General features: G+C 44.5%; 158 protein-coding genes and 8 pseudogenes (1 of these 166 running past the window's edge). 117 read left to right on the forward strand and 49 right to left on the reverse strand.

Going from position 1 to position 230,686, the window contains the following annotated elements; genetic code table 11:
- Positions 1-177 precede the first annotated feature (177 nt).
- The 4 genes from MKY44_RS14655 (at position 178) to MKY44_RS14670 (ending at position 2,092) form a co-directional block, all read left to right on the forward strand.
- Complete coding sequence (locus MKY44_RS14655) at positions 178-660, forward strand: MarR family transcriptional regulator (RefSeq protein ID WP_341007646.1); 483 nt, start codon at positions 178-180, stop codon at positions 658-660.
- Positions 661-680: 20 nt separating this feature from the next.
- Positions 681-1,256, forward strand: a complete 576-nt coding sequence (locus MKY44_RS14660) for a nitroreductase family protein (RefSeq protein ID WP_341007647.1) — start codon at positions 681-683, stop codon at positions 1,254-1,256.
- Positions 1,257-1,273: 17 nt separating this feature from the next.
- Positions 1,274-1,759, forward strand: coding sequence for a nitroreductase family protein (locus tag MKY44_RS14665; protein ID WP_341007648.1), 486 nt, complete (start codon positions 1,274-1,276; stop codon positions 1,757-1,759).
- A gap of 186 nt (positions 1,760-1,945) precedes the next feature.
- Positions 1,946-2,092: a hypothetical protein gene (locus MKY44_RS14670; protein WP_164783312.1), complete on the forward strand. Its 147-nt coding sequence runs from the start codon at positions 1,946-1,948 to the stop codon at positions 2,090-2,092.
- A gap of 624 nt (positions 2,093-2,716) precedes the next feature.
- On the opposite strand, the gene MKY44_RS14675 is transcribed toward MKY44_RS14670, so the two are convergent.
- A complete protein-coding gene (locus MKY44_RS14675; RefSeq protein ID WP_341007649.1) occupies positions 2,717-3,661 on the reverse strand; it encodes an NAD(P)-dependent oxidoreductase in 945 nt (314 codons plus the stop codon).
- 175 nt (positions 3,662-3,836) lie between these two features.
- On the opposite strand from MKY44_RS14675, the pseudogene MKY44_RS14680 reads away from it, so the two are divergent.
- Positions 3,837-4,139 (forward strand): annotated as a pseudogene (locus tag MKY44_RS14680) (MFS transporter); the annotation flags it as partial.
- Between the two features lie 52 nt (positions 4,140-4,191).
- Here the strand turns inward: MKY44_RS14680 and MKY44_RS14685 are convergent.
- From MKY44_RS14685 to MKY44_RS14695, 3 genes are all read right to left on the reverse strand, one after another.
- Positions 4,192-5,748, reverse strand: a complete 1,557-nt coding sequence (locus tag MKY44_RS14685) for a glycine betaine uptake BCCT transporter (RefSeq protein WP_341007650.1) — start codon at positions 5,746-5,748, stop codon at positions 4,192-4,194.
- Positions 5,749-6,009: 261 nt separating this feature from the next.
- On the reverse strand, positions 6,010-6,435 hold the full coding sequence (locus tag MKY44_RS14690) for a MarR family winged helix-turn-helix transcriptional regulator (RefSeq protein ID WP_340982437.1): 426 nt from the start codon (positions 6,433-6,435) through the stop codon (positions 6,010-6,012).
- A 132-nt stretch (positions 6,436-6,567) separates the two neighbouring features.
- Positions 6,568-7,206 (reverse strand): nitroreductase family protein, encoded by a 639-nt coding sequence (locus tag MKY44_RS14695; RefSeq protein ID WP_036615355.1) that lies wholly within the window; start codon positions 7,204-7,206, stop codon positions 6,568-6,570.
- Between the two features lie 281 nt (positions 7,207-7,487).
- On the opposite strand from MKY44_RS14695, the gene MKY44_RS14700 reads away from it, so the two are divergent.
- On the forward strand, positions 7,488-8,423 hold the full coding sequence (locus MKY44_RS14700) for an NADP-dependent oxidoreductase (protein ID WP_341007651.1): 936 nt from the start codon (positions 7,488-7,490) through the stop codon (positions 8,421-8,423).
- 289 nt (positions 8,424-8,712) lie between these two features.
- Here the strand turns inward: MKY44_RS14700 and MKY44_RS31525 are convergent, their stop codons facing one another.
- A complete protein-coding gene (locus MKY44_RS31525) occupies positions 8,713-8,781 on the reverse strand; it encodes a hypothetical protein (protein WP_445670689.1) in 69 nt (22 codons plus the stop codon).
- A gap of 32 nt (positions 8,782-8,813) precedes the next feature.
- Between MKY44_RS31525 and MKY44_RS14710 the strand changes: the two genes are divergently transcribed.
- The 8 genes from MKY44_RS14710 (at position 8,814) to ilvD (ending at position 18,655) form a co-directional block, all read left to right on the forward strand.
- A complete protein-coding gene (locus MKY44_RS14710) occupies positions 8,814-9,266 on the forward strand; it encodes a hypothetical protein (RefSeq protein WP_341007653.1) in 453 nt (150 codons plus the stop codon).
- A 260-nt stretch (positions 9,267-9,526) separates the two neighbouring features.
- The gene (locus MKY44_RS14715; protein WP_341009859.1) at positions 9,527-9,760 is read left to right on the forward strand and encodes an ATP-binding protein; all 234 of its coding nucleotides are present in this window, start codon (positions 9,527-9,529) and stop codon (positions 9,758-9,760) included.
- Between the two features lie 235 nt (positions 9,761-9,995).
- On the forward strand, positions 9,996-12,263 hold the full coding sequence (locus tag MKY44_RS14720; protein ID WP_341007654.1) for a beta strand repeat-containing protein: 2,268 nt from the start codon (positions 9,996-9,998) through the stop codon (positions 12,261-12,263).
- 108 nt (positions 12,264-12,371) lie between these two features.
- Entirely contained in the window at positions 12,372-14,039 is a 1,668-nt protein-coding gene (locus tag MKY44_RS14725) for a hypothetical protein (RefSeq protein WP_341007655.1), read from the forward strand.
- A 55-nt stretch (positions 14,040-14,094) separates the two neighbouring features.
- Positions 14,095-15,303, forward strand: coding sequence for a hypothetical protein (locus MKY44_RS14730; RefSeq protein ID WP_341007656.1), 1,209 nt, complete (start codon positions 14,095-14,097; stop codon positions 15,301-15,303).
- Positions 15,304-15,354: 51 nt separating this feature from the next.
- Complete coding sequence (locus tag MKY44_RS14735; RefSeq protein ID WP_036671514.1) at positions 15,355-15,708, forward strand: hypothetical protein; 354 nt, start codon at positions 15,355-15,357, stop codon at positions 15,706-15,708.
- Positions 15,709-16,282: 574 nt separating this feature from the next.
- Entirely contained in the window at positions 16,283-16,948 is a 666-nt protein-coding gene (locus MKY44_RS14740; protein WP_341007657.1) for a GntR family transcriptional regulator, read from the forward strand.
- A gap of 15 nt (positions 16,949-16,963) precedes the next feature.
- Positions 16,964-18,655: a dihydroxy-acid dehydratase gene (gene ilvD / locus MKY44_RS14745; RefSeq protein ID WP_341007658.1), complete on the forward strand. Its 1,692-nt coding sequence runs from the start codon at positions 16,964-16,966 to the stop codon at positions 18,653-18,655.
- A 595-nt stretch (positions 18,656-19,250) separates the two neighbouring features.
- Here the strand turns inward: ilvD and MKY44_RS14750 are convergent.
- Complete coding sequence (locus MKY44_RS14750) at positions 19,251-19,508, reverse strand: GlsB/YeaQ/YmgE family stress response membrane protein (protein WP_024630063.1); 258 nt, start codon at positions 19,506-19,508, stop codon at positions 19,251-19,253.
- A 156-nt stretch (positions 19,509-19,664) separates the two neighbouring features.
- Between MKY44_RS14750 and MKY44_RS14755 the strand changes: the two genes are divergently transcribed.
- The 14 genes from MKY44_RS14755 (at position 19,665) to MKY44_RS14820 (ending at position 35,713) form a co-directional block, all read left to right on the forward strand.
- Entirely contained in the window at positions 19,665-20,372 is a 708-nt protein-coding gene (locus MKY44_RS14755) for a response regulator transcription factor (RefSeq protein WP_341007659.1), read from the forward strand.
- A gap of 71 nt (positions 20,373-20,443) precedes the next feature.
- Positions 20,444-21,808 (forward strand): sensor histidine kinase, encoded by a 1,365-nt coding sequence (locus tag MKY44_RS14760; protein WP_341007660.1) that lies wholly within the window; start codon positions 20,444-20,446, stop codon positions 21,806-21,808.
- 101 nt (positions 21,809-21,909) lie between these two features.
- Positions 21,910-22,614 (forward strand): hypothetical protein, encoded by a 705-nt coding sequence (locus MKY44_RS14765; RefSeq protein WP_341007661.1) that lies wholly within the window; start codon positions 21,910-21,912, stop codon positions 22,612-22,614.
- Positions 22,615-22,871: 257 nt separating this feature from the next.
- On the forward strand, positions 22,872-23,894 hold the full coding sequence (locus MKY44_RS14770; protein WP_341007662.1) for a LacI family DNA-binding transcriptional regulator: 1,023 nt from the start codon (positions 22,872-22,874) through the stop codon (positions 23,892-23,894).
- Positions 23,895-24,334: 440 nt separating this feature from the next.
- Positions 24,335-25,522, forward strand: coding sequence for an MFS transporter (locus MKY44_RS14775; protein ID WP_341007663.1), 1,188 nt, complete (start codon positions 24,335-24,337; stop codon positions 25,520-25,522).
- A gap of 45 nt (positions 25,523-25,567) precedes the next feature.
- A complete protein-coding gene (locus tag MKY44_RS14780; protein WP_315935625.1) occupies positions 25,568-26,755 on the forward strand; it encodes an MFS transporter in 1,188 nt (395 codons plus the stop codon).
- A gap of 28 nt (positions 26,756-26,783) precedes the next feature.
- The gene (aroE, locus tag MKY44_RS14785) at positions 26,784-27,686 is read left to right on the forward strand and encodes a shikimate dehydrogenase (RefSeq protein ID WP_341007664.1); all 903 of its coding nucleotides are present in this window, start codon (positions 26,784-26,786) and stop codon (positions 27,684-27,686) included.
- A 287-nt stretch (positions 27,687-27,973) separates the two neighbouring features.
- Positions 27,974-29,191: a DNA polymerase IV gene (locus MKY44_RS14790; protein ID WP_405173009.1), complete on the forward strand. Its 1,218-nt coding sequence runs from the start codon at positions 27,974-27,976 to the stop codon at positions 29,189-29,191.
- Positions 29,188-29,535, forward strand: a complete 348-nt coding sequence (locus tag MKY44_RS14795) for a YolD-like family protein (RefSeq protein WP_341007666.1) — start codon at positions 29,188-29,190, stop codon at positions 29,533-29,535. Before MKY44_RS14790 ends, MKY44_RS14795 begins: the two co-directional genes overlap by 4 nt.
- A 1-nt stretch (position 29,536) precedes the next feature.
- Complete coding sequence (locus MKY44_RS14800; RefSeq protein WP_341007667.1) at positions 29,537-29,905, forward strand: hypothetical protein; 369 nt, start codon at positions 29,537-29,539, stop codon at positions 29,903-29,905.
- Between the two features lie 187 nt (positions 29,906-30,092).
- Positions 30,093-30,980, forward strand: a complete 888-nt coding sequence (locus MKY44_RS14805) for an RCC1 domain-containing protein (RefSeq protein ID WP_341007668.1) — start codon at positions 30,093-30,095, stop codon at positions 30,978-30,980.
- Positions 30,981-31,278: 298 nt separating this feature from the next.
- Complete coding sequence (locus tag MKY44_RS14810) at positions 31,279-32,790, forward strand: FAD-dependent oxidoreductase (protein WP_341009860.1); 1,512 nt, start codon at positions 31,279-31,281, stop codon at positions 32,788-32,790.
- Positions 32,791-33,090: 300 nt separating this feature from the next.
- Positions 33,091-34,515 carry a glycoside hydrolase family 1 protein gene (locus MKY44_RS14815; protein WP_341007669.1) on the forward strand — a complete coding sequence of 475 codons (1,425 nt, stop codon included), beginning with the start codon at positions 33,091-33,093 and terminating at the stop codon, positions 34,513-34,515.
- A gap of 25 nt (positions 34,516-34,540) precedes the next feature.
- Entirely contained in the window at positions 34,541-35,713 is a 1,173-nt protein-coding gene (locus MKY44_RS14820) for an MFS transporter (protein WP_341007670.1), read from the forward strand.
- A 92-nt stretch (positions 35,714-35,805) separates the two neighbouring features.
- On the opposite strand, the gene MKY44_RS14825 is transcribed toward MKY44_RS14820, so the two are convergent.
- A complete protein-coding gene (locus MKY44_RS14825; protein ID WP_341007671.1) occupies positions 35,806-36,558 on the reverse strand; it encodes a MurR/RpiR family transcriptional regulator in 753 nt (250 codons plus the stop codon).
- Positions 36,559-36,847: 289 nt separating this feature from the next.
- Between MKY44_RS14825 and MKY44_RS14830 the strand changes: the two are divergent.
- From MKY44_RS14830 to MKY44_RS14840, 3 genes and pseudogenes are all read left to right on the forward strand, one after another.
- Positions 36,848-37,278: pseudogene (locus tag MKY44_RS14830) on the forward strand (PTS sugar transporter subunit IIA).
- Positions 37,279-37,779: 501 nt separating this feature from the next.
- A complete protein-coding gene (locus MKY44_RS14835) occupies positions 37,780-38,418 on the forward strand; it encodes an MFS transporter (RefSeq protein WP_341009861.1) in 639 nt (212 codons plus the stop codon).
- On the forward strand, positions 38,415-38,888 hold the full coding sequence (locus MKY44_RS14840) for an MFS transporter (RefSeq protein WP_341007672.1): 474 nt from the start codon (positions 38,415-38,417) through the stop codon (positions 38,886-38,888). Before MKY44_RS14835 ends, MKY44_RS14840 begins: the two co-directional genes overlap by 4 nt.
- A gap of 281 nt (positions 38,889-39,169) precedes the next feature.
- Here MKY44_RS14840 and MKY44_RS14845 read toward each other — a convergent pair whose 3' ends face one another.
- Positions 39,170-40,255: a DUF1648 domain-containing protein gene (locus tag MKY44_RS14845; RefSeq protein WP_341007673.1), complete on the reverse strand. Its 1,086-nt coding sequence runs from the start codon at positions 40,253-40,255 to the stop codon at positions 39,170-39,172.
- Positions 40,256-40,624: 369 nt separating this feature from the next.
- Here MKY44_RS14845 and MKY44_RS14850 point away from each other — a divergent pair, with 369 nt between their 5' ends.
- The 3 genes from MKY44_RS14850 (at position 40,625) to MKY44_RS14860 (ending at position 42,562) form a co-directional block, all read left to right on the forward strand.
- On the forward strand, positions 40,625-41,470 hold the full coding sequence (locus MKY44_RS14850; RefSeq protein WP_341007674.1) for a phosphotransferase: 846 nt from the start codon (positions 40,625-40,627) through the stop codon (positions 41,468-41,470).
- A 117-nt stretch (positions 41,471-41,587) separates the two neighbouring features.
- A complete protein-coding gene (locus MKY44_RS14855; RefSeq protein WP_341007675.1) occupies positions 41,588-41,968 on the forward strand; it encodes a hypothetical protein in 381 nt (126 codons plus the stop codon).
- Positions 41,969-42,562: a phosphotransferase enzyme family protein gene (locus MKY44_RS14860; protein WP_341007676.1), complete on the forward strand. Its 594-nt coding sequence runs from the start codon at positions 41,969-41,971 to the stop codon at positions 42,560-42,562. It begins immediately after the preceding gene.
- 253 nt (positions 42,563-42,815) lie between these two features.
- Here MKY44_RS14860 and MKY44_RS14865 read toward each other — a convergent pair whose 3' ends face one another.
- The gene (locus tag MKY44_RS14865; protein ID WP_341007677.1) at positions 42,816-44,219 is read right to left on the reverse strand and encodes an MFS transporter; all 1,404 of its coding nucleotides are present in this window, start codon (positions 44,217-44,219) and stop codon (positions 42,816-42,818) included.
- Between the two features lie 392 nt (positions 44,220-44,611).
- A complete protein-coding gene (locus MKY44_RS14870; RefSeq protein ID WP_341007678.1) occupies positions 44,612-45,145 on the reverse strand; it encodes a YbhB/YbcL family Raf kinase inhibitor-like protein in 534 nt (177 codons plus the stop codon).
- 179 nt (positions 45,146-45,324) lie between these two features.
- On the opposite strand from MKY44_RS14870, the gene MKY44_RS14875 reads away from it, so the two are divergent.
- The 5 genes from MKY44_RS14875 to MKY44_RS14895 all read left to right on the forward strand — a co-directional run bounded on the left by MKY44_RS14875 (position 45,325) and on the right by MKY44_RS14895 (position 49,051).
- Complete coding sequence (locus tag MKY44_RS14875) at positions 45,325-45,990, forward strand: GntR family transcriptional regulator (protein WP_341007679.1); 666 nt, start codon at positions 45,325-45,327, stop codon at positions 45,988-45,990.
- A gap of 168 nt (positions 45,991-46,158) precedes the next feature.
- Positions 46,159-46,722 (forward strand): GNAT family N-acetyltransferase, encoded by a 564-nt coding sequence (locus tag MKY44_RS14880; protein WP_341007680.1) that lies wholly within the window; start codon positions 46,159-46,161, stop codon positions 46,720-46,722.
- Positions 46,723-46,930: 208 nt separating this feature from the next.
- Positions 46,931-47,506 carry a TetR/AcrR family transcriptional regulator gene (locus MKY44_RS14885; RefSeq protein ID WP_341007681.1) on the forward strand — a complete coding sequence of 192 codons (576 nt, stop codon included), beginning with the start codon at positions 46,931-46,933 and terminating at the stop codon, positions 47,504-47,506.
- 205 nt (positions 47,507-47,711) lie between these two features.
- Positions 47,712-48,752 carry an NADH:flavin oxidoreductase gene (locus tag MKY44_RS14890; protein WP_341007682.1) on the forward strand — a complete coding sequence of 347 codons (1,041 nt, stop codon included), beginning with the start codon at positions 47,712-47,714 and terminating at the stop codon, positions 48,750-48,752.
- Positions 48,753-48,853: 101 nt separating this feature from the next.
- Positions 48,854-49,051 (forward strand): hypothetical protein, encoded by a 198-nt coding sequence (locus tag MKY44_RS14895; protein WP_341007683.1) that lies wholly within the window; start codon positions 48,854-48,856, stop codon positions 49,049-49,051.
- A gap of 21 nt (positions 49,052-49,072) precedes the next feature.
- On the opposite strand, the gene MKY44_RS14900 is transcribed toward MKY44_RS14895, so the two are convergent.
- Positions 49,073-50,092 carry an alpha/beta fold hydrolase gene (locus MKY44_RS14900; RefSeq protein WP_341007684.1) on the reverse strand — a complete coding sequence of 340 codons (1,020 nt, stop codon included), beginning with the start codon at positions 50,090-50,092 and terminating at the stop codon, positions 49,073-49,075.
- Between the two features lie 145 nt (positions 50,093-50,237).
- Here MKY44_RS14900 and MKY44_RS14905 point away from each other — a divergent pair, with 145 nt between their 5' ends.
- The 20 genes and pseudogenes from MKY44_RS14905 to MKY44_RS14990 all read left to right on the forward strand — a co-directional run bounded on the left by MKY44_RS14905 (position 50,238) and on the right by MKY44_RS14990 (position 116,305).
- Positions 50,238-51,146: a LysR family transcriptional regulator gene (locus MKY44_RS14905; protein ID WP_341007685.1), complete on the forward strand. Its 909-nt coding sequence runs from the start codon at positions 50,238-50,240 to the stop codon at positions 51,144-51,146.
- A gap of 66 nt (positions 51,147-51,212) precedes the next feature.
- The gene (locus MKY44_RS14910) at positions 51,213-51,929 is read left to right on the forward strand and encodes a class I SAM-dependent methyltransferase (RefSeq protein ID WP_341007686.1); all 717 of its coding nucleotides are present in this window, start codon (positions 51,213-51,215) and stop codon (positions 51,927-51,929) included.
- Between the two features lie 255 nt (positions 51,930-52,184).
- Positions 52,185-54,116, forward strand: a complete 1,932-nt coding sequence (locus MKY44_RS14915; RefSeq protein ID WP_341007687.1) for a fructose-1,6-bisphosphatase — start codon at positions 52,185-52,187, stop codon at positions 54,114-54,116.
- Between the two features lie 611 nt (positions 54,117-54,727).
- Positions 54,728-58,009 (forward strand): ACP S-malonyltransferase, encoded by a 3,282-nt coding sequence (gene fabD, locus MKY44_RS14920; protein ID WP_341007688.1) that lies wholly within the window; start codon positions 54,728-54,730, stop codon positions 58,007-58,009.
- A gap of 54 nt (positions 58,010-58,063) precedes the next feature.
- Positions 58,064-59,305 carry an FAD-dependent oxidoreductase gene (locus MKY44_RS14925; protein WP_341007689.1) on the forward strand — a complete coding sequence of 414 codons (1,242 nt, stop codon included), beginning with the start codon at positions 58,064-58,066 and terminating at the stop codon, positions 59,303-59,305.
- A 48-nt stretch (positions 59,306-59,353) separates the two neighbouring features.
- On the forward strand, positions 59,354-64,621 hold the full coding sequence (locus MKY44_RS14930) for an SDR family NAD(P)-dependent oxidoreductase (RefSeq protein ID WP_341007690.1): 5,268 nt from the start codon (positions 59,354-59,356) through the stop codon (positions 64,619-64,621).
- A gap of 35 nt (positions 64,622-64,656) precedes the next feature.
- Positions 64,657-70,563, forward strand: coding sequence for a type I polyketide synthase (locus MKY44_RS14935; protein WP_341007691.1), 5,907 nt, complete (start codon positions 64,657-64,659; stop codon positions 70,561-70,563).
- A gap of 41 nt (positions 70,564-70,604) precedes the next feature.
- Positions 70,605-88,289 carry an SDR family NAD(P)-dependent oxidoreductase gene (locus tag MKY44_RS14940; RefSeq protein WP_341007692.1) on the forward strand — a complete coding sequence of 5,895 codons (17,685 nt, stop codon included), beginning with the start codon at positions 70,605-70,607 and terminating at the stop codon, positions 88,287-88,289.
- Between the two features lie 110 nt (positions 88,290-88,399).
- Positions 88,400-99,442: an SDR family NAD(P)-dependent oxidoreductase gene (locus MKY44_RS14945; RefSeq protein ID WP_341007693.1), complete on the forward strand. Its 11,043-nt coding sequence runs from the start codon at positions 88,400-88,402 to the stop codon at positions 99,440-99,442.
- A 19-nt stretch (positions 99,443-99,461) separates the two neighbouring features.
- A pseudogene (locus MKY44_RS14950) lies at positions 99,462-104,381 on the forward strand (SDR family NAD(P)-dependent oxidoreductase); the annotation flags it as partial.
- Between the two features lie 240 nt (positions 104,382-104,621).
- A pseudogene (locus MKY44_RS31530) lies at positions 104,622-106,229 on the forward strand (type I polyketide synthase); the annotation flags it as partial.
- A gap of 438 nt (positions 106,230-106,667) precedes the next feature.
- Positions 106,668-106,907: pseudogene (locus MKY44_RS31535) on the forward strand (acyl carrier protein); the annotation flags it as partial.
- 103 nt (positions 106,908-107,010) lie between these two features.
- The gene (locus MKY44_RS14955; RefSeq protein ID WP_341007695.1) at positions 107,011-107,526 is read left to right on the forward strand and encodes an isoprenylcysteine carboxylmethyltransferase family protein; all 516 of its coding nucleotides are present in this window, start codon (positions 107,011-107,013) and stop codon (positions 107,524-107,526) included.
- 52 nt (positions 107,527-107,578) lie between these two features.
- On the forward strand, positions 107,579-108,778 hold the full coding sequence (locus MKY44_RS14960; protein WP_341007696.1) for a cytochrome P450: 1,200 nt from the start codon (positions 107,579-107,581) through the stop codon (positions 108,776-108,778).
- Between the two features lie 146 nt (positions 108,779-108,924).
- Entirely contained in the window at positions 108,925-109,452 is a 528-nt protein-coding gene (gene loaP, locus MKY44_RS14965; RefSeq protein ID WP_341007697.1) for an antiterminator LoaP, read from the forward strand.
- 565 nt (positions 109,453-110,017) lie between these two features.
- Positions 110,018-111,304: a diguanylate cyclase domain-containing protein gene (locus MKY44_RS14970; RefSeq protein ID WP_341007698.1), complete on the forward strand. Its 1,287-nt coding sequence runs from the start codon at positions 110,018-110,020 to the stop codon at positions 111,302-111,304.
- 293 nt (positions 111,305-111,597) lie between these two features.
- Positions 111,598-113,091: a spore germination protein gene (locus MKY44_RS14975; protein WP_341007699.1), complete on the forward strand. Its 1,494-nt coding sequence runs from the start codon at positions 111,598-111,600 to the stop codon at positions 113,089-113,091.
- Between the two features lie 3 nt (positions 113,092-113,094).
- On the forward strand, positions 113,095-114,189 hold the full coding sequence (locus tag MKY44_RS14980; protein WP_341007700.1) for a GerAB/ArcD/ProY family transporter: 1,095 nt from the start codon (positions 113,095-113,097) through the stop codon (positions 114,187-114,189).
- On the forward strand, positions 114,186-115,313 hold the full coding sequence (locus MKY44_RS14985) for a Ger(x)C family spore germination protein (RefSeq protein ID WP_341007701.1): 1,128 nt from the start codon (positions 114,186-114,188) through the stop codon (positions 115,311-115,313). The genes MKY44_RS14980 and MKY44_RS14985 overlap by 4 nt, the downstream gene beginning before the upstream one ends.
- Positions 115,314-115,471: 158 nt before the next feature.
- Entirely contained in the window at positions 115,472-116,305 is an 834-nt protein-coding gene (locus MKY44_RS14990) for an SPL family radical SAM protein (protein WP_341007702.1), read from the forward strand.
- Between the two features lie 100 nt (positions 116,306-116,405).
- Here MKY44_RS14990 and MKY44_RS14995 read toward each other — a convergent pair.
- A pseudogene (locus tag MKY44_RS14995) lies at positions 116,406-116,755 on the reverse strand (winged helix-turn-helix transcriptional regulator).
- Between MKY44_RS14995 and MKY44_RS15000 the strand changes: the two are divergent.
- A complete protein-coding gene (locus tag MKY44_RS15000) occupies positions 116,705-117,010 on the forward strand; it encodes an ester cyclase (RefSeq protein WP_341007703.1) in 306 nt (101 codons plus the stop codon). The pseudogene MKY44_RS14995 and the gene MKY44_RS15000 sit on opposite strands and share 51 nt — an antisense overlap.
- Before the next feature lie 132 nt (positions 117,011-117,142).
- Here MKY44_RS15000 and MKY44_RS15005 read toward each other — a convergent pair whose 3' ends face one another.
- Positions 117,143-118,453: an amidohydrolase family protein gene (locus MKY44_RS15005; protein WP_341009863.1), complete on the reverse strand. Its 1,311-nt coding sequence runs from the start codon at positions 118,451-118,453 to the stop codon at positions 117,143-117,145.
- Between the two features lie 166 nt (positions 118,454-118,619).
- Between MKY44_RS15005 and MKY44_RS15010 the strand changes: the two genes are divergently transcribed.
- Positions 118,620-119,048 carry a MarR family winged helix-turn-helix transcriptional regulator gene (locus tag MKY44_RS15010; RefSeq protein WP_341007704.1) on the forward strand — a complete coding sequence of 143 codons (429 nt, stop codon included), beginning with the start codon at positions 118,620-118,622 and terminating at the stop codon, positions 119,046-119,048.
- A gap of 277 nt (positions 119,049-119,325) precedes the next feature.
- Here MKY44_RS15010 and MKY44_RS15015 read toward each other — a convergent pair whose 3' ends face one another.
- From MKY44_RS15015 to MKY44_RS15030, 4 genes are all read right to left on the reverse strand, one after another.
- Positions 119,326-120,744, reverse strand: coding sequence for an MFS transporter (locus MKY44_RS15015; protein WP_341007705.1), 1,419 nt, complete (start codon positions 120,742-120,744; stop codon positions 119,326-119,328).
- A gap of 83 nt (positions 120,745-120,827) precedes the next feature.
- Positions 120,828-121,418 (reverse strand): TetR/AcrR family transcriptional regulator, encoded by a 591-nt coding sequence (locus MKY44_RS15020; RefSeq protein WP_341007706.1) that lies wholly within the window; start codon positions 121,416-121,418, stop codon positions 120,828-120,830.
- Positions 121,419-121,678: 260 nt separating this feature from the next.
- Entirely contained in the window at positions 121,679-122,155 is a 477-nt protein-coding gene (locus MKY44_RS15025; RefSeq protein WP_341007707.1) for a nuclear transport factor 2 family protein, read from the reverse strand.
- Positions 122,156-122,726: 571 nt separating this feature from the next.
- Positions 122,727-123,110 (reverse strand): RidA family protein, encoded by a 384-nt coding sequence (locus tag MKY44_RS15030; protein ID WP_341007708.1) that lies wholly within the window; start codon positions 123,108-123,110, stop codon positions 122,727-122,729.
- Positions 123,111-123,464: 354 nt separating this feature from the next.
- On the opposite strand from MKY44_RS15030, the gene MKY44_RS15035 reads away from it, so the two are divergent.
- The 5 genes from MKY44_RS15035 to MKY44_RS15055 all read left to right on the forward strand — a co-directional run bounded on the left by MKY44_RS15035 (position 123,465) and on the right by MKY44_RS15055 (position 129,975).
- Entirely contained in the window at positions 123,465-125,408 is a 1,944-nt protein-coding gene (locus tag MKY44_RS15035; RefSeq protein WP_341007709.1) for a DUF4832 domain-containing protein, read from the forward strand.
- Positions 125,409-125,739: 331 nt separating this feature from the next.
- Positions 125,740-126,642, forward strand: a complete 903-nt coding sequence (locus MKY44_RS15040) for an NAD(P)/FAD-dependent oxidoreductase (RefSeq protein ID WP_307412217.1) — start codon at positions 125,740-125,742, stop codon at positions 126,640-126,642.
- An 86-nt stretch (positions 126,643-126,728) separates the two neighbouring features.
- On the forward strand, positions 126,729-127,130 hold the full coding sequence (locus MKY44_RS15045) for an Rrf2 family transcriptional regulator (RefSeq protein WP_341007710.1): 402 nt from the start codon (positions 126,729-126,731) through the stop codon (positions 127,128-127,130).
- Between the two features lie 65 nt (positions 127,131-127,195).
- The gene (locus MKY44_RS15050; protein ID WP_445670650.1) at positions 127,196-128,653 is read left to right on the forward strand and encodes a DHA2 family efflux MFS transporter permease subunit; all 1,458 of its coding nucleotides are present in this window, start codon (positions 127,196-127,198) and stop codon (positions 128,651-128,653) included.
- A 122-nt stretch (positions 128,654-128,775) separates the two neighbouring features.
- The gene (locus MKY44_RS15055) at positions 128,776-129,975 is read left to right on the forward strand and encodes an epoxide hydrolase family protein (protein ID WP_341007711.1); all 1,200 of its coding nucleotides are present in this window, start codon (positions 128,776-128,778) and stop codon (positions 129,973-129,975) included.
- Here MKY44_RS15055 and MKY44_RS15060 read toward each other — a convergent pair.
- Positions 129,968-130,135: a hypothetical protein gene (locus MKY44_RS15060; RefSeq protein WP_341007712.1), complete on the reverse strand. Its 168-nt coding sequence runs from the start codon at positions 130,133-130,135 to the stop codon at positions 129,968-129,970. The genes MKY44_RS15055 and MKY44_RS15060 overlap by 8 nt on opposite strands.
- Positions 130,136-130,609: 474 nt before the next feature.
- On the opposite strand from MKY44_RS15060, the gene MKY44_RS15065 reads away from it, so the two are divergent.
- Entirely contained in the window at positions 130,610-132,079 is a 1,470-nt protein-coding gene (locus MKY44_RS15065) for a peptidase G2 autoproteolytic cleavage domain-containing protein (protein WP_341007713.1), read from the forward strand.
- Positions 132,080-132,580: 501 nt separating this feature from the next.
- Positions 132,581-133,372, forward strand: a complete 792-nt coding sequence (locus MKY44_RS15070; protein WP_341007714.1) for an SDR family oxidoreductase — start codon at positions 132,581-132,583, stop codon at positions 133,370-133,372.
- A gap of 166 nt (positions 133,373-133,538) precedes the next feature.
- Here MKY44_RS15070 and MKY44_RS15075 read toward each other — a convergent pair whose 3' ends face one another.
- Positions 133,539-133,796 carry a GlsB/YeaQ/YmgE family stress response membrane protein gene (locus MKY44_RS15075; protein WP_341007715.1) on the reverse strand — a complete coding sequence of 86 codons (258 nt, stop codon included), beginning with the start codon at positions 133,794-133,796 and terminating at the stop codon, positions 133,539-133,541.
- Between the two features lie 199 nt (positions 133,797-133,995).
- Here MKY44_RS15075 and MKY44_RS15080 point away from each other — a divergent pair, with 199 nt between their 5' ends.
- The 10 genes from MKY44_RS15080 to MKY44_RS15125 all read left to right on the forward strand — a co-directional run bounded on the left by MKY44_RS15080 (position 133,996) and on the right by MKY44_RS15125 (position 145,030).
- Positions 133,996-135,648, forward strand: a complete 1,653-nt coding sequence (locus tag MKY44_RS15080; RefSeq protein WP_341007716.1) for an extracellular solute-binding protein — start codon at positions 133,996-133,998, stop codon at positions 135,646-135,648.
- Positions 135,649-135,719: 71 nt separating this feature from the next.
- Positions 135,720-137,558 carry a sensor histidine kinase gene (locus MKY44_RS15085; RefSeq protein ID WP_341007717.1) on the forward strand — a complete coding sequence of 613 codons (1,839 nt, stop codon included), beginning with the start codon at positions 135,720-135,722 and terminating at the stop codon, positions 137,556-137,558.
- A gap of 3 nt (positions 137,559-137,561) precedes the next feature.
- Positions 137,562-139,112 carry a response regulator gene (locus MKY44_RS15090; RefSeq protein ID WP_341007718.1) on the forward strand — a complete coding sequence of 517 codons (1,551 nt, stop codon included), beginning with the start codon at positions 137,562-137,564 and terminating at the stop codon, positions 139,110-139,112.
- Positions 139,113-139,313: 201 nt separating this feature from the next.
- The gene (locus MKY44_RS15095) at positions 139,314-141,362 is read left to right on the forward strand and encodes a glycoside hydrolase family 16 protein (RefSeq protein ID WP_341007719.1); all 2,049 of its coding nucleotides are present in this window, start codon (positions 139,314-139,316) and stop codon (positions 141,360-141,362) included.
- Between the two features lie 200 nt (positions 141,363-141,562).
- Positions 141,563-141,937, forward strand: coding sequence for a DUF2750 domain-containing protein (locus MKY44_RS15100; protein WP_341007720.1), 375 nt, complete (start codon positions 141,563-141,565; stop codon positions 141,935-141,937).
- Positions 141,938-141,969: 32 nt separating this feature from the next.
- On the forward strand, positions 141,970-142,407 hold the full coding sequence (locus MKY44_RS15105; protein ID WP_341007721.1) for an Imm26 family immunity protein: 438 nt from the start codon (positions 141,970-141,972) through the stop codon (positions 142,405-142,407).
- Between the two features lie 321 nt (positions 142,408-142,728).
- The gene (locus tag MKY44_RS15110; protein WP_339783535.1) at positions 142,729-142,935 is read left to right on the forward strand and encodes a helix-turn-helix transcriptional regulator; all 207 of its coding nucleotides are present in this window, start codon (positions 142,729-142,731) and stop codon (positions 142,933-142,935) included.
- Positions 142,936-143,376, forward strand: a complete 441-nt coding sequence (locus tag MKY44_RS15115) for a hypothetical protein (protein WP_341007722.1) — start codon at positions 142,936-142,938, stop codon at positions 143,374-143,376.
- 567 nt (positions 143,377-143,943) lie between these two features.
- A complete protein-coding gene (locus MKY44_RS15120) occupies positions 143,944-144,723 on the forward strand; it encodes an AAA family ATPase (protein ID WP_445670651.1) in 780 nt (259 codons plus the stop codon).
- A 46-nt stretch (positions 144,724-144,769) separates the two neighbouring features.
- Positions 144,770-145,030, forward strand: coding sequence for a hypothetical protein (locus tag MKY44_RS15125; RefSeq protein WP_341007723.1), 261 nt, complete (start codon positions 144,770-144,772; stop codon positions 145,028-145,030).
- A 926-nt stretch (positions 145,031-145,956) separates the two neighbouring features.
- Here MKY44_RS15125 and MKY44_RS15130 read toward each other — a convergent pair.
- Positions 145,957-146,979 carry an MBL fold metallo-hydrolase gene (locus MKY44_RS15130; RefSeq protein WP_341007724.1) on the reverse strand — a complete coding sequence of 341 codons (1,023 nt, stop codon included), beginning with the start codon at positions 146,977-146,979 and terminating at the stop codon, positions 145,957-145,959.
- Positions 146,980-147,143: 164 nt separating this feature from the next.
- Between MKY44_RS15130 and MKY44_RS15135 the strand changes: the two genes are divergently transcribed.
- The 5 genes from MKY44_RS15135 to MKY44_RS15155 all read left to right on the forward strand — a co-directional run bounded on the left by MKY44_RS15135 (position 147,144) and on the right by MKY44_RS15155 (position 153,451).
- Entirely contained in the window at positions 147,144-148,154 is a 1,011-nt protein-coding gene (locus tag MKY44_RS15135; RefSeq protein WP_341007725.1) for a fumarylacetoacetate hydrolase family protein, read from the forward strand.
- Between the two features lie 93 nt (positions 148,155-148,247).
- Entirely contained in the window at positions 148,248-148,829 is a 582-nt protein-coding gene (locus MKY44_RS15140; RefSeq protein WP_341007726.1) for a TetR/AcrR family transcriptional regulator, read from the forward strand.
- A gap of 695 nt (positions 148,830-149,524) precedes the next feature.
- Positions 149,525-150,523 carry a glycoside hydrolase family 43 protein gene (locus MKY44_RS15145; RefSeq protein WP_341007727.1) on the forward strand — a complete coding sequence of 333 codons (999 nt, stop codon included), beginning with the start codon at positions 149,525-149,527 and terminating at the stop codon, positions 150,521-150,523.
- Positions 150,524-151,263: 740 nt separating this feature from the next.
- Positions 151,264-152,454: a glycine C-acetyltransferase gene (locus MKY44_RS15150; RefSeq protein WP_341007728.1), complete on the forward strand. Its 1,191-nt coding sequence runs from the start codon at positions 151,264-151,266 to the stop codon at positions 152,452-152,454.
- Between the two features lie 37 nt (positions 152,455-152,491).
- The gene (locus tag MKY44_RS15155; protein WP_341007729.1) at positions 152,492-153,451 is read left to right on the forward strand and encodes an NAD-dependent epimerase/dehydratase family protein; all 960 of its coding nucleotides are present in this window, start codon (positions 152,492-152,494) and stop codon (positions 153,449-153,451) included.
- Positions 153,452-153,777: 326 nt separating this feature from the next.
- Here MKY44_RS15155 and MKY44_RS15160 read toward each other — a convergent pair whose 3' ends face one another.
- Positions 153,778-154,362, reverse strand: a complete 585-nt coding sequence (locus MKY44_RS15160; RefSeq protein ID WP_341007730.1) for a TetR/AcrR family transcriptional regulator — start codon at positions 154,360-154,362, stop codon at positions 153,778-153,780.
- A 157-nt stretch (positions 154,363-154,519) separates the two neighbouring features.
- Between MKY44_RS15160 and MKY44_RS15165 the strand changes: the two genes are divergently transcribed.
- From MKY44_RS15165 to MKY44_RS15195, 7 genes are all read left to right on the forward strand, one after another.
- The gene (locus MKY44_RS15165; protein WP_341007731.1) at positions 154,520-155,209 is read left to right on the forward strand and encodes an SDR family NAD(P)-dependent oxidoreductase; all 690 of its coding nucleotides are present in this window, start codon (positions 154,520-154,522) and stop codon (positions 155,207-155,209) included.
- Between the two features lie 553 nt (positions 155,210-155,762).
- Positions 155,763-156,116, forward strand: coding sequence for a hypothetical protein (locus MKY44_RS15170; RefSeq protein WP_341007732.1), 354 nt, complete (start codon positions 155,763-155,765; stop codon positions 156,114-156,116).
- A gap of 244 nt (positions 156,117-156,360) precedes the next feature.
- On the forward strand, positions 156,361-156,558 hold the full coding sequence (locus MKY44_RS15175) for a hypothetical protein (RefSeq protein ID WP_133385255.1): 198 nt from the start codon (positions 156,361-156,363) through the stop codon (positions 156,556-156,558).
- A gap of 505 nt (positions 156,559-157,063) precedes the next feature.
- Complete coding sequence (locus MKY44_RS15180; RefSeq protein WP_341007733.1) at positions 157,064-157,501, forward strand: glycine betaine ABC transporter substrate-binding protein; 438 nt, start codon at positions 157,064-157,066, stop codon at positions 157,499-157,501.
- Positions 157,502-157,534: 33 nt separating this feature from the next.
- Positions 157,535-157,795: an ATP-binding cassette domain-containing protein gene (locus MKY44_RS15185; protein WP_341007734.1), complete on the forward strand. Its 261-nt coding sequence runs from the start codon at positions 157,535-157,537 to the stop codon at positions 157,793-157,795.
- Positions 157,792-158,142 carry an ABC transporter permease gene (locus tag MKY44_RS15190; protein WP_341007735.1) on the forward strand — a complete coding sequence of 117 codons (351 nt, stop codon included), beginning with the start codon at positions 157,792-157,794 and terminating at the stop codon, positions 158,140-158,142. The genes MKY44_RS15185 and MKY44_RS15190 overlap by 4 nt, the downstream gene beginning before the upstream one ends.
- Positions 158,132-158,896, forward strand: a complete 765-nt coding sequence (locus MKY44_RS15195; RefSeq protein WP_341007736.1) for a zinc-binding dehydrogenase — start codon at positions 158,132-158,134, stop codon at positions 158,894-158,896. Before MKY44_RS15190 ends, MKY44_RS15195 begins: the two co-directional genes overlap by 11 nt.
- 216 nt (positions 158,897-159,112) lie before the next feature.
- Here the strand turns inward: MKY44_RS15195 and MKY44_RS15200 are convergent, their stop codons facing one another.
- Positions 159,113-159,664, reverse strand: a complete 552-nt coding sequence (locus MKY44_RS15200; protein ID WP_341007737.1) for a helix-turn-helix domain-containing protein — start codon at positions 159,662-159,664, stop codon at positions 159,113-159,115.
- 145 nt (positions 159,665-159,809) lie between these two features.
- Here MKY44_RS15200 and MKY44_RS15205 point away from each other — a divergent pair, with 145 nt between their 5' ends.
- The 4 genes from MKY44_RS15205 (at position 159,810) to MKY44_RS15220 (ending at position 162,754) form a co-directional block, all read left to right on the forward strand.
- Positions 159,810-160,217, forward strand: a complete 408-nt coding sequence (locus MKY44_RS15205; protein ID WP_341007738.1) for a DoxX family protein — start codon at positions 159,810-159,812, stop codon at positions 160,215-160,217.
- Between the two features lie 21 nt (positions 160,218-160,238).
- Entirely contained in the window at positions 160,239-160,889 is a 651-nt protein-coding gene (locus tag MKY44_RS15210; RefSeq protein WP_341007739.1) for an alpha/beta hydrolase, read from the forward strand.
- Positions 160,890-161,198: 309 nt separating this feature from the next.
- Complete coding sequence (locus tag MKY44_RS15215; protein ID WP_341007740.1) at positions 161,199-161,801, forward strand: cysteine hydrolase; 603 nt, start codon at positions 161,199-161,201, stop codon at positions 161,799-161,801.
- Positions 161,802-162,022: 221 nt separating this feature from the next.
- Positions 162,023-162,754: an IclR family transcriptional regulator gene (locus tag MKY44_RS15220; protein ID WP_341007741.1), complete on the forward strand. Its 732-nt coding sequence runs from the start codon at positions 162,023-162,025 to the stop codon at positions 162,752-162,754.
- Between the two features lie 56 nt (positions 162,755-162,810).
- Here MKY44_RS15220 and MKY44_RS15225 read toward each other — a convergent pair whose 3' ends face one another.
- The gene (locus tag MKY44_RS15225; protein ID WP_341007742.1) at positions 162,811-163,575 is read right to left on the reverse strand and encodes an IclR family transcriptional regulator; all 765 of its coding nucleotides are present in this window, start codon (positions 163,573-163,575) and stop codon (positions 162,811-162,813) included.
- A gap of 64 nt (positions 163,576-163,639) precedes the next feature.
- Complete coding sequence (locus MKY44_RS15230) at positions 163,640-165,001, reverse strand: MFS transporter (protein WP_341007743.1); 1,362 nt, start codon at positions 164,999-165,001, stop codon at positions 163,640-163,642.
- A 207-nt stretch (positions 165,002-165,208) separates the two neighbouring features.
- Between MKY44_RS15230 and MKY44_RS15235 the strand changes: the two genes are divergently transcribed.
- The 5 genes from MKY44_RS15235 to MKY44_RS15255 all read left to right on the forward strand — a co-directional run bounded on the left by MKY44_RS15235 (position 165,209) and on the right by MKY44_RS15255 (position 172,140).
- Positions 165,209-166,297, forward strand: coding sequence for an NAD(P)-dependent alcohol dehydrogenase (locus MKY44_RS15235; protein ID WP_341007744.1), 1,089 nt, complete (start codon positions 165,209-165,211; stop codon positions 166,295-166,297).
- A 581-nt stretch (positions 166,298-166,878) separates the two neighbouring features.
- Entirely contained in the window at positions 166,879-167,718 is an 840-nt protein-coding gene (gene licT, locus MKY44_RS15240; RefSeq protein ID WP_341007745.1) for a BglG family transcription antiterminator LicT, read from the forward strand.
- Between the two features lie 122 nt (positions 167,719-167,840).
- On the forward strand, positions 167,841-169,706 hold the full coding sequence (locus MKY44_RS15245) for a beta-glucoside-specific PTS transporter subunit IIABC (RefSeq protein WP_341007746.1): 1,866 nt from the start codon (positions 167,841-167,843) through the stop codon (positions 169,704-169,706).
- A 30-nt stretch (positions 169,707-169,736) separates the two neighbouring features.
- Positions 169,737-170,645, forward strand: a complete 909-nt coding sequence (locus tag MKY44_RS15250; RefSeq protein WP_341007747.1) for an AEC family transporter — start codon at positions 169,737-169,739, stop codon at positions 170,643-170,645.
- Positions 170,646-170,667: 22 nt separating this feature from the next.
- Positions 170,668-172,140 (forward strand): glycoside hydrolase family 1 protein, encoded by a 1,473-nt coding sequence (locus MKY44_RS15255; protein WP_341007748.1) that lies wholly within the window; start codon positions 170,668-170,670, stop codon positions 172,138-172,140.
- A gap of 156 nt (positions 172,141-172,296) precedes the next feature.
- Here MKY44_RS15255 and MKY44_RS15260 read toward each other — a convergent pair whose 3' ends face one another.
- Positions 172,297-173,898 (reverse strand): response regulator, encoded by a 1,602-nt coding sequence (locus MKY44_RS15260; RefSeq protein ID WP_341007749.1) that lies wholly within the window; start codon positions 173,896-173,898, stop codon positions 172,297-172,299.
- Between the two features lie 277 nt (positions 173,899-174,175).
- Between MKY44_RS15260 and MKY44_RS15265 the strand changes: the two genes are divergently transcribed.
- The 5 genes from MKY44_RS15265 (at position 174,176) to MKY44_RS15285 (ending at position 181,799) form a co-directional block, all read left to right on the forward strand.
- A complete protein-coding gene (locus MKY44_RS15265) occupies positions 174,176-176,458 on the forward strand; it encodes a beta-glucosidase family protein (RefSeq protein WP_341007750.1) in 2,283 nt (760 codons plus the stop codon).
- A gap of 174 nt (positions 176,459-176,632) precedes the next feature.
- A complete protein-coding gene (locus tag MKY44_RS15270; protein ID WP_341007751.1) occupies positions 176,633-177,835 on the forward strand; it encodes a sensor histidine kinase in 1,203 nt (400 codons plus the stop codon).
- A 16-nt stretch (positions 177,836-177,851) separates the two neighbouring features.
- On the forward strand, positions 177,852-178,502 hold the full coding sequence (locus MKY44_RS15275; RefSeq protein WP_341007752.1) for a response regulator transcription factor: 651 nt from the start codon (positions 177,852-177,854) through the stop codon (positions 178,500-178,502).
- Between the two features lie 203 nt (positions 178,503-178,705).
- On the forward strand, positions 178,706-180,910 hold the full coding sequence (locus MKY44_RS15280; RefSeq protein ID WP_341007753.1) for an MMPL family transporter: 2,205 nt from the start codon (positions 178,706-178,708) through the stop codon (positions 180,908-180,910).
- A 13-nt stretch (positions 180,911-180,923) separates the two neighbouring features.
- Positions 180,924-181,799 (forward strand): DegV family protein, encoded by an 876-nt coding sequence (locus MKY44_RS15285; protein WP_341007754.1) that lies wholly within the window; start codon positions 180,924-180,926, stop codon positions 181,797-181,799.
- Here MKY44_RS15285 and MKY44_RS15290 read toward each other — a convergent pair.
- Together MKY44_RS15290 and MKY44_RS15295 are read right to left on the reverse strand one after the other, a co-directional pair.
- On the reverse strand, positions 181,784-182,389 hold the full coding sequence (locus tag MKY44_RS15290) for a TetR/AcrR family transcriptional regulator (RefSeq protein ID WP_341007755.1): 606 nt from the start codon (positions 182,387-182,389) through the stop codon (positions 181,784-181,786). The genes MKY44_RS15285 and MKY44_RS15290 overlap by 16 nt on opposite strands.
- 176 nt (positions 182,390-182,565) lie before the next feature.
- Complete coding sequence (locus tag MKY44_RS15295) at positions 182,566-184,245, reverse strand: sensor histidine kinase (protein ID WP_341007756.1); 1,680 nt, start codon at positions 184,243-184,245, stop codon at positions 182,566-182,568.
- A gap of 190 nt (positions 184,246-184,435) precedes the next feature.
- On the opposite strand from MKY44_RS15295, the gene MKY44_RS15300 reads away from it, so the two are divergent.
- The 9 genes and pseudogenes from MKY44_RS15300 to MKY44_RS15340 all read left to right on the forward strand — a co-directional run bounded on the left by MKY44_RS15300 (position 184,436) and on the right by MKY44_RS15340 (position 197,214).
- A complete protein-coding gene (locus MKY44_RS15300; protein WP_341007757.1) occupies positions 184,436-186,079 on the forward strand; it encodes an extracellular solute-binding protein in 1,644 nt (547 codons plus the stop codon).
- Positions 186,080-186,129: 50 nt separating this feature from the next.
- Complete coding sequence (locus tag MKY44_RS15305; RefSeq protein ID WP_341007758.1) at positions 186,130-188,973, forward strand: alpha-L-rhamnosidase; 2,844 nt, start codon at positions 186,130-186,132, stop codon at positions 188,971-188,973.
- Between the two features lie 574 nt (positions 188,974-189,547).
- Positions 189,548-189,775: pseudogene (locus tag MKY44_RS31540) on the forward strand (HAMP domain-containing protein); the annotation flags it as partial.
- Positions 189,776-190,189: 414 nt separating this feature from the next.
- Positions 190,190-190,595: pseudogene (locus MKY44_RS15315) on the forward strand (methyl-accepting chemotaxis protein); the annotation flags it as partial.
- 91 nt (positions 190,596-190,686) lie between these two features.
- Complete coding sequence (locus MKY44_RS15320; protein WP_341007760.1) at positions 190,687-191,913, forward strand: cytochrome P450 family protein; 1,227 nt, start codon at positions 190,687-190,689, stop codon at positions 191,911-191,913.
- A gap of 222 nt (positions 191,914-192,135) precedes the next feature.
- A complete protein-coding gene (locus MKY44_RS15325) occupies positions 192,136-193,551 on the forward strand; it encodes an MFS transporter (RefSeq protein ID WP_341007761.1) in 1,416 nt (471 codons plus the stop codon).
- Positions 193,552-193,606: 55 nt separating this feature from the next.
- Entirely contained in the window at positions 193,607-194,611 is a 1,005-nt protein-coding gene (locus tag MKY44_RS15330) for an alpha/beta hydrolase (protein WP_341007762.1), read from the forward strand.
- Between the two features lie 379 nt (positions 194,612-194,990).
- Positions 194,991-195,743: an SDR family NAD(P)-dependent oxidoreductase gene (locus tag MKY44_RS15335; RefSeq protein WP_341009867.1), complete on the forward strand. Its 753-nt coding sequence runs from the start codon at positions 194,991-194,993 to the stop codon at positions 195,741-195,743.
- Between the two features lie 49 nt (positions 195,744-195,792).
- Entirely contained in the window at positions 195,793-197,214 is a 1,422-nt protein-coding gene (locus tag MKY44_RS15340; protein ID WP_341007763.1) for a glycoside hydrolase family 5 protein, read from the forward strand.
- 366 nt (positions 197,215-197,580) lie between these two features.
- On the opposite strand, the gene MKY44_RS15345 is transcribed toward MKY44_RS15340, so the two are convergent.
- The 15 genes from MKY44_RS15345 to MKY44_RS15415 all read right to left on the reverse strand — a co-directional run bounded on the left by MKY44_RS15345 (position 197,581) and on the right by MKY44_RS15415 (position 220,647).
- Entirely contained in the window at positions 197,581-197,979 is a 399-nt protein-coding gene (locus MKY44_RS15345; protein WP_341007764.1) for an RDD family protein, read from the reverse strand.
- Between the two features lie 316 nt (positions 197,980-198,295).
- Positions 198,296-198,760 (reverse strand): hypothetical protein, encoded by a 465-nt coding sequence (locus MKY44_RS15350; protein ID WP_341007765.1) that lies wholly within the window; start codon positions 198,758-198,760, stop codon positions 198,296-198,298.
- A gap of 142 nt (positions 198,761-198,902) precedes the next feature.
- Positions 198,903-199,865, reverse strand: coding sequence for an ABC transporter substrate-binding protein (locus tag MKY44_RS15355; RefSeq protein WP_341007766.1), 963 nt, complete (start codon positions 199,863-199,865; stop codon positions 198,903-198,905).
- Positions 199,866-199,947: 82 nt separating this feature from the next.
- Positions 199,948-201,699: an ABC transporter ATP-binding protein gene (locus tag MKY44_RS15360; protein WP_341007767.1), complete on the reverse strand. Its 1,752-nt coding sequence runs from the start codon at positions 201,697-201,699 to the stop codon at positions 199,948-199,950.
- Positions 201,696-203,495: an ABC transporter ATP-binding protein gene (locus MKY44_RS15365; RefSeq protein ID WP_341007768.1), complete on the reverse strand. Its 1,800-nt coding sequence runs from the start codon at positions 203,493-203,495 to the stop codon at positions 201,696-201,698. The genes MKY44_RS15360 and MKY44_RS15365 overlap by 4 nt, the downstream gene beginning before the upstream one ends.
- A gap of 426 nt (positions 203,496-203,921) precedes the next feature.
- Positions 203,922-206,429, reverse strand: a complete 2,508-nt coding sequence (locus MKY44_RS15370) for a WG repeat-containing protein (protein ID WP_341007769.1) — start codon at positions 206,427-206,429, stop codon at positions 203,922-203,924.
- Positions 206,430-206,603: 174 nt separating this feature from the next.
- Positions 206,604-208,025: a hypothetical protein gene (locus MKY44_RS15375; RefSeq protein WP_341007770.1), complete on the reverse strand. Its 1,422-nt coding sequence runs from the start codon at positions 208,023-208,025 to the stop codon at positions 206,604-206,606.
- Between the two features lie 13 nt (positions 208,026-208,038).
- Entirely contained in the window at positions 208,039-208,581 is a 543-nt protein-coding gene (locus MKY44_RS15380; RefSeq protein WP_341007771.1) for a sigma-70 family RNA polymerase sigma factor, read from the reverse strand.
- Positions 208,582-208,804: 223 nt separating this feature from the next.
- Positions 208,805-209,083, reverse strand: coding sequence for a hypothetical protein (locus tag MKY44_RS15385; RefSeq protein WP_341007772.1), 279 nt, complete (start codon positions 209,081-209,083; stop codon positions 208,805-208,807).
- Positions 209,070-210,902 carry a hypothetical protein gene (locus MKY44_RS15390; RefSeq protein ID WP_341007773.1) on the reverse strand — a complete coding sequence of 611 codons (1,833 nt, stop codon included), beginning with the start codon at positions 210,900-210,902 and terminating at the stop codon, positions 209,070-209,072. The genes MKY44_RS15385 and MKY44_RS15390 overlap by 14 nt, the downstream gene beginning before the upstream one ends.
- A 4-nt stretch (positions 210,903-210,906) precedes the next feature.
- The gene (locus MKY44_RS15395; protein ID WP_341007774.1) at positions 210,907-214,464 is read right to left on the reverse strand and encodes a DUF4132 domain-containing protein; all 3,558 of its coding nucleotides are present in this window, start codon (positions 214,462-214,464) and stop codon (positions 210,907-210,909) included.
- Positions 214,465-214,483: 19 nt separating this feature from the next.
- Positions 214,484-215,707, reverse strand: coding sequence for a VWA domain-containing protein (locus MKY44_RS15400; RefSeq protein ID WP_341007775.1), 1,224 nt, complete (start codon positions 215,705-215,707; stop codon positions 214,484-214,486).
- Positions 215,692-218,160, reverse strand: coding sequence for a DUF5682 family protein (locus MKY44_RS15405; RefSeq protein ID WP_341007776.1), 2,469 nt, complete (start codon positions 218,158-218,160; stop codon positions 215,692-215,694). The genes MKY44_RS15400 and MKY44_RS15405 overlap by 16 nt, the downstream gene beginning before the upstream one ends.
- The gene (locus tag MKY44_RS15410) at positions 218,148-219,248 is read right to left on the reverse strand and encodes an ATP-binding protein (RefSeq protein WP_074095349.1); all 1,101 of its coding nucleotides are present in this window, start codon (positions 219,246-219,248) and stop codon (positions 218,148-218,150) included. Before MKY44_RS15410 ends, MKY44_RS15405 begins: the two co-directional genes overlap by 13 nt.
- A 421-nt stretch (positions 219,249-219,669) precedes the next feature.
- The gene (locus MKY44_RS15415; protein WP_341007777.1) at positions 219,670-220,647 is read right to left on the reverse strand and encodes an aldo/keto reductase; all 978 of its coding nucleotides are present in this window, start codon (positions 220,645-220,647) and stop codon (positions 219,670-219,672) included.
- Positions 220,648-220,835: 188 nt separating this feature from the next.
- Here MKY44_RS15415 and MKY44_RS15420 point away from each other — a divergent pair, with 188 nt between their 5' ends.
- The 4 genes from MKY44_RS15420 to MKY44_RS15435 all read left to right on the forward strand — a co-directional run bounded on the left by MKY44_RS15420 (position 220,836) and on the right by MKY44_RS15435 (position 224,288).
- Complete coding sequence (locus MKY44_RS15420) at positions 220,836-222,035, forward strand: cytochrome P450 family protein (RefSeq protein WP_341007778.1); 1,200 nt, start codon at positions 220,836-220,838, stop codon at positions 222,033-222,035.
- Between the two features lie 40 nt (positions 222,036-222,075).
- Entirely contained in the window at positions 222,076-222,417 is a 342-nt protein-coding gene (locus MKY44_RS15425; RefSeq protein WP_341007779.1) for a ribosomal protein L7/L12, read from the forward strand.
- A gap of 171 nt (positions 222,418-222,588) precedes the next feature.
- The gene (locus tag MKY44_RS15430) at positions 222,589-222,873 is read left to right on the forward strand and encodes an ArsR/SmtB family transcription factor (RefSeq protein WP_036613842.1); all 285 of its coding nucleotides are present in this window, start codon (positions 222,589-222,591) and stop codon (positions 222,871-222,873) included.
- A gap of 230 nt (positions 222,874-223,103) precedes the next feature.
- Complete coding sequence (locus tag MKY44_RS15435) at positions 223,104-224,288, forward strand: MFS transporter (protein WP_341007780.1); 1,185 nt, start codon at positions 223,104-223,106, stop codon at positions 224,286-224,288.
- A 108-nt stretch (positions 224,289-224,396) separates the two neighbouring features.
- Here MKY44_RS15435 and MKY44_RS15440 read toward each other — a convergent pair whose 3' ends face one another.
- From MKY44_RS15440 to MKY44_RS15470, 7 genes are all read right to left on the reverse strand, one after another.
- Positions 224,397-225,152 (reverse strand): SDR family NAD(P)-dependent oxidoreductase, encoded by a 756-nt coding sequence (locus MKY44_RS15440; RefSeq protein WP_076250445.1) that lies wholly within the window; start codon positions 225,150-225,152, stop codon positions 224,397-224,399.
- Between the two features lie 330 nt (positions 225,153-225,482).
- Complete coding sequence (gene poxB, locus MKY44_RS15445; RefSeq protein ID WP_338587061.1) at positions 225,483-227,210, reverse strand: ubiquinone-dependent pyruvate dehydrogenase; 1,728 nt, start codon at positions 227,208-227,210, stop codon at positions 225,483-225,485.
- 256 nt (positions 227,211-227,466) lie between these two features.
- Entirely contained in the window at positions 227,467-228,228 is a 762-nt protein-coding gene (locus tag MKY44_RS15450) for an SDR family NAD(P)-dependent oxidoreductase (protein ID WP_341007781.1), read from the reverse strand.
- A gap of 158 nt (positions 228,229-228,386) precedes the next feature.
- Positions 228,387-228,692, reverse strand: a complete 306-nt coding sequence (locus MKY44_RS15455; RefSeq protein WP_341007782.1) for a Dabb family protein — start codon at positions 228,690-228,692, stop codon at positions 228,387-228,389.
- A 149-nt stretch (positions 228,693-228,841) separates the two neighbouring features.
- Positions 228,842-229,093, reverse strand: coding sequence for a type B 50S ribosomal protein L31 (locus tag MKY44_RS15460; protein ID WP_062834756.1), 252 nt, complete (start codon positions 229,091-229,093; stop codon positions 228,842-228,844).
- Positions 229,094-229,237: 144 nt separating this feature from the next.
- Positions 229,238-229,504, reverse strand: a complete 267-nt coding sequence (locus MKY44_RS15465; RefSeq protein WP_026081056.1) for an HPr family phosphocarrier protein — start codon at positions 229,502-229,504, stop codon at positions 229,238-229,240.
- Between the two features lie 165 nt (positions 229,505-229,669).
- Positions 229,670-230,686, reverse strand: partial view of an NAD(P)-dependent alcohol dehydrogenase gene (locus tag MKY44_RS15470; RefSeq protein WP_100527485.1) — the 3' portion only. 51 nt of this gene lie beyond the right edge of the window; 1,017 of the gene's 1,068 nt are visible here — the last part of the coding sequence; its start codon lies off the right edge, out of view — the gene reads right to left on this strand; its stop codon occupies positions 229,670-229,672.

The raw sequence follows: 230,686 nt of genomic DNA on the forward strand, positions 1-230,686 counted from the left end.
AGGCAGGTCTCTGTCCTGGATTATAGAGTAATGTTGTAATGCCAGAGAATGTAGTTGATAAGCATTATCATTCATGATATATTGTTAACCAGTAAACTAAATATAAGAATTTATTTAGAATAACCCTATTTATTAAATAATATTTTTGTTTACAAGTAAATAAGGAGCGATCAAAGAATGATCTCAAAAGATCGAACAAAACAGTTACTTTATGAACAATTTATCCGTTTTTTACATGTGTATGAGAACCACAAGGATACAGAAATCGAGCATTTCCTAAGTATCGCCCAGCGAGAAAGCATCGAGAAAATCCCTCAGCATTTGACCGCGGTTCATATGATAGATTGCATAGGCAAGCATGAGCCCATTAACAACACGGGTATTGCCGAGGCGATGAATTTGTCCAAAGCAAGTATCACCAAAATTGGCAACAAATTGCTGGAGGAAGGATTCGTCAAACGTACGAAAATGAATGACAACAAAAAGGAGAGCTATTTCCGGTTGTCACCGCAAGGCAAAAAAATCTTTGAACTGCATGAACGTCTGCATATACATGAGGCTGAGCGCTTCTATCGTACTCTCGACAAATATTCGGAAACGGAGCTAAAAGTAATCCATCAATTTCTTCAAGACAGCAGTATAAATATTGAATCCAGATAGAACGAAGGAGAGTGAAGCATATGAGTCTGGCGGAATTGATCAGGGAGCGCAGGAGTATTCGTAAATGTAACTCTACGCCGGTGGACCAGGAGTTAGTTGTAGAGTTACTGCGTAAGGCTATACGGCTTCAACCATTTGTTGAGTCTGGCTCGTGGCGTGTAGTATATGCCGGAACGCCAGAAGCACGCAAACGGTTGGTGGACTACATGCTGGAACAGATGTCCCAGAGCAAGCTCGGCAAGCTGATCCCAGGGAAACTTCTGGATGTTTTTAAAAAGAGATTTACCGATATTCCTGCGCACGTCATTGTTATGTCGACTGTAGGATCGAATCGTCTGACCAATGACCGTAATTATGCGGCTGCCTGCGGGGTGATGCAGAGCTTCCAACTGCTGGGCTGGGAACAAGGTCTAGGAATGTTATGGGATACAGAGTCCATGATTCAGCACGAAGGGTTCTTCAATGGAATTGGCTTACGTGAGGATGAAAGATTCGTTGGTATTCTTCATATAGGGTATTACGACAAAGCGCCAAGAAGTCGGAAAAGAACACCAGCCGAGCAGAAGTGGACCGTATTGCGAGGACAGTCTACATAGAAGAGGAGGATGTAAAAATGAAATTGTCAGATCTGGAAGGAGACATGGACAGTCCAAGTGAGTTTTTGGATCGACCGGTATCGCAGGATCTAATCCTTGAGTTGCTCAATCATGCCGTATGGGCGCCAAATGATGGACTCCGAGAGCCGTGGCGATTTATCTTTGCTGATAACCGGTATGGGGACATCATGCAGGGATTACAGGAGCCTGCCCCTGCATATCTTCTGGTCTTGGTGAAGGAAGAGGCGGATCAATATAAGCGGGAAGAGGACTTTGCAGCTGTCTGCTGCCTAATTCAGAATTTCCGCTTGCTGGCTCATGAGCAAAGTCTGGGTGTGCGCTGTACCTTGCATGACTGGATGTACGACCCGAGCCGTACTGAAATGTTTGGTGTACTGAGTAACGAGCGCATTGCTGCGGTTCTGGAATTGGGATACGGTGCAAATCAGTGGAAAGGGAATACGGAGTTAACTGAGACTCAACTTCATTTTGAACTGCTGTAAGGTGGAGACGATGGGATGAGACTCCAAAATGTGAATAAATTGTTTTACAATCATTGTCAGTACGTTATACTACAATCATTAGGTGAATTACTCAATAAAAAAATGAAATATTGTAATTGATTAGTCACCCTCGGCTCGTCATCGTCTTGAGCCGCTTATTACATAATAAATATAGGAGGTATGATTATGGTCAAGAAGAAAATGTCCACAGCACTCAGTGCAGCTTTAATCGTTTCTATGTTGGCTACTGGCGTGATAGTCGCTATTCAAGGTACAACAACGTTAGAAGTAGCGAAGTCAGCAGGGGAAAAAAAGGTTGAAGTTATTAAATAAAGCATACGTGAGAGACCTGCTAGAAAGTTAAAAGAACCTCATCTCGGTTAACCCGGCTGAGGTTTTTTCTGTATCATTAGGCATTGAAAAAATGCAGACCTAAGTCCGTGAACGCTTGACCACCATTTACCATGACGCAAAGTCCAATCTAATGTACACGGAACTGGAAATGACCAACCAGGAGAAACGGTAATCCAAGCAGTCACAATTAGTTTCTTACTACAAAACACCAGATAACGAGTATTAACAGCTCAACATTACGAGAGGTGAGGGAACGCTTAACGCAGGGAAAGATATGCTTAATATCGTTATTTATTATGATCTCTTAAGGAATGGAGTTTATGAGACAGGTTCTACTGACCATAAACTCATTATGGAAGTCATTGACCCGAGCGGGAAATCCATAGAGAAGATATTAACACTTGGTACCGATTTAACCGTTGGCAATAATAGATCAAACTTCATGAACTTGAATACCAACTTAAGCAAAATCATAAATAGTGGGACAGTTCGAATCAATCTGTATGATGGACCTTTGTCAAGAATGTGGTCACTTACTCTACGGATTTTCCGGTAAATTGCTGTGCAAAACGGGCAGGGGAAAGGTACCCCTGCACCAAAATATCATAACTGATTGAGCTTGCTTTCAGGCTCCTCACCATTTTCTACACGTTTTATATTCTTTATAAAGAAATCATATCTTGTTTTATGAAATTTCCGACCATCAGGCATTCCTGCTGTATGGGGAGTAAGTATCACATTACCCAGATTCCGGAGCTCACTATCAATAGGAAGCGGTTCAGATTCAAACACATCCAGGCATGCGCCTGAAATATCCCCGTTTTTTAATGCATCAATCAAGTCTCTTTCGTTGACAATGCCTCCGCGGGCTGTATTGATAAAAAGAGATGTATTCTTCATTTTTTTGAATGTCGCTTTGTTGATCAGCTGTTTGGTATGCTGATTCAAGGGTACATGTACACTGACTATGTCCGATGTGCTTACAAGAGTATCGAAATCCACCATTTTCACCAAATCGTCCGATTGTGCAATGGCATTTCTCGCATAAGCCAGCACATTCATATCAAAGACCCTGCAAAACGCAGCTACTTTTTTTCCAATAGCACCCAAACCGATAATCCCAATCGTTTTGCCCTTTAATTCACTCCCTGTATAGTCCAATTGATTTTCATCCATCTTGTTTTTCATGAAAGTATCAAGAAACGGTATGTTTTTATAATAAGACAATATCAGTGCCATGACGTGCTCTGCCACTGCCTGTGCATTCACTCCTGCAGCATTAGCCACCCAAATGCCGAGCTGTGTACAGGCAGGGACATCCACATTATCAAATCCGGCACCCGTCTGTACCAATTTTAATTTTTTTGCGTTAGAAAGCAGGCTGTGGTCCACTTTAATATGTTCAGGAATGATTACCTGGCAATCTTCAATATGATGCAGCATTTCTTTTCCTGGCGGAACAATTAGAACGTTCCAGTCTTGCGGAAAACTCCTTGCAATATTTGATTTCGAGGTCTCGCTAAAATAGCCAACGATGAGAATCTTCATTGCTAAACCACCTTTCATAAGCTACCATTCTTCGGATAAAACCGTTTGATGCTCGTCATTTTATCCTTTTAATACAATTTTATCAAGAAAATCTCATCACGTTCTATTGAACCAGAATGGAAAAGAATCTAGATAAACAATATACTAGCTATATAGTTTTTTTATTGAGGTGAATAGTTCTAATGTCATTCTGTTGTGGATCGTCATACTCGGAATTGGTGGAGGTTTCGCCTTTAGTTTGGCCATGATGTTTTTCGGGTTACGCACTGAAAATGCGCATCAAGCAGCGGAACTATCTGGCATGGCCCAATCGATCGGATATCTTCTTGCCGCAATCGGTCCAGCCCTTATAGGATATCTGCACGATGCAACAAATAGTTGGAACCTGCCACTTTTCATTCTTCTTGGGGCTTCGGTGTTACTCTTTGTAGTTGGTATAGGAGCAGCAAGTAATCAAAAACTCAATACCATGAAATAATAAAAAGCCCGCAAGGATGCGGGCTTTTGTTAGTTTTAACATCAAGTATACATTACCTGCCAGAAATTTCATTCAGCGAGATTTCCTGTTCCTCCAACAGTCGTTTCAGCTTTTGGCGCTGCCGTTTTTCCTTCTGACGGCGCTCTTTGTCCTCAGCCTTTAGAGCCTTGAGCAGGGAGAAACACATACCGATAAGGACAATAGCGAACGGCAATGCGGTTACAATGGATGCCGTCTGGAGGCCAGTTAACCCCCCGCTGATTAGCAGTACTACCGCGATGGAGGACTGCATGATTCCCCAGGTTAATTTCACTCTTGTAGTTGGGTCCAGTTTGCCATCTGAAGTGAGCATGCCCAGTACAAAGGTAGCTGAATCAGCCGACGTAATAAAGAAGATCATGATCAGCATTGTGGCGATGAATGCCACGATCGTGCCCAAAGGCAACTGCTCCAGCATAAGGAATAAAGCGGTTGTCGTATCTTCCTTGACAGCCTCCGCCAGATGAGCGGCATTGAACAATTCCATGTGAAGTCCTGTTCCGCCAAAGACGGAGAACCAGATAAATCCGAAGAGACTTGGAATAACCATGACGTAAATTACAAATTCCTTTATGGTTCTTCCTCTGGATACCCTTGCGATAAAAGTGCCGACAAAAGGAGCCCACGAGATCCACCATGCCCAGTAAAATAACGTCCATGCTCCAATCCAGGTTTCTCTTGAGAACGGCGTCAGTCTCAAACTCATGTTAATAATATTCTGCATGTAACTGCCCAAGGTTGTTGTGAATGTGTCAAATATAAAAGAAGTCGGTCCAGTCACCAATACAAACAACATTAATAACAAAGCTATAACGAGGTTGACGTTGCTCAGAATCTTAATACCTTTATCCAAACCGGAGGTTGCCGAGATTAAAAACAGTATCGTTACAACTATGATAATGACAACCTGAGACAGAGTCGAGTTAGGAATACCGAATAAGTGATCCAGACCCCCGCCGATCTGAAGAGCACCCAATCCAAGCGAGGTCGCAACACCAAAGATGGTGGAAATGACCGCCAGAATATCAATAACCTTACCAAGCCAGCCGGCAGCAAGACGCTCACCGATCAGAGGAATAAAGGTGGAACTGATCAGCCCTTTGTATCCTTTCCGGAACTGGAAGTAAGCAAGCGCTAAGCCGATGACGGTATAGATAGCCCAAGGGTGCAGCCCCCAGTGGAAAAAGGAATAACGCATTGAAAGTATGGCAGCTTGCGTTGTTTCGGGTACCGCCCCCTCAGGTGCAGATAAATAGTGGGACAGCGGTTCAGCAACTCCCCAGAAAACCAGCCCAATGCCCATACCAGCGCTAAACAGCATGGACAGCCAGGAAACCGTAGAATACTCCGGCTCATCATCGTCATCCCCAAGCCTAATACCCCCAAACCGGCTGAACGCCAGATAGAAAGCAAAGATCAGGAAGAACAGTGTCGCTAGCAAATAAAACCAGCCAAAATTCTGAATAGAAAAGTTGTAGGCAACATTAGCCACATCCGCTAGCTGATCAGGAGCGACGGCTCCCCATATTGCAAACAGTGCAACGATGATAATTGTGATTGTAAATACCATGATGAGACCTCCATTATGTAAGCTTCAGCCAACTGTTTCCTTAGTATGTGCTAGTCCAACTTGTAATATTTCGAAAAGCTAGCTGTTGATAAATTAAAACAAACCGCCATGTAATGAAACACTCAGCGGTTTGTTTTGATCTTGCCTGAATAATATATGGCCTATAATCTCTTGTTAATCTGAAATATTGTATCATCTCATCTAACTAGTTTTATTCATTTAAGAAAAGAATTCTGAAGAAGGCTGACTGGCATCGTAAATTTACAGATCCTTAAGATTAAATTGCATGCGTGTAAGCATGTCAGTCATCATTGCAACTTCTTCTTCACTGAAATCCAGTATCATCTGATGAAGAAACTGGTTTCGATCCTGCTTGAAATTGGCGATATGCGTTAGCCCTTGTTCTGTTAACCGGACGAAGGTTTCCCGATGATCGTCGGGGTTTTTTCTTCGTGACACCAAACCGTCTGCTTCCAGTTGCTTCAAATGGCGTGTAACAGCAGCACTGTCAATATGAATGGCCTTCTGCAAATGGCTTTGTGTAACTTCTTCATGAAGATAGAGATGATACAACAGAACGTATCGTGAGGAACTGATCCCCGTACAACGTTCAAATTTAGGTTTCAACTGATTGCTTATATTTTTAAGTAATATTAATAAGGTTTCTTGTTCCAGCGAACAATTCATGTTTGCCCCTCCTTGAATGGTGCAGAATGTCTTGAAAAGCTTCATGTAACAAGGGCAGATTCCTTCCAAGACATTCAGCAACTAAAGGCAACTATATCACAATGTGGAGACTGCTCGCACTATCGCTTTGAATCATGCCCAAAACGTGGTCTCTTCGGCTGGCATACGGTAGGAGGTGTATCCCTCGCTTGCAGCTTTTCCAATTGTCAGTAGCATGACTGGTACATAACGTTCTTTATCCAAGCCAAACACTTCGGCAATTTGATCTTTTTCATAACCGCCGACTGGATTGGTGTCATACCCATGTGCACGGGCAACCAGCATCAATTGCATGGAAACCAGACCGGCGTCAAGCATAATGACATCGTTCATTTCAGCATCGGACATGTTGTTATAGATCGGTTTGAAAGCCTTCAACTGAAAGTCCTTAACATCTTGTGGCATTAAGCCATGCTCAACAGCTTTTCCATAGATGTTTTCTGCATAATCGAAGTTGTTTTTGTCCGCAAACACGGCAATGACAGCAGAAGCTTGAGCGACTTTTTCTTTGTTAAAGCGGGACAGTGGGACGAGTTTTTCTTTTCCCTCTGGAGTATCCACCACAAGGAAGCGCCAAGGCTGCATGTTGATGGAGGAAGGGGCAGTGCTAGCTTCATTGATGATTTGAGTCATTTCTTCCCTGCTGATTTTTACGGATGAATCGTATGTCTTAATGGAGCGGCGTCCATAAATAATTTCGTTAAAATCGTTTGTTTGTTGGTATGGTTTCATAATAGTTACTCTCCCTTTATATTTTGTTGAGTCATCAATGTTTGACTAGTCAATTGTTGATAAGTCAAATATAAACGATAACTAAGTCCATTTCAATAGTTTTTTTATGTAAAAATATCACAATAACAGCAACATTTCCGACGATTCTTAACTTTTGCATAATTTTATCCTGGTTGTTTAAAAATGAGTAAGGATAATATGCATGAACCCAGTGACTAGATACAAATAAATAATCAGGAATAGCACGTAAAAGGCTATTAACTTAGAGGAGTGATACAAAAATGAAAGCAGTTGTGATTAATCAATATGGAAGTAAAGAAGAGTTAGTTGAACAGGAAGTGAATAAACCGAAGGCAGAAGCCAATCAAGTTGTTGTAAAACTAGAGGCTACCTCCATTAATCCAATCGATTGGAAATTAAGAGAGGGTTACTTAAAAGAAATGTATGATTGGGAATTTCCTATTATCTTAGGCTGGGATGTAGCTGGGGTCATAACTGAAATTGGTTCAAACGTTAGCAAATGGAAAGTTGGAGATCGAGTATTCAGTCGTCCTGATACAACACGTTTCGGTTCGTATGCTGAATATACAGCAGTTGATGAGTACCTTCTGGCAAAACTACCTGATTCAATCTCATATGAGGAGGCTGCGGCTGTACCTTTGGCTGGTTTAACAGCATGGCAGGTACTGTTTACTCATGGCGATCTAAAAGAAGGTGAAACCGTACTTATTCACGCTGGAGCTGGTGGTGTAGGTATGTATGCCATTCAATTAGCAAAACATGCCGGCGCTCATGTTATTACAACAGCAAGTGAAAAAAATCATGAACTTCTTTATTCGTTAGGTGCTGATCAGGTCATTGATTACAAAACGGAAAACTTTGAAGAGATTCTAAAAGATATAGATTTAGTGTTTGACACGATGGGTGGAGAAGTAGCTGAGAATAGCTATAAGGTGCTTAAGCCAAATACCGGAAGACTGATTACCATTGTTGGTGAACCCAATCATGATACTGCTAAGTCTCACAATGTATTAGCAAAGGGGATATGGCTACAGCCAGATGGTGATCAATTGCAGAGAATGGCAGATCTGATGGAAGAGAAAAAAATAAAGTCAATTGTAGGGGCAACATTCCCGTTTAGTAGACAGGGTATTTATGATGCACATGCTTTGAGTGAAACTCACCACGCTGTAGGTAAGATTGTCATTACATTTTAAAAAAGAAGACTGGGAAAAACCGCTAAACGTTAAAATAGGCAACTGTCGAAGGACAAAAACATATTCCCATTAAGTCGCTATCTTAGCGGCTTTTTTATATTATCAGTACAAGTTCGTGTCCCGAGCCAAGGACAAGAACTTGTACCGATTGCGATTTAAGAGATTTATGTAAGCAAACTTTGCGTCTCTTTAATAAAAGCGGCGATAGGCAGGAGAAATCGCTTCCAGGGAGGGGACTGCTAATCCTATGACACAGTTAATGGAAGGGGGTAACGGTTTTGCCAGGATATTAGCTGGCACAGCCGGTAGTATCATCGAAGGCAATCGTATGGCTAACGCCCGATTGGCTGGTATGCAGAAGTTCTCCTGCTCGGGTGAAGCTTCCCGTTTGTGATCAGACACGTTATGGAAGACATGAACAAGCAGCTCGACCGTATTGAGAAGAGTTTGAACTTGCTGAATAACGAATATCAGAATTTCGTTAGCGCGATCGGCAATAGACCGTTCATCCGGACGCGAACCCGTGAATTCACGAAGGACGGGGGAATATCTAGAGAAAAGCTGATTCTTCTTCTTCGGGAAACCAGAAAGGAATCGGAAAATGTTGTAGCTGCGTTATCAAACGACGATTTGTCCCGAGAGGTTATCATTCGCTATGAACGTGAGGATTGGAACCGAATGCACCGAACGAATAGGTGTACTGAAGAAACCTACGATACAAGATTAATCGGTCGTCTGCTTATCCAGGTATCGGCACACTACGGATATCACGCAGGACAGATCGTTGTGCTTGCCAAGTTGTTGCAAGATACGCAAGAACATGTCACGGGTCAGTACCATTGAGGAGGGCATTGATGGTCATGATCAGACTTGAACCGTTCAAACATCCCAAGTGATTCACTGATCTATAGAGTGGTGCTTGAAATCAAAGATACGGTGAAGGGCATAATAAACCATATATTGCGACCAACTTTCTATACACAGTATAGAAAAATTCAATTACGCAGCTGCACAATCTCATTGTTAGCATTACTCGCATAATCGTGCAGGAATCGGAGGATAAGCTTCTGACGAAAGTCCACGCCAACGTGAATCCAATGCTGATGTCCCATGGGATCGCCAACCTTGTGGACAATGCCATCAAATATTCAGGCAGTCCATCGCTAATCGAATTGAAGTTGAAACATACCACAAGCGAGATAGTTATACGGATACGTGATCAAGGTATTGGTATCACGGGCGATAAGTTGGAGAGAGTGCAGGAACGTTTTTACCGGGCGAAAAATGCAAGCACAGCGAACGATTCAGGTCGATGTAAAAGAACGAATACCCTTTAAAGTCGCTATTTTAGCGGCTTTTTTTGTTGTAACGACACAAGTGCTTTCCAGAGTCAATTAGTTCCCTGTAATGAAAAAATAAAAGTACACCATGAATGGATACAAATATGCGGCACAGAGAAGAGGAAGACCAAACCGTTGAAATTGTCGGTCTATAGGAGTGAGAGAAGGATTAGGATATAAGGAATGCAATTTCTCTCCTGTTCCTAAAAACGTAAAGAAAGGGGGGGGATAAATGGCCATACTATCAACTGGGCCGATCGAGAATAATCCCGTTAGCGGTGTAAGACCAACACAACAGTTGACCATTAATATTGATAATAGAAATACGGTTACGAATGCAATTGTTTTAATTCAGGGTTATTACCTAAACGGGACTAGAACGGAATATATACTTGAATTAATTAGCGTAAATCCAAATCAAGCCATAAAAAAAGATTATTTTGCAAACCTAGACGTATTTGAATTTGTCTTTACAACGAGCGGTTTAGCAGAACAACAAGTAGAAATTTCAGTTTGGGGAAAAAACTCCATGGGACAGCTCGTAACGCCTCACCGTATTGTATCTTCAGAATTGTTAGAAGACAATGGAGCCACGGGAATCACAGGCGCAACCGGCGCAACTGGGGCAACTGGGGCAACGGGCGTAACTGGAGCTACGGGGAACACAGGTTCAACCGGTGCGACTGGGGCCACGGGCGTAACTGGAGCTACAGGGAATACAGGCCCCGATGGAGGTGCAACTGGAGCCACGGGGACCACAGGGGCAACGGGTGTAACGGGAGCAGCAGGCATCTCAGGTGCAACCGGGGAGACAGGGGCAACGGGCGTAACCGGGGAAACAGGCATCACTGGCGTAACTGGGGCAACCGGAGCTACGGGCATCACCGGGGCTACCGGGGCTACCGGGGCTACCGGGGAAACAGGGGCAACGGGCGTAACCGGAGCCACAGGCATCTCAGGCGCAACCGGCGAGACAGGGGCAACGGGCGTAACCGGAGCCACAGGCATCACTGGCGCAACTGGCGAGACGGGGGGAACGGGGACCACGGGCATCACTGGCGCAACCGGCGAGACAGGGGCAACGGGGGGAACCGGAGCCACAGGCATCTCAGGTGCAACCGGCGAAACAGGGGCAACGGGCGTAACCGGAGCCACAGGCATCACTGGCGCAACTGGCGAGACAGGGGCAACGGGGGGAACCGGAGCTACGGGCATCACAGGTACAACCGGAGAGACAGGGGCAACGGGCGTAACCGGAGCTACGGGCATCACAGGTACAACCGGAGAGACAGGGGCAACGGGCGTAACTGGGGCTACAGGCATCACAGGTACAACCGGAGAGACAGGCGCCACGGGCATAACTGGTGCCACAGGCATCACAGGTACAACCGGAGAGACAGGCGCCACGGGCATAACTGGTGCCACCGGGATCACAGGTGCTACCGGTGAAACAGGGGCAACGGGTGTAACCGGAGCCACAGGCATCTCAGGTGCAACCGGCGAAACAGGGGCAACGGGCGTAACCGGAGCCACAGGCATCTCAGGCGCAACCGGGGCCACCGGGATCACAGGTGCTACTGGGGAAACTGGTGCAACCGGCGTAACGGGAGCCACAGGCATCTCAGGCGCAACCGGGGCCACCGGGATCACAGGTGCTACTGGGGAAACTGGTGCAACCGGCGTAACGGGAGCCACAGGCATCACGGGCGCAACCGGGGAGACAGGGGCAACGGGCGTAACTGGAGCCACAGGCATCACGGGCGCAACCGGCGAAACAGGGGCAACGGGCGTAACCGGAGCAACGGGCATCACGGGCGCAACCGGGGAAACAGGGGCAACGGGCGTAACCGGAGCCACGGGCATCACGGGCGCAACCGGGGAGACAGGGGCAACGGGCGTAACCGGAGCCACGGGGATCTCAGGCGCAACCGGCGTAACCGGGGCCACAGGGAGCACAGGGGCAACGGGCGTAACTGGAGCTACAGGCATCACGGGCACAAGTGGGGCAACGGGTGTAACTGGAGCCACGGGAATCACAGGCACAACAGGTGCAACGGGCTCAACTGGAGCCACAGGGAGCACAGGTGCAACCGGGGCAAATGCCACAATACAAAATGGATTATTTAATGTTAGCGTACCGTCTGTTGCAAATGCGACAGCTATTTCGTATACGACCGTATTTATTAATGGCACTAACATATTGCACCCAACAAGTACTACCTTTGTACTAGCATCAGGGCACATTTATTTGGTTTCGTATACGTTTAGAGGAACGAGTTCTGTAATTGGGAACGTTACGGTTACACCAAGAATTAATCTTGTATTTCAAAGTCGGTTTTCAGGGAGAGCAGTTACAGGAACTTTAGATGCGAATGTAAGTGTATCTGGGACGTTTTTAGCTGATGCTACTTCAACTGCGATTACAATCGATTTTCTTTATAATGGGTCAGCAACAGCTACACTTACAGATGGTTCTGTTTCGATTATTCAGGTTCAGTAGCGGAGTGGAAGATGAGCGCCTAAATTTTTGTTAGTTTAAAACCAAAGGGGTGGAGGTGGATGAATATTTCTGCCTCTAATCATTTGGAAAAAAGGAGAATAAAATTTTATGGCTATTTTATCAACCGGACCGATTGAGAATAATCCGGTCAGTGGTGTAAGGCCAACGCAGCAACTGACAATTAAAATGGATAATCGAGATTTAATCAATAGTGCCGATGTTTTGATTCAAGGATATTATCTAGACGGAGCTCGAAACTTATACGTAAACGAACTCATTAATGTGAATCCAAATGAAGTAATAACGAAGAATTATGATGGGGACTTTAATGCTTTTGAATTTGTCTTTACAACGAGCGGTTTAGCAGAAGATCAGATGGGAATCTCGGTATGGGGAAAAAATGTAGAGGGGCAACTTGTAATTCCCCATCGTATTGTATCTTCAGAATTGCTAGGCGCAAATGAAGTAACAGGCCCCCCAGGAACAACGGGAGCTACGGGATCTACAGGAGCCATAGGACCCACTGGGGCTACAGGAGTTACAGGAGCAACGGGAGCCCAAGGTACGATTGAGCCTAATGCGACCATCGTGGGAGTAGGACCCAATGTTAGCTCTCAATTTAACGAATTAAGAACCAACGAAAAAACACCGATTATTGAGTTGACTTCTGTATATGGCTTATCCAACCTAAGAGACATTGTTTTAACATTGGGCGATGCTACAGTCGGAAGTAATAATACGGAATTTCAATTAACTACAACTATATCCGGATCTGACATTGCTATCCTTCAAAGCTCGGAGAGAGGAAGGTATGAATCAGGCTTAGCGGGAGAAATAGGAATTGGTGCTCGTTTACCAGCTCCACCGACAGGGACCCAAGTGGTCAGATGGGGCGCTTTTGACGATCAGAACGGCTTATTCTTTGGACAGAGCGTAGTGAATGGAATATTTGTAGCGATCAGAAGAGCAAGTGTAGACACCATTATTCCTCAAACATCTTGGAATGTGGATAAATTAGATGGAACAGGTCCGAGTGGCGCGACGCTTAATTTATCTAAAGGGAATATATTTCAAATCGTATTTACTTGGTATGGGTATGGAGTAATCGAATTTAGAGTTGTCATCCCTGATCCTGCGACTTTAGCACAAGAAGTAATTACCGTTCATCGCTTTTCCCCCAATGGGCAAACCAGTCTGGCCGATCCTAATCTTCCTCTACGTGCGGAAATCTTTAATAATGGCACAGAATCAGAACTCAATTTATTCGTTGGAGGAAGACAATACAGTATATTGGGTAAATATAATCCCATTTTCAGGGTTACTTCCGAAAGGAGAACTGTAACTGCAACAGGGTCACTCACACCAATTTTGTCTTTCCAGAGAAAGACATCCTTCCCGCCAGGTTCAGGTAGGGCAAATTCAGTGAGTGTCAAATTAGAAAGTATTGATCTTATAACTACAGATGATATTTACTATCAGGTCATATTAGGAGGAACGATTAATGGGGGCTTCGTGAACTTTCCAACTGCAACAACTAATATTCCAACTTCGGAAACAGCTCTTCTAATTAACAACACACTAACGACAATAGCAGATGGTCAAGTCCTATTACAAGGCTTAGTAGCCGGAGTTGCGGGAAGTGTCAGAATATCAGCTTCTTCTTCATTATTGGATTTCCAATTACCTGACTCTGAAATTGTGACTTTAGCCGTAGGAAATTTAAGCGGGGGTACTAATCCTGTTACGGCCACCTTCAGTCTTACTGAAGAATGGTAAAAAGTAATAGAAAAGGAGGGATTCACTTTTCCCTTTCTGCGAAGGAGGAACTATCTTGTCAGATATTATTATCTCGAATATTGGTCCGAATATAAGTTCGCAATTCGATGAGCTGATTGTATCGGAAAAAACCCCAATTGTGGAGTTAACATCTGCATATGGTCTATCCATTCTAAGAGATTCCGTTTCAACCACTGGGGATGGTACGGTTACCAATGATGCAACGGAATTTAATCTAAGCAATACCACTAACGGAACAGATTCGGCCATTCTAGAAAGTGTATTACGAGGTAGATACGAGCCAGGATTCGCAGGAGAGGCCGGAATCGGCGTTCGAATACCTATACTGCCGATAGGCAATCAGATTGGAAGATGGGGATTTTTTGACGATCAGAACGGGGCTTTCTTTGGAGTAAATAGCACAAATGTATTCGTGGTCATACGGCGAGGAGGCTCCGATACAACATTTCCTCAAAGTTCATGGAATGTAGACCGATTAGATGGAACAGGTCCGAGTGGAGCGACGCTTAGTTTATCTAAAGGGAATATATTTCAAATCGTATTTACTTGGTATGGATATGGAGTAATCGAATTTAGAGTGGTCATCCCTAATCCGTCGACTTTAGCGCAAGAGGTAATTACCGTCCATCGATTCTCTCCAACAGGTCAAACGAGTTTTATTGACCCCAATCTTCCATTAAGAGCACAAATCGATAATAACGGAACTGCAGAAGCTTATACCCTTTTTGTAGGAGGAAGACAATATAGTATTATCGGAAAATATGATCCTACCTTTAGAGTCACTTCGGAAAGGAGGAGGGTTACCAATCTCACATCAACACTAACACCCGTCCTATCATTTACAAGAAAAGCAATCTTCCCTTCGGGATCAGCTAGAACGAACTCTGTTCAAGTGGATCTAGAAGAAATAAACATTATCTCATCCGTAGATCTTAGTTATCAAGTACTTGTGGGTGGAACTCTCGACGGAGCATTTATTAATTATCCAACAGCTACAACGATCATTCCCGATAGCGAAACAGCTCTGTTGGTAAACAACTCTTCTACGACGATTACTGGGGGGGAAGTCGTTTTTCAAGGAATTACAGGAGGCGGAACAGGAGGAAACAGGATATTAGCTTCTTCAGAACTATTCGATTTCACGCTTCCTGAAAATCAGGTCGTAACATTAGCTGTATCAAATATTGGTGGGGCAGGCTCGAATATAGTTGATGTGGTATTTAGTGTTGCTGAGAGCTGGTAAAACCTCAGGTCATAATGATATACAATAGATGTTGGGAAGGGGTAATAGAGAATGATTTTATCCACCGGCCCGATAGAAAATAATCCTGTTAATAGTGTAAGGCCGACACAACAGTTGACGATCAAGATAGATAATCGCAACTTAGTCGATGGCTCGAATATCTTGATTCAGGGTTATTATTTAAATGGAACAAGAACACTATATGTACTTGAGTTAATTTCTATAAATCCAAATCAAGTCCTAACCAAAAATTATTACGCAGACTTTAATTCTTTTGAATTTGTCTTTACAACGAGTGGTTTAGCAGAGCAACAAGTTCAAATTTCAGTTTGGGGTAAGGATGCCGCCGGACAACTTGTCTCAGCGCATCGCTTAGTAGCTTCTGAACAACTTGACGAAGCATAAGAAGCAAGAATTTGATAATATTTGTATTTTTGCGAGATAAACTAAAGGAACACGGTGTAAAATCAAAGCTTGAACCTATGTCGTGGAAAATGCTCTAAACGTTTTCAATGCGCATGGGCATGAACTTAAGTGGATTTGCTGTTCAGAAAGAAGCAACCAGAATAACATTGTTCCATTTAAAGTTGTCGAGGGACAAGAACATATTCCCATTGAAGTCGCTATATTTAAGCGGCTTTTTTTATTTTATCGGTACAAGTTCGTGTCCCGAGCCAAGGACAAGAACTTGTACCGATTGCCGATTAGATGTTTACTTAACTAAAAAGTACATAAGCCCTCATTAGTACCAAATAATTTTATATAAGAACAGAATCATATTAAAATATATTACTTATGTAATATTTCTCAAAGAAAGACTCTTCAACTATAGTCTTTCTTTTTTGTCTCAAACTCTCAATAAAAACAAGTAGTTATCTGGATAAACTTAATTGAGCGAGTAAAAATGAAATAAAAATTGCTTCTCGATCGTGTATGCGATATATTGCATATAAGAATAATTGTAATGAGGATGAAAACAATGCCAATTCCTAAAGATTTTTCCTTACCAGTCCGTATGTCCGCAAAAGAAAGAGCGTTTTCTCAGATTCAGCGATGGATCATTGATGGAACACTGCAACCAGGTGAAAAGCTTATTGATGCGGAAATGGCTGAATCGCTTGGAGTCAGCCGGACACCGATTCGGGAGGCATTTCAGTTACTCGAAGTTCAAGGCCTCGTGTCCATGCATCCAGGAAAAGAAACAAAAGTAACGAATATTGAGAAAAACGATATTTTTAAGATGTATTCAACGATGGCTGCTCTTCATGCCTTAGCTGCTGAAATCACCGCCCAAACTATTGTTCCAGAACAGATCGAGAAACTAAGATCCATAAATTTGGAATTCGCAAGTTCTATTAAAAATGGACAAGTTTATCAGGCTATGGAGGTGGATGAGCAATTTCATAATCATATTGTGGAGCTCTCAGATAATCCTTATGTAGCTACATTTAATACATCTCTTCAGATTCACATTAGGCGATTTAAATACGTATTTTTAAAACAACCTATTACGGCTACACTAGCTTCAGTTGAAGAACATGATCAGATTATTAAAGCTTTTGAAGGCAAAAATAGCAACGATGCCCATAATTTAATGAAACAAAATTTTATTCGACCGATGCAGGAACTGAACGAAATACTTTGAAATGAGGGAAGAAACATGGAAAATAAAAAAGATCTTCGCATTCGAAGCAAGGTAATCAGTGAAGGTGCTAACCGGGTACCGAACAGAGCGATGCTGCGTGCAGTTGGATTTCAAGATGAGGATTTTAAAAAGCCAATGATCGGAATAGCAAGTACGTGGAGTGAAGTAACACCGTGTAATATGCACATCAATGATTTAGCGGTGCAAGCTAAGCAGGGCGCACGTAATAACGGCGGTGCTCCACTAATTTTTAATACGATTACCGTTTCTGATGGGATCTCGATGGGGCATGGCGGGATGTTGTTCTCGCTACCAAGTCGGGAAGCTATAGCTGATTCGATTGAAATTGTGACCGGAGCCGAGCGTTTTGACGGCGTTGTTGCGATCGGTGGTTGTGACAAGAATACGCCTGCATGTCTGATGGCTATTGGACGCATGAACATTCCTTCCGTTTATGTATATGGGGGAACCATTCAACCTGGTAATCTCGACGGTAAAAAAGTGGATATCGTTTCAGCTTTTGAAGCCGTTGGGCAATATCAAGATGGAAAAATAACAGATGAACAATTGCATAAGGTCGAATGCAGTGTTTGTCCAGGTCCAGGGGCTTGTGGGGGGATGTATACCGCTAATACGATGGCCGCAGCTGCAGAAGCAATGGGTATGTGTTTGCCTGGTTCTTCTTCGACATCAGCTATCTCAGCGGATAAAGCATTGGAATGCGAAGCAGCCGGTAAGCAGGTCATCTCACTTCTTGAACAGGAAATCTACCCAAGAGACATTATGACGAAGAAAGCATTTGAGAATGCGATCACCGTTGTTATGGCTCTAGGGGGATCAACCAATGCATTTCTCCATCTGCTAGCTATTGCGCACTCCGTAGAAGTGGATTTAACCTTGGATGATTTTGAACGAATTCGCTTGCGTGTTCCTCATTTGGCAGATCTGAAGCCAAGTGGTCAGTATGTCATGCAGGATTTGAATGATATTGGTGGTGTTTCCGGGGTAATGAAGCTATTGCTTGCTGAGGGATTACTTCATGGGGATTGCCCCACCGTAACTGGTAAAACGTTGGCGGAGAATTTAGCGGAAGCTGCTCCACTTCAGAATGATCAAGAGATTATACGTCCACTCAATAATCCGCTTAAACCAAATGGACCACTGGTTGTGCTTCGAGGAAACCTAGCTCCTGAAGGCGCTGTTGCCAAAATGTCAGGCATGAAGATACAACAGTTTTCCGGACCGACAAAGGTGTACGATAGCGAAGATGAAGCGACAGAAGCGATCATGAATGATGAAATTCAAGAAGGGGACGTATTGGTCATACGCTATTGTGGACCGAAGGGTGGACCAGGTATGCCTGAGATGCTTTCCGTTACAGCACTCATTGTAGGAAAAGGTCTCGGGGGGAAAGTTGCTCTCATAACAGATGGTAGGTTCTCGGGTGGATCGCATGGATTTGTAGTCGGCCATGTATCCCCTGAGGCACAAGTAGGTGGACCGATCTCTTTGCTCCAAAATGGAGATATTATCACCATTGATAGCGACATTCAGGAAATTAAGGTTGAAGTGCCAGAAGAAGAGTTGGCCGCTCGAGCGCAAGCTTGGGTACAACCGCCACTGAAAGTGAAGTCCGGTGTACTTGCCAAATATGCTAAATTAGTTTCCTCCGCTTCCAAAGGGGCAGTAACAGATTTGATGGAATAAGACAAATAAACATTAATGCTGCATATAAAATGGGAATGGAGAACCTGCTACAACGAATGCATGAAGCACGCGAAACAAAAAAACGCCAGCTTTAGAGATCAAGAAGTTCGCAAGAAAATGATGAAGAATACGTCAAAAGATTAAATTTTTAAACCCCGTTTGTTTTATCATTTGAAAATTAACGGGGGTTTGTTTTGTCGAGGGACAAGAACATATTCCGATCCTCGCCAAAGTTTTTTACTATACCCTGAGTCGTTCAACTAATTTCACTGCTATTTCTTCGCATCTCCACTAAAGGTATTTCAATTGTAGTAATATTCATAATTTTAGCTATGGTAGATTGTCAAACCCTATAACTGCCAGTTCATCCGGTATTCAAATTCCTTCCTACGGGATGCAAAAGGGAGACAGCGCACCTAAGGTTACAGAACAGGAACAGCTTGAGCAGGTTGTTCAGACACTGAAAGAATGGATGAAATCAGTACAAAAATAAAAAAAGGACCGTAAGTGTTCATCTTTCATCGATGAATGCTTTCGGTCCTTCTATGTTTATCCTGCACTAATGAACGACGGTATCAGTTTCCGCCTCTCTTGGTTAACGTCTTCGGAAGGCTCCACCGCGTGCCAGAGCGAAGAAGATGAGCAGGGCAATAATCGAGCCAACGATGGCGGGAATAATATGAAATCCGCCAATTACCGGCCCCCTTGGTCCCAACAATTCTGTTCCTAACCAGGAACCGATAAAACCCGCAATAATGTTCCCAAGTACACCGCCCGGTACGTCCCGCCCAATCAAGTTGCCGCTTAACCAGCCAATAAGTCCACCAACAATGAGTACCCAGAGCAGATCCATGAATTGTTCTCCTTTCTTCGGGTTTATTACAAGTTATGTTGGGCTCAGTGGAATATACCTCATCTTCCAGTTGGTGGAGAAATCTAAAGCGCCTGTGCTAAGATGGGTTAATAGTTGTTTAAGCTCGTGTAAACAAGGATAGATAGGGGTGTACAGTTGAAGAAAATCCTAGTCATTGATGATGAAATCGCAATTCGAGATTTAATTGAGCTGGTGCTAAGGAGAGAAAACTACGATGTGCAGACCGCAGAGGACGGCAAAACGGGCCTGCAGCTACTCGACTCTTTTCAACCCGATTTAGTGGTACTTGACTTGATGCTGCCAGACTGCTCCGGCTATGAGTTGTGTAAGGAAATCACCGGAAAGCGTGCCATCCCTGTGATCATGCTCTCTGCCAAAAATGAAGTAATCGACAAGGTGCTTGGACTTGAACTAGGCGCGGAAGATTATATGACCAAACCCTTTGACAATCGTGAATTGCTCGCGCGGATCAAGGTCATTCTGAGAAGAAACGAGAGCAAGGAAGAATCAAGTGAAGGAACAGAAGTGAAATCTACACGCATCATTCATGAAGAACTGACATTTGATCTGGAAAGCCGAAGGGTGCTAAAAAACGGTGTACCCGTGTCTTTAACGGCCAAAGAGTTTAAAATTCTGGAAACGTTACTCAAAAGGCCAGACAAAATCTTTACCCGGGATGAGCTGCTGCAGATCGGATGGGGATATGACTTTATGGGAGACAGTCGAAGTGTAGATATGACCATCATGCGGTTAAGGAAGAAGCTGGAGGATAACGCGGACGAACCGAAATATGTCAGGACGATCTATGGATTTGGCTATCAACTTGGAGGTGGCGAGGCCTGAAGTATGCAACCCGGTTACTGCTGAATTATTTATTTTTCTCCGTGCTGTCCTTTGGCATCATCATTTTTGCGGTGAATAAAGCCATCGATTACTACAGCTTCATTACCATTGAGAAACAGATGATGGAGAAAGCGGATCTGTCCGAGTTGTCCTTCCGTGAGGTGTTGTCACAGCATAGGTCATCTTCAGGAGAGCCCCAGACCAAGGAAATTGTCAGACTTGCTCTGGAGAAGCTGAAAGCTTCAGGCAAGGAAGTACGTATCTATGACAGCTCCAAGCAGTTGCTGGGCTTGGCTGTGGATGGCATCATCATTAATGATGGCAAACCTCTTATTTTCGAAAAAAATATTGAGAAAGCTCTGAGCGGCAGTTATGCCTACACCGTAACGGAAGATCATCTGCTGTATTTTGCGACGCCCATTCAGGATCAATTCTACGAAAACGCTTATGTGTATGAGTTCGTGGAGGACATTTCCTACTTTTATGCGATCATGGATCAAATCCGTTATATCCTGTTTGTCGGTGCAGGCGGATTTATTGTGCTGATTACGTTATCCAGCCTGTGGATTGCCCGCAACACAACCAAGCCGATTAAGCAGTTGCTTGGCGCTGCGCAAAGTTTCTCCAGACAGGAGTTTCGGAGAGTTCATCTAAACCGGAAGGATGAGTTGGGCATGCTGGCAGATGGGCTGGACTCCATGGGGCGGCAGCTTCATGATTACATTCAGTACCAGAAACAATTTGTCTCCAACGTATCACACGAGTTAAAAACACCCTTGGCAGCCATTCGTGGTTTCTCTCAATACTTGGTTGAAGGGGAGACTGAGAACAAGGAGCTGCAAAAAATATATGCTCATCTGCTGCAGGAATCGGATCGGCTGACACGTTTGATTAATGAACTGTTGTTGTTATCCCGATTCGACAAGGCTGGTTCTAACGAACTGGAACTTGAGAAGACGGAAATGAACGAACTGATTCAGCAACTCGCAATGAATATGGGAGCCAAGGCTAAGGATAAAGGGATAGAGATCAGAGTCAGTCAAGCGGAGGAAGAACCGGATGATGAGGGTACGACAAGAGTTTACGCCAACGTAAATCCAATGCTGATGTCTCATGCGATTGCCAATCTTGTGGATAATGCCATCAAATATTCCGGCAGTCCATCGCTGATCGAATTGAATTTGGAATATACGCCAAGCGAGGTAGTTATACGGATACGTGATCAAGGTATCGGCATCTCGGGCGAGGAGCTGGAACGAGTGCAGGAACGCTTTTACCGAGCGAGAAATGCTAGCACAGCAAACGGCTCAGGTCTTGGACTTTCCATTTGCAAAGAGATTGTAGAGCGGTTTAATGGATATATCGACATCGAAAGTCAAATCGGGGAAGGAACGACCGTTACGATTGTTTTGCCTCGTGCGGAAACACGCGGGTAAATAATTAACGTTACAAGATTGGTACATTTCTGTTATGAGACTAACAAATGTTTTATTTATAATCACTTCATAAGAACAAATCACACATTTATGGAGGGATCATGATGAAATTGATAAACAAAGCAACAGGTGTTATCGTACTAGGTGCTTTACTAACGGTGGCATTAGCGGGCTGTCAGTCCAATGATGCTACGCCCCCAGCAACCGGACAGAACACAGCGAATGAACAGAGCAAAGGCGAAGGAGCAACAAATGCTAATGCTCCTGCTTCCGAAAGTTCTGAAGAAAAGGGTACTGAAGCTATTAAGGAAGGTTCGATGGAGAAGGAAGGCAATGTGGTGCTGAAGGAACTTGCTTTTGTCTATAATGAGCACACTATTGCGATTTCGGATACAGCGAATGAAGATCAGATGGAACAGATGCTGGGCAAACCGGATAATCTGAAATCTCATACGTACAGTGCTGACGATGGAACAAACATGGATACGTTAATCGGTTTTACAGAAAAGGTATACACGTATCCTGGTCTGGAGATTAAAACAATCAGTATACCGGAGAGCAAACAAGACTCCATCTTTCATATCGAAATCACAGATCCTAAGTACACGACAGTGCGAAACATTAAAGCAGGAGATAGTCTGGATACACTCAAAAACGCCTACCCTGAGGGGAAACTACTTGGTGATGGAGCCCCTGATGAGGAGGATGACTTCCGTTACGAGCCATCCAATTATGTGGATGTGATGTCGTTTCATATCAAGGATGCCAAGGTGGAGAGTATTCAAATCTACAGCCTTCTGGACTAATATTTAGTGATCGATGTTGGTAAACCTTTTAACGATTCAACTTTAATACCTGCCCGGGAGAGGGGCAGGTATTTTCTATTTAGCGGCTTTTTTAAGCTGACGGCAGGTTAGCATGGTGATAGGTTTTTTTGATTGTCTAAGAGGGGAATATAGCTGTATTATCTGTACCCAGGCTGTTACGATCAGATATAATAGAAAATAGTTATTAGTCAGATTATATAGTATCAATATACTTAGAAAAGAAGTTGGTGGAATAGATGAGAAAAAACACAAACTCAAAAAAACGAATAACCCTGAAGGATGTAGCAGAGCACGCAGGTGTTTCTACAACGACTGCTTCGCTAGTGGTTAGAAATAATCCCAGAATTCCGCAAGCCACTCGTGAAAGAGTTTTAAATTCAATTGAGGAATTAGGTTACATCTACGACAGGGTAGCTGCAAATATGCGTTCACAAAGTTCAAATTTGGTTGGAGTCATTGTGACCAATATTGCAAATAAATTCATTTCAGAATTTCTGATTGGAGCACAAAATAAACTTGAGGAATTCGGATACACTGTATTACTTGGTACAACTTCTGACAATGCAACAAAGCAACAAAATTTAATCTCTACTATGGTAGAACATAGAATTGACGGTCTGATTTTAAATCCTTCTTCCATTAGTTTAGAAAAGACCGTAAAACAATTAAATAATCTGAAAACCCCTCTGGTACTAGCTAACCGGGAATTGTACAGCATTAGCGCTGATTATGCAGGTATCGACTATGAAGAAGGAGCATACCTGGCTACGACGCACTTAGCAAAAAAAGGACATCAAAGAATTGCATTTCTAGGTGGTGTCAAAGAATCTTCGACATGGGTAAAAAGGATGGATGGATATCGTAAGGCCTTCAAAGACCATAATCTAGAACTCGAAGAGAGTATCATAATAGCTAGCGATCCTACAAGCGAAGGAGGAGAGGAAGCTGCGAGGTTATTATTAAAATCCCCAAATCCTCCTTCAGCCATTTTTTGCTTTAGTGATTTGATTGCTTTTGGAGTCATGAAAGTCTTAACTAAAGAGGGCATCGTTGTTGGTCGTGACGTAGATGTTGTCGGATTTGATAATATACCTGATGCAGAAAATTACCACCCACCTCTGACGACGGTCTCATCCTTTCCTAAATTGATAGGCATTCAAGCAGCCAAGCTTCTGCATAGCAAGATTATTGGTGAGAATGAAGGAATTCAGCGTATGATTCTTAAACCAGAGCTGGTCATAAGAGATACATCGAAATAGAAAATTCCCCAAAATAAAATGATGGATGAAACTGAAAAACACCTCCGAGTGAGAAAATGGATCGTGATCTAACGTTCCAATTATCGCTCGAAGGTGTTTTTTTGATTTTCACATTTTAATACTTAAGATAGCCCCACTAGGACACAGAATATAATAACTAAAAAAAACCTGTGAAATTTATCACAATATTGACACATTTTTTTGTGAGGAGTATAGTAAGTTTTGCGCAATAATTAGTATATCGATATACTTGATTTTATCCTTATAATTAGAAGTGTATTTTATTTAAATTCATTTTATTTTGTACATCGATATACCTCTGTTTATGCATCAAGGTATATTTCCTAATATAGGAGTACAGAATTGTATCATTAGGGGGCAAAGAAATGTAATTATTATATCGAGTTGTTGAACTTGTATTTTAGCAAAGGGGACAACAAATGAAATATCCGCACCTAAAAATGGGATTAGGGATTTACCTAAGCTATTTACTATTGGGAATGGTCAGTATCATACTCGCTTCAAATATGAATTTTTTATCCGAGCGACTACATGTTGCCCCAACAGACATCAGCTTGCTTATCTCTGTTGTTGGGATTGGCCACTTAGTAACAATAAATATTGCTGGTAAGTTATCCGATCGTTTTGGCAGAAAACCTTTGATCATTGCAGCTGCGTTGCTATACGCTGTTTTTCTTGTTGGAATACCATTAACAACTCACTTTCAGATTGCGCTCTTATTCGCTTTTTTAGCCGGAATAAGCAATTCGCTTCTGGATTCCGGTTCTTACCCAGCCTTGAATGAAAGCTATCAAGAAGCAGCAGGCACTGCAATTGTGTTAATAAAAGCATTTATGTCAGTAGGAGCTATCATTCTACCGGCTTTAGTAACATTTTTAATGTCTAAAGAACTATTTTTTGGTTATGCATTTTTCATTCCTGCCATTCTGTTTGTTTTTTTAGGTATGTATTTTGTGACCATTCGCTTTCCTGGAATGACTGTCCAAAACTCCGACAAGGAGAAAAACGAGAAGCTTTCCAGTGATCAGAAGACCGACTTGTATAGTTGGAAAGAAGGTTCTGCTCTGGTCATCATCGGTTTTTTTTCTGTATCGTTGTCAACAGTCATTCAGACATGGCTGCCTACTTATGGTAACCAAGTCTTACAGCTAAATGAGAAAAAGGCAGTGGAGTTACTTAGTTTTTACAGCATGGGTGGATTAATTTGTATCTTGGTGCTTGCTTTCTTATTGAAAAAGTTCATTAAACCTATTACGGCAATGGTCGTTACACCTGGAATAGCAACCGTCGTTTTAATTGTACTGCTGACGTTCAGTAATCCAGTCATTGCTCCGTTTATTGCATTTTTTCTTGGGTTGTTCACCTCAGGAATGTATCAATTAGCTATGACGGTCATGATTGATTTATTTCCAGCTAGAAAAGGGGTAAGCGTATCTTATGTAAGTGCTTCTGCTAGCGTAGCTTTTATGGTTATTCCTTTTATCACAAGTTTACTCGTTAAACATATAGGAATATCTGCTGTGTTTTATTTTGACTTATGCATTGCTGTGATGAGTACATGTCTAGCGCTTTATTTATCAAAGCAAATAAGATCAATTTCAAAATAATGTTTCACCAAATATTTGCTTGTAATATACACGGAGGGGAAGCAAATGAAGAATCCATATATTAAAACGTCTCTTGGCATGTACTTGAATTACTTTATGCTTGGGATGATCAATATCATTATAGCTTCAAATATGAGTGCCCTATCAGATAACTACAATCAACCTGTTGAAAAGATTAGTTTGCTTGTTTCTGCAATTGGTATCGGTAAGCTGATAGCTCTATTCTTTGCCGGCCGGTTGTCCGATAAAATCGGTCGTAAACCAATCATCATTACAGGAAGTTTTCTGTATTTACTGTTCCTTGTTGGTATTCCTTTAATGTCAAGCTATCCTGTGGCCTTTGTATTGGCCATCACTGCCGGAATAGCAAATTCATTGCTGGATTCAGGAACATACCCAGCATTGATTGAATCATTTCCTAAGAAATCTAGTTCGGCTACGGTTTTGGTCAAAGCGATCATGTCCATCGGAGCCACGTTACTGCCATTCATTCTCGCGTATCTAGTTGCCAACGATATCTCTTGGGGCTGGTCATTTTATGCTTTGGGAATCTTGTTCCTGATCAGTGGAATTTACTTGATCTTTATGCCGTTCCCAGCGTTTAAGTCCAACTCAAAAGATGAAGCAGATAGTGCAACCTACAAAAATCATTTCAAGGAAGAACCGAAGTTTTGGGGAGAAGGATTGGCAATCATCCTTATCGGTTTTACTTCCACAGCATTGTTTGTGGTTTGGCAAACATGGCTTCCAGAGCTTGGGTCTAAATATATTGGACTAAGTGAGAATGTCTCGATAAAACTTTTAAGTTACTTTAGCATTGGGGCATTGGTTTCGGTACTTTTGCTTGCAGCTGTATTAGACAAGTTCATAAAACCAATTACTGTGATGATCTTATATCCAACGATAGCCTTCCTATCCATGCTGAGCTTGTTCTTTATTCAATCATATACAATTGTTATTATCATGACGTTTATCTTGGGATTGTCCACTTCCGGTACCTTCCAATTGGCTATCACTATAATGACAAGATTCTTCGTCAAAAACAAAGGAACGACAACATCTTATGTGAATATAGCAGGAAGTGCTGCTTTTATATTGGTTCCCTTCATATCGAGCTTCTTGGTGGGACAGATCGGTATTTCCATGACACTTGTTTTTGATATGGTCATTGCTTGTTTGAGTGTATTGCTTGCAGTTTTTGTACTTATCCGAGGAAAAAAAGTGTTTCAATAAAAATTCAACTCATAAGGAGTCTTTTCAAATGAATAACGATAAAAATCTTGCCAAAATTGACGCAAAAACAACTTTAGTTGGATTACTTGCAACACCAATCGGACATAGCGTTTCCCCACAAATGCACAATGTCGGTTATACGATCAGTGGGTTGAACTATGCATATTTGGCTTTTGAGGTTGGGCCAGAGAAGTTGAAAGAAACAGTTGAAGGTATGAAAGCAATGGGCGTTGCAGGATTCAATGTGTCCATGCCAAACAAAATCGATGTTATTCAGTATTTGGACGAGCTGGATGATACCGCTAAATTCTCAAGAGCCAGTAATACCGTCGTAAATAAAAATGGCAAGTTGGTCGGATATAATACGGACGGATTAGGTTACGTAAAAAATCTTGAAGAACATGGAGTCGAGCTAAACGGGAAAAAAGTAACTTTAGTCGGTTCTGGAGGTGCTGCAACACCGATCGCTATTCAGTTGGTTCAATCAGGCATTAAAGAGATTAGTATCTTCGCCAGAAATGACAAATTCTTCTCCAAGGCAGAAGAAAATGCAGCATATATTAACAATGAGATGAAACACTTCGGCGTGAAGGCTAACGTTTTCCCTTTGGAAGATAAAGAAGCATTTCGTAAAGAAATCGCAGATAGTGCTATCTTAGCGAACGCTACAAGCTTGGGCATGAAACCATTAGATGAATTGAGTATTGTTGACGATGTAGAAGATGTGTTACGCAAAGATTTGGTAGTAACCGATGTTGTATACAATCCTCGCAAAACAAAACTGTTAAAACAGGCCGAAGCTGCTGGTGCCAAAGCGATTAACGGTCTCGGTATGGTGTTATGGCAAGGCGCACTTGCTTACAAACTATTCACAGGAGAAGATATGCCAATTGCAGAGGTGAAAGAGAGCGTATTTGGTACAGAAATATGAATGGATAATGGGGTAAGTTGATATTAGAGTTATTACAGTTGAATACCAAAAACTGCTCTTATTAAAGCCGCTATGTTTAGCGGCTTTTTTCTTTTTCCGGTATAAGTTCGTTTCCTGAGTCAACAGCACGAACTTATACCGATTGCCGAAATGGGCAAAAATATAGTCCGACTAATATAAATATTTACCTCTTGCATAAAGAACGTGTGTTCGGTTTATAATATATACAAACATACGTTCTTAAAAGTACAGGGGTGATTTCAGTGTTGGCTAAGCAGCGAACCATTATGCTCATTGATATGCAGAGCTTTTATGCTTCAGTCGAGAAGGCGAAAATGCCTCAATACAAAAATAGACCACTCGCCGTCGCTGGCGATCCAGCAAGACGTTCTGGAATTATCCTTGCCGCTTGTCCGTTGGCCAAAGCTAAAGGTGTATCTACCGCGGAACCACTCTGGCAGTCTCTTCAGAAGTGTCCTGAACTGATCATTGTGAAACCACACATGCAAGAATACATTGAAGTATCCACCCAAATCATGTCCATTATTGAGGAGTTCACCGATCTGGTCGAACCGTACAGTATAGACGAATTATTCGCTGATTTTACAGGGTCTATGCATCTATTCGGTAATGATCCAATTGATTTGGCCAAGCAAATTCAAGACAAAATCTATAATGAAACAGGCGTTTACGCGAGAGCTGGCATTGGTGAAAACAAAATTATCAGTAAATTGTGCTGCGATATGATTGCTAAAAAAGCTGAGGGTGGCATTTTCCACTTAAAGAAAGAGGAATTACACCTCCACATTGGAGATAAGCCCATCCGCGATATGTGGGGGATTGGCTCAAGAATGGAAAAACATCTGTGGAAGATGGGCATCCGAACCATTAGAGACCTGGCGAATACGTCTCTTTCCAAATTAAGAAGTAAGTGGGGTGTTAATGGAGAAGTCATCTGGCGAGTGGCAAATGGACTCGACAATTCACCGGTAACCGTCAACACACACAGTACACAAAAGGATATCGGAAACGGAATGACCCTGCCAAGAGATTTCATAGAGGCTTGGGAGATTGAAGTAGTTATCCTCGATATCTGTACAGAAGTGTGCAGAAGAGCCCGTAAAAAGGGACTGATGGGTAGTGTCGTTTCCGTGAGTGTATCTGGAGCCGACTTCGACCAACCAACGGGTTTTCACAGGCAAGTTAAACTGTCTGATCCAACAAACATAACCGTTGATGTGTGCAAACTAGCCAAACGCATATTTCATCAACATTGGGATGGGCAACCTGTGCGCCGTGTTGGCGTATCCCTGTCTCAATTATCCAACGCGGATACATATCAACTATCTTTTTTTGATGATCAGGAGCAGAAACGAGCCATTGATCAGGTGATGGACGACATTAAGGATCGATTTGGCGACATTGCCATTCTACGAGCGAGCTCCATTACGGCTGCTGGCCAAGCGATCGATCGAGCATCTAAAATTGGGGGGCATTACAAATGAGCAAAAAACTGGAGGCCAATGGATTATGGGAATCGAGCCGCATGATGCTTCCACAACATAAAGAACGAATTATACAGCATCGTACTCAAATTCATTATCAAACGAAACCACTGATTCATCAAGATGAGTGGGAGATTATTACTCAGAATATAGATATGTCTCTCAATTATACATTGCAAGCCGCCTTTGAAGTATTTAATGAGTCAGGCAATCGGTATATACACGGAATCGTCACTTCAGTCAGTTCCTTTGGAAAGAAAATAAAAATTGAAATGGAGAATGGATTTGAATGGGTCGATTTTGATCAATTGGTCGCTGTAAAACTTGAAGAAGGAGGCGTGTAAGGTGCGACAGACTTCTGAGGAACTTTCACTCGTGAAGAGGCTGGTAGAACTCCCTTATCTTTTAGGTGCGCTCGAGGTAGATAAGCAAAAAATATACGCTTCAAACTTTAAGATGAAATCTGTATATGTTGACTACCTGGACGGCACCCAAAAGAAAATTGCTTTAGAGATGTACAAATCGAAACAAATTTTAAAGGAACATCATATAAAAATCATAGATGAAAAGAGGTCTGAGCTGAGTTTAACGGTAGATTATTCGGTAAGAGGTTACCTTCATAAAATGACACTATTGTGGAGCAAAGTGAAAGTGGATGTAACCTTAATGCTTACTGAACATATGAGTGTTGATATTACTGATATGACAAGATAAACATATAGTTAGAGCGGAATAAGGTATATAACGGCATAGGGTGGATATAATACAGTTATAACCATTGTTTTCTTCTCCCTATTGGGTAAACCGACCTTTGATGTTGAAAGGTCGGTATTTTTTGCCTCAACACACTTTATGACTTACAGTTGAGCTAAGGGAGGATTTTGTGGAGGAGAGGAAAGATATGGACTACCATTCACGGAAGGAAGCGGTGTTTGAGACGAAACGTTTCCGTAACTGTACCATAGCGGCAGGTCGTCGTCATACCGTTGCTCTTAAATCTGACGGAACAGTAACAGCTGTGGGTGATAATAAATACGGTCAATGTAAGGTAAACGATTGGTGCCATATCGTCTCAGTTGTTGCTAGTAATGTTCATATGGCTACGAACACGGGTAACGCCCATACCGTTGGTCTTAAATCTGATGGTACTGTAATAGCTATAGGTTGGAATAAGCATGAACAATGCAATGTAAGCGAATGGTGCGATATAGTAACTGTGTCGGCAGGTTGGTGCCGTACTGTTGGGGTTAGATCTGATGGCACGGTGGTTGCGGTGGGGCGAAATAATGAAGGCGAATGCAACGTGAGCAGCTGGCATGATATTGTATCAGTCACGACTGGTGACTGGCATACAGTCGGTCTAAAATTAGACGGAACGGTAACAGCAGTTGGTAACAATAAGTATAACCAATGTAGCGTAAACGACTGGAGCAACATATTGGCTGTTGCGGCGGGGTATCTTCATACGGTTGGGCTTAGATCTGATGGCACGGTGGTTGCGGTGGGTAGAAATAATGACGGTGAATGCGACGTAAGCGGTTGGCGTGATATTGTAGCAGTTGCAGCAGGGAGTTACCATACCATTGGTCTTAAGTCTGACGGTACGACGGTTGCTGTGGGTTCAAATAAACATCACCAATGCGATGTAAGTGTCTGGCATGACATTAGAGCTGTTGCGGCGGGATGTGTCCACACGATTGGACTGAAATCGGATGGTACGATGGTTGCTGTAGGTGATAATGATTACGGACAATGTGATGTAAGCGGATGGAGTAACATCCAACAATAAATAATGAAATAAGATGCAAAATGTCGAGGGACACAAGTACATATTCCCATTGAAGTCGCTTATTTAGCGGCTTTTTGCTTTGATCGGCATCTTTAAGAGACATGATCTAAGCTTGTTTTCATTGATTTTCATCTACAACACTTCCATATCGTAGTTTAACTATATATCATCCCTATATTGATTCTTACTATAAAAGAAATTTTGATTATATATTGGTATTATAAGTAATATTTTGATTGATCTACAAGTGTAGATTAAAATCTAATTTCATAGAAAGGATGAATCTTCGGTGTCTGACATGAAAAAAGCTGTGGTGATCGGAGCAGGGATTGCTGGATTAATTACTGCAAGAATGTTAGCTGATTATTATGAGGAAGTATGTGTGATTGAAAGGGATGAATTCCCTTCGGAGCCAAATAACCGGCAGGGTGTACCTCAATCTTTTCATCCACACCGTGTACAACCACGCGGCGCGCTGATTATGGAACATTATTTCCCAGGATACAATGACGAATTGATAGAATTGGGGGCGATCTCTTCGCACGATGAGAAGCTTATAGTTACTAATCGATACGGTACATTAATTAACAAGGAGGATCCTTCTTCATTAAAAATTGCATCGTGCAGCAGAGCTTTGATGGAATGGGTGCTGCGCAAACGAATCCAAAATATCCCTCATATAAGCTTTTTAACAAGTATGGAAGTTACCGGACTCATCGTATCTGAAGACCAGAATGCTGTTACAGGCATTTATACCAAAGAAAGAAGCGGTGAAAAAAGGGAAGACCAACTTCCAGCGGATATGGTTATTGATGCTTCAGGACGTTCTTCCAAATTGATTAGGTGGCTTGATAAATTAGGGTTGAATGTGCCAGAACCAGAAGTGCTAAAGGTATCTCTTGGTTATAGCACCCGTTATTACAACATTAAATCCTCCATTCCGAACGAATGGGTGATGTCTGATTCAGATCCTGAGCAAGGTATTCGTGCAGGCATATTTACGCGCATTGAGGATGATATCGTTGGACTCATTCTATTCAATGCTGGAGGAGATGAGTATCCGTCCACTCAGCCCGAAGAGTTTCAAGAACAAATCAAGCATCTATTTGCTTCAGATAAAATTGTAAAGTTAATGGAACAGTTAGAGCCATTGCAAGGGCCTAGGGGGTACCGTATTTCCGAGTCTGTTCGCCAGCATTTTGAACTCATGGAAGATTGGCCCTCTGGTTTACTCGTCCTTGGTGATGCATTTTGTAGCTTTGATCCTATTCATGGACAAGGTATCACTGTTGCTGCGATCGAAGTTGAGACTATAGGAAAGTCTTTGGAAGCACAGCGCTTGCATCCCGATCCGCAGTTTGAACGGAACGTATTGCTGCGTATGCAGCAGGCCATCGATCCGGCTTGGTGGCTTAGTTCCGTGGCTGACCTGCGTTGGAGAGGGGTAGAACATGGTGGGCCTTATGAACTAAAAGGAGTGGATTTTGCTCAGAAATATATCAACTTATTTACGAAGCAAGCGATGAAAAAAGCGGATCAAGAAAAAGATAACCATCTCTTTTTTATGCAATTCCTGATGAATGCCTTGATCCTTCCTCCAAGTGAATATTTCAAAGTGGATGTCCTGGACATGATTCTGGACGACAATGGTTCAGAAGAAGAAATGGAATTAAGAGCAGCGCTTCGTGTCCAGGATCCGGATTTGTACCAGCAAAAATTAGATGAGATCATTCCATTATTCCAACTGGAATATGATGAAGAGATTAAGAAACTGCTGGGAACACTTGAGCCTGCCTCTTTTAATGGATAACTTGTTATGATGAAGTCGTCATTTTGACGGCTTTTTTATTTTGTGTCTATTATGATGGCGTGTTAGAAGTACAGTTACCCTTGAACTAACATACAACAATCCTTTAAAACACTGTGTTACTTTTATGTTACAAATGTGAATCTGTGATACCTTGAACTAAATTCGAAATAACATATATTTTATAAATTAATCTATGTAACATAAGTTGTGAAAACAAATACATGATATAAAAACCGATAAAGCGGGATTCGTTTTTTATCCAGATCAGCTGAAGGTTTAAAAGAAAGGTGGGCTTACCAAATGAGTCAAACATTTCAATTCCCTAATGGTTTTTTGTGGGGAGGCTCCGTCTCTGCAAACCAAATTGAGGGGGCGTATCTAGAGGACGGGAAGGGACTATCCATTCAGGATATCATGCCACACGGCATTCAGACACCTCCAACAACAGATCCAACAGAGGATAATATGAAGTTAATCGCGATTGACTTCTATCATCGATACAAAGAAGATATTAAACTCCTTGCCGAGATGGGTTTCAAAGTTTTTCGCACATCTATAGCTTGGTCCAGAATCTTCCCCAAAGGGGATGAACTTGAGCCCAACGAAAAAGGCCTCCAATTTTACGACAACCTTTTTGACGAGTGCCGGAAATACGGTATTGAACCTCTGGTTACGATCTCTCATTATGAGACTCCTTTACATCTCGCTAGGGAATACGATGGCTGGGTGAATCGAAAAATGATCGATTTCTATGAACGATATGTGCGAACCATTTTTGAGAGATATAAAGACAAAGTGAAGTATTGGCTCACATTTAACGAGATTAATTCGATTCTGGAACACCCGTTTGTAAGCGGTGGGATCAACACACATAAGGATCAACTGAGCAAACAGGATCTGTACCAAGCCATTCACCACGAGTTTGTTGCAAGTGCACTGGCTGTTAAAATAGGGCATGAAATTAATCCAGACTTCAAAATTGGTTGTATGGTCATTGCTATGCCGATTTACCCACTGACTCCTGACCCTACTGATATGATCAAAGTGATGGAAGCTGATCATAAGAACACAGGTTTCATGGATGTTCATGCGCGTGGTTATTACCCAGGTTACATGAAACGTTATTTGAAAGATAACGGGATTACTATTCATTTTGAACCTGGCGACGAAGAATTATTGAAAAACACCGTTGATTTTATTTCCTTTAGCTACTATCAAAGTTGTTGTGAAACGGCTGATCCTGCCAAGCAAATTAAAGGAGAAGGAAACCTGATTGGCGGTATTCCAAATCCGCATTTGGTCGCGAGTGAGTGGGGTTGGCAGATCGACCCTCAAGGCTTAAGGTACATCATGAATGCAATCTATGATCGTTATCAGAAACCATTGTTCATCGTTGAAAATGGATTAGGGGCCGTAGATGAACTTATCACGGACGAACATGGCAACAAAACAGTTAGCGATGATTATCGCATCAAATATTTGAAGGAGCACTTGCTTCAAGTTGCTGAAGCCATTCAAGATGGTGTTGAATTGATGGGATATGCAACATGGGGTTGTATTGACTTGGTTAGTGCGACAACTTCAGAATTAAAAAAACGGTACGGATTCATCTATGTGGATCGTCATGATGATGGTTCAGGAACATTGGAACGCTATCGTAAGAAGTCCTTCCACTGGTATAAAGATGTCATTCAGAGCAACGGGAGCAGCTTGTTTCGAGAATAGCGATAGACGCTAATGGGAGTAGAAGATGAGAAAAAAAATATTTTTAATTATTGCATTATTTGTTGCTACATTGAATTTGCGCCCGGCTATTAATTCCATATCTCCGCTGTTAGGTACGATTCGGGAAGATCTGGGGATGAGCGCTGCACTAGCCAGCTTGCTAACTTCAATACCTGTACTATGTATGGGCGTATTTTCACCTTTTGCCGTCAAAGCAAGTGGGAGATGGGGAATAGAACGAATCATTGGATATTCCCTGATTGTGGTGGGAATCGGAATAGCCACTCGGCTATTTACACAGTCTACGTTCGTTTTACTTTTATCTGCATTGATCGTAGGTATCGGGATCGCTTCGATTGGCCCGTTAACTTCAGGTTTTATTAAAAAGTATTTTCCCGATCATGTTCCATCCATGATTGCACTCTATAGTATTGCGATCACTGTAGGGGCTGCAGTTAGTTCAATGGTATCCATTCCCTTAGAGGCATATTTCAATTCTTGGCAGACAGCGGTAGGAGGGTGGGCAGTAATTGCCTTTGTGGCAGCGATCGTTTGGTGGATCATGGTGAAGCCGCAATCTGAATCTGTTCATGTGAGTGAAATAAAAGAACGTCCGCAAATTAAACTTCCCTGGGGAAATAGAAGCGCATGGACGCTTACGCTTTCATTTGGATTAATGGCTATGTTGTTTTATTCTTTTACAGCGTGGCTCCCGTTAATGATTCAGGAAATGGGGTATAGCAAATCCTATGCAACGCTTTGTCTGACCATATTTGTTGTAATCCAAATCCCGATTAGCTTTATACTTCCTGTATTATTGAAGAACTTTCCTTCAAGAAGAGTATGGATGGTTGGTGAATCTCTGTTCATGATTGTTGGTTTGATTTTATTGATGATGAATTTCATACCGATGGTTTCCGTTGTGCTCTTTGGGATTGGAGCAGGGGGCTTGTTCACTTTAAACCTGATGTTACCGATTGATTCTACAACCAATGTGAACGATGCAACTTCCTGGTCAGCGATGCAGCAATCTGCTGGGTATGTCATTGGTGCACTTGGTCCAATACTGCTAGGTTGGATTCATGATGCTTCCAATAGTTTCACACCTGCTATGATTGGAATGATTGTGATCATCATCCTAATGATTATGACGCAAATTGCAGCAACACGAGGAAAACAAGTAACAGAAAGAGTCTAACGTAGTTATCCAGTTGAGAGCCATAACGACTTAAAAGAGAGTCCAGATGACTCTCTTTCTGGTGCGTATTTTTAGAAAGAACGAGTTCTCTCTTATAGCTCTAATTCTGTATTTACCATTTCTTTGAAAACCTCTCGTCCCAGCCATTCTAACAGGAACGTAACAGGAACCTGAGTGGTGATGTTAGTGGATTCGTAATACTCTTCTTTTACATAATAAGGGATACTTACATCTGATATTTTAGCCATGGTGGATTGGCGATTGTTCGTTATCGCCACAATTTTATTCTTCTCCTGCTTGATCCGTTGGAGATACGGTAGAACATACGGGTTTTCACCTCGCGTAGATAATGCAATCGTAACGCTATTTTTTTGCATTCTGGTATGAACAGGATAATGAGGATCTTTTATGTACACGGAGCAGATCCCTAAATTTGAAAAAAATCGGGCTCCATATTCGCCCATTATTCCAGAGCTCCCGATACCAATAAAAATGACGCTGCTGGCTTTAGCAATTAACTTTGCTGCCGTTTGAATTTTTTCCTCCAATTCAGGAGATTGAGAACGTTCAAAAAACTCATACACAGCATGATGTGGACTTTTTAACTCCTGCTTTGTTAGTTTATCCTTTTGAGAAATAAGCATCTTAAGTTTTACTTTAAATTCTGAAAATCCCTCACATTGATTCTTTCGGCAAAATCGCATAATGGTGGCTGTAGATACATGAGTTTCGTCGGCCAGCTCTCTAATCCGCATGTACGCCACTTTTTCCATGTTCTGTGAAATATAGTTATATAAAGATAGTTCCAATTCATTATAGGATGAGATTTGTTCACTGGTGAACATGGATATACACTCCCTTAGACCATAATAATAACAACCTGCTTAGGCAGTATACATTACCTCCCCCCAAAAAACAACGCGTTACATTTTTGTTACAAAAATCAACGCAGTCGCTGGGTCTTTTCTGGGAACCTTTTCTGTTAAAGCCTATTTCATTGGCACTGTAGGTCTTACGGGAGTTACTTATATTCTGGGCTTCCAGGAAGAAGCAGCTGCACCATCAGCAATGTCCGCAACTACACCTGTAGTAACCGAAGACACTAAATTACAGGATCAACAAATATTCAGCCACATGAATGGGGAAGTTAAGCCACTTAGCCTAGTGCCAGATCCTGCTTTTTCCGAAGAAATGATGGGTAAAGGATTTGCCATTCAACCTGCTGAAGGACGTGCAGTATCTCCGGTTAACGGCACAGTAATTTCTGTGTCCAAGAGTGGACATGCTATTGGTCTCGTAAGTGATCTTGGCGCAGAGATGCTGATTCACATCGGAATTGATACTGTAAAGCTGAAGGGCCAAATTGCTCACCAAAGGTACAGGCAGGAGCTAAAGTATCCGTAGGCGATGTATTGATGGAATTTGACCGTGAAGAGATCGAAAAAGCGGGTTACAATATGATTACTCCGGTCATTATTACGAACATGGATCAATATACCGATGTGCAATCGGCTGGGCGTACCACAATTAATGAAAAAGAATTGATGTACACAGTCAAAGCCTAATTTGATGTTATTAATAGCGGCAGTGATTCCAAGTTATTTCTGGAACGCTGCCGTTTTTGTCATGGTGCTGCATAGTAAAACCAAAAAAATTGTTCTTTCTACATAATATTAAAAAACACTGCGTTACTTTTGAGTAACAAATGTGATCTCATGTTAATTCAAACTAAAATGCCGAAAGGTATATATTTATTTGAATAATAAAAGTAACATAAGTTTTGCAAAATAAAATTTATTACAGACGGATAAGTAGAATTACTCTGAATATGGAGAAATCTCTTATGGATTCAACACTGAAAGGTGGAACACACAAATGAGTCTAACCATTCGATTAGCGGCTGTTTTAATGTGGGAAGGTCTTTAGCTACTAATTCAATAGAAGGGGCATATATAGAAAATGGTTTTGTCCCAGATGAGTGAATGTAAAATATTTATTTTAGTGAATAGTTAATTAATCTATTTTTCTAGAAATACAGAAATAAGAAGGTGCAATTGTTGAAAAATATGGGGAAAATATATTTATTAGCTGTAATTAGTTTTCTTAATGGATCATCAGAATATGTTATTGCCGGGATCCTGGACAAAGTAGCTGAGTCTAGCAACATTTCAGTTTCTTCTGCTGGACAGCTCATTACTGTGTTCTCTATAGCTTTTGGTGCAGGGACTCCTTTTTTAATTGCTTTCACATCAAAATTAGACCGAAAAAAACTCTTAGTTTATGCTCTAACTGTATTCTCTGTTGTTAACATTTTAATAGCAACGATAACAGGATATGAGATGCTCATCGTAGCTAGAATTATTTCAGCACTTAGTGCCGGTGTTATTCAGGTTACGCTCCTTACTCTTGCTGCGGTTTTGGCTGCTCCAGGAAAGCAAGGCAGTTCAATTGCTACTGTTATTATGGGAAATAGTACGGCATTAGTTATTGGTGTACCTATAGGCAGGGTTGTAGCTTCCCATTATGATTGGAACCTCATATTTATTGGTCTTGGAGTAACCGGACTTATTCTCTTATGCCTAGCGCTGCTGATCATACCTAAAGTAGTTGCGGAAAAAGCTGTTCCTTTGCGTGAGCAGTTCAAATTCATCGTGCAACCCCGTATCGCAGCAGCGTTACTGATTACGTTGATATCTTTAGCATGAGTGATCAAGGGGTAACGGTAGCCCTGTTTATATTTGGTATCGCTAGTGCTTTTGGTGCCAAATTAGGAGGAATTAGTACAGACAAATGGGGCACATTCCGCACACTAACTGGTGGAATGCTACTTCATGCCATTGTATTACTGCTGTTCCCGTTTATAGGCCAATCCGTATTGCTTCTATATATATTGCTTATTTTCTGGGCACTAGCGGCCTGGTCTTCAGGGACGCCAATCCAATTTCAGCTTATCAGTCTTGCTCCCGCTGCGTCAGGCATTGTTCTTAGTTTGCATAGTGCGATCGGACAAGTTGGAATGGCTGCAGGTGCGGGTATCGGGGGGATTGCTGTCAACCACAACTTGTTGAACTATATTCCATGGATCGGTGCGCTTGCCCTTGTGATTGGCGTTGTAACAACGTTGCTTGATAGCTCGCTATCTAAAAGAAAACAAACGAAACAATCTTTGCAATGAATAAACACTTGTATCATCTTCGTTTGTTACATGCCCGTTAACGATATACAAAACCTCTATAACAATAAGAAAGCAGCTGACCCAAGTGATCAGCTGCTTTCTTATTGTTATAATTCATAACTCATTAACCCAATGATAGTAGGTCCAACTGCACCAAAGTTTGATGTGATGGGATTAATTTCACAGCGAATGAAGCCGTAGACACGATCTCGTCAAGCTTATCGACGGTTTCCGCATACATTTATGTACCGATTGAGGCGAGTACTAGCCTCCAAGCCTTGTTACACCAAAACTAACAGTACGATAATTCCGAGAAAAATCAGCCAGCATACTGGGTGACCAAAATTTAATCCCCAGCCGACTCCGAATCTTTTCTCAACGATTAGGTTTGGATCCTTGCGATTGAAATAAATCATACCTAACAGCCATTTATCATCATCATGGACAGGTCTGAAATTGGAGCAATCTGCCGATTGCTCCAATCGGCTTCCGCCCTGACCAGCCCAGAACGATAAGGCTAAGGCGTATAGGATGATAAAGGCTATTATGATTAGGACAATGGGAATAGCGAAATTGATGTTAAGCAGAGATATCATATTTAGTTGCACGACGGACAACAGGATAACTATTAAGAAGCTTGCTGTAATCATAAAACCTGACCAAGTACGGCGGAAAGTTACGTCTTGTCTGATGGAACGGTTCGGATCAGTGGGTTGAACCTGCTGCTTCACTCTGCGAATACTCCAATTCTCAAATATGAACACAAGTAATAAGAAAACTTGCATTATCGTAGGCATAAACACAGAACTATAAGATTTAGCTGCATAGCCGTCTACGTTCCAACTGCTGTTGTAATGGATCGGAATCTGATCAGGAATTAGGTCGTAGTTGAGTAGCACAGTTACAATACCAACAATAATAATAAAAACATGGATGATAAACCGATTACTAGAAAATCTAATGTTTCTTTTCCGAAAACCAGTGTCCACTGCTATGATCGATGGTTCCAGAGCAATAGGCAGCATAGGCAGTAAACTTTTCATTTTGAAATGATAGTTAATGTTTATGACTAGGGAGATTACGACCATGGCGAGTGAATAAGTGACAATGATCCAACTTTGTTGCTTGGAATGTTCATCACCGTATATTAGGCAGATGATACAAACAATGAATAGGATGGTATGCAAGGTAGCACTAATCCTAGCATATAACTTCCGCATCTGGCGCAGAGGTTCGCTGTGAAATTGTACAGCGCTGACGGTGACCCCAAAACTAATCGTCTCTCTTGTTAAATAAGGCATGCTTACCATGAGTACAATGGTAGGTACAAATACAAAGATCATTACTATAACAGGCATTATCGTCATATCATTCGCCCCCTCTTATACATAAGTATGTATTCGAAAACTCTATAACCCTTAGAGCATATGCGATGCATCACTATGTCTTTTTGCGTATGATTATCCTTTTAACTTAGGTTAGGTTAGGTAATCGACTTGAATATAAATTAATTATAATTGATTTTACTGACTACATGGGTGAAATTAACATTTGTCAGACCTTTTTGCTATGCAGCGATACTCATCTGACAACTGAATTATGGCAAGTCCATCTGTTTGAAATTCTGTGTAGGTAAAGGGCAGTAAAGTTTAGTTATAATCAACTTATATCACCTTAAAATAAAGTTCACTTGGTAAAATTGTGAAGTATAAATCACATTAACTGGAGTGGATACTATGCTTTCTGAAGAAGATTATGCGAAGGTGGCGAAAGAAGCTTTACATCAATACCCAATCTATTGGGAAAAACTTGTGTATCTCGGAAAGAGTGATAATGTTACATTTCAAGTTCAGACCAACGATGATCATCAAAAGTTTCTTATCAAAATCCATATCTCAACGATTTCCATTCAATCAAAAGGGAATATCACATCAGAGCTTATTTGGCTTGAAGCTTTGGTTAAAGATACAAATCTCGTCGTACCTGTACCTGTTAGAAATCTTCAAGGTGATCTGGGAACAGAAATCTCAACTGATCTTAGCGAAAATACAATCATGGTGACTATTCATCATTGGATTCATGGAAGCGTACTTCAAAGAGAGCCAACAAGTAATGAAACTGAAAATTTAGAGCTTATCTCAAGCGAAGTGTTTGTTCATGTGGAAGAGTCAGCACATAAAATAGCAAATGTGATACAAAATCATAAACGTTTGCCAAGTAACTGGGGAGTTATTCATTCTGACCTTCATGAGAGTAACTATGTTTTTTATGAGGATACTCCTCGACCTATAGATTTTTCGAATTGTGGCTATGGCTTTTATTTATTTGATATGGCTGAAACATTTTTGCATCTTTCATCTGATAATAGGAAAGTATTTATTTCATCGTATAGCAAAGTAAATCAACTGGAAGAGAATTATGTCGAGTTATTAGAAGCATTTTTTATTTGGTCAATCATTAGGACTTTCGCATTCCATTCTCTAAATTCAAATGAACAACAATCCTTAGCGACAAATTTTCCATCAGTTATTGAAAACTATTTTAGGAAATATCTTAAAGGAGAAAAATTTTTGTTAAACTAAGGGGCAGGTTAGTGTAATCTGATGTGGCTTTTTGTGTAGAATTTGATTCTGAATCAAATTCAGTATATTTTCAATGAGCACCTGTTGTTACCATAAAAGTAAAGGGGGAGAGGTTATATGGATAAAAAGATTAAACTACTATATACACAAGATATATTGAGACAGTCCGCGCAATGTTTTGGTATACGTGAAGACTCAGTTTTCGAATTAAATGGGTTTCAAAACTTCGTTTATTCCGGGGTAGTTGGAGATCGAGAAGTTATTTTAAGAATCACCCATGTCACTCATCGGAATGAATTATTAACAAGAGCGGAACTAGATTTTATCATGTTCCTGGCTGATCGCGGAATGAAAGTAGCAAGGCCTATTCAATCTTTATCAGGGGATTTTATTCATATCATTGATGAGTCCTTTATTGTGACAGCTTTTGAGAAAGCACCAGGCAGAAATTCAGTCATCGCCGAGGAGAGCAATACGTTTTATGAAAATATTGGATAAATGGTCGGGAAAATACATAAGTTATCGCTTAATTACTCGTTCCAAAATCCACGCCATGAATGGAGTGGTAATACTCTATTAGAATCTTTTAAGAAGTATTGTCCGTTAGAATTACACAGTAACTATGATCGTTTAATTAATGAAATTAGTGCCCTGCCCAAGGAAAAAAATACATATGGTCTTATTCATGGGGATATCAGCCCTGGCAATTATCTTAATGATGGGGACAAAGCCTTTATTATTGACTATGATGAGGTGGAATATAGCTGGTTTGTTTCTGATATTGCTACACCATTATTTTATGAAATCCCAATTCCTTGGGTTGTGTCTGGAGATGTGAGGAAGGAGATTGCAAAACGGTACTATTGCAACTTCTTAAATGGCTATTGCAAGGAATACACTGTAAGCCAAAGCCAGTTAAACAAAGTTCCACTATTTATAAACTTAAGGCAAGTTAGAGTTTTAGCTGCGCTCTATAGAAGCAGAGACTTTAACGCTCCTGATTGGACTGAATGGTATGAGCAAGCCCGACGCTTTTACTATGAAAATTTATTAAATAACACTCCTTATATTGATATGGACTTTTTAAGTTAACGGGTACTTAGATTCTATGCTGTTAATTAGAATCACACTTATTACGATTCTCCGCACTGTCTGTAACGGCAAGTTTAAAGGCCATCCTTTATGGGATGGCCCTTCCTTTTCTGAGTTATAGATTCTCAGCAAGAAGAAATATCTCTTATTAACTTTAAATGAACTGGTATGCAGATTTTTTGATTAAGCAGGCTAGATTTGATCTTTGATGTTATCTAACCCGATCTGACCTAGCATTTCTATATTACTTTTACTAAGTAACTGGTTCGCTATTCCTCTTTTCGTCCTTAGCCATTTTACCTGTTCGCCTAAATTGGACATAATATAATGCCGCTACGACAACGATAAGAATGGGAAGTGTCAGGAAAATATTGCTATATACAAAAGTTGCACTGTTTTGTGGTATCGGATTTAAGCGAATGGTCGATGTGCCCAGATCTAGTATCTTGCCGATAACAGCTGTTGATGTGGCCGTAGCAATAAAAGTGACCATCGAGAATAATCCCATACCTACGCCGATATTCTCTTTTGAGAGTGTACGTGAAACCGTGTTTGACATTGCAATTTGCATGAACGATTGACCTAGAATACCAAAAATAAGAAAGATCGCAATAAATACTGGCGACATACCAACGACTGAAGACAAAGAGAGAAAACCGATAATAAGAAGTGCAGCTGCAGTAAACACAAGGAAACGATTTCCCTTATCATCTGCTAATTTACCGCCTTGTCGACCCAAAAGCGCGGCCATTAAAGACGAAGGCAGCATAACTATTCCGATGAAAACCGGTGACAAGTGGTTTACAGAAGAAAGTAGCTGAGGTGTAATGAATGGAAAGGCAAAGCCAATCCCGATCATGACGAAAGTAATAATTAGACCGAATGAAAACGGTTTGTTTCGAAATATGGCCGGGTTTATGAAGGGGTTTGGAGTATAGCGTATACGTAATACGAAAAAAATGAAAATAAGAATCCCGCCTAAGGCAAGCCAAACACTTCCGTTTGTTAAAGCCAGTAACAAAATGGCTACGGTACCTGCCAGAAGTATTCCACCAAGATAATCCATTTTTCCGGAAACTCCCTTTTCATCATCTAAATATTTCCGATACATCGGTAAAGTAAGTAATGATAAAAGCGAGATTACAAATAGTACCCGCCAGTTCCATGTACTGCTTACCACGCCGGCAATGATCGGACCAATGGCCAAACCGAGTGAAAATCCGATTGCAACGGTACCTAATGCACGACCGCGCCTATCAGATGTAAAGTAACGTACGGGTACAATCATAGAAATCGCCGGAATGACTGATGCACCAGCTGCCTGTACAATTCGCCCCACAATGACCATCCAATATTCACTAGCCACTAAGCCGATAACAGAGCCAATGGCAAAAAGTAGTAGACCAAACGTCAACAAATTCTTCAAGCTGTATCTGTCTGTCAATTTACCGTAAGTTACCGAGCCAATTGCGTACACAATCATATAGCCTGTGATGATCCAACTCGCTTGCGATGAAGAAATTTGAAATTGTTTACCGATATCAGGGAGTACAATATTAAACATGGTTGCATTCGTGACGGATATGATGAGTGTAAAGACAAGTAAACCAAGTAATAACTCTCCTTTATTTTTTTGAACGCTATGATTGGTTTGCATTGGAATGCCTCATTTCTATAGGATTAAACTGTATTGATGAAATAACGAGCCTGTATTCCTTTGATGATAAAAATTTCATCTATAAACCGACAATGTAATGTTTTAAATACTTCGCTGGCAGAGATGGTCAACGCTAATTTACTGAAAAGTCCTCAATGATGAGGACTTTTCAGTTTTTCTGGATATATTTTAAATTTCACTTTGTTTTTAATCTTGCTCCCACAGCCGCAAATGACGGTATGCTTCAAAATTATAATTGGCTGCTGGCAATTGGGGCATACATGATGATGTGGCTGATCGTTCAGCTTCACCACTTCCTCCGTTCTTGACTCCGCATTGCATGGAGTACTTTATTTTTCATATCATTCTTTCCTATGCTTCAACATCTTGGTTTACTTGATTTCCCCTGTTGCCATGAGAACTGCTCTCCCCAGCGTATGACTCAACATGGTGAATCCAAGGAGAGCTGGCGTGGAATTAGGGGCGACACTAATATTTTCGACATCCAGCGCATGAACGACAAAATAATATCGATGAGGACCGTGTCCCGCTGGAGGCGCTGCACCGATAAAGCGTTCGAGTCTCAAATCATTCGGTAGTTGCAGGGAGCCTTGCGGCAAACCGCTGGAATACTCGTCACCTGCGCCTGTAGGTAGCTCAGTTGCGCTGGCAGGGATGTTGATAACGGCCCAGTGCCACAACCCCGATCCAGTTGGGGCGTCCGGATCATATGCAGTTACGACAAAACTCTTTGTCCCGTCGGGTGCACCCGACCACTTCAAATGGGGCGAGAGATCTTTACTTCCCTCTAGTGTTGACATCTCCGAATAATGCTGGGTCGGTAGAGGATGTCCCTCCATAATGTCATTACTCTCCAACTGAAAGACTGCCACTTCTGGCAATTTGGAAAATGGATTGTTGTTCATTGTAAATTACCTCCTTTTATTTTCATTTTCGATAATACATTAAAGAATCGATTCTGTAAACTATAATCGTTTTTATAATACACTATCGAATTTTGTGTTTGTTTTTTATTGATAACGGTGTAAACTATCTACATACAATTACGTAGAATTATAATGTGTATGAAGGAAGGTGCTGCTTCATGGCCAAAAGGAATGGTTCGTCCACCTTAAGCGAGAATGTCAGGAAGAAACTACAATCCGATATTTTGACTGGACAATATGAACCAGGTTCTCCATTAAAAGTTTCGGAATTAGCTAAAGGTTTCGAAGTCTCAGTTGCTGTTGTTCGCGAAGCGTTGACGCGATTGGCGACTCAGGGTCTGGTACAGCAGAATCCTAACCACGGATTTTCAGTAAAGACGGCGTCGGAGGAAGAACTAAATAACATCATACAAGCGAGGTTAATCAATGAATCTGAAGCTTTACGCCTATCCATCGCCAATGGTGATCTCACATGGGAATCCAATGTAATTGCCGTGCATCATAAGCTATCGCAAACGGCAGAGTACAAGGAAGCGAATGACAAGCTTGTTGTCCGCGAAGAATGGTCCGAGATTCATCGTCAATTTCATTACGAGCTTATTGCTGCGTGTCCGAATCCAGTTCTCTTAGATATCTGCAGCAACCTTTGGGATTTGAGCGAATTTTATCGACATTGTTCCCCCCCGCAACAGCAAGTCCGCGATGGACTCGCTGAACATAAGGCATTAACAGATGCCGTTCTTAACCGCGATGGTGAACATGCTACACAGATCTTTAGAGCACACATCCAACTAACCGCAGAGGTCTTATTTGACAAGCAATAAGTTGTTTATATGATTCAAAAGTTTACATCGAAACTTATCGATTACCTGGGGAATTGGATAGGGACGGGGATACTTAATATTCGCATAAGCGATTTCTTGGTTAATCTAACTATTTTGTATGGAGCTGAGGCTATTGAAAACAATCGGCTAAAGCTGGAGGCGAATGAGATGCTGGAATTAGAGTTTACGACTATAGAGGAGTGGGATGAAGCATTGTGGGCGCGGATGGAGCGAATCTATCATGAGGCTTTTCAAAGCGGCGCTAAGACAAAAGCGATTCTACGCAGTATGCTGGACCGGAAGATTGGTTATTTACACACGGGCGTGCATCATGGAGAAGTGGTTGCGATGGCTGTTACTGGACTGGAGGGGAAGGTTGCGGAGCGCATCCTGATCATCGATTACCTCGCGGTTGAACAGAAGATGCGTGGGTGGGGCATAGGGACCTGGATGTTAGAACAGCTCAGAGCCTGGGCGTTAAGAGAACACCGGATCAAAGGTATGATTATCGAGGCGGAGTTCGGGACAACGGAGACTCATCAGGAACGCATTCAGTTCTGGCAACGCAACGGGTTCATCCTAACCTCCTATGTCCATCAATATAGAATGGTGCCAGAGCCGTATCAGGCAATGATGCTGCCACTGGATACAAGTACGCATGTGCCTGATGATGGTGAAGCACTGTTTCGTTATATCAATGCTTTTCACAAGGTTGCTTACCGGAAGAGTTAGACCGCATTCAAGTGAAAAGGTTAGGAACGTGGTATCAATATCGATTAGAATATTTATCGAGGCACCTGTCTTCACACTTTGGGGAGAATCGGTGCTTTTGTTCATCTATACAAAAATTTATGTTTATCCATTGTGACCATCCTCTTTCAAACAGGATGTAAAATGATCAGTTCTTGACTGCATGGTCAATAACTGATACATTAATCCCATGAGTAGACCAAGAGAATTTGATGTCGATCGTGTATTACACCAGTCTATGGAAGTGTTCTGGAATCAAGGCTTCAAAGCAACTTCTTATGAGGATCTTACGCGTACTACAGGAGTAAAAAAGCAAAGTTTGTACTGTGTTTTTAAAGACAAGCGATCGTTGTTCCTGAAGGCGCTGGCACTTTACCGTGAACAGGTTATAGCGAAACTGAAAGAGATTGAAACCCTGGATTCGTCTCCCGTTGATAAACTGGATGCCTTACGATATTCCCTTTTAGACGATGAAACTAGTTGCCAAGGGTGTCTAATTGTGAATGCATCACTCGAATTCGGAACAGATGACGAGCAGGTCACACGCGAAGCTGAGCTCATGGCAGAAGAGATTCAACTGGTATTAGAGAAGATCATAAGTAGTGGCCAGAAACAACAGTTAATTTCCAACCGGTATACGAGTATAGAGCTTGCATCTTATCTAAATAACACCATTCTTGGTGTGAGAGTTATGGAGAAATCAGGTTCATCCCGTGAACAGATCGAGACGGTTCTGCGTACTTCATTTGGCATGATCATGTCTTGATCTTTTTTTTGTAAAATTCTTGACTACGAAGTCAAAAATAAATGAAGGCGGATTAATGCACCACGAAACCTTGAAGGAGGTGGGGCTTTTCGATAAAAATCGTGTATTGATTCATTTGGAAATAACGTCTAGCTGTTAACCAGGCTGGTTGCTGTTTAACATCTCCTAGGTCAATTTATATAAAACGAAATATGTGGAGGTTATTATGAATTATTCTCAATCCGTAGAAGCATTGTTCCAACCTATAGAGTTAGGTCACTTGAAGTTATCCAATCGGATCGTGATGGCGCCGATGACGCGTCAATTTTCTCCGGACGGTATCCCGGGTTCGAATGTTGCGGGCTATTACCGCCGCAGAGCAGAGAACGCAGTGGGGCTTATTGTGACGGAAGGGACAATAATTAATCATCCGGATGCATCCAATCAAGCCAATGTGCCGCACTTTTATGGCGAAGCTGCAATGAATGGTTGGGCACATGTTGTATCTGAAGTACATGAAGCTGGTGGTCGAATTATTCCACAGATCTGGCATATGGGAGCCAAAGGTCATGTTAATGATTATTCGGAAGCTGAGATTGCTACAATCGTTCAGGAATTCGCACAAGCAGCCTCAGAAGCGAAACGCGTTGGATTCGATGGTGTTGAAATCCATGGAGCACACGGCTATCTGATCGACCAATTCCTGTATGAGAAAACCAACTCCCGTACGGATCGTTACGGTGGAGATATGATGGCTCGCACACGTTTTGCAGTTGAAGTGATTGAGGCTTGCCGTAAAGTAGTGGGATCGGAATTCCCTATTGTACTGCGTTTATCTCAGTGGAAGACAGATGATTATCAGGCTAAATTGGCTGAAACTCCGGAATTACTGGAGCAGCTTCTCGCACCGTTGGTTCAAGCCGGAGTTGATATCTTCCACTGTTCCACACGCCGTTTCTGGGAGCCGGAATTCGAAGGGTCTGATCTGAATTTTGCTGGATGGACCAAAAAACTGACTGGTAAACCGACAATCACTGTTGGATCGATTGGTCTTGATGGTGACTTTACAAGTCTCTTCACAGAAGGTAAAGGCGCAAGTAACGCCAGTATCGAAGGATTGGTACAACGACTTCAGAATAATGAGTTTGATCTGGTTGCTGTAGGCCGTGCTCTTCTAGTCGACCCTGAATGGGTTAAGAAAATTCAAGAAGGACGTACTGATGATCTGGTTCCATTCACAAGAGAGGCGATGACTGTACTTACTTAATTGTAGTTATAATCATTAGGAATATGTATTAATCAAACACACCTTCAAGAGAATGAAACCTTGTCGTAAGATAGGGAGATCATCTTGGAGGTGTGTTTGTAATGGCAACCAGAGTGAGTTATCCGGTGGAATTAAAGATGAAAGCCATAGAAATGAGACTGGCAGAGGATGCAAAGAAACATCGGAATAAGATCCTCAACTTCATTATTGCTGGTTCCTTCATTTCTACATCATCACTCAACAACACCACTGCTTGGGGGGAGCTCTCCCTCCGAAAGATCAATGCTTCTCTTCACTGAGTTCCCAACGCAAGTGACGATCTATTCATTAATGCTAAGTGACAACAAGTGTTTTAGATTGTCATCAATAAATTGATTATCGGCACTGTTGATTCCACGACCGGCAAAATGGCCCCAGATCGATTGGATTGGTTTCAAGACAGCATTAGGTATACGCTTAGCTTCGTATTCATTATCGTCTGCTGTGCAGAAGAGATCCGTGCTTCCCGGCATGATACATGCAAATGCTTTTATGCTCTGAAGTGCTTTATCAAAGTCTCCGTTATAGGAGGGATTTGCACTGATATCTGCATGTTGTCCTGTCCATAACATGGCCAGAACATTATGCGGATCCATATTCATAAAGCTATTTTCCCAAACACCAGCTACAAAATCCTCCAATGTGTCAAATCCCATCTCACGGTAAAGCTCTTCTCTATAAAACGCATGTGATAGTCCCCATCCCGCATAGACCCGACCAACGGCACGCATGTCTATCGAACTTAGTTGGTTTAATTTACTTGAGTCGAAGCCGACTGCAGATAGCAGTGAAGCTTTCACGCCTTCCAGGACCACAAATGTGTGAGGCCAAGGTTTGGCGATGCCTCCAAAAGGTGCGATTCGTTCAACCATCTCCGGGTAACTTGCTCCCCATTGAAATGCCTGAATGCCACCCATCGACCACCCGACGACAAGAGCAATCTTTTCAATACCGAATTTTTCGGTCAGCAGTTGGTGCTGGAATCGAACGTTGTCATAGATGGTTACCTGTGGAAAGTTAGCCCGATCGAATGGAGGAGGCGTGTTACTGGGAGAGGAAGAGAGGCCATTGCCCATCAAATTGGGAACGATAATAAAATATTTCTCTGGATCGAGTGCCATCCCACTGCCAATGAGCCATTCATTTTGAACATGTTGATCACCAAAAGCCGTTGGATAGACAATAACATTATCTTTCTGTTCATTTAATTTTCCGTATGTTTTATAAGCAAGAAAAGCATTTGGTAACGTCACTCCTGATTGTAAGATGACATCACCCAAATTAAAAATTTCATAATCCATCGTATAATTGCTCCCTTCAAAATGAAAAACCACAGGTTCACTGTGATCTCTTGTACTCAGTATAGAGCTGTGATACTCTCAATAAAAGTGAACAGAATTCATAATAGTATTCAATAAAATTGAAAGATGAAGGGGGGATTATCGGATGGAATTGCGTCAACTGAATACGTTTTGTACGGTTGCAAAAACATTGAATTTCACGCGGGCAGCAGAAGTGCTGAGCTACGTTCCTTCCAACGTCACGATGCAAATTAAAGCATTGGAAGATGAGCTAGGTGTTCGCCTCTTTGATCGGTTGGGCAAGCAACTCGCGCTCACAACTGCAGGTAAACGCTTTTTAACACACGCCCAAGGCGTTCTTGAAAAAATGGACGAAGCTCGTAGTGCTGTCCATGATAATGAAAAACTAAGTGGTACCTTAACGATAAGTGCGAATGAGGTAATTTGCTCTTACCGGCTTCCACCTGTCTTCCAACGTTTTCGTTCGCAGCATCCGGGAGTTCGTCTCATCTTCCGCTCAGTTCCGAACCAAGAGCTCAAACAAACGCTCTTTGAGGGAACCACGGATATTGTTTATATGTTGGATGAACCCATTCGCTCGAGTGGACTTTCCGTGGAACCTTTGCTGGAAGAACATTTCCGATTGTTAGCTACTCCAGATCACCCACTCGCCAAACGAACTGTGCTGCAATTGGAAGATTTTCATTATGAAGTGTTCCTGACAAATGAGAAGGGTTGTCCCTATCGAACGATGTTTGATCGGTCATTTGAGAAAGAGGGCATTGATAACATTACATATTTAGAGTTTCAAAGTGCTGAAGCCATTAAACAATGTGCAATTTCAGGAATCGGTATTGCCTTTCTTCCTGAGATCGTCGCGGAATCTGAAGTTGAACGTGGAGAACTTGTTGTCCTCCCATGGCAAATTCCGGACTTGCAGGTATATACACAGATGTTGTGGCATAAAGACAAGTGGCTTTCACCAATGATGTTATCTTTTATAGAAGCAACCAGGGTAGTTTTTGGTTCACAGAGTGAGAATAAAACCGTATAGCTTATGTACGAGACATCAAACTGTTAAGCACAGTAAAACGCTGTTGAAAGAGGGGAGACATTATTTATGATTCCATTAGTATACGACCAGATTAACCATTGGGGAAAAGACGATGAATTTTTCCTTGCATTGTTAAAGAGATTACAAGTTGAATCTATAGCTGACCTGGGCTGTGGAACAGGAAGATGGACTACTCATCTTGTTCCGTGCGGCTATAAAATTACCGCTATAGATCCCAATGAAGAAGCGATTGAAATGGCGCGAAGTAAAGATGATTCTGGAAATGTGAATTGGATTATAGGTGATAGTGCGGAATTACAAACCAATACCTATGATGCGGTAATTATGACAGCCAATGTTGCACAGGTATTTCTTACAGATGACAGTTGGAAGCGAGTAATCTCAGACGTATTCCGATCCCTAAAAATTGGGGGTCACTTTATTTTTGATACAAGAAACCCTTTGGTAAAAGTATGGGAAGAATGGGAGAAGGACAAAACTCCTGACTTAGCTAAAGATAGGCTGAGTGGAGAACCTTTAGAAATCTATACAGAATATGAAGGGTTTGAGGGAGATATTTACACTTTCTATGAAATTGTAAAAAATACTAAAACAGACAATGTGTTAGTTCATGAAAAAATTCAGCTGAGGTTTCGAAATCAAGAAGAATTCGATGAGTCGCTGAAACAAATAGGTTTTTCAAAAATTAAAACATATGGTGATTGGGAATTCAAAGAAGCAAATTCTGAGAATAGATCGTTTATTTTTCATTGTGTAAAATAGCAGTTAGTAAAAAAATCTCAAGGGACCAGAGCAGATTGAACACACTTCTTATTCCTAAAATAACTACAAACATTGTTCATTCAAATCCATTCAATGAAATTTGTTCATATATGATGAACTGGAGTATGATGGGGGAAGGCGTTGCTGATAATTATCATATAATCAATGCCAATTATAGAGTGTAATTTGATATAGGTCTAAAGCTTTTGGACCCGGCTATACAACACCATACTACCTTGAAGGGGGACATCTGTTTTGGATGAGCAGTTTCTAGATTTATTGGCCGTAAAATATGATACGGAAGAAAAAATCATAACAGAGATCATCAACCTTGAAGCGATCTCCAATCTCCCGAAGGGAACAGAGCATTTTGTCAGTGATTTGCATGGGGAGTTCCAGGCTTTTCAGCACGTACTACGAAACGGTTCGGGTACCGTCAAAGAAAAAATCAAAGAATTATTCCGGGAGGTTTGGACGGATCAAGAAATCAATGATTTTGCGGCGTTGGTTTATTACCCGGAAGAAAAAATACAGCTGGTTATAGGGGAACTGAGCAATAAACAGGCTTTGAACCAGTGGTATAGACTAACAATTGAACACATGCTTAAGCTTATTTCTTATGCCTCTTCCAAGTATACACGCTCAAAATTGCGCAAAGCGCTGCCGGAGCAATATGTATATATTGTAGAAGAGCTTCTATACAAGACGGATTCGACCAACAATAAGGATCCTTATTACGAGGAAATATATCGACAAATTATATCCTTGGGCCAGGCGGACAATCTCATTATCGGCCTTGCCTATACGACACAGCGCCTGGTGGTTGACCATCTTCATGTGGTTGGAGATATCTATGACCGGGGGCCATACCCCGATAAAATTATGGATACACTAATCAACTACCATTCTGTAGACATTCAGTGGGGTAACCATGATGTCCTCTGGATCGGAGCCTACGCGGGTTCTTTGGCCTGCCTTGCGAATATTATTCGGATCTGCGCCAGATACGACAATCTGGACATCATTGAAGATGTATACGGAATCAATCTGCGCCCACTGCTAAACCTGGCGGAGAAATATTATGAAGACAATCCGCCCTTTAGACCTAAGCTACAGGCTGGCCATAATGTATCAGAGCAGGAAATTCTGCAGATCACCAAAATTCACCAAGCCATTGCCATGATTCAGTTTAAACTTGAAATCCCGATTATCAAGAGACGCCCATACTTTAATATGTCTGAAAGACTTTTGCTGGAGCAGATTGATTACGACAACAATGAAATCAACATCTGCGGTAAAACGTACGTGCTGGAAAACACCTGTTTTGCAACCGTAAATCCGCAGAAGCCTGAACAATTGCTGGAGGAAGAACGCCAGGTGATGGAAAAGCTGCTGTTCTCCGTTCAGCATTCCGAAAAGATGGCCAGACATATGAATTTTCTCATGAAAAAGGGTAGCCTTTATTTAAAATACAACGGGAATTTGTTAATCCACGGCTGTATTCCTTTGGATGAAGAAGGAAATATGGAAGAAATGCAGATTGAAGACAAGACATATGCGGGCCGTCAATTGCTCGATGTTTTTGAAGAAAACTTACGTTACGCCTTTGCGCATCCGGAAGAAACAGAAGATCTGGCGACGGATATGGTATGGTACATCTGGACAGGGGAATGCTCCTCGCTCTTTGGAAAGAGAGAAATGACCACTTTTGAACGGTATTTTATCCAAGATAAAGAAGCACATAAGGAGAGAAAGAACCCTTACTACCATTTACGTGAAAATGAAGAGACCTGTCGAAAAATCTTACAGGAGTTTGATTTGAATCCCGATCATGGACATGTCATTAACGGTCACACGCCAGTCAAAGAAAGTCGTGGAGAGAGCCCTGTTAAAGCAAACGGAAAAATGATCGTGATTGACGGCGGTTTCTCCAAAGCCTATCAATCCACAACGGGCATTGCCGGATATACCTTGTTGTACAATTCCTTTGGCATGCAGCTCGTCGCCCATCAGAAATTTAACTCAAAAGAAGATGTGTTATGTAACGGAACGGACGTATTATCTCTAAAAAGATTGGTGGACAAAGAACTGGCACGGAAACTGGTGAGGGAAACCAATGTCGGGGAAAAGCTACTGCAGAAAATCTCAAATCTGAAGGATCTTCTAGAATATCGCTACATGAAATGAAACGATTGCTACAAGTACACATCCGGATCAACCGTTTGAGTGCAATTTGACGTAGACGCTCGTATTGGGCAGGGAAGTAATAATCCCCTGCCTGTGCGAGCCTTTCTTTTGTTACAGTGAAGACCATTCCTTCTGCTGGATACAAAATCTGGTCTAGTCTTCATAAAACGTCGGAAGCTTGAATATATCTTTTCTTCAGAAAGACAAAGCATAAAAGTAACATCAATTGTTATTTATTTGATCGTTATCTATTTATTGAATCATTCCGAGATTCTGATTTATGGAAAATAAATAATACAAATCCATACCATTTTTCTATTTTTATATTTAAAATACGATGTTATTCATCATTTTACGATATGCAATGACTATATTTACAAAATCCATCATTTACAAAAATTACAAAATTGATTATAGTATATTCAACAAGCTTTTCAACTAATTCAATCGTTGTTTCGGCACGTTGAAGATAGGAAAATGCACATATAATGATAGTTTTGTGTTAAATTACAAGCTTCTGTCCCTTATCATCCGGGATAGCGGAGTTTATTTGATATGTCTATTGATGTGCTTGTAAGGAGGTGCTCAGACTGAGCGATCCCGTTGTTTTTATGTTTTCTGGACAAGGATCGCAGTATCCGCAGATGGGGAAGGAGCTGTTTGAGCAGGATGCATTGTTCAGGGAAACAATGCTTGCTCTGGATCAAACGGTTTTGGAATGCGGGGGCGAGTCAATCGTCCAGTATATGTACGGCGAATCGTCAACCGATGAGGACCGCTTCGAACGTACCATTCTGTCGCATCCCGCCATCTATATGGTGGAGTATGCACTTGCCCAATCGTTATTGACTCGTGGCGTGATACCTGATTACGTCCTTGGCAGCAGCCTTGGGGAATTTGCCGCCGCTGCCATTGCGGGCGTATTCAGTGCAAAAGATGGCTTGCGCTCTGTTATGAAGCAGGCGATACGATTCGAGCAACATTGCCCTTCTGGCGCGATGTTAGCAATATTGGGAGATGCATCTCTATATCCGGAACTTCCGGAAATTGAATATTGTACCTTGGTGTCCGTCAATTATGACGGGCATCTTGTTATTTCCGGACCGGTGCATGCACTGACAAAAGCACAGGAGTGGCTCACATCACATGCTGTGTTAAGTCAGATGCTCCCGGTTTCTTTTGCCTATCATTCTCAATGGATTGATAGCGCAGAGGCTGCATACACGGAGGATTTGCAGGCATTTACATTTGCCGCGCCTCATATACCGTTAATCTCCTGTATGACTGGAGGGGAGGCTCCCCGAATTGCACAAAATCACTTCTGGCATGTTGCCCGAAAACCAATTCTCTTTCGCGAAGCAATACAAAAGCTTGAATCTGCCGGACCGCATCACTATATCGATATCAGTCCGGGCGGTACGCTTGCAGGTTTTGTGAAGCGGCTTGCAGAAAAACAAGCTTCATCAGCGGCAGTCGTTTTGTTATCTCCCTTTTACAGGGATAAGGAACAATTGGAGAGCGTGGCCAGGCAATATCAACAGCCGTCCATGAACATTCAGAGGGGAGAGCAGAACATGAGGGCTTATGTATTTCCAGGGCAAGGCTCGCAGTTCAAGGGCATGGGGCACGACGTTTGGAATCTTTATCCGGACCTGGTCCGCACCGCAGATGAAATATTGGGATATTCCATACGCGAGCTGTGTCTTGAAGACCCCGGAGACCGACTCAAACGTACGGAATACACCCAGCCGGCCCTGTACACCGTGAATGCCCTGATGTACTACAGGGAACTTGAGCAACAGGGGAAGCCGGACTATGTAGCGGGACACAGTTTGGGTGAATTTAATGCGTTGCTGGCTGCAGGCGTGTTTGATTTTGCAACCGGACTACGTATCGTCCAGTTCCGCGGTGAATTAATGGGAAGGGCAGAGGGCGGTGGGATGGCAGCTGTGATCGGGCTGAATTCGGATGTTGTGGGTAAGAGTCTTGCGCAGCATGGCCTTGACCACTTGGATATCGCTAATATGAACAGTCCCAGTCAGATCGTTATTTCGGGTCCGCAGGACTTGCTAATCCAGGCGAAGTCTGTGTTTGAGCAGGAAGGTGCATCCAATTACGTCATCTTGAATGTGAGCGGCGCATTTCACTCCAGATATATGGAAGCAGCCAAGCAGCAATTTGCTGCATATCTCAAGCAATTTCAGTTTGCTGCCCCGACGCTATCCGTTATTTCCAATGTTGGGGCAAGACCCTATACAATTGATCATCTGCAACACAACATGGTGGAGCAGTTGACGTCCTCTGTTCAATGGACCGATACCATTCGATATCTGATGGGAAAAGGGGTTAACGATATTGTACAGATTGGACCCGGGACGGCTCTAAGCAAACTCGTAAAGGCTATCCAGACTCAGGCTCAGCCACTTTTTGTGGAGAAATTATCTGTTGAACCACCTCCGGCTTCACCCGCAGTGATAAAGGACGTACCTAAGGATGAATCATTGCGAGTGTCTGAAACCGCTGCCCATCCGTTCAGCAGTTCGCGGCGTTTCCAATCTGAACGGATGGGCAGCGCTGAATTCAGGCAGGATTATGGTGCCAGGCTGGCATACGTTGCGGGAGGCATGTTTGGCGGCATTTCATCTGTGGCAATGATCACAACACTTGCAAAAGCGGGTATGGTCGGCTTTCTCGGAACAGGTGGACTGCGCGTTGAAGAAGTGGAGGAGGCGGTGATGTCCATCCGCCAAGAATTGCCTGTCCAACATTGCTGGGGATTAAATGTGCTTCACGATCCTCTCCACCCTCAGCGCGAGGAAGAGATGGTCAAGTTAATGCTTAGATTGGGCCTGAACAAGATGGAAGCAAAAGGATTTCTGGGTATGACTCCGGCAATTGTCCACTATCGGGTCAAAGGAATCTATCGCAGATCCGATGGTACTGTGGCTTCATCTCATCTTCTTCTCGCCAAATGCTCTCGTCCAGAGGTAGCAGAGCTGTTTATGAGTCCAGCTCCGCAACATATGCTGGACCAATTGCTGGTTGAAGGACGTATTTCCGCTGAACAGGCCCAATGGGCGCGGCAATTGCCGATGGCGGATGACATCTGTGCAGAAGCCGACTGTGCCGGATATACCGATGGTGCAGTATCCATGACCCTGCTGCCTGCCATGCTGTCCCTGCGCAATCAGATGATGAAAAAGCATGGCTACGCCAAAGCAATCCGGGTCGGTGCAGCTGGGGGTATTGGTACTCCCCAAGCGGCTGCGGCAGTATTTGTCATGGGGGCGGACTTTATTCTGACCGGCTCGATTAATCAATGTACGGTCGAAGCCAATACTAGCCAACTCGTAAAGGAACTGCTTCAGCAAATCAACGTTCAGGATACCGGATATGCGCCCGCAGCAGGCATGTTTGAACTGGGAGGCAAAGTACAGGTGCTGAAGAAAGGTGTTTATTTTCCTGCGCGTGCTAACAAACTGCATGAGCTGTATCGCCAGTACGACAGCATTGACGAGATCGATGAGAAAACAAAAACAAGGCTTCAGGAGCAGTATTTCAAAAGGAGCTTTGACAGCATTTACGCGGAGATGGAATCCGTTCTTACGACCCAGGAGAGAGCACTTGCCCAACGTAGTCCCAAGGCCAGAATGGCCGTTATTTTCAAATGGTATCTGGAGCACTCCGCCAAACTGGCGCTTCAGGGGGATGAGAATCATCAGCACAGGGTGGACTTTCAGGTATATTGTGGTCCGGCACTCGGTGCTTTTAATCAGTGGGTACAAGGAACAACGCTCGAATCCTGGACACAGCGCCATGTGCATCTGATCGGAGAGAAGTTAATGGAAGAAACAGCCCAGCTGCTTAACGAAAGCCTGCTTCAACTGGTATAAAACGGCCCAGCACAATTAGATGCGCAGTGAGACAAGCCAATAAGGAGGAATCGAATGGATATTGAAAGTGAAGTGCTTATTGTGGGGGCGGGCATTGCAGGCGTGGCGCTGGCACTGGCCATGGGCAGAAAAGGTCGACAGGTGGTGTTGATTGAACGCTCAAAACAATTTCCTAACATTCCCAAAGGTGATTTTCTTCAGCCCATAACGATCGATCTGCTGGACAAGCTTGGCGTTCTTCCTGAAGTAACCAAACACTGCGCTCATGTAGCAAGGGTAAACTACGGCACGCTTGGGGGTGTCAACTGTTTTACGGGCAGCTATGAAGAAATGGACATGCCTGTGCGTTATGCGCTGAACGGGGATCATCACCACATTCATCAAAGCCTGTTTAATGCCATTGAGGAAATGCCCAATGTACGCTTCTACCCCGGCATGAACGCAGGCAAACTGTTGTTCACCGATCATTATGTGAGCGGAATCGAAGCAGGTTCGGCGGGCAAAACGGTACGCATCGGCAGCAAAATCCTTGTCGGGTCAGACGGCATCAAGTCCAAAATTCGTGATCAGCTGGGGCTTAAGTATCACCTTTATCCTTATGAGGAAAAGATGGCAAAAATGTTCGCTTTTACTTTTCACGATGTCACACATACCAGGGAAGAGGCCAGCTTTTTCTTTGGCGAAGGTGTAAGCTGCGGAGTCTTTCCTTTGCCCGGCCAAAGGCTGAGGATCTACCTAGCTTTGCGAAAGGATATATGGCAGCGCATCCGTGAGGACGGTATCGAATCGTTGCGCGGCATGCTGCTGTCCCTGTGTCCTCACTTGCAGCAAGAAATATCGCAGATCGTGGATTTCAAACAGGTTCAATCCATTCCGGCCTATTATCTGCATACCAAAAAATGGGCGATTAACGGTGCCGTTCTGCTAGGAGATGCATGCCATGCACTAAGTCCGGCACTGGGACAGGGAATGAATCTGGCGATTCAGGGTGCTGTCGAACTGTCGAATACGTTGGAAGAAGCGCTCATTACCGATGACTGCTCGGAAAGTCAGCTTCGCCTGTATGAGAAAAAAAGAAGAAAATATGTGCGTCTCATCCAGCGCAACAGCACAGCTCATACCTATTGCTGGTTTGTGAAAAACCGCGCCTTTGTGACGCTTCGCAATGCTGCTTTTCGTCGAATCGGCAAGTGTCCCAATCTGCTGAAGGAACAAATGCTGACTACGTCGGGATACAGTGACAAACCACCGTCATTCTCACACATGCTGCGCTTTGCGGGAATTATGAAGCCTTGATGAGATGCAAGGTCAGTATGCCGATACCAAAGGAGAGGAAACATTCAGATGGGAAGCAAAAGGACGGAAATTGCCGTTGTGGGTATGGCCTGCCGTTTCCCGGGAGCCGGCGGATATGATTCATTTTGGGAAAACCTGATTCAAGGTCGCAATTCCATCTCTGAGATTCCCCCGGAACGTTGGGACTTGGAGCAGTTTTATTCGTCAAACTCGAATGACACAGGCAAAACCTCAAGCAAATGGTGCGGGTTGGTGGAAGGAGCATATGATTTTGACCACAGCTTTTTTAACATTTCCCCGCGTGAGGCTACGAGCATGGACCCACAGCAGCGTTTGCTCCTCGAAGATACGTGGCATTGCATCGAGGATTCGGGCATTTCTCTGTCAGAGCTTCAGCAGAAGGTGACAGCTGTTTATACCGGCGTGATGACAGCGGGTTATTTGCAGCAAATGGAAGCCTCACAGGCGGACAGTTACGCCTGTCTTGGCAATTATGAGAGCTTGCTTGCGAACCGGATATCTTATGCGTTTAATTTGAGTGGCATGAGCCTGCCGATTAATGCGGCCTGCGCTTCTTCACTTGTGGCTATTCACGAGGCGAGACGTGCCCTGATTCTGGGAGAATGTGATTATGCCTTGGCTTCTGCCGTGAATTTGAATCTCGACCCGCTCAAATATGTTTCCTTTTCCCAATCAAGAATGTTAAGCCCCACAGGGCAGTGCAAAACATTTGACCAGAGTGCGGATGGATATGTCCCGGGAGACGGGGTTGCTGTATTGCTTCTACAGCGGTTGGAGGAAGCCGTTGAGCAAGGAAATACGGTTTATGGCATCATTAAAGGCTCTGCTGTCAACCACACGGGGAAAAGTTTGTCTATTACGGCACCTCGCATGGAGGCACAGCGTGATGTCATTTTGGCTGCGTGGAAGGCTGCAGATATCGATCCTCGCACCATTACCTATGTCGAAGCACACGGGACTGGCACCTCGCTGGGGGACCCGATTGAGGTCGAGGCGTTAACCCAGGCATTTCGGCACTATACCCCGGATCGGTCATTCTGTAAGATTGGATCGGTTAAAACAAACATCGGTCATCTGGAGAGTGCAGCGGGCATAGCTGGTCTTATTAAAGTGATGATGATGATGAAACATCGGAAAATTCCGGCCTCTCTTCATGTGAAGACGCTGAATCCGATGATTCCTTTTTCGCGCACCCCGCTGGAGGTTGCACGGAAACAAGAGACTTGGCACAGTCGGGAGCGGGGGCAGCCTTTACGCGCAGGGATAAGTTCATTCGGTTTCGGAGGTGTAAACGCCCATGTTGTGGTCGAACACTACGAACCTGCTGCTAAACCCTCTGTTCCCTCCAAGCTATCTGTTCAGCAGGATTCCAGAGAGCCCTCCAGATTATTTCTGCTGTCTGCCAAGTCGGAAGCGAGCTTGCAGGAGCATGTCGCAGATTGGCAGCAGTGGTTCGACAGGCATTCTAATGCGGAAGATACACTACGGGCCATCAGCCTGTCGCTGCTTAAAGGCAGAGAGCATTTCAAATATCGGTTTGGCGGATGGGCTCATACCCGAGAAGAGCTCAGGACATTGCTGAATTCCGACTGTTACGGCAACACGCCAATTGGAGCATCCGCAAGGTATCTGAACATTCAGAGTCCCACATGGGAGGGATACGCCCAATTGAAATGCTCTGGACATACGTCTCAGTTATTACTGCGTAAGGCAGAAAGGCAAATCGAGGCAGCATTAAAAGCAAACGGCATGAGGGAAGAATGGGAAGACTTGATGGCAGGGTACTATCAGGATACGTGGCATGAAGATTGGCGAGAATTGTATTGTTTTATAGCCGGATATGTTCATGCAAATTCCTTGATTCAACTGGGTTTTGCCCCTCGGTGGATTCAGGGAACAGGAATTGGCATGCTGATTGCATGGGTCATTGGAGGTCACATTTCTGTTGAAGATATGATCTCCGTGCTACTCAATCAGAAGGGTGCCGAAGACGTGAGACTGTGCAGCCCCATATGGCCTGTCATGCAAGAGGGAAGCTCATCCCTAATCATGCCCTTTGCTTTTGATGATTCCTATGTACATGATTTGATTCAATCTGTACGGATCGTGGAGGAACAGGCTTACGACGGGTTCCGAGACGAATTGATGGATCGTGCACATCGTTTATACACCCATCAGTATACGTTCAGGAACTACATAAATGAATGGAATGACGAATGGCAGGAGAGCACGGGAACAACCATCCCATGGCCGTTGCAACAAACGTCTGACTGCAGTAGTTCAAGCGAATCTTTCCGTTCCATGTCGGCTGTGCTATGCATTGCAGTCATGGATGCGCTGCGCAGGGTGAAACGAAAGTGGCAGCTTCAGATCTCGGAAGAGTCAGACATTCCGGCTGTACAGGAACTGCTTGATCTTCTGGCCGATAAGGTTATTACTCGGAGAGACATTATCGAGATGTTGTTGAACGAGACAGGGGAACATCATGAACTTTCACGGATCACAGCGCAGTTAAACCGGAATTCCGGACTCATGCTGCCAGAACGCGCGTACACACTCATTCGTCAGCATCAACAGCGGACAGGTGGAATGCACAACGCATTCCAATTTCTACATGACTTCCTTCAACCCGGTAGTGAGAATGAAAAGGATCGCAAGATATCTCTACCTCATTCAGAAAAAGCCACAGACTGGATGAAGCAGACCGGACAAGAAGCAGAGGAAGTGACCTTGGAATTACCATTTCACGAAAATGTACTGCGATTATGGCTGTCCGGCATGGAGCTCGATATGCGTCAGCTTGCGGAAGAGGAGCCTTATCAGAAAGTACGATTGCCACGTTATGCATTTCAAAGAAAAACATTCCGTTGGTCTGCCAACTTTGGTAGAAAGGCGAAGGATTCCTTCCAAGAAACAGAAAGTAAAAAAGAACATGATCAGCTTCATCCAATGCTTCACCGCAATCTTTCGGCTAATCAGAACACAAGATTCTGTTCGGACTTTACAGGGCATGAATTTTTTCTCAACGATCATCGGGTTCGAGGGCAACGGGTACTTCCAGGTGTGGCTTATCTGGAGATGGCCCGCTTGGCTTTGCACAGTGTAAACCAAGCGCCCTCTTCCTCCTTTGCGGCGTTCCAGATTAAGAATGCAGCCTGGACAAGTCCAATTTTCGTGAATGAACGACCAGTTGAGGTATCCGTTCGACTACATTACGAAGACATGGAACGGGGAGTTCTGCGATATGAAATCAGTGCGGAAGGCAGCGAAGCCCCAGATCGTCTGAGCTGTGGTACAGGCCGCGTCGCCTTGAATTCGTTGGCACCTGTTGATCGTCTTGATATTTCGTCTCTGATTGCAGCCATGCGAGAGGAGAGTTTGTTGGATCATGAGACCATCTATGGCCGCTTGCGAGAACAAGGGCTGGAATATGGACCAGGTCATCAGGCGATTGAGCGAATGTACATCAGTTCGGGTCAGGCTCTGGCACATCTGAAGATCCCTTCCCATATAGAGCATACATTGGGCGATTATGCGTTACATCCTAGCATGATGGATGGGGCCTTGCAGACAGCGATGTTATTGCTTGACGATAACGCCACCCCTCAGGATCAAGAGAAGGGAATGAAGCTTCCTTTTTATATGGAAGAAATGGTTTGTTTGTTACCGTGTACAGCGGAGATGTGGGTGCATGTCCGTTTCAGTGATGGTTGTCCAATCGGAGGGAACGTGGTGAAGCTGGACATGGATCTAATGGATGCCAAGGGAACCGTCTGTGTCCGGATTCGGAATTACATGTGCCGCAGCATACCGGGAGAGAAGAGGCAGCAGCACGTGATGCAGGATGCGGAGCGGGTAACGATCACCAGGGATTTGCACGAAGATTTCCCACCTGGTACAGAGTTGCTGGCTCCTGTGTGGAGTGTGCTTCCATTGGAGAAAGACAGCAGGATTTCTTTAGAGAGTCTCAGAACGGCCATCATTGTTGCAGGGACAGTAGAGATGAGCGGATACCTTGATGAGGTTAGACAACAATATCCGGGAGCTTCGCTGATATTGCTGAAGCCTGGCGAAACTGTGGAACAAATGGCCCAAAGACTGGAAAACTGCGGACAGTTTGACCATCTGCTATGGGTCTCGGGGTTGGGCAACGCAGAAGGGAAGGATGGCAGCGCGATCACTCAGAGCCAGGAGGAAGGCGTGATTATTGTATTCAGTTTGGTCAAGAGTCTATTGCAGCTAGGGTATGACAGGATCCCTCTCCAATGGACCGTAGTTACTTTTAGTGCCATAGCCATTCATGCCCAGGATGTAGTTCATCCGCTCCATGCAAGCATACATGGCTTCCTCGGTTCTTTGGCCAAAGAATACAAAAACTGGACGTTCCGGGTAGTTGATCTTGATTTTGCAGATCGAAGTCTGCCAGCGCCTAGCGACATGCCCATTGTGCCTGAGAACTCTTGGAGCAATCTGACTGTCTATCGGGCCAAACAGTGGCATCGCTGCGAATTACTGCCTGTTAAACTGCCTTCCATTCAGCAATCGGTTTATCGACGCGGCGGCGTATATGTCGTTATAGGCGGTGCTGGCGGATTGGGTAAAGTTTGGAGCGAGTATATGATTAGTCACTACAACGCTCAGATCATTTGGATCGGACGAACAACGCTCAACCCCGATATTGCAAAAGAGCAGGAAAAGCTTGCTCTGACAGGCCCGGCTCCAGAATATATATCAGCAGATGCAGGCAGTCCCGATTCCTTGCATGAGGCCTACAGGTTAATCAAACAACGCCACGGAACAATTCATGGTGTTATTCATGCTGCCATTGCACTCAGAGACAGCAGTGTAATGAAAATGGACTTGCCACAATTCAATGAAGGATTATATGCAAAAGTCAACGTATGCGCGGGAATGCTCGAGGTCTTTGAGAAGGAGTCGCTTGATTTTATGCTGTTTTTCTCCTCCATCAATGCGTTTGCCACACCTGCCGGGCAAAGCAATTATACAGCCGGGTGTACATTCAAGGACTCATTCGCCCAGTGGCTTCATCGTTGTCTTCATTACCCTGTTAAAACCATTAATTGGGGGTATTGGGGAAGCACGGGAACGGTGGCTTCTCCAGCTTATCGTGAGCGGATGACCAAACAGGGCATTGGCTCGATAGAGCCTCCCGAAGCGATGGCTGCGCTTGAACTGCTTCTGGCCAGTTCACTTCCTCAACTGGGACTGGTCAAAATCATTGGTGAGGCAAAGCCATACGCGATCAGCGAGCAAGAATTCATAACAATACATTAGGCATGAAGCGTGTAATCCAACAGGAGGGCGAAATCATGCAAGATAACGAGCGGTTATCCTTACAGCACAAGCTGTGGAATTCATTAAACCAGAAACTGATGCATGTGTTAATTGTTCAGATGGAACAGCTTGGAGATGTTGGAACGATGGCAGGAGCTTCGCACTGCACTTCTTATCCTGGTGTGCTTCCTGCATACCAACGATGGATGGACCACACGCTTCGCATTCTTCAGCGTAACCCGGAACTCGGTGAATTTGGACGAAGTAACACTTGGTCTGATTGGGAAGAGCACAAGGAGCACTGGATTACGCAGCCAGAAATGAGAGCAAGGGTGGAGCTTGCTGACGTGATGGTCCGGGCGCTGCCCGACATTGTTACTGGCAAACAGTCCGCAACAGAGATCATGTTTCCGGGTGGCTCCATGTCAAGAGTCGAGGGAATATACAAGCAAAATTCAATTGCTGATTATTTCAATGCACTGCTTGCAGATGAGGCCGCCCAGCTGATCAGCGATTTCTCCGGGCATGGCAATCGCAAGATCCGCATTCTTGAAATCGGCGCCGGAACTGGAGGAACAAGCTCCATGCTGTTTCAAAAGTTCGAGCCCTGCCGTGAACTTATTCAGGAATACTGTTACACGGACGTCTCCAAATCTTTTCTACAGCATGCAAGGAAACAATATGGGCCGTATTATCCCTACCTTACGTACAGCCTGCTCAATATTGAAGAGCCTTTGCATTCTCAGGGAGTTGAAGCGGGACGATATGACCTGGTCGTGGCTACCAACGTGCTGCACGCCACACGTCAGATCCGCCATACTTTGCGCAATGCCAAAGCGTTATTGACCTTGAATGGTAAACTGCTAATCAACGAAATTATTGAGGATTCCCTGTTTAACCACGTAACGTTTGGCTTGCTAACCGGATGGTGGCTGTTCGAAGACGAACAGGTGCGTATTCCCGGCACTCCGCTGTTGCATCCGGATCAGTGGAAAGCGGCACTGGAGCTGGAGGGTTACTTTGACATAGAATTTCCCGCATCCAATGCCGAAGGACTGGGCCAGCAAATCATAAGCGCAGCGAGTGACGGAATAGTCCGGCAGAAACACACCTTTTCATCAGCGGCTCAGATGCTGCCCACAGCTGGAAAGGAAGAGCCTCTAAAGCCACAAAAGACTATTACAGTTCAAGAACCAGAACCAGCCTTAAACGCGTTAAACTCGAAAAACCCTGCTGTAGATGACAGGGAATTAAAACAAGCATGCATGATGTATTTACAAAAGATGATCGGTGCCATTCTGGATGTAGAACCAGAGCAAATCGATCCCGCGGAAGCTCTAGAAATGTATGGACTGGATTCAATTCTCATCATTCAGTTAACTGAGCAGCTAAATAAGGAAATGGGGGAGCATGTGAGCAGCGTGCTCTTTTTTGAATATACAACCCTTGACGCACTGGTCAATCATTTTGTGGAAAAGCGCAAGTTTGAACTGATCTCGATGCTTGGGATAACGAAAAAGCAACAGAAATCGATAACAGAGCCTGAACTGAATATTGGTGGAATTTCGGCAGAAGCCGCCACTCATCTAACTGAAAGTTACAAGCAGCAACGACCATCTGAGGCAACAAGTGAAGTAGCCATCATCGGGCTTGCCGGGCGTTACGCTCAGGCTGATGATATGGCAGAATTTTGGAACAATCTGATGCAGGGCAAAAATTGCATTACTGAAATACCTTCACAACGTTGGGATTGGCGAACCCACTACCATTCGGAGAAAGGAAAAAAAGGAACGTCTTACAGCAGGTGGGGAGGATTTATTCGTGGCATCTATCACTTTGACCCGTTGTTCTTCCATATTTCTCCTAAAGAGGCCGAACAAATGGACCCTCAGGAGCGGCAGTTCCTGCAAACGGTCTATGTTGCCATCGAAGATGCCGGCTATACCCCTCAGGCTCTTGCCAATTCGGGTACAGTCGGTGTGTACGCAGGTGTAATGAATGGCAACTATCCTACGGGAGCTTCCTTTTGGTCCATAGCCAATCGGGTATCCTACACGTTTAATTTCACGGGGCCAAGCCTGGCCGTGGATACGGCATGCTCTTCCTCCTTGACGGCCATTCACCTGGCAATGGAAAGTCTGCGCAACGGCACCTGTGACCTAGCCATCGCAGGCGGTGTGAATCTGATCGTTGACCCGGTTCATTATGTCAGGTTATCCGAAAAAACCATGCTGACTCCAGATAACGAGTGCAGTCCTTTTGGAGAGGGAGCCAACGGTTTTGTAGACGGAGAAGGTGTTGGTGCATTACTCCTCAAGCCGCTTCATCTGGCGGAGGCCGACGGGGATTTTATTTACGGCATCGTTAAAGGAAGCATGATTAATGCAGCGGGTAGAACAAAAGGGTACACCGTGCCCAATCCAGGCCAGCAGGCAAAGGTGATTAGCGAAGCTATCTCGCGATCTGGCGTAGATGCCCGGACCATCAGTTATATTGAGGCACATGGCACCGGTACAGCACTGGGTGACCCGATTGAAATCGAAGGCTTGCGCAGGGCATTTGAGAAACATACGGCGGATAGACAATTTTGTGCAATCGGCTCGGTGAAGTCGAACATCGGCCATGCCGAGAGTGCGGCTGGCATCGCCGGGGTCAGCAAAATATTACTGCAAATGCGACACGGCTGCCTGGTGCCTTCACTGCATGCAGAGAGCAGCAACCCGAATATCCGGTTCAGTCAAACCCCATTTCACGTTCAGCAGCACATGACTCCATGGGTTCGTCCCGTACTGGATACACCTGAAGGCATGCGCGAATATCCGCGGATTGCGGGCATCTCCTCATTCGGGGCAGGCGGTGCCAATGCCCATGTCATCCTTGAGGAATACAGGACGGATAACAAGGTGGACCAGAAATCGGTGATGGTAGGGGATCCCAATGCACCGGTAATGATCGTTCTATCGGCAAAAACCGAAGATCGTCTCAGGATAAAGGTGAGACAGCTTGCGCAAGCCGTTCAGGATAACGCTTATACGGACTTACATCTCGCCCGGATCGCCTACACACTGCAAACCGGAAGAGAAGAGATGGAATGCAGATGCGCTTTCACGGCGTATACCATCAAGGAGATGGTAAGCAAATTGCAGGCGTATCTCACCGGGGAAACGGCACATGAACAGATATTCACCGGAGAGATCGATATTGAACGGAATGACAATCGACTTGTAGACGATGACGATATGCAGGAACTGGCAGCCAGCTGGATGCGCAAACGAAAAACGGTTCGGCTTCTGGAGCAATGGGTTCGCGGAATGAAGTTGGATTGGCAGCAATGGTATGGAACGGCTAAACCACAGCGAATTAGCCTGCCGGGATATCCTTTTGCGGAAGAGCATTACATGATACCTTCTTTATCCTCCTCCTCATCAGGGAATGAAGGCTTTGAAACCACGAACGTCGTAGCGCCAAGCCAGACAGAATGGCTGCATCCGCTGCTGCACAAAAACACCAGTTATTTAGGCAGTCAGCGGTTTAGCTCACGTTTTACCGGAAACGAATCATTTCTGCGTGATCATCAAGTACGAGGGGTGAGCATATTACCCGGAGCGGCTCATCTGGAGATGGCTGCAGCAGCTCTACGGCATTCCCTGCCGCCCGAAGAACATAACAGAGAGCAAAACGGAAACGATCATATTCGTCTGCATGATCTGGTATGGTTGCATCCCGCATCTGTAGAGGATCAGCCGTTGTCTGTACATCTCGAATTGCAGGCCGAGCGACACCAACAGGGGTACCGGTTTGAAATTACAAGCAATGCGAAGGCTGAGGCTCCATCCGTATTATGCAGTCAAGGATTCGTTTCCCTGATTCGCTCCACAGGAGACACGCCAGTATTCCAACCTGCTGATTGGCATAAGTGTCATGGCAACAAGATCGTTCCACCTGAGAGAGGTTATCAATTTTTCTCTCAAATAGGACTGGTTTATGGAAGCACTCACCGCTGCATCTCACATTTGTATACAGGACAGCACAGCGTGATGGCACGACTAGCCATGCCATTGTCGGGTACAGAAAGTCTGGAGGAATACGGACTCCATCCATCCATGCTAGATTCGGCTTTTCAGGCCTGTCTTGCACTTGCTATGGATTTGAGCCAGTTGAGCCAAGAAGAAGGCCTTTCGCCTGAGCCCTGGCTGCCATATGCACTGCAACAAGCGGAGATTTACAGACCATGTTCTTCTGTGATGTGGGTAGAAGTCCGTTATACCGCGGGTAGTGGTCCTGGGAATTCCATGCCTCGTTATGATCTCACGCTCTATAGTGAGGATGGATTGCTTTGCGCGAAGTTTGAAGGTTTGGCGTTACGGAAGTGGGCTGCCGCGTCCCAATCCCAGCAGGATTGGACCGGAGAGGAAGCTCGCTTGACTAATCAGTTCGGGGATCATTTAAATAACCTGCATGCACTGGAGCCCTGGACACAAGATCTGACCATGTCGGCGGCAGCGGCAACAGCGGAAAAAGATGATGCTAAACTGGCTGTTCTTACAACGGTGTGGGCCCCATTAGAGCAGCAATCATCAAGTGAAGTCGTTTCCGGCACTGAGGTGTATTCAGCGGAAAGACTTCTAATTCTCTGCGAGAATGCCCATATGAACATCCGTTTCCCGAGAGGGAATGCTTTTCGGCAGATTGTCTTTCCGAGACAGGCATCTGTGACACAGATGGTAGATATGCTTGCTGCCGAAGGTGATTGCGATCATATGATCTGGCATTGTCGCCCCGGTATGTCCAAGAATCGCATGACAGAAACAAACAGGGAAGAGCAGGAAAGCTTCGTACCCGAACTTACTCGTTTCTTCAGGTTTGTCAAAAGCCTTCTGCACCTGGGATACGGCTCCAGAAGTCTTAACCTCACAGTAGTTACAACGAATGCGCAAGCGCTCGCCTTCGATGATACCATCGACCCGGACCAGGCAGCTATTCATGGGTTGACGGGTTCACTTGCTAAGGAATATGCCCATTGGGCCATTCGCGTCATTGATCTGAATGGCGGCGAAATTCTCCCAATGGATGCTATTGCAGATATGATACCGGACCCCCACGGAAACGCATATGTGTGGAGGGATCAGGAATGGTATCGCCAGGAATTAGTGCCTGTAGAATACAATCCCGTTCCACTAGCCGCTTATCGGCAGGGAGGGGTCTATTTGGTTATTGGCGGAGCCGGAGGAATTGGCGAAGTCTGGACACGTTATATGATTGCGACTTACAACGCCCAAGTGATCTGGCTAGGAAGAAGTCCCATGAGTCCCGAGATTCGCCGTAAAATCGAACAGTTGGGCCTATTGGGGCCGGAGCCTCTTTATATCCAGGCAGACGCTTCGCTCCCCGGTCGTCTGGAACAGGCTTATGAGTCTGTCATAAAGCGGTTTGGACAGGTGAATGGAATAATCCACTCTGCACTAGTGTTGTCTGACAGAAGCCTGGCGCGTATGGATGAGGAGATTTTCAACAACGTGCTTTCTGCCAAAGTTCAAATTAGTGAACAAGTGAATGCATTAATGAGTCGGCTTCGGAAGCAACCCGATTTTGTCTTGTTTTTCTCTTCGCTGAACTCCTTTATGAAACTGCCAGGTCAGGGCAACTATGTAGCTGCCTGCTGTTATGCCGATGCCCTGGCCTCACAGATGAACAGGAAATGGCCCGGACGGATCAAAGTGGTCAACTGGGGATATTGGGGCAGCGTTGGTTCGGTCGTATCTGAGCAGGTAAGGCTAAGCATGCATCAGAAAGGCATTGGTTCTATCGAAGCTGAGGAAGCCCATCCCATTCTGGAATGGCTAATGTCAGGTTCCCTGCAACAGGCCGCCATACTCAAGATGACCCGTAAACCCGAAATGCTTGTACTAAATGAAAATCAAATGTTAACGGTATATCGTTAGACCAAGTGCACATTGACCGATATGCAAAGGGAGTGTAGTAGATGATCATTACAGAACATATGGATTCGGTTCAGGAGCAGATGAGCAGCATCGAACGGCTTCTTATTCGGTTATTATGGGGGCAGCTGCACAATGCGGGATGTATGGACGAACATTTTGTGTTTGAAAAAACGGTCCGCCCATTCTATCAGAAATGGCTGATCGAAAGTCGCCTGATGCTTGCCGAATATGCCCAGGAGCTGCCTGGTCCGGTTGAAAGCCTCCAATCAGAAGAGATTGCGGCCTGGACCCGGTTATCCTGGGAGGCATGGGAGAGCAGACTTCCGGGCTGGCTCTCGCATCCCGATGTGCGCGCTTATGCGAGATTGGCCGATTCGACGATTCGTGCTCTTCCGGACATTCTCAAAGGACATAGGGCCGCTACCGAAGTGATGTTTCCCGACTCGTCGATGCATATGGTTGAAGGTATTTATAAACATCATGCCATTGCCGATTATTTCAACGGAACTCTTGCGGAACAGGCGCTGAGCGTAATCAATGAATTGACGTCCGAGATCACAGGACACAGGAAAGTAAGCATTCTGGAAATCGGCGCCGGTACGGGAGGCACAAGTGAAGTCGTTTTTGAAAAGTTAAAACCTGTCGCACACAAGATACAGGAATACTGTTATTCCGATATATCCCGTGCCTTTCTCATGCATGCTGAGCAGCAGTATGGCCCCACGGTACCCTATTTGACATACAGAATTGCCGATTTGAAAATTCCTTTTGCCGAGCAAGGCATTGAACCGGGTAGGTATGATCTCATTATTGCGAGCAACGTCCTGCATACCACCCCGGATATACGAGACACACTTCGCATGATCAAGGCATCACTCAAAAAGGATGGACAATTGCTGTTAAACGAGATTACGCGCAAAACCGTAATAAATCACCTGACCTTTGGACTGCTGGAGGGTTGGTGGCAATACACGGATGAGAATGTCCGCATCCCGGGTTGTCCGGCCTTGTCGGCCGCAAACTGGAAAAAGATGCTTCAGCGGGAAGGCTATCATTCCGTTCATTACCCGTCAGCACAGGCAGACCGCTATGGACAGCACATCATTGCTGCCAAAAGTGACGGGATCGTCATTCGTGCTAATGGTTCTGCACCTGTTGTCAAGAACGTTTTTCAACCCAGTCGTCCTGCCGATATCGCATACCAGAACGAATCGTTCTATGAACAGGAGCAGCCTGCTGCGGATCATGGGATCATCACCGCAGAGATGACTGAACAGTTTGTAAAAAAGGCGATTCGTGAAAGCATCGCGGAGGACCTGAAGATGGAGCAGTCCAGAATCCAGAACAATCGCAGCTTCTCGGACTATGGCGTCGATTCCATTATTGCCGTCCATCTGATCAACGTGCTTAATCAAAAGTGCAAACTGACCTTGCAAACGACCGTGCTGTTCGACTATAACAATGTGGATCGTCTGACAGAACACATTTTGCAGGAATACGGAAAAACGATCGAATCGCTGCTCTTGCAGAGTCAGTCTTTGGAGCCAGAACCGGCAGCTGCAATGGCATCAGATACAGCAACAACAATTTTCCCAGACACATCGCTGCCTTCCCAATCTGTAAATTATGCATCGGCTCCCTTTGTGGACAGCAGCAACGCGAAAGCACCTAATACCCAAATCAATGACAAGACCTCGGGGTCTTATTTTTATCACACACATATTGGCAGTCCCTCGCAGATCAGTGGTCTTCAGCTTCATCAGACCCTTGTGCAGGAGTTGCGGCCTGACGAAGTGTGCATTTCGGTCAGAGCGTTTTCCCTGAATTTCGGGGATTTGCTCTGTATTCGGGGCCTGTATCCGACCATGCCGCCGTATCCTTTTACACCAGGCTTTGAGGCAGCCGGTATTGTAGTTGAAACTGGTTCCTCCGTTACAACGGTAAAAACCGGCGATGAGGTAGTGTTCTATGCAGATGCCTCTCTCGGAGCGCATGCCACCGCCATTACGTGTAAAGCAGAGCAAGTGTTTGCCAAACCTGATCGGCTTACTCATGAGGAAGCTTGCTCGCTTCCCGTCGTAGCCATGACCGTCATTGCCGCCTTCCGCAAAGCCAATATTCAACCCGGCGAACGGGTTCTGATCCAAACGGCAACCGGAGGTGTCGGACTTGTAGCCATTCAGCTTGCCCGCCATTTTGGTGCAGAAATTTTCGCCACGGCCAGCATGCAGCACAAGCTTGATTATTTGCAGGAAATGGGCGCCAGCTATGTAATCAACTATGCCACTACGGACTTTGAACAGGAAGTACAACGGCTCACGAACGGAGAAGGGGTACACGTCATTCTAAATACCCTGCCAGGCGAGGCGCTGCAAAAAGGATTAAACTGTCTTGCGCGGAATGGAAGATACATCGAGATCGCGATGACAGCTCTCAAAAGCGCCCATTCAGTCAACCTGTCGGGACTCAATCACAACCAGAGCTTCTACAGTCTGGATCTGCGCAAGCTGGGCATGGAACAGCCTGAAATGCTCGCTGAATACAGGCAAGAGATGATGCAATGGGTAGAAGAAGGGGTCATCCGTCCCCTGATCGGTCAGACATTCCCGATGGACAGATTACAGGAAGCCTACCGCTGCATGGATCAACGAAAAAATATCGGCAAAATTGTCATTAACGTGCCGGAATATATGCACTATCAGCCTGCCGCTGCTGCTCTTCCAGCTGATTCTGCCGCTGTCACCACTTTAGTCCGGATTGAAAGTGACGGATTGGGAAACAAAAGCGAAGAGCTGGCAACGTATGAGCCGGTGGCGATCATTGGAATGAGCGGCCGATTTGCGGGTTCACGCGACGTAGCGGAATTGTGGGCGCATCTCGAAAAGGGAGATGACCTGATCCAGCGCGAGCAGCGCTGGAATCTTGCCAAGCATTATGGAGCGGATGTTTCCTTTTGCGACCAGGGCAGCTTTTTGGATAACATTCATGCGTTTGATCCACTCTTTTTTAACATTTCCGGGCAAGAAGCGGCCTACATGGACCCTCAGCAGCGGATTTTTCTGGAGGAAGCCTGGAGAACATTCGAGGATGCCGGTTATGCCGGCGACTCGATGCAGGGCCGTAAATGCGGCGTATACGTTGGCTGTACGGAAATGGATTATGGACAGCTGATGGGTGAACAGCCTCCAGCTCAGTCGTTCTGGGGGAAAGCTGGATCAATCATTCCGGCCAGGATCGCCTATTATCTCGATTTAAAAGGTCCTGCCATTGCGGTTGATACCGCCTGCTCCAGCTCGTTGGTGGCAATTCATCTGGCGTGTCAGTCGCTGTGGGCGAGGGAAACGGAAATGGCGCTTGCGGGTGGAGTATTTATTCAATCGACTCCCCAGTTCTATATGGATGCCAACCGTGCCGGCATGCTTTCCACCACCGGGCGATGTCATACGTTTGATGAACGGGCAGACGGTTTTGTGCCAGGAGAAGGAGCTGGAGCGGTTCTGCTGAAACGGCTCAGTGATGCTGTACGTGATGGAGATCACATACATGGCGTAATTCGCGGAACAGGCATCAATCAGGATGGTACGACCAACGGAATTACCGCACCAAGTGCCAAATCACAGACCGCTTTGGAGAAACAGGTCTATGATCGCTTCGCTATTGATCCGGCCAGCATTCAGCTGGTAGAGGCGCATGGAACCGGAACCCGGCTTGGGGACCCGATCGAGTTCCAGGCGCTCACTAACGCATTTTCGTCATATACGGATCAGAAGCAATACTGTGCGCTGGGCTCCATCAAAACCAATATCGGGCATCTGGCGACCGCTGCGGGCATTGCCGGATTGATCAAGGTTTTGCTTTCCTTGCGCCACAAGCGCATTCCAGCTTCACTGCATATGGAAAAGGCCAATCCCAACATTGCGTTCGGCGACAGCCCTTTTTATGTCAATACGGAGACCAAGCCATGGGACACGGAAAAAGGCCAGAGGAGAAGGGCCGCGATCAGTTCATTTGGATTCAGCGGAACCAATGCTCATATGGTCATTGAAGAGGCTCCCCCGCGTCTGGCTGCCAGCTCCGACCTGCGGCCTGGCTATCTGATTGCACTGTCAGCGCGCACTGCGGACCAACTACGTCAGCAAGCTGAGCAGCTTGTGTCCTATGCCAAAGAAAACTCCGCGGTGGAAAGTCTGCACATGAGTTATACCTTACTTAAAGGCAGACCCCATCTGGCCCATCGGATGATCTGCATTGCCCGCAACGGGGACCAGCTTGTAGACCAGTTGAGTGAGTGGCTTGCAAAAGGGGAGAGCAATTCAGTAACCAGCGGGTTCGTTAATCGAAACGAACAACGCGGCAACGCCTCGTTGAAGCGATACGCCGCCGAATGTATAAGGCAGTGCCGGGAAACGGAGGATTCCTCTGTTTATCTGGAGCATTTGTCAGCCCTCTGTGAAATGTATGTACAGGGCTACGATCTTTCTTTCGACAAGCTGTTTCCAATTTCTGCACGGCGTATTCCGCTCCCTACTTACCCCTTTGCAGGGGACGACTATTGGGTGCCGGCACGTGAAGATACTCAGCGGGTTAAACATCCGTCGAGTTGCGAACATGCTTTTGAAACAGTGCTGCATCCACTTGTTCACAGAAACACATCCAGCGTAAAGCAATTGCAATATTCGTCCGCTTTCAGCGGTCAGGAATTCTTTTTCAAGGATCACTTGGTGAAGGGGATGAAGGTGCTTCCGGGTGTAGCTCATTTGGAATGGGTATGCTTTGCAGCAGATGCGGCATGGGGTGATTTCTCGGATTCGAGGATGATTCGCTTGAGAAACGTGATCTGGTCTGCCCCGTTAATTCTGAATGAAACATCAGCGTCCTTTGCCATCCGTTTTCGTCCTGTCGAGCAGACAGAGGGAGACGAAACGATGCACTTTGAAATTGTTCAGGAGCAGGGAAAGGAACGCGATCAACATAAACAGGTATACAGTCAGGGCCAAGTCTTACTTGCCAAGCTTCCGGTCCAGGTGGAGCGGGATATTCAAACCGAACTTGCGGCTTGCAAACCCAGCCCGGTTCATGCCGAAGCATTCTACGCTGCCTCCGCTCAAACGGGCATTGTCCTTGGGCCGGGCTTACGCGGGATACAGTCCGTATATGTGGGGCAGGATCGTGTCATAGCACACTTGTCACTCCCGCAATCCCTGACCGCTTCGGGTGAAAAATATATTCTTCATCCCAGCTTGATGGACTCGGCACTTCAGGTCACCATCGGATATCTGCTCGGCATTGTGACGGACCAGGCTGCCTCCGGCAGGCCTGCGCTGCCGTTCGCGCTGGAGCAGTTGGATATTCTGGGTCCCTGCACAGCGGAGATGTGGGCGGTTGCCGCGTACAGTTCAGGAAACAGTCGGGACAGCAAAATTCACATGCTGGATGTAGATCTGTGCGACATGGACGGAGTGGTCCGGATACGCATGACCGGATTCACGCCACGTGTTCTGGAGAAAGATTTCGATACACAGAAGGAAGAAAACGTGAGGCCGATTCTAATGGCGCCGGAATGGAAACCGCTTGAGATCCCTTCCGACCGATCAGCCGCTCAGTACAACAGTCATCTGATCTTGATTTCAGATCACTTTGCCGGGCAGTTATCTTCATTGCGTAAATCGTTTCCTCACGCCCGCTGCGTACGACTGGCAACGGACACATTTGCATACGCAGAGCGATTGGAGCAAGACAATGCATTGCTGCACCCGCTTGCAAGTTTTTTTACTGAATCAGCTGCACACCTGCTCGAAGAAATTAAGCAAATGGTGAACACGGAAACCGGAAGTACACTTATTCAGCTTGTTATCCCTTTCGAGGAAGAGGGGCAGGGCGGTCTGCTCAACGGTCTTGCCGGGATGTTATTGACGGCTTTAAGAGAGCATCGACAGTTGACATGCCAGCTCATTCAGCTGCAATCCTCCATACAAACAGGAGAACTGATTGATAAAGTGGCTTCAGAGAGCCGTCATTCAGAAAACGTAATTGCCCGCTATCCGGCTTCCGGCATCAGGCAGACAAGAGTGTGGCATGAGCTGTCTGCTCACTCCGCTGGCAATTCATTGTCCTGGAAAGACGGTGGGGTATATCTGATAACCGGAGGCGTCGGCGGACTCGGATTAGCATTGACACGGACACTTGTCAGTCAGATCAGGAATGCCACGATTCTGTTAAACGGCCGCTCGACTCCAAACGCAGAGCAGCAGGGCCATCTTCAACAGCTTCAATTGAACGGAAATCACGTACTTTACAGGAAAGCGGACATCACTTCACGTAAAGCAGTTCAGAGAATGGTACAGGAAATTCAGTCTGATTACGGTGAACTGAACGGCATTATTCATGCTGCAGGTGTCGTGAAAGATCGTGCCTTACGGTACAAAGATTCAAAAGAACTGCGCTCCGTCTTGGCTCCCAAAGTGGACGGCACGATATGGATCGATGAATCGACCGCCCACATGGCGCTCGATTTTTTTGTCCTGTTCTCTTCGCTCGCTGCTGTGACAGGCAATCCGGGTCAAGCGGATTACGCCTGTGCGAATGCTTTTATGGATGCCTACGCCACATACCGAGATGGGCTCGTTCGGAACGGACAGCGTAACGGCACAACGCTCGCAATCAACTGGCCGCTCTGGAGGGAAGGACGCATGCAACCTGGAGCAGCAGCGGAGCAGAAAATCCGCCGCCAATGGGGAATGCACCCGATGGACACCTCTATCGGAATCAAACTGCTGCATATGGCCATGAACAGCGGTTCATCCCAAGTGCTGGCTTTTTACGGTGAACCGGAGTTATTTCTGTCAGGTGTGATGTCAGATTCCGCAGGTTCGGTGGATCTGCCGCCAATATGGAACGTGTCAACAGCTCCTTCACAATCCATGACGTCTGTTGACGTCCCAAGCGACATCCCTGAGTCGCAAAAAAGAACATGGCCGACAGGGGATGAGCGAAAACGGCTGCTCGTTTCCAGAGTCCAAGACGCTTTAACGGGTCATATGTCTGAGTTGCTGCAGGTAAACCGGACCGACATCTTTCCAGATGTGGAATTTGGCGAATATGGATTCGATTCCATTTCATTTACCGATTTCGCCGGTATTCTTAATGAGCACTATGCGCTTAAACTTACACCTACTGTTTTCTTTGAGCACTCCACCTTAAGGTCTTTAACAGGACATCTTGTTGGAGCCTATCCGAAACAGTGGGATACACTTTTGCCTGAGAAGCACATGGACACCGAAGGATCGCATGCTGATGACTCATCACAGGAGAATGAAACAGAAGGTGCCTCCTCTAATCTGCTCGGACAGGTGGAACAGGCTGATTCCCTTTCGATCCGTTACCCATATCCATTTCCGAAAGAAACGGAAGATTCCTCTGTGCAAAAAGAACAAATGGGAGGTTCAATATCATCCTCCGAACGCCATCGAGAATCCAGCCTGCCTGAATTCGATCATCAATATCATAAGCCACCGGAACCCGTCGCCATTATTGGAATGAGCGCCCGTTTTCCGATGGCGAAGGACATTGATGCCTTATGGGATAACCTGCTTCAGGGACGGGATTGCATCTCGGAAATTCCAGCGGATCGGTGGGACTGGAGAGCCTATTACGGAGACCCCGATCAGGCTCACAACAAAACCAATATCAAATGGGGCGGATTTATGGAGGGTGTCGCCGAATTTGATCCTGGCTTCTTTGGCATTTCCCCACGTGAAGCGGAGTTGATGGACCCGCAGCAGCGGCTTTTGATGATGTATGCCTGGAAAGCAATTGAAGATGCGGGCTATGCACCACCAAGCTTGTCCGGTTCAAAAATGGGTATCTTTGTTGGCACTGCAAGCAGCGGATATCATCGTCTGTTAACACAGGCTGATACCGTAATCGAAGGATATACTTCCACAGGCCATGTGGCTTCCGTAGGTCCTAACCGAATGAGCTTTTTCCTGAATGTACACGGTCCAAGCGAACCCGTGGAGACGGCTTGCTCCAGTTCGCTGGTGGCACTTCACAGGGCTGTTCAGGCGATACGAAATGGAGACTGTGACACTGCTATAGTGGGTGGAGTTAATACCATTCTGGATCCGGATTATCATATCAGTTTCAATAAAGCGGGTATGCTGAGTCCGGATGGACGTTGTAAAACGTTCTCCGATGAGGTTAACGGATATGTACGCGGAGAAGGCGTTGGCATGATATTTTTGAAAGGGTTACGGGCCGCTGAGCAAGCAGGTGACCACATATATGGCCTGATTCGTGCTACGGATGAAAATCATGGTGGACGGGCCGCATCACTCACCGCACCGAATCCGCGAGCACAAGCCGACTTGATTAAATCCGTATATTCAAAGGCTGGTGTGCACCCATCTACCATAGGATACATTGAGGCTCACGGAACAGGGACGCCACTTGGTGATCCCATTGAAATTAACGGCTTGAAGATCGCGTTTCAGGAGACTCTTGCAACTGCGGAACCCAATCTGATAACCTCAGCATCTTGCGGACTGGGCTCTATCAAAACCAACATTGGGCATCTGGAGCTTGCCGCGGGCATTGCCGGGGTCATTAAGGTACTGCTGCAAATGAAATACAAAACGCTTGTGAAGACAGTTCATTATGAAAGATCTAACCCTTACATTCAATTGGAAGGGAGTCCTTTTTACATCGTCGATGAAAATAAAGCATGGGAAGCGCTCCATGACTCTGCCGGCAGAACGCTGCCAAGACGTGCAGGAGTGAGTTCCTTCGGCTTCGGAGGTGTCAACGCACATGTGCTGCTTGAAGAATATATTCCGGATGAATCGGTAGCCAATTCTGATCGGACCCTTCATCCAGCTCACGGGGACTCAATGAACAAAGCTACTTCGGTATGCATCGTACTGTCAGCCAAAACCGAACAAAGACTCCAGGAGCAGGCTCGGCAATTGCTGGCGGCGTTGCAATCGGGACGCTATGAGGATTGTCATCTACCTCAGCTCGCGTACACACTTCAGACAGGGCGTGCGGCGATGGAAGAGCGACTGGCTTTGGTGGCAACTTCCATTGCTGAAATAGAAGACCGGCTGGACGCTTATATTCATGATCCGGAGAAAGCCGAAAACATCTATCGAGGCAAAATAAAGTCCCACAGAGCCTCCATCTCTGTACTGGCAGAGGATGCAGATATGCAGGAAACGGTAAAAAACTGGGTCCGCAAACGCAAGTATGGACAGCTGCTGGATCTTTGGGTGAAAGGTCTGGATGTTCCGTGGTCTGAAGGTTACACGGGAAGGACGCCCCAGCGAATTAGCCTGCCCACTTATCCGTTTGCCACAGAACGTTATTGGGTGCCTGAACAGAGAGAGCGAAAATCGGGACAACCTGTACCGACATCTTATCTTCACCCGCTTCTCCAGCGAAATACATCGGATCTGCAAGGGATTCGTTTCAGTTCAGAATGGAGCGGACAGGAATTTTTTCTAAATGATCATGTCATTCACAATCGTAAAATCATGCCAGGGGCCGCCTGCCTTGAAATGGCCAGGGCAGCAGTGGAACAGGTTATTCCGACAGATACATCCCGGCAGGACAGGGTAATAGTTATTCGCGACATTTACTGGACTGTGCCGCTGGGGATGGAACTGCATTCAGTCACACCGGGCAGGCTCCAGGCGGAATTGAGATTGACTCCGCTGGATACGGGGGAGATCCGTTATGAAATAACCAGCGGGGAAAACAACCAGAGAACCGTACAATCCGAATCATCCAAACGGAATGTACATCATATAGGAACGATTTCGACGTCCACTCGTCAAGCCTCATCCTATTCAACGATCGATCTGGAATCCTTGCTGTTGCAATGTGGAAAACAAACGATGACGGCTGTTGAATGTTACCGTTTCTTTGAGCAATCCGGCCTATTTTATGGACCGAGTCATCAAGGAATTCAACGTCTTCATATTGGAGAGGGGCAAGTCATCGCACAATTGAAACTGCCGCCATCTCTTGCATCCACGGCTGAGGAGTACGGACTGCATCCGGCTCTGGTGGATTCAGCTATACAGGTATGCATCGGATTGCCGCAATTCAAGGAAGGGGGAGTTACCCCTTTTTCCTTGGATCAGGCTGTAATCTATCGAGACTGCCCGGATTCCGTCTGGGCATGGGTGCGTCTTTTGCCGGAACAGGATTCCTCCGGAACGGCTAGCAAAGTGCAGATCGTTCTGTGTGACGACCAGGGAAAAATAGTCCTGCAATTCATGGGGCTGACGATTTTGCACAGACCGTACCCTGGGGAACCATCCGGAGTTATTCAGGAAGAGTACAATACATTTGCGAAGCCAGTACCGGATGAAACAATAGCTTACGCCACCTCGGAGAAGCAGACACTGACACCAATTCCACTCTCGGGAGCGATGACTTATGCGCCAAGTTGGAGAGAAGTATCGACCAGTCCAGATGTAACCCAACCTAAGTCCATGTCTTTCGGCGGTTTAGGGATTATCGTAGGCGGGACGTCGAGGCAGCAGGACGTTATTCGGCAATGGTATCCCGACCTGAGACCTGTTGCGGTTGAAGGGGATGAACCAGAAACAAAACTAGAACTCGAGTTAAAGCGCCATGGCTTATTCAGCCATCTGATCTGGATTGTGCCGCCCTCAAGCATCGTTCAGGGGCCGGAGCATGCTGTGGAAGTGATCAATGAGCAGAACCAGGGATTGTTTCAGACATTTCTCCTCATTAAAGTCTTGCTAAATCTGGGCTACGACGCACGCAGACTCGATCTGACCATCATAACGGAGAAGGCCTGCAACGTATTGGCTGGAGAAACGATCTATCCTGCGCACGCCGGAATTAGCGGACTGGCAGGTTCCCTCGCCAAAGAAATGCCGGATTGGAGGGTCTGCCATCTGGATGTGGATGATGTCCATGACATCGGAGCGCATCCCGAACGCCATTTTCCAGGGATATGGGATGGGAATACGCGCGCCTGGCGGAATGGAAAAGGGTATGAAAGTGTACTGGTGAACGTCTGCTCTACAGGTGACACGCATGAAGCATTCAGAAAAAATGGCGTCTACGTCGTTATTGGCGGTGCGGGCGGCATTGGGGAAGCATGGAGTGAATATATGATTCGGCGCTATCAGGCGCGGCTTATCTGGATTGGCCGAAGAGCGGTCGATGCACGGATCGGAGAGCTATGCAGACGCCTTGGCGAATTGGGAACCGAACCGCTGTATATTTCCGCGGATGCATCCGACAAACACAGCTTGCAGGAGGCATACCGCCAGATCAGATCATTGGCGCCCGCCATTCACGGGGTTGTCCATGCTGCAGTAGGCCTGATGGATCAAAGTCTGTCTCAGATGACTCCAGATTATTTCCGCAATGTATTGTCATCCAAGCTGGATGCCAGTGTGAACATGATGAACATTTTTGGACAGGAGCCTCTGCATTTCATGCTGTTTTTCTCCTCCATGAGCTCGTTCACCACACCAGCTGGACAAGCCGGATATGCCGCCGGATGTGCCTTTATCGATGGTATGAGCGCTGCAGCACAATCCTGGAAATTCCCTGTAAAAGTAATGAATTGGGGTTACTGGGCTGAGACCGGCATCGCCAGTCAGGTGCCTGCCACTTTCAAGCAAAGACTGAATCAGTCGGGAATAGGCTCCATACATCCTGAGGATGCCATGCGGGCGCTGGAACTGTTGATGGCAGGAGGTAAGCATCAACTGGCGTTCATTCAAACGGACAAACCAGGGGCAGTGGAAGGCACAGCGTCTGATCATATGTTTATGGTAGCGACTGAAGCGAAGCAAATAGGGCGCCATCAGCTCATGAATCGAATTTCTGGGCAACAGCTCAACGTGAAGCCGCTACAACAAAAGTGGGCCGCCTTTAACGATGAATTTGAGTCCATGCTGGCCGGACTGCTGTCGATACAATTGCAGCAGATGGCCTCAGCTGATTCGGCAAACCGTCCTGTTGCCATCTATGATCGCTGGATGAAGGAAAGCAGAAAACGTATAGAGCAATATACCTTGTCGCAACAGTCTCTTGCTTCTGACTCGATGTGGTCGGCATGGGAGCAGCGTATGCAGCACTGGCTGCTTGACCCGGATTTTGCGCCTCAGGTTAAGTTAGTCGACCAGATGATACGCAGCCTGCCGGAGATTGTCAGAGGAGAGCTGGCTGCCACCAATATCATGTTCCCCGACGGAACGATGGATATGGTGCAGAACATTTACAAGCATAATTCAGCAGCAGACTATTTCAACGAAATACTGGCGGATACCGCCGCAGCGTACCTCGCCGAGCGACTTGAATCCAATCCGCAGGCCAGCTTGCGTATTCTTGAAATCGGTGCCGGGACAGGAGGAACGACCGAAAAGGTGCTTAAGCGGATAAAACCCTTTGCCGCCTCTATTGCGGAGTATGCATACACCGACATCTCGAGAGCATTCCTGCTGCATGGAGAAAAGACCTATGGGGAGAATCACCCTTATCTGAACTGCACCATGCTGGATATCGAAAAACCTCCTGCCGAACAATCCTACGATCTGGGGAGTTATGATCTGGTCATCGCAGCCAATGTTCTTCATGCTACCCGGAACATCAGACGCACCCTGGGTCACGTACACGATCTGTTAAAACAAAACGGCCTGCTTCTGCTGAATGAATTGACCCATAGCTCACTGTTTAGTCACCTGACATTTGGTTTGCTGGAAGGCTGGTGGCTCTATGAAGATGATGATATCCGTATCGGGGGCTCCCCTGTTCTTGGCAAACAGCAATGGCAGAAGACGCTGCAAGAATCCGGGTTTGGACAGGCAATGCTGCCAGCCGAACCAGGTGAGAGTCTTGGGCAGCAGATCATCACCGCCTTCAGCGACGGATATATATCCATGGCCATACCTTCGCCGGAGGCCAGGTCCAATCATGAGCCTATTTCTTCTGAAAACATATCGGTCATGAACATGGACAAAATGCAGACAGAACAACACTCACAGTTGGAGTCAGAACCGGATTCCGATCAGATGTGGCAGGCCAGCCTGACATTTTTCAAACGTCTGGTCGGAGAGGTTATTCGGATGTCACCTGAACACATCGATGAGTCCGAACCGTTGGAGGCCTACGGCATCGATTCCATCCTGATTGTTCAACTGACGAATCAGCTGCGCAAACATTTTGACGACGTGAACACCACTCTGTTTTTTGAGCACAAAACACTTGCATCATTAATTCATTATTTTATGAAGCAGCACAGACAGGAGCTGCTGGCGGCGGCTCTACCGAATCTGCCCGAAAAAGAGCCGGAACAAACGCATGAATCCCTTATTCAGCCAACCGTTTCGGCAGTGGAAAGGACGATGGAGAAGCCTGTTTTATATCCGGCAAAGCCTGTACCCATCACGGCATCTCTCAACTTGGCTGCCAATGAACCGATTGCCATTATTGGCATCAGCGGCAAATATCCGCAGGCAGATAATCTGGAGCAATTCTGGGACAACCTGATTGCAGGCAAGGACTGCATCACGGAAATTCCGGAAGAACGCTGGTCACTTGAAGGATTCTATGAACAGGATCGCAAGGAAGCCGCGCGCAAAGGTAAAAGCTACAGCAAATGGGGCGGCTTTATTGAAGGATACGCTGATTTTGATCCGCTGTTCTTCCAGCTCTCTCCCCGAGAGGTCATGAACATGGACCCGCAGGAAAGGCTCTTTTTGCAAACCGTATGGGAAGCGCTTGAAGACTCGGGCTATACAAGGGAACAGATGGATCGACAGTACAATGGCAAAGTGGGGGTATTTGCGGGCATTACCAAAAGTGGCTTCAACCTCTACGGCCCGCCACTATGGAATGAAGGCAGTGATTGGTTCCCGCAGACCTCGTTCAGTTCAGTCGCAAACCGAGTTTCCTATTTGCTGAACCTCCATGGTCCCAGCATGCCGGTGGATACGATGTGCTCCTCTTCACTCACGGCTATCCATGAAGCATGTGAAAGCATTCGCCGCGGCGAATGTGAGGCAGCCATTGCAGGCGGGGTGAACCTGTATCTGCATCCTTCAAGCTATGTTGCCTTGTGTGCCCAGCAGATGCTGGCAGCTGACGGTAAATGCAAAAGCTTCGCTCAGGAGGCAGACGGTTTTGTACCCGGGGAAGGCGTAGGGGTGGTTATCCTGAAACAATTGTCCAAAGCGGTTGAAGATGGAGATCAGATCCATGCCGTCATCCGTGGAACCCACATTAACCATGGCGGCAAGACGAATGGGTATATGGTTCCCAATCCTGCAGCCCAAGGAGACCTGATTCGGGAGACGATCAACAAGGCAGGCATTGACGCCCGCTGGATCAGCTATATCGAGGCTCATGGAACCGGGACAAGCCTGGGAGATCCGATTGAAATGGCCGGACTTGCCCGAGCGTTCCGCCAGGATACGCAGGATAAAGGATACTGTTCGATTGGGTCACTGAAAAGCAACGTTGGACATATGGAATCGGCTGCCGGAATTGGTGGACTTACCAAGATTATTCTTCAGTTGAAACATGGTCAGATTGCACCCAGCCTGCATACCGAAGAGCTGAACAGAGAAATTGACTTCAAGAACACGCCGTTTATCGTACAGCAGAAGGCGAGCGATTGGTCAAGACCGATGGTTGAGGTGGACGGACAGATGCGGGAAATACCACGCATTGCTGGTGTATCCTCATTTGGCGCTGGGGGCGCAAACGCTCATGTAATCGTTGAAGAATACATTCCTGCTCCTGCTCAACCTTTTTTTCCTGTGATAGAAAGCTCTTATGGCAGGACAGAAAGTAAGTCGGAGCAACCGGTAATGATCGTTTTGTCTGCCCGAAATGAAGAAAGGCTGGTTGCTGTGGCGGAGAAACTTCTACTATATATTAGCCGCCGAACATTGGATGATCAGGTGTTGGACAAGCTGGCTTATACACTTCAAACCGGCAGAGAGGCAATGGAAGAACGTTTGGCTTTTACAGTAAGCACAATACATGAACTGGTCGCTAAACTGGTTACCATTCAAACCGGAAAGTTAAAACAAGCCATAACAGGGATATACAGAGGACGGGTTAATCGGACCTCGTATACTCCGTTAGAGACCGAGCTAGAAGCGAACAAACCTCCTTCTGAAGATGTCAGACTGGCCATGATGCAAGTTAACGTGGATCGATTGCTGGAATTATGGGTGAATGGCGAGAAGCTGGAATGGAAGCAAATGTATGGTGCAATAACACCAGGCAAAATGAGTCTGCCCACCTATCCGTTTGAGCGGGAAAAATATTGGCTGCCTGATGCTAAGGGAATGTTACATGTCGCTAATACCACCGAGGCAGATTCCCGCAATCCCATTGTGCTTCATCCGATGCTTCACCATAATACATCCCTGTTATTGGAGCAGCGCTTCACCTCACGGTTCAGTGGTGATGAATTTTTCCTGTCAGATCATCAGGTCGGAACCTACCGGGTACTTCCGGGAGTGGCCTATTTGGAAATGGCTCGTGAGGCTGTGAAACGCTCTGTAGAACATGCTGATTCCGTGCCTGAAGTGATTGTGCTGGAAAATATCATCTGGGGCAGACCCGTGGTAATTGCCTCTCAGGCCAACGACGTTCATGTGCGTTTATATACGGAAGAGCAGGGAGATATCCACTATGAAGTATACACCCAAGATGCGTCAGCCGAGTTGCTGCACAGTCAGGGTTTGGCTTTGCTGAAAAACGAATCTCAAGACTTAAGGCTGAATCTGGCAGACATACGAAGCAGATGCATCAAGCCGTGGACAGCGGATGAATGCTATCAGGCATTTGAACAGATGGGACTGCATTATGGCACAGCCATGCGAGGAATCGAAACGGTCTATACGGGAGAAAACGTGGTGCTGGCCAAACTCGCTCTGCCTGCCCGGGTAAGGGACTCCGCTCGTGACTTCGTCCTGCATCCGTCCATGGCAGATGCGGCTTTGCAGTCCGCCATTGGATTGCTGCTTGCACATTCGATGCCTGATGATCACAGACAACAAACAAGTCCAAGTCCGCTGCTTCCTTTTGCACTGGAGCGGGTCGTTTTCCACCGTCCTTGCACAGCCCACATGTGGGCTTATATTCGTTACAGCAAGGGACATAAACCATCTTATTCACTGCAAAAGCTGGACATCGACTTGTGTGATGATGATGGAAATGTATGTGTGCAATTCGAGGGCTTCACCAGCAAACCATTGAAGGGAGAGATTCACATGGGGAAAACATTATCTCCAACCGAATCACAAACACTGTTGTTTGCAAAAGAGTGGAAGGAGCAGGAAGCTGTAGTTGTGCCTGAGGTTGTATACAGTCGTCATATCGTCATGTTATCTGGCCCTTGGACAGAGCAGGAACACGTCTTAGCTACCAAACTTCCGAATGTGCAGTATGTATCCCTTGGTCCAGACCCAGCAGATCGGGTTGGTCATTCCGACTTGATGGGTGAGCAATACTTGTTTGCTGTTAAGAAGGCCTATCGTTATGTGCAACAGTTGCTCAAAGCTAGACCGGAAGGTGCTGTACTCATTCAACTGCTGGTCGCCAAGCGGGCACAGTACAAATTATTCGGAGGATTATCTGCCTTGCTGAAAACGGCTGAATTGGAAAATCCGAAAATCATTATTCAAATCATTGAAGCTGATGATCTTCAGAGCACTGAACGAGTGGTGCAGATCCTAACGGAAAGCAGTCAAAGCGCTGGCGACACACATATCCGCTATCAGAACGATAAAAGATATACATCATTGTGGAAAGAGGTCGTTACTTCACATTCCCCCTTGGTCGAGCTGCCTTGGAAAGATCGAGGCGTGTATCTGATTACAGGTGGTCTGGGAGCAATCGGATCTATCATAGCGGAGCAGATCGCCAAGCAGGCAGAACATCCCGTGCTTATCCTTACGGGGCGCTCGGAACCGGATGAATCAGATCACCAGCGAATGGCGTTGCTGAAACAGATGGGGGCAGAGGTCATCTATCGGCGTTCGGATGTCTCGAAGAGGGAAGCTGTAGATGAACTGATGCTGGAAATCAGCCGAAATCACGGCGAATTGCATGGAATTATTCATAATGCAGGCTTAATTCGCGACAGCTATATGATCCGAAAGGAGCTTGATGACATTCAGGAGGTTCTGGCTCCAAAAGTCGCTGGAACGGTTCATTTGGATGAAGCAAGCCAGTATTTCAAGCTGGACTTTTTTGTATTGTTTTCCTCGCTAGCCGGGGTACATGGCAATGTGGGTCAAGCCGATTATGCGGCAGCGAATGCGTTTATGGACGAATATTCCGAATACCGCAATGAATGTGTTCAGCAGGGAGAACGTCACGGGTTTACACTCGCCATTAATTGGCCCTTGTGGGAAGAGGGCGGTATGCATATGAATGATCATGCGAGACAGAACATGGAACAAATATCAGGAGCGGCTCCACTGGAGCGTGCAAATGCGATGCGATCTCTCCAGCAGACACTGCAAGAGAGAAGGTCACCTGTAGTCGTCATGCAGGGGGAGGCTGATCAAATGCGAAGCTTCATGGGTAATTCCGGGACAGCACCGATTATGAATACGGATGAAGCATACAGCCGTTCCGATGACGAGAATTACCTCCACCTTGTAGAGAAAATTCGCAGCGGTGAATGTACCCTTGATCAATTAATGCATCTCAAGTAGTTGTACTTGCTTTGCTTACTTCTAAGCCGGTTTTTAAGACTTACGCGAAATGCGCTTGATTTTTCAACAATTCTATCGATTGACGCTTTTCTTTTAAGGAGGTGATCGCTTTGGAAGACCAACTGTCCACATTGTATCGAAAGATTCAGCAAGGAAAGCTCAGCGATCAACAGGCAGCGGAGCAGCTGCAAAGGCTGTTGTCCGAATCTGGAGAACAGGAGTCGAGCTTGAGAGAGACGCTCCATGAAGAGAGAGAGGACGACATCAGCGAAAAAGCCATTCGTTATGTCAAAAAAGTGTTGTCCTCCAGCCTTATGCTGCCGGAACGGCAGATCGATGCACATGCGCCTCTGGAGAACTATGGCATTGATTCCGTGATGGTGATGAAATTGACGGATCAATTGGAACAGCAATTTGGTCCGCTGTCCAAGACATTGTTCTATGAATACCAAAATATAGCGGAGCTTGCCGGGTATTTCATGAGCCATCACCGGGAACGACTGGAGCAGCTCACAGGGGTGCAGGCGAAAAGCAATTCAGACGTACAACTCCGTAACTCAGAGCTTGAGTCCAGCACAATACGGAAGTCTGAAAGCTCGAATTCGTTCAATAAGCGGCAGCCATCTGCTGGCTCGCGGAGAAGAATTCCAGCAGCGACCAGCGCAGGCGGAGAATCGATCAGCAAAGAGCATGACCATAGCAAATCTCTGGACATCGCCATCATTGGCATGTCTGGACGATATCCGAAGTCTGGTAACCTGGAGCAGTTCTGGGAGAACCTGAAACACGGGAAGGACTGCATTACCGAAATACCGGAAGATCGCTGGGATTACCGAATTCATACCGAGATGAATGCGAGCAAAGGAAAATATTCTGGAAAATGGGGCGGATTTTTGGATGGAGTGGATCGTTTTGATCCACTCTTTTTTCAGATTTCTCCGAAGGAAGCTGAACGAATTGATCCGCAGGAGCGACTGTTTCTGGAATGTGTTTACGAGACGCTTCAGGATGCGGGATATACCCGCGAACAGGCCGCAGGTCCAGATGCACCCCCGGATCAGATGGGGAATGTCGGTGTATTCGCAGGAGTCATGTATCAGGAGTATCAGCTGTATGGCGCTGAAGCCAGGATTGCGGGTAGAGAGCCATTTGCATTAAACGGTAATCCGGCTTCCATTGCCAATCGTGTCTCGTACTTTTGTAATTTTCATGGGCCCAGCATGGTGATAGATACCATGTGTTCCTCGTCACTCACGGCCATTCATCTGGCCTGTCAGAGTCTGAGTAAAAAAGAATGCCTAACTGCAATCGCCGGAGGTGTTAATGTATCTGTTCACCCCAATAAATATGTGATGTTAACGCAGGGGCAATTCCTCTCTTCGAAAGGTCGCTGCGAAAGCTTCGGTGAAGGCGGTGATGGTTATGTCCCCGGAGAAGGTGTAGGGGCCGTAATGCTTAAACCTTTAAACCGTGCCATAGCCGACGGTGATCATATTTATGGCGTCATTAAAGGAACTGCTGTTAACCACGGCGGCAAAACGAACGGTTATACGGTTCCCAATCCTGCGAGACAGGCGGAGGTTATTGAAACAGCTGTCGCGGAGGCAGGAATCGACATTACGGACATCAGCTATATCGAAGCTCATGGGACAGGCACCTCACTGGGAGATCCCATCGAAATTACAGGGTTAACCCAGGCATTTAGGAAAGGGAAAGCAGCGAACAACAAATGTGCCATTGGCTCAGCCAAATCGAATATTGGTCATTGCGAAAGTGCAGCAGGCATTGCAGGCCTGACCAAGGTCCTTTTGCAGATGCAGCATCGGCAGCTGGTTCCTTCCATTCATGCGGACCCGCCTAATCCACACATTCAGTTCGACAAGACGCCTTTTACAGTGCAGAAACAATTAAGTGACTGGGACAGAATAACGGTTGATTCAGGAAACTCTACACGGGAAGTCCCACGGATTGCGGGAATTTCCTCATTTGGTGCCGGGGGCTCCAATGCCCATATCATTGTGCAGGAGTATTGTCCCGAGCAGTCAGATATGTTGCCGGCTGAGCAGGATAGACCAGCTAAACAGCAGGCGCTTATCGTTTTGTCAGCCCGGAATGAAGAGCAGCTTCGTGAATTGTGTGAACGTATGCTGACGGCTCTGCGATCGAATCGATATCAAGAGGAACAATTGGCGAGCATCGCTTATACGCTGCAAACCGGACGTGAGATGATGAACATGCGCCTTGGCATCGTTACAGGTTCGCTACAGGAACTGAGCTCGAAACTGGAATGCTACTGTTCGGGAGATCAGGATATGGACGACATGTATGTGGGATATGCAGGTGATGCACAACAGCCGCTATCCATACTGTCAACCGATGCAGACATGAGCCATACCCTAATGAACTGGATTACCAAACGCAAGTTCGGAAAATTGCTGGAGTTTTGGGTGAAAGGCCTGAATGTGGACTGGAATTTGCTCCATAACGGATTCAGGCCCTGCAAGATCAGCCTGCCTACGTATCCGTTTGCCAAAGAACGGTATTGGATACCTGGTGAACCTTCTGTGGAGTTCCAGATGAATGGGGATTTTCCCCATAACGGATACTCCAGTCATATTCCTTTTATTCATCCACTGCTTCATGAGAATAAGTCCAACCTGTCGGAGCAAAAATACGTGACGGTTCTGACCGGCCAGGAATTTTACTTGAATGATCATCGGATCGGACAAGAGCGGATTCTACCCGGTGCGGCCTACCTTGAAATGGCGCACGCTGCAGTCAGCGATGCTCTAGGCGAGCAGCAAGGAGAGAATTTTGCAGTTATCTTGAAAAACCATGTGTGGATGCGTCCCCTTATTGTCAGGGAGACTCCGGTGCCTCTGCATATTCGATTACATGCTTCAATAGAGGAGCAGCCTATTCAATATGAAATGTACAGCGGGATGTCTGCGGATGGACCGGGCGAAAATAGGGGGCACAGCAGTGGTTATGCCAGCATCGTTTCACTGGAACCCAAGCTTGTAGCAGCAATGGCGATTAATCCGGGCGAGATAAAAGCACGCTGCAACACCAAACGATTAACTGCGGATCAATGCTACAAAATTTACGAACAAGGTGGTCTCAACTATGGAATCGCCCATCGGTTGTTGGTTGAGTTAAACGTGGGAGAAGACGAGGTGTTAGGACAGCTTCGCCTGCCTTCTATTCTCAAACATGAAATGCAATCCTATGTACTGCATCCGGCCATCCTGGACGGGGCTTTGCAATCCGCGATCGGGCTGTGGATGGAGGACCAGGAGGGAAAAGAAGGCAAAGAGCTGGAAAACGCAAATGCTATGCTGCCCATTCCCTATGCCATGGATGAAATTCAGGTTCTGGGCCCCTGCACTGAAGAAATGTGGGCTCATGTGCGTTACAGCTCTGATTCTCCTTCATCCGCCTCGGATGCCATGCCTAAGCTGGATATTGATTTGTTCTCCAGTACAGGGGTTCCATGTGTTCTTATTCAGGGACTTAGTTGCAGAGCATTGAAGAACGGTACAGTATCAGGGGATGTCTCGGGGTATGAGCCGCTTGGGCGGGAAACGGCCATGTTGGTACCTCGTTGGGAAGAAAGCGCCGCTGTCCGGCATGAGTGGAACCCTCCTTATGGCAGGCATATCGTAATGCTGGCTGAACCTTGGGCCGAACTGGCGGAGGAAATAAAGGAAAGACTGAAGCGAGAGCAAATACCAACCGAGATCGTAGCGCTTGGATCTGAAAAGGTTGCTGACATTCACAACGTTGATGCAAGCTGCAAACGTTTTGCGTCTGCTTCTACCCAAGTACTCCACGTACTTCAACAACTGGTGAGTAGTCCATCCAATGCTGAGAATGTGCTTATTCAGCTGTTATACAGACGTGAAGATCATTTTCAGCTGTATAGCGGATTAACAGGATTGCTGCGAACGGCGGCACTGGAAAATCCCCGAATTCATGTTCAGTTCATTGAAGATAGGGAAGAGGGAGATTCAGAATCGAAGAGCCTGTCTCGAGAACTGCGTAACGCCAAGCGTGCTGCCGAACTAATAAAGGCCAACCGGGAGTCTGAGGATGTATGTATCGGTTACCAAGGCCCACAACGACAAGTGCTTCACTGGAAAGCCCTCCATCTGCCTGCTGAGACGGATGCCATGCCTTGGAAGAATGGCGGGGTGTACCTTATTACAGGAGGGGCAGGTGGCCTGGGCCATATTTTTGCCCGTGAGATTGCCTCTAAGGTTGTCAACGCAACGCTGATTTTGACAGGCAGATCGGACATATCAGCGAGTCAAGAGCAAGCGTGGGAAGCCTTGAAAACAAATGGTACCACGATCATCTATCGCCAAGGGGATATATCCCGGGAAAAAGATACATCGGAGCTTGTTGCTTATATTCAGCATAGCTTCGGCCGTCTGGATGGAATCATCCATAGTGCAGGTTTAACGAGAGATCAGTACATCTTGAACAAAACAAAAGCCGAAATGGAGAAGGTGCTGGCTCCGAAAGTTGCTGGCACCTTTCATTTGGATGAAGCAACCCGGGCGATGAAGCTGGACTTTTTTATCCTGTTCTCTTCCATGTCGGGAGTATATGGAAATCCAGGCCAATGTGATTACGCTGCGGCCAACGGATATATGGGCAGCTATGCACAGTATCGTCATCAGTTAATGCTTACCGGAAAAAGGCAAGGAAGGACCCTGGCCATCCACTGGCCGTTATGGAAAGATGGCGGCATGCATTTGAGCCCTGCTGAAGAGAAGGGATTATGGGAAAGTACGGGAATGCGTCCACTGGATCTTAAAGCAGGTATTACGCTGCTGTACAGAGCTTTTCAGTCCACAGAATGTGAAATCGTTGGAGTACAAGGGGACATTCCGAAGCTGATTTCCAGCCTAGAGGCACGTTGGAATATGAACCGTACAACGCGGGATACCCCATTCATTTCAGAAGCAGGTGCCATGTCTGTGTTGCAAAAATTGACTGCGGAACTGCTTGGTGTGGGGCCAGATGAGATTAGCCGCGAAGCGGATTGGCTTGAATGCGGACTGGACCAGCCTCAATTAACGCTCTTGGCCCAAAGGTTGAACGAGCAATGTGGGCTGGATCTGAGTCATGTTTTGTTTGTGGAATATCCAACGTTGCAATCTGCTTCGGCATTTCTAAGCCAGCGATATCCAAACGCTTTCCCATCAGCACCGTTAGTTCTTGAGGGCGAACCATTACCGCGTTTAAGTCAAACCAGCCTGCCAACGGATCGTTTGGGGAAGCACGCGCAGACCACAGCAGCAGACAATATACTGGCGGAAGCATTGGATACTTTTCTAAAAAAGGCCTTGTCCGCGGTACTCAAAGTGCCCGCAGATCAAATTGTAAGCCACGCCCGACTGGAAGAGTATGGTATAGACTCGATTAGCATTACTCAATTGACGGATCAGCTCGAGGGTACTTTTGGGCCATTGTCCAAAACACTGCTTTTTGAATATCAGACTCTCAAAGAGTTGAGTGGATATCTGATCAAGGCCCACCGCGATACCGTCAATCGCCTGATTTCGGTTCCTGCGCTGCCATATGAAGAACGTAAGGAACGTTCGGATAAGACTAAGACTGCCCGATCCGGCCTGCAACACCCTCCATTTCGTGCATTTCAGCGTCCAGCTCAGCGCCCCTCGGCGCCAGCAGATGCTCAAGTGCGCTCACTTGCCAAGGATATCGCCATTATTGGCCTGTCTGGACGGTATCCCGAGGCGGACGATCTGGAACAATTTTGGGAAAACTTGATGCAGGGCAGGGATAGTGTCACTGAAATTCCGTTGGATCGCTGGGATTACAGGCTACATATGCACCATGCGGACCCTAATTCACCGAAGCCTGGCAGCAAGTGGGGAGGCTTCCTCCAGGGCGTGGATCGTTTTGATCCCTTGTTTTTCCATATCTCGCCCAGAGAAGCACAGATGATGGATCCGCAGGAGCGGCTGTTCCTGGAAACCGCGTATGAAGCCATTGAAGATGCAGGGTATACACCGGAGGGTTTGGCTTCCGCAACCGGAGATACTTGGGGAAACAGGGTTGGCGTGTACGTTGGAGTCATGTACGAGGAATACCAGCTGTACGCCGCCCAGGCTCAGGCCAAGGGAGGCTCCTCCATCGCTTTAAGTGGCAATCCGGCATCCATCGCCAATCGAATATCGTATTATTGCAATTTCAATGGGCCAAGTATGGCTGTTGATACGATGTGTTCCTCTTCCTTGACTGCGATTCATCTGGCTTGCCAGAGTCTTGTATTGAAGGAATGCGAAGTGGCGGTGGCGGGCGGTGTCAACGTATCGATTCATCCAAACAAGTATATTTTACTGAACCAAGGTGGCTTCCTTTCAAGCGAAGGCCGATGCAAAAGCTTTGGTGCACAAGGGGACGGCTATGTTCCCAGCGAGGGTGTCGGAGCAGTCATTCTCAAGCCGCTCAACAAGGCAATCGAAGACGGAGATCATATCTACGGGGTTATTAAAGGCAGTGCACTGAATCACGGTGGAAAAACGAATGGGTATACCGTGCCGAATCCGACGGCACAGACATGTGTCATAGGGAGAGCCATTGCTGAGGCGGACATCTCCGCCGACACCATTACCTATGTGGAGGCTCACGGCACAGGCACATCGCTTGGTGATCCGATTGAGGTTGCCGGTCTGAGCAAAGCGTTTGCAGAATCCACGGACCAGCAGCAGTTTTGCGCTCTCGGGTCGGTAAAGTCCAACATTGGCCACGCCGAAAGTGCGGCGGGTATTGCCGGACTGACCAAAATATTGCTTCAGCTGAAACATGGGCAACTGGTGCCTTCTCTGCATTCAGACCCGGCCAATCCGCATATCGACTTTGAGCAGACCCCGTTTCGTGTACAGCGGGACGCTGAAGCGTGGAAGCTGTTGCAGCGGATGGAAAACGGCAAACGTGTCCAGATTCCGCGCAGGGCGGGCTTGTCTTCATTTGGTGCGGGTGGTTCCAATGCCCACCTGATCATTGAAGAGGCAGATTACCATCCACATGAGGGGGTAACGGTCAACGAAGCAATAAGAGGAGGAGCTGTCATCATTGTGCTCTCGGCGCGAACCCCATCCGCTCTCAGGGAACGAGCCAGACGTTTGCTCACTGCTGTGGATGAGAAACATCTCACCGGAGGAGCAGAGGAAGAACCGGAACGTATGCTGGAGCGCTTGGCATTTACGCTTCAAACCGGAAGACAGGAGATGGAAGAGCGCCTCGGATTCGTAGTGCGATCCGTTCAGGAGTTGAAGGAACGTCTTCAACTTTTCCTGGGAAATGAGAACACGAACGAGCCGGTAGACGGAATAGACGGAATGTACTTCGGAAATGTCAAATCCTATCAGGCTGTGCAGGCAGCAATTGCCATGGATGAGCATTTTGGCGAAGTCGTGAGCCGTTGGTTAAATGAAGGCCTTTACGGCAAAGTGCTGGATTTGTGGGTGAAAGGCATCAAAGCGGATTGGAGTGTTCTATACTCCACAGGACAGCCTCGTCGAATTAGTCTGCCTGGCTATCCGTTTGAGCGCGAGCGCTGCTGGTTTGAATTGCCTGAGGAAGCGGTTATCCGTGAACATGTGGATGGTCTCAACTCTCCCGTATCTGCTGGAATTCAGAAAGCAGCACCTGAGCGCCAAATGACTGCTTATCACAAAGACTGGCAGCTTGCGGACATTGCATCCATCTCTGATGAAAGCAATTCTGTTGGAAAGATTCTGATCCTTGCCAATCGGGATTCAGCCGCCCTTGCTGCGAGATTGACAGAACATTTTAAACATACGGTGGTTTTGAATGAAGAACAGTTGGATGATCCGGGACGCCATTGGCTCGAAGATGAGGAACGTTTGAAGCATGGACTGACAGGTTTGATTGATCTGACAGCATTCATGAGGCAGACCACTGTTGATGATACCTGCGAAGAACAGATCCGGCCGGCATGGCTGAAGCTTATGCAGGACGTCATTGAAGTCCATGGCCATGAGGGGATGCTGCTGCTATTGGTGACCAATGGCCTGGAGTCGTTCCGCAATTCGAAAGTGAATCTGGCCCACGCCTCTCGTGCGGGTCTGTTCCGCATGCTGCAATCCGAATATCGCAGCATCCAATCCAGACATCTGGATGTCGATCCATCGGCATCGGAAGAGGCAAAGATTGAATGCATTACAACAGAGTTCCGGCAAACAGATCGGGAACCGGAGATATGCTACCGTGATGGTAAACGCTGGCGTTCCTATATGCGTGAGCTGCCTTATGGGGCGGGTATGAACAAAGATGTTACGGAATCTTCAATCGATCCGGAACGACCTTTCCTGGAAGCAAATCAGGTGTTGTGGATTACCGGAGGTACCCGAGGCCTTGGAATGGCATGTGCCCGCCATTTTGTGAAGCATCACAACGTGAAGCGGCTGTTGCTGACTGGACGGGAAGCCATTCCACAGCGGGAGGAATGGGACGCATATGCGAGCCATGACACTGCGATGGGCGCCAAAATCAGATCACTGTTGGAACTCGAACAACTGGGGGCCGAGGTACTTGTTACGGATATCCCTCTAACGAACGAGAACGCCATTCAGGCAGAACTGGCCAGAGTTAAGCGCTCAATGGGCCCTGTTGGAGGGGTTATTCATTGTGCTGGTAACGTGGATACAGCCAATCCGGCTTTTATTCGCAAGCAGGCGGATGTCATGCAGCGGGTGCTTGATCCAAAAACAAGCGGGTTGCATACGTTATTTCATGCGTTCAGGCATGAGCCACTGCGCTTCTTTGTGCTGTTTTCCTCTGTGTCCTCAGCGATGCCTTCACTGGGAGCAGGGCAGAGCGATTATGTGATGGCTAACGCCTATATGGACTATTTTGCCGAAGCCGCATCCCGGGAAAGTGCGATCTCTCCATTCCCGATCATCAGCATCCAGTGGCCAAGCTGGCAGGAATCCGGTTTTGGTGCGGTCACTAGCGAAGCATATCGCCAGAGCGGCCTTCTCAGCATCACCGATGCGGAAGGAATGTTATGGCTGGATCGGATTATTCGGGAAAACAGGGGACCTGTTATTCTGCCGGCTGTAGTTGCATCGCAGACTGTACACAAGGGAGAGCAACAAGCGGAGCATCGGGCAGAGGCATCGTTAAGTGAAGCACAGCAGGTATCCATTCCGTTAATTCCAAGCCCGGTGGAGCGGATGACCCCAAGCTTCATGGAAGAGCTGCAGAACAGGACACTGGGGTGGCTTAAGACTTTGATGGCAAAAGAACTGAGATTGGATGAATCCCGGCTGGATGAAGATACCCCTTTTCAGCACTACGGAATGGATTCGATCCTGCTTGTCCAGGTTCTGACGGTCATGGACCGAGAGCTTCAGCATGTTGCAACAGACCCTTCGCTGCTGCTTGAACACCCAACACTGCGCCAATTAGCAAAACATCTGGTTCGGATCTATCCCGAATCTTTGGCTGGCCTGTTGATGGCACCCAACTCTAAGTTGAAGGAAAATTCAACTGGAAAACCTTCCGATGTTCGTTCAGCGACTTCCGCTCCTGTGCAACATGCTAAACCAGATATGGAGGGTCGCACCGGACTGAATGAACTGAATGATCCTGTGGATGAAGCATATGAAAAACCAGCGGAGCTGGAACAAACCAAGAAGCGGGATAAAATTGCAATTGTTGGCGTTGCCTGTCATTTTCCTGATGCCGAGAATCCGGCGCAATTCTGGTCCAATCTGCAAAAGGGCAAAGATAGCATGACTGAGATCCCAGCGGAACGCTTGAGGTTGACAGGCAGCAGCACCAATAGGAATTCCGCTTCCAGCAAGCGCATTGGGGCGTTCATTCGGGACATTGAACAGTTTGATCCGGCATTTTTCCGAATTACAGATACGCTGGCAGAACAGCTGGATCCGCTCCAGCGCCAACTGCTGGAAGTGAGCGTGGAGGCCGCCGCAGACGCAGGATACAGCCGGGAACGTTTATGGAATTCACAGACCGGCGTATTTGTCGGCTCCAGAGCGAGCAACTTTTCGTCCAAGCTGGGAGGCAACACGAAAGATACAATCGTTGGCATCGGCCAAAACTTTATCGCTGCACATCTGTCCCATTTTTATAATCTGAAAGGCCCCAACATGGTGGTGGATACCGCTTGTTCCAGTTCACTTACCGCAGTTCATCTTGCTGTACGAAGTCTGCTGGATGGGGAATGCGATCTCGCTTTTGCGGGCGGTGTGGACATTCTGCTTGATGATGCACCCTACGAGATGCTTGGAGCTGCCAGCGTATTATCTCCGGATTCTCGTTGCAAAACGTTCAGTGCTGACGCAAACGGCATCGGGCTGGGTGAAGGTTGCGGCGTTGTATTACTTAAACCGTTATCGCAAGCCATCGCCGATCAGGACACGATCTATGGGGTCATCGATGGCACCTCCATCAATAATGATGGTCAAACGATGGGCATTACCACACCTAACCCGGAAGCCCAGCAGGAATTGCTGGAAAAAGCGATTTTAAATGCAGGCATTCATCCTTCCACCATCAGCTATATCGAGACACATGGAACAGGGACACTAATCGGTGATCCCATCGAACTTAAGGCTTTGACAGGTGTTTTCGCAAAATATACAAATCAGCGCCAGTTTTGCGGCGTAGGCAGTGTCAAAAGCAATATCGGTCATCTGCTGAGCGCATCGGGCATTGCCAGCCTGATCAAGGTATTGCTCTCGCTTGCTCACCGCGAGCTTCCGCCGACGATTCACTGCGACCAGCCCAATCCGCGGTTCCAGTTCGGGGAATCTCCTTTTTATATCGTACAGCAGCACCAACCGTGGGGAAGTGGTTCAAGCGACACACTGCGGGCAGGCATTAGTGCATTCGGACTTGGAGGCAACAACGCACACGTTATTGTAAGCAATGAAGGTATTCCTGCCGAACGCATGGTGAGCCTGCCGCTTCGTTTCCCTGCTTCACCTTTTCAACGAAAGTATTGCTGGCCACCCGTCAAGGCAACGGAATCGGTGGAGGCATCGTCCAATGTTTCAGCTGTGTTGCCAATGCAACAGCTACCGGAGCTTTCGGAGCAATCGAGCTTTTTTGATTTCATCAAGCTATGAGAAGGGAGTGACGCGGATCATGACATTGCCTGCAACCGAATCATTTTTACAGCGATTGCGCCACAGCGACTATTTCGTGAGAGATCATCGTGTTCACGGCGTCTGCACCCTTCCGGGTGTTGTGCTACTGGATATGGTGTACCGATTGAGCGGCAGCCATCTGCGTACAACCTCCATTGAACTTCGGGATATCGTGTTTACACAGCCGATTGTCACTTCGACGGATTTTGATGTGGATATTAGGCTGACATTGTCCATGAATATGGATGAGGGTCAGGTCACCATCCATAGCCGCAAAGTACCAAAAGACGGTGAGCCGCCTTCATCTGATGATGTGCTGAATATGGAATGCAAGCTGTATTTGCTCGGAGGGAGGGAGCCTGTACAACCTCTACAGCATACACAACCGCTGCCTTCCAAAGACACAGACGGGCTTCAGACATGGGATATGGATCAGATCTATCAGCTCGCCCGACAGGCGGATATACAGCATTTTTCCTTTATGAAAAACCACGGAGATGTCTACAGACAAGGCCAAATGGAGTGGATGAATATCCGGCTGAGCAGCCTGGCCGAGCAGTATCTGGACAAGTTCCACGCTCATGTGGCCCTGTTGGATGGGGCGACATTTGCCGGGTCGTCCTTCCGCCTGGGGGATGTCGGCGGTCTGGATGCAGAAGTTCCTCCATACATTCCGTTCATGATTGAACGATTTGTTATATATGACCGTTTTCCAGCTGAGATTCGCACGTTTACCGAACAAACACCAAGTGATCTTTCCGGTGGGGATATCATCTCCCGCAGCATTGCTGTTACAGATCCGGAGGGTAGATTGCTTGCGGAGTTTGTGCATTTGAAGGCAAAAAGAGTTCGCCATGCCACATCCATTACCGGGCTGACAAACACGATGACAACTGGACGCAACGACAAACCAACTTCTGAACCGGTAATAGCTGGAAGCTCCGAATGGACAAAACCAACTGTAATGCCTGCGGGCTCCCAAGATCAGGTCCGATCCACGATTTCGGCGTATGTGAAAGATGAAATCGCACGCATGCTGCACATTTTACCTGAAGCAGTGGATGAGCGGGCAGGCTTCTATGAGCAGGGACTAGATTCCATGCATCTGCTGGAGCTGGTGAAACGGCTGGAAAACCGAGTGAACATGGAACTTTATCCAACGCTGCTGTTTGAGCACTCTTCCGTGCAGGCATTGACCGAATATCTGCACACACATTGTTCCGACGTCTGGAATGAGGCAGCAGCAGTGTCGGAAAGTGTGGACTTGAATACGCTTTCGTCTCAAAGCAGCCATTCGACAGATGAACAACCTGCAACGCATTTGGAAGTACCAGCAACAGCCAGAGAAATCGAGGGGAATGGAGAACCTGTATGTTATGAGCCTAAATGGATTGAATCCGGGGATATCCATGAGGTTGAATCTGCCCGACCCACGATAGCGGATGGAAAAGAGTTGCGGTCCGATCACACTCCGTACCGGATAGTTGTTCTCTATGGCAACTATCCGGCTCTTGCTGCCAAGATGGAGCTTCAGTCTGACATCTACGAGGTTCATCAATTGCCTGATCATTCGTCCATGGACGCTGATCTGTACCGCCAGAAGGTAACCGCGTTATACGGAATGATCCAGGCAAAAGCAATTCACCCGAATGCAGGGAGACGAATCGTTCTTCAAGTGCTGTCGGATTCCCGTGACACGGGTGGATACATTCACGGATTTGAAGGGCTGGTAAAGACGGCTGCGATGGAACTTCCAGCCTTTGGGGCTCAATTAATCAGAATGGATCTGCATGAAAGCTTCATGGATGAGACGTTGATTCGTCAACTTCGACTCGAAGCCGAAAACATCTCGTCAGGGTCCGCTGTCTCCATATGGTACAAAGGAGACACCCTTCAGCGGCATGTTCGCAAGTTGGTGGAGATACCTGTTCCGGCGGCCCCATTGGAAAAACCCTATAAGCCTGGCGGAGTCTATCTTATTACCGGCGGCATGGGCGGGCTGGGGTATGCGCTGGCTGTTCATCTTTCCCGTCAATGCAGATGCAAACTGGTCCTTGTCGGACGTTCTCCGCTTAGTGAAAACATCCAGAGCAAACTGAAACCGCTGCGCATCAACGGTGCAGAAGTCATATATATTCAGGCCGATACAACCGTTCTGGCCGAGATGGAGCAGGCTGTCCTGCAGATTTGGCATCAGTATGGAGGAATCACGGGGGTATTTCACTGTGCAGGAACTGCCAAAGACCAGTTGATTCTCCAAAAGCCTTTGTCCGACCTGGAGCAGGTGTTAAAGCCCAAAATGGATGGACTCTGGAATCTGGAGCAGGCCTTAAATGATTTTAGGCCAGAGTTCACGGTTACATTTTCCTCCCTGTCAGCCATTGTAGGCAACAAAGGGCAGGCTGATTACGCTGTGGCCAACAGCTGTATGGACAGACTTTTGTTGAATCATCAGGAGAAAGGTGGAACAGAAGGAGCAATTCCACGTCAGTTTACGATTAACTGGCCCCTATGGGTAGATGGCGGCATGCAAGTGAATGATCATATTCGCAGCAGCATGTATACGTCCTCAGGTTCAATGCCACTGCCTTTGGCTGAGGGGATGGCGCTTATCGACCGGATTATTGCACAGGATGTTTCGCAAGTTGTACTTGTATACGGGAATAAATCCCGCATTCAGTCCGTTATGGGAGACGACGCGGCCATTCATTTGCCGCCGCCATCTGATCCGGAAGATATTGCTGTCATTGGCATGGCGGGAAGGTATCCCTCGGCGAATAACATGGACGAATTGGCCCGGATTTTGAAGGAGGGACGAGATTGTATCACGCCCATGCCGGATGAACGCTGGGCGGGACTGCATCTTCCGTATTCCGCTTCTGAATATTACCCAGCTGGCGGATTTCTGGACATGATCGATGACTTCGACCCGGCCTTCTTTCAAATTTCGCCGCTTCAAGCCGAAAGGATGGACCCACAGGCACGGCTGTTTTTGCAAGCGGCCTGGACAGCCTGTGAGGATGCAGGCTTTGCTATCGAACGTGACAAGCATCATGATGCATCAGCATCCAAGCGGAATGTCGGTGTATTTGCTGGCGTGTTCTGGAACCATTATGAACTGCTTGGCGCAGCCATGACGCAGCAAGGCACTCCTACGGCCATGGGCAGCAACGCTTCAGCCATCGCCAATCTGGTTTCTTACCACCTGAATTTCCATGGTCCATCCATCGCTGTAGACAGCATGTGCTCATCCTCATTGACAGCGATACATTTGGCCTGCGAGAGCATTCGACATGGACAGAGCCAGTATGCCATAGCAGGGGGTGTGAATCTGGTCACCCATCCCCATAAGTATGTATTTCTGAAACAGGCCAAGTTTCTGTCATCGGACGGAAAATGTCGCAGCTTTGGCAAGGATGGGGACGGCTATGTGCCAAGTGAAGGGGTAGGCGCTGTCCTGCTCACAACGGTGGCTGAAGCCCGCAAGCAAGGTTATCCGATCTATGGCGTCATTAAGGGTTCGGCTCTGAATCATGCTGGCAAAACGTCCGGAACGACAGTGCCAGATCCAGTGGCCCAATCGGAAGTCATTGCAGATGCACTCGCGGCAGCAGGCGTTGAGCCAGGAACCATCGGATATATCGAAGCCCACGGAACTGGAACGTCACTGGGTGATCCCATTGAAATTCAGGGGCTGGAGCGTGCCTTTCGAAACAGCCGCAATCCGGGCCAAAACTGTGCTGTCGGTTCCTTGAAGTCCAACATTGGACATCTGGAAGCAGCGGCAGGCGTCGCCGGGCTAACCAAGCTTATCCTGCAAATCAAGCACAGGGAGCTGTTTCCTTCGCTGCATGCTGAGGAGCTGAACCCGCTGATTCCGTTTGAGAATACCTGCTTCCACGTGCAGCGGACAAGCGAGCGTTGGGAGCGCCGTCATGGAAAACAGAATGGGCGCTATGCGGAGTGGCCTGTTCGTGCCGGGTTGAGTTCTTTTGGCGCAAGCGGAAGCAATGCACATCTGATCGTAGAGGAATATATTCCAACTGCCGTCTCATGGACAGATCGTTCTACACTAGATGCGTATTCCGATCAAGCGGAAGCTTCAGGGAATGGTGAAGTGGTTCTTCCGATCTCGGCCAGAACACAGGAAAGATTGATCGAATACGCTCGCCAGGTTCGTTTTTATTTGGAGAACGGTGGTCTGTCTGAGTGCCTAATAGACATTGCCTACACGTTTCAGCTTGGAAGAACGGACATGAAATACAGGGTTGCTTGGAAGGGCAGCAGCCACAGTGAACTGGTGGAACAGATTGATCAGTTCCTGAAAAGCCAGTCATCATTACAACAACATTCCAGTGAAACACCTTATGAAATGACTTTGCTGGAAAATCGTCCTTCGTCGCAGGAGAGGCTTCATCAATGGGCTGCATTGTGGGAGCAGGGACATGGGGTGGACTGGACAGCTTTGTATGATGATCTTCAGAAGAAGCCAACTATTGTTCGTGTACCCACGTATCCTTTTGCCAGAAATCGTTACTGGATTCAGGCTGAAGATCAATCACTTGGAGAGACAACGAGGGAAAAGGGATCGCAATTGCACCGTGCGGAAACATCCTCTTCTGAAGTTGAAGACGCGGACATTGTTCAGCATATAAATGAAACATCCAACCCTGTTACGGGATCTGCAATGACGCCTTCGTTTCAGGAAAAGCAGGGGGAAGAACAGGTTCTAGCTTTATTATCCCAAACGGTGTCTTCCCTGTTAAAAGTCAGCATCTACGATTTGGACAGTGATACGGAATGGGCAGAATACGGTTTTGATTCCATTCTGTTCACAGAGCTCGCGGATCGGTTGAATCGCGGCCATGGATTGGGTTTGACACCCGCCATCTTTTTTGAGCATGGCACTATTCGCGAGTTGGCGGTTCATTTGCTGCAAAATCATACCGATAAGTGGACACAGCCTTCTGCTGGCAGAACGACACCTCAACCCGAATCGCTCAATGCTATGTCTCATTCTGTGCCAGGAGCATCCAAAAGGGAAGAACCGCGGCAAACTTCATTGCGGTTGACGGCTTCAGAAGAGGAGAAACACACATCTGGCCGTTCCCATGCAGGTATAGGCAGCAAGCTTAATTCGGGTTCAGAGCTGTCTTCCCTCGAGCCCATAGCCATTGTGGGTATTAGCGCTAAGTTTCCGATGGCCGATAACGCGGAGCAACTTTGGCACAATCTGCTTGATGGCAAAGACTGCATTTCGGAGATTCCAGAGGAACGTTGGCGCTGGCAGGATTATATGGGTGATCCGCTTAGAGAGAAAGGCAAAACCAACGTAAAACATGCGGGATTTATGAGCGGAATCAGTGAGTTCGATCCATTGTTTTTCGGTATTTCTCCCAAGGAAGCCCTGCACATGGACCCGCAACAGCGCTTGCTGATGATGCATGTGTGGAAAGTGATTGAAGATGCAGGTTATGCACCGTCAGACCTGTCAGGTTCGGACATGGGACTGTTCATTGGCACAGGCAGCAGCGGATATAATGTCATGCTGGCTCAGTCGAATGAAGCGGTCGAGGCATACTCCGTTACAGCCACCGTTCCTTCTGTCGGCCCTAATCGGATGAGCTACACACTGAACATACACGGTCCTAGCCAGCCAGTCGAAACGTCCTGCTCCAGCTCCCTGGTCGCCATTCATCGGGCCGTTCAAGCCATTCGAAATGGGGATTGCGAGACGGCTGTAGCCGGGGGTGTAAATACGATCCTGTCCGTGGATGCTCATATCAGTCTGACCAAAGCGGGCATGCTTAGCGCGGACGGGCGTTGCAAAACCTTTTCAAGCGAGGCAAACGGTTACGGCCGTGGCGAAGGGGTAGGAATGATTTTTCTCAAGAAATTGAGTGATGCTCAGCGCGACCATGACCACATTTACGGCTTGATCCGCGGTAGCGGTGAAAATCACGGCGGAAAGGCAGGCTCACTTACTGCTCCCAACCCTAAGGCACAAACAGCGCTGCTGAAATCCGTGTATGCCCGGGCGGGAATTGATCCTTCCACTATAAATTATATTGAAGCACATGGCACAGGCACACCACTTGGTGATCCAATTGAGATCAATGCGCTCAAGACAGTATTTCAGGAGACGAGGGCAGGCTTATCACCCACAGGGCAGACTTCCACTCCAGGACAGTCAACCCCATACTGTGGCGTCGGCTCTGTCAAAACAAATATCGGTCATCTGGAGCTTGCTTCTGGCATAGCCGGAGTAATTAAGGTGTTGTTGCAGATGAAACACCGCAAGCTTGTTCCCAGCCTGCATACAGAGCAGCTCAGTCCGTATGTCCAGCTTGAGAACAGCCCGTTCTATGTTGTCAGACAGACGCAGGAATGGGAGAGACTCAAAGACAGCAATGGCAGCGAAATGCCCCGTAGGGCAGGAGTAAGCTCCTTTGGTTTTGGGGGTTCCAATGCCCACGTTATTCTGGAGGAATATATACCACCACGACAGCATGATGAGGTGACCAGTTCTGAATCCGAGTTGGCTCCTGTTGCAATCGTGCTATCGGCCAAAAGCAAGGAGCGGCTCAGGGAACAAATGATCCAGTTGTCGGCTGCCCTGCTTCGCAATGAGGAGGAGGAGGGTACTTCTCAACAGCTTCGCCGCATTGCCTGTACACTTCAGACGGGAAGACAAGCGATGGAATACCGTGCAGGCTTCATAGCCGCATCAATTACAGAGCTAAAATCCTTGCTGGAAGGCTATGTTCAGGAAGCGCACTTGTGGACCGATTCGGATGAATCCGTGCATGCGCAGCTTTCATCGGAATCTGCGAAAAGTCACAAGCTCCATCTTGGCTCCATTGCTGCTCACAAACGGACGGCAGCACTGTTCAGAGAGGATGAAGAACTCGGCGAAGCGCTGCAAAAATGGATTATACGTCGCAAATACCATAAATTGCTTGAACTGTGGGTGCAGGGTGTAGAGATCCAGTGGGAGCTTTTATATACAGAGGATCGTCCTGAGCGGATATCCCTTCCAACCTATCCGTTTGCACCCGAGAAATACTGGGTTGGAATGAAGAAAACTGGGACGGAAGATTCATTCGAAGCAAGTAACGAAGAGATTGAAACCGTACCCGTTGCCAAAGCTGAAGCTTTCGGATCAACAGCCCTGTATCCTTCGGTTGATAGTGAGATCAAAAGCATCATGTCAGCTCTGCTGGGGATCCCACAAGACGACATGGACGAGCATCGTTCGCTGGAAGATTACGGAATGGACTCTGTGCTGGCGCTTCAGCTTCTTCATCATCTCCAGGCCCGGATTTCCTCTGAAATCAGTATGAAGGATCTGAATAAATGCCATACCTTGCAGGACGTCATCAGCTTTTCCCTGAACCCAACGCATCCAGAACACCAGAGGAAACTGGTACCGGACACTCCCTGATTAGTACCAAGTTAAATAAAGTTCCAGCGAGAAAGTCTCGGTGAGGAAATGCATGTAATCCATACTTGCCAATATAAAAAGCGAGAAGAAGGAGCGGATCACCATGTGGATTGGATTTTTGTTAATTATCATCTCACTCATTCGTATACCATCGGTTATTATTGCCATGCGTAACGAGAAAAAGATCGTTGCAGGAGGCGGCACCGAGTACGGCAACCTGAACAGCAAAGTGTTATTTGTGCTGCAAAACCTGATTTATCTGAGCTGCATTGTATACGCCTTTATTTACGATGTACAGTTTAATGTGTTGACTGTAATTGGTCTTGTCGTATATGTGTTTGCCCTTTGCTGTCTCATCTATGTTATTCGCAAACTCAGCCCTTTTTGGACATACAAGCTATACATTGCCAGAGACCACAAACTGGTGCAAAGCTCGCTGTTCCGGCTGGTGCGCCATCCCAATTATTACCTGAACATCATTCCCGAGCTTATCGGTTTTGCACTGATTTCTCAAGCCTGGCCTGTATTTGTGCCTTTGTTCATCCTTCATCTCATTACACTGTTCAACCGGATTAATCTGGAGGAAAAAGTGATGAAACAAACGTTCACTCAGTACTAGGCAAACGGGCTGCATCCCTTCTGCACATATGATATAAAGGAGAGCGATTGGCATGAATATCAAGGAAAGAAGCAGTTTTCCCGATTTGAACTTGGTTACAGGTTTTAAGACCAACGCAGAGAAATATGAGCCATTTGCATGGTACAAAAAAATGCGGCAGGAAGATCCGGTTCATTATAACGAAGCCGAGGATGTCTGGAGTGTATTCAAATACGAAGATGTGAAACGAGTGGCTGAGGATAAGGAATACTTCTCCAACAAGGTGCTCGCTCCACCGATTATTCAGGATACGATCATTTTTCAGGATCAACCCAAGCATACCATCAGCCGCGCGCTGTTAGCCAAAGCATTCACCCCAAAAGCGATGTCCTCCTGGGCGTCCAGAATTGATATGATTGTCCAGGAGCTGATGGAATCGATTGAAGGACGCATCGAAATAGATATGGTGCAGGATTTTGCCTCCCCGCTGCCGATGATTGTTATTTCCGAGTTGCTTGGCGTTCCTACAAGCGACCGTGAGCAATTCCGGGACTGGGCAAACACACTGACGCTGGCTCCCCAGGAGAATACGCCCGAAGAATATATGCGCATTTATCAGCTCCAGGCTCAGGCTAGTACACAGCTTGTGGCCTATTTTCAGGACATCATTGAACTGAAACGACGTAATCCAGCTGATGATATCATATCCGACCTGACACAGGCGGAGGAAGATGGAGAGAAGCTATCTTCCGAGTCGCTGATTGCAAGCTGTGTCATGCTGCTTATCGCAGGAAATGAAACCACCACCAGTCTCATCACCAACTCCATCTACACATTCAATGATTATGAGCTGGTTAAGGAACTGGCGCAGCATCCGCAAATGATCCCATCCGCTGTCGAGGAGATGTTGCGTTACCGCTCTCCGTTGCAGCGAGCGATTCGCAAAGTGCTCAAACGCACAGAGATTGGCGGCAAAGTACTGGAGCCCGGCGACTATGTTGTCAATTGGATCGGTTCAGCGAACCGGGATGAGGACATATTTGAAGAGGGCGATAAGTTCATTCTTGGCAGAAAGAATAACCCCCATTTGGCTCTGGGTAAAGGCATACATTTTTGCATGGGCTCCCATCTTGCCAGAATGGAAGCCAAAGCGGCGCTGACAGCGATGCTGACTACCTATCCCGGGCTTCAAGTGCATCCCGAATATGAAGTCGACGTCAACCCCAGCAATGTATACGGGCTGAAAAATTTATCCGTTCTGCTTCAAGGCTGATCGATCTTTTAGGTGAAAAGACGTAAAAAGTGCCTGGGGTGAACCGTGACCCTAGGCACTTTTTATTTACTTAAATGTAATTTATTATAATAATACATAATGAATGGGTTTAAAATTGTCCATAAAAAAAGATCATGGGAGGATCTATGAACTGGTACAGCTTTTTTGTACAGAGTGGGAAAGAAGAAGAAATTAAACTTTTTATGGATCGATTTTATGCGCTACAGCACTTGAGTTGTCTAGTACCCAAACGAATGATTCCGGAACGAAAGCAGGGAAAAACTCGTCATTGCACCAAAGTATTGTTTCCAGGCTATATTTTTATCCAAACCGGACAGATTCACGATTTATATTACAACATCAAAAAAACGCCATATATTTTATATATGGTCAATGGCGGTATTCACAAGCATGATCAGGCTGCCAATTTTTTCACTCCGATTCCCAAGGAACAGATGGACTGGCTTATCCAGCTATGTGGTGTCAACGGAACAATGGGATACTCAGATATCATTATCGGCGGGAACCAAATCAAAGTAACATCCGGACCACTCCTCGGCAAAGAAGCGATGATACGGAAAATTGATAAACGCAAGTCAAGGGCCAAAATTGAGGTGCAGTTGCTGAACGAGGTCAAATTGATCGATGTTGGCATCAATGTCTTACTTGCTTGAGTTAACTGGATGAGCATTGGTAGGAGATTGCAGGGAAGAGGAGTAAGGAAATCGGTGTCCCTTAGTGGAATGTTAAACAGTTGAAGCACATGTATAACGATCCGCAAAGGCAGCATATTCGAGAAGAAATAGCTCATTGCATATATTTATTTTACTCGAGATGTAATAGTCGTCATTTAACGTTATTCATACGGCAAGGAGCAGTTCGCCTGTGCGCAGCTGCTCCATTTTTATTGTGGAATTAAGCAAGTCCCGCTAAAACTTCAACGACGTTTTTTAAGCTCACTGATATAGAACCACCGAAAGGTAACTTAACAGTGTAACTTAATTTATCCGGGTCGGGATTTAAGACGTCAACGTCGGTTGTTACGCGTAAATTGTTATTCTTCCATTCCCTTGAACCGTTGATTCAAAAAAGCTATCCAATGCTTCGCTAACAAGTTTTTCTTAGAGGTCTGAAGTAGTTGGTAAATTTTAGTAATATTAAATGAAAACAAAATTTGCTAAAATATTGTATAGTTATTCTACAAATTAAGCCATTCTAGCGGAGGATTGATCGGGAAGTATGAAAGAGTTTTTGAGCGAGCAGTCCATTGAAGCATTTAGATCAATCATAAATCACAATCCAGATGCCACTTTTATCGTTTCGAACGAAGGAACAATCGTAGAAGTAAATGAAGGGGTTACAGAGTGTTTAGGATTTCAAAAGAGTGAAATCATGGGTTCATCCTACAAAGATCTCTTTTGTCAACATCAGCTTGATTTGATCATCCAATATTTTTCGGAGGTCTTAAAGGGTGCATCATGTCAATATGTTGCCGAAGCTCATCATAAAAATGGAGAGATTGTTTATTTGCAAATTAAGCAAGTTCCTTTGTTTTTTGAAGGTAAGGTAAACGGGATCTTTGGAGTAGCTAAAAACATTACTGAGTACAGGCATCTGCTTAAGGCTTTGAAAGAAAGCGAAGAGCGCTATCGCCTCTTAGCCGATAACTCCCTCGATCTGATCCAGTTGATCAACCTGGATGGCATTGTGGAGTATGCCTCTCCTTCTCATAAAATGGTGCTTGGCTTCGATCCAAAAGAATACATAGGTAAATGGGTATTTTACCAACCAAATGGAGATGTGGACGATAAGTTTCGTACAGTATTTATGAGTATGTTGCTTTTGAGAAAGCCCTTTACCTACGAAATAAAGCGGCAGCATGAACAGGGCTATCCTGTATGGCTGGAGATGAAAGGAACACCCATGTTCGACGAGGACGGTGACTTTAAAAATATGATGCTCGTGGGAAGAGAAATAACAGAGCGCAAAAAGCACCAAGTTCAACTGGAACAATTAAGTTATCATGATGCACTTACCGGTGCCCCTAACCGGAGATATCTCAATAAAATGCTCAGCGATGCTTTAAGTGCAGCAACGACAAGCGTTGGTCAGCTAGCCGTCATGTTTGCGGATCTAGACAATTTTAAACAGATCAATGATACATTAGGTCATGATGCGGGGGATGAACTGCTACGGCAATTTGTAAAGCGAGCAGGAGCTTGTCTTCAAGAACACGATCTCCTGGCCAGAATGGGTGGTGACGAATTCGTCTTTGTACTTCCTCATGTCAAATCCTCCTCAGAACTCAGCCTTTTGGCGGAAAACATCTTAGAAACATTGCAGCTCCCTTGGATACTCGGTGGGAAGGAGCTCTATACAACTTCAAGCATCGGCATTGCCTTTTATGAAGAAGACGATTCAGTAAAAGAATTGCTTCAGAAAGCCGATGCAGCACTTTATCTTGCCAAAGCGGAAGGCAAAAATACATATCGCATCTACTCATTCCGTGACTTGTCAATGCGCTGAATGTGTACTGACAATGAGTTCTTCACCAAATAATTAGAACTGAAACTAAAAAAATGATATACAAAGGAGCAGCCCGCGCGGGCTGCTTTCTTGTATGTGTACTTATGATGAATGCAGTAGGTGCAGGATAGAAAGGAGTAGGACGGTATCTTTACTTCTATGATGATGTAACTGTTTTTCGGAAACGGAATGATTGCACGTAAATACCTTTCGAATGAACAACCCGCAATGTATATCGAAGAGAATAATCGTCATAATAAGGAAATGTTGCTGGAAGAAGGGAGGTAAATCGTGTGGATGAACATACTGCCACGAATACGAAAGAGGAGAATATCACCAAAAGTTTGAACGAATCTATTGGTAGAATTGAAGAAATCTTTACGAATACCCCCGACTTAATCATCCGAAAGTTATGCATAAAACAGACTGGAGAACCAGCCGCCATAATCTATATGGAAGAATTAACAGATAAAGCATCACTTAATCAGAATGTCCTTGCTCCACTTCAACTAGAAACCGGAAATCCTTCCGGAGATTTCATTACAACAGTGGGATATGTAAAACCTCACTCCAAGTGGGAAGAGCTCAGACTTTCCATTATACTCGGCTACAGCGTGTTATTTATTGAAGGAAGAAGTACTGCATACGCATTAGATACAAAAGGATTCCCGCAACGCGCTATTGAGGATCCTCAGCAGGAGCCCTCACTGAAAGGGGCACATCAAGGATTTATAGAGACAGGTTCTCAAAATATTGCCATGATCCGTCGTTATATTGCGGACAAAGAGTTAAAGGTGAAGCGGTATATTGTTGGGCAGCGGGGACAAACGCCAATATCTTTGCTTTATTTGGAAGATGTGACCCAACCGGACATTATTAAAGCGCTCGAAGAACGGATTCAATCCATTGACGTGGATGCCATCATTAACACCGGAGAATTGGCTGAATTTATTGAGGACCAACCGCTTGCGTTGCTTCCCCAAATGATTACGACAGAGAGACCAGATACGGCTGCTTCTCAAATACTGCAGGGTCGTTGTGTCATTGTAGTCGATGGTTCGCCAAGTGTTCTGGTTGCGCCGGCTACGTTCATGTCTTTTTTTCAAACGGTTGATGATTACAGTTCCCGATGGTCCATTTCGTCATTTCTCAGAATATTGCGCATCTTTGCCTTTTTCATCGCTATTTTTTTGCCTGGATTTTTTATAGCCGTCATTTCGTTTCATTTTGAGATCATACCATTGAAGCTGTTATTAACGCTTGGTGAGTCACGGGGGCAAGTTCCATTCCCACCATTTGTTGAGGCCATCATTATGGAAATTACACTTGAGATGTTAAGGGAAGCGGGAGTTCGTCTTCCGGCTCCAGTAGGACAAACCGTAGGAATCGTTGGTGGTATTGTCATTGGACAGGCAGTTGTGCAGGCAGGATTAATCAGCAATGTAATGGTTATCGTGGTGGCTTTTACAGCTATTTCATCTTTTATTATTCCCAATCAAGACATGATGGCAGCTGTGCGAATTATGCGGTTCATGATGATGATACTAGCTAGCTGGTTCGGATTTGTAGGACTTGTCATTGGGATGATGAGCTTCATCATCCGATTAATAACATTAAACTCGCTCGGTAATTCCTATAGTACACCTATAGCACCATTTCGGGCCATGGATTGGAAGGATACCTTACTGCGGGTGCCTTTGTGGATGATGAACAACCGCCCTGTAAGCACGAAATCCCGCCAGTCGATAAGGCAGGGAAAGAGCAGAGGATGGAAGGAGAAGAAATAAACCATGAAGTCATTACGCCCGGTAACGATGCTTCAATTCATTCTTATTATTTCTTCTTTCCAAATCAGTGTTGCTTTTTTGTCTATTCCCAGAGAGCTGGCGAGGCATGCGGGCACAGATGGTTGGATGGTCATTTTCTTAGGCTGGGGGCTGGCAACGTTATCCTCTGTAGCGATCGTCAAGCTGATGAAACATAGTCCAAACAGCTCAATACTCGAATTGATTCAGCGTTATACCGGCGTGTGGGCAGCAAAAATAGCTGCTTTTATATTTATGGTCTATTATTTGCTTCTGGCATATGACGGTTACATGATCGCTTCACTCGTTATTAAATTATGGTTATTGCCAAGCACGTATATCTATATTCTAGTCCTGCTGCTGCTCATCCCCACATTCCAGATTGCGCAGCATGGTTTTCAGGCGATCGGGCGGTACAGCGAAATAGTCACGATGCTCTCCATATGGATTCCGTTCATTTATATATCTACACTGAGTAATGCTCACTGGCTCTATCTACTACCCATCTTAAAGGAGGGATGGCTTCCGATTCTTTCATCCGTGAAATTTATGATCTATCCGATGCTTGGCATCGGCCTGGTTTTGTTTCTCTATCCCCAACTAGTCAACAAAGAAAAAGCATTACCTGCCATGATCATCTCCAACACGCTCACTTGCATCGTTTACTTGGGAATCACCCTGATTTGTTACGTGTACTTTAGTCCTGATGAGATCGGGGAGTATAACGACCCGGTGATTAGCATTATGAAGTCCGTTGAATTTCAGTTTATTGAGCGCGTAGAAGTGGTATTCATCGCATTTTATCTGTTCGTGTTTTCTTGCATATGGATTCCCTCCATGTATATTGTCTCGAGATGCTCCGCGTCGCTGGTAGGAAAAGGTCAGGAAAGATACCACCTTGCCGCGTGGTGTATTGTCATTGAAATTAGCTTTCTCCTCTATCGGCCCAGCTTTATCAAATCTACTCAAATAAACTACGCACTCAATTATATTGGTTTTATGATGGAGTTTGCTCTGCCTGCAGGCGTTCTTCTGTATGTAGCAATCCGTAAAAAGATGGGAGGGGGGCAACGCACATGAGATGGATCGGAAAATTCATTATCTCGGTTGTTTCCTGCATTTTATTGGTTGCGCTCGCAGGTTGCGCCAGTGACAAAACCAATTTGGAAGATGCAACGGTTCCTTTGGCTCTTGGTTTGGATGTCAAAGATAAAAAGCTCCATTATTATATATCTGCACCTGTATTCAGTAAGGACATTCAAAAGAAAAGCCGCGAAGGGGGAGGAATAGCAGAAGGCTTAAGACAGTCCAGGAATCAGCAGGATGCACAATTTCCCGGTTCGCTTGCGGGACGTAATTTTCAAGTCATCATTGTAGGGAAACAATTGCTTCAATATAAGGATTGGTTTAAAGTACTTGATGTCATGTTCCGCGATCCTCGCAATACGATTACCGACCGCATCATTGCTTTTGACGGTCCTATGGAGGATATTTTTAATTTTCAAGCCAAAGATCAACCGCCGTTACCTTTATTTATAAAAGCGATTGTCGATTCAGGAAGCAGAAGTTCAGCTACTGTAAAAACAACCGCGCAGGAGCTACATAGACAATTGTATGATCGAGCGATGACGCCTTCCATCTCGGAAATCAAGATCGAAAATAATAAAATCATGCTAAAAGGAACAACTCTTTTATCCCGAAAAGGGGAGTACAGAACTTCCCTAACCTATCAGGAGACGTCACTTCTTCACATTTTGAGAAATGAGGCTAAACCAGGGGTCAGTCTCACTTTTCCTGTTGATGATTTGCAACAAACCATGCCATTTAACATCGACAAAGTGAGTTTTTCTTTAGGGGACATATCGGTAAAAACGAAATCCTCTCATGAAAATGGCAGATTTCAATTCAACATTAAAGTGAAGTCTATCGTCAGCATAACTGAAAAGTTTCTTGAATTTGAGCTGTTGGGAAATTCCGAAGAAATGGCAAATAAATTAAGCAAGGAAATGAAAAAAAGCATGGAGGCGCTTATTAGAAAGTGCCAAAGCTATAATATCGATCCTTTCGGGTATGGGTTTTATGCCAGAGCATATCAGTATCCCTTATACAAGGAAGCACAGGCCGACTGGGGGAAAGAACTATCTCGAGCACATTTTGATGTGGAAGTTGATCTTCGAATCGGCTCCACTGGAGCAGTAGAATAATCGAGTTGAAACCGTTTTTGTTGTTGTTAACACCCAATAGTTACATTCTGGTTCCTATCTTATAAAAAGGTGCCTACTTTTCAAGTAGCATGAGAAATTTTAAGATAAAACGCAAGAGGAGAAGTGGGCATAAAAGTAATTGAGGGGATGGTAGCATTATGCCAATTGAAATCAAAGACATTGTGTCTAAGAAAATATTAAGTGAAGTAAAAGGTTATCTAGATATTGGTTTTACTCATTCACTAAATCCCTATACGGGTTGTGCATTTGCTTGCGAATACTGCTACGTCAGAGAAATGCCTATTCAAAAGTTTAAGGATATTCCTTGGGGATCGTGGGTGGATGTCAAAAAAAATGCAGCAGAAAATTATCTAAGGGAAGTTTCTCTTCTAAGACGTAAAAATAAACCCATAAGTATATTCATGTCATCAGCCACAGATCCATATCAACCTGTAGAGCAGAAGGCAAACATTACAAGAAGCCTATTGGAAGTAATGGATACAAACCCACCAGATTCACTTCAAATTCAAACTAGAAGCCCTCTGGTTGCCAGAGACCTTGATATACTGCTGAAATTAAAGGGAAAATGTCGAATTCTGGTTTCAATGACAATCGAGACAGATCGCGAAGACGTGAAACGAATTTTTTCACCCTATGCTCCTGGAATAGATTTAAGAGTTAAAGCCTTGAAAAAGATAAAGGATGCAGGGATACATACACAAGTATCTATTTCCCCAGTGCTACCTTTTTCACCTAATTTCGCTAACAAGATACAAGGCATAACTGATCGAATTTGGATTGATACGCTACTGATTGGTGATGGTCAAATGGGGATGAGATCTGAGCGGTTAGGGATGCCACAATTATTTGAGGCGAACGGCTGGGAGAAATGGTACGAGAAAAGCATTCATCTGAAAGTAGAAAAATATTTTAAGGCAAGGTTTCCATCTGAAATAATTCATGTATCTAAAAACAGCGCATATCCATTTTGATTTTACATAGCCATTCACATTATGAGGATCTTGCCCGGTTTTTTCATGTAATAGAAATATTGCAGAAACTGGTGTTCGAAGATCAACTTTCTCTTACGAATCAATGGAGGACGCATAATTCCTCCATTGATTCGTAAGAGAATATAATTGGCTTCAGTGAATTTCCTAAATCACTTAAGCTGTATTCGACTCTCGGAGGGACTTCTGCAAAAACAGTACGAATGACAATTCCATCCTCTTCCATTGAACGTAAATTTTCAGTGAGAACCTTTTGACTGATCTCGGGGATACTTTTACGAAGCTCTCGAATCGTTGAGTTCCCTTCAAAAGATCTCTCATAACCAATAACTTCCACTTGTTACCTATCAATCCAACTGTCGTTGCGACGGGACACAACCTATGCAAAAAGAACCAATGATTGGTCCAAGTGGTTATCTCTCCATAATTCATATGATGAGATCTGGTTTTTCCGATATACAATGGACTGTTAAGGAGCTGGTAGCAGAAGGGGATCTAATAGCAGCTCATTTTGTCATGAAGGGCACACAAGACGGAGAGTTTCTCGGATTTCCACCAACGAGCAAAAAAATCGAAGTAAAGGCAATGAATTTTTATCGGATCTCTAATGGCCAAATTATTGAAGAGTATGGTCAACCCGATATGCTTGGCTTGCTTCAACAAATAGGGGCAATTCCAAAAGCATAATTACATCTCATTGATCTGGGCATCGTTCCTAAAATTAGGAGTTAGATAAATAGATTAAAGTCGAAGAGGGACTGCATTTTGCACTCCCTCTTCTTAGTCATTTTACAATTAGTAAGATATAATCTACTAGTTTTAGCCTAGTTTTTGCGAACCATTGAACCATACGGATTTGATTGACAAGGTATCTGAAATATTAGTGATCGGATCACCGTTTATGAGAAGAAGATCAGCACGTGCACCTTCGGTAATCCGGCCACGATCATGTAGACCAAAGCAACGGGCCGGTTTGGAAGTAGCCGATTGAAGAGCTTCGATCGGAGTGAACCCAGCCTTCACCAGCAGCTGCATTTCGTGGTGAACACTGGCCCCATGAGCAAGGCCACCAAGATTTGGAACGGGAACCGGTGCGACATCCGTCCCTACAAGAATATCAACTCCGGCACGGTGAAGATCCATCACATTCTTAAAGCTGTTCTCCATATTGCCTTGTGGGAATGTATTGAAGCTTGAGTTCAAAATATCGATCCAATCCGGACTTAATTTGGCATGAACTCGTGGATCATTAGCCAATTCCGATGCCGGATTACCAATAATCGATGAATTTAACACCAAGCATGGTGTAACAAAAGCTCCAGAATCAGCTATGGATTTAACCAATTCGGACGTGTACTCGGGTCTGTCGATAAACAAGTGGCCCAAACCGTCGACTCCAAAATCGATGGCTGCTTTCGATGAAAGAGCCGTCAAGACGTGGGCAATCACCAACTTATCGAACTTGTGGGCTTCAGTAACGGCTGTTTTTAGAATCTCATCACTTAGAACAGGCAGGCCAGGCGCACCCATGACCGTTCCCTCTTCAATCATGATCTTAATATATTCGGATCCATTCTCAACTTGGGTATGCACATGTTTGATCGCTTCATCAACCGTCGTCACTTGAGGTATTTCGTCGTGATCGTGAGCGTAGGCGGCCAACATTGCTTCCCGGTCTTCCTCCGATAACTTCTCTAGTTCCTTTAATATGAATTCAGGTATTTCATCTCCATCAGGCAGTAATTCATCTGGATGACCACCAGGAGCGGTAATCGCTGTCCCAGCAGATCGGACGTCTGCAATGTCATCCACATTTTTTAGCTGAATTTCGCGCCCTCTTTTCGTAAAATCGCCGTTCATTTCGAGTTCTGTTGTAACACCGAATTTTAAGGCATCTCGTAATCCGCCAATTGAGGTATGGACATGTGCATCAATCAGGCCGGGTATTAATGTCGCATTTTCTCCATCAATAATTTTTGCATCGCTTGGGATATCTCCGCCCACTGAAATAATGGACACCCCTTTAATGACAATATGTCTGGGAGCAATAATTTGATACCCATCAAAGATTCGTACATTTGTAATCGCCGTAATTTCTTTTAACCCAGCATTTTGATTTAATTTCTCCATCATAACTCCTCCTAATATGTTTGTGATTCAACACTTCGGAGTATAACTGTTAGATAACTAACAGTCAATAGACTAACTATTGTTTGACAAGCCTACTGGGATCACTGTATATTTTATCTACTTACAATTAGATTCCTAACAATTACGGAGGGGACGATGGACGGTCATGCATTCCCGAGAAGATACGCCTTATATGGAATTGTTTCAAATTATCGGTCTTAAGTTAAAGAAAAGAGCGGATGAGAGTATTAAAGAGCTAGGATTAAGTTCTCAACAAGGAAAAGTAATCGATTATATTTATGAGAATCAAGATAATCATATTATTCAAAAGGATCTTGCAGATCGGTTTCATCTGCGTGGGGCAAGCGTTACAAGCATGCTTCAAGTTCTAGAACAAAAAGGTTTCATCGAACGTAAAATCCCGGCCAATAATGAACGGCAAAAAAATATTTATGTATTACCAAAAGCGGTTGACTTGATTGAAGACTTTAATAACTCATTTCAAAAAGTGGAGGATGAAATCGTTCAAGCCCTTAATGACGAGGAGAAGCAAATCTTAAAGAAATTACTGATCAGAATTAATGAACGCATATAACAGATGGGCAGGCGGAGGTAACTGGGGGCGGCTTTAGAGGCTAGAACCTCGTAACAAAAACAGTTCTCCCACGACTTCCCAAAAGACCATATTTATGCTGGTAGAGGCAGTTGACCCCGTATAACAAGCGAAGCTATGGGTTTGGAAACATCGTGGAAAGGACTGTCGAAACGAAAGATAAGGACTGAGAACATAAAACCTGTTGTTGGCGTAGATATCGCTAAAGGTTCAAGTGTGGTTCAGGTTTTTCGAAAACGAAATGTCTTCAAGGACAAAATTATAGGTCATATTTTTCGTTGATTTCAACTCCTTTAGAATATATTGTTATTTTATTGTTGGATTTACGTCCAAACTGATAATAATAAAGAACTGTCATTACAACGACTACCACGGCTAGAGCCAGCAAAATGTTACTATACACAAAAGCAACCTTATCATGTACAAACGGATTTAATTGAATAGTACTTGTTCCACCGTCAAGTATCTTGCCAATGACAGCCGTAGATCCTGCTGCTGCAATAAAGTTAAACATCGATAACAATCCCATACCGATCCCAATTTCATTCTTAGGCAAGGTACGTGAAATGGTGTTTGACATAGCAATTTGCATATAAGATTGACCTAGTACACCTAGTGTGAGGAAAATTTGAATATACGTAGGTGACATCCCCACGACTGAAGAGAGAATAATGAAACCACCAACAAGCAGTGTTGAGGCAGTATACAGTAGAAAAGGATTCCCTTTCTCATCAGCTAATTTCCCGCCCTTACGACCAAGAAACGCTGTAACAAGGGCTGAAGGCAACATTATGAATCCGATTAATGCAGGAGACAGACCATTAACATTCGATAACATGAGCGGTGTCAGGAATGGAATGCCGAAGCCAACCGCGATGAGTACAAATGCAATAACCATCCCCATCGAATATTGTTTATTTCTAAAGATCACGGGATTCACGAAGGGAACGGAAGCATAGCGAATTCGTAGGATAAACAAACCTAAGATGACTAATCCACTTACTAACAACCAGATATTGGATTGTGAAAGTGCCAGTAAGAAAGTGGAGACTGTTCCTGCCAACAGAATACCGCCAATATAATCAATTTTTTCGTTTGTCACTGGCTGATCATCCAAATATTTTCTATAAAAGGGTAACGTGATAAGAGAGAGCAGAGGTATTACAAAGAGAAATTTCCAATTTAAAGCACTCGAGACGAATCCAGCAATAATGGGACCAAGTGCTGATCCAAGAGCAGTCCCAATTGCAGAAGTTCCCAAAGCGTGACCACGGTTCTCAGGTGAAAAAAAACGAACAGGAATTATCATGGCTAACGCCGGTATCACAGCCGCACCAGCAGCTTGCAAGATCCTCGCAACGATGATCATCCAATACTGTGTTGCCACCACTCCCACAATGGACCCAGCCGCGAGAAGTAAGAGACCAAACGTAATTAAAGCTTTAATACTAAATTTATCTGATAATTTCCCATAGGTTACTGTGCCAATGGCATACACAATCAAGTAGCCTGAGACAATCCAAGTTACTTGTGATGCGGTGAGTTCAAATTCTTTGCTGATTACCGGCAATACCACATTAAACATCGTTCCGTTCATAACTGAAATAATAAGCGTGAAGACTAGAACACGGAGTAAAAGTTGGCCTGTTTTATCTGTTGTAGCAGCGTTGCTGTTCATTTAATTTTCCTCGATTCTTTATATGCTATGAATAATTAAACAAATGACCGTCAGTGCTTACTGTCACATTATCGAGAAAAAAACTAGGGAGTTAAGGCCCTAGAGAATAGCCATACAAACTCTTTAATAATATCTTCTAAAGAGAGAGCTGGAAAATAAGATCCTGCATTCAGATTATTTATAAATGTACCATAATTCAGTGACATAAATGAAAAAGCTTGTAGTTCAGGATTCGTTTCAATCAGTTTTCCTTTATCATACATAGTTTTAAAATAATTGGTCAAAACTTCCATCAGTTGACGAGGATGTTTTATTGTTCGTTCCCTGAAACCAGGTAAATTATCTTCTTCTTTCAAGCTAATCATAATCATTTTTCGATTACGATTCATAATTTCATGATATGTTTTACAGATCAATGTTAAGTCCGTTTGTAGGTCCCAAACTAGCCTTTCATTAAATATCTTGGCCATTTCTTCTGAATAGTGATAATGGTCGAAGGCTGTTTCTAACAAGTTTTGTTTCGTTCCAAATTGCCGAAACAATGTTTTTTCACTTAAACCAGCAGAAGTAGCAATTTCTTGAGTTGTTACACTGCTATAGCCTTTTTTTGAGATTAAGTCAATGGCAGCCGTCATTAATTTTTCCCTACTGCTTAATTTTGTATTGTTAGACATCTTCATTCCTCTTTTCTAATCATGTCAGTAATCACTGTCATCATTGTTATAGTAGCTAAAGTACATAACAATGTCAAATAAAATTAGAGACGTTAGAACCTTTGGGAAATAAACATGGTACCATCACCTCTTTCAGGAAATGGTACCATGTTTATTACAATAAATTATAATGAAAATGCATTGATGGTCCGACGTCGTTCGTCGCTCTTCGTGCTAGCATCAGCGGAGGGCATAGGCATCAGCTAAAACATGGCTTCCCCTCAGCTCCCAAAAGTCACACTGTGGTCATCAGGATCGGACTGCACGTCGTGGGGGGTGAGCGCCTCGATCGCTACTAGTGGGTTCCAGTAGTCCAAGTAGTGGGTGATGAGCGCGTCGTCATTGGTCCGAACGACGGAGATGCAAGTCTGCTCGTACGGCTTGCCGGTCGGCAGCGCCGTTCCCGTCGAGCGGAATTCGGCGATCACCAGATTCGGATCGACCGTCTCGTGGAATACCAGGTCGACGAACTCCACGTCAAAGGTCTTGGGAAAGTTACTCATGTGAGCAAACAGTGCGTCTCGGCCCGTAACCCGTTGGGGGACGCCGGCCGGCGCGTACGGGAACTCGAGCACAGCGTCCGGGGCAAACAGTTTCAACCATTCGTCGACGCGTCCTGCTGCGGTAAGGCGCAGGTGCTCGGTCAGGGTGTTCTGTGCAGCGGTGCGGCGTGTGTTATCGTCTTTTTTCAATGTCATGTCATGTTCACTCCTTGGTTAGTGGTTGGTATTCGACTGATCAAAACTTACTTAATTTAAACTATTTTCTTCATCCGTATTGCGTAATTTTTAACTTTGCTCTGCCAAACCACCACCCTTCAAATTGAAATGACTGTCTGTACTGACTGTCATCATGTGAGTAAAAAAACTAGGGGTTGAGCCCTAGTGATTATCTGCACATCTTGTAACCTTTTTCCGTGATTAGATCGAGCGTTGCCAACAGCATTTTATTCATTGTTGCTAAAATTTTCACTGTTACTTATTCGCTATCTCTTGCCTTAATGACTGTCAGTGGTGACTGTCATCTGAGATAATATTATCGCAGTTTATATAGAATGTCAAGGCTCAACCCATACAATCATTTTATAAAGATCCGATATTAAAGTTGGCTATTGATGAAGATAGACAATTTGGAATCTAGAAAACAAGTATCGCTGTTGAGGTTCCCAAGCATTGAACAACCATCAGATATAGCGATTAATGAGATGGTCCTCTTTTAAGCATTCAAGAAATATCAGATTTAGTGACATATAAAAAAACAGTAATGAAGTTAGTTTGTGTGTGCAACGGCACTGATTTCGATCAGCTGCTCAGGTGACGCTAGGTATGTCACACCGATACAGCTGCCCGCAGGCCGGTGTTGTCCCATGTATTCCTTAATCAACCCAATGCACGGCTCGATATGCTCTTGTGCGTTTGTCAGATAAATCTCCACATAAGCGAGGTTCGATTTTGTGATCCCAAATTCCGCCAGCACGCGATCGAGATTCTCCAGCGTCTGCCGGGTCTGTGCTTCAATATCGCCCTCACCAACGAATTCACCCTCCGTATTGTGGGAAAATTGTCCCGAAATATAAATGGTGCCGTTGACGCTGTAGCCCTGGCTGATGCCGTGATCCCAAAGATCGTGACTGTAGGTTTTGACTTTAGTCATTGTATTTGACTCCTTTTCTTCAAAGTAAGGCTAGTATAAAATAAAAACTTACTTAAACAAAGTACGCACTTTATTGATAGTTACTATCAGAAAGGATAGTGTGTGTATATATAAGTATGTTTAATATAAAGGCGAAAGAAGGGCATGAAACTTACCAAAATAATTAAAACAAGACGACCTCGACGTTCACAGATACAATTTGGATCGGTTGATTATTGATCATATAATAGAATCTTGGAGTAAATTATTGACTAAAGGCAGTGAGGTGGAAAAGACGTCTACATAATGTTTATTGCAAACTTAATTTAACACTAGCAACAGTAAGTTTATATCAGATATTGGGAGGAATCATTGATGAAAAGAAAATTACTTAAACCGATGGCCATGATTTTAACTCTTGGGTTATTCATAGGAGGTCCATTAACGGTAATGTTTCCTAAAACGTCAGCAGCAGCTGTTACAATCACCGTTAATCTAACTGAAACGCAAGAGGCTTTCAAAAACCCTTTTAAGGGATTTAGACCTACTCGGTTTATGAATGACACCAAATTTCCGAATCATGAATACGGAACGGTGTTTAAGCACTATATCAAATACACGGATTTGGAAAATGCGTCATCGGACTCTGTGCAGAAAATCATAGATTGGAGCAATGCAGCTTGGGCAGGGATTGAAAGCCAAAATAAAAAAGTTATTCCTCGCGTTCTCATCGTATATCCGAACGAAGGAGAATTTTGGCCCCAAGGGGTTCCTAGTATCGACGTGGCTACACGCTGGACAACAAATATATTGAAAGATCGTCTTGCTGCATTTATTCAAAAGCTTGGTCAGGCATGGGATAGTGATCCCCGTGTTGCTTATGTGGAGCTGGGATTGTGGGGGAATTGGGGAGAACATCATATTTATCCGGATCAACTTGCCGATGAGACCGACCGGATTCCGCTCAGCTTCCAGACAGCTTTAGGAGACGCTGCTGAGCAAGCTTTTCAAAACAAGAAAGTTCAAGTACGTTATCCGGATACGTTCCAGAATTATGATTTCGGCCTTCTTTGGGACTCATTCGCATTAATTGATGATCTGGAAGGTGGGGAAGGCATTGTTTCTAGAGATAGCTGGAGAACACAAGTCAACGGCGGAGAGGTTGCTTATGATTGGGGACAGAAACATATCCAGCCTGGCGATTCTCCGGATGATACGTTAAGCGATATAAGGCATCGGAATTATGTTATCGATTGGATCAAAAAGACGCATACGACCAGTCTAGGGTGGATTGATCTGTACGACGCCAAAAATTCCGCTGTCTCTCAGGGAGCTGCACTGATGCAGAAGGAACTCGGATATCGATTCGTCATCAATCAAGCGACATTTTCGGAAAACGTGCAGCCTGGTGAGAAAATGAAAGTATCTTTTCAAGTTGTAAACAAAGGTTCTGCCCCGTTCTATTATAAATGGCCCGTTGAAGCCAGCTTGCTGAGAAGCGATCGCACAGTTGCTTGGAAGGGCATTTTCAACAATGAGGATATTCGGAATTGGATGCCAGGTGACGACTGGAACAGTTCTACGCGTCAATATGATCAGACGCCTTCCGATCAGCAAGTTTCCGGGGAATTTGATATCCCTTCCAACCTGCCAGCGGGTACCTACACCTTGGCACTGTCCATTCTTGATCCTTATGGCAATCGTCCGAGCGCAAGATTTGCCAATGCAAATTATTATACCGGCGGCAGGACACCACTTGGAAAAGTGGGCATCGGCATGGATCCTGCTAACCAGAACATCGGGCCTTTCGACAGCTTGAAGTCTGAAAATACACTTTCGTATAGCTTAACTCAAATTCCTTATGACGGCGGTTACAGTAGCGGGACGAGCAGTTTACTCCTGGATGAATTTAACGACTCAGTGAGTTGGCCGGGAAGCAATGGTATTAGCAAATGGACAGGAGCAAACGGGTTTGTAAACGATGCTGGTGTCATTGAATCAGGCGCGTTGAAGCTTCAGTATAACAATAACGGATGGTTTGGCTCTGATATTAAGCAGAACATAGAAAATTATTCAAAGATGGTAATTAAAATCAAAGGTGCACATGGCGATGAACAACATCATATGCAGCTCTCGATCGGGGGAGTGTCCCAAACACTGGCAGCTTTCAGCGGGGATACGGTAACAACCAGCTTCAAAGAAGTTGAAATTGATTTGACAGCGAAGGGTATAGATCGCAGCAGTCCAGGACAACTAACGATGACATTCTGGCATGGTGGAAATAGTACAATCTGGATAGATGAGATTCGTTTCGAATAATTAGCTTACCAATGATAGCTTAATAAAGACAGTTGAAAGCAGTCGATCAATCAATTTGATCGGCTGTTTTTGTTCAACTAATGAGTAGTTTGACCATAGATATTGGTACAATCGGCACAAGCGATTGAAGTTACAATGACCTGTTTATATGGAATCATGAAAACGATATTTCTTGGTGCTTTTATCCGTTTCTTGAACTTCCCCCATCACAAATAGTGTACTCATGCCCTCTAGGCATTAATAAAAATTTAATTATTTTATTTACAGACATTAAGGGTCTGTGATATGTTCATTAAGGTCCAACAAACAAATTTGAAGGAGGCGATTGAATATGATTTATGATTGTGCCATTATTGGCGGTGGTCCAGCAGGATTGAATGCGGCATTAGTACTGGGTAGAGCCAGACGGAAGGTTGCCCTGCTGGATAACAATCAACCACGCAATGCAGTTACACATGCTTCACATGGATTTCTGACACGGGATGGGATTACACCGTCTGAGTTTCGGCGCATCGCTTATGAAGAGGTCACGAGTTATCCATCTGTAGAACATCACCCACTTACGGTCATGGATATCCAGAAGATACCGGAAGGATTTCTAATTATGGCAGGAGATCAGGTGATAAGAGCACGCAAGCTGTTGATTACTACAGGGATGAAAGAAACGGTACCCGATATTCCCGGTTTGAAGGAGTTGTATGGGAAAAGTCTGTTTCATTGCCCCTATTGCGATGGATGGGAACTTAGAGATCGTCCGCTAATTGTTATTGCCGAGAACGAGGGTCTCTTTCACTTGGCAAAGCTGTTATATAACTGGAGTCGTGATCTTGTCATCTGCAGCAACGGGCGCAGTATTCTGACCGATGAACAAAAGCAAAAATTGATCGGCTACAATATCACGGTTTCTGAAAAAAAAGTCGCGGCATTTCATGGCGAAGACGGGATACTGCAAGAAGTCGAATTTGTTGACGGCTCCAAAATTAGACGAACAGGTGGCTTTGTTACTCCGAACTGGCAATCGAATTTTGTGTTTTCTGAGCGGTTAGGCTTGGAGACAAATGCCTTAGGAGGGGTCATTGCCGATGCTACAGGAAAGACGGGGATTACCGGAATATTTGCTGCCGGTGAGGCAGCTTCAGGTGCCCCTTCACAACTTATTGTGGCTGCCGCTGCAGGAAGTGTTGCTGCCGCAAGCCTGAATCTTGAGCTGACCGAAGAAGAATTCAGCCAGTAAAGCGACTTGACCTTTCATAAGCTTGATCCAACCAATTTAAAAATATTATGAATATGTAGATTCTCTAATAAAGAAGGTTGATGAGCTTGAAATACTCAAAAGCTACCGATTATGCGCTTCATACGATGCTTTTTTTGATGGCCGCTACCCCCGACAAGACAATTGGGGTACATCAGCTGGCTGAGAAACAGGGGGTATCTCCTACCTATTTGTCCAAAATTCTGACCAAGCTAGCTAAAGCGGACATGATCGAATCCGCTTCCGGAGCTCATGGGGGATATAAATTAAAGCAGAAATGGGATGAACTATCTTTACTTGATATCGTTCATGCTATTGAAGGTACATCGTCTTTATTTGATTGCAGTTTTGACCATGGACCTGAATGTCCGATTCAGCAAGTCGTTGAAGCCGCAGAGGCCAAAATGGAACAGCATTTAGGAGAGCAAATGTTGGTCAAACTTGTTATTAAAATGAAGGACAAACTTTAATTTTTTTTGAAATAATTAGATACATAAAGTATCTATAAAATCTATTATGCATAGGAAGTGTGCAGATGAATGTGCAAGGATCAGAAGTCGTACAAAATTCAAAAAAAAACTACCAAACAACTCTCATTATGGCAGTCTTCTTGCTTAGTGGTTTTGTCGGACTGTTCAGCGAAACAGCGCTGAATGTCGCCTTAAGCAGCTTGATGGACTTGTTCCAGATTTCAGCTTCCATGGCGCAGTGGCTAACCACTGGTTACTTGTTGACACTGGGCATTTTAGTTCCGTTGTCGGGACTGTTACTGCAATGGTTCTCCACCAGACAACTGTTTATTTTCTCCTTAAGCTTATCGATAGGCGGTACATTAATTGCCGCCCTTGCCACAGGGTTTGAGGTGTTGTTAATCGGACGAATCATTCAAGCTGCAAGTATGGCCGTGTTGGTGCCATTGATGTTTAATACTATTCTTATTATTTTTCCTCCAGAAAAAAGAGGCGCGGTCATAGGTATTTTGGGTCTTGTGCTGGTTGTAGCACCTGCCACGGGCCCGACGTTATCGGGAATAATTATCGGAAGCTTGGGGTGGCAGTGGATTTTCTGGTTGTCCCTTCCCGTCATCGGAATTTGTCTTCTGCTTGGATTGAGGTTTATCCAAAATGTGTCTACGATTTCCAAACCCAAAATCGATTTTTTGTCTCTTTTCGTTTCTACGGTAGGATTTGGTGGAATTGTATTTGCTTTTAGTGGTGTAGGTGAAGGTGAGGGCGGTTGGGGTAGTGCGATGGTTACATTACCGATGATTGCAGGAATATTGGCTTTGTTGGTATTCGTGTGGCGCCAGAACCGAATAAAGCAGCCGATGTTGAATCTACGTGCACTCAAATACCCCATGTTTTCGATTGGAACACTCATGTTGTTTGTTTGCATGCTTCTCATATTAACTGCCATGGTGGTGCTCCCCATGTACTTGATCAGAGGATTGGGACTTGATGCCTTAACAGCGGGTTTGGTCCTATTACCTGGAGGCATTCTGCAAGCCATTATGTCCCCGGTGATGGGGAAATTGTTTGATAGATTTGGCCCACGCTGGATTGTTCCTTTGGGCTTGATCGTAATTTCTACGGCTTTGTTTTTTCTTAAGGGAATTTCGGAAAGCACCTCGTTAATACTCATTATGATCATGCACACCGGATTGATGGTCGGTATCTGTGCGGTATGGATGCCATCGCAGACCAATGGTCTTAATCAACTGCCTCCGGAACTATACCCGCATGGAAGCGCGATTATGAACACGATTCAGCAGATTGCCGGAGCAATCGGTACGGCAGTTGCCATCAGCCTGATATCAGTCGGGAGTCATGCTTTTATGGAAACGGCAATTGACCCGACAAACCCTGTAAATGATTCGTTAGCTCTAATAGCAGGTGTTCAGACTAGCTTTGTTTTTGCGTTTGTGGTTGCTCTTGTCGGCTTGCCTCTTGCTTTCTTCATAAAACGAGTACAAGTAGGTAACCCATCATCCTAATAGATGGAGAGGGAATGGTTGCTATTGTTTAATGCGGGCATTTGGGAGAATGCCTGCCACAATGGATCTCATCGATTTTATTGATATGGAATCAATATAGTTTTAATGGGAGGCTTTAAAGGATGAATGATTCAAGGAAACAAAGAACAGAAGTTGCAGATCCAACTTTGGAACAAATTCAATCTTTTCGCGTTTCTGTGCCTCAAGCTGATCTTGATGACCTGAAAAATCGTTTAGAACGCACTCGATGGCCAGATGAATTACCTGGAGTGGGATGGGATTACGGTGTACCACTTAATTATGTTAAGGAATTGGTAAACTACTGGAGTAAGAATTACGATTGGCGAAAACATGAAGCTAGGCTTAATGAGTTTCCTCAGTTCATCACAACGATAGACGGTGAAAACATACATTTTCTCCACGTTCGTTCTCCTGAGCCCAATGCGTTACCGTTGTTAATGATCCACGGCTGGCCGGGATCGATTGTTGAGTTTCTAAATATTATTGATCCGTTAACTAACCCTCGGTTCTATGGAGGGAATCCAGAGGATGCTTTTCATCTGGTTGTGCCATCCATTCCAGGATACGGATTTTCAGGACCGACCCAGCAATCTGGAATGAATATCCAACGTATCGCTCAGATGTTTATAGTGCTCATGGAACGATTAGGATATCAACGTTATGGCGTACAAGGTGGAGATTGGGGTTCATTTATTTCTCAACAAATAGGATTGCTAAACCCTGATCATATTATTGGAATGCACCTTAATATGTTGACGACATTTCCTCCTGAAGATTTTAAAGAGGTAGAGAGTCTGACAAAAGAAGAAAAAGAGCGTTTAGAAAAATTGAAGCATTATGATCTTGAACTATCTGGGTACATGAAAATCCAAGCCACACGTCCACAGACTTTAGCCTATGCTTTAACCGACTCACCTGTTGGTCAACTAGCATGGATTGTTGAAAAATTTAAGGAGTGGACGGACTCTACAAACCTTCCTGAAGATGCTATCGATCGTGATGATATTATTACAAATGTCATGCATTATTGGCTAACTGGAACAGCTGGATCTTCAGCACGTCTATATTATGAGACATTATTTAAGTATGATCCTTCAGTGGAAAACGAGGAAATTTCTACAGTACCCACTGGTGTAGCAGTTTTTCAGAAGGATACTATGCTACCGATTCGTCGATTTGCCGAGCGCGATCATAAGATCATTCACTGGTCGGAGTTTAAACGTGGCGGTCACTTTGCAGCCTTAGAACAGCCTGTACTTCTCATGAATGATATAAAAAAGTTTTTTGGCAGTTTTAAATAAACGAAGGTTCTGGTACTAAAAAGTTAAAGCATTGGTTTGGACAACGGAATTTGTACCGCTGTCCAAACACTATGCTCATTTCAATCCCCACACCACTTCCTACTGAAGTTACGGGGACGAACTTATAATCTGTACCATAATTCAATTGTTCTTGATTCATTACTCATCCTCCTTGAAGTTGTTCAATCGACATGCTGTAGTATACCCAGAAGCAAAAAAATATCCGGCTTACATAGCCTCCACAGATAGATTATAAAAAAACTGTCGATTGACAAGAATAGAGGCGCATTTTGCATTCATGTCGCTATAGAAGTGGCTTATTGGGAGAAAATCAAGGAATTCTGCAAATGATATAGTACCTTATCACTCTTCAATCCGAGGTCAGAAAGAAGTTTCGATTGAAGAGTTTGCTACTTTAGATGAAGTAAATTAAGAACTGACTCATGGCTCCTTCGTCAGATGGTGGTGCTGATCGCGAAGTGACCGTTGTTTACCAGCGAAAGTCATGTTGATGTTTGCCTTAACCAATCCCATTTCTCTTGGAAAGAGGCAATTACCGTTCCCCCTATGAATGATACTTCATAGAATAGAAAATAGAATGTTAATTTTATCTTATAGATAGGGGAATCCAACGATGGATGGGATAGGAAATACAGAGAGTGGTTTCGCGGCTCACGCAGAAGGATTGAATACTACTGCCAGTGGGACAGCGTCTCACTCTGAAGGTTATCAAACGATTGCGAGCGCAAATGCATCCCATGCCGAGGGCAGCACAACTACAGCAGCGGGTGCAGCATCTCATACGGAAGGATACCTTACGAATTCAACGATCGATACAGCACATGCCGAAGGTGATTCTACAACAGCTAGCGGCGCTGCAGCACATGCGGAAGGTTATAATTCAAATGCTAGTGGAATTGGCTCTCATGCGGAAGGTGGAGAGACACTAAGCAGCGGACTATATGCACATGCTGAAGGTCAAAACACATCTGCCATCGGGCAAGCCTCGCATGCTCAAGGTCTGCTTAGCTTGGCTAGCGGTGATTTTTCCCATGCCGAAGGTGAAGGAAACACAGCGATCGGCAGAGCTTCTCATGTTGAAGGTGGAGCTCAGGATCCAAACGGAACAGCTGCTCCTAACCTGGCGAGCGGTCCTTGTTCTCACGCGGAAGGGGTTGGAACAACCGCCAGTGGTTTTGCCTCACATGCGGAAGGGGGAACTTTTGATATTACAGTTGTCCAAGGCCCACAGGCGATAGGTGACTTCTCCCATGCGGAAGGGAACAGCACAACAGCACTAGGTATCGCCTCACATGCGGAAGGGATTGGCACTATAGCAAACGGGGAAGCTCCCCATGCGGAAGGGATTGGCACTGTAGCAATCGGGGTCGCCTCCCATGCGGAAGGAATGAATACAACAGCATTTTTCAATGGATCTCATATTATGGGTCAGAATGGACAATCGCGATTCCCCTTTTCTTGGCACTTAGCAAATGGTCTTGCGGTCGGACCAACATTAAACTCAGCTGTGATTGAAGGAGCTACAGGCAACCTTTATTTGGATGGAACGGTCATCTCTCCCGCAGCTGCCGATTATGCTGAAATGTTTGAAACATATGACGGAAATACAATTGATGTCGGGTATTTTGTAACCTTAGTTGGTGATAAAGTTCAAATAGCTCATGCTGAAGATGACTATATTCTTGGTGTAGTGAGTGCGACACCAGCGATTATTGCCGATGCAAGTGATCTAAGATGGCATGATCTATACGTCAAAGATGAGTGGGGAAGAATTCAATATCATGATGTTGTTGTACCTGAAGTGAAAGATAAGGAAGGTCGAATAATGATTCCTTCCTATACTAAACGAGAAGGTCAACTAAATCCTGTGTATGACTCATCGAAGGAATATATCCCCCGATTGCAAAGGGTAGAATGGATACCGATTGGTGTTGTCGGTAAATTGCTTGTTCGTGATGACGGTACTAATCAGGTAGGGGGATTTTGCCGGCCGAATAACGAGGGAATTGCAACATCATCTACAACAGGCTACCGGGTTATGAAAAGGACTGGACCTAATCAAATTTTGATATTTGTGAAATGAGAATTATCTCTTCCATCAAGATTAAATTATAGTGTCAAGGAGAATTCTAAAATGTTGCTTTCAACAAATGTCTAGGGACAAGAACTTGTTCCTATTGCAGAATAGGCGTAATCGTTATTTTGCCCTTTAATTCATTAAGCTAACGGGCAGGTTAGTTTAATAAGAATTTCTATATTTGTCACTACCATGTATTTATCATCTTGACAGTAATTGAGTCTGACTCGTAATATTTGAAGTGGAGATGTAGGAAAGGGGACTCGCCGGACAATGTGGACTTCCTTGTAATGATTATCTAAACTGGATCGCTCGACTTGGTATTTTGGTTATAACCACACGCCTCGTTTGTGATGCCGATCCGCAATCATTCAAGGGACGCGAGGAACCGTTTGAATCAAACCCGGGCGCGGATACTTGATGTATCCGCTTTTTGTTGTACCTCGGATAATTCCATCTCCAATGAAAAATGGTTTTCTCCCTCCCTTATTAAACGGAGGAAATAAAATGACCAAACTATATGGAAAAACCGCTATCGTGACAGGCACAAGCCGCCCCGGAGGTATCGGAACCGCTGTCTGCCGCACGTTGGCGCACGAAGGCGCTAATGTGTTCTATACCCATCTGTACGATTACGATAAAACAGAGAATCCGGGAGATGCCGACAAGAACTGGCCGGATCTCTTCGCCGAAGAACTTCGCTCCTATGGCATTAAAGCAGCGCATATGGAGGTTGATCTTACCGATCCCACTTCCCCAGTGCGGCTGCTTGATGAATGTCGATCGGCTCTCGGGCTGCCGACCATTCTCGTCAACAACGCTACCTACAGTGTAGCAGCTGATTTTCGTCAATTGAATGCATCACTAATCGATGCGCACTGCGCCATGAACATTCGAGGTACGTTCATGCTATCGGCCGAATTTGCGCGTATGCTGGAGGTTGAACTGGCCGACCGTCAGGTCCTTTGCGGCGGCCGGATCATCAACCTCACGTCCGGTCAAGGTAAGGGGCCAATGCCTGGCAATCTAGCTTATGCTGCAACGAAAGGCGCTGTCTCCACCTTTACCGAATGTCTATCTGCTGAACTGGCGCCGTTTCACATTACTGTGAATGCGGTTGATCCCGGTCCTACCGATACGGGTTGGATGTCGGAAGAAGTGAAAAGATCCTTGCTACCGGGATTTCCGATGGGCAGGATTGGTCTTCCTGAAGATGTATCCCGTCTGATTGCTTTTCTGGCGAGCGATGATTCCCAATGGATTACCGGACAAATCATTCATTCTAGAGGTGGTTTCTAATTTCCATAAAACCAAAGGAAGCCGCCGATCAACAAGATCGGCGGCTTTATTCGACTACCGTAACTGGAGTGGATACTATACTTTGTGAAGAAGATTATGCAACGGTGGCGAAAGAAGCTTTACGTCACTACCCAATCAATTGGGAAAAACTTGTCGTCTCCGCCTGTTAACGTCTTCGGAACGCTCCACTGCGCGCCAGAGCATAGAAAATCAAGAGAGCAATGATCGACCCGACGATCGCGGGTATGATATGAAATCCACCCACAACCGGCCCCCTCGGTCCCAACAGTTCATACCCTAACCATGATCCAACAAAGCCAGCAATGATATTTCCGAGTACGCCTCCCGGCACGTCCCGTCCAATCAGATTTCCACTTAACCAGCCAATTAGCCCACCGACAATAAGTATCCAGATTAAATACACGAATTGGTCTCCCTTCCATTGATTTATTACAAGTTATGTTTCGTTAGGGGGAATGTTGCAGATCATCTGCGAATCGACCATTAAACCATTTCCATTTTAATCCAAGGGTAGTAAAATCGGTTGTACCACCACTAGTATGAATGCTGATGCAGATGGGGATTGGAGATCGCCAGTATAGGAAGGAGGCGCTTAGGTGTTCATGTTTCGAAGTCCTTTTATTTTAACCTTGTTGATGATATGCCTGATGTCAGGCTTGTCTGCTTGTTCTGAGTCAGAGCAATCGGAAGATAGGGGTGCTCCGACAAAGGCTGACTTCACGGAGCAGATACAGAGCCTTAATCTGAATCTGGAAGAACCGTCATGGAAGCTGGATACCACCCCCGTGAATCTAACGTGGTTCGTTGGAGCCGAATGGTACGGGCACACTTGGGGTGAGAGCCTGACTTCCAAATATGTCACCCAAAAAACAGGGGTCAATATCGAATTTGAAGTGTCAACTGGTGAACCAAGTGAGATGTTATCACGGATGTTGACGACCGGTAGTCTGCCGGATTTGATAACCATCGGCTCCTGGGAGAGTGCGGTTAACAAACTTCGGGAGAGTAATCTCATCTATGCCCTGGATGAGCTAGCCAACCAGTATGATCCTTACTTTTACAAGGTAGCAGGTGATGGTGCTCTACAATGGTATCGTCAGGAAGACGGCCATACCTATGTCATCCCCAATGATGCGTACAGTCCCGAACAGATGCGTTCAACCGGCTTGACGGGAGCTAACCAAACCTTTCTCGTACGTAAAGATCTGTATGAGTCGATGGGCAAACCGGACCTTACCACACCGAAAGGTTTTCTAAATGCATTGCAATTGCTGAAGAATCAATATTCTGTTTATAAAGGCCAGCTGATCAGTCCGTTTTGGGCACAGGGGAATGCATCCTATGGGATGACCGAATATTTGCAAAATCTGCTTGCGATCCCCCATGAACAGAACGGTAAAGTATACGACCGAATGACAGATCCCGATTATATCGAGTGGCTGAAAACATTTCGTATCGCTTACGAGCAGGGCCTGATTAATGTTGATTTTCTGGTCGACTCCAGTGCACAGGTGCAGGAAAAAACCAACCATGCCCAATATTTTATGATGATTCGGGAATGGACAGACATATCGGACCTTAATTCGAAATTGGAAGTGCTTACGAATCAGAGTTCATACTATATTGCTGTAGATGGACCCCGGAGCAGCAGGGGAGAATCCGCCAAACTGTTTCCCGGCAGCATGGATGGCTGGATGGTCACGATGATTAGCAAATCCACGGAAAACCCTGGACGGGCCATCCGATTTTTGACCTATCTGGCCAGCGAAGAAGGCCAAAGGGATTTATTTTTGGGCAAAGAAGGTGAAACCTGGGCGATGAAGAACGGCAAACCGCAGTTAACGGCGGCAATGGTCCAGTTGTATGACACGGATCGGGAACGGCTGGAAAAGCAATATGGCATTATGGATACCTACTGGATGCTGCGAAACCCTGCTTTCGTTAACAAGTGGAGACCAGAGAATGCCCCATCCATTAAACAAATGGAGGAGTTCGCCAACCAACAGGCTGATCTGGACAGTGGCATCTATAAGGGACTAGATCCTATAGGGGATTCCGATATAGCGTTAGCCTGGTCACGTATTTCTCAGAATTGGGAAGAAGTGCTGCCAGAACTGATTACAGCGAAGGATGAAGCTGCCTTTGACAAAATTTTTGAAAATTTTCTGATACGTCGTGTGAACTACGGCTTTAACCAGGTAATGGAATATCGTCAGGCTGAACTGGAACTGCGAAAAGCCAAGATAGCCAGATAACCATTCCCTACATTGTTAACTATCAGCTAACTAGTAATATATGGTATAAGAAAGGTGGTGAATACATCAAAATGAAATACCTACTAACGAGATTGAGGAAGCTTTATCGCAATGCCCGTATATCCCAAAAGCTGTTTCTGGCATTTAGCCTGATGATTGCCATACCTGTTATTTTGATATCCTTTGTGTATATCCGCATGCAAGAAACCCAGCTATATAAGGATGCTATGGCAACGGGCAACAGTCACGTTTCATGGCTGAATGAACAATTGCACAGAAGAATGGACATGATTGAGAACGCTTCCAATACAGCTCTTACTCAAAAGTCATTTGTGGATTTTATTCATTCCAATATGCTTGTGGATGGACTGCGTCTGGTGAAGTTTAAGCAAAACCAGTTTGAGCAAATGCTTAATATCATTCAAAGCAATGCGATGATCAGTGAGCTTAGCTTTTACGTCGATAACCCAAACTTGTATGAAATCTGGCCTGAAATCTATCATTACAAGAAATTTTCGCCGCAGGATTATTGGGTAAAGCTTCGGGATGAAGGTGGGGCGGCTTACCGTTTATTTTCTTTTAGGGATGGTGAACACACATTATCCTACTATCGTCTGGTTCGTCTTCAAGGGCAGGAACAAAAACGCCCTAGTATTATGGAAGTGCGAGTCCCGCACAGCATGTTTTTCAGCGACCTGCTCCAGGAGAGCAAGGGGGACTTCTTTTCGGTGTTGATGAACGCAAGCGATCCTCCCGAGTATGTTTACAATCCCCAGCATGAGTTTTCTGAGAAGTACGGGCAGGGGATGGAGGAGATCCTTGGCAGTATTCATCACCAGCTGGATATAATGCCGCAGGAAAGCCCGCTTCAGGTTAAGGTGGGAGATCAGAGCTTCTATGCATTGTATCGATACATCGCTCCGTTGAACACTTATGTGGTTGATATTGCTTCCCATCAGGCATTGATGAAGGGGCCGCGCAGTTGGTATGCATTTGTGGTAACGATTACATTATGTGTATTGCTGCTGATTATGCTACTCGTATCCCAAACGACGCGGCGTATTTTCCGGCGGTTGGACAGCGTACTGGTATCCATGCGTCAGGTACGGAAAGGCGAGCTGGATGCAATGATAGATACAGGTCTTGATGAGAACGAAAGAGGGGATGAAATCGATGAGGTGGCGGTGAATTACAATAAAATGTTACATGAGGTCAAACGTCTGATGACACAGGTCGTGGATAAGCAGTTAATTGCCAAAAACGCACAGTTGCACTCCCTGCATTCGCAGATTAATTCTCATTTTTTATATAACGCCCTGGAATCGATCCGTATGGTGGCAGAGGTACAGAGGCAGCCTGCTATAGCCAATTCATTGGTGTCGTTGGGTTCCCAGTTACGTTACAGCATGCAGTGGCGTAGCGATACCGTTGCTTTTCGTGAGGAGCTTGCCAATATCCAAAGTTATATTGAATTTATTAACTTTATGGAAGGCGGCAGTATCGTTATGACGGCGGATCTTCCTCAGGAGATACTTCGCTACGCCATTCCCAAGATGTGCATGCAGCCCATCGTTGAAAATGCCGTTCATCACGGGTCACCTTCAGGCGGCAGGGTAACTATAGAGATTACCTTTTCTGTGGAGAATGACAGTCTGCTTTTCATTAACATAAGAGATGACGGAGTGGGGTTAGGGCCTGAGATGTTACACCGTATTCAGGCAGTACTGCGTAGCGAATCGGATACGTCGATGGTGACTAGCAGGAGCGGACTTGGTTTGGAAAACGTGAATAAGCGATTGCAGCTTCATTATGGCAAGAATTGCGGTCTTTGGATTGATAGTGTGCAAGGTGCATATACCTGCGTAACGATACGCTTGCCTTGGGAAAATGTAAATCTTGGAGGGTGGTAGAGCATGATTAATATCCTGATTGTGGACGATCAAAAACACATTCGTGACGGTCTGCAGGCCATGCTGCATCAATTTCCTCTGGAGCTGAACAACATATACTGTGCCGCGAGCGGGATTGAGGCGCTGTGCCTATTGCGGCAGCATTGCATTCACATCGTTATTACCGATATTAGGATGCCGGATATGGATGGGTTGGCACTCATGGCTCAAACCAAAGAGGAATACATGGATGTGGAATACCTCATTATCAGCGGTTATAGTGATTTTACATATGCCCAAAAAGCGATCGGGCTTGGGGCAAAGGGCTACTTGCTAAAACCTTTGAAGCGAGAGGATCTGCTAAATTCCCTGGAGCATGTATGGCAAGAGATCCAGACACGGCAGGCACTTACGCATAATATGCAACGTGTATCCCGTCTCGCCCAAGAGACCGATCGTAAAGAGTTAAAAATGTTTATGCAAGGTGCGTTAAGTGATGACACATGGATTCTTCAGATTGAGGAACAAAATGTTGCGTTATGGCGTAATTATCGCCTAACCCTGCTGCGGGAAGAAGTTTGCATTAACCAGCCCGGGGCCAGCAGCGCCCATAGCATGGAAGCCATTGCTTATCGTGTGTTTGGCAGACAAGGTTATATTTGCCTGCAACATCGCCCATACCTGATCCTTGCGGTGGATGCGTCCATAGATCCAAGTGTTTTGCCTGCAGCGCTCAAGGAAGGAAAGATCGATGCCATAACAGCCATGACTAACCCGACTCAGGGGTTAAAAGAACTACCCGACAGCTATACCCAAGTGCTTGAGCTCTATCGCCACAGTTACCTGTTTCCTGATCAGTACAGTATCTTCCCAGCACATATTGAGCATATGGAACAGCAATGGCAACTTCCCTATGAAGACTTATATGAACTGTTCCAGTCGGTTGGAACAGATAACAGCGGAACAATCACTCAGGGTATTTCTGCAATATTTCACAAAAAGGTGCTGCAACGCTATCCTATTCGCTATACTCAACAGCTCTGCGCCGCCACCGTTCAGATGATGGAGGAATACCAACGAGTTATCCACCCTTATATGGGGGAAGAAGTGCTGGACCTTGAATCATTGCGTAATCTCTTTGATTATCAAGGGATGCGTGATTATATACAAGCACTGCAACAGCAGCTGCTTCGGCTGAATCAGTTATATTATGACTATAAGTGCAGCTATCGCCATTCGCAGGATCTAAATGAAGCCATTCGTTTTATACACGAAAGTTACCACAAACCGCTGGACCTCGCGATGGTATCCAATCATGTATCGCTTAATTATGCTTATTTTTCAAATCTGTTTAAGAAGAATATTGGTAAAGGTTTTGCTGAATACCTACGAGATGTGCGTCTGGATAAAGCGCGGCGGCTTCTCGCCGAAACCGATCATAAAATTGTGGAGGTGGCTGCTATGGTTGGCTATGAAAGCTACAAAAGCTTTACACGCGCGTTCCGACTTGTGATGCAGATCCAACCAACAGAGTACCGACAGATGATGCGGCAGAAGGCAGAGCACGAAGCATGAAACAGCATAATCAAACGGACAAACTCCCTTGTTAAATATGCCAATTAAATCAAAAGCCAAAAAAATGGGATACCACAAAAACAATTGTACCTTTTCAGCGAATTAACCTATTCGATAGAATAAAGATATCCCTTCATGTAAGCGATTTCCTTAATACGCATGGATTGGGAGAAGCTATTATTCTATTAAAGGAGGGCAATTATGAAACCATCTCACTTTACGGCGAAACGGTTTATGAAAAAGGTGCTCGGTATGTTTCTTGTGGTTGTGATGCTGGCTAGTATTGGCATACTTCCAGCTTCAAAGGTTCAGGCAGCGGGAACTACCGTAACCTCAATGGAGTACTTCTCATCAGCAGACGGGCCTGTTATTTCAAAATCAGGGGTTGGCAAGGCCAGCTACGGATTTGTTATGCCTAAGTTCAATGGAGGCTCCGCGACATGGAATGATGTTTACAGTGATGTAGGCGTTAATGTAAAAGTGGGCAACAACTGGGTTGATATCGACCAGGCAGGCGGTTATATCTATAACCAAAACTGGGGGCACTGGAGCGATGGCGGCTTCAATGGCTATTGGTTCACCCTCTCCGCAACAACCGAGATTCAACTGTACTCCAAAGCGAATGGTGTTAAGCTGGAGTATCAACTTGTATTCCAAAACATCAACAAAACAACCATCACAGCGATGAATCCGACACAAGGTCCACAAATCACAGCAAGTTTCACAGGCGGTGCAGGCTTTACATATCCAACGTTCAACAATAATCCTGCGGTCACTTATGAAGCTGTTGCGGATGATTTGAAGGTGTATGTCAAACCTGTAAACAGCAGCACCTGGATTGATATTGACAATAACGCAGCCAGCGGCTGGATCTACGATCACAATTTTGGCCAATTCACTGATGGCGGCGGAGGGTACTGGTTTAACGTAACGGAGTCGATCAATGTCAAATTGGAATCAAAGACTTCTTCAGCTAATCTTGTTTATACCATTACGTTTAATGAACCTACAAGAAATTCATATGTCATTACGCCATACGAAGGAACAACCTTTACAGCAGATGCGAATGGTTCCATTGGGGTTCCCCTTCCCAAAATTGATGGGGGGGCGCCAATCGCCAAGGAACTGGGCAATTTTGTATACCAAATTAACATCAATGGGCAATGGGTTGATTTGAGTAACTCTAGTCAGAGCAAGTTTGCATACTCCGCTAATGGCTACAACAATATGTCCGATGCCAACCAGTGGGGTTACTGGGCCGATTATGTCTATGGTCTTTGGTTCCAGCCAATCCAGGAAAATATGCAGATCCGTATTGGATATCCGCTGAATGGACAGACGGGTGGAAATATTGGCAACAACTTCGTCAACTATACCTTCATCGGCAATCCAAATGCCCCGCGTCCGGATGTATCCGATCAAGAGGATATCTCAATCGGAACACCAACCGACCCGGCAATCGCGGGCATGAACCTCATCTGGCAGGATGAGTTTAACGGAACTACGCTGGATACAAGCAAATGGAACTATGAAACAGGATATTATCTCAATAACGATTCCGGTACTTGGGGATGGGGAAATGCAGAACTGCAACACTACACAAACAGCACTCAAAATGTTTATGTACAGGACGGAAAGCTGAATATCAAAGCCATGAACGACAGCAAATCTTTCCCACAAGACCCGAATCGGTATGCACAGTATTCTTCAGGAAAGATTAACACCAAGGATAAACTGTCCTTGAAGTACGGCAGAGTCGATTTTCGTGCCAAGCTTCCTACAGGTGATGGCGTATGGCCAGCACTGTGGATGCTTCCAAAAGATTCGGTATACGGCACATGGGCTGCATCAGGTGAAATTGATGTTATGGAAGCGAGAGGCCGTCTGCCTGGATCAGTAAGCGGTACCATACACTTTGGTGGACAATGGCCAGGGAACCAGTATTCGGGCGGCGATTATCACTTCCCGGCGGGACAAACTTTTGCCAATGATTATCATGTATACTCGGTGGTCTGGGAAGAGGACAACATTAAATGGTATGTGGACGGCAAATTTTTCTATAAAGTCACTAACGAGCAGTGGTATTCCGCAGCTGCACCGAATAATCCGAATGCACCATTCGATGAGCCGTTCTACCTTATTATGAACTTGGCAATCGGCGGAAACTTTGACTGTGGCCGTACCCCGAACGCCTCCGATATCCCGGCGACCATGCAAGTGGATTATGTACGCGTGTATAAAGAACAGTAATTTGCGATTTCGGATACAATGAATGAAGATCAGATGGAACAGATCCTTGAAACCGGAGAACCTGAAATCTCATACTCTAAAATAGGCTTACGACCGATTTCCAATATTTCTACCTGGGAATCGGTCGTTTAAATTTAGACTTGATAATTTAGTTCATCGGCTGCAACTCTTGTCGAAGGACAACATCATTAGGAGGAAATATGAATCAGAAAGAATTTGAATCAGTCATCAATCTCCCTGCAAATATTCGTTATGAATACTTCATCAAAAAAGTAGTAGATTCAGAAGAAGTGTGGGGGCTTTATGAGAATGGTTGGTCAGTTACTGAAGATGATGAGGGTAATAAATTACTTCCATTTTGGCCTAAGAAAGAATTCGCGGAATACTGTGCAACTGATGGTTGGGAAATTTACTCAAGTAAAAGTATGGATTTGTACGAGTTCATAGACGAGTTTCTACCCAATTTAAAAAAAGAGGGTGTTAAACCTTCAATATTCTTAAATAATGCCGATTCTGTTGTATTAGAAGTCGATATACTAATTGAGGATTTAAAGACAGAACTTGAAAAATACTAACTTAAAACCTCAACGAAGGAGTTTGGAAAACCGTGAAGAATACGAAACGTAAACGAATAAAATTGGGTGATATCTACGCTATCCCTTTGCCTAACGGTAAGTTTGCCTTTGGGAGAAGGCTTAAAGATGCTAACATTGCAATCTATAATCTTATAAGTGACTCTATAGAAGAGATACCTCAAGAAGAAGAATACCAATTTATCGTGGGTGTATATGATGATGTACTGAAGTCAGGCGATTGGCCGGTCATTGAGAATCGTCCATTCCCGGATGAAGGAGAGGCATGGCCCCCACCTGCCTGTATCATTGATAAGATATCAGGAGAATATTTGATTTATCATATGGGAGAAATTAGACCTTCTAATAGCGAAGAATGCGAAGGTTTAGAGATTGCGGCTGTTTGGGAAGCCCATCATATTGTTGATAGAATAATGGGAGATGATAAGTGGCATCGAGACCCGAATAAATAGTGTACGGTATACCATCTATGGTTCCAGAGATCCTGTGTAGCGGTTTGAACCGCTTTTTCACTTTCCAATACAAACATTAAGTCACGGCCTACATACGTTTCTATAGGGGTAACACCAAGTGCTTCAACCATTTGCTCAGTTAAAGTAAACTCTTCTGGCATCTTATATACAAAATCAACCGAGCCAAGCCCTCCTTTTACAAAGAGGGGGCTTGGCTTGTTATGCATTCAGAGGCAAGTAACAATGCAAAGTTAACTTGACACAAAATGCAAAGTGAACTATGCTAAAAATGCAAAGTAAACATTGCAAGGACGTGATCACTTGAAGACAAGAATTGCAGAACTGCGTAAGCAGCATAAGCTGTCACAGGAAGAGCTAGGACGAATTGTTGGTGTTACCCGGCAAACCATCACCTCTCTTGAAAGGGGAAAGTATACGGCTTCCCTTATTCTTGCTTACAAAATTTCTAATTTTTTTGGACTCGCCATTGAAGATGTTTTTGATTTCAGCGAAGTGGAGGAGATGTAAATGGACAAGTACAAGATTAAAGTAAAAACTCGCAAAAACGTACTGTCTCTGGTAGCCGCTGCTACACTATTGATCTATGTAGGACTTATATTTTACCGAGGTGGACTACCCGATTTACCTGGTTTTATAAAGGGATTTCACACAGGCGCTTTTATCGGGGTTGAAGTGGCCGTCGCTTTTTTCCTGGTCAGGTATATAAAAGCCAGTAATAATGAAGCCGAGCTGAAGAAGCAATATATTGAGGAGAATGACGAGCGGAGTGTAATGATACTCCAGAGAGCCGGCACACTCAGCACAGCAATCATTCTCATTGGTCTGGGCATTGCCTCCGTGATCGCCGGTTTCTTTAATCCCTTGATATTCTACACCTTACTTACTTGCTTATTATTTGTTTTAATCGTATTTTTTGCACTGTGGATGTATTATGCGAGAAAAATTTAAGGTTTAGATCAAAGCAGTGGAGAGAGGTGAATGTTTACGGGTGTAGTTGTACTTGGTGCATATCGAGTGTTCCGGAATCGTGAGGTATTTTCTTGATTTGAAGCACTATGAGGGAACATCATGTATCACACAATTAGGTCCGCAGATTCTGCGGACTTCTTTTCATATGAATAAGAATGGCAGTGTCCCCAGCTGAGGACAAGAACTTGGTTCCATTGCCAAAAGGACAAGTACATTGTGTTATTTCAGATTAGGTAGTTATCTAAATAGTAGCATAATGGAACTCCTATGGTGAGATATAACCCATATTAATATAAGACTTCGTTTGATTTTTGTATCAGGAATTGGTTTTTCCGACCTAAGGCAAGAACTTAGTACCATTGTTGAAATGGTTAAGAACATGCTCCCGATGTAGATTAGAACATTTATCTGTTGCATTAAGCTAACCGGCAGATTAGTTTCGGTATGTGGTATTATTTGTTAGATGGAGTAAACTAAAGGGTGAGACTAACATGAGTCAGCGGTTCCCAACAAAGATAACCATAACGATCAAAGGCTTAAAAGGGAGTGAACTATATTAATATACAGCATCCCTATTTACGACAAATTCAGCTTAAGAGGCAACAAGTACCCACCTATGATCGTTACCCCTTTGATTTGGCGGTCATTCGAAACCTAAATACTCTTGATTTCCACCCCAAGGTAACCTATATCGTAGGTGAAAATGGGATGGGCAAATCAACACTGATGGAGTCCATTGCTGTTGCATGGGGATTTAACCCGGAGGGTGGGACGGTCAACTTTTCCTTTTCAACCCAGGCTACTCATTCGAACTTATATGAATATATACAATTGATCAAAGGTCCGCGACGCCCGAGGGATGGCTTCTTCTTCCGGGCAGAGAGTTATTATAATTTAGCCACGACGATCGATGAATTGGACAGCCAGCCTTCATTCGGTAGACCTATTCGCCCTATTAAAGATTCGTACGGTGGCAAGTCCTTGCATGAGCAATCGCACGGAGAGTCGTTCTTTTCCACGTTCATTCATCGGTTCGGGGAGAATGGATTATATATACTGGATGAGCCTGAGGCTGCATTGTCTCCCCTTCGCCAAATGGCGATGCTTACACGAATCCATGAACTTGTTATGCAAAACTCTCAATTTATAATTGCGACCCATTCCCCAATCCTTATGGCATATCCAGATTCGATTATTTACAATCTAACGCCGGATGGTATCGAAGTCCAAGTATTGGAAGAAACCGACCATTATATGATTATGAAAGAGTTTGTGAATAACAAGGATCGGATGCTCAGAGAATTATTCGAAGAAGTTCAAGATTAAATCCACAGTATCCTCTGGAACCCAAAAGCTGAATGGAGGACTTTTAATGAAGAAGGTATTAATAGGTGGAATATTATTGTTTACGGGGTCATTGATATCTTTAGCTATTATACTGGCTGCTGCTTTATATGTCCCAAGTATCACTGCTTGGAGCGGATCAAAGTTATGGTATGCAATCTTCGGTGCAAAACAGTATGAAGATGAAGTGGTACAGAGTTTATCTTTGGGCTTCCCGTTCATTGTGGGTGTTATATTGTTTGTTATTGGCTTGATAGTGTTGGTAAATGAGTACTTTATTAAGGATTGATGACAAGTTAGAGTACAACTCGTTGCCCTAACGGGAAACGTTAGCTCAATCAAAACAAGTTTGTAGCGACCAGTCTTAGAAGTTGCACATGGTCTGAATAGATCTGTATTTCGCTCTGTTTAGCATATAAGTAGTAAATTCCAATCTCAATTAAATTGTCTCACCTTGTTCCAAGGTTGCAAGGTTAAACTAACGTGAAACGATAGCTCAATACAACTAAAAAAGCAGCTGACAATGTGAAGTGCACCCCATAGAATATACATTGGAAAAACCCCTGGGTTTGCCGATGAAATTCTATGGGGTGCATTTTTTATGGCGATTAAAGGACAAAAGTTTAAAACGTATTCGGAGAAAGATAAAAAAAGAGGATATTCGCCTGCATACGGTTGAGGGGTAGACTTACCGAAAGATCAATGAACATTTGGGAATTCATGACCCGGGACAAATGAAGCGCTGGATGCGAAAACACCGGGAACAAGGCGAGTTTGGACTGATGGATCAGCGAGGTCGACGTAAAGAATACATGGATCAAGAACGAGCGCAACGACAATGAACTCGTGCTCCTAACATTCAGCAGATGTCGAGGGAAAAGAACATGGTCCCATTGAACTCGCTAATATAGTGGCATTTTATTTTATCGGTACAAGTTCTTGTCCCAAGCCAATGACAAGAACTTGTACCGATTACCGTATTGGGTGAAAGCACCTTAGGTACTCTATCATATAATGGTAACATCTTCAAAAACTGCTTTAAATTATTGATAGATATTTGTGTTATTAAATTATCGGAAAATGAAAGAAGCAGTTATTCAAAAATCGGTTTCTAAGCACGCATTTTAATTCCGTGGAACAATTCAAAAAAACGGCCGCTGTTCGCATCGTTTGCGACAGGGCCGTTTTTTGTTTTTTTAGGCTAGCTTCAAATTGCTATTCTTTCCAGACACTCATAGGGTCCCATGGCTTGATTTGATTACCATATTTTCCGGCCAAAAAAACTTTCATGTCTTCCAGTTTAGCAGGCACCTCGTTCCAAATTGGAAGGGGTGGTAAACCTCGTTTACTTTTCAATAGGATGTCCACTGTAACATACAAGCGTTCTGGCTGAATCCAATGAAGGAAGCGGGAAATATCAATTTGCTTGGTCAGGGACAAGGCATCAATTTCGTCATTGTAATGCTTGTTGAACTCGCTGATCAGGTTCAGGAGATAGTCTCTCTGCTCCTTCACGAAGTCCAGGCCGCAGATGGCGCCATGTCCTGGAATAATGATTTCGGGTTTAATTTCATCAATAATGCGGTCAAGCACTTTAACCCAATTGAGGGTTCCCTCTTCGCTGTACGCCGTACACCCGTTAAACACGACATCGCCGGCGAACAGCACTTTTTCTTTTGGCATCCACAGCAGCAAGTCACTGTCAGAGTGGGCCGGAGCTACGTTATAAATCATGACTTCCGTATCGCCAAGACGGATGTTGATATCGTCCTTTATCTCAACATTCGGGAGCAACCATTCTACGCCTTCCAGGTCGAATCCTTCAAATTCCGCTGCAAAAAACCGCTCGCCCGAAGTAGATTCCGGAGAATCCTTTCCTCTTCTGATGACGCTGTCCATCCAGGCGATATTTTCGGTAAGACGCTCTCTGGACGCTTCCTTGTGCATAATAATGCAAGCATCTTCAAACACTTTGTTTCCCCAGGCATGGTCGCTATTATAGTGCGAGTTCACCACATATGCGGGAGAGCCGCCGTTGCTTACTTCCATAAAAGCCTCCCGCATTTCCCTCGCATGGAACAAATCGAAGAACGTGTCATACACCAACCCTTCACCTTTGTTGATGAACCCGGCATTGGCCCAACTGATCCCGCGATACGGCGAAATACCGGCAAAGACGCCATCTGCGACTTCAAAAAATTTAACACGAGGTTTTTGAATAATACGTCCATACTTCATAAAAATTCTCCTTTGCGTATATGTTTTGGGGTGAGGCATACTGACTATGCCATTATTATAGAGATTGGAAAACAGGAATGCAAGCATGTACTTGCATGCAATAGTTCTATGCAATATGATAGTAATAGAACAACATCACACTACATGGATGGAGGCGCTTAACCATGAAACTAGTAACCTTTCAAACCAATACATCGCAAGAACCTTTGTTTGGGCTTGTAATTAACGAGAAATTTGTCGTATCTTTTGCAGCAATCATGAAAAAGCAGGGAACATTCGTTGATAGTCTTGAAAGTATGGACAGCTATCTTCATGATTTGCCGGCTAGCTATGATGTCGCTAAGGAAATGATGCAATATGCTGTCGAACAGTTGCATCAATTCAATGAAAATGAAATCAGCCCTATCGCAGCGGTAAACCTGCTACCGCCGGTTCCGAATCCGGCTGCGCTTATCGATTTCGGGCTGACCCCAAGACATCTGAGAAATGCTGGTGTAAATCTGCTGCAAAGAGAATATACAGGGCCGGAAAGAGAAGAGCTCACACGTAAAATTTCCGAAAAATTCCAGAAAGATCTGAATAACGTAACTTTCAGTTATTATAAGTGTAACCATAATGCATTAATTGGCGATGGGGATACGATTCATTGGCCTTCGTACTCTTCCTACCTGGATATCGAGCCGGAGCTGGCCTTTGTTACAGGGAAGGGGAACTGCATTGCAGGTTATGTTATTTTTAACGACAGTACTGTCCGCGATGTGCAGTGGCCGGATTTCCAGGCGATGACCGGACCGACGCGCTGCAAAGATTTTGATCGCAGCAAAGGAATAGGACCATTTCTGGTAACGCCGGATGAAATCGACAACCCACTGGCATTGGATGTGGATGTACGCATAGGGGAGAGACTGAACTGGAAGGGAAGCACATCCGAGTATGCTGCACACCCTGCAAAAGTGATGGAGGAGGTTCTCAAAGTTTTCACGCCACTCCCGGGCACGATTATAGGAATGGGGACGATACCGGATTGCTGCGCAATAGAGACCGAAGAATGGCTGTTGCCCTCTGACCGAATCCAGATTACATTTGATAAATTAGGCACGCTCACGCAATTGGTGCCTGATCATGTCAAGATTACGGAACCAAGTCGTTGGGAAAAAAGAAGCGATTTACCTTAAAAAAAACGTTTATGAAAATGATGAACTCTGAATCTGCTTCATCTGCAAAACTTGTAGTAGAATAGGTTTAACATATGCAAAAGGAGAAATACAATGCAAACTTCAGACAGAATCATTGAAGCCGCGACACGGCTCATCAAAAAGAATGGCTATCGGGGAGTAAGCACCAAAGCCATTGCAACGGAAGCTAAAGTCAATGAATCTACGATTTTCCGGCAATTCGGAAGCAAGCAAGGCATATTGGAAGCCATCATTGAAAGACATTCGGATATCCCGCAATTCGAGAAGCTCTTAAAAGAGGACGCGACCGACAATCCGGAAGTCGATCTGCTGAATGTAAGTCAACAGTACCGATTGTTTTTCCATAAAAATGCGGACATCATTTTGATTGGCATCCGCGACAAAGGAATGTTTCCCGAATTGGACAGAGTGCTGGCCGATCCGCCGGTAAAGCTGCACTCCTTGCTGGTTGAATATTTTGAACGCCTGCAGAAGAAAAAAGTTATAGCCAGACAGGATGAGCGCCTTGCCGCCATGTCTTTTCTCTCGATGTGCTACGGATTTCAGATGAGCGAGCTGATTCACCGACAATATCAGTCCCAACTCGTCACCGAGGAAGATTTCTACAAGCACAGTGTCTCATTGTTTGTAAAAGGAATTTTGTCTCAGTCATAAGCTTTGTTGATTTATTTAAATATGCCAAAGACTGCTTTTGCTCGACTAACTTTACCATTCGTTTCACATTCACAACAAATGCTGTGAGATATGTCTGTATTCGCATACGAAATAGACCTCGGTACTTGGCTGTTGCCATACCGGGGAAGCTCTTCATCATAAAAGCCCCTAGGCTGCAAACTGACGTCGGTATTCCACCGACGTCAGTTTGTTATAGTTTTTGCTCTGGCGGTTTTCTTGTCCTATGTCACGGCCAGTGACGAGTTATGAGGGAGTGACGTTTTTCAAAGCCTTTTGATTATGCGTAACTCTAGTTTGGAGTCGTTATTGTAGCGGCTTTTTTATTTTTCGGTTCAAGTTCTTGTAGATTGCTGTAATTCACAAATACTAGGTTCTGCTTGTAGTATTATTGTTAGACCAATGCAAATTGTATGAGTAGAAGATCTGTTATAAAGTTTGCGGCATGTAATAGAACTCACCAAAAAATGTCCACCCAGGTAAGCAAAATGTTAGAAATTGGTTTATATATTCAGCCTAATGGGCTAGCGGGAATTGTACATTTTTTCGGGGGAAGACCTTTAGTATGTGTATAGGAAAGAACAAGCGGGGCTTGTACAATAATATTAGAAATTGTAAACGCTTGCTTCACGCTAGAAACTGAAGGAGAACAATTCCAATACCAAAGGAGATGCCTTATGAAACAGCAACAACAACTACCTAAGCCCCACCAGCCGCTTGTAACCCACATCTTCACTGCGGACCCGTCCGTCCATGTCTACGAGGGAAAAATCTATATCTATCCTTCCCATGACCTCGATCATGACGAGCCGAGCAACGATAACGGCGACCAGTATAAAATGGAAGACTATCATGTCCTCTCGATGAACAACTTCGATTCCCCTGTGGTCGATCACGGCGAAGCGCTGCATCTGAGAGATATTCCGTGGGCTTCCAAGCAGCTCTGGGCACCGGATGCCGCCTATAAGAACAATACCTATTACCTGTTCTTCCCGGCACGGGACCATGACGGCATCTTCCGTCTGGGTGTGGCAACATCAGAGTCTCCGGCAGGCCCGTTCACGCCGCAGCCGAATTATATGGAAGGCAGCTTCAGTATCGATCCGGCCGTACTGGTGGATGACGACAATCAGTCATACATCTATTTCGGCGGACTCTGGGGCGGCCAGCTGGAGAAATGGCAGACCGGCAGCTTCGTGCCAGATGCAGAAGGACCGGCTCCTGACCAGCCGGCGCTTGGACCGCAAGTTGCACTACTTAGTGACGATATGCTGTCCTTCCAGGGCAAGCCTGCCGAGATATCGATTGTCGATGAAGACGGGAATCCGATTCTGGCCGGGGATGAGGACCGGAGATATTTTGAAGGCCCATGGATGCATAAATATAACGACTATTACTACCTGTCCTACTCTACAGGAACCACGCATAAGCTCGTATATGCGATCGGCAAGAACCCGATGGGACCATTCACGTTCAAGGGCGAGATTCTCTCTCCGGTTATCGGCTGGACAACCCACCACTCCATTGTGCAAGTTGAAGACAAGTGGTATCTGTTCTATCACGACAGCTCCCTGTCGGAAGGCGTCAACCACAAGCGCTGCGTTAAATATTCCGAGCTGAAATACAACGAAGACGGAACGATCCAGAAGATCAATCCTTATCCAGGTGCTGAGTAATCTGGCGTGTTAGCGGAAACAGATAAGATCACAAGATAAGCCATAACATGAGGCAGCTCCTGACGGGGCTGCTTTTTTGCAGGAGGATCAGTTGTGTCACTTAAACGTAAATTGGATCAACATAATTTTTTATTTAAAGAGGACCATTAATCATAAGAGATCACTTAGAATATTTTGCAGACCAAATCGTTAGTAATCAAACGAAAAGTGAAGGGGGAATTGATAAGAACGCATTATTCTGGATATTAGAAAAGATTGTAGCTCAATTTAGTGCAACCTTTTTTATTGATTGAGAATTGCAGGAGAAAGAAGTGTATAAGTAAGTGTAACTCAAGGGAACGAAATTGAACAAATAAGAGATAACAGTTTCCCAAACATAGCAATAAAATTTATGAAAAAATTCTTTATCAAGCTCAATTGAGTTTTATCATCTAGAAGAAGTGTCGAGGGACAAGAACCTGTTCCTATTACCGATTAGTCGTGTATCTAATCGGCATGGTATCGCAAACTACCGAGCAGCAAAAGATATAAGCAAAGATTTAGTAGCGATTGCTTCCGAGAATGGGGGAAGCAATCGCTATTTTTTTTTGCGGATTTTTTTATTTTTTGTCCGCCACATGTGTACAAAAAAATAAAAAGATGATACATTAAAATCAATCTAACCCTTTTTATAACAGGTTTTTCCCGGAGAATTATATGTCTCCTGTACAAGGACATGCGTATGTTGAGGAGGGAATGGAATGTCAAGTCAAGCATTGGACCAATTTTTAAAATCGAACATCGAAGATCTAAAAACTAAAGGTCTATATAACTTCATCGATACGCTGCAGGGTGCAAATGGTCCTGTTATTCGTATCGACGGAAAGTCCCTAATCAATTTGTCTTCCAATAACTATTTGGGACTGGCAACAGATTACCGCCTGATTGATGCTTCAGTTAAGGCGTCGCAGACATACGGGGCAGGCGCAGGGGCTGTGAGAACAATTAATGGTACGATGGATCTTCATATTGAGCTTGAAGAAAAACTGGCCCGTTTCAAAAAAACGGAAGCCGTTATCGTGTATCAATCGGGATTTAACTGCAATATGGCTGCTATATCCGCGGTAATGGACCAGCATGATGCGATTTTATCAGATGAGCTGAACCACGCTTCGATTATTGATGGCTGCCGCCTGTCGAGAGCCAAGGTGATTCGCTTTAAGCATTCGGATATGAATGATTTAACACAGCAGGCGAAAGATGCCACGGAATCCGGTCAGTACCATAAAATTATGGTCATCACCGACGGGGTTTTCTCCATGGATGGTGATATAGCAAAGCTGCCTGAAATCGTGAAAATAGCAGAAGAATTCGATCTGATTACTTATGTGGATGATGCCCACGGTTCGGGCGTTCTCGGAGCAGGTGCGGGAACCGTGAAGCATTTTGGATTGTCCGACCGGATTGACTTTCAAATTGGTACTCTTTCCAAGGCGATTGGCGTTGTCGGCGGTTATGTGGCGGGTAAAAAACAACTGATCGAATGGTTGAAGCTGAGAAGCCGTCCGTTTCTGTTCTCGACATCGCTACCTCCGGCTGCAATCGCTTCTTGCAGCGCTTCTGTCGACATTTTGATGAATGACAAAGAGCTGATCGAGAAGCTGTGGGAGAACGGCAATGATTTGAAAAATGGCTTGAGCCGGCTTGGATATGATGTAGGCCAAAGCGAAACGCCGATCACACCTTGTATCATTGGCGATGAAGTAACCACCCAACAGTTCAGCAAACGGCTTTATGAAGAAGGCGTTTACGCCAAGGCAATCCTGTTTCCGACGGTTCCGAAAGGAACCGGAAGAATACGCAACATGCCGACAGCTGCCCATACCAAGGAGATGCTCGACCATGTGATCTCCGTTTATGAGAAAGTTGGCAAGGAAATGAAGCTGATTTAGCTGCATTCGCGGAAGTACATTTCGGGAGGAATGTCTTATGAACAAGATTTTGGTGACCGGAGCACTGGGCCAAATCGGTTCTGAGTTAGTTGTTAAATTACGTGAAATTTATGGTGCGGATCACGTCGTTGCTACGGATCTCAGGTCATCAGCCCACGAAATTACCCGATCCGGGCCATTCGAGCTGCTGGACGTGACGAATGATAAGGCGATGTTCGAAATTGCCAAGCGGTACGAAGTTGATACCGTCATCCATTTGGCTGCGCTGCTGTCGGCTACCGCAGAGGAGAAACCGCTGCTTGCCTGGAATTTGAATATGGGCGGATTGATGAATGCACTTGAAATATCCAGGGAGCTCGGCTGCCAATTTTTCACTCCAAGCTCCATTGGATCTTTTGGTCCTTTGACTCCGAAAGACAATACCCCGCAGGATACGATCCAGAGGCCCAATACGATGTACGGCGTGAACAAAGTGTCCGGCGAACTGCTTTGTGATTATTATTTTCACAAATACGGCCTGGATACTAGGGGGCTGAGATTCCCGGGTTTGATATCTTATATGACGCCTCCCGGCGGAGGAACGACGGATTACGCCGTGGAAATTTATTACGCGGCCGTGACGGCTGGCCGGTATACATCTTATATCGCCAAGGATTCAAACATGGACATGATGTATATGCCGGATGCCCTGAACGCTATCATCGATTTGTTGGAAGCGGATTCTTCCCGGTTGATGCACCGAAATTCATTTAATGTCACCGCAATGAGCGTGGATCCGGAGGCGATCGCTGCAGCGATTCGGGATGAGCTTCCCGGCTTTATCCTCGATTATGACGTTGATCCGAAGAGACAGGCGATTGCCGATAGCTGGCCGCATTCCATTGATGCGACGGCAGCGAAAACAGAATGGGGATTTCATGCTCGCTACGACCTGAAGGCCATGACGAAAGATATGCTTTCACACCTAAGCGATAGACAAATGCTTCGCAAGGCTTAAAGTTATTATGAATTCGATCGAAGAGTGACATCGCTAGAAAAAGCAATTCGGATTAAATCCGAATTGCTTTTTTAATGATTGCTCTCATTCAAAGAGGGCTTACGATGGTGAGAGGACATCTTGGACTGGCCATAAGGTAAAGGTAAATAGGTGATATCCGTCATAAGAGCGAGACCAGGGATTCTTTTCTTGAAGTCTCTCTGCAAAAGGTGCAATGTTCTTTTCTTCTGAGTCGCCTTAGCCATCCGTTTGAATGATTTGGGTTTCAAGTGAGGACCGGCCAAACCGAATTTATTCAAACGACCACATCTTAATTTGGTTTATTATCAAGTATCCTTCAGCAAGTCAACCATGTTAGAATAGTGAATTTCACTCAGTTGCTCGATAAAGTTATCTACCCTGTAGTTCTCCGGTTCAACAATCCAGAGACAAATTACTCCTACCAATCCAGATATCATGTATTCGATGCCAATTTTTATCTTCTCATCGTGGCGATGATCCCCGATCCCCGAAAAAATGATCGTTTTAAAAGCCTCTTTCAAGTATACGGAGAAGTTTGGATAAATATTTTGAGTGATTATTGTCTTAAAAAATATCATATTGGCTTCAATATCGTTGAAAATCGTTTTTAACATGGTAGCAAACATATCTTTATCCATCTCATGAATTGAACTCACTTCCAGGCTTAAGCAAGCATTTAAACTCTCCACGTTTTCCTGAAATAACTTCTCCATGAATTGAGGTTTATCTACATAGTGCAAATAAAATGTGTTGCGATTTATCATCGCTTCTTCGGCAATATCCTGTACAGTAATTCGTTCGTAGCCTTTGGTTTGTACTAATCTCAGAAACGCTTCTTTAATGGCTTTCCGCGTTTTGAGAATGCGCAGATCCACTTTATCTTTACCCAATTTGTGCTTCCCCTCCATAAATAATAGTCGAATTTATCAAAAGTGATGTTTAATAAACACATTGAATTATATCAACCATTGAGTCCTTTAAGTGTACGTTTTACAATTAAAACTGTCAATTGAACTCACTAACTCATTCATAAAAGGAGAATCATAAATGAAAACACTGGCGATTATTGGTGCAGGTAAGGGATTAGGATTATCTATTGCGAAGAGCTTTGGCAAGCACGGCTTCCAAGTGGCATTAGTTGCAAGAAATGCTGCAAAGCTGCAAGATATGGTGGATGAACTGAAAGCGGATGGTATCGAGGCATCTTACTTCGTAGCAGATATTTTTAACAAGGAACAGATTGAACAGGCTATGACCAACATGAAAGAAAAGTATGGTCAGATTGATGTGTTGGAATTCAGTCCAACAGCAGGCAATTATCCTCCCACTTCTGTATTGGAGTTAACGGCGGAGAACGCCAGGGACGCATTTGAGGCGAATGTGGTTAGTGCCATCCATGTCGTCAATGCTGTTCTCCCTGATATGCTCGCCAGGAAAGAGGGAGCCTTGCTCTTTACCTCAGGATTATCCGCCATGTACCCTGTGTCCATGATGGGGAATATCGGTATTGCTCTTTCAGGGTTACGCAATTATGTTGCTAATCTTCATACTTCATTGTCTGCTCAAGGGATTTTTGTGGGCCACCGCTCATTAGGTTTATTGATCAAGGAGTCAGGTACTGGCGCAATTAATGATCCGGATGTAATTGCCAAGATGTGGTACCAGGCCTATGTAGAGAAAAACGTATGGGAAGAAGAGTATCCTAAGGGTGTTACCCCCGAAACCATTCTGTTTTAACATTGGTGATGAGTTCAGCAGGTCATAACATACAGCTGTAACCAAGTAGATGAGCTTTAAAACTAGGCATATATTTTGTGCTAAGAAACACTTGAAAGAGATGAAGAAGTCGCTATAGGAGCGACTTCTTTTTTGTTGGCACAGGAACCGATCTACTGCACGGATTTTAAGTTGTCGAGGGACAAGAACTTGTACCGATTGCTGAAAAGGACAAGAACATGAGCCGATTACCGATTAGATAAACACCTAACTAAGTTTCATGCAATTTCATTTAACAAATGTGTAGGAAAAATAAACTAATTGTCCAGCGAAAATATAGTATTTTCTTAGTGTTCAGGTTAAAGATAAGTCCCTGTTTAAGCACTACATGCTACACGCGTAGGTTCTTTAATAGGTGACTGGAATTGGAATATATAAAGGAGGACGTAACCCGCGAAGGCGCGGAGGGCAGTGCTTAGACACTCATGAATAAAAGAGGTGTCTGTGGTATTATATGTAATTATGGGTTATGAAATAAATGGATTATTTGAAAAGAAAATGGGGGAATCAAAATATGGAACGTAAAATTCAACTAATGGAAAACTACGTAAATATCGACTTTGGAAACTCACCCTTTTTAAAATTAGATAAAGGGTTGCAAATTCCATACTCTTCAATCGAGGGAATAACAACAGGTAGACCAATACCCAATGCTTTTAAACTATATGGTGCTTTATTAGGAGAAAAGAGAAATGGGTTATTTAGATCAAATGGTGGTTATCAACTGCACTTTTTTGAAAATGAGCTTGAAACTCTTCATTTAGATTTGAATAGCTTTAAAGTTGGTAAGTTCAAAATATCAAAGTTGATCATTGGTGTTGAAAATCCTGAAGAAATAAGTGAAAATATTTCCGAAAGAATGAAGTGATAATTTGTTGACGTGTCGAGGGACAAGAACATGATCAAGAGATACGTTTGAGGAACATGAGGCATTTATTAATGCAGGTGTATTTTATTGGCCAAATGAACTTTCTAAATCAACACTTACCATAAAAACTTAAATCATATTGAACTTAAAGAAAAGGTAGGAGATAGAATAGCCATTGTAGTAGTGATCCGCCCATAATAGTGTGAAACTTTTACGTACAATTATTTAAGGAGGGTATCTTCACATGAAACGTATGTCAATTTCTGAATTGAATGAAATTTTAGTAAAAGCAACACTCTCGGCCAGACAAGAGGCCAAAAGCAATGGTGTGCCCATTGTATATGAAGAAAATGAAAAAATGATCAAGGAATACCCGGATGGCAGAAAAACAGAGATTATATATGAAAAAAATGGTAACAAAAAGGAAATTGAATACCCATGAGCTGAAATAAATGAGCTGATCATTGTTCAGCTGTCGCGGAACAAGAACATTGTTGCATTAAAAGTCGCTATTATAGCGGCTTTTTTGTTTTAAGGAACCAAGTTCTTGTCCCAAGCTGAGGACAAGAATTTGTACCGATTACCCAATTAGACAAGAACATGTTCTCATTGTCGATTAGGTGTTTATCTAATCGTTATTAAATCATTAAACTAACGGGAACCGATAGCTCAATAATACAAAAAAACAGCCGACCAACGTATTCAACTGCTTTTGTCCAATAATAGGCCAAAGTTTGAAGATAAGAAGAAAATCAAGTAAAAGATACTTTTATTGATGCAGAAACTAACCTGTACGGATACTACTAATATAAAAGACATATATGTAAGCCCAAAATTCGCTTCACTCTTGGGAAGAGTTGAGAAATATTGATTTTTAATGGAGATAATTTATGAATCAATGGAGGACGCATGAGTCCTCCATTGACTTAACTTGGAGATGAGTATAGATGACAGATCCGGATGAAGTGTATACAACAGTTAAGGAAGAGTACAAAAAGCAATTCATTATCACATGGCTCGATTATTCAAAAGCAAATGATGGAGCGGGTCCCGTTATTCGAACGGAAGTATCACAAAAATTAGGGATCAAGACCATTACTGACTTGCAAAAACATGCCGGTGAGATTCGATTTGCTTCCCAAGGAGAGGTTGACCAGCGCGCTGACGGTATTCCAGCTTTAGAGAAAGTGTATGGCAAGCTCAATTGGAAATCATCCAAAGTATATGATAACAGTTTGAAATATGAAGTGCTTAGAAACAACGAGGCTGATGTCGGGCCCGCATATACCACTGAAGGTCAGTTGGTGAACAAAGACGAGTTCACTCTATTGGAAGATGACAAACAAGTATGGCCACCTTATAACTTGGCGCTGTATCAACATTGAACAAAATATAGCTACTGTTCCTCGTCTTTTGAAATGGGACAAAAAGAAAATCGAAGAAAACGAGTAAAAGAATTGTTAACTTTGGTTAGGTTAGATTCAGAGAACTTCAAACGACGTTATCCTTCACAATTGTCCGGAGGACAGCAACAGAGAATTGGTCTTGCGCGAGCATTAGCAACCGATCCCAGTATTATGCTGCTGGATGAACCCTTTGGGGCCTTGGATGCCATTACGCGCTTAAATCTCCAGGGTGAACTCTTAAAGATTCATGGGGGAATGAGAAAAACCTTGTGACCGGATTGGGGAAAACGACAGCCATTACCGTGCTCATTGCTTATAACCAATATATCCTTCTACGTCAGTTCATTGCAGCTTTGAATCATGTTGAACCATCTGTTATTGAAGCTGCTACAGGGGTAGGTATGAGCCGATTTCAGATCTTACTTCAAGTCCAGGTACCCTTGGCAATCAAGCCTCTGTTTACTGGCCTTCGACTTGCTTCGGTAACAACCATTGGCATGGCAACCATCGCTGCCTTCATTAATGCAGGAGGGCTAAGTACCTATTCCTATAGTCAAACCTGGGTGGGTACTTGTGAAAATCAGGGCGTTTGGAATAAATCGCTCCGAAATGTTTACTAGACAGGGGCATTCACCGTCCGTTCAATTCCCGCGTATTATTGGGATCGAATGCGTAGGGGAGATTGAAGACCCTTCGGATAGCACATTTATAAAGGGAACGACCGTCGCTTCATTAATGGGAGGGTTAGGCCGTGCATTTGACGGAAGTTATGCTGAATATGCACTTATACCTTCGGACCAAGTATATCCTATTCCTAGCGATATGAAATGGACTGAACTTGCAGCGATACCGGAAATGTATTATACCGCGTATGCATCCTTATTTGAATGTCTTCAATTGACTTCAGGAGAGATGCTACTTATTCGTGGTGGGACAAGTTCCGTAGGTTTAGCAGCACTTCAGCTAGCTAAGAGTGTGGGAGCAACAGTTATATCAACGACTCGAGACAAAGAGAAATTTGCACTTCTCCAGCAAGTTGGAGCAGACTATGCACTGCTTGATAATGAGCATTTGAGAGAGCAGGTGTATGCTATTGCTCCAAATGGGGTAAACAAGGTTCTTGAGTTGGTTGGTACAACGACTGTAAAGGAGTCCTTGCAATTCATCTCAGAACGAGGGATATGTTGCATGTCAGGAATATTAGGAAATGAATGGACTCTTGATGCCTTTGAACCTTTAGTGGATATACCCACAGGTGTGTATTTCACAGCGTTCACCAGTGAAGTTATCAAAGAAAGTACACTGATCTCTTTATTTGAGCATATCCAAGAACACGGCATAGTCACACCCATAGCCCAAGTCTTTACCCTTTAGGAAATCGGGGAAGCACATCTTTTAATGGAAAGAAGCGCTGCAAACGGTAAAATCGTCATTTCTAACGATGCATTGGAGACGGAGATAAAATGATATCTTCTAATAAAGTCGCCATTATGGCGGCTTTTGTATTTAATCGGTGCAAGTTCAGTTCTTCTAATAGGAGAATATGTGCATTCACTGATGTAATCATACTCAAAAAGAAATCGTGCTGTTTTAGAAGAAGTCTTGCTCGCCTTCGTTTTCTGTATACACAGTAATATAGACAAGAGCTGTTTCATCACCCACATTTTTGACCAAATGGGGTGTGCATGCATTCCAACTAAAGGAATCTCCTTCTTCAAATATGGAAGAGTCTTCTCCTTGTTCCGCATAGATCTTTCCTTTAATTACGACATGGACTTCCTCTCCTTCATGTGCATGGGGGACTTCTCCTGTAGTCGCACCGGCGGGAAACTCAACAAGCATCATTCTTACGTTTTTCGTAGACCCCAGATGCTCGACTCGCAGTTTTTCTGGACCACTCGTGGTGATTTTCCGTTCATTTCTCCGAACAATCTTCATTCTCTCATCTTTCTTTAACAGTAAGTAAGCTAAGGGTACCTTTAAAGTCTCCGCAATGTTTTCCAAAGTTGCAATGGATGGGGAAGTTTTATTCGTTTCTACTTGACTCATAAAACCTTGTGAAAGGCCGGTTGCTTCGCAAATTTGAGCGATGGTCATATTCTTTTTTTTACGAGTTGCTCGGATCATTGACCCAATATCCATCTCATTTCCACCTCATTAAAAATATTTGAAATATAGAACTTATATTAATATTAATGATTTTTCTGTTGACAAGTCAACACAGCTGCAATAATATTTCTTATATAAATAAAATATATTTATAACTAATATTTTAAGGAGAGATAGAATGACAAAGACAACGGTGGTTTCAATTATTATGCGTGTGGTGTTAGGAATTATATTTTTGGCTCATGGGATCAGCAAGCTGCAGATGGGATTAAGTAATGTTGATGCTTATTTTAGTTCAATGGGTGTCCATGGTTTTATGGCGTATGTAGTTGCAATTCTTGAGACTGTGGGCGGAATTATGTTAATCATTGGTTTGTTTACTCGTTATGTTTCTGGATTATTTGTAATTATGCTCATTGGCGCAATTTTCACAATGAAGTTATCTGTGGGGCTGATCGGCGCAGAATCCGCTGGTTATGAACTTGATCTTGGATTTATTTTGGTTTCATTGTATCTTGCCGTGGCCAATCCTAAAGAACTATCGATTGATCAACTTATTACAAACAAGAAAACGCGTAGTGAATAACGTCTAAGGAAGTGATGAAATATGAAGTCGTTTTTTGAATATGACATTCATTTACCGTCTGATATGGAACCTAACAAGAAATATCCGACCATTTTCACGCTCCATGGAAAAGGTTCAAACGAAGAGAATATGTTTGAGCTAGTTTCTCCCTTAACCAATGATTTCATTATTATTGGAGTTCGTGGTCATTTACCACTTGGTCGGGGTTACCAGTATTATGATCTGAAAAGTTTAGGGAATCCTATTCGAGAAATGTTTGATAATGCGATTCATGAGCTGGAAACATTCATACATGGGGCAACGGAAAAGTATCCTATTGATCAAGGTCAACGATATATACTCGGGTTTAGCCAAGGAGCCATTTTAGCGATGACCCTTGCACTTACGATGGGAGAGCAATTAAAGGGGATTGTTGCTCTGAACGGATATGTACCTGACTTTGTAAAGAAAGAGTACTCACTCCGCAGTATAAACAAGGTTTCGATATTTGTTTCTCATGGTGAATATGATTCGGTATTCCCCGTTCGAATTGGTCAAGAGACAGCGGCATACCTGAAAGATCTAACGGAGGTATTAACATTTAAGTTATATCCAACTGATCATACCGTATCGAGTAATAACCAGAACGATTTCATCGAGTGGTTACGTCACGATATAGGAATGAAGGAATGAAGCATCTTTAAAGAGTGTTGAATTTCTAACCAGAAATTAGCTATAGTTTGATTTACTTTGTTAAAAATAAATAAAGACAACAGTACAACCCCTCAAGGGAAAATAGAGAACATCTAAAAGTGAACTCAATTATATCCCAGAGGGGATTTTTATTATTAAGCAGTAATTTTCGAGAATAAAATCCCTATAATTGAGAATTACAAAATTACAGTATCTATATTTGACACTAGAATCGAATGGATTTATAATTATGTTTGTAAGCTTACAAAATGGCCGATCGTTAATCGGAAAACTGAAAGGAAGAATACAATGAAATTTGACAATACAAAAACTGCATTGCTTATTATCGATCTTCAGAATGATAATTTATCTGTGGGTGGTAAATTTGAAGGCTCTGGAGCAGTGGAACATGCAAAAAAACAAAATGTCGTAGAAAACATTAAATCTATAGCAGAACAAGCGAGAAAACATGGAATTCCTGTTTTTCATAATCATTTCATCGTAGAACAGGGAGCAAAGGGGATTGGGAATAAGGCACCGATCTTTAGAGCTATCGCAGAAACAGGAAGTATCGTTAGGGGAACTTGGGGAGCTGCAGCAGTGGAAGGTGTAGAACCTCAAGAGGGCGATTTTGTTATCGAAAAATCTCGGATGAGCGCATTTAATGGGACTCCATTGGATACTCTACTGAGAGGGTTAGGAATTGAAACGATCATTGTTACAGGGGTATGGACGAACATGGCTGTAGAGCATACCTGCCGTGATGGTGCTGATCATGGGTACAATGTTGTGATTGCCACGGATGGAACATCAACCATTAGTGAAGAATGGCAAGAAGCAGCATTGAACTATGCAATGGAGAATATAGCCGTAAAGATGACATCTGAAGAGATCCTAAAAAATATCGAGTAATAAAACCAACGTTTGAACTCCAAACAATCATTTTAAAGATTTTGTTTTATCCATAAAATACGACAAGGAGAAGGTTGCCACAACATGGTAATCTTCTCTCAATATATACACGTATACATGTCCTTCTAAAATACGATGCAACCTGTTAAAATTCTCTTGAGATTATAGTTAGCGGTAAGTCTACAGTGCAGTTATTATTATACCTAAAAGGATGGGTCGATTTGAGTGAAGTAGGCACTTTGAAGAAGGGTATCGATATACTTTGGTTGATTATTGAGAAAGGCAATCTTTCTGTCACTGATATTATGGATACTCTTTCAATAAACAGAAGTACGGCGTATCGTTTAGTAAACACGCTAGAGCAGAATTCATTAATAGAGCGGGCTGAGGATCATACTTATATTGTATCAAGTGTTTTAATGAGTAAGCTTCAAGATCATAGTTTAAACTTTGATTTTAATCTAGGTATTCTTCGAGTTGCTGACGAGTTGAAGACATTAACTGGCGAAACCATCTTTATCGGTGTCTTGAATGATGATTCCGTTCTTGCCACGCATATTATTCCAGGTAGTTTTCCGACAAGGACACATTATGAAAAAGGAGAAAAATTGCCTGTTATTAAAACGGCGGTGGGAAGATGTATCTTAGCCTTTCAATCACCTGAAATTCAGGAGCACTATATACAGCAAATAAGAAACACCGATCCCTCTGATGTAGAATCTTTTATTAACGAGCTCGAGCAAATTAAAAAATCGGGTTTTGCGGTAGATAACGAGGAAGCCGAAGCAGGCGTGCGCTGTGTTGCAGCACCTATATGGAGACGAGGTCAGGCTGTAGCGGGAATTGCTATATCAGGCCCGTCAGTAAGAGTCTGTCAGGTTAAGGACCAAGAAAACAGTGATTTAGTTAAGCGCTTTTCGGAAATAATAACTAGTGGTATAGAAAGTAAATGAACAAAAAAAGTAGACACGCGAGAGTCTACTTTTTTTGTTTCTATTTTTGATAATGATTAAGACTTATATCCTAATGCTTGAGACATTTCGAGGGCTGTTTTCTTTATCTTCATAATACATTCGGATCCTTCAGAGTAATCTATAACTTCAGCCATAGTGACCACCGTTAATGCTGCTGCGATCTCGCCATTCAAGTCAAATACAGGACAACTTATTGCTGTAATACCTGGCAACACGGTTCCTGTTGTTACAGAGAATCCTTTAATCTCTATGAGATCTAACTCGCTAATTAGTTGTTCGCGATCCTCCGTATTTTTATCCTTCATTTCTTTTTCAAATAAATGCTGGGTTCTTTCTTTAGGAAGATAGACTGTAAACACTCTACCAGGTGCGCTCTCCGTTACACTCACTTGTGATCCTGCTTTAATCCCTAAATTAACAGCTCGGTTACTTTCTTCCCATCTGAGAAAGAAGGGACCATTTTCGCCCCATATTGCTAGAGCAACAGTCTCATTGATGTCTTCCCTTAATTTTATCAAATAAGGGAGAGTGCTATCCTGGACATTAAGTTGCTCAGATGCTTTAAGTCCAAGAAGTATTAATTCCGTCCCCAAGGAATACTTCAGATCTCTACTTTTTTTAAGGAATCCACTACGTGTAAAACTAGTAAGATATTTATGAAGTTTACTTTTTGGAATACCACAAATTGTAGAAATTTCAGTTACAGTTAATGGTCTTCTTTCAGCAGAAATCCGTTTTAGAATACCCAACCCTAATTCAACAGATTGGATACCCTGGCCTTTTACCTCCGTGTTATCCATTCAAATCCTACCTTTCAATATGGAGTAAAGATTATAGTTAATTCTCACGTTCGAAAGAACTGAGTTAGCTTCGAGCAGCATTCTTGTTAGCTGTTTCATGATTTAAATGCGGTTTATGAGCCAATTTATGCCCTTTTCCTGTAAGATGTAATCCGAATGACAGACAAGACAGAATAATATTTACAATTAGAGCTGCTATGAGAATGTTGTGATAAGTCAAAGATGACTCCATGCTTGGGTCCTTTGACAAGCCTGTCACAGAAAATTGAGTTGTGTACCAACCTATTACTATAGTAGATAACGTATTAAGCATAAAACGAAAAAATTGAACGACGGTCATTCGTTTTACCAGATCGGGAAGGGGACCTCCTAGAGCGGCTCCCATAAGACCTGATCCAATGGTGATCCCAACACCAGAAGTTAACAAAGTTATATTCATTAGAATCAGTATGAAGGATGAAGGCATTCCTTGTGCAATGAACATCCATTGAACAATAACCGTCAGAATAGTAATGGAGCCTAGAAATCCAAGTAAACCAGGTCCTAATATATCATACAATATTGTGCATAGTATAGAAGAGATCACTACTCCAACGAACATACAGACATAAATGAAAAGGGTTTGTTCTGGAAGTACATGATGTATCTCTTTCAGCATTCCTTGAATAGCAAACAAACTAAGCATCAGTATGATATTACTTGTAACAGCCATGGACATGCCAAGTAACGGTTTAGGATGTTTAATCCATTTGAGTTCCAATAAAGGTCTTTTGACCTCCTTGATAGAGTCGACGATAAGTAAACAAAAATTCAAGATAAGACTTGAAGGTTGCGAAGGTTGCTCATTTTTAAGATGAGAAGTCTCAATTTTCAAGAAAAACCTACATAGTATTGCCCCTATACATGCTAATGTACCTGCTACATAGAATATCCATCTCCAATGACTATAAATCATGGCCACATTCCCTAAAAACATTCCTAATACGGTAGATCCAAAAAAACCTAACAAAAGTACAGCTAATGCTAAATTCCGTTTATCAATCGGAAATGAAAGCACTAGTGTAGGAATCATGATCATAAGCATGACGCCCGTAGCCATCCCCTGCAAAAAACGCGAAATAGTCATCCAATACATATCCATTGATAAAGCTGCCAGTAGTGATCCGAATACGAAAACGACCATAGAAATTAAATAAGAAGTCCGAATGCCTATTCTATGTTTAAGAATGGGCCCACACGGAATAAACAATGCAAGAGTAACCATACCCATAATAGTTGGGCTAAATGTCATGGTATTTTCTATACCGAACTCCTTTTGTATCAGATGCTGAATTGGTCCTAAAGCGCTATTAAGCAACAGCCCTGGTCCAATAGCTAGCATAGATAGCAAAGATAACTTTAAGTGATTTCTCGATGTCATTGTCATATTATTATTTTCCCTCTTTACTCATTATTGAACGTGATTAAAGTAATAAAAAATGTATGTTCCCATACTGCCACCTTTCCTTTATTGTTCACTATTAAGAAACTAAGTTTATTTATAGTTTACAATAGTATAACAGAAGGTGTATATTAGTAAACGTAATATACAAATTAAGTTACAAAATGTTCATATATTCGGGAGGAATAAGAGATGAAAATCACAGCAGCATTAGCAACAGGAGCGGAAGAAAGACTCAAACTTGAAGAAATTGACCTTATGGAGCCAAAGGCTGATGAAGTACTAATTAAAATTGTCGCATCAGGTGTGTGCCATACTGATGCTGAAGCGATGAAAGGAAAAGGATCGCCTTTTCCAGCTGTTTTCGGTCATGAAGGTGCGGGAATAGTAGAGAAAGTTGGCGAAAATGTAAACACAGTCAAACGGGGTGACCATGTCGTTCTTTCCTACTCATACTGCGGGGAATGTGAAAATTGTTTAACGGGGCATCAAAATCTTTGTGAAAGAACGGTTGAACTTAATTTTGGTGGCAAAATGAAAGATGGGACGACTCGGCTTCATCAACATGATTCCTCACTTTCGAACTTTTTCGGGCAATCTTCATTTGCGACTTACTCCATAGCAAACAAAAATAATGTTGTAGTCGTCGATAAGGATGTCGATATTGCTTTGTTAGGACCTTTAGGTTGTGGAATACAAACAGGCAGCGGTACAGTTCTAAACAGCTTAAAACCCGAATTTGGTAGTTCCATTGCTATATTTGGCGCAGGCGCGGTAGGTTTAAGTGCAGTTATGGCAGCTAAAATTATTGGCTGTAGAACGATCATTGTGGTCGACCTTCATGAAAGTCGCTTGGAACTTGCAAGAGAATTGGGAGCAACGCATGCGCTGAATGGCAAAGAGGTCGATGTGGTAAAAGAGATAAAAGAGATTACAAATGGCGGAGCTCATTACTCGATTGAAACAACAGGGGCAGTTCCAGTTGTAAAACAATCTATTCACGCCTTAAGAATTTTAGGTACAGTTGCTATTGTAGGAATGTCAGGTGATGTGACTCTTAACTTTATAGACGATATTTTGATGGAAGGTAAAAAAATTGTGGGTACGGTGCAAGGAGATTCTGTTCCTCAATTGCTAATTCCTCAACTTGTTAAGTACTATAAGGAAGGCAAATTCCCGTTTGATAAATTAGTGAAGTTTTATGATTTTAAAGACATTAATAAGGCCTTTGAAGATTCGAAAACAGGGATTGCGATTAAGCCGATTGTAAGGATTTCATAACATTCTTTCTTGAATCCTCAATTTTATCAGACGGCTTACTAAATGACCCTATAAAAGCTGCCCCATAATGATTTATGCGGCAGCTTTTATATATTTGTGAAATTATTCATGTGAAAAATCTTGCAAATTGGACTGAAATGCCTCTCAAATGATGGAAAATCACTTCATGTATGTCTGATAGTTACCAAAAGGTTTCTATAAAACAATAAGGTGCCTACTTACTAACTTATTCTTGTGCATATATGATGTAGTTGAGATTTAGTAACTTTCGACATACTAAAATCTTAGTCATACTCCCCGCTAGTATTAGAGAAATACAACAGAAATGCCTGAATCTCGCATTATAAATCCTGGATGCTATTTTTAAGATATATAAAGCCACAGTTTATAGAGATAACCATTTATAAAGAAAGGGGTTACATTAATGATGTTTATATGTTATAATCCTACTCATAAAGTAAATAAACGTTCTGAAGGTTGTTACTGATACATCAGGCAAGACTTCAACAAGCATGGGGATACTCTCCTTTATTTGTTGAAGTCTTGCCTTTTTGCGTCTCTGCATGAAGGGAGGGAGATACTTGAATATTAAACAGGTTATTAATAACAATATTGCCATATGTATTGATGCCCAAGGTGACGAAATTATTCTTATAGGAAAAGGTTTAGCGTTTAATAAGAAAAAGGGGGATGAGATTGATTATGATCGGGTTGAGAAACGGTTTTATTTAGAAGACCGGGGTCTGTACGCTAAATTCAAAAAACTTCTTCAAGAAGTTTCTATGGAATCAATTAACATAGCTGATGATATTATTAGTTTAGCAAAAAGAAAACTAAAAAAGGATTTAAATGAGAGCATTTATATTTCATTGCCTGATCACATCAGTTTAGCAGTTAATAGGGTAACTAAAGGCTTAATCATAGAGAACGGATTGCTCTGGGAAATCAAAAAGCTATACAAAGAAGAGTTTTTGGTTGCAAAAGAAGCTGTACAAATGATAAATGATAAATTCAATGTTGAGCTCGGGGAAGATGAAGCTGGCTTTATTGCCTTCCATTTTGTCAATGCAGAGCTAAACAGTGGGATTAATACGATTACAAAAATAACAAAGTTCATCAAAGAAATTCTAACCATTGTCAGTTACCAGTTAAAAATCAGTATTGATGAAGAATCGTTAAGTGCGTTTCGATTTATCACACATTTGAAGTTTTTCGCACAGAGAATCTTTACAAATGAAAAAAATGATACATTAGAAGATTCTTTTCTATATGAGGTTGTAAAGGAGAGGTACACAAAGGCTTTTAATATTACGATTAAAGTGAAAGATCATATCGATAAACACTACGCTTATCAAATCTCTGATATGGAAGCAATATATCTAACCGTTCACATTCAACGTTTGTTAGAAAGGGAAAACTAAATAACTTAATTCAAACTTGTTACTCGTAATGGAGGCTAGACTTGAATACACTTCAAACTTGTCGCTTTGACATAATTTGAATTGGATTCAAGTTTTTTTTATTTATATTGGAGGTGTTTAAGGTGGACTATAAAATTTTGGCAAAAGATATTGTGAATAATGTAGGAGGAGAAGAAAATATATCTGACTTTTATCATTGTGCAACACGTCTTCGTTTTACCCTGAAAAATAATAATAAACCAAACAAGGCTGAACTTGAAAAGCTGGAAGGAGTTATAACTGTTGTAGAAAGTGGGGGTATGTTTCAAGTTGTAATCGGTAACAACGTAGCTTCTGTTCATGATGCAATTTATGAAGTAACAAATTTAGAAAAACAAGAAGATAATAGTAGTAATAAGGATGATACAAAACGAAATTTGTTTGAGAAGTTCACTGACTTAATCTCCGGAATATTTAGCTCTCTACTAGGTTTGTTGGCTGGAGCCGGTTTAATTAAGGGGATTCTTGCTCTTTTAACTAGTTTTAATTTAATTGACCCGGCTAATGGAACATACCGGATCCTTGCCGCAGCAGGAGACAGTTTCTTTTACTTTTTACCGATAATTTTAGCATTTACAGCTGCAAGAAAGTTTAAAGTGAATCAATACCTAGCAGTTACCATAGCTGGAGGTTTAATCTATCCGGATTTAGTTGCAGCGTTTGCAACGAAGGAATCGCTAACCTTTTTAGGTATTCCCGTTATTTTAGCTAAGTATAGTAACACTGTAATTCCTATAATTTTGGCTATCTGGATACTAAAATATGTTGAGAACTTCTTTAAAAAGATTCTCCATGATAGTGTTCGAAACCTGTTAACGCCATTCTTCTGTTTAATAATCATGATACCTCTTACTTATATAGTAATTGGGCCGATAGCAATTTATGCAAGCAACCTGCTTGCAGACGGTGTTCTGTCTATTTATAACTTAAGCCCTATTGTATCCGGTATTGTTATGGGGGCAAGTTGGCAAATTCTCGTTATGTTTGGGCTGCACTGGGGCATTACACCGATTGAATTGAATATGATTTCTAAATTTGGTAGAGATCCTATTGGGCCAACTACAGGACCAGCTGTTGCTGCTCAGGCTGGAGCAGCTCTCGGCGTATTCTTTAAAACGAAAAACAAAGCAATGAAAGGAATTTCCATGTCCGCCTTTATTGCAGGCTTGTTCGGTATCACTGAACCGGCAGTCTACGGCGTGACCTTGAAATTGAAAAGACCTTTTATTATTGCATGTATCGCAGGGGCATTTGGTGGGGCTATCGCAGGAGCATTTGGCTCAGGAGCCATTGCAGTTGCACCAAAGAGTGTATTAACATTCCCCATTTTTGTCGGTCAGGGGTTCCTCGCTTATATAGCTGCGTACTTCTTGGCAATGATTTTGGCTTGCGTACTTACTATAATTTTCGGTTTTAAGGAAGAAGCAGAAGAGTCACAAACAGCGAGTACTAATAAGGAGTCAGTGGTCGCGAAGCCGGTGAAAGTCGAACAGAATAGTATGACAGAAAGTGTTAATAGTTGTTTGACAGGGATAGTAAAACCATTAACAGAAATAAGCGACCCTGCCTTTGCATCTATGGGTAAAGGAATTGCAATTGTTCCTGAGGATGGAAAAGTATATTCCCCAGTGGACGGTACCGTATCGACAGTATTCCGTACGAAACACGCGTATGCTTTTACTACTGATACAGGAGTTGAGGTCCTAATTCATATTGGCATAGATACAGTAAAGTTAAAAGGTGATGGGTTTACAAGCTATGTGGATACTGGAGCGCAAGTAAATAAAGGTGATTTAATAGCTGAGTTCGATATGGATAAAATTAAACAACAAGGCTTTGATTTAACAACATCACTCGTAGTGACAAACTCAAATCAATATCTGGACGTTCTACCAATCAAGAAGAATCGAGTTACTCACGGGGAAGAGTCTTTGTTTATATTACGATAATAAACACGGAATCTGAAAGGTGGAAGACTCGTGGAGTTTATTTTAATTATATTACCTGTATTTCTTATACTAGGAGCGGGGTTCTTAGGACAGAAGCTGCTAAAGTTAGATCTCAAACCTATTTCAACGGTAGCTCTCTATCTTATGATGCCATTCTTATCTTTTAACACATTTTATACGAACAAATTTAGTTCAGATTACGCATACATGTTTCTGTACAACATTTTACTTATCATCGTGCTGGGAGGAGTTACTCTTGTAGCTGGAAGAATTATGAGAGCAGATAAATCCAACGTATCTGCCATGTTGCTCTCTACCACCTTTCCAAACATGGGGAATTACGGAGCACCAGTTATTTTATTTGCATACGGGTCCCAGGCTTTTGACTATGCAATTATTATTATGGTCATTCAATCACTATTAATCAGTACGGTAGGTATTTTCATTGCTTCCTTTGGAAGTGAAAAAATCACCTCAGTGAAAGAAGCTCTGCTCAACGTAGTAAAAATGCCTATTTTATATGGAGTAATTCTTGGTACGTTGTTTCAAATTTCACATATTACGTTACCAACATCAATCATAGAAGGTATCGACCTGCTGGGATCAGCTTCAATACCCGTTATAACTCTGTTGTTAGGTATGCAATTGGCAGACATTAAATCACAACGGTTTGAAATGAAATATGTAAATGTTACCGTATTAATACGTATGGTGCTCTCGCCTATAGTGATAGCAGGATTAGTTAGTCTAATGCCTGTGAGTCAACTGATCAAGAATGTATTTATCGTATTAGCTGCGATGCCGATTGCTGCTAATACGACAATGATAGCATTACAATTCAAAACTAGACCTAACTTTGTGTCATATGTAACTCTGATCACAACTATAGCTAGTCTCATATCCATTCCGGTAATACTGTATCTTTTAAAATATATCTAATAATATTTAGGAGGAATAAGAAATGTTAAACGTCAAGACAACATTCCCAGAAGGATTCTTATGGGGAGGAGCAACTGCAGCGAATCAGGTTGAAGGAGCATGGGATATTGGGGGAAAAGGACTTTCGGTTGCAGATGTTTATAGTTTTGACGAGAATCTGCCCAAAGATCGATGGTCTGATCAATGGCTGATGATGACACATAATCAAGTAAAAGAAGCTCAAGATCCTTCAGTGGAAAAATTTTATCCGAAGAGACATGGGGTGGACTTTTATCATCACTATAAGGAAGATATAGCTTTATTTGCAGAAATGGGTTTTAAATGCTATCGAATGTCGATCGCATGGACTCGAATATTTCCTAATGGAGATGAGTTGGAACCCAATGAGGAAGGACTAGCATTTTATGATCGTGTATTTGATGAGCTACGAAAATACAATATTGAGCCTATCGTGACAATTTCTCATTATGAAATGCCTCTACATCTTTCGACCGAGTATGGCGGCTGGGTTAATCGTAAGTTGGTTGAATTCTATGTTCGCTATGCTAACGTAGTTGTTAATAGATACAAAGATAAAGTTAAATATTGGATGACGTTTAATGAAATTAATTCATTAAACCACCACCCATTTACGAGCTTAGGGGTCGTAGAGGAAAACCATCCTCATATTGAACAAGCAAAGTATCAAGGAGCACATCATCAATTTGTGGCGAGTGCATTGGCAACTAAAGCTTGTAAAGAAAGTAATCCTGAAGCAAAAGTAGGATGTATGATTAGTTATCAACTTCTTGTACCATATAGTTGTGATCCAGATGATGTACAAGCCACGATACAGAAACAGCGGAATGCGTTGTTTTTCAGCGATGTACAGGTAAGAGGGTACTACCCAGCATATACGGCCCGTATGCTAGCTGACAAAAACGTAGTTCTTGAAACTGAACCCGGTGATGAACAAATTATGAGAGACTACCCGGTGGATTATGTCTCATTTAGCTATTACATGTCTAGTGCAGTTAGTGCCCATCCTGAAAAGCTGGAGGGAGCAGTTGGAAATGTTCTTATTGGTGGGATCAAGAATCCTTATTTATCAGCCAGTGAATGGGGATGGCAAATAGATCCTAAAGGGTTGCGTACTGCTTTAAATCAACTTTATGATCGTTATCAAAAGCCTTTGTTCATATCCGAAAATGGCTTAGGGGCAATAGATGTAGTTCAAGAAGGAGATGTCATTGACGATGAATATCGCATTGATTATCTAAGAGAGCATATCAAACAGATTAAAGAAGCGGTTATCGACGGTGTAGATGTGTTTGGTTATACCAGTTGGGGATGCATTGACATTGTAAGTGCCAGTACAAGTCAAGTAACTAAACGCTATGGTTTTATATATGTAGATCAGGACGATATGAATAAAGGAACAAAACGCCGTGTTAAGAAAAAGTCATTCCATTGGTATCGAAATGTAATTACAACGAATGGTGAGGAATTGGAATAAATGACTAGTTTCATAAGAGATAATAAAATTTATTAGTGTTAATTTGCCGTTGATTTTATCAACGGCTCTTTACTTTCGAGCTTGATATCATTATGTGGGATCTTTCTTTGTTGATTAATGATACCGTCAATACTGATGTGTATTCTGTAATTACCTTTATCTGGTGCGGAATTCCTGCGGAGTACACCCATAGTGCTTTTTAAAGATCTTAATGAAATGCGGAGGGGCCAAAAATCCAAGTTCCTTGCTGACATCTGCAATTTTAAATTCTGTGTTCAACAGGAGATATGAAGCACGCTTCATGCGTAAATGATACAAATAATCCCCTATGGTTTCGCCAGTAACTGTTTTGTATACCTTGGAAAGATACACTGGATGAAGGCCAACATGCTCTGCGATCATCTGCAGTGAGATTCCCTCAGCAAGATGCTCCTGAATATATGTTCTGACTTTTGAAGTGATTTGCTCATGGGCATTCTTCAATTGATGAGAGGTCTTTTTCCGACGCAGAGCAATCATTTTCTCTGCCCATATATATATTCGTTGGCTGGATAGTTGGCTTTTCTTTCTGAATAGAAAATCAAACTCTTCGCCAAGAAGCTCCTCCACCGTTGCTTCTTGAGATTTGAATGATATGGAAAACGTAGAAGAAAGATAGAGCAGGACAGTAAACAATTGATCATGAGAAAGCTCTCTCTTGGCATCATTCAAAAATAATATTCTGGCAATTTTGCTGACCGCCTCGTCCCAGTTCCCCGATTCCAACAGATTTGGCAACAAAGGTGGCTCGTGCAGATTAATCAAATTTTGTTGTTCATGAGATTCGGTGTCTTTTTTGTCTAAAGTAATGAAATAACTTTTGTTTTCGCCAACATTGCGGTTGATGGCAGACACGGAGGCCATGTACAAATCTGATAATGGGTCAGGAAAGGTATGCTCTTTACTCAAACATATCGATACAGCCCCCTTCAGGAACTTTTGTACATTATTTTGAAGTCTGACCGCATAGGAATCCACCGAATCGAGTAAGTTACGGTCACTATTTTTTATCAGGAACACGAGATAACCTTGATCCGTGATGCAGTGCCATAATTTAAAAGGATTTTGAAATACCTCTTCCGTTATATTGGTGACGGCGTACTCTAACAGGGATAAAGATCGGAGATCATAACCGGAAAATTCTTCTTCCATTCGGATGACCATCATCTTGAACGGATCGGCCGACCTAAACGGGAGTTCGAGCATACCCAACCGTTCTGCAAGAATGTGATCGCTCATGGCCTTGTTCTGAAGAAGATCATTGAGAAACTGGTTCCGAAGCAAAGGCAAATTGGCGTGAAGGACATGCTGTATTTGTTGAAGAGAACTGATATTCTCCCATTCGTGCTCGATATCTTGTATCGCAGCCGTAACGGAGCGAATCAATTCACCGGTATCAATCGGCTTGAGAAGATAATTCGTTGCCTGATACTGAATTGCTTTTTGGGCATATTCAAACTCATCATGACCCGATAAAATAATACAACGTATTTTATTAGAAAACCGTCTAATCTCCAAAATCAACTCGAGACCATCCATCTCTGGCATACGAATATCCGTAATCATAATATCAATCGCGTGTCTGGATGCAATATCCAAAGCCTCAGCGGCAGAGTATGCTCTGTGTACTTCATGGATACTGTGTTCTTCCCAGGGGATGGTCAATGCCAGGCTATCAACTACTGATTTCTCGTCATCCACTATTAATAAATCGTACATATCTAGTTCCCCCTCGTAGCAAAGTTGACTGTATCACTTATTGTAGAGTGGAGGTTGACTCATTTCAATGGATGACCACTCTAATCACCTCAGATCTTAAGATAACGATATACATCTTAAGATATCCTTATCATTCAGATTGCGTTATGCAACCTTAAGAAAGAGATATTTCAATCATTTTGTCTTTCCCGTAGTATAAACATGAAAGTTTACAAGCGCGGTGGGAAACTTACAAGAAACGAGGAAACCTGCCGGGAGATGAAGGAGTGTCGAGAAGATGAGTCGTGACATCAAACAACTGGTAAAGCAATTAACCTTGATTGAAAAAGCTGAGTTATGTTCAGGAAGTACGTTCTGGACTACACAAGCCGTAGAAAGGTTAGGAATTCCCTCGATTACGATGAATGATGGCCCTCATGGGTTGCGTAAACAGGCAGGAGATTCAGATCACTTGGGTTTGAACGAGAGTGTTCCTTCAACCTGTTTTCCTTCAGCCGCCGGCCTGGCCAGTTCATGGAATCGCGACCTTGTACAACTTGTAGGGGAGACGATCGGAAAAGAAGCACAGGCAGAAAATGTTTCCATTCTTCTTGGCCCAGGGGCAAATATCAAGCGTTCCCCACTTTGCGGACGCAACTTCGAATATTTCTCAGAAGACCCCTATCTGACTGGAGAGCTGGCTGCAGCTCATATAACAGGTGTTCAGAGTCAGGGAGTCGGAACGTCTCTGAAGCACTTTGCGGTAAACAACCAGGAGCATCGCCGCATGACGACGGATGCAATTTTGGATGAACGTACATTAAGAGAAATCTATTTGACCGGATTTGAGAAAGCAGTCAAGCAATCACAGCCGTTGACGGTCATGTCTTCCTATAATAAAGTCAATGGGACATATGCTTCCCAGAATGAATACTTACTCACAACCATCCTCAAGGAAGAATGGGGACATGAAGGATTTGTTGTCACAGATTGGGCTGCAGTGAGTGAAATTGCACCAAGTATTGCAGCAGGTCTGGAGCTGGAGATGCCATCCTCCAACGGAGAAGGGCCAAAACAGATTATTGAAGCGATTAACCGCGGGGAGTTGACTGAAGAGAAATTGGACCGCGCCGTGGAGAGACTGTTAAGTGTCATTTTCAAAACAGTTGATAACAGACGTCCTGATACCTTCTATCACCAGGAACAACATCATCTGATTGCCAGAAAAGTTGCGAGTGAAACGATGGTTCTATTGAAAAATGAAAATCAAATTCTCCCGCTCAAAAAAGAAGGCAATATTGCTGTCATCGGAGAGTTGGCTGAAAAAGCCAGATATCAAGGGGGGGGCAGCTCCCATATAAGACCAACTCAGTTGGACAGTCCGTATGAACAAATGGTTGTACTAGCAGGATCTGATGCAACGCTCACATATAAGTCAGGTTACAACCTCGACTCTGATGAGAGTGCTCTGAATTTGGTAGCTGAAGCAGTTGAATCCGCAAGAGCAGCTGATGTCGCCGTGTTGTTCATCGGTCTGCCGGACCGCTACGAGTCCGAGGGGTACGATCGAGAACATATGGATATTCCGGTGAACCAGAAGGAACTTTTAACAGCCGTTGCTGCTGTCCAGCCTAACCTGGTGGTTGTGCTCAGCAATGGTTCACCCATTGTTATGCCGTGGCTTAACAATGCGAAAGCTGTACTTGAAGCATATCTTGGTGGACAAGCCGCAGGGGGAGCGATTGCTGAGCTGTTATTTGGAGAAGTAAATCCCAGTGGGAAGCTGGCAGAGACATTCCCGCAATCCTTAAAGCATAACCCTTCTTCACTGTTCTTCCCTGGGGATGGTGATCGCGTCGAATATAGAGAAGGCATCTATGTGGGTTATCGCTATTATGACCGAAAAGATATTGAACCTCTGTTTCCCTTTGGCTTTGGTTTGAGTTATACCCAATTCGAATACACAAAGCTGGACGTAAACCAGACTGAATTCAAGGATACAGATATAATCACTGTTACGGTTAACGTGAAAAACACAGGGCAACGTTCTGGTCAAGAAGTGCTACAGTTGTATGTACATGATCATCAAACAACCGTCAGCCGCCCTGAAAAAGAACTTAAAGGTTTTGCCAAGGTTTCTCTTGAGCCAGGTGAAGAGAAGACTGTTACCTTTACTTTAGATAAACGAAGCTTTGCATACTACAATGTTGACTTGAAAGATTGGCATGTGGAGAGTGGTGAGTATGACCTGCTGATCGGCTCTTCCTCTCGTCACATCATTCTGCAAAAGACCGTTCACGTAGAATCGACTTCACCTGAAATCATTCCAGTCTATGACCGTAACACAGCCCTGGGAGATCTGCTCTCTAATCCGAAAACCATGGCTGTACTGGGACAATTGCAGGGATTTGCTCCACAGGGAGCTGAAAATGCCCACTCAGATGCAGTCTCTTCAGAGATGATTCAGGCATCCATGCGTTATATGCCAATGCGGTCTTTAATTCCATTTACCGGGGGAGCACTTACTGAAGAGTCGCTAGCACAGCTCCTTGCAGGCTTGAATGCCGCTGTTCGACAGTAAAAGTAGATGAACTAAAAAGAGTAGACAAAGTGAAATCGTCCATAAGAATGACTTATGGACGATTTTCTTATACTATTATTACATAGCAAGCTAATGATGTACGAAAGGGCATGCACTAAAGTACATATAACACATGAGCAATCGTAATATAATGACTGGATGAGAGGTGATTCCATGAAAAATATGTCCACGCACCCCCGCTTCCTTCAATCAACTATGGATGAGGATTATGACAAGATCACTTCCTCACGTCTTCCCATTATCATATGGATCGTACTGGTGACCATCGTCACAGTCGCGTTACAAACCATGTCTGTCCCCCTACTGGTGCCCACCTTGTTTTTTATAATGATTATGGTCATTCACATGTATCTATACTGGCGTGTGAACGATGTTATCAACCGTTCCACAGCACTGTATCTGATTATCCAGGGAGGCCTTATTTTTGGAAGCTCGATGATCATGCCCGATGGGCTTCCCGTCATACTAATTGGCCTAATTCCAGTATTAATAGGACAAAGCGTGGCCATTTTTTTTGAAACCAAAAAAGTGGTTTTTGTATCTTTTGTTCTTTATAGCTTTTTTTGCCTCGTTACTTTGTGGACAAAGGGCGTAGAAGAACTTATATTGTTCATCCCGTTGATTATGCTCATGATTATCCTTGTTATGGCTTATGCACTCCTTTACTACCGTCAGGTTAACGCAAGGGTTCGTACACAGACATTTCTGCGAGATCTGGAACTGACGCATCAGAAGGTAGAAGAACTGACGCTGGCCAACGAGCGTCAACGAATGGCGAGAGATCTGCATGACACATTGGCTCAGGGGCAAGCCGGTCTCATCATGCAACTGGAAGCGGTAAACGCATACCTCAGCCGAGGGAGCATTGAAAAAGCTCATGAGATTGTTCTGTCATCCATGGCTCAGGCGAGACAGACATTGGGCGATGCGAGAAAAGCGATTGACGATCTAAGAACCAGAGCTACACCCGCTGTCAACTTTAACGAAGCGATCCATGATCAGCTGCAACGCTTCAGGCTAGCGACAGGAGTCGATGTCAAGTTGGAATTTAACATAAAATCTGTTCTGTCCGGAGCTAAAATGGAGCATGTATTGCATATGTTGAGTGAAACACTGACCAACGTGGCACGTCATGCGCAGGCCAGTAGTGTATCCGTAAACATTTGGGATAATCAGCAACAATTCCATATGGTCATTAAGGATAATGGGAGAGGCTTTAACATTGGGAAAATCGGAACGAAGACCGGACATTATGGTCTGATCGGCATTCATGAACGGGCTCGGCTGATAGGCGGGCAAATTCACATTGAGAGCAACAATGAAGGTACCACCATAGAGCTCTCTGTACCTGTATAATGAAGGAGGAAAAATAATGAAGCACAAAGTTTTGATTGTAGATGATCATTGGGTTGTACGTGAAGGCATGAAATTAATTCTGGGGACCGATGACAACTACGATGTTGTCGGAGAAGCGGAGGAAGGAAACGCAGCGTTGGAACAGATGGAAGCGTTGAAGCCAGACGTCATTCTGATGGATCTGAATATGCCCGGAGGATTGAGTGGACTGGATACATTGAAGATGATGAACGAAAAACAGATTCAGATCCCCGTTATTATTTTGACCACTTACAATGAGGACGAGCTTATGATCAACGGGCTGGGACTGGGAGCCAAAGGATATCTGCTGAAGGATACAAGCAGAGAGAACCTGTTCCGCACTCTGGAGTCCGCTCTGCGTGGGGAGACACTGCTGCAGCCTGAAATAACCGCCAGAGTATTTGCATATCGGGACAAGCCTGTGGTTGAACTAAAACCGAAAAACGCACTATCGTTGACCGAGAAGGAATTAATCATTCTACGGGCAGTGGCCCGGGGGCTTCGCACCAAAGAGATTGCTTTTGATATGGGAATGGCAGAACGAACCGTCAAAGCTCAGTTGACCAATATATATAACAAACTGGGTGTAGATTCCCGCTTGGAAGCCGTTGCCGTATCCGTCGAAAGAGGTATATTACATTTATAATAACACGAATTATTGGCAAATTAATATCCATATCAATGGTCAGCGAGTACTAAAACTGCCCATTGGTGCTTCCCAAACGTACATCAAGGGCATGCCCTTATGTACGTTTTTTCTTGTTTAAATTCAGATATGATGAATTCATGAGGTTGTCCAACATCAAGATGGCCCAGATCAGCAGCAACGAAGGGAGACGTCAAAAAAATATGGCAAAATTATTATTTCGACTCGGTGAGTGGTCGGTAAGAAAAAGGAAAATGGTGATCGCAGGAGGATTGATGCTTCTACTGCTTGTGGCCGCCTTGGGTCTTGGGTTGGGAACATCCTTTACAGGAGAAATGACCATTCCGGGAACCAAATCGGAACAGGCTGGAATAATATTGAATGAAGAGTTTCCATCTTCCGGTGATGGTGGACAGATCCGGTTAGTGTTCAAGTCTGAAAAGGGAACACTGGAATCGGATTCGAACAAGAATTTAATAGCAAAAGCATTAAAAGAGGTTCAATCGGATTCATCGGTCACATCTATCGTCAGTCCTTATGACGCTGGTACGCTTAGCGCAGACAAAAAGATTGGCTTTGCTGATGTTACATACAGTCAGCCTGCCAGTGAAGTGACTGAGACTTCTAAGGAACATGTTCTTGATGTAGTCAAATCCCTAAATGATCGTGGTATGCAGACGGAACTTGCAGGGAGTGTAGCCTTCTCGGAGCTTGAAATTGGAGTGACCTCTGAAATTATCGGGGTTCTGATTGCCTTTTTGATCCTGGCTTTCACATTCACATCGTTTCTCGCAGCAGGGTTACCGATCCTGACCGCAGTTGTCGGACTTGGTATAGGAATGATGATTATCGTCATTGGCTCAAATGTAGTTTCTATGGCTTCATTCTCCATTACACTGGCTGTTATGCTGGGCTTGGCTGTAGGGATCGACTATGCTCTGTTCATCATGTCGAGGTATCGTCAACAACTGACAGCAGGATATGAGCGAAACACAGCAATTGCCCAAGCCAATGCAACAGCAGGTAGCTCAGTTGTCTTTGCAGGAATAACCGTTATTATCGCCCTGGTTGGTCTGTCGGTCGTACAGATTCCATTTATAACCATGATGGGATTGGCGGCAGCGGTAAGTGTATTCGTAGCAGTCTTAATCGCAGTCATTTTTGTTCCTGCCGTATTGGCAGTTGCAGGAGATCGGATTAGTCCGGCACGGGAGAACAAATGGTTGCGGAAAATGTCTGGTCGCAAAAAAACAGAGGGAACAGAGAATCGTTGGGGCATGATTGTAACACGAAAACCTTGGCTCACTACCATCCTGTGCATCGTTTTATTGACGGTTTGTACTATTCCGTTCCTGCATATGCAACTCGGCCTGCCGGATAGCGGTTTAAAATCCACGGATACAACAGAACGTCGAGGGTATGACCTGCTTGCAGAAGGCTTTGGAGAAGGATTCAATGGTCAGCTGGTTGTTGTTGCAAAAACAGCAAACCTGGAAGATCCCCAAGCAGAAATTGCCAAAGCAACTTCATATATTAAGGATCTGCCTGATGTGGCTAGTGTTAATCCATTAATTCCAAGTCCTTCTGGGAAGGCCGCAATCATTACGGTGTTACCCGAGACGGGTCCTCATGATATCAAAACGACCGAATTGGTTCAATCCATTCGTGAGGAAGCAGAACAGGTTATGAAAGATAACAATGTCGAGATTATGGTTACAGGTGGAACGGCAGTCAATATTGATATCTCGGAGAAACTCGACGAAGCATTGCCGAAATTTGCGATACTGATTGTGGGTCTCGCCTTCGTGTTACTCATGCTGGTTTTCCGATCCATTCTGGTTCCAATCAAAGCCGTACTTGGATTCCTGTTCACCCTTGGATCAACCCTGGGCGTCATCGTTTTGGTCATTCAAGATGGATATCTAGCAAACTTCTTTGGCATTCCCGAACCAGGGCCGGTACTGAGCTTCCTGCCAATTTTGGTTACAGGTATTCTCTTCGGACTTGCTATGGACTACGAGGTGTTTTTGGTAAGTCGGATGAGAGAGGATTACAATCATACTGGAGATGCAGTGAAATCAATACGAAGTGGTATTACTCACAGTGGTCCTGTTGTAACTGCCGCAGGGTTGATTATGATCGCCGTCTTTGCGAGCTTTATCTTTGCCGGAGATGCCATGATCAAATCCATGGGACTAGCACTAGCCTTTGGTATTTTGGTAGATGCATTCATCGTTCGGATGACACTTGTCCCGGCGGTAATGACCCTATTAGGGCGAAGCGCCTGGTATTTGCCGAAGTGGCTAGACCGAATTCTTCCTAATATCGATGTTGAGGGAGAGTCCATAATGAAAGAAAAAGAAGCACCCAAGAGTTCACATGTGATGAGTAAAGAGAGATCAGGTTAGGGGGGAGGAGTAGATGTCGAAAGTACGCATTTTTGCAGATAGTATCTCGGATGTCCCACAGGATTGGATTGACCAATATAATATTGAAATTGTACCTTTATATATTGTTTTTCAGGAAAAGTCCTACGTTGACCGATTAGAAATCAATGCAAAAGACATGTACAACTTGGTTGAGATATACGACCAATTGCCAAAGACAGCTGCACCTCCGCCTGCAGATTTCATTCAAGCGTTCCGTCCGGTTATTGAAAGTGGAGAGGATATACTGTTTATCAGTATGTCCTCTCATCTATCATCGACGTATCAGAACGCCTTGGCGGCGGCGAGAGAGTTCCCCGCAGGGCGGATAACAGTTGTAGATTCGCTGAATGTAACGGCAGGAACAGCCATGAGTGTACTCTTGGCTTCGCAAATGGCTTCGGATGGAAAAAGTGCCCTCGCGATCGCCGAAAGGCTTGAGAAAGTAAGGCATGAAATCCAGTTAAATATACTCGTTGACAATCTCGATTATCTTCGTAAAGGGGGGAGAGTCAGCAGCATTCAAAACATGATCGGAAGTATACTCCGAATTCGTCCCGTTTTATATGTGAGCCACGGAAAGGTGCTTTCCGGTGTAAAGTACAGGGGAAGCAAGGAGAGAATTGTAAAAAAACTTTTACAAGATATCTTGAGCCATATTCATCGTATTGATCACGACCAGATTATTATTGTCCAGACACTGGAAGAGGAAACTGCGGAGTGGATGCGCAACTTGATCCTGGAAGAGACCTCTATTCGCAATGTACACATCATCGAAGGCGGCTGTTCGATATGCTCTCACAGTGGTCCTCATAGTCTGGCAATCAGTTTTATCCTGAAGTCGGGCCCGCTTGTTCAGGCTCTCAAATGATCAAGGAACAGTTTTTTTAGGATATTGAACTGCTGCACTTCATTTACTTGGGTCTGGAATGCATCAATACCGTTCAACATCGCCATCTTTTTGGAAAAGTTTCCAAACACATTAATCATGGTAATAATGGTTTCACGAGTATTGCCATCCGTCCGCAAGGACCCGTCCTGTTCACCAAGTTCCGCAAGCTCGGTAAACAGCGTAATCAGTTTATTATAATTGGCCTGATAGATTTCCATATCGTCCAGAGGAAGCTTCGACATGGAGACGTAACATTCGAATGCCTCAATTAATTTCGAGTTCCGTTGATGTTCCGCCTGTTGGAAGAAAATAAGTGTATCAAAGATTCTTTCCAGCTTGTCATAACAGGTTCCTTGATCGTGTAGAATGCCCTCGAACACTTCGATCTCGGATTGAACAATTTCGGAAGCGACCGCAACAATTAACTGTTCTTTTTTGGGGAAATAACGGAATATGGTAGCGACGCCCAAGCTCGCCTCAGCGGCGATCTCCTGCATCGTTGCTTGTTCGAAACCTTTATTGAAAAAAACGATTTGAGCTGCTTCAATAATACTTGTGCGCCGCTTCAACTTTAGATCGCTGCGCTCGTTTTCAAGCCTTTGCCGGGGTTCTATTGGAAAAACCTCCTTGTTCGATTTAACTCAGACTATGCTAACAAACATGACACTTTTCTGTCAATTAAAAATCAATAATGCCTCATACATCAAAATTCAAGTGATGTATGAGGCATTTTGTATAGACTTTATTATTCAAGTTCTCGATCATTTGTAGGAAGTGACCAGTGAATTCTCACCCGCATACCGCCGAGTGGACTTTGATCAAATTGGATACCTGAATGAACAGGGTCATGAATACGCAGACGTTCAGTGATGTTCCACAGGGCACAACCTATGGTATCTACAGGAGGTTCGGCAAGTCTAACCATAAGGGAGTTGATCTCGTCAAGTGTCATCCCTTTTCCATCATCTTCAACAGTAAGAAGGATACCTCGTTCGGTCCGTTCTACCTTAATCTGTATATAACCTGAATCACGCTTCATTTCAATTCCGTGGATAATACTGTTTTCCACCAGAGGCTGGACAAGCAGCTTTGGAATTGGAATAGAACTGAGATCATCGGGCAGTTCGATATGATAGGAGAGTCGCTCCATACGCAGACATTGAATTTCAAGATAATTCCGGACGATACCCAGTTCTTTTTCCAAACGGGTCATCGGTTCATTCAGGCGGGTTGTATATCTGAAATACTCCGCAAGATTCTGGGTCATGGCCGTAACAGCTTCCTCGTTGCCAAGTCGCGTCATGTTATTGATGAAAAACAGGCAATTATAAAGAAAATGCGGATTGATTTGAGCCTGCAACTGCTTGAGCACAGCTTCTCGTGCTATGATTTGTTCCTTATATACTTTCTCGATCAAGTCTTCGATCTGTTCAGCCATGTCATTGAACTGTCCATACAAATAATCAAATTCATTGCCGCTCTGCCTCTTAATACGATAAGAGAAATCCGCGTGCTTGAGAAGTCGAACCCCTTTCAGAAGAACCAGTATAGGAATCTGAACTTTACGAAAGAGGACAACGATAATCGTCAACCCTGCCATAAACAGCATAACGCAGGCGGAGTAGAACCAGATTTGGCTGGTTTTAATGGGTTGCAACACCTTATCCAGAGGCATAAAGTCAATAAGATACCATTCAAGTTGTTGCGAATACACATAGTTGACGATATAGTCAGAACCATTAACGGAGACTGTCTCGGTACCGGAAGCAGGCTTAAGATTAGTGACGACTTGGTCTAAAATAAGGGAGGTCAAGGGATTCGCGTTTTTGCGAGTAATGGATCCCTGATTCGGATGATAGAATACGGCCTCATTCTCTCCCTGATGCGAGTTTTCTACAAGTTCCTCCAGATTGTTACGAGGGAACTCCATTCGCATAATTAGCTCAGAATTCGTCTTGTATTTATAAAATACCCCTGTAACCGGATCGATTTTCCATCCTGACTCCGGTGGATCATTCTCAGGAGACTGCACCTGAATTTCCGAAGATACAATCCATTGATTGAGGAGGACGGAGTAGATAGATATTTTGTTACTCCATCCTTCCGAAAGACTTTGAAGTTTCACTCGGGCCTCAACATTCTGAATGAGCTGAACTTGCTCAAATGCACTCATGACGTCGATCGATTGAAGGAGAGCAATCGTATTATCCGTTTCCAATGTGATGGCAAGCATATTTAACCGATCTATGTTCTGGTCGAGTGTATTTACTACAAATTGAACCCGATTAAGGTTGTTGGCCTCAATATCTTTTTGGACCGTATCCAAGCTGGACTGGACAGAGAAGGTGTACATGATTAATACTGCTGCAAGCATAATCAAAGTAATTGCCACCATGTTCAGGAATGTTCTGTACTTCTGCTTCACACCGCTATTCCCCCTGCCAATGATGTAAATATATCTCATTGTAGGGCGACCAAAGGAGAAACACAAGTGAAACAAAGAGTAATAGAAGCGTAAGTTAAGATTGAATTATGGAATGTTGAAATAGCGTTATTTCGATCCCATAGTTGTCACGATATGATTAAGATGAAATAGATGAAGGAGAATTTTAAATATGAGCTGGAGGAAAAAATCCCTGCTTCTGTCCGTCCTTTGTTTGGCTCTATTGACGGCATGTGATGAAACAACTCCTCAACAGGAATCTGTTAAACATGAAGTCGTCCTAACCACCGTGAAGATGGATGAACCAACCACCGTATACAAAAACGGCGAAACGGCGTCCGATAACGTACATATACGTTGGGCCAAGAAGACATTGGGGGTGGATATTCGCACACAATGGAGTGCTCCGGTGGAGGATTACGATATGAAGCTTAGATTAATGTTGTCTTCCGATGCCCCACTTCCTGATGTATTTTCATCTAAAGTCATGGATACGACGAATCAGTTCCTGACTTCAGGAAAGGTATTGGATGCGGGAGAAGCCTTTGATCAATACGCCTCTCCCACCTGGAAAGCGGCTATGGCTGAAGTTCCTGAAGCCTGGCAACCGTTCACTGAAAATGGAAAAAGAATGGCGATCCCCATTATTACTGAACAAGCTTCACAAGCTGTACTATGGATCCGTAAAGATTGGCTGGATAAACTGGGACTTGAAGCCCCGCGTAATCTGGATGAACTCGAACAAATCATGAAAGCCTTTACTTATGATGATCCGGATGGGAATGGGATAAAAGATACCTACGGTATTGATTTTGCCATCAAGGATCAGTATCTGGCTTCCCCAACAGGAGATATCTCATGGGTATTCGGGGCTTATGGAGCCCTTCCTGAAATATGGGGAAAAGACGAAAAGGGACAGTTGATGTACGGCAGCATTCAACCGGAGATCAAAAAAGCACTGTTGAGACTGAAAACATGGCAAAGCAAAGGTTATATGGGAAACAACGTTGCATTACAAGATTTCAGCCAAGTTAACGAAAACGTAATTTCCGGCAAGGTAGGAATTGTTGCAGGACCACGATGGTTTGCTGACTATCCGGTGAAACAGCTCAAAGCCAGAGATTCTCAGGCAGAATTTATTCCTTATCCGATACCGTCGGGTCCGGATGGTACAGCTGGAAGACTGGCGGGCAATTCTTACAGTGCTGCTCTTCTCATTAGTAAAGACATTTCTGAAGAAGCGCTACAGGCCTTTTTTAAATACCAGAACTATTTATATGAAGCTACTGCAACTGATAATCCGTTCTATCTTAGTGGCTATCAAAACGGATATGACTATGTTCTGGAACAGGATGGATCTGTTAACAGTGAGCGCAGCACAATTCCGGGAGGAAAAGTAAACACCTCCAAATATACATTGTTTAGCCAATATGCAAGCTACCCCTCAAGATTTAAAACCGCCATTCTAAAATTAGGCAAGGGTGACCAACTGAATTCTTATGATCGAGCCATCTTTTTCAGTATGGGGATCGATCCGAACAACCCGGATGAGTTACCGGTTACACAAGCTAACGTTATTGAGACAGCTCAGGAAAAAATAGACCAACGAAACCTGTTTCAAGGACCGGCGACGAAAATAATGCGATCAAGGAACACCTATCTGCAAAAGATGGAGTTGGATACCTTTAATTCTATTATTTATGGCGAGCAGCCTATAGAGGCTTTTGATGATTTTGTTAAGAAGTGGCTCAAATCCGGCGGAAAACAAATGACGGACGAAGTGAACGAGTGGTACAGGTCAATCCAATCTCAATAATTCAGAACAAAGTTGTGAGAACGTATTCAACGATAATGGAGGGTAAAGTTATGAAAATCACAAACTTAAAAACAAATCATGTATCCAATCCGTTGGGATTCCTAATAGAATATCCAAGCTTGTCTTATGTTGTCACGGAGACTACGGCTACTAAACAAATTGCTACACAAATAGAAATAGCGCTGGATGAAGCCTTCATTAACATCGTTTTTGATAGTGGTAAAAAAGAGGATATTGATTCGCTCGCATATATACCCTCACTGACGTTAGCTCCAAGGACCCGATATTACTGGAGAGTTCGGGTATGGAACGAACGTGGTGAAGATGTAATCAGTGAGACGGCCTGGTTTGAAACCGCAAAGCAGGAAGAGGCGTGGTCAGCTCAGTGGATTACCCCTGAATTGGACAGTTCAATCCATCCTGTCTTGAAAAGAAGTTTCGAAATTGCGGGTTCAGTGGAAAAAGCCCGTGCATACGTATGTGGTCTGGGTATTTACGAGATGACGCTTAATGGCTCCAAGGTTGGAGATGAATATTTGGCTCCCAATTATAATGCCTATCACAAGTGGTTGCAATATCAGACATACGATATTACAGATATGCTGCAGCTAGGTACAAACACGGTTGATGTAGGCCTCGGAAACGGTTGGTACAAAGGTCGCTTTGGCTTTGAAGGGGATACAACAGGGGAGCTGTATGGAGACCATTTTGCACTACTCTCCGAAATCATTATTACCTATACAGATGGTACCGAAGTCTTATTTAAAACAGATACGTCCTGGCGCGCTACCCGCTCCCAGGTGTTGGATAGTAACATCTATGATGGAGAAATCTATGATGCTACTCTGGATGTTTCTGAGGAATATCCTGTAAAGGAAACCTATCTCGGCTATGAGCGTCTGATGGCTAGAAAGAGTCTCCCCGTTGTGATCAAGGAAACAATAAAACCGATCGAGCTACTGACCACCCCAGCTGGGGAAACCGTCATTGATATGGGACAAAACATGGTCGGCTGGCTGCAATTTCGCACTCAGGCACCGCGTGGATCAGTCATTCATTTTCAATATGGCGAAATACTCCAGGATGGTAATTTCTATCGGGAGAATCTCAGATCGGCTAAGGCAGAATACATGTATACATCAGATGGCAATGAGACCATCGTTCGGCCCTACTTTACGTTCTACGGCTTCAGATATATCAAAGTAGAGGGGTGGGTTGGTGATCTGGATCTGAACGATTTCACAGGATGTGTTGTTTACTCGGACATGGACCGCATCGGATATATAGAGACAAGCCATTCTGGAATCAACCGTCTATTTGAGAATGCACTATGGGGTCAAAAAGGAAATTTCCTGGATACGCCTACGGATTGTCCGCAACGGGATGAACGAATGGGCTGGACAGGAGATGCACAGGTCTTCTCAGGTACGGCTAATTTCAACATGGATACTTACGCATTCTTCAATAAATACGGCTATGATCTATGGATGGAGCAAGAAGATCGTGACGGTATGGTCCCTATGGTTATTCCAGTTGGAAGAGTGCAAGGCGGTGGATCTAGCGCCTGGGGCGATGCAGCCACCATTATTCCTTGGAACAGTTACGTTCACTCTGGAGACAAGGGGATTCTTGAGCAACAGTTCGACAGTATGAAAGCTTGGGTGGACTTCATCAAACGTACGGATGATGAATCAGGCGGCAAACGATTATGGACAGTAGGTTTCCATTTTGGTGACTGGCTTGCACTGGATGGGGATAATCCGGAGTCTCCAATGGGCGGAACGGATAATTATTTTGTGGCTTCAGCGTATTACGCTTATTCAGCAGATATTGTAGCCAAGGCAGCCAAAGTTCTGGGACGTGGAGACATCGCGGAGACCTATACACAACTGGCACTAGAGGTTAAAACAGCGATTAAGGATGAATTCTTTACCAGCAATGGACGTCTCGCTGTGGATACCCAGACTGCATATGCTGTTGCACTATTTATGAATCTGGTGCCTGAACAATACACACGACGGATCGAGGAAGACATCCGTATGCGTCTGCGCAAGGATCAGAACCACCTGCGAACAGGTTTTGTCGGAACACCCTATCTGAACCGGGTTCTGTCAGAGCATGGAAGTAACGACATTGCATACACACTCCTTCTTAATGATGATTACCCGAGCTGGCTGTATGCGGTCAAAATGGGGGCTACAACGATCTGGGAGCGCTGGAACTCTATTCTTCCGGATGGGAAAATCAGCGGAGACGGCATGAACTCTCTTAATCATTATGCTTATGGAGCAGTTGCGGAATGGATGTATCGGAATATGGCAGGAATCAACCCCGTCGAGGACAAGCCGGGATTCCGTCACGCATTATTGGCACCTCTGCCTGATTTCAGAATCCAATGGGTAAAAGCTCATGTAGATACGGCAGCAGGGCGATACAAGAGTGAATGGCGATTCGACGAGCAAGGTCATCTGTTCTTCAGCTTCTCTATACCGTTCAATGCAACAGCTACGATAAAACTGCCACATGCCCAGATGGAGAATGTGACCCTGAATGGTACTTTACTTACCGATTCCGGATTACCTGTCACGCACGAAGAAGAGAATACCGTAATTGAGGTGAGTAGTGGTACGTATGAAATAAGCTATGTTCCATTGAAAGCATACAAGAAAATTCTTAGCACCCACACTCCACTCAATGACTTGCTTCGTAATGAGGGAGGCCGTGAAGCACTAAGCGAATTCTCACCAGTCTTTGCTACATTAAATCCTGAAACAATTGGTCCAATGGGAGAAGCAAGCATTCGTGAATTAGCCAGTTATCCATCCTTCAGCGCTCCTGAAGAACAGTTGGATGAACTTGATCGCAAGTTGGCGACTATTCAGCTTGACCAGTGAGTGTAAAGCGATTGGATGAATCATATTATGATTCAATAATTTCAGTGTGAAAAATGAAATGCACATAGGGGTAGCCTTATGTGCATTTTCGAATTGAACCAGTACTTATGCCAAAGGTGGATTGTTAATGAACATTCGGATAAAAAGCTTACTCTCTTTCGGAGTCGTTATTTTTCTTTTTGTACTTACTGTCTCTTATCAGAATTACAATATGAAAATGCAAAGCTCCAAATTAAAAGAGTTGAATCAGTTGAAGCTCCAATCTGCATTAACTGCTCAAGAGCTCTTACAAACGTTGACGGATTATCAAATTCAGATCATGCTCCCGGCAACGGGTTATGCCACCAGTTCTTCTATTGAACCCACGGTGAAAATGATACTTGAGAATTTCAACGTTCTGTTGAATAGATACGCTACTTTGAATCCTCACTCATTGGATCAAATTTCACAGATCAAGACAGCTTATGACGCATTCATTAATAAAGGAGATACTAGTAGTGGTGAAAGACTGAGTGAACTCATGCTTGATCTTAAACAGAACCACGTTCGCCAAATCAATAACAACGTAGAAGCAATGATCTCTGAAAATGAGACAAGGTATAATCAATCGTTTTATTTCCAGATAGGCGTGGTCATTGCCGTTATTATACTATCACTACTTTTTGCCAGATCACTCACTCGTCCGATCCAGCAACTGGTTACGGGTGCAACAACGATTTCTCAGGGAGATCTAAGCCAGCCTATGAAATTGAAGTCAAGAGATGAGATGGGCAAGCTGGCCTCCATATTTGAAACGATGCGATCAGGACTTTCCCAATTCATTCACTCTGCCCAAAGTACTGCAGATATGGTCACCCATTCCAGTCAAAGTTTATCGGATCATATGGGTAAATCAACGTTTTCAATAGAGAAAATGAAGGAATCCGCCAGAAGAGTGTCAGTGGGGACGCAGCATCAGTTACAATCTGCAGAAGAAACAGCCCTCGATATGGAAGAAGTGACCAAAGGCATTACCGTGATCACAGACTCTAATATGCATGCTGCTGATCAAGCCATAGTAACTGAACGGGAAGCCCGGCAAGGAAAAGTATTTTTGAAAGAAGTCGATTTACATATTCGCTCTTTCAGTCAGACTATGGTGAACGTCACCTCATCCGTACAGACTCTGGAAAAACATTCAGTAACCATTCATCAAATGGTCGGACTTATACAAAGCGTAGCCAAACAAACAAATAAACCTCCTGGCCCTGAACGCCAGCATAGAAGCTGCCCGATCCGGTGAACAGGGACGAGGATTCGCTGTGGTTGCAGAGGAAATACGAACACTCGCTGATCAGACTCAACATTCATTGAATCATATCACACTTGCGACAAAAACAATGGCGGATCAAATGCAGGAAGTATCTTCGGCATCAGAGCAGATATCGGCAGGCTGTGAGCAGGTGAATGCATCTGTTACAGAGCTTGAGGATATTGCCAAAATGGCATATACGGAGAGTCGGGGGATGGTAAGCATTGTTGATGAACAGATACAAATTGTACAACAGGTTACAGACTCGACTACTTCGATGTATGAAGTGACGCTGGATTTAAACAAGCGTATTTCAGAGTATAAAGTGTAGTCAACTAGCAAAATTTGAAAGTCGTATTACGTAATGATAGAATTAATATTGTATTGATATTAAAGCTATCATATATTCGGGAGGCGTTGTAATGTTTACCAATGAGAACAAGAGCCATTCCAAGTCGAAAGTTGATTTTCTGGATAAATCGTTTATCCAGAATCCCTTTCCAGTCTACGAGAAGCTACGCACGGAAGATCCAGTGCACCGATTTCCTTTGCCCAGTGGTCACTTTGCATGGATGATTTCTGGTTATGAAGATGCGGTTGCGATTCTTCAGGATAAACGCTTTGTGACGAACTCTCCGTTCATGGAAAATGCTGAGGGCTCCGCTCCACCACATCAAGAGATTATTTCTCGTAATTTGCTTAGTGTGAATCCGGAGGATCACCGTCGGCTCCGGAGATTGATACAGAAAGCTTTTACTCCCCGTATGATTGAGCGCCTCCGCGGTAGAATTGTAGAAATAAGCGATGAATTGCTTGATAAGGTGCTGGCGAGTGGAAAAAGGGACATGGATCTGATCGAAGATTATGCTTTTCCCCTTCCGATCATGGTTATATGTGAAATGCTGGGGGTTCCTCTACAGGATCAGGACAAGTTCCAGGAGTGGTCCAATACCATCATGGAGGGATTCAACAATCCAGAAATGAAAGAGAAGAGCGATGAGGTCATGAAGGCATTTGTAGACTATCTGCATGTGTTGATCACAGAAAGACGCCAACATCTTCAGGAAGACCTGATTAGCGACCTCATCAGCGTCGAAGAGGAGGGAGATGTTCTTTCGGAGCAGGAACTATATGCTCTTGTCTTCGTTCTAATCATTGCAGGCCATGAAACAACAGTGAATCTGATCGGGAACGGTATGCTAGCGTTGCTGGATAACCCGGAACAGAAGCAATTGCTGCTGAATGATCCTGAATTGATTCATCCAGCCCTGGAGGAGATCCTTCGGTATAACGGACCGGCTGAAGTGAGCAACATACGCTGGGCCAATGAAGATGTAGAGTACGGGGGAAAACATATTCGACAAGGGGATATGCTCTTTGTTTCGTTCTCGTCTGCAAATCGTGATCATCAGCAATTCCCCGAACCGGATACATTTGATATTACACGCAAGGTGAATAATCATATTGCCTTTGGAAAGGGCATTCATTTCTGTCTTGGAGCACCCTTAGCCAGACTTGAAGGGGAGATTGCTATTAATGCGCTACTGTGCAAAATGCCTGACATTCGTTTGAACACAACAGAGGAATCCTTGGAATGGCGTCCAGGCATGATTATTCGCGGATTAAAAGATTTCCCGGTTTCGTTCTGATTTATATTAAATGAGAAACTTACTTATTCATATTGAATGAAGAGAAGCCACAATTATCGTGGCTTCTTTTTTTATAAGGTACTCACCTCGGATAATGTATTTGGATTACGTTATTTCACCTTAACAACGCGTTATATCCGTATTCCTGTATGGCTCTTACAATAAAAGTATGAAAGCGAATTCAGTACGTATCCATCAAGAGTATATCGGAGGGGAAAAGTTATGGGAATTGCAGTAAATGACCAACACGTCACATCCCACAAAGACACACCTCATCAACCTGAACGTGAAATCCCGACTAAAAGACTGATCGGAGATTCCATGGGACAGTTTGGACTGAATATTTCAAGCGGGTTGCTGGGACTAATTACGTATTATTACACGGATGTCGTGGGAGTATCGGCAGCAATTGTCGGAACCGTACTATTGGTTACCAAACTACTTGATGCATTTGCAGATGTAGGTATGGGCGTGCTCGTAGACCGGACTAAATCCAAGTATGGGCAAGCACGTCCGTGGTTACTCTGGATGAGCATTCCGATGTTTATATCGCTTTTACTGGTATTTTCAGTTCCGGATATTAGCGCCACAGGTAAAATTGTATATGCCATTATAACCAATTTGGTATTTTACATTTTGGTGTATACACCTACATTCATACCATACTCAAGTTTGATGGCCCTGACTACACGCAACACCTATGAAAGATCTTTAATGGGAATTATCAGATCAAGTAGCGGTTATTTAGCAGGAATGGTGGTGGCCATTGCTTTTCTTCCTATTGTAAACGCTATGGGTGGTGGCAGAAGGGAATGGACTATATTAGCCGGGATCTTCGCATTCGTGGCTGCGGTAGGAATACTCATCGCCTTTTTCTCCAACAAGGAGAAATATAACAATGTACAATTGGATGAGCTTGGCGGTTTTCAAGAGAAAATTCCACTAGTCCAAGGATTGAGAATGCTAATCTCCAATAAATACTGGCTTTTGATGTTCATTGTTGGTGCCTTTTCTAATATTTTGTTCGCTTTAGGTGTTGCTGCAGGAACCTATTACGCCAAGTACATCTGGGGAGATGTGAATCTGATTGCCATTATGGGAGGCATAGGTCTCATTCCGGTCGTGATCGGTTTTAGCTTATCCGGACCCTTTATCAAAAAGTTTGGCAAACGCAACACAGCTCTTGGTGGGGTCATCATTGGTTTGATTGGAGCAACGGCCAGATTGATTGCACCCGAGAGTATTATGCTAGGACTTGTGTGTTCGATATTCCAAACCCTTGGTACAATTCCTCTCATGGCAGTTGGAGGAGCACTCATCACGGATACGATTGAATACGGAGAATGGAAATTCCATAAAAGAATGGTTGGATTAACGAATAGTGTTAATGCCTTTGGCAACAAGGTGGGTACTGCTTTAGGAGCAGCAATGATTGGATGGTTGCTAGCCTTAGGTGGTTACGTGGAGCAGGCGAGCGAGCAAGGGGCAGCTGCCAAACAAGCTATTATTGCCTTAAACATATATGTACCTATTGCGGTAATGGTCGTAATTGCAATCTGTCTGTTCTTCTACAAACTGGATAAAGAATTCCCTAAAGTCCTCAAAGATCTTGAAGAAAGAAGATCCGCCAAAATTTGAATTGAGAACGCTTCAATATGCTACAAATAAAATATAGGAGGAGATAGGAGGATATATGAAGTTAACAACTTTTGATCTCACCAATACGAACGTTAGTCTAGCAGCTTATGTATTGGATTCTTCACTAGAAATGCCTAACATGGGTAATCGACCTGCTGTTCTCATTTTACCTGGTGGGGCATACAGAGCATGCTCAGAGCGGGAGGCAGAACCGATAGGGATGGCTTTTCTAGCGGAGGGGTACCAGGCTTTTACTTTACAATATTCGATTAATCAGAACGCTGTATTTCCGAAACCTTTGAATGATGCAGAAGAAGCACTGGAATTAATTCGGGAGAATAGTTCGAAGTGGGGGATTGATCCAGAAAAAATAGCTGTATGCGGCTTCTCGGCTGGTGGACACCTAGCGGCAGCGTTAGGAACCATGGGGAAGATTAGGCCCAATGCCATGATTCTTGGTTATCCATGCATCGTGGAATCGATGAGCCGTATTTTCCCTGCTCCGGTACCAGGCGTAGATAAGGCTGTAAATGCGTTAACACCGCCAACGTTCATATTTCACACGTACGAGGATCGGTTGGTACCCGTTAGTAACGCTTTAACCTTTGCAGAAGCCCTTAACCATGCAGAGGTCCCGTTCGAGATGCATATCTTTACCAAAGGCGTACATGGCTTATCGCTCGCAAGACCTCATACTTCAGGAGGGTTACACAGCATGGTCGAACCGGCCGTTGCACAGTGGTTTCGTCTTTGTATAAGCTGGCTTAGTGGCATATTTGGTGAGTTCGCCTCGGAGCGAGAGACCATTCTGGATGATTCTATTGATCAATACAGTTTGGACGTACAACTGGGCGTTCTATGGAAAAATGAAACCTGCAAACAGGTCATTTTAGCCGCAATACCTGTTCTTGGGGAATCACCGAATCAAGAAGCAATGGAAGTTCCTCTCCGAACCATTCTTGAATTTGGAGGAGATCTCTTGTCAGAGAGCGCAGCGAACCGGTTGGATCTTCAATTGCGACTTGTTCCCGTCACTTCCAAAAATCCACGAAGTACTTAAATGTGAATTGCATGTTTCGACAATAAATGATATCTTAATAACCAAAATGATAGCAATGCTATCATTTAATATTTTACACACATTATGTATCGGAGGATGAAGAATAATGGCCTACAATGAAAATATTAAAATCGGGGATTTACTGAACAATGAGGAAGCGGTAGTAGTTCTCACTAAACATTTACCCGAGTTTGTTAACGCTCCCACATTTAAAATGGCTTCCAATTTCACACTAAATCAGTTGGTAGCGGTTCCTCAAGTGGATATTCCTGAAGCTACATTGATAGCGTTAAAGAATGATTTGGCTGGTATTTCACTTGTGTCAGGGGAAACTTCAAAAAACAAACCTGCGGTTTCTGCAAACAAGCAATCTGAGTCCCTGGCAGGGAAAGTCATTACAATTACAGGTGCAGGTAGTGGAATAGGAAGAGCAAGCGCCATTCTGATGGCAGCCAGAGGAGCCAATCTGGTTCTGGTCGACTATAATACTGCAACAGGACAAGAGACACTGGAGCTTGTAAAGGAACAAGATGGCGAAGCTATTTTTGTACAAGCCGATGTTTCCAAAGAAGATGATGTGCAGAATTATATCCAGCAAGCTGTTGATACTTATGGAAAAATTGATGTAGCATTTAATAACGCCGGTATCCTACAGCAGTTCCAAAGTTTCCATAGTATGGCCTTGGAAGACTTTAGTCGCATCATTGATGTCAATCTGAAGGGCATATTTCTCGGGATGAAACACGCACTACGAGTGATGGACGAGCAAGGGTATGGCCATATCATTAATACTGCATCTACCACAGCTATTCGCGCTGAACACAGCCTAGCCGCATATACAGCCAGCAAACATGGCGTTGCGGGTTTAACCAAGGCAGCTGCGCTTGAATACGTAAGAAAAGGAATCCGTGTTAACGCGATCTGCCCTGGTGGTGTAGCTACAACCTTGACAGCGGCTGTTCCCCAAATGCTGCAAGATAGCGGTTATATGCCGGAAGAGTTTCCTAGTATGAGAATTGGACGGTATGCAGAGCCAAGGGAACTCGCTGAGCTAGTTGCATTTCTGGCTTCTGATGGATCAAGCTATATGACGGGTTCCATTATTGTGGCTGATGGTGGTCTTACCCTTTAAGAATTCTAAACGAATATACTAAATTAGAAATGATGAGGGGGGATATTCAATGAAGCGTTTAAAAGTAGAAGGGGTGCATTTTTTTGACGAAGATGGACATCAGGTTATATTGAATGGGATTAATCTAGTTTGTAAGGAAAAGCATAACGGTTATTTGGAGCCAAACACTCATGATTTGCTCCATCATTATGCGAAAAAAGGATTTAATCTGGTTCGATTGGGGATCTTTTGGGATGGAGTTGAGCCGGAACCAGGTATCTATGATGAAGCTTATTTAGATCGAGTGGAACGTGTTGTTCAAAAGGCCGAGGAACTGGGAATCTACATTTTCCTAGATATGCATCAGGATTTATTTGCAGCAAAGTATGCTGATGGTGCACCTGATTGGGCTACCCTTGACGAGGGCTTTTTTCATCCGGAAGATTGCACCATGTGGTACGAAGCCTATCTTACAAGTCAGGCCATATCAAGAGCAGCTGATAACTTTTGGGCCAATGCCAAGGCTCCTGACGGCATCGGGTTATTGGATCATTATGAAACCATGTGGGAGCATCTGGCCAAGCGATTCCATGGTTATAGTAACATAATGGGATTTGAGCCAATGAACGAACCATTTATGGGTAGCCTTGCTCCACAAACGTTTGGTATGGCCTTTGCCAAAATTGCAGAGATGAATCCGAATTTCGATCCTAGCCAAATGCAAAGTCTAACGAATGAAGAACGCGAAATCATGGAAGAGGTCTTTAACGAGCAATTTATGAAGTTTGACAAAGAGACACTGATGCCATTTTATAATCGCATATTAAGGGCAGTGCGGAAAGTTTGCGATATTCCGATTGTCACTGGAGGAAATATTTATTCCAGTTCTTTCGTTAAGACGGGAATTGAACATCTCGTCGATCCTGAAGGCAATGTAGACATGCAACAAATCTACGCCCCTCATGGTTACGATGCCGTAGTGGATTCGGAGAATTATGATGCGTTCAGCAGAGAGAATGTATATCGGATCTTCGCACTTAAACGTAGGTCACAACTTGATTTGCAGCGCCCCGTTATTGTTGGTGAGTGGGGGGCATTTCCTAGTCAATCATTCACGAATACGCTAATCGAACATATGTCGGGAATACTTGAAGCCTATCTCTGGAGCAGTACGTATTGGGTATACCGACCGGGGATGGAGAATGACTCGAACTTTTCTAGCCTTGAACGGGGTTATCCCGCGAAGGTTACAGGGAATCTTTTATTTTATCACTATGAATACCAAACTAAATCTCTTACTGCAAGGTGGGAGGCTCGGAAGAACGGGAGAACAACCTTTTATATGCCAGACTTATCAAAAATGTCTTCAGATAATATAACATTATCTGGTACGGCAACTTTCGAAATTGAAAAAATGGATCATGCGCTGGGTGGCTATGTTGTCATTACAACACGTGAAGACGGAATTATGGATGTTTCCATTCGTTCTTGAATACCTGTTATTCCATTTATAGAAAGACAGGTTAGCAGTGAGCCAGGCAAAGGCAGTGAATAATTAGAAAGTCATTGATCTGAATATAAAAGATCCATGGCTTTTTCTTTATGTGATTCTTTTAATAATGTCGAGCTTCGCCAATGAGAAAACAGAATAGTGTGGATAGCAATGGATTAACGGATGTACTAAATAAATAAGATACGAGTTGCTGCTGTATAAAATGTTCAGCAAGTTACAAGTTCCTTTGAGTTTAGGAGAAAGATACATATGTACAAAATACGAGTTTTGTGAAACAGTACTAATGATTTAAAAGCTGCACAGTGATTTTCACCCCTGCACAGCCAATTCTTTATAATATTCGAGTTAATCCCAAACTACTTCTGTTCCTGCTACGAAGTCATGAATCGCACGTCGATCCTCACGCATACCGACCATAAAAGCACTCACTATAACTCCGATACCCAAAGTTAATACGTACACAAGTCCAGCTACAACAACTCGCATCAGCATCGTACCAATTTTTGGCGGTTCGTGTGTATCGTATTGGCGGATTCGAATTCCACATATACGTTTGCCTATGGTTCGACCATACCAGTAAACTGGTAATAAAATTGAGTATAAAGCACTAAGTAGCTTGGCAATCGGCTCATCCGTATCAAAGTTACCCGTAAGCACACCTGCAATAATCACTAACGGAATTGAAATAATAAGACTATCCAACACATTTGCTCCTAATCTAATCCAAAAACCTGCTTTATACAAAATGCTTTCCTCCAAACTACAATTTTAAACTAAACGGCTAATTTACTTCATGAACTCCCTTCATTAAAATATCTAACTTTATGTACACAACTCAAATAGTATAACAGAAAATTTTACCTTTTTACGATAAAACTCCTAGTTCTTCTCACTGGCACTCTTTGTGAATTTTATAACAAACTATCGAATTAACTTAGCTGCTTGTTCATGTTCACTACTTACTCTTACATAATCCTATCTAATATTGTATTCAGCTTCTAAGTCTCCAATGAAAAACACCATAATAATTATGTAAACCAAAAAAACTACTCAACATTTGTTAAGTAGCCATCTGTTCGTTCTGCATCTGCCCTCTTCGCCAAATCTTATTCTCCACAATGGCGTAGACTAAACCGGCGATGGCAAATATCCATATCGATGTCATTCGATTCAGATTGTATCCATTCACAAAATATGGATTGTACATGAGATCAAAAACCCACAGCCCGCCCCATCCAAACCCAACCATATAGATGAAATTTCTCACCATAGAAAAACATACATATTTCCGCAGCAGCCATGAGATCGGACTAAGAATAACAACATAAAAAGCGACTAAATAGTGCCCGAATCCCAGGATGAGCGATAAAATATATATTACTCCCCCTGCATTACGTAAGCCGTAATACTCTGTCGTTGTAATATGGTACCCTTCAATCCTTTCAAGAACGATATAAGCCGTTAAGCTTATTCCAATAAATATACATGCTAATACCATGTAACGTTGAACCGCGTTCACCAACATTCGATCACCCCAATGTCTAAACGCAGCCAGAACCGCTCAAGTTACATGATTTCGAACAAATTACACAATTACACATAAGCCTCCGTTAGGTTCAGTTAAGAGTTAAAGTTAATCTATCGTTTCAATTGCTTTAATTCAACGACTACTTCTGACCTTCCAGAATCATCGTACCCAAACGGTCCATATGCTCCATTCTTCCCATGGCTGTGTAGGAATAGTTGTAGTTATCGACATTGGAAATTTTGTATATCTTGCCGTTCTTTACGGCGTTCATGTTATTCCACACCTTGCTGTCTACCATCTTGTTCTCACTATTCTCCATCAATAGCAGACGATCCGGATTAACGGTAGCCAGAGCCTCCAGTGCAATCTGTTTACCGCCCCAGCCCTCTGGATCGGGGATACCCTCTGTGCGCTTCAGGCCCCATTCACCGTATAACATCTCAGCTGCCCCTTTATTGGAATAGATGACCAGGTTGTTTGGATATGTCTCAATTACGGCAAAGGATTCACCATTTACAGTCTCCTCCAGCTTTTGTTTCCACTCTGCAGATTTCGCATCATACTTGGCCAGATATTCATCTTTCTTGCTTTCTTCTCCAAACGTATCTGCCAAGAATGTCAGGCGTTCTCTCCAATCATAGTAAGAGTAAGGCAATGCAATTGTAGGTGCAATTTTAGATAAAGTTTCATACTGATCCGTGTTAAAATCCTTTCCCAGAATAATCAGATCCGGATTGGCACCCGCTATTGCTTCAATGCTAAACGGTGAACCATACCAGCCCAGATTAACAGTATCTGCACTCAGCTGATCCTTAATGGTTGGTGTGATTTCCTCCGGGTTACCGTAATCCGCGCTCATCGTTGCAACAGGTGTTTTCCCAATGATCAGTAGCTCTTCAGTAGAGCCGGATAGATCAACAATGCGCTCTGGATTCAAAGGGATCGTAATCTCTTCTCCATTTGGGTTGGTAATCAATTTGGTCGTTGCTTGTGCAGTCCCCTCTGAGGAGCTGGCCACTTCACTGGTAGTCTGGGTCGTTCCACAGGCCGCCAAGGTGAGCATACAGCATAGTGAAATCCATACAGGAATTCGTTTAAACATCGTTGTCATTCTCCTTTTATGTCAGTTCAATAGCCACATTAGGCTTATTTGCTTCAGTTACTTTATCTATCTCATCGAACACTCATGATCCGTTCACTTTTACCTGCCAGCCTTCCGCATCCTGTTGTAATTGCCACAACCGAGCGTAGATGCCTGAGTGATCTAACAAATGCGCATGAGTTCCTTGCTCTACGAGCTGACCATGGTCCAATACAAGGATCTGATCCGCATTCTGAATGGTCTTTAATCGGTGTGCAATCAAAATAACCGTCTTGTCCGCGACTAGCTCATTAATCGCTTGCTGCACCGCGGCTTCGTTCTCCGGATCAAGTGAAGCGGTGGCTTCGTCGAGCAAGACGATCGATGCATTTTTCAATAAAGCACGTGCAATGGAGATCCGTTGCTTCTCCCCACCAGATAACGTCGATCCACCCTCGCCAACGAGCGTATCGTACCCTTGAGGCAGACTGGAGATAAACTCATGACAACAAGCTCTGCGTGCTGCCTCTTCAATCTCGAATTGCGAAGCGTCTTTCTTTCCTACACGAATGTTGTTGCCGATTGTATCCTGGAACAGATACACGTCCTGGAAGACCACAGAGATATCCTGCAACAGCTTCTCCGGGTTCATCTGATCAACCGGTCTGTCACCAATGCGAATGGTTCCTTGCTGTACATCCCAGAAGCGGGCAATGAGACGTGTGACTGTACTCTTACCACTACCGGATGGACCCACCAAAGCAGTAATGGTATGCGGCTCAATCGTAAACGACAAGTCTTTCAACACCGGCTGCTGATCATCATATCCAAAGGTCACCCGGTCGAATGAAATCGCCTGATTGGGCTGTACATCTCCCGTTCCTGCCATCGGGGCCTCTTGCTGCACATCCATAATGCGTCTTGCACTATATGCAGAGTACCGCATCTCCCCATAACTCATCAGTACAACCGTTAACGGTTCAAATACCTTTGTACCTACCAGCAAAAATAACAGAAACACCGGTAGGGACAACTCACCGCCTGCAAGCAAATAACTGCCCACGAGAATCATCCATGTCATTCCTGATCGTGCAAGCAACATCGCGCCCATGATCATCGGTCCCATAATGCCTTCCAACCGAATGGAATCTGATTTCAATTCGTCAAAAGAACGACGCAGCCGTTCAAAACGTTTCCCCCCCATATTGTGGGCCTTAATCTCACGAATACCGCTCAGGTACTCCTGCAGCCGGCTGGCGGCTTCATTTTTAGCCCGAACATGGTTCTCACTCAGCCGTGCCTGAATCGAATCCGTAAGCCATAACAGCGCTACACCTAAGGGAACGGCAATAAACATGGCTACGGCTATTCTCCAATCCACCAACAGAAGTCCGCCAAAAGCGAGTACGGGAAGCACAATCGCGCTGATCAACTGCGACAGATTGTGAGAGATCGTATGCTCGACCTGACCATAATCACTCAAGATCAGATTCGTCAGATCCCCAGGATCACGTTTCCCGAAAAATCCTAACGACAGATGACGAATATGTTCTGCCAGCTTCAACCTTCCTGAGGCCGCTAGGCTGTATGCTGCCCGATAGGTCTTGTCATAGAGCGAAGCATAAGCCGCATACTCCACCAGAAGCCAGGCAAACAGGATGCAGCATACAATCCACATTCGGTTGATATCCAGTCCTTTGTCCGGTTCAGAGAAAGACTTATAAATCGTATTGAATATGTCCACAAGCAGCGCCGCAGGAACAATCTTTGCAATCCCGTCCAGAATCGCTGCAATTACCGAAGGAAGCAGACTACGCGGGTTACCCCCAGATATATTGTATAAATAATTCCTCATCGTACTGCACCTCCAAGCTTCCAGGAAGCTGCACTGATATGGGCTTGCCACATGTGCTCATACACTCCGCCTAATGCACGCAATTGATCATGTGTCCCACGCTCGGCAATCGTTCCATTTCGGATCACGAGAATTTGCTCTGCTGCACGAATCGTAGTTAGACGATGAGCAATAATCAGTACTGTTTTGCCTTGAACCAATTGGGCTAGACCTTGCTGGATCTTGTGCTCATTCTCTGCATCCGCGTAGGCCGTCGCTTCATCCAGGACCAGAATCGGAGCATTTTTGAGCAATGCCCGTGCAATCGCAATTCGCTGTGCTTCACCGCCGGACAGGTACGTGCCGCCTTCTCCGATTTTGGTATCATATCCGGCGTCCAGCTTCTCGATAAATTCATGACAGCAAGCAGTTTGAGCCGCTGCTATAACATCCTGTAGTGAAGCCGATGTATTGCCCATCCGAATATTTTCTTCAATCGTATCGTAGAACAGATGTACATCCTGAAATACAAAGGATACGGTATCCATCAGCTTCTCCGTACCCATCTCCTGAATCGGAATCCCACCAATCGTAATCTCACCTTCCTGCACATCCCAGAAACGAAGTAATAGATTCGCAATGGTTGACTTCCCCCCACCAGAAGGTCCGACAAGTGCGGTCATCTCTCCTGCGTTGGCTACAAAATCAATCTGTTCAAGTACAGGTTTATATGCTTCGCTCTCCTTACGCTCATAAGCAAAAGATACCTGCCGAAAGGCAACCTCATATGTATCCGGAACTTTGGGCAACTCAGGTTCTTGTACAACCGGCTCGGCAAACACCGATTCAATCCGCTTCTGTCCTTCCACAATCTCTCGCATCCCACTACCCAGATACATTAACTTCAATAACGGTGCAGATAGACTCGGGGTAATGATCAGAAACAGAATAAACGTGATCGCAAACGACTGATTGCCCTCATTTCCACTCGACAGCAGAATACCCACCGGAACGATGAAGGTAAATAACGAGATCATGATTACAAAAAACAGCCCGTAGGATGTTTTACACAAATCTGTTATTTTCAACGAAATATCCCGATAACGCGTCACCGCCTGTTTGAACGTCAGAAATGAATCAGCTGTAATGCCAAATACTTTCACCGCCGGCATACCTCTCACGTATTCAACACCCGTCGCATTCATCTCTTCGATAGCAAGTTGAAAATCACGATAAGCCTGACGGCCTTTTTCACTGCGGAAGATACGACTTTGGAGACAGAACCCGATTCCAATCGGAACCAACAGCGTCAGCGCCATGCGATAATCAAGCCAGAACAGATATCCCAAGAGCATCAGTGGAATGACGATCGCACTCACCAGATCCGGCAACTGATGGGCGATAAATTTCTCGATTTTCTCCACACTGACTTCGATGATCTTCTTCAGCTCACCGGTTGCCGTCCGAGTGTGATACCCCATGGGTACTTTGGCAACATGTTCCGCAAGTCTCACTCTGAGCTGGTACAAAATGTTGAACGCGGCAATGTGTGAGCACATCCCCCCGATATAGAGCGCAATAAGCCCTGCAATCAGGGCTACGAATGCGACGATCCCCCAATAGATCAACAGATCTCTGTCCATGGCAGAGGGCTGCCCCGCATGAGTTAGCAGTTCCTCGACGATCTTATACACTCCGACAAAAGGAACAATCTGCAACAAACTCGACAGGGTCGAGAAGATACTTGCTGTGATCAGCAGACCTTTGCGCTCCTTCGTTACTTGCATTAACCCGAACACTTCAGATGTGTTGTTCATCTCACCCCTCCTGATATTAATAATCATTCTCAATATAGCGCAGTGCTTTATACGCACATTAATATCTCATAGAGCCCTGAATGATCACTACCTCTTCACGGAGCAATAATACCTCTTCACGGATTATTGTTGTCTCACAGCTTCTTATAAGCCCTATTGGACATATGACCTCGTCGCTTAACTTGAGAATGAATGGTGAAGTATTTACATTCTCGCCAAGCAAAAGAAGTGTTGTTGGAGAAAGTTTTCGTTTTTTGCTTGTATAGACTAATATGACTTCTTTGATCTGTAACTCCCGTAATATTTTCCATTTAGTATGGATAAATATGTGAAGGAGTTACTTACATCATTAGACTGTCTCCTATTGAATCCAAAAGGAAGCCATATTGGATATATGGCTTCCTCGCTTAACCTGTGAATGGACACTCAACTATGAAAAGCTTTCCAGAACGAACCTTCTGTATTAATGATATCCTTGATCTGGACAAAAGGAATCGTAAACGTTGGAAACCCTGCCGCATAGGGTGCGATATCATATGGGTTGAAGTAGAGATGCAGAGCATCCGCTGTGACAAAAAACGGTTGATCCGCACTAATCCCCGTATAGGTGTCCGGAAACACATACGAGTATTGAGGATCATTTTTGATCTGATCCCCCACAATCTGGCTCAACACTTTTACATAGTCACTATTCGGTTTAAATAAATCCTTCAGCTCATACAACTGACCATTCGTCAGATTAATGATCGCATAGATCATCGTAGGCATGCCATGCGCTGCACCCGCCGGGTAGTTATAACCTGTGAGTTGCAGTTGTAGCAATTGCTGCTGATAAAACGTAATATCAAAATCCCCTGTATACGTGTAATCCAACTGCTGATCGGCAGGGATCGGTTTAACCTGGGAGAGTTGCTTTAACCTGGCATTCAACGCAAGCTGCTCCGCTTGGTTCGTTAATCCCTCCACCTGCGGATAATATACGAGGTAGTCCCTGTTTGGTTTGTACTTCTCTTCGCGTACACGGTACGGCGGATGAAGTGAAACGATTGTATTTTGCCGCCAGATGATCTGTCCGGCCCGATTCACATACGATAAACGCTGGTCTACATAGGCCTTAATCAGATCTGGTCCCACGACCTCCAGCGTTCCCGAACCTTCTACATGTGGATACCCAGCGGCAGGTCTTCCACTCAAATCCAACAGATAGGTCTGTCTGCCATCCGATGCTGAAGCAAGGCCGTTTTTGTAATTGCCCACTTCGCGATATAGGAACTCCGTAAGTCTTCTGCCATTGGTATCTGCAATCGCGTATACAGAGCCAATATACGGCTGCTCCGGATGAATTGCTTGCCCCAGCGCATAACGATGCTCGCCTAGTTCGCGGATGTCATTATACGTGGGTTGAATGATAAACGATCCCTCCGTATTAATAACACCGTAGATCGATTTGTAGTCCTCTGCTGTATTAACAATCGCTTGCCCGTCGTTAAAAGGAAATGCCGATGAAAACTTGGGCTGAATGCGAATATTACCCCGTTCGTCGATGTACCCATATTTGCCCGAGGTTTCTTTTTGAAAAGCGAGCAGTCCATCCCCTAGTGGTCCCACATAGGCATATGGATACGTTGCGAGCCGATGTCCATTGCGATTAATGAGCGCATATTCATTGTCCTTAATCTGCACAACCGCTTTGCCATCTTGAAAATCGTTCGCAGAAGCGAACTGTGCAGGTATCACCTCATTGCCCGACGCATCCAAATAACCATACCGACTCACCGATCCATCTGCCTGACCAGGATTAGAATCGTAAAATAACGCTCGACCGTCGTTCATATTTGAGATATACGGGTACGCCCGTTTGGTCAGGACTGTACCTTGTTCATTAATCATCTTAAATCCTTGAGGATCAATTGTTATCGCCCGTTCTTCGGAAAAGGAATTGATGGAATCGTATACAGGTTGAACGACATACTGCCCCTGAAGATTAATAATGCCGGCACGACCATCCTTCACAACCACAGCCAATCCATTGGGCTGAAACTCTTGCGCGTCATCCAGTACCGGCTCAAGCCGAATGTGGCCTTGGGCATCCATATAGCCCCAACGCGTCCCACTCGTGGTTCGAACGGAGACTGGATATAACCATGTCGCTACCCGGGCATGGCTTACAGGGACCATCGCCTGCTTAATTTTCTTTTCCAACTCTTGTAGTACATCTCTGGAAGGATACGCTTCCGGGAAACTGAGTGCCTTCTGAACGGAAGCGAGAGCTGCCGGATACTGGCCCGCATGGTACTGAGCATCCGCAAGGTAATACCAGTAAAAGATATAATCAGGATATTGCTGGGTTAGTTGCTCGTAATATTGCACCACTTTGGGATAATAGGTTGCATATACGTCCGGTGCAGGAACCCATTTCCCATTCTGCCATCGGATAATCTCCACACGATAGGCTTCACCTGTGTCATGTATCCAGAGTACAATCTCCACTTTCCCATCTCGACCATGTGGACCAGGCATATCTATAATCTCTGCATAGCTATAGTATAGATCGTCAGGCGCCAGATCTTTGAGCCCGGATTCCGTCCACTCATATACGGCAAGCTTAGACCAAATAGAACCAATCCGCCAACCGATGATGAGATTGTTCCTTGCCGTTGAAGTTACAGGGGCTGCAGTCATTAAAGTCACCCCATACCCCAATCCCTTAATTAGTGCCATCTTGATCCAATGTCCTTGAACAAATTTCAGAATGAGCAAATACAGCTCACCATTCAACTGATAGACTGCAGCAATCTCCGGCATACCGTCACCGGTAAGATCTGCCGCATAGATCGCTGGATGTTGAACAGGTTTATCAATAGTGACGACCGTTGCACCAGCCGGAATATGTTGATTCACAATTTGCGTTAACAGCGGTTCGCTCATGGACATCTCAGTTTCCTCCCTTATAACCGCATTCGCCTAATGGTATGCGTCATAAATCGGGATATGACATGTAATTCATTTTATATAAGTTGAACTAAAGAATACTCACACTTACCACTCTGATGACAGAACAAACTTCCGATTGCACTTATCCCCCGATTCTTTGATTCACTTTTTATATTATCTATCTTGCAAAGTTACTTTCTCTCCATTGATTAGTAGGTAGCTCACATCATTCACCGGAATGGTCTTAGGGGATATCCATTTAATGAGATCCTGATCCAGCTGGAGGAAACCGGATGCGCCAGACAACTTTGTACCATCCTTCAGGTGAACTTCAATACTCAGATTCTCCATGCGAATCTTGCTCAGTGCCTCACCTGTAAGCGTGACGCCAACTGCGGAAAGAGTAACATTTGCCTGTGAGGCTCCATTTGCATCAAGCTGAACGTTTCCTGTTTTACTCAAACCATTTTCACTCAAGTTAAAGGTCGTTTTCCAATTCCCTTGTATAACTTCACTAATACTCGTAAAGCTGCCTTGAAGTCTCAGTTTATCTAATTCGTTAACAGCGGACAGATCATACACAAACTCCTCATAATCTCCTCCATACCCGACCCCATCTTTCATATAATGTCCATAGCTAACGGAATATTCAGGTATATCGAGTTTTTGACCTTGCTCATCCGTGAAGTAGAAATATCCATGATTATACTCGCCTATCTCATTATTCGGATTAATCTGAATGTGTAACTTGCCCTCCACAAAACCTATATTGGAAATATGCATCCAATCAATACCCTCAACAGGGATATTCGTTACATCCTGATGCAATACCGGAATTGGATCGGTTTCCAATTGAATATCGGTTTTACCTCCCAAGCCACTTATACGATCTTGATCCAGGATTTCATAACTATTGTTTTGCTTTTCTTGTAACACCTGCTTCCAGTCCACTTGTACGTTGTAACCATCTTGTCGAGATGCACCCGACATCAGCGTATTGATCTGAACGGTAATCCGATTTTTGCTGACTTTTCCTTGAATGAGAAATCGGACAATAGCCGTTTTATTAGCTTCATCATAATGAATAATCTGAGCGTTGTTTGCATTACCTCCGGTGACCCTGTAATCATATACATCCAGCGTCTCGTCAATACGTTGACCCGTCAGATCTGACAAAGAAACATAGATTTCCGTTGTATCTCCGTCCCTGACAGCACCTATAACCTCCATTCGAATCCCTTGATCTTCACTCACCTGATGAACAGGCTGAAGAATTCCAATCCGATCTGCACCTAGAAAATGAAGAATAGAAGGCAGGTCAATGATGCCCACCGATGCAGCTGCACCTGTAACAAGACATAACGATAACGCAGCGGTTACAGGAATATAGATGGCTTTGCGATACTTTCTTCTCCTATTCATGGACTTCTTTGTCTGTGCGGATGGATATAATACAGGTGGATATAATACAGGTGGATAAAATGATGAATCTGATCTCGTAACGGTTGGTGGTTCATTCATCGCCAATTTATCATAGAACAACTTTTTAATATTAAAGAGGTTCTGCTCAGTGAATTTTTTCTCGGATTTTCGCATTTGATCGCCTCCTTTATTTCCTGTTCATCCACCATGTCCTCAATCGTTGCCTGGAGCGATAAAGCTTGTTATGGACTTGCCTAACGTGTAGGGACAATGCTTCCGATATCTCATGGGGTCTCTGTCCTTCGTAAAACCGACGTTTCATAATCTCCCGTTCCGGTTCTGGAAAAGATTCAATCATTTGATTAAGTTCCGTATATGTCTCTTTACTGATCATCTGAACCAACAAATCATCCGTTTGCACCGAATGAATCTCCTCTTCATATGTAAGCTCAGTTCTTCGATTAAGTTTCCGGTAGCGATCAATTGCTTTATGTTTTGTGATTGTTGCAAGGTAATTTTTCAGGCTACTTCTCCCAGACTGGAATGCATCCGGATTCTGCCAAAAAGCAAAAAATGTATCTGCTACGCATTCTTCAATCTCTTCTGTCGATGCATGATGTAGGATGGAATGAGCAATCTTCCATAACAAACCTGCGTAGTGGTTCATCACCCATTCCATGGCCTCAGGATCACGATCCGCTACTGCCTTCCGTATTTGTTCTTCTTCCACGATTACATGCCCCCTCCCTTCCATGCTCATATAATCACGAATGCTCGTGTTGATCCGTGCTACCTACCTATATTCGTTTGGCAAATGACTTTTACTTACTCCTCGATAAAAAAAGATTTGCAGTGGCCTTTTAGCCTTCTGCAAATCTTCTTATTTTCTATAATACATCTTATTTACTACATCATATCGCTTCATGTGCCTTCGCTTCGATTACTAACCAATATTACGCCTCTTCTTGCACACTGAGCTGTACATATTGGGTGAGACGACAATACTGAAATAACAGCAACTCTTCATTACCTTGTCCAAGAGCCACGCTACGCCCTTCCTTGATGAGGTGATTCAACAACTCATCGAGGAAACTCATCTGCAACCGCGAGGATTCCGCTGCGAGCTGCTCAAGTACCTCAATATCCCGGATCGTAAACTGGGATAACCCGCGCAGCAGCAACTCTTCTGACCAGCCGTTAATTCTCTGCATGAACTGATTATATTCTTCCAAGTCTGCCCATCCTTCCATTACCGATATCCAGTTTCAGACTGAGCACCGTTTGACCCTTCAGGAAACTGATTGGGCTAATCCGTTTTGGTTCCACACGCACAAAGGCATAGAAGTGTTCAAGTGATTGGGAACCATATCCTGACTCCAGTCTTTGGATCATCGTTTGCCAATCAGTTGAATACGGGAGAGTAAGTGCCAAACGTTCTCCTTTGGCACTCTCAACCGTCAGGACAAGATCCTGCGTTTGTTTGACAAAGTTATGGTCCACGATTCGAGCAACTTTGATCACAGCCAATCGTTCTTTGGGAGCAGCAAATAAGTCAAATGTTCGCGATTCCTCTTCAAGTACAGACGTTACGTCTTGCATGGTTTTGCCCAGGTTCAACGTTTCCACACCCGTTCGTGGCAAAATCGCAAGCTTGGCACCTTCCCCGGAAGAGATCCGGCGTTCTTCATTCACTTTAACTGAATGGAATTGAACTTCTTCACCGACGAACTGGCGAAAGGTCAGATTAGGCAGCCATGGTGTGAATGCACCATAATGCTCTGTATATGAGAACTGCTGATCATCGTAATATACAGCACGTACATCGCTATAGGTGTAGATTTCCTCATCATCGAAACAATAGAAATAATAGGTGATTCCACGGAAACCGGATCGTGTCTCCCACGCATCAGCTCCCAGTCCATACAGGTGAAGTGAAGGAACTGTAAAGTATTTACTTCGAAAACTGCCAATGAGCTGACTCTGCTGAATGACAGATACCTTTTCTTCTTCAAGAACCTGGAGTGCAAGATACAGCTTGCTTACCCGATCCAACATGGATTGCATGGAGAAACGTATATGTCTGTTGAAAAACAACTGTAGTTCCCCTTGAATCCCTCGTAAACTGCGTTCTATGTCAGGCAGGTTGCCACTATGAGCAGCGATTGCCAAGGTCTCCAGTTGTGCCATATAGGACTGAGGAAGGCGGGCCAGTCCCGTCTTCAACAATCCTGCCAGCATAACCCGACATTCCTGCACTGTCTGAAGAGAGAACTTGGCTTCGTATACCCGTCCACTTAATGCATCCGTATCATCCAGGCCTTTTAGGCTCCGGTACCGTAGCAAAGCTTCAAGCTTGGCCATTTTCCCAGCTGTCTGCTGCACCTTACAGAGTGCTTTTGCAAGATTCGGTTCCTCAGTAAAAGACACCTCGATATTCTGGGTGGTCAGATGAACCGTAAGAAGTGAATCTTCAATGATCTTAATTTCCTCTGGGTATCTCAGTCGGAAAACAACTTCCTCAATCATGGAAGAACTATACGATTTAATTAACACGTTTAGGTCAGACTCTGTCATCCAGCGGAAGCGAGACTCGATCCCACGTGATACCGTATGCGGAATTTCGCTTGGAGCGTCCACATTTGATACTAAGTTTGAAACTGCGTCTGTTACGGATACGTTTTTTGGTACGTCCAACGGATCATTATCCGATATCCCTGAGTCCTTATCCAGCGCATGCTTCTCGTCTGCATTCATTGAATCCTCTGCCGTATATTCCCGTTGATCATACAGAATTGCAATCAGCACATGCTTGCAGATATGATCGGCCGGGCAGGAGCACTCCCAATGATCCAGCGTATTTTCAAGCGTACATTGTGTCCCGTCACTGAGCTGACAACTCACAGATGATGCATTCCATGTGTACGTTACACTTACACCATTGTCCAACTCTTTCAAAGACCTTTTGTACAACCCCTTGTTGGCATACCGAATCAAATAATCCTCCGTACACAGCTTCGAAAAACTTCGGAATTTTTCCTTGAATCCATTCACGTCATCAACGCCCCGTTGCTCTCAGAATGTCGTAGATCGTTTCACTGAACACGCGACCTGGAACGTTGCCTAGAGCAATGGGTTTGTTGTCACCATAGTAATAATATTGCTTGTTATTCGGTTTGAAGAAATGAAGGGATTCCAGGGTAATGTCATCCAATCCCTCGTAATACGTGATGCTCGTACCGCTGAATTGCAATTCTGCAACAAGATCTCCGTACTCTTTATAAAATTCATGATACCAGCCGCCATCCTGAGCCGGTCCTTTGATCCAGCCGTATTTCTCCAGTGCTTTGGGGAAAGCCGTTGGTGAAAAATCAGACTCGGGCAGATGATCGTATTCATTCTTCGTTTTATCCTCATCTTCCGGCTGGTGAATCTCACGATTCAATTGCTCAAATGGCTGCTTGATCTCGTAATCCTCCAACTGCGTTGTCCAACCTTCAAGGTTAGCCTGATCCAGTTCCAACGGGTGTATAAGTCCCACTTGCGCACCCGAGGGCAGATCAACCTCATCTTCATCCACAGAATTGAAGGTGCCGTCCTCCATATAACGGAAGGTGCTGATCAGAGCGCCATCCTCATACGTTCCCCAGATCAGACCAACAGCAAATTTTTGCATGATTACATTTTGTACAAACAATGCTTTCCACTCATCGGCAGACCACAGACGTTGCTTGGACAATGACTCTTCCAGACGCTGCGCCTGAATGTTAACCATGGATTTGAGATCTTTTTTCAGCTGTGTGAAACGTGCCTTGGACTGCGTTGCCAATTCAGGATCATCTTTCTGTGCAGGAGCAGGCAGACTCTTCACGGATTTGCCCGTTTCTTCATTGAGTACAACGACTTGTAAGTCTCCATTTACCTTAATCAGGAAGGAACGTTCTCCGTAACTCAGCTGCATGGTTCCTTTTTCATCAAAACCAAGCGTGGTGACTAACCGATCCTCCAGTTGTTCCGGGGTAAGTCCCATATTATCCGCTGCAAGCTGCAACGCTTCTTCAGCAGCACCTTTCACCTGACGGTTCTTCACACCACGTTTGATCTTGTCAATCGCCATAAGAGCGGATGGATCCTTCAGATAAGCGAGCACTTTTACAGCATCTGCTGCAATCGCGCCGCGGCTATTTTCTGTCCATTCCTTAATTTGCGGAGCCAGAATATTCACAATCTGAATATCGCCAAAGAGTGCTGAAACATACATCACCCATTTCTCTTTTGCAGGAGCACCTTCCTGAATCCAGACCTGAAGCATTTCACTTGCAAAACGAGCGAGAGATACCTCACTTACGTAATCTCGTAATTCATTCAACCGTTCATTAGGACCGGATGTATGATCCAATGATTGGACCAAAGCATACTGTTTAATCCGGTCATCTAAAGGCTGATTGTCTTCAATACGTATCAGTGAAGGGAGATCTTTCAAGGACAACCAGCTCAGTCTCGACAACTTTTTGGCATCTGCCTGATCAGCGAGTGCAGCATGGGCATACTCTGGACTTAAATCTGCGGTATCCAGCAGAATTTGAATCAAGCTCTTCCACTCATCGGACTTCTCTTTCTTCAAAAGCTCACCATACAGCTCCTTGCTGTTTTCCAGACTGCGGATTGCGGTCAAAGCCATCTCTTTGATCGCCACTTTTTTCTCCGAGAGGTAGACGAGCGTATACAAGTCCTGATCAGGAATTCGGTTGAATTCCGCTAACGCTACGCCATTGGCCTTTTTGGAAGAATCCTGCAATCCGGCACGAATCGCTTCGGCCAATATTTTCTTCGATAACTCATCACGCTGTTCAAAGGTAATCTCCAGAATTAAAATGCGTGTATCTGTTGGCAGTTTCTTGTACTGTGACAGTGCATAGTCCAGATTCTGCTGAATGATTCGGCGGTATTCATCATGCGGCATGGATTTATATCTGTAGTCGGTCATGCCATTAAGAGAGATCAGGCTGGTTAGCAATTTCTCACGTTGCACCTCAGGGTCTTGCCCATAACGTTGAAGCAGCTGCTCTCCACTAAACGCGTATGAATTGTACATGTCCGAGATAATATCCAATGTCCAATCGGGATGAGTGGTCAGGATTGCGAACCTGCGCATCGCCTCCGAGTCCAAGGGCAGAAAACTAATACTAATGAGGTTGTGAACACGCTTCTTATCCCGATTCAGTTGATTAAACAACCCACGACTATTCGGGTCCTCCCAATATTCCTCCAGGGTGTTTTCCCCACCTAAGTATCTTGCAATCGCAAGTCCTTGACGTCCCCCGTCCAAAGGATGCCGAAGAGCGTTAAATACCGCTTGCTCAAGTGAGCCCTCCGCATTAGGCAATGTCAAACCTTGATCCTCCATGAATTTCTGAATGCAGAGTTTCAGGAATGGCGGTTTGATAATCTCGTATGCTCGAATCGCTTGTTCAGGACGATTCGCGATCGCGGATTGTAACATGTTCCAAGATACCGTGTACGAATTAAGCTCGTCCCGCAACATTTCAACCAACTGATAAGGCTCATCCAGAGGCACAAGTCCAGCAAGCAGATCATTTGGACTCTTTGCTCTAGGGTCCATACTCAGCAAGTAACGGCGAACTTCAAGTGGATAAATCTCATGTAATTGATGTATTGTGTGAAGCAAAACATGCCCAATCTCACTATTCGTATCAAGGAACCGTTGTTTACCCCCACTAATGTTAATCAGGTACAACAAGGCACCACTCACCAGTACCATCGTTTGATGGAATACGGTGTTTGAACATTGCTCTTTTGAAGAGAAAGTCGTATTGGGATACAGCTCAGCTATGAGCCGACTGCGCTTTTCTTTGAGGAATTCATCCTTCAATTCTTGGGATGATCCGTTATGCTTTCCTTGAATATTACTTACCACTACAGGTTCAATCAACGTATGTAGCTCGTCCCGCAACTTATCTGGATCATTAGCCATCACATGTTGAAACAATACGGGTAACGATTGAGCAGAAGATTGAACCTCTGCAAGATGAGAAGCCGTGTCACTGAGTCTTGAATATAGTTGTAGCAGCATTAACGCATTGATTACATCTCGATAATCCCCCTGGGTGTCAGCCTTTTTGGAATCAAAAAGCCACTGGGCACGCTTTAATTTGCTCTTTAATTCAGCCGAAATTTCGTTCTCGCCCGCAAACTGTTTGATCTTCTCCAACCGGGCCAACAACCCACCCATGCGATCAGCGCTTTTGCTCTTCCCGCTCAATCCGTAGGCTTCTGAATCATTTCCCATACAGACAGTAAAAGCATCCGTTCTCCATGAACTTCTTTTGGAATAATTGGATTCCAGATATATCACAATAGCACCGGCCCGGTAAAAGATATCTCCATCGTCTTTTTTAGCGAGCTTCATGAGCAGATCAATCGTTTGATAAACATAATGACTCGAATTTCCCATCATATCCGGGAACTTGTCCGTCGTTCCCAAGACATAATCAATAATTTCGGAGCTTCGATCTGTTTTTAATGAGTACTCGTTTGAACAGGTTACTGCGAATTTATCCACCAAAGTTTCAACTGCGCGGTCTGCTGTAAGCATTACACATTCCTCCTTGAATTTAAGTGATGATCTCGCCAATCCAATCCGCGAGTTCGTTAGGCGTAATTGCTGCTACATGTGCCCCCATATTGGTTAATGTCTGTGCGGCATGTTTGTTATAGACTGAATCCCCGTTAAAATCGAGCGCGGTGAGAACCAGTAGCTTGCATCCTGTATCGATGATATCTTTACAGGCTTTGTACATTTGCGCGATCGGGTACCCTTCCTCCAGATCACTGACCAGAATAAAGATGGTTTTGCCTGGATTATCGATTAACGTCTCGCCATATCGCAACGCTTTGGTAATATGTGTCCCCCCACCGAGCTGTACATTCATGAGCACGTCTACGGGGTCTTCCAGTCTGTCGCTCAGATCAACAACCTGCGTATCAAATATGAATAATTTCGTGCGCAACGCATTCAAGCGATAGAAGATGCTGGCCATCACCGAACTGTAGATGACTGAATCCAGCATACTGCCACTTTCGTCTACACCAATAATGATGTTCCACTTGTTATGGGGCTGTATATTCCCGTCGAAATACAGACGATCAATCACAAATCTGCGCTTGTTTTTATCGTAATTCTTCAAATTCTTGGTGATGGTTCGCTTGAAATTCAGATTGCGCAAGGATCGAACTGAACTGGAAGTATAGCGACTGCGCTTGCCCATGATACTCGCTCGGGTCTGAGACTCCAGCTTGCTGCGTAGCTCTTCAACCACGGTTCGCACGATCTCCTTGGCGCTCTTTAACACCTCACCTTTCATCCGTCCTTTGAACTGCATAATGTTCTTGAGCAGATTCATGTTGGGTTCTAGGGATTCAAGCAACTTTTTGTCTGTTAACAATTCTGTCAGCCCATAGCGGTCAAGCGCCTGTTTTTCCAATATTTCTACCGTTGGTTTGGGGAATAGGTCCCTGACTTTGTGCAGCCATTTTGGTACAGTCAGGTTAGACGCACCGCGTCCTCCCTCTTTTCGGTAACCTTGTTCTTCACCGTATTCACGGTTATAGAGATACCCCAGAATCTCATCGATTTCCGTATATTGAAATTCACTCGAAGTATATTGCTCTGTATTGCACAGTCCTTCTTCAGCCGATTCACCAAGAATCAGACGCCATCGATTTAAGGTTTCAGCAGAAGGTTGAACCCCTCGGTTGCTTCCATCCGGATTGGAACTTTCACTGATATCTCTGATTTCGCCCGTTCTCCGATTCGCTTCATTCATATTAGCTTCCATGCGGCAAACTCCTTTCGAAGCGCTTCGTCCCATGCTTTGGACTGGATCAGCATCTGCTCATCAACCGCAGGCCTTAGCATCTCCTCTGGTTCAACCTGATGCAGACTCGCCACCCGCTCCGCAATCAAGCCCGTCTCCATTGGTGTAAAGTAGGTGAATGCCAACCGCAATTCCGGTACCATACTGATGAAGTCGTCGTAGGATAACTGTTCAATCAAATAATTCAACTCGGACAACAGCTGATCTTCATATAAAAAAGCGTCACGTGCTACAGTGAATACTCCCTGTAAAAAAAGTGCCGTTTGACGAGTCTGATCCGGTGTACCATGGATATACCCGCGAGCACGATCAACAATCTCATCCCTGGGCCTGTCGCCGAGCCCTGAGGAAATAGCCACACACACACCCTCCAGCTGAGCCGGAAGCTGATGATCAGACAGAAGCTCATTCAGATTAATTCGGAATGTCTCATCCTTAAAATACTCCTCTGATGACTCTGCGAGCATGGCTAGCAGCTTCAATCCCTGTATAATGGCTTCATGTTCATCCGGGTTGGCTCTGGAGAGCTGTAACAACTTGTCCACGGCGTTCCTATAAGCTTCGGATACCAGGTCAGGGAGATGTTGCTCGTCAGATAATCCCAGCAACCTACGGTGTTGATGAATTCGGTTCAAGACATGCAGGCTGTTACATAAGGATAGGAAATTCCCGTCGGTCCTCAGCGCCGAGCGCACCTGTTCATAGAGTTTCATCGCAGTGTCCTGAAGCCCCATGAGCAGCGCTTGAAGCATGAGTCGGGCAAGTTCACCGCTATGATGATCCGGTATTTCTTGCATCTGTTCTTCCATTTTGCGTGTAGCCGCTCCAGCAAGCGTTCCGCCATAAAGAGAGTTTTCTATCAATCTGGCTTCAATACGGGATGAGTACATATAAATCCAGGTTTCGCGAACAAGATTCATATCACGCTCTGCGATCCAGTCCGGCCCCGATTGCCGTTTCGCAAATTCCGGAACCAGATAGGTGATGCATTGAATCAATTGGCTTATCTGACGATGCTCCGGTTTCGCATACAGATCCAGAACTTTCTTGTGTTGACCTGTTGTACGAATCTGCAGTTTGTACTCTGTACAACGCGCCTTGAAGTCCTCCACGATGGGAATACTGAATGAATTGGGAGCCACGCTTCCAATGACGTCTCCAGTCAATAACTGCTGCAGCTCTTGCAGCGGTTTATCGGTCGCCAAGGTAAGCTCCCCCTTCACAAAGGAAGAGAGTGCTGCATCCATCAACTCATAGACGCCGCCTTCCCTTTTACCCCGAAGCCCGGCAAGACCTTGAATCATGCTGTACGCCTCAATCGCATCACTCGTTGATACATGTTCGTGACCATCCCTTAATTGGCGCATCAGCCGGGATAACAAGTCCAGAGCCGTTAGATTATACGGTGTACTCTTTTTGCGAAGCAGCTGGTTCCAGATCTGATCGTAATAATTTACATAAGGCATGCCGCTCGCATATCCATTGAGCCGATCCGCTTCAGCAAAGGTATAGACCATCGGGTACATTTGTTGATGAACCGTATCTGGATTAACCGTACTTTGTTGAGACGTTCCTAATTTACCTTGTCCATCCAAACGTCGGTCTGTATGCCGTTTATCCATTTCTGGCTGTTCCAATTCCGATTCATGTTTCTCTGACATCAACAGTCCATACGTATGAAATCCACCGGTAATGACAAGCACACGGTCATGCTCCTGCACCGCTTGATTAATATGTTGTTTCATATATGCTTCTCTTGCCAGATCACCTGAAGACTGTAATCGTTCCGTGGAATAACACATTCGGGATAAGGTACAATACGTGAATACATCCTGCACGAATTCCTCAGTAGACTTCTCCAGGCCACCGATCTCAAACACCTTTTCCCACAATTCATCAAAACTGCGGCAGTTTGTTTTTTGACACAAACGGTTAATGAAGTCAGAGCCCGCAAGCAAGGTTTCGTCCTGAATGGAGATCTCCTTTTGTTCTGTCTGGCCGGATTTGGATGCACGAGTGGAGAAGTGTTGATAGTTCAAATCAATAAACTTCGCCGGAATGTTCAGGCGTTTTGCTTCTTTCAAAGCTACATATTCAGGTGAATACCGAAGCATCGGATAATAGCAGGCTTCTCTCTCCAATTCACTCTCATAGGTATAGTACAGACTGACAGGAGGTAAGGTTTCCTCATCACTCAGCACCGAAATTAATGGATTACCGCTCTCCGGTCCTTCAATCAAAATGATATCTGGCTTGTACTCCTCAATTAATCGTAACAAGTGATACGAACATGCAGGGCTATGGTGTCTAATAGGATAATAGACCGTATGATTACTCAGGTTATATACCTGGGATTCGAACAAGGATTGTAACTGCTCAACATCAGGGTCCAGTACCGCTGTTAACCGATCCATTTTCTCTCCTCATAATAGTCCTTCCACATTCCCTCTTCTCTGGAACGCTCTTTTACGACCTTAGAGAAATAGGTTTTGAGAATGGACAGATCCTTGTCGTTTTCCTTTGCAATGGTCCCCAGCATGTTCTGCACCAACCGATCCAGCGCAATAGCCTTATCTTCGTAATAATAGGAAGTCATCGCACTCTGGACATAGACAGACACCGCTTCCGCCGTACTCATGGATGCTTGAGGGGTGTCAAGTTTGTAGCCTTCCCGTGTCATGCCGGTGCGCAGTTCCATAAATGTTGTAGCCAGCAATTCAACCACATCCGGGTTAATGTCAATATCAATTCCACTATGTAATAACAGGCTTCGTGCCTGGGATTCAATAATTTTGGCTTCCATCTTCACGTTATGAATGGGCTTGATTGTTTCGAAATTGAACCGGCGTTTCAATGCACCACTCATTTCGTTAACACCTTTATCGCGAATATTGGCTGTAGCAATGACGTTAAATCCCGGTTGGGCAAACAGCACACCGCCATCCAGTTCCGGGATGCTCATGACCTTGTCACTGAGAATACTGATCAGACTATCCTGCGCTTCAGCTGGACAACGTGTAATCTCTTCAAAACGGGTAAGAATTCCTTTCTTCATGCCGTTATATAACGGTGATGGCACAAGCGCAGCTTCCGAAGGGCCTTTATCAAGCAACATGGCGTAATTCCAGGAATACTTGATCATATCTTCTGTCGTGCCTGCTGTACCTTGAATCGTATTCAGACTGGTTCCGGAGATTGCTGCGGTCAGCAGTTCGCTCAGCATGGTCTTGGCTGTCCCGGGTTCTCCCACGAGCATTAATCCTCGATTGCCTGCCAGAGTAACCACTGCACGTTCAATTAACACGTCATTGCCATAGAATTTGCGGGTAATCGTGATCTCTTCTCCATTTAATAACGCAGGCTTATCCCTGCCAATAATAAAATCGCGCACATAGGCGGGAGATAACAGCCAGTTAGGGGGACGTTTCCCCTGATCTTCCTCTCGTAATGCACGTAATTCAACCTCGTATAATGTCTCGGCGGGTGGTTTAAGCATCTCCATCGTCAAGGTGTCTCCTCTCACATAAACAGATCGTATGTTCTTATTACTATCATTTTATCACAGCCCTCGAACAACTACCCGGTAAAACGATAAAAATGGTTGAAACGTCCTTCTTATCAGCACTCTTCCTAAGTCCATGGACATAGCCTCTAGCACAAATATGAAGGTGAATTATCCTTACAACCGTGCCTAAACACTGTTTTCGGCTCCGAATCAGCATGCTTATTACCCATGCAAACGCATTGTAGGCCATATGACCTTAGGATTCATTACACTTTCGATCATGTGTTTCAACCAAATGAAGCCCATTATTACAAAGAAGACACAGGCCATCAGCAGCTTGTGTCTTCTTATATGTTCAAATTTCACCCAATATCTATGAATTTTGATCGAAACGAACCACTCTCTCAGAATTCCCTACTTACATTCTACGCCCGCATGAAGCGGAATACAGCTCGTACCACTCATAACGGGTAAGCTCAATATTTATTGCATCACGACAGGCCAGAATACGTTCTGGTCGAATCGAACCAATGACAGGTTGTATCCCTGCTGGATGCTTCATTAACCAAGCCAGTACAATAGACTCCGGTGTAACTCCACGCTCCTTAGCCATTCGATCAACCAATTGAGCCGTATGCTCAATTTCAGGACGCTGTCCCTCAACTACCCTGCCAGTAAAACGCCCCTGAGCAAGGGGACCCCAAGCTTGCAGTTGAATATGCTCTGCCTGACAATATTCCATCGTGCCATAGGGAAACACGTTATCTCTAGCTTGGGATCGATTCACCGTAACACCAGCTTCTACGAATCCGATTTTGTCCAGACTCATCTCCAGCTGGTTCACAATCAGAGGCACATTACTGTGGAGCTGAAGGAGGCGAATCTGTTCAGAACCCATGTTGGACACACCAAAATGGCGCACTTTACCGGAATGATGCAGCTCAGCCAGTGCTTCTCCAATCTCTTGCGGATGGGCGAGCGGATCAGGACGATGTAACAGCAAAATATCCAGATAATCGATGCCAAGCCGTTCCAGGATACCGTCCACACTCGCCAGAATATGTGCACCTGAGGTGTCATAACGCTGCGGTCCTTCATCATCACCCACAAGACGTATACCACACTTCGACTGTATAATGATCTGTTCACGCAAGCCGGGAGTTTCGGATAAAACTCGCCCCAAGACATGCTCTGCCTTACCACGTGTGTAAATATCCGCCAGATCAAAGTGGTTAATGCCTATATCGAGAGCTGCTTCTACCGCTCGATGACCTTCTACGACAAGATCTGAAGTAATGGGGAGCCCATCCCATTCACCCCCAAACCGCATACAGCCAAGAACAATTCGACTTGCCGGAATCTGGTGGTGATGCAAAGGAAGTTGTGCGTAAGACATGTCAGCGTTCACCTCATTTTCATTTTTACCAAGCATAATAATTGATTCTCTCTACCATGTCTTCTTCCATCTTCCTCTATTTTCCTGCTCTATCATCCATATGAAGAAAAACAAGGTTTCAAAAGCTTGTGTATTGAATATATAGAGGGTGCAGGTATTATGCAGGAATATGAGAGGAGATTTTGCATTTGAATCCGAATGAATCCAACGAGTCCTCAAAGCCAGCGTTTTTCACGAAAGAATTCACACACAACCCTTACCCGGTATATGAAAAGTTAAGAAAAGAAGAGCCCGTTTTCCGAGTTATGTTTCCTCAAGGAGAATTCGGCTGGATGATTACCCGATATGAGGATGCAGTCCAGATTCTGAAAGATCCTCGCTTCAGCAAAGACATGGTTCGACGTTACGGCGCTGACAATCAAAGCATTTTCTCAAATAATATGTTGTTCTCCGATCCGCCCGATCATAAACGTCTTCGCGGACTTGTGCAGAAAGCGTTCACACCCAAACTGGTCGCAGACATGCGGAGCCATATTCAGGACATTGCTGATGAACTGCTGGACAACCTCCCGTCACAGGAAAAAATGAATCTGATCGATGACTTTGCCTTCCCACTGCCCATCATTGTCATTAGTGAAATTCTGGGAGTCCCTGCCCAGGATCGTGACCAATTCCGCATATGGTCCAATACGGTAATCGATGCTTCCACAGCCGAGAGTGCTGAGCTGTTTGAGCAGCATTCCAGAGAGTTTATAGATTACCTTACGGCCTGGTTCGCGAAAGTACGCCAAGACCCGGGCACAGATCTGATCAGCCAGCTCGTCATTGCAGAAGATTCCGGGCAGCAGTTAACTGAACAAGAACTGCTTGGCGTTGTCTCCTTATTAATCATTGCCGGTCATGAAACAACTGTTAATCTCATCGGCAATGGGATTCTCGCCCTGCTGGAGCATCCAGAGCAACGCGAACTGCTCATCAAGCAGCCCGAGCTTATTCACAATGCCATTGAAGAGATGCTTCGTTATAACGGGCCTTTGGAGTTCAGTACATCTCGCTGGGCTCTGGAAGATATTGAATTCCGTGGAGAGCATATTGCTCAAGGTGAACTTGTCATTGTTGCGCTTGATTCCGCCAACCGGGACGAACAGCAGTTTAAGGATGCTGATATCTTCGACATTACCCGCGAAAAAAGTTCGCATCTGGCTTTTGGCAAAGGCATTCATCTCTGCCTCGGAGCGCCGCTTGCTCGTCTGGAAGGTGAGATTGCAGTCAGCACACTTCTGAATCGTTTTCCAAATATACAGCTTCAGGCAGATGTGAATGAACTGGAATGGAGACCTGGCATGATTGTTCGTGGTGTCAAGGAAATCCCGGTTCAACTTAAATAATAGCTAAATATGAATAAATGAAAGCGAGGCACATGACATCATGGAAATGAACACCTTGGTATGGATTGTTCTGCTGCTTCTGATCCTTGTGTTACTGGTCAGAGTCACCAGCCTGCAACGCCAATTAAATGAATTGAAAAGAGATGTGGAGCGTCTGGAGAACGGTTCAACCGCAGGCGCACGCTCCGACTTCAATTACACCTTGTCGCCGAAGGAAGCACCTCCTTCCCACACAAGCCAACAAGCCCAAACTGATCTGGATCAGGAACTGCTTACACTTATACAACAAGGGAAAAAAATTATGGCGATCAAACGACTGCGTGAAGCCAGAGGCCTTTCGTTGAAGGAAGCCAAAGACTATGTTGATTTCCTAGATCGGTAATATACAACTCACATAACTCTCGGGGTAAGTTACTCCATACTTTCGACTGTTAACACAGACGCAGTAGAAAGTCTGGAATCTTTGTCCGAGAGTTTACTTTTCAAACGACATATGCTACTGTTATTTCTATATTACTAGAAATAAGAAATAAAGACGAAAGGACAGATCATTATGCAATCAAACTCGAATGAGATTGAACAAGTCGTCAAAATTCATAAAGCGCTGGGCGAACAAACACGGTACAAAATCATTCAGATTTTATCGGGCGAAAGCAATCTGTGTCCTGCCGATCTGGAGAGCCGCCTTGTTACCGTTGCCCTATCGACTCTGTCTCATCACCTGAAGCAGTTGTCTGATTGTGGCCTACTTACATCGCAGAAGAAAGGTACGTATATTTACTACAGCCTGAACACAGAGACTGCACAAAAGTTTGTTCCCTATCTGCTAAATAAATAAAAAATTTGAGTTATATTTCTATATAATTAGAAATATCGAAACATTGTACAATATTTCATACTAGAACTTGGTCACATAAGTTTACGCTTATACCAATATTCATTATCTCGGTTGTAACATACCATTCGCGCAGATGGGTTGCATTCAACGCATTCATGTCTTGTTCTATCGTCTTTATTTCTATATTTCTAAAAATATAATAATTACAATCAGAAAGAGGTTATGTTTCCATGTCTTCTACGCTCAAAATCTATGTTCTTGCCTTGGTCAGTTTCCTTGTAGGAACGTCCGAATATGTCATTGCCGGCATTTTGGATCGCATTGCAGATACCATGAATATCTCTTTAATCGCTGCCGGACAGCTCATTACGATTTTTTCACTCGTATATGCGCTAGGTACACCTGTCATGATTGCACTGACTTCGCGCTGGGACCGTCGCAAGCTGTTGCTATACTTCCTCGGTCTATTCGTTGTGGCTAATGTTCTTGCTTACCTGTTGCCGGGCTATGGACTGTTCGTCGCAGCACGAGTGTTGATGGCTTTGGGTGCGGGCGTTGTTGTTGTCACGGCATTAACGGTTGCTTCCCAAATAGCAGCGGAGGGCAAACAAGCTAGTGCAATCGCCACAGTAATCACTGGATTTACGGCTTCTTTGATCGTTGGCGTTCCGCTCGGAAGGCTTGTAGCTGCATCTTGGGATTGGAAGCTTGTTTTTGCCGGCATCGCCGTTCTTGGTGTTCTCGCCATGCTGGTTATCGCGGCCACCATTCCGCCTTCCAAAGCAGAAGCGCCTGTTCCGCTGAAGAAACAACTGTCTTTGCTCAAACAGCCACGAATTGTTTTGGCACTGCTGGTGACCTTTTTCTGGTTAGGTGGTTATTCCATTGCCTACACGTATATTTCACCTTACCTTGTATCCGTTTCAGGAATGAGCGAAGCACTACTCAGTTCAGCTTTACTCGCATTTGGCATAGCAAGTCTGATCGGTTCAAAAGTTGGAGGGTTCAGTGCTGACCGATTGGGTGTCAAACGAACGCTGATCACAGGCATGACATTGCATATCGTAAGTCTGGTCCTGTTGAATATAACGGCAAGCTCTCATCTCGCTGTCTTCCTTGTTCTGATTTTATGGTCTTTTGCCGCATGGTCTTCGGGTCCAACTCAGCAGTATAACCTTGTCACCATGGCTCCGGAATCCTCTGGCATTATGCTAAGTCTGAATAGTTCGGTCATGCAATTAGCCATGGCTGCCGGCGCAGGTATTGGCGGAATCGCGGTCAACAGCGTTTCATTGTCATCCATCACCTGGATTGGCGCTGTCGGGGTTGCTGTTGCCTTCATCATCGTTATAAGCTCGTATCGTTCAGAATCTGCGAAAAGTACACACACCGATACATCTCATAACGTTGCCTGATATGAATTTGTAGTACAAAAAACAAACCAAAAAGAGAGGTACTGTATGCATACAGTGGCCTCTCTTTAACCATTTTAACGGTTATTCTATTACCGATAAGCTGAACTCTTATTGGGCCGTAACTGCACCATCGATCGGATATACTGCACCATTGATATAAGGAGCTTCATCTCCAAGCAGGAAGGAAACCAGATTAGCGATCTCTTCCGGTCTGCCCAGACGTCCAGATGGAATGCTGTCAACCGTTGCCTTGAACACTTCAGGGTTGTCTTTACCGAACTGAATGACCATTGGCGTCTCAATTGTACCTGGGGCAATCGCATTTACACGAATGTTGTCCTTGCCATACTCAATTGCAGCTGTGCGGGTCAAGCCCACTACGCCATGTTTGGTTGCTGCGTATGGTGCAACTGCGGGTACACCAACAATACCGGCTGTGGAGGCCGTGTTCAGAATGGAACCTCCACCTGTTTTGAGCATTTCAGTAATTACATACTTCAACCCGTAGAATACACTTCTCAGGTTAATATCAATAATCTGGTCAAACTGCTCAATCGTATGTTCAATCAGCTTGATCCCAGGACCTGCAATACCTGCATTATTAAAGAACATGTCGATTCGTCCGAACTCTTCGACTGTTTTTTTCACATAATTCTCAACTTCAGGTGCTTTACTTACATCTGCTTGTACAAAAATGGCTTTACTTCCCAGCTTCTCAATCTGCTTAACCGTTTCAAGACCTGTCTCTTCGACAAGATCCACAACGACAATGGATGCACCCTTCTCAGCTAGCTTCAGTGCTGCTGCTTGGCCCAATCCACTTCCTGCTCCAGTAATAATGGCTACTTTTCCTGCGTGACTCATGTTGATCTCCTCCATGTGTGTGTGTCATCTTGTGATTGGATCGATGAATACGATATGAAACGTACGTACATGCCTGATGCAATATGTAGGTCAAAAATGGCATAAAACCTTCCTGACTTTACCTATTCTAATAGACTTTCGACATAAAAACAAATCATATAATATGTACTTATACTATATTACATGTCACATTTTCAGCATTCTATTCAAGAAGCACGTAACCATAATGTCTTGTCACGTGCTCCTCTTTTACCTCTTTTACATAAACAATACTTTGAAAGTCGGTATCTCTACAACTTCAAACGGTGCATATCCGCTTATCAAGACACTTTAACGCAGCAAATTCGTTTTTGCCAATTCAATAATTTCGTCCCCGCGTCCGTTGAGCACGGCTTTCATCATCCATAACGTGAATCCTTCCGCCTGTTTGATATCAATCTTCGGAGGTAAAGACAATTCCTGACGGTTCACCACCACATCAATCAGTACAGGACCATCATGCTGAAGCGCACGCTGCACAGCTCCTTCCAGTTCACCCGGATCCTCCACCCGAATACCTTCCATGCCCATGGCCTGAGCAACCATCGCAAAGTTGGGATTGACAAGCTCTGTCCCCGATTCCAGGAAGCCGGCAGCTTTCATCTCCAGCTCAACAAAACCGAGTGCTCCATTATTAAACACCACAACTTTAATCGGCAGATTATGCTGTTTTAATGTCAACAGATCACCCATCAGCATCGTAATACCGCCATCACCCGACAACGAGATGACTTGTCTGCCCGGATCAGCGACCTGAGCACCAATTGCCTGTGGCAAAGCGTTTGCCATCGTACCATGACTGAATGAACCGAGCAGTCTGCGATTACGAGACATCTCGATATAACGGGCCGCCCATACTGTCGGAGTGCCGACATCACAGGTGAAGATGGCATTTTCAGCTGCGGCATCACTAATGACCTTGGTCAGGTACTGCGGATGAATGGGCTTTTTACCCGGTTTTCCAACGGCCAGCTCGTCCAGATCTTTGCGTACTTTCACATAACGATCCACACTTTTACGCAGATGTTTGTCACTGTGTTCTTCTGTCAGATAAGGAAGCAAAGTTTCAATAGTCGCTTTCACATCCCCACATACGCCGTAATCCAGCTTCGTGCGCCGACCCAGATGGGAAGATTGAATGTCGACCTGAAGGACTTTCGCATCTTCGGGATAGAATTGACGATATGGGAAATCCGTTCCCAGCATTAATAATACATCACAGTCCATCATGGCATGATAACCGGATGAATACCCAATTAGACCCGTAAGACCCACGGAATAGGGGTTGTCATACTCCAAATATTCCTTGCCTCGTAGCGCAATAACCATCGGGGATTTCAAGCGATCACAGAGCTGCATAAGGGGTTCCCGAGCGCCCGCGCAGCCTGCACCGCACAATAACGTAATTTTTTTGCCTTGATTAAGATACTCCGCCAGTTTCACGAGTTCAGGCTCAGAGGGATGTACCACGGGGTTGGTTGCGTGATACACATGCTCAGGCACAGGAAGATCCGCTGCTTCAAGTCCTGCTACATCCCCCGGCAATACAACGACGGACACACCTGAACGTGCAACTGCTGTCTGAATGGCCATCGTCAGAGAACGTGGCATCTGTTTGGCTGTTGTAATGACTTCACAATAATCGCTACATTCCTGAAACAGATACTCCGGATGGGTCGCCTGAAAATATTCACTACCAATCTCGTCACTTGGGATATGTGCAGCGATAGCGAGTACAGGAACACGATTGCGATGACAGTCATACAGACCGTTAATCAGATGCATATTACCAGGACCGCTGCTACCTGCGCAGACAGCGATACTTCCACTGACCTCGGCGTCCGCACCAGCAGCAAATGCAGCTACTTCTTCATGTCGTACATGAATCCATTCGATCTTACCCGAACGACGGATGGAGTCGAGTACCGCATTCAAGGAGTCTCCAACAATGCCATATATGCGTTTGATGCCAGCGTTCAATAAGGATTCAACCAGAACGTCCGCGACTGTTTTTTTCATAAGTGATGGGTCTCCTTTAATTGCTCATTTTGATTATGTTTCCACTCTGTTAATATACCTATTCTTATACCCCAATCTTCTGAAACCCGAACCAACTCATATGTATTTCTGGATATATGAAACAAAAACCTGCCCCTTGAACCGTTATTTCATTGTTAGCAAAATGCCAAAAAATCCGCTTGTCGAATGACAAACGGATTACGGTTAAACTAGGTTTATTGTTATTTCATGTAGATTCCCGAATCCAAATCAGACACTAGATAGCAGGCATCACATTGCCACCACTTACCGGGATATAGGCACCTGTGATAAATGAGGACAGATCCGACGCAAGAAAAGCCACCGCATTGGCGATTTCCTGATCTTCACCCCTGCGCTTCAGCGGCACGGTACGCGTATATGCCTCATCATGTCCAGGCTCACTGGACCGATCACGTTCACTAATTGTCCATCCAGGTGCAACCTGGTTTACGGTAATCTGATACTCGCCAACCTCCTTGGCTAGCACGCGATATACACCATCCATTCCACGCTTACCAGCGGTGTAGGCCGATTGATGAGCGAAATTTTGCATCGCACATTCCGTATTGATGCCAATGAACCGACCGGCTCTGATATCTTGCATATGTGGAATGAAAGCTTTGGCAAGATACACACTCTGCATGACACAGGATTCGAACTGGCTCAAGTAATCTTCAGGAGACTGTTCCAACACTGTTGTCCATTCATATTGAATGACCGCATTGGCAACAACGATATCCACTCCGCCGAGGACAGACTGAATCTCATCACGCATCCGAATTGCTGTATCCTGCTTTGTAATATCTCCCTGTACAATAACAGCCTGACGACCGAGTGCTTCAATCTCACCCTGAAGCTCCCGAGCCTTGGTATCATTATTTATGTAGTGTAGAGCCAGATTGGCGCCACAGGCTGCCAACGTGCGGGCGATGACTCTCCCCAGTTGTCCGGTTGCGCCTGTAACCAGAGCCGTTTTTCCTGAGAGATCCAATTGCATAACAGCGAAAACCTCCTTGAATTCATTTGCTCGAAATAGTCGAAAACGATTTCGAAATGTGTTACTTTTGTTCATTAATCACGCGTTATTCAGAGAGATATACAGCATTGTTCAATGCTGTATATGGTAGTTCAACTTTTTTCTATATGTGGAGACTATTAATTATGATGTTGAATGAGATCAATTTCCTGGAAGCGACTAACTTCCTTTTCCCAACGCTCTTCTACATATTGACGGTGAACCGGGTGATTGTTGTATGCATCATACGCAGCCTGATCTGTAAAGACCATAGAGAAACTGTAGTCAAACTCATTCTTCTCACTTACCTGTCTCAGAACCTGAAATTGCTCTACCCCAGGAATGACAGCCAGTGCATCCGAACTTTCCTTCAAAAAGGCTTCGGCCTCCGGTGTATCTTTACCCGCGTAAAGTGTAAACGTTACCATATGTGTGATGCTGCTCATCTCTATTTCCTCCTCCAATATGTTCGTACTCGTTTCCTAGTGTACATCCGAATGTGTTGTAAGCGCAATAATTGGTTGAATTAATTTTTAATGTACACAAAAAAACCTCAGGACAAATCCCGAGGTTTTTTTGTAATGTATGGACAAACTTATTTGTTGATGTTGTATTTACGGTTAAATTTATCAACACGGCCACCGATATCCACGTTTCTTTGTTTACCAGTGAAGAACGGGTGGGATGCGGAACTAGTGTCCACACGGATTACTGGGTAAGAGTTACCGTCTTCCCATTCCATAGTTTCGTTAGAGAACTTCGTGGAAGAACTCAGGAATTTGAAATCAGCACTTGCATCGTAAAAAATTACGAGTTGTGTCTTTGGATGGATGTCAACTTTTGGCATAATCTATTTACACTCCTTTAATATGGGTACTTCTTTAGAATCAAACTACATTTTATTATACTCTTTTTTTGGACAAAGTACCAGCAGGTTTTGAGGAATAGCTAAAAAAAATATGATATCTGTGATTTTGCACCTAATCAGGTGTCACGCCGTCCCTTTCTCCAGTACATTCAACATGTACTCCAAAGCCTCCAGTTCATCCCTGCCTCTTGTCTGTAATCTGACAACACTACCATATCGAATGGGTAGTAACGCCATTCCAAGCAGGCTTTTGACATCTACACGATGCTCATGCTCAGACTCCATATACGACAAAATAATATCCGAGGAAAAACGCGATGCTTGAGAAGATACCGACATCAGATCATCCCGATGAAAATCAGCGTGTATCATAAATTCATGTACTCTCACAACCTTCAGTTCCTTTCGCTAAGTACTTATTCACCAATATGGTGTGTATCCATTTATATATTAAAATCTTCATGAATTATACCATGTTATGGGAGCTTGACCCATACTTTTTTGCAAAAAAAACAAAAAAAGAGTCCTATACCGCAGGACTCTTCCAGGTTGTTCTTACATACCATTCGGATATACCATGACCTTCAGACTACCACTTTTATTGTGTAATGCGCGCTCCATCGCTTGCTGTGTCTCTTCGAGTGAATAACGATCTGTAATCAGGGACATGACGTCATGCTGACCGGAGCTCAGAAATTCAATTCCTGCCGGATACGTATTGGCATAACGGAATATGCCATAGATATCAACTTCATTGTCCGCAATAAATGGAACATTGAGTGCGATCTCGTCCTGTGCAGGCAGGCCCACAATCGCAAGTTTGCCTCCACGTCGAAGTGAATACAGAGCGGATTGTAGCGCCTTCGGATTCCCCGCTGTTTCCCATGCGGTATCGACACCCACACCATTTGTTAACTCGCGAATCACAGCCAGCGCATCTTCATTCCGCACATTAATGGTATGCGTGGCACCCATGCGGCGAGCGGCTTCCAGTCTAACTTCCTCCAGATCCGTTACAATGATCTTCTCTACACCGAAAGATTTGGCAGCAGCCACAGCCATGAGTCCAACGGGACCCATGCCCATAATCGCCAGGGTTGTACCCGGAGCCAGTTTGCTGCGGCGTGCAGCGTGAATACCAACAGAGAATGGCTCGTTCATAGCTGCTTCCTCATAAGACAGATGATCCGGGATCGGGAATACCATATCTTCACGCATCACCATGTATTGTACAAATGCCCCATCCACCGGAGGGGTCGCTAGAAATTGTACATCCGGACATAGGTTATAACGACCTTCTTTGCATGCCGTGCAACGTCCGCAAGTCACCCCAGGCTCAATAGCAACCCGATCCCCTGTTTTGAGACGTGATACGTTCGAGCCAACAGCAGCAATGATCCCCGCACACTCATGACCCAGAATGATCGGTTTCTCCACAACGAATCTGCCAATGCGTCCATGTTCAAAATAATGCACATCCGAGCCACACACCCCGACAGCCATTACCTGGATTAACACCTCATCCGCTGCCGGTTGCGGGACGGGTTGTTCCTCAATAATAATGTGTCCTGG

This window comes from Paenibacillus sp. FSL R7-0026, from assembly GCF_038004485.1.
GTDB classification, from domain to species: Bacteria; Bacillota; Bacilli; order Paenibacillales; family Paenibacillaceae; genus Paenibacillus; species Paenibacillus xylanexedens_A.

Excerpts from the sequence above, each read along its gene's own strand:
- MKY44_RS15330 (WP_341007762.1), top strand. The coding sequence starts at position 193,607 with ATGAAGTTAACAACTTTTGATCTCACCAATACGAACGTTAGTCTAGCA.
- MKY44_RS15115 (WP_341007722.1), top strand. The coding sequence starts at position 142,936 with ATGGACAAGTACAAGATTAAAGTAAAAACTCGCAAAAACGTACTGTCT.
- MKY44_RS14775 (WP_341007663.1), top strand. The coding sequence starts at position 24,335 with ATGAAATATCCGCACCTAAAAATGGGATTAGGGATTTACCTAAGCTAT.
- MKY44_RS15375 (WP_341007770.1), bottom strand. The coding sequence starts at position 208,025 with ATGCGAAAATCCGAGAAAAAATTCACTGAGCAGAACCTCTTTAATATT.
- MKY44_RS14655 (WP_341007646.1), top strand. The coding sequence starts at position 178 with ATGATCTCAAAAGATCGAACAAAACAGTTACTTTATGAACAATTTATC.
- MKY44_RS15145 (WP_341007727.1), top strand. The coding sequence starts at position 149,525 with ATGAAACAGCAACAACAACTACCTAAGCCCCACCAGCCGCTTGTAACC.
- MKY44_RS14855 (WP_341007675.1), top strand. The coding sequence starts at position 41,588 with ATGGATAAAAAGATTAAACTACTATATACACAAGATATATTGAGACAG.
- MKY44_RS15355 (WP_341007766.1), bottom strand. The coding sequence starts at position 199,865 with ATGTTTAAACGAATTCCTGTATGGATTTCACTATGCTGTATGCTCACC.
- MKY44_RS15020 (WP_341007706.1), bottom strand. The coding sequence starts at position 121,418 with ATGTCTAACAATACAAAATTAAGCAGTAGGGAAAAATTAATGACGGCT.
- MKY44_RS14840 (WP_341007672.1), top strand. The coding sequence starts at position 38,415 with ATGAGTGATCAAGGGGTAACGGTAGCCCTGTTTATATTTGGTATCGCT.
- MKY44_RS15230 (WP_341007743.1), bottom strand. The coding sequence starts at position 165,001 with ATGACAATGACATCGAGAAATCACTTAAAGTTATCTTTGCTATCTATG.
- MKY44_RS14990 (WP_341007702.1), top strand. The coding sequence starts at position 115,472 with ATGCCAATTGAAATCAAAGACATTGTGTCTAAGAAAATATTAAGTGAA.
- MKY44_RS14665 (WP_341007648.1), top strand. The coding sequence starts at position 1,274 with ATGAAATTGTCAGATCTGGAAGGAGACATGGACAGTCCAAGTGAGTTT.
- MKY44_RS14690 (WP_340982437.1), bottom strand. The coding sequence starts at position 6,435 with ATGAATTGTTCGCTGGAACAAGAAACCTTATTAATATTACTTAAAAAT.
- MKY44_RS14765 (WP_341007661.1), top strand. The coding sequence starts at position 21,910 with ATGATGAAATTGATAAACAAAGCAACAGGTGTTATCGTACTAGGTGCT.
- MKY44_RS14685 (WP_341007650.1), bottom strand. The coding sequence starts at position 5,748 with ATGGTATTTACAATCACAATTATCATCGTTGCACTGTTTGCAATATGG.
- MKY44_RS15170 (WP_341007732.1), top strand. The coding sequence starts at position 155,763 with ATGGAACGTAAAATTCAACTAATGGAAAACTACGTAAATATCGACTTT.
- MKY44_RS15260 (WP_341007749.1), bottom strand. The coding sequence starts at position 173,898 with ATGTACGATTTATTAATAGTGGATGACGAGAAATCAGTAGTTGATAGC.
- MKY44_RS15275 (WP_341007752.1), top strand. The coding sequence starts at position 177,852 with ATGAAGCACAAAGTTTTGATTGTAGATGATCATTGGGTTGTACGTGAA.
- MKY44_RS14750 (WP_024630063.1), bottom strand. The coding sequence starts at position 19,508 with ATGGATCTGCTCTGGGTACTCATTGTTGGTGGACTTATTGGCTGGTTA.
- MKY44_RS14715 (WP_341009859.1), top strand. The coding sequence starts at position 9,527 with ATGTCCCATGGGATCGCCAACCTTGTGGACAATGCCATCAAATATTCA.
- MKY44_RS15460 (WP_062834756.1), bottom strand. The coding sequence starts at position 229,093 with ATGCCAAAAGTTGACATCCATCCAAAGACACAACTCGTAATTTTTTAC.
- MKY44_RS15430 (WP_036613842.1), top strand. The coding sequence starts at position 222,589 with ATGCAATCAAACTCGAATGAGATTGAACAAGTCGTCAAAATTCATAAA.
- MKY44_RS15000 (WP_341007703.1), top strand. The coding sequence starts at position 116,705 with ATGCAAAAAGAACCAATGATTGGTCCAAGTGGTTATCTCTCCATAATT.
- poxB (WP_338587061.1), bottom strand. The coding sequence starts at position 227,210 with ATGAAAAAAACAGTCGCGGACGTTCTGGTTGAATCCTTATTGAACGCT.
- MKY44_RS15300 (WP_341007757.1), top strand. The coding sequence starts at position 184,436 with ATGAGCTGGAGGAAAAAATCCCTGCTTCTGTCCGTCCTTTGTTTGGCT.
- MKY44_RS15210 (WP_341007739.1), top strand. The coding sequence starts at position 160,239 with ATGAAGTCGTTTTTTGAATATGACATTCATTTACCGTCTGATATGGAA.
- MKY44_RS14955 (WP_341007695.1), top strand. The coding sequence starts at position 107,011 with ATGTGGATTGGATTTTTGTTAATTATCATCTCACTCATTCGTATACCA.
- MKY44_RS15280 (WP_341007753.1), top strand. The coding sequence starts at position 178,706 with ATGGCAAAATTATTATTTCGACTCGGTGAGTGGTCGGTAAGAAAAAGG.
- MKY44_RS15340 (WP_341007763.1), top strand. The coding sequence starts at position 195,793 with ATGAAGCGTTTAAAAGTAGAAGGGGTGCATTTTTTTGACGAAGATGGA.
- MKY44_RS15050 (WP_445670650.1), top strand. The coding sequence starts at position 127,196 with ATGAATGTGCAAGGATCAGAAGTCGTACAAAATTCAAAAAAAAACTAC.
- MKY44_RS15350 (WP_341007765.1), bottom strand. The coding sequence starts at position 198,760 with ATGTTGGTGAACGCGGTTCAACGTTACATGGTATTAGCATGTATATTT.
- MKY44_RS14895 (WP_341007683.1), top strand. The coding sequence starts at position 48,854 with ATGGCAACCAGAGTGAGTTATCCGGTGGAATTAAAGATGAAAGCCATA.
- MKY44_RS15405 (WP_341007776.1), bottom strand. The coding sequence starts at position 218,160 with ATGGATCGGTTAACAGCGGTACTGGACCCTGATGTTGAGCAGTTACAA.
- MKY44_RS15395 (WP_341007774.1), bottom strand. The coding sequence starts at position 214,464 with ATGCTTACAGCAGACCGCGCAGTTGAAACTTTGGTGGATAAATTCGCA.
- MKY44_RS14925 (WP_341007689.1), top strand. The coding sequence starts at position 58,064 with ATGGATATTGAAAGTGAAGTGCTTATTGTGGGGGCGGGCATTGCAGGC.
- MKY44_RS15320 (WP_341007760.1), top strand. The coding sequence starts at position 190,687 with ATGTTTACCAATGAGAACAAGAGCCATTCCAAGTCGAAAGTTGATTTT.
- MKY44_RS15165 (WP_341007731.1), top strand. The coding sequence starts at position 154,520 with ATGAAAACACTGGCGATTATTGGTGCAGGTAAGGGATTAGGATTATCT.
- MKY44_RS14725 (WP_341007655.1), top strand. The coding sequence starts at position 12,372 with ATGGCTATTTTATCAACCGGACCGATTGAGAATAATCCGGTCAGTGGT.
- MKY44_RS15425 (WP_341007779.1), top strand. The coding sequence starts at position 222,076 with ATGGAAATGAACACCTTGGTATGGATTGTTCTGCTGCTTCTGATCCTT.
- MKY44_RS14820 (WP_341007670.1), top strand. The coding sequence starts at position 34,541 with ATGAGAAAAAAAATATTTTTAATTATTGCATTATTTGTTGCTACATTG.
- MKY44_RS14985 (WP_341007701.1), top strand. The coding sequence starts at position 114,186 with ATGAGATGGATCGGAAAATTCATTATCTCGGTTGTTTCCTGCATTTTA.
- MKY44_RS15090 (WP_341007718.1), top strand. The coding sequence starts at position 137,562 with ATGATTAATATCCTGATTGTGGACGATCAAAAACACATTCGTGACGGT.
- MKY44_RS15370 (WP_341007769.1), bottom strand. The coding sequence starts at position 206,429 with ATGTCCATGAGCGAACCGCTGTTAACGCAAATTGTGAATCAACATATT.
- MKY44_RS14825 (WP_341007671.1), bottom strand. The coding sequence starts at position 36,558 with ATGTTCACCAGTGAACAAATCTCATCCTATAATGAATTGGAACTATCT.
- MKY44_RS15455 (WP_341007782.1), bottom strand. The coding sequence starts at position 228,692 with ATGAGCAGCATCACACATATGGTAACGTTTACACTTTACGCGGGTAAA.
- MKY44_RS15055 (WP_341007711.1), top strand. The coding sequence starts at position 128,776 with ATGAATGATTCAAGGAAACAAAGAACAGAAGTTGCAGATCCAACTTTG.
- MKY44_RS14695 (WP_036615355.1), bottom strand. The coding sequence starts at position 7,206 with ATGAAACCATACCAACAAACAAACGATTTTAACGAAATTATTTATGGA.
- MKY44_RS14700 (WP_341007651.1), top strand. The coding sequence starts at position 7,488 with ATGAAAGCAGTTGTGATTAATCAATATGGAAGTAAAGAAGAGTTAGTT.
- MKY44_RS14900 (WP_341007684.1), bottom strand. The coding sequence starts at position 50,092 with ATGGATTATGAAATTTTTAATTTGGGTGATGTCATCTTACAATCAGGA.
- MKY44_RS15205 (WP_341007738.1), top strand. The coding sequence starts at position 159,810 with ATGACAAAGACAACGGTGGTTTCAATTATTATGCGTGTGGTGTTAGGA.
- MKY44_RS15080 (WP_341007716.1), top strand. The coding sequence starts at position 133,996 with ATGTTTCGAAGTCCTTTTATTTTAACCTTGTTGATGATATGCCTGATG.
- MKY44_RS15175 (WP_133385255.1), top strand. The coding sequence starts at position 156,361 with ATGAAACGTATGTCAATTTCTGAATTGAATGAAATTTTAGTAAAAGCA.
- MKY44_RS14875 (WP_341007679.1), top strand. The coding sequence starts at position 45,325 with ATGGCCAAAAGGAATGGTTCGTCCACCTTAAGCGAGAATGTCAGGAAG.
- MKY44_RS14850 (WP_341007674.1), top strand. The coding sequence starts at position 40,625 with ATGCTTTCTGAAGAAGATTATGCGAAGGTGGCGAAAGAAGCTTTACAT.
- MKY44_RS15440 (WP_076250445.1), bottom strand. The coding sequence starts at position 225,152 with ATGAGTCACGCAGGAAAAGTAGCCATTATTACTGGAGCAGGAAGTGGA.
- MKY44_RS14960 (WP_341007696.1), top strand. The coding sequence starts at position 107,579 with ATGAATATCAAGGAAAGAAGCAGTTTTCCCGATTTGAACTTGGTTACA.
- MKY44_RS15135 (WP_341007725.1), top strand. The coding sequence starts at position 147,144 with ATGAAACTAGTAACCTTTCAAACCAATACATCGCAAGAACCTTTGTTT.
- MKY44_RS15140 (WP_341007726.1), top strand. The coding sequence starts at position 148,248 with ATGCAAACTTCAGACAGAATCATTGAAGCCGCGACACGGCTCATCAAA.
- MKY44_RS14890 (WP_341007682.1), top strand. The coding sequence starts at position 47,712 with ATGAATTATTCTCAATCCGTAGAAGCATTGTTCCAACCTATAGAGTTA.
- MKY44_RS15095 (WP_341007719.1), top strand. The coding sequence starts at position 139,314 with ATGAAACCATCTCACTTTACGGCGAAACGGTTTATGAAAAAGGTGCTC.
- MKY44_RS14735 (WP_036671514.1), top strand. The coding sequence starts at position 15,355 with ATGATTTTATCCACCGGCCCGATAGAAAATAATCCTGTTAATAGTGTA.
- MKY44_RS15215 (WP_341007740.1), top strand. The coding sequence starts at position 161,199 with ATGAAATTTGACAATACAAAAACTGCATTGCTTATTATCGATCTTCAG.
- MKY44_RS15100 (WP_341007720.1), top strand. The coding sequence starts at position 141,563 with ATGAATCAGAAAGAATTTGAATCAGTCATCAATCTCCCTGCAAATATT.
- MKY44_RS14795 (WP_341007666.1), top strand. The coding sequence starts at position 29,188 with ATGAGCAAAAAACTGGAGGCCAATGGATTATGGGAATCGAGCCGCATG.
- MKY44_RS14930 (WP_341007690.1), top strand. The coding sequence starts at position 59,354 with ATGGGAAGCAAAAGGACGGAAATTGCCGTTGTGGGTATGGCCTGCCGT.
- MKY44_RS15435 (WP_341007780.1), top strand. The coding sequence starts at position 223,104 with ATGTCTTCTACGCTCAAAATCTATGTTCTTGCCTTGGTCAGTTTCCTT.
- MKY44_RS15150 (WP_341007728.1), top strand. The coding sequence starts at position 151,264 with ATGTCAAGTCAAGCATTGGACCAATTTTTAAAATCGAACATCGAAGAT.
- MKY44_RS14940 (WP_341007692.1), top strand. The coding sequence starts at position 70,605 with ATGATCATTACAGAACATATGGATTCGGTTCAGGAGCAGATGAGCAGC.
- MKY44_RS14780 (WP_315935625.1), top strand. The coding sequence starts at position 25,568 with ATGAAGAATCCATATATTAAAACGTCTCTTGGCATGTACTTGAATTAC.
- MKY44_RS15060 (WP_341007712.1), bottom strand. The coding sequence starts at position 130,135 with ATGAATCAAGAACAATTGAATTATGGTACAGATTATAAGTTCGTCCCC.
- MKY44_RS15030 (WP_341007708.1), bottom strand. The coding sequence starts at position 123,110 with ATGACTAAAGTCAAAACCTACAGTCACGATCTTTGGGATCACGGCATC.
- fabD (WP_341007688.1), top strand. The coding sequence starts at position 54,728 with ATGTTTTCTGGACAAGGATCGCAGTATCCGCAGATGGGGAAGGAGCTG.
- MKY44_RS14815 (WP_341007669.1), top strand. The coding sequence starts at position 33,091 with ATGAGTCAAACATTTCAATTCCCTAATGGTTTTTTGTGGGGAGGCTCC.
- ilvD (WP_341007658.1), top strand. The coding sequence starts at position 16,964 with ATGGAAAATAAAAAAGATCTTCGCATTCGAAGCAAGGTAATCAGTGAA.
- MKY44_RS15305 (WP_341007758.1), top strand. The coding sequence starts at position 186,130 with ATGAAAATCACAAACTTAAAAACAAATCATGTATCCAATCCGTTGGGA.
- MKY44_RS15185 (WP_341007734.1), top strand. The coding sequence starts at position 157,535 with ATGGGACAAAAAGAAAATCGAAGAAAACGAGTAAAAGAATTGTTAACT.
- loaP (WP_341007697.1), top strand. The coding sequence starts at position 108,925 with ATGAACTGGTACAGCTTTTTTGTACAGAGTGGGAAAGAAGAAGAAATT.
- MKY44_RS14885 (WP_341007681.1), top strand. The coding sequence starts at position 46,931 with ATGAGTAGACCAAGAGAATTTGATGTCGATCGTGTATTACACCAGTCT.
- MKY44_RS15155 (WP_341007729.1), top strand. The coding sequence starts at position 152,492 with ATGAACAAGATTTTGGTGACCGGAGCACTGGGCCAAATCGGTTCTGAG.
- MKY44_RS15265 (WP_341007750.1), top strand. The coding sequence starts at position 174,176 with ATGAGTCGTGACATCAAACAACTGGTAAAGCAATTAACCTTGATTGAA.
- MKY44_RS15360 (WP_341007767.1), bottom strand. The coding sequence starts at position 201,699 with ATGAGGAATTATTTATACAATATATCTGGGGGTAACCCGCGTAGTCTG.
- MKY44_RS15325 (WP_341007761.1), top strand. The coding sequence starts at position 192,136 with ATGGGAATTGCAGTAAATGACCAACACGTCACATCCCACAAAGACACA.
- MKY44_RS14810 (WP_341009860.1), top strand. The coding sequence starts at position 31,279 with ATGAAAAAAGCTGTGGTGATCGGAGCAGGGATTGCTGGATTAATTACT.
- MKY44_RS14860 (WP_341007676.1), top strand. The coding sequence starts at position 41,969 with ATGGTCGGGAAAATACATAAGTTATCGCTTAATTACTCGTTCCAAAAT.
- MKY44_RS14740 (WP_341007657.1), top strand. The coding sequence starts at position 16,283 with ATGCCAATTCCTAAAGATTTTTCCTTACCAGTCCGTATGTCCGCAAAA.
- MKY44_RS15070 (WP_341007714.1), top strand. The coding sequence starts at position 132,581 with ATGACCAAACTATATGGAAAAACCGCTATCGTGACAGGCACAAGCCGC.
- MKY44_RS15400 (WP_341007775.1), bottom strand. The coding sequence starts at position 215,707 with ATGGAAGCTAATATGAATGAAGCGAATCGGAGAACGGGCGAAATCAGA.
- MKY44_RS14865 (WP_341007677.1), bottom strand. The coding sequence starts at position 44,219 with ATGCAAACCAATCATAGCGTTCAAAAAAATAAAGGAGAGTTATTACTT.
- MKY44_RS14845 (WP_341007673.1), bottom strand. The coding sequence starts at position 40,255 with ATGACGATAATGCCTGTTATAGTAATGATCTTTGTATTTGTACCTACC.
- MKY44_RS15085 (WP_341007717.1), top strand. The coding sequence starts at position 135,720 with ATGAAATACCTACTAACGAGATTGAGGAAGCTTTATCGCAATGCCCGT.
- MKY44_RS15415 (WP_341007777.1), bottom strand. The coding sequence starts at position 220,647 with ATGTCTTACGCACAACTTCCTTTGCATCACCACCAGATTCCGGCAAGT.
- MKY44_RS15035 (WP_341007709.1), top strand. The coding sequence starts at position 123,465 with ATGAAAAGAAAATTACTTAAACCGATGGCCATGATTTTAACTCTTGGG.
- MKY44_RS15225 (WP_341007742.1), bottom strand. The coding sequence starts at position 163,575 with ATGGATAACACGGAGGTAAAAGGCCAGGGTATCCAATCTGTTGAATTA.
- MKY44_RS14880 (WP_341007680.1), top strand. The coding sequence starts at position 46,159 with ATGCTGGAATTAGAGTTTACGACTATAGAGGAGTGGGATGAAGCATTG.
- MKY44_RS15005 (WP_341009863.1), bottom strand. The coding sequence starts at position 118,453 with ATGGAGAAATTAAATCAAAATGCTGGGTTAAAAGAAATTACGGCGATT.
- MKY44_RS14935 (WP_341007691.1), top strand. The coding sequence starts at position 64,657 with ATGCAAGATAACGAGCGGTTATCCTTACAGCACAAGCTGTGGAATTCA.
- MKY44_RS15235 (WP_341007744.1), top strand. The coding sequence starts at position 165,209 with ATGAAAATCACAGCAGCATTAGCAACAGGAGCGGAAGAAAGACTCAAA.
- MKY44_RS14910 (WP_341007686.1), top strand. The coding sequence starts at position 51,213 with ATGATTCCATTAGTATACGACCAGATTAACCATTGGGGAAAAGACGAT.
- MKY44_RS14870 (WP_341007678.1), bottom strand. The coding sequence starts at position 45,145 with ATGAACAACAATCCATTTTCCAAATTGCCAGAAGTGGCAGTCTTTCAG.
- MKY44_RS15200 (WP_341007737.1), bottom strand. The coding sequence starts at position 159,664 with ATGGATATTGGGTCAATGATCCGAGCAACTCGTAAAAAAAAGAATATG.
- MKY44_RS14675 (WP_341007649.1), bottom strand. The coding sequence starts at position 3,661 with ATGAAGATTCTCATCGTTGGCTATTTTAGCGAGACCTCGAAATCAAAT.
- MKY44_RS14720 (WP_341007654.1), top strand. The coding sequence starts at position 9,996 with ATGGCCATACTATCAACTGGGCCGATCGAGAATAATCCCGTTAGCGGT.
- aroE (WP_341007664.1), top strand. The coding sequence starts at position 26,784 with ATGAATAACGATAAAAATCTTGCCAAAATTGACGCAAAAACAACTTTA.
- MKY44_RS14660 (WP_341007647.1), top strand. The coding sequence starts at position 681 with ATGAGTCTGGCGGAATTGATCAGGGAGCGCAGGAGTATTCGTAAATGT.
- MKY44_RS14970 (WP_341007698.1), top strand. The coding sequence starts at position 110,018 with ATGAAAGAGTTTTTGAGCGAGCAGTCCATTGAAGCATTTAGATCAATC.
- MKY44_RS14905 (WP_341007685.1), top strand. The coding sequence starts at position 50,238 with ATGGAATTGCGTCAACTGAATACGTTTTGTACGGTTGCAAAAACATTG.
- MKY44_RS15040 (WP_307412217.1), top strand. The coding sequence starts at position 125,740 with ATGATTTATGATTGTGCCATTATTGGCGGTGGTCCAGCAGGATTGAAT.
- MKY44_RS15015 (WP_341007705.1), bottom strand. The coding sequence starts at position 120,744 with ATGAACAGCAACGCTGCTACAACAGATAAAACAGGCCAACTTTTACTC.
- MKY44_RS15410 (WP_074095349.1), bottom strand. The coding sequence starts at position 219,248 with ATGGAGATGCTTAAACCACCCGCCGAGACATTATACGAGGTTGAATTA.
- MKY44_RS15130 (WP_341007724.1), bottom strand. The coding sequence starts at position 146,979 with ATGAAGTATGGACGTATTATTCAAAAACCTCGTGTTAAATTTTTTGAA.
- MKY44_RS14790 (WP_405173009.1), top strand. The coding sequence starts at position 27,974 with ATGCTCATTGATATGCAGAGCTTTTATGCTTCAGTCGAGAAGGCGAAA.
- MKY44_RS14670 (WP_164783312.1), top strand. The coding sequence starts at position 1,946 with ATGGTCAAGAAGAAAATGTCCACAGCACTCAGTGCAGCTTTAATCGTT.
- MKY44_RS15180 (WP_341007733.1), top strand. The coding sequence starts at position 157,064 with ATGACAGATCCGGATGAAGTGTATACAACAGTTAAGGAAGAGTACAAA.
- MKY44_RS15010 (WP_341007704.1), top strand. The coding sequence starts at position 118,620 with ATGCATTCCCGAGAAGATACGCCTTATATGGAATTGTTTCAAATTATC.
- MKY44_RS15270 (WP_341007751.1), top strand. The coding sequence starts at position 176,633 with ATGAAAAATATGTCCACGCACCCCCGCTTCCTTCAATCAACTATGGAT.
- MKY44_RS15285 (WP_341007754.1), top strand. The coding sequence starts at position 180,924 with ATGTCGAAAGTACGCATTTTTGCAGATAGTATCTCGGATGTCCCACAG.
- MKY44_RS15255 (WP_341007748.1), top strand. The coding sequence starts at position 170,668 with ATGTTAAACGTCAAGACAACATTCCCAGAAGGATTCTTATGGGGAGGA.
- MKY44_RS14805 (WP_341007668.1), top strand. The coding sequence starts at position 30,093 with ATGGACTACCATTCACGGAAGGAAGCGGTGTTTGAGACGAAACGTTTC.
- MKY44_RS15125 (WP_341007723.1), top strand. The coding sequence starts at position 144,770 with ATGAAGAAGGTATTAATAGGTGGAATATTATTGTTTACGGGGTCATTG.
- MKY44_RS15065 (WP_341007713.1), top strand. The coding sequence starts at position 130,610 with ATGGATGGGATAGGAAATACAGAGAGTGGTTTCGCGGCTCACGCAGAA.
- MKY44_RS14980 (WP_341007700.1), top strand. The coding sequence starts at position 113,095 with ATGAAGTCATTACGCCCGGTAACGATGCTTCAATTCATTCTTATTATT.
- MKY44_RS14770 (WP_341007662.1), top strand. The coding sequence starts at position 22,872 with ATGAGAAAAAACACAAACTCAAAAAAACGAATAACCCTGAAGGATGTA.
- MKY44_RS15025 (WP_341007707.1), bottom strand. The coding sequence starts at position 122,155 with ATGACATTGAAAAAAGACGATAACACACGCCGCACCGCTGCACAGAAC.
- MKY44_RS15365 (WP_341007768.1), bottom strand. The coding sequence starts at position 203,495 with ATGAACAACACATCTGAAGTGTTCGGGTTAATGCAAGTAACGAAGGAG.
- MKY44_RS15195 (WP_341007736.1), top strand. The coding sequence starts at position 158,132 with ATGTTTACTAGACAGGGGCATTCACCGTCCGTTCAATTCCCGCGTATT.
- MKY44_RS15450 (WP_341007781.1), bottom strand. The coding sequence starts at position 228,228 with ATGCAATTGGATCTCTCAGGAAAAACGGCTCTGGTTACAGGCGCAACC.
- MKY44_RS14835 (WP_341009861.1), top strand. The coding sequence starts at position 37,780 with ATGGGGAAAATATATTTATTAGCTGTAATTAGTTTTCTTAATGGATCA.